The 230,686-nt window shown below is 43.2% G+C and carries 211 protein-coding genes, 1 tRNA gene, 1 other RNA gene and 2 pseudogenes (1 of these 215 cut by a window edge); 106 read left to right on the plus strand and 109 right to left on the minus strand.

What is annotated here, in order from left to right; genetic code table 11:
- A pseudogene (locus tag CEW93_RS10895) lies at positions 1 to 75 on the minus strand (elongation factor Tu); the annotation flags it as partial.
- 249 nt (positions 76 to 324) lie between these two features.
- Between CEW93_RS10895 and CEW93_RS01800 the strand changes: the two are divergent.
- Both CEW93_RS01800 and truD read left to right on the plus strand, forming a co-directional pair.
- Positions 325 to 1,491, plus strand: coding sequence for a sugar transporter (locus tag CEW93_RS01800; protein ID WP_089538701.1), 1,167 nt, complete (start codon positions 325 to 327; stop codon positions 1,489 to 1,491).
- Entirely contained in the window at positions 1,488 to 2,573 is a 1,086-nt protein-coding gene (gene truD / locus CEW93_RS01805) for a tRNA pseudouridine(13) synthase TruD (protein ID WP_089538700.1), read from the plus strand. Before CEW93_RS01800 ends, truD begins: the two co-directional genes overlap by 4 nt.
- Here the strand turns inward: truD and CEW93_RS01810 are convergent.
- The 12 genes from CEW93_RS01810 to gdhA form a co-directional block, all read right to left on the minus strand.
- The gene (locus CEW93_RS01810) at positions 2,518 to 3,399 is read right to left on the minus strand and encodes a PHP domain-containing protein (protein ID WP_089538699.1); all 882 of its coding nucleotides are present in this window, start codon (positions 3,397 to 3,399) and stop codon (positions 2,518 to 2,520) included. The genes truD and CEW93_RS01810 overlap by 56 nt on opposite strands.
- Before the next feature lie 46 nt (positions 3,400 to 3,445).
- A complete protein-coding gene (gene ftsZ / locus CEW93_RS01815; protein ID WP_089538704.1) occupies positions 3,446 to 4,591 on the minus strand; it encodes a cell division protein FtsZ in 1,146 nt (381 codons plus the stop codon).
- A 54-nt stretch (positions 4,592 to 4,645) separates the two neighbouring features.
- Positions 4,646 to 5,977 (minus strand): cell division protein FtsA, encoded by a 1,332-nt coding sequence (gene ftsA, locus CEW93_RS01820; protein ID WP_089538698.1) that lies wholly within the window; start codon positions 5,975 to 5,977, stop codon positions 4,646 to 4,648.
- A 124-nt stretch (positions 5,978 to 6,101) separates the two neighbouring features.
- Positions 6,102 to 6,839, minus strand: coding sequence for a cell division protein FtsQ/DivIB (locus CEW93_RS01825; protein WP_186727870.1), 738 nt, complete (start codon positions 6,837 to 6,839; stop codon positions 6,102 to 6,104).
- A 208-nt stretch (positions 6,840 to 7,047) separates the two neighbouring features.
- Complete coding sequence (locus CEW93_RS01830; RefSeq protein WP_089538696.1) at positions 7,048 to 7,986, minus strand: D-alanine--D-alanine ligase; 939 nt, start codon at positions 7,984 to 7,986, stop codon at positions 7,048 to 7,050.
- 81 nt (positions 7,987 to 8,067) lie between these two features.
- The gene (murC, locus tag CEW93_RS01835; RefSeq protein WP_089538695.1) at positions 8,068 to 9,513 is read right to left on the minus strand and encodes a UDP-N-acetylmuramate--L-alanine ligase; all 1,446 of its coding nucleotides are present in this window, start codon (positions 9,511 to 9,513) and stop codon (positions 8,068 to 8,070) included.
- A 63-nt stretch (positions 9,514 to 9,576) separates the two neighbouring features.
- Entirely contained in the window at positions 9,577 to 10,659 is a 1,083-nt protein-coding gene (murG, locus tag CEW93_RS01840; RefSeq protein ID WP_089538694.1) for an undecaprenyldiphospho-muramoylpentapeptide beta-N-acetylglucosaminyltransferase, read from the minus strand.
- 234 nt (positions 10,660 to 10,893) lie between these two features.
- Positions 10,894 to 11,847: a glutathione synthase gene (gene gshB, locus CEW93_RS01845; protein WP_089538693.1), complete on the minus strand. Its 954-nt coding sequence runs from the start codon at positions 11,845 to 11,847 to the stop codon at positions 10,894 to 10,896.
- Positions 11,847 to 12,494, minus strand: coding sequence for an orotate phosphoribosyltransferase (pyrE, locus tag CEW93_RS01850; protein ID WP_089538692.1), 648 nt, complete (start codon positions 12,492 to 12,494; stop codon positions 11,847 to 11,849). Before pyrE ends, gshB begins: the two co-directional genes overlap by 1 nt.
- Before the next feature lie 140 nt (positions 12,495 to 12,634).
- Positions 12,635 to 13,513 carry a translation elongation factor Ts gene (gene tsf, locus CEW93_RS01855; protein ID WP_089538691.1) on the minus strand — a complete coding sequence of 293 codons (879 nt, stop codon included), beginning with the start codon at positions 13,511 to 13,513 and terminating at the stop codon, positions 12,635 to 12,637.
- Between the two features lie 119 nt (positions 13,514 to 13,632).
- Entirely contained in the window at positions 13,633 to 14,382 is a 750-nt protein-coding gene (rpsB, locus tag CEW93_RS01860; RefSeq protein ID WP_089538690.1) for a 30S ribosomal protein S2, read from the minus strand.
- 274 nt (positions 14,383 to 14,656) lie between these two features.
- Positions 14,657 to 15,997 (minus strand): NADP-specific glutamate dehydrogenase, encoded by a 1,341-nt coding sequence (gdhA, locus tag CEW93_RS01865; protein WP_089538688.1) that lies wholly within the window; start codon positions 15,995 to 15,997, stop codon positions 14,657 to 14,659.
- Between the two features lie 274 nt (positions 15,998 to 16,271).
- Here gdhA and CEW93_RS01870 point away from each other — a divergent pair, with 274 nt between their 5' ends.
- The 13 genes from CEW93_RS01870 (at position 16,272) to CEW93_RS01930 (ending at position 27,443) form a co-directional block, all read left to right on the plus strand.
- On the plus strand, positions 16,272 to 16,931 hold the full coding sequence (locus CEW93_RS01870) for a phosphoribosylanthranilate isomerase (protein WP_089538686.1): 660 nt from the start codon (positions 16,272 to 16,274) through the stop codon (positions 16,929 to 16,931).
- The gene (locus CEW93_RS01875) at positions 16,928 to 17,677 is read left to right on the plus strand and encodes an SDR family NAD(P)-dependent oxidoreductase (RefSeq protein ID WP_089538684.1); all 750 of its coding nucleotides are present in this window, start codon (positions 16,928 to 16,930) and stop codon (positions 17,675 to 17,677) included. Before CEW93_RS01870 ends, CEW93_RS01875 begins: the two co-directional genes overlap by 4 nt.
- Before the next feature lie 16 nt (positions 17,678 to 17,693).
- Positions 17,694 to 17,957, plus strand: a complete 264-nt coding sequence (locus CEW93_RS01880; protein WP_089538682.1) for a hypothetical protein — start codon at positions 17,694 to 17,696, stop codon at positions 17,955 to 17,957.
- Positions 17,954 to 18,355 (plus strand): PIN domain-containing protein, encoded by a 402-nt coding sequence (locus CEW93_RS01885; RefSeq protein ID WP_089538679.1) that lies wholly within the window; start codon positions 17,954 to 17,956, stop codon positions 18,353 to 18,355. Before CEW93_RS01880 ends, CEW93_RS01885 begins: the two co-directional genes overlap by 4 nt.
- A gap of 9 nt (positions 18,356 to 18,364) precedes the next feature.
- Entirely contained in the window at positions 18,365 to 19,591 is a 1,227-nt protein-coding gene (gene trpB / locus CEW93_RS01890; RefSeq protein ID WP_089538678.1) for a tryptophan synthase subunit beta, read from the plus strand.
- Between the two features lie 13 nt (positions 19,592 to 19,604).
- On the plus strand, positions 19,605 to 20,984 hold the full coding sequence (locus CEW93_RS01895) for an ATP-binding protein (protein WP_186727871.1): 1,380 nt from the start codon (positions 19,605 to 19,607) through the stop codon (positions 20,982 to 20,984).
- Positions 20,985 to 20,987: 3 nt separating this feature from the next.
- Positions 20,988 to 21,599: a hypothetical protein gene (locus CEW93_RS01900; RefSeq protein WP_089538674.1), complete on the plus strand. Its 612-nt coding sequence runs from the start codon at positions 20,988 to 20,990 to the stop codon at positions 21,597 to 21,599.
- 22 nt (positions 21,600 to 21,621) lie between these two features.
- The gene (trpA, locus tag CEW93_RS01905) at positions 21,622 to 22,461 is read left to right on the plus strand and encodes a tryptophan synthase subunit alpha (RefSeq protein WP_255503908.1); all 840 of its coding nucleotides are present in this window, start codon (positions 21,622 to 21,624) and stop codon (positions 22,459 to 22,461) included.
- 28 nt (positions 22,462 to 22,489) lie between these two features.
- Complete coding sequence (locus CEW93_RS01910) at positions 22,490 to 23,236, plus strand: hypothetical protein (RefSeq protein WP_089538671.1); 747 nt, start codon at positions 22,490 to 22,492, stop codon at positions 23,234 to 23,236.
- Positions 23,237 to 23,343: 107 nt separating this feature from the next.
- On the plus strand, positions 23,344 to 24,234 hold the full coding sequence (gene accD, locus CEW93_RS01915; protein WP_089538669.1) for an acetyl-CoA carboxylase, carboxyltransferase subunit beta: 891 nt from the start codon (positions 23,344 to 23,346) through the stop codon (positions 24,232 to 24,234).
- Positions 24,235 to 24,258: 24 nt separating this feature from the next.
- On the plus strand, positions 24,259 to 24,819 hold the full coding sequence (locus CEW93_RS01920; protein ID WP_186727872.1) for a DUF2059 domain-containing protein: 561 nt from the start codon (positions 24,259 to 24,261) through the stop codon (positions 24,817 to 24,819).
- Between the two features lie 72 nt (positions 24,820 to 24,891).
- On the plus strand, positions 24,892 to 26,208 hold the full coding sequence (locus tag CEW93_RS01925) for a folylpolyglutamate synthase/dihydrofolate synthase family protein (protein ID WP_186727873.1): 1,317 nt from the start codon (positions 24,892 to 24,894) through the stop codon (positions 26,206 to 26,208).
- Between the two features lie 158 nt (positions 26,209 to 26,366).
- Entirely contained in the window at positions 26,367 to 27,443 is a 1,077-nt protein-coding gene (locus CEW93_RS01930; protein WP_089538665.1) for an SPOR domain-containing protein, read from the plus strand.
- 51 nt (positions 27,444 to 27,494) lie between these two features.
- Here the strand turns inward: CEW93_RS01930 and CEW93_RS01935 are convergent, their stop codons facing one another.
- Entirely contained in the window at positions 27,495 to 27,827 is a 333-nt protein-coding gene (locus tag CEW93_RS01935) for a multidrug efflux SMR transporter (RefSeq protein WP_089538663.1), read from the minus strand.
- Between the two features lie 268 nt (positions 27,828 to 28,095).
- Here CEW93_RS01935 and CEW93_RS01940 point away from each other — a divergent pair, with 268 nt between their 5' ends.
- The 8 genes from CEW93_RS01940 to CEW93_RS01975 all read left to right on the plus strand — a co-directional run bounded on the left by CEW93_RS01940 (position 28,096) and on the right by CEW93_RS01975 (position 36,257).
- The gene (locus CEW93_RS01940) at positions 28,096 to 29,952 is read left to right on the plus strand and encodes a TonB-dependent siderophore receptor (RefSeq protein ID WP_089538662.1); all 1,857 of its coding nucleotides are present in this window, start codon (positions 28,096 to 28,098) and stop codon (positions 29,950 to 29,952) included.
- A gap of 210 nt (positions 29,953 to 30,162) precedes the next feature.
- Positions 30,163 to 31,536 (plus strand): adenosylhomocysteinase, encoded by a 1,374-nt coding sequence (gene ahcY / locus CEW93_RS01945; protein ID WP_089538661.1) that lies wholly within the window; start codon positions 30,163 to 30,165, stop codon positions 31,534 to 31,536.
- Positions 31,537 to 31,598: 62 nt separating this feature from the next.
- Entirely contained in the window at positions 31,599 to 31,781 is a 183-nt protein-coding gene (locus CEW93_RS01950; protein ID WP_089538660.1) for a hypothetical protein, read from the plus strand.
- Positions 31,747 to 32,229 (plus strand): hypothetical protein, encoded by a 483-nt coding sequence (locus CEW93_RS01955; RefSeq protein WP_089538659.1) that lies wholly within the window; start codon positions 31,747 to 31,749, stop codon positions 32,227 to 32,229. Before CEW93_RS01950 ends, CEW93_RS01955 begins: the two co-directional genes overlap by 35 nt.
- Before the next feature lie 19 nt (positions 32,230 to 32,248).
- The gene (locus CEW93_RS01960; RefSeq protein WP_089538658.1) at positions 32,249 to 32,596 is read left to right on the plus strand and encodes an immunity 51 family protein; all 348 of its coding nucleotides are present in this window, start codon (positions 32,249 to 32,251) and stop codon (positions 32,594 to 32,596) included.
- A gap of 156 nt (positions 32,597 to 32,752) precedes the next feature.
- Positions 32,753 to 34,450 carry a bifunctional peptide-methionine (S)-S-oxide reductase MsrA/peptide-methionine (R)-S-oxide reductase MsrB gene (gene msrAB / locus CEW93_RS01965; RefSeq protein WP_089538702.1) on the plus strand — a complete coding sequence of 566 codons (1,698 nt, stop codon included), beginning with the start codon at positions 32,753 to 32,755 and terminating at the stop codon, positions 34,448 to 34,450.
- A gap of 156 nt (positions 34,451 to 34,606) precedes the next feature.
- A complete protein-coding gene (locus CEW93_RS01970; protein ID WP_089538657.1) occupies positions 34,607 to 35,554 on the plus strand; it encodes a methylenetetrahydrofolate reductase in 948 nt (315 codons plus the stop codon).
- Between the two features lie 85 nt (positions 35,555 to 35,639).
- Positions 35,640 to 36,257, plus strand: a complete 618-nt coding sequence (locus CEW93_RS01975) for a DUF1294 domain-containing protein (RefSeq protein ID WP_089538656.1) — start codon at positions 35,640 to 35,642, stop codon at positions 36,255 to 36,257.
- Here the strand turns inward: CEW93_RS01975 and CEW93_RS01980 are convergent.
- From CEW93_RS01980 to tkt, 5 genes are all read right to left on the minus strand, one after another.
- The gene (locus CEW93_RS01980; RefSeq protein WP_089538655.1) at positions 36,232 to 37,437 is read right to left on the minus strand and encodes a VWA domain-containing protein; all 1,206 of its coding nucleotides are present in this window, start codon (positions 37,435 to 37,437) and stop codon (positions 36,232 to 36,234) included. The genes CEW93_RS01975 and CEW93_RS01980 overlap by 26 nt on opposite strands.
- A gap of 11 nt (positions 37,438 to 37,448) precedes the next feature.
- Positions 37,449 to 39,788 carry a DUF5682 family protein gene (locus CEW93_RS01985; protein ID WP_089538654.1) on the minus strand — a complete coding sequence of 780 codons (2,340 nt, stop codon included), beginning with the start codon at positions 39,786 to 39,788 and terminating at the stop codon, positions 37,449 to 37,451.
- A gap of 51 nt (positions 39,789 to 39,839) precedes the next feature.
- Positions 39,840 to 40,919 carry an AAA family ATPase gene (locus CEW93_RS01990; RefSeq protein WP_089538653.1) on the minus strand — a complete coding sequence of 360 codons (1,080 nt, stop codon included), beginning with the start codon at positions 40,917 to 40,919 and terminating at the stop codon, positions 39,840 to 39,842.
- A 205-nt stretch (positions 40,920 to 41,124) separates the two neighbouring features.
- A complete protein-coding gene (locus CEW93_RS01995; RefSeq protein ID WP_146416627.1) occupies positions 41,125 to 44,799 on the minus strand; it encodes an autotransporter domain-containing protein in 3,675 nt (1,224 codons plus the stop codon).
- 409 nt (positions 44,800 to 45,208) lie between these two features.
- On the minus strand, positions 45,209 to 47,209 hold the full coding sequence (gene tkt, locus CEW93_RS02000) for a transketolase (RefSeq protein ID WP_089539837.1): 2,001 nt from the start codon (positions 47,207 to 47,209) through the stop codon (positions 45,209 to 45,211).
- Positions 47,210 to 47,399: 190 nt separating this feature from the next.
- Between tkt and CEW93_RS02005 the strand changes: the two genes are divergently transcribed.
- Together CEW93_RS02005 and CEW93_RS02010 are read left to right on the plus strand one after the other, a co-directional pair.
- A complete protein-coding gene (locus CEW93_RS02005) occupies positions 47,400 to 47,849 on the plus strand; it encodes a hypothetical protein (protein WP_089539839.1) in 450 nt (149 codons plus the stop codon).
- Positions 47,849 to 49,501 carry an ATP-dependent endonuclease gene (locus CEW93_RS02010; protein WP_089539840.1) on the plus strand — a complete coding sequence of 551 codons (1,653 nt, stop codon included), beginning with the start codon at positions 47,849 to 47,851 and terminating at the stop codon, positions 49,499 to 49,501. Before CEW93_RS02005 ends, CEW93_RS02010 begins: the two co-directional genes overlap by 1 nt.
- 51 nt (positions 49,502 to 49,552) lie before the next feature.
- Here CEW93_RS02010 and serS read toward each other — a convergent pair whose 3' ends face one another.
- Positions 49,553 to 50,821 (minus strand): serine--tRNA ligase, encoded by a 1,269-nt coding sequence (gene serS / locus CEW93_RS02015; protein WP_089539842.1) that lies wholly within the window; start codon positions 50,819 to 50,821, stop codon positions 49,553 to 49,555.
- A gap of 128 nt (positions 50,822 to 50,949) precedes the next feature.
- On the opposite strand from serS, the gene CEW93_RS02020 reads away from it, so the two are divergent.
- From CEW93_RS02020 to CEW93_RS02030, 3 genes are all read left to right on the plus strand, one after another.
- Positions 50,950 to 51,615, plus strand: coding sequence for a YcxB family protein (locus CEW93_RS02020; RefSeq protein ID WP_089539844.1), 666 nt, complete (start codon positions 50,950 to 50,952; stop codon positions 51,613 to 51,615).
- 116 nt (positions 51,616 to 51,731) lie between these two features.
- Positions 51,732 to 52,202: a Dps family protein gene (locus CEW93_RS02025; RefSeq protein WP_089539846.1), complete on the plus strand. Its 471-nt coding sequence runs from the start codon at positions 51,732 to 51,734 to the stop codon at positions 52,200 to 52,202.
- Positions 52,203 to 52,338: 136 nt separating this feature from the next.
- Positions 52,339 to 52,965, plus strand: coding sequence for a DUF2062 domain-containing protein (locus CEW93_RS02030; protein ID WP_089539849.1), 627 nt, complete (start codon positions 52,339 to 52,341; stop codon positions 52,963 to 52,965).
- 14 nt (positions 52,966 to 52,979) lie between these two features.
- On the opposite strand, the gene lolD is transcribed toward CEW93_RS02030, so the two are convergent.
- Positions 52,980 to 53,654, minus strand: coding sequence for a lipoprotein-releasing ABC transporter ATP-binding protein LolD (gene lolD / locus CEW93_RS02035; protein WP_089539851.1), 675 nt, complete (start codon positions 53,652 to 53,654; stop codon positions 52,980 to 52,982).
- 9 nt (positions 53,655 to 53,663) lie between these two features.
- Positions 53,664 to 54,908, minus strand: a complete 1,245-nt coding sequence (locus CEW93_RS02040; protein WP_089539874.1) for a lipoprotein-releasing ABC transporter permease subunit — start codon at positions 54,906 to 54,908, stop codon at positions 53,664 to 53,666.
- Between the two features lie 112 nt (positions 54,909 to 55,020).
- On the opposite strand from CEW93_RS02040, the gene CEW93_RS02045 reads away from it, so the two are divergent.
- Positions 55,021 to 55,965 (plus strand): hypothetical protein, encoded by a 945-nt coding sequence (locus CEW93_RS02045; protein WP_089539853.1) that lies wholly within the window; start codon positions 55,021 to 55,023, stop codon positions 55,963 to 55,965.
- Positions 55,966 to 56,016: 51 nt separating this feature from the next.
- On the opposite strand, the gene ccoP is transcribed toward CEW93_RS02045, so the two are convergent.
- Genes ccoP through ccoN form a run of 4 tightly spaced genes read right to left on the minus strand, consistent with a single transcriptional unit; the run spans position 56,017 to position 59,398 of the window.
- On the minus strand, positions 56,017 to 57,081 hold the full coding sequence (gene ccoP / locus CEW93_RS02050; protein ID WP_089539855.1) for a cytochrome-c oxidase, cbb3-type subunit III: 1,065 nt from the start codon (positions 57,079 to 57,081) through the stop codon (positions 56,017 to 56,019).
- On the minus strand, positions 57,078 to 57,257 hold the full coding sequence (locus CEW93_RS02055; protein ID WP_089539856.1) for a cbb3-type cytochrome c oxidase subunit 3: 180 nt from the start codon (positions 57,255 to 57,257) through the stop codon (positions 57,078 to 57,080). Before CEW93_RS02055 ends, ccoP begins: the two co-directional genes overlap by 4 nt.
- Entirely contained in the window at positions 57,257 to 57,895 is a 639-nt protein-coding gene (ccoO, locus tag CEW93_RS02060; protein ID WP_089539859.1) for a cytochrome-c oxidase, cbb3-type subunit II, read from the minus strand. Before ccoO ends, CEW93_RS02055 begins: the two co-directional genes overlap by 1 nt.
- 9 nt (positions 57,896 to 57,904) lie before the next feature.
- Complete coding sequence (gene ccoN, locus CEW93_RS02065; protein ID WP_089539862.1) at positions 57,905 to 59,398, minus strand: cytochrome-c oxidase, cbb3-type subunit I; 1,494 nt, start codon at positions 59,396 to 59,398, stop codon at positions 57,905 to 57,907.
- Positions 59,399 to 59,911: 513 nt separating this feature from the next.
- On the opposite strand from ccoN, the gene CEW93_RS02070 reads away from it, so the two are divergent.
- The 3 genes from CEW93_RS02070 (at position 59,912) to CEW93_RS02080 (ending at position 63,110) form a co-directional block, all read left to right on the plus strand.
- Entirely contained in the window at positions 59,912 to 60,301 is a 390-nt protein-coding gene (locus CEW93_RS02070) for an SCP2 sterol-binding domain-containing protein (protein ID WP_089539865.1), read from the plus strand.
- A 224-nt stretch (positions 60,302 to 60,525) separates the two neighbouring features.
- Complete coding sequence (ccoG, locus tag CEW93_RS02075) at positions 60,526 to 62,061, plus strand: cytochrome c oxidase accessory protein CcoG (protein WP_089539868.1); 1,536 nt, start codon at positions 60,526 to 60,528, stop codon at positions 62,059 to 62,061.
- A gap of 89 nt (positions 62,062 to 62,150) precedes the next feature.
- The gene (locus CEW93_RS02080) at positions 62,151 to 63,110 is read left to right on the plus strand and encodes a hypothetical protein (protein WP_089539871.1); all 960 of its coding nucleotides are present in this window, start codon (positions 62,151 to 62,153) and stop codon (positions 63,108 to 63,110) included.
- A gap of 35 nt (positions 63,111 to 63,145) precedes the next feature.
- Here CEW93_RS02080 and CEW93_RS02085 read toward each other — a convergent pair whose 3' ends face one another.
- Complete coding sequence (locus CEW93_RS02085; protein WP_089539292.1) at positions 63,146 to 64,132, minus strand: bifunctional nicotinamide-nucleotide adenylyltransferase/Nudix hydroxylase; 987 nt, start codon at positions 64,130 to 64,132, stop codon at positions 63,146 to 63,148.
- An 85-nt stretch (positions 64,133 to 64,217) separates the two neighbouring features.
- Between CEW93_RS02085 and nfuA the strand changes: the two genes are divergently transcribed.
- A complete protein-coding gene (gene nfuA, locus CEW93_RS02090) occupies positions 64,218 to 64,841 on the plus strand; it encodes a Fe-S biogenesis protein NfuA (RefSeq protein WP_089539291.1) in 624 nt (207 codons plus the stop codon).
- Between the two features lie 28 nt (positions 64,842 to 64,869).
- On the opposite strand, the gene CEW93_RS02095 is transcribed toward nfuA, so the two are convergent.
- From CEW93_RS02095 to CEW93_RS02160, 14 genes are all read right to left on the minus strand, one after another.
- Positions 64,870 to 65,172 (minus strand): hypothetical protein, encoded by a 303-nt coding sequence (locus CEW93_RS02095; RefSeq protein WP_089539290.1) that lies wholly within the window; start codon positions 65,170 to 65,172, stop codon positions 64,870 to 64,872.
- A gap of 12 nt (positions 65,173 to 65,184) precedes the next feature.
- Complete coding sequence (locus CEW93_RS02100) at positions 65,185 to 65,313, minus strand: methionine/alanine import family NSS transporter small subunit (protein WP_089539289.1); 129 nt, start codon at positions 65,311 to 65,313, stop codon at positions 65,185 to 65,187.
- Between the two features lie 3 nt (positions 65,314 to 65,316).
- The gene (locus tag CEW93_RS02105) at positions 65,317 to 66,816 is read right to left on the minus strand and encodes a sodium-dependent transporter (protein ID WP_089539288.1); all 1,500 of its coding nucleotides are present in this window, start codon (positions 66,814 to 66,816) and stop codon (positions 65,317 to 65,319) included.
- A gap of 198 nt (positions 66,817 to 67,014) precedes the next feature.
- Positions 67,015 to 67,788 carry an acyl-ACP--UDP-N-acetylglucosamine O-acyltransferase gene (lpxA, locus tag CEW93_RS02110; protein ID WP_089539287.1) on the minus strand — a complete coding sequence of 258 codons (774 nt, stop codon included), beginning with the start codon at positions 67,786 to 67,788 and terminating at the stop codon, positions 67,015 to 67,017.
- Positions 67,785 to 68,306 (minus strand): 3-hydroxyacyl-ACP dehydratase FabZ, encoded by a 522-nt coding sequence (gene fabZ / locus CEW93_RS02115; RefSeq protein WP_089539293.1) that lies wholly within the window; start codon positions 68,304 to 68,306, stop codon positions 67,785 to 67,787. The genes lpxA and fabZ overlap by 4 nt, the downstream gene beginning before the upstream one ends.
- Positions 68,307 to 68,327: 21 nt before the next feature.
- Positions 68,328 to 69,293 carry a UDP-3-O-(3-hydroxymyristoyl)glucosamine N-acyltransferase gene (gene lpxD / locus CEW93_RS02120; protein WP_089539286.1) on the minus strand — a complete coding sequence of 322 codons (966 nt, stop codon included), beginning with the start codon at positions 69,291 to 69,293 and terminating at the stop codon, positions 68,328 to 68,330.
- The gene (bamA, locus tag CEW93_RS02125) at positions 69,293 to 71,656 is read right to left on the minus strand and encodes an outer membrane protein assembly factor BamA (protein ID WP_255503909.1); all 2,364 of its coding nucleotides are present in this window, start codon (positions 71,654 to 71,656) and stop codon (positions 69,293 to 69,295) included. Before bamA ends, lpxD begins: the two co-directional genes overlap by 1 nt.
- Positions 71,657 to 71,820: 164 nt before the next feature.
- Positions 71,821 to 73,173, minus strand: a complete 1,353-nt coding sequence (gene rseP, locus CEW93_RS02130) for an RIP metalloprotease RseP (RefSeq protein ID WP_089539284.1) — start codon at positions 73,171 to 73,173, stop codon at positions 71,821 to 71,823.
- Positions 73,174 to 73,192: 19 nt separating this feature from the next.
- On the minus strand, positions 73,193 to 74,410 hold the full coding sequence (gene dxr / locus CEW93_RS02135) for a 1-deoxy-D-xylulose-5-phosphate reductoisomerase (RefSeq protein ID WP_089539283.1): 1,218 nt from the start codon (positions 74,408 to 74,410) through the stop codon (positions 73,193 to 73,195).
- Entirely contained in the window at positions 74,411 to 75,241 is an 831-nt protein-coding gene (locus CEW93_RS02140; RefSeq protein ID WP_146416628.1) for a phosphatidate cytidylyltransferase, read from the minus strand.
- 114 nt (positions 75,242 to 75,355) lie between these two features.
- Positions 75,356 to 76,099 (minus strand): polyprenyl diphosphate synthase, encoded by a 744-nt coding sequence (uppS, locus tag CEW93_RS02145; RefSeq protein ID WP_089539821.1) that lies wholly within the window; start codon positions 76,097 to 76,099, stop codon positions 75,356 to 75,358.
- A 179-nt stretch (positions 76,100 to 76,278) separates the two neighbouring features.
- A complete protein-coding gene (gene frr, locus CEW93_RS02150) occupies positions 76,279 to 76,833 on the minus strand; it encodes a ribosome recycling factor (RefSeq protein ID WP_089539819.1) in 555 nt (184 codons plus the stop codon).
- A gap of 27 nt (positions 76,834 to 76,860) precedes the next feature.
- Complete coding sequence (pyrH, locus tag CEW93_RS02155) at positions 76,861 to 77,601, minus strand: UMP kinase (protein WP_089539816.1); 741 nt, start codon at positions 77,599 to 77,601, stop codon at positions 76,861 to 76,863.
- A gap of 136 nt (positions 77,602 to 77,737) precedes the next feature.
- Positions 77,738 to 78,829: a porin gene (locus CEW93_RS02160; RefSeq protein WP_089539814.1), complete on the minus strand. Its 1,092-nt coding sequence runs from the start codon at positions 78,827 to 78,829 to the stop codon at positions 77,738 to 77,740.
- 437 nt (positions 78,830 to 79,266) lie between these two features.
- On the opposite strand from CEW93_RS02160, the gene CEW93_RS02165 reads away from it, so the two are divergent.
- Positions 79,267 to 79,935: a tRNA-(ms[2]io[6]A)-hydroxylase gene (locus tag CEW93_RS02165; protein WP_089539812.1), complete on the plus strand. Its 669-nt coding sequence runs from the start codon at positions 79,267 to 79,269 to the stop codon at positions 79,933 to 79,935.
- 67 nt (positions 79,936 to 80,002) lie between these two features.
- The gene (locus CEW93_RS02170; RefSeq protein WP_089539810.1) at positions 80,003 to 80,752 is read left to right on the plus strand and encodes a glutathione peroxidase; all 750 of its coding nucleotides are present in this window, start codon (positions 80,003 to 80,005) and stop codon (positions 80,750 to 80,752) included.
- A 47-nt stretch (positions 80,753 to 80,799) separates the two neighbouring features.
- Here CEW93_RS02170 and thiI read toward each other — a convergent pair whose 3' ends face one another.
- From thiI to mtgA, 4 genes are all read right to left on the minus strand, one after another.
- A complete protein-coding gene (gene thiI / locus CEW93_RS02175) occupies positions 80,800 to 82,236 on the minus strand; it encodes a tRNA uracil 4-sulfurtransferase ThiI (protein ID WP_089539808.1) in 1,437 nt (478 codons plus the stop codon).
- 38 nt (positions 82,237 to 82,274) lie between these two features.
- Positions 82,275 to 82,742 (minus strand): YchJ family protein, encoded by a 468-nt coding sequence (locus CEW93_RS02180; protein WP_089539806.1) that lies wholly within the window; start codon positions 82,740 to 82,742, stop codon positions 82,275 to 82,277.
- 84 nt (positions 82,743 to 82,826) lie between these two features.
- Positions 82,827 to 84,905 (minus strand): polyphosphate kinase 1, encoded by a 2,079-nt coding sequence (gene ppk1 / locus CEW93_RS02185; RefSeq protein WP_370511929.1) that lies wholly within the window; start codon positions 84,903 to 84,905, stop codon positions 82,827 to 82,829.
- A 208-nt stretch (positions 84,906 to 85,113) separates the two neighbouring features.
- Positions 85,114 to 85,866: a monofunctional biosynthetic peptidoglycan transglycosylase gene (gene mtgA / locus CEW93_RS02190; protein WP_089539804.1), complete on the minus strand. Its 753-nt coding sequence runs from the start codon at positions 85,864 to 85,866 to the stop codon at positions 85,114 to 85,116.
- 197 nt (positions 85,867 to 86,063) lie between these two features.
- Here mtgA and CEW93_RS02195 point away from each other — a divergent pair, with 197 nt between their 5' ends.
- The 3 genes from CEW93_RS02195 (at position 86,064) to CEW93_RS02205 (ending at position 89,844) form a co-directional block, all read left to right on the plus strand.
- Entirely contained in the window at positions 86,064 to 86,432 is a 369-nt protein-coding gene (locus tag CEW93_RS02195) for a hypothetical protein (protein WP_143822776.1), read from the plus strand.
- Between the two features lie 274 nt (positions 86,433 to 86,706).
- Entirely contained in the window at positions 86,707 to 88,464 is a 1,758-nt protein-coding gene (locus CEW93_RS02200) for an L-lactate permease (RefSeq protein WP_089539800.1), read from the plus strand.
- Positions 88,465 to 88,635: 171 nt separating this feature from the next.
- Positions 88,636 to 89,844 (plus strand): alpha-hydroxy acid oxidase, encoded by a 1,209-nt coding sequence (locus tag CEW93_RS02205; protein ID WP_089539798.1) that lies wholly within the window; start codon positions 88,636 to 88,638, stop codon positions 89,842 to 89,844.
- 31 nt (positions 89,845 to 89,875) lie between these two features.
- On the opposite strand, the gene CEW93_RS02210 is transcribed toward CEW93_RS02205, so the two are convergent.
- Positions 89,876 to 92,605, minus strand: coding sequence for a TonB-dependent receptor (locus CEW93_RS02210; RefSeq protein WP_089539797.1), 2,730 nt, complete (start codon positions 92,603 to 92,605; stop codon positions 89,876 to 89,878).
- A gap of 233 nt (positions 92,606 to 92,838) precedes the next feature.
- On the opposite strand from CEW93_RS02210, the gene queE reads away from it, so the two are divergent.
- Genes queE through CEW93_RS02225 form a run of 3 tightly spaced genes read left to right on the plus strand, consistent with a single transcriptional unit; the run spans position 92,839 to position 95,204 of the window.
- A complete protein-coding gene (queE, locus tag CEW93_RS02215; protein ID WP_089539833.1) occupies positions 92,839 to 93,555 on the plus strand; it encodes a 7-carboxy-7-deazaguanine synthase QueE in 717 nt (238 codons plus the stop codon).
- Positions 93,556 to 93,568: 13 nt separating this feature from the next.
- A complete protein-coding gene (locus CEW93_RS02220; protein ID WP_089539795.1) occupies positions 93,569 to 94,549 on the plus strand; it encodes a multidrug resistance efflux transporter family protein in 981 nt (326 codons plus the stop codon).
- A 10-nt stretch (positions 94,550 to 94,559) separates the two neighbouring features.
- On the plus strand, positions 94,560 to 95,204 hold the full coding sequence (locus tag CEW93_RS02225; RefSeq protein WP_089539793.1) for a trimeric intracellular cation channel family protein: 645 nt from the start codon (positions 94,560 to 94,562) through the stop codon (positions 95,202 to 95,204).
- 1 nt (position 95,205) lies between these two features.
- Here CEW93_RS02225 and recJ read toward each other — a convergent pair whose 3' ends face one another.
- Positions 95,206 to 96,891 (minus strand): single-stranded-DNA-specific exonuclease RecJ, encoded by a 1,686-nt coding sequence (recJ, locus tag CEW93_RS02230; RefSeq protein WP_089539831.1) that lies wholly within the window; start codon positions 96,889 to 96,891, stop codon positions 95,206 to 95,208.
- A gap of 376 nt (positions 96,892 to 97,267) precedes the next feature.
- Here recJ and CEW93_RS02235 point away from each other — a divergent pair, with 376 nt between their 5' ends.
- The 4 genes from CEW93_RS02235 (at position 97,268) to CEW93_RS02250 (ending at position 100,235) form a co-directional block, all read left to right on the plus strand.
- Positions 97,268 to 97,735 (plus strand): hypothetical protein, encoded by a 468-nt coding sequence (locus CEW93_RS02235; protein WP_089539791.1) that lies wholly within the window; start codon positions 97,268 to 97,270, stop codon positions 97,733 to 97,735.
- 237 nt (positions 97,736 to 97,972) lie between these two features.
- On the plus strand, positions 97,973 to 98,296 hold the full coding sequence (fdxA, locus tag CEW93_RS02240) for a ferredoxin FdxA (RefSeq protein WP_089539789.1): 324 nt from the start codon (positions 97,973 to 97,975) through the stop codon (positions 98,294 to 98,296).
- Positions 98,297 to 98,298: 2 nt separating this feature from the next.
- On the plus strand, positions 98,299 to 99,528 hold the full coding sequence (lpxB, locus tag CEW93_RS02245; RefSeq protein WP_255503911.1) for a lipid-A-disaccharide synthase: 1,230 nt from the start codon (positions 98,299 to 98,301) through the stop codon (positions 99,526 to 99,528).
- A 35-nt stretch (positions 99,529 to 99,563) separates the two neighbouring features.
- Positions 99,564 to 100,235, plus strand: a complete 672-nt coding sequence (locus tag CEW93_RS02250; protein WP_089539787.1) for a TetR family transcriptional regulator — start codon at positions 99,564 to 99,566, stop codon at positions 100,233 to 100,235.
- Between the two features lie 13 nt (positions 100,236 to 100,248).
- Here the strand turns inward: CEW93_RS02250 and CEW93_RS02255 are convergent, their stop codons facing one another.
- Entirely contained in the window at positions 100,249 to 101,727 is a 1,479-nt protein-coding gene (locus CEW93_RS02255) for a DUF5691 domain-containing protein (RefSeq protein ID WP_089539785.1), read from the minus strand.
- Entirely contained in the window at positions 101,721 to 103,190 is a 1,470-nt protein-coding gene (locus tag CEW93_RS02260; protein WP_089539783.1) for an SWIM zinc finger domain-containing protein, read from the minus strand. Before CEW93_RS02260 ends, CEW93_RS02255 begins: the two co-directional genes overlap by 7 nt.
- A gap of 224 nt (positions 103,191 to 103,414) precedes the next feature.
- Here CEW93_RS02260 and CEW93_RS02265 point away from each other — a divergent pair, with 224 nt between their 5' ends.
- The 11 genes from CEW93_RS02265 (at position 103,415) to CEW93_RS02315 (ending at position 113,823) form a co-directional block, all read left to right on the plus strand.
- On the plus strand, positions 103,415 to 104,443 hold the full coding sequence (locus CEW93_RS02265; protein ID WP_089539782.1) for an ATP-grasp domain-containing protein: 1,029 nt from the start codon (positions 103,415 to 103,417) through the stop codon (positions 104,441 to 104,443).
- Positions 104,444 to 104,487: 44 nt separating this feature from the next.
- Complete coding sequence (locus CEW93_RS02270; RefSeq protein ID WP_089539780.1) at positions 104,488 to 105,648, plus strand: phosphoribosyltransferase domain-containing protein; 1,161 nt, start codon at positions 104,488 to 104,490, stop codon at positions 105,646 to 105,648.
- A complete protein-coding gene (locus CEW93_RS02275; RefSeq protein WP_089539776.1) occupies positions 105,648 to 106,466 on the plus strand; it encodes an HAD hydrolase family protein in 819 nt (272 codons plus the stop codon). Before CEW93_RS02270 ends, CEW93_RS02275 begins: the two co-directional genes overlap by 1 nt.
- Complete coding sequence (locus CEW93_RS02280) at positions 106,423 to 107,577, plus strand: cysteine protease StiP domain-containing protein (protein WP_089539775.1); 1,155 nt, start codon at positions 106,423 to 106,425, stop codon at positions 107,575 to 107,577. The genes CEW93_RS02275 and CEW93_RS02280 overlap by 44 nt, the downstream gene beginning before the upstream one ends.
- A 12-nt stretch (positions 107,578 to 107,589) precedes the next feature.
- A complete protein-coding gene (locus CEW93_RS02285) occupies positions 107,590 to 108,546 on the plus strand; it encodes an HpcH/HpaI aldolase/citrate lyase family protein (protein ID WP_089539773.1) in 957 nt (318 codons plus the stop codon).
- Between the two features lie 209 nt (positions 108,547 to 108,755).
- A complete protein-coding gene (locus tag CEW93_RS02290) occupies positions 108,756 to 109,229 on the plus strand; it encodes a hypothetical protein (protein WP_089539771.1) in 474 nt (157 codons plus the stop codon).
- 177 nt (positions 109,230 to 109,406) lie between these two features.
- Positions 109,407 to 110,477 (plus strand): sulfate ABC transporter substrate-binding protein, encoded by a 1,071-nt coding sequence (locus CEW93_RS02295; RefSeq protein ID WP_089539769.1) that lies wholly within the window; start codon positions 109,407 to 109,409, stop codon positions 110,475 to 110,477.
- 152 nt (positions 110,478 to 110,629) lie between these two features.
- Positions 110,630 to 111,514 carry a sulfate ABC transporter permease subunit CysT gene (cysT, locus tag CEW93_RS02300; protein ID WP_089539767.1) on the plus strand — a complete coding sequence of 295 codons (885 nt, stop codon included), beginning with the start codon at positions 110,630 to 110,632 and terminating at the stop codon, positions 111,512 to 111,514.
- Positions 111,515 to 111,561: 47 nt separating this feature from the next.
- A complete protein-coding gene (cysW, locus tag CEW93_RS02305) occupies positions 111,562 to 112,410 on the plus strand; it encodes a sulfate ABC transporter permease subunit CysW (RefSeq protein WP_089539765.1) in 849 nt (282 codons plus the stop codon).
- A gap of 23 nt (positions 112,411 to 112,433) precedes the next feature.
- Positions 112,434 to 113,153: a sulfate/molybdate ABC transporter ATP-binding protein gene (locus CEW93_RS02310; RefSeq protein ID WP_089539763.1), complete on the plus strand. Its 720-nt coding sequence runs from the start codon at positions 112,434 to 112,436 to the stop codon at positions 113,151 to 113,153.
- Between the two features lie 61 nt (positions 113,154 to 113,214).
- Positions 113,215 to 113,823, plus strand: a complete 609-nt coding sequence (locus tag CEW93_RS02315) for a rhomboid family intramembrane serine protease (RefSeq protein WP_089539761.1) — start codon at positions 113,215 to 113,217, stop codon at positions 113,821 to 113,823.
- Here CEW93_RS02315 and CEW93_RS02320 read toward each other — a convergent pair.
- Positions 113,813 to 115,591 (minus strand): aminopeptidase P family protein, encoded by a 1,779-nt coding sequence (locus CEW93_RS02320; protein ID WP_089539759.1) that lies wholly within the window; start codon positions 115,589 to 115,591, stop codon positions 113,813 to 113,815. The two genes, CEW93_RS02315 and CEW93_RS02320, sit on opposite strands and share 11 nt — an antisense overlap.
- A gap of 2 nt (positions 115,592 to 115,593) precedes the next feature.
- Positions 115,594 to 116,616, minus strand: coding sequence for an EF-P beta-lysylation protein EpmB (gene epmB / locus CEW93_RS02325; protein WP_089539758.1), 1,023 nt, complete (start codon positions 116,614 to 116,616; stop codon positions 115,594 to 115,596).
- 98 nt (positions 116,617 to 116,714) lie between these two features.
- Here epmB and efp point away from each other — a divergent pair, with 98 nt between their 5' ends.
- On the plus strand, positions 116,715 to 117,284 hold the full coding sequence (efp, locus tag CEW93_RS02330) for an elongation factor P (protein ID WP_089539827.1): 570 nt from the start codon (positions 116,715 to 116,717) through the stop codon (positions 117,282 to 117,284).
- Positions 117,285 to 117,360: 76 nt separating this feature from the next.
- Here efp and CEW93_RS02335 read toward each other — a convergent pair whose 3' ends face one another.
- From CEW93_RS02335 to CEW93_RS02355, 5 genes are all read right to left on the minus strand, one after another.
- Positions 117,361 to 118,911, minus strand: a complete 1,551-nt coding sequence (locus CEW93_RS02335) for a mechanosensitive ion channel (protein WP_089539756.1) — start codon at positions 118,909 to 118,911, stop codon at positions 117,361 to 117,363.
- A 331-nt stretch (positions 118,912 to 119,242) separates the two neighbouring features.
- Entirely contained in the window at positions 119,243 to 120,409 is a 1,167-nt protein-coding gene (locus tag CEW93_RS02340) for a dihydroorotase (protein WP_089539754.1), read from the minus strand.
- Positions 120,410 to 120,428: 19 nt separating this feature from the next.
- Positions 120,429 to 120,986, minus strand: a complete 558-nt coding sequence (locus CEW93_RS02345) for a tetratricopeptide repeat protein (protein WP_146416629.1) — start codon at positions 120,984 to 120,986, stop codon at positions 120,429 to 120,431.
- 32 nt (positions 120,987 to 121,018) lie between these two features.
- Complete coding sequence (locus CEW93_RS02350; RefSeq protein WP_089539225.1) at positions 121,019 to 121,210, minus strand: hypothetical protein; 192 nt, start codon at positions 121,208 to 121,210, stop codon at positions 121,019 to 121,021.
- A 1-nt stretch (position 121,211) separates the two neighbouring features.
- Positions 121,212 to 122,216: an aspartate carbamoyltransferase catalytic subunit gene (locus tag CEW93_RS02355; RefSeq protein WP_089539226.1), complete on the minus strand. Its 1,005-nt coding sequence runs from the start codon at positions 122,214 to 122,216 to the stop codon at positions 121,212 to 121,214.
- Positions 122,217 to 122,459: 243 nt separating this feature from the next.
- Between CEW93_RS02355 and CEW93_RS02360 the strand changes: the two genes are divergently transcribed.
- Together CEW93_RS02360 and CEW93_RS02365 are read left to right on the plus strand one after the other, a co-directional pair.
- Entirely contained in the window at positions 122,460 to 123,470 is a 1,011-nt protein-coding gene (locus CEW93_RS02360; RefSeq protein ID WP_089539227.1) for an adenosine kinase, read from the plus strand.
- The gene (locus tag CEW93_RS02365; protein ID WP_089539228.1) at positions 123,463 to 124,089 is read left to right on the plus strand and encodes a histidine phosphatase family protein; all 627 of its coding nucleotides are present in this window, start codon (positions 123,463 to 123,465) and stop codon (positions 124,087 to 124,089) included. The genes CEW93_RS02360 and CEW93_RS02365 overlap by 8 nt, the downstream gene beginning before the upstream one ends.
- Here CEW93_RS02365 and CEW93_RS02370 read toward each other — a convergent pair.
- The 4 genes from CEW93_RS02370 to pepN are packed head-to-tail and all read right to left on the minus strand — an operon-like array spanning position 124,086 to position 130,143.
- Positions 124,086 to 124,799 (minus strand): 16S rRNA (uracil(1498)-N(3))-methyltransferase, encoded by a 714-nt coding sequence (locus CEW93_RS02370; RefSeq protein ID WP_089539229.1) that lies wholly within the window; start codon positions 124,797 to 124,799, stop codon positions 124,086 to 124,088. The genes CEW93_RS02365 and CEW93_RS02370 overlap by 4 nt on opposite strands.
- A 1-nt stretch (position 124,800) precedes the next feature.
- Complete coding sequence (locus CEW93_RS02375; RefSeq protein WP_089539230.1) at positions 124,801 to 126,084, minus strand: 3-deoxy-D-manno-octulosonic acid transferase; 1,284 nt, start codon at positions 126,082 to 126,084, stop codon at positions 124,801 to 124,803.
- Positions 126,084 to 127,580: a tetratricopeptide repeat protein gene (locus CEW93_RS02380; protein WP_089539231.1), complete on the minus strand. Its 1,497-nt coding sequence runs from the start codon at positions 127,578 to 127,580 to the stop codon at positions 126,084 to 126,086. The genes CEW93_RS02375 and CEW93_RS02380 overlap by 1 nt, the downstream gene beginning before the upstream one ends.
- On the minus strand, positions 127,573 to 130,143 hold the full coding sequence (gene pepN / locus CEW93_RS02385; protein ID WP_089539232.1) for an aminopeptidase N: 2,571 nt from the start codon (positions 130,141 to 130,143) through the stop codon (positions 127,573 to 127,575). The genes CEW93_RS02380 and pepN overlap by 8 nt, the downstream gene beginning before the upstream one ends.
- A gap of 250 nt (positions 130,144 to 130,393) precedes the next feature.
- Between pepN and pal the strand changes: the two genes are divergently transcribed.
- Complete coding sequence (gene pal / locus CEW93_RS02390) at positions 130,394 to 130,912, plus strand: peptidoglycan-associated lipoprotein Pal (protein ID WP_255503914.1); 519 nt, start codon at positions 130,394 to 130,396, stop codon at positions 130,910 to 130,912.
- A gap of 122 nt (positions 130,913 to 131,034) precedes the next feature.
- Here the strand turns inward: pal and CEW93_RS02395 are convergent, their stop codons facing one another.
- Entirely contained in the window at positions 131,035 to 131,868 is an 834-nt protein-coding gene (locus CEW93_RS02395; protein WP_089539234.1) for a hypothetical protein, read from the minus strand.
- Between the two features lie 727 nt (positions 131,869 to 132,595).
- On the opposite strand from CEW93_RS02395, the gene CEW93_RS02400 reads away from it, so the two are divergent.
- From CEW93_RS02400 to CEW93_RS02430, 7 genes are read left to right on the plus strand one after another with little or no spacing between them, the layout of a single operon-like run.
- Complete coding sequence (locus tag CEW93_RS02400; RefSeq protein ID WP_089539235.1) at positions 132,596 to 133,048, plus strand: Tfp pilus assembly protein FimT/FimU; 453 nt, start codon at positions 132,596 to 132,598, stop codon at positions 133,046 to 133,048.
- 8 nt (positions 133,049 to 133,056) lie between these two features.
- Positions 133,057 to 133,566, plus strand: a complete 510-nt coding sequence (gene pilV, locus CEW93_RS02405; RefSeq protein ID WP_186727874.1) for a type IV pilus modification protein PilV — start codon at positions 133,057 to 133,059, stop codon at positions 133,564 to 133,566.
- Positions 133,556 to 134,446 (plus strand): PilW family protein, encoded by an 891-nt coding sequence (locus CEW93_RS02410; protein WP_186727875.1) that lies wholly within the window; start codon positions 133,556 to 133,558, stop codon positions 134,444 to 134,446. Before pilV ends, CEW93_RS02410 begins: the two co-directional genes overlap by 11 nt.
- A 30-nt stretch (positions 134,447 to 134,476) precedes the next feature.
- Complete coding sequence (locus CEW93_RS02415; RefSeq protein ID WP_089539238.1) at positions 134,477 to 135,208, plus strand: hypothetical protein; 732 nt, start codon at positions 134,477 to 134,479, stop codon at positions 135,206 to 135,208.
- 27 nt (positions 135,209 to 135,235) lie between these two features.
- Positions 135,236 to 139,348, plus strand: a complete 4,113-nt coding sequence (locus tag CEW93_RS02420; RefSeq protein ID WP_089539239.1) for a hypothetical protein — start codon at positions 135,236 to 135,238, stop codon at positions 139,346 to 139,348.
- Between the two features lie 9 nt (positions 139,349 to 139,357).
- Positions 139,358 to 139,855 (plus strand): type IV pilin protein, encoded by a 498-nt coding sequence (locus CEW93_RS02425; protein WP_089539240.1) that lies wholly within the window; start codon positions 139,358 to 139,360, stop codon positions 139,853 to 139,855.
- Positions 139,855 to 140,286 (plus strand): type IV pilin protein, encoded by a 432-nt coding sequence (locus CEW93_RS02430; RefSeq protein WP_089539241.1) that lies wholly within the window; start codon positions 139,855 to 139,857, stop codon positions 140,284 to 140,286. The genes CEW93_RS02425 and CEW93_RS02430 overlap by 1 nt, the downstream gene beginning before the upstream one ends.
- 45 nt (positions 140,287 to 140,331) lie before the next feature.
- Here CEW93_RS02430 and CEW93_RS02435 read toward each other — a convergent pair whose 3' ends face one another.
- Complete coding sequence (locus CEW93_RS02435; RefSeq protein ID WP_089539242.1) at positions 140,332 to 141,054, minus strand: Bax inhibitor-1/YccA family protein; 723 nt, start codon at positions 141,052 to 141,054, stop codon at positions 140,332 to 140,334.
- A gap of 209 nt (positions 141,055 to 141,263) precedes the next feature.
- On the opposite strand from CEW93_RS02435, the gene CEW93_RS02440 reads away from it, so the two are divergent.
- The 3 genes from CEW93_RS02440 to CEW93_RS02450 all read left to right on the plus strand — a co-directional run bounded on the left by CEW93_RS02440 (position 141,264) and on the right by CEW93_RS02450 (position 145,201).
- Positions 141,264 to 142,235 carry an NAD(+) kinase gene (locus CEW93_RS02440; protein ID WP_089539243.1) on the plus strand — a complete coding sequence of 324 codons (972 nt, stop codon included), beginning with the start codon at positions 141,264 to 141,266 and terminating at the stop codon, positions 142,233 to 142,235.
- Between the two features lie 10 nt (positions 142,236 to 142,245).
- Entirely contained in the window at positions 142,246 to 143,802 is a 1,557-nt protein-coding gene (locus CEW93_RS02445) for a phospholipase D family protein (RefSeq protein ID WP_089539244.1), read from the plus strand.
- 70 nt (positions 143,803 to 143,872) lie between these two features.
- Complete coding sequence (locus tag CEW93_RS02450; RefSeq protein WP_186727876.1) at positions 143,873 to 145,201, plus strand: MFS transporter; 1,329 nt, start codon at positions 143,873 to 143,875, stop codon at positions 145,199 to 145,201.
- An 8-nt stretch (positions 145,202 to 145,209) separates the two neighbouring features.
- Here CEW93_RS02450 and CEW93_RS02455 read toward each other — a convergent pair whose 3' ends face one another.
- Genes CEW93_RS02455 through ispH form a run of 5 tightly spaced genes read right to left on the minus strand, consistent with a single transcriptional unit; the run spans position 145,210 to position 148,860 of the window.
- Positions 145,210 to 145,905: a ComF family protein gene (locus CEW93_RS02455; protein ID WP_089539246.1), complete on the minus strand. Its 696-nt coding sequence runs from the start codon at positions 145,903 to 145,905 to the stop codon at positions 145,210 to 145,212.
- Positions 145,902 to 147,050 carry a phospholipase A gene (locus CEW93_RS02460; protein WP_255503912.1) on the minus strand — a complete coding sequence of 383 codons (1,149 nt, stop codon included), beginning with the start codon at positions 147,048 to 147,050 and terminating at the stop codon, positions 145,902 to 145,904. The genes CEW93_RS02455 and CEW93_RS02460 overlap by 4 nt, the downstream gene beginning before the upstream one ends.
- Positions 147,051 to 147,085: 35 nt before the next feature.
- Positions 147,086 to 147,553, minus strand: coding sequence for a DUF3465 domain-containing protein (locus CEW93_RS02465; protein WP_089539248.1), 468 nt, complete (start codon positions 147,551 to 147,553; stop codon positions 147,086 to 147,088).
- Between the two features lie 9 nt (positions 147,554 to 147,562).
- Positions 147,563 to 147,895 carry a hypothetical protein gene (locus CEW93_RS02470; protein ID WP_089539249.1) on the minus strand — a complete coding sequence of 111 codons (333 nt, stop codon included), beginning with the start codon at positions 147,893 to 147,895 and terminating at the stop codon, positions 147,563 to 147,565.
- A gap of 32 nt (positions 147,896 to 147,927) precedes the next feature.
- Positions 147,928 to 148,860, minus strand: coding sequence for a 4-hydroxy-3-methylbut-2-enyl diphosphate reductase (gene ispH / locus CEW93_RS02475; protein ID WP_089539250.1), 933 nt, complete (start codon positions 148,858 to 148,860; stop codon positions 147,928 to 147,930).
- Between the two features lie 209 nt (positions 148,861 to 149,069).
- Between ispH and gmk the strand changes: the two genes are divergently transcribed.
- The 8 genes from gmk to priA all read left to right on the plus strand — a co-directional run bounded on the left by gmk (position 149,070) and on the right by priA (position 155,960).
- A complete protein-coding gene (gmk, locus tag CEW93_RS02480) occupies positions 149,070 to 149,690 on the plus strand; it encodes a guanylate kinase (RefSeq protein ID WP_089539251.1) in 621 nt (206 codons plus the stop codon).
- Between the two features lie 47 nt (positions 149,691 to 149,737).
- Positions 149,738 to 150,004: a DNA-directed RNA polymerase subunit omega gene (gene rpoZ / locus CEW93_RS02485; protein WP_089539252.1), complete on the plus strand. Its 267-nt coding sequence runs from the start codon at positions 149,738 to 149,740 to the stop codon at positions 150,002 to 150,004.
- A 246-nt stretch (positions 150,005 to 150,250) separates the two neighbouring features.
- Positions 150,251 to 152,437, plus strand: coding sequence for a bifunctional (p)ppGpp synthetase/guanosine-3',5'-bis(diphosphate) 3'-pyrophosphohydrolase (locus CEW93_RS02490; RefSeq protein ID WP_089539253.1), 2,187 nt, complete (start codon positions 150,251 to 150,253; stop codon positions 152,435 to 152,437).
- A 92-nt stretch (positions 152,438 to 152,529) separates the two neighbouring features.
- On the plus strand, positions 152,530 to 152,718 hold the full coding sequence (locus CEW93_RS02495) for a hypothetical protein (RefSeq protein WP_089539254.1): 189 nt from the start codon (positions 152,530 to 152,532) through the stop codon (positions 152,716 to 152,718).
- A gap of 10 nt (positions 152,719 to 152,728) precedes the next feature.
- Positions 152,729 to 152,908 carry a hypothetical protein gene (locus CEW93_RS02500; protein WP_089539255.1) on the plus strand — a complete coding sequence of 60 codons (180 nt, stop codon included), beginning with the start codon at positions 152,729 to 152,731 and terminating at the stop codon, positions 152,906 to 152,908.
- Positions 152,868 to 153,101: a hypothetical protein gene (locus CEW93_RS02505; protein ID WP_089539256.1), complete on the plus strand. Its 234-nt coding sequence runs from the start codon at positions 152,868 to 152,870 to the stop codon at positions 153,099 to 153,101. Before CEW93_RS02500 ends, CEW93_RS02505 begins: the two co-directional genes overlap by 41 nt.
- Positions 153,102 to 153,173: 72 nt before the next feature.
- Positions 153,174 to 153,551, plus strand: a complete 378-nt coding sequence (locus CEW93_RS02510) for a RidA family protein (RefSeq protein WP_089539257.1) — start codon at positions 153,174 to 153,176, stop codon at positions 153,549 to 153,551.
- A gap of 144 nt (positions 153,552 to 153,695) precedes the next feature.
- Positions 153,696 to 155,960, plus strand: a complete 2,265-nt coding sequence (gene priA, locus CEW93_RS02515; RefSeq protein WP_089539280.1) for a primosomal protein N' — start codon at positions 153,696 to 153,698, stop codon at positions 155,958 to 155,960.
- Between the two features lie 111 nt (positions 155,961 to 156,071).
- Here priA and CEW93_RS02520 read toward each other — a convergent pair whose 3' ends face one another.
- The 9 genes from CEW93_RS02520 to CEW93_RS02560 form a co-directional block, all read right to left on the minus strand.
- On the minus strand, positions 156,072 to 156,644 hold the full coding sequence (locus CEW93_RS02520; RefSeq protein ID WP_146416630.1) for a hypothetical protein: 573 nt from the start codon (positions 156,642 to 156,644) through the stop codon (positions 156,072 to 156,074).
- Positions 156,645 to 157,131: 487 nt separating this feature from the next.
- On the minus strand, positions 157,132 to 158,595 hold the full coding sequence (locus CEW93_RS02525) for an NAD(P)H-hydrate dehydratase (RefSeq protein WP_089539259.1): 1,464 nt from the start codon (positions 158,593 to 158,595) through the stop codon (positions 157,132 to 157,134).
- A 125-nt stretch (positions 158,596 to 158,720) separates the two neighbouring features.
- On the minus strand, positions 158,721 to 159,500 hold the full coding sequence (locus CEW93_RS02530; RefSeq protein WP_089539260.1) for a hypothetical protein: 780 nt from the start codon (positions 159,498 to 159,500) through the stop codon (positions 158,721 to 158,723).
- 17 nt (positions 159,501 to 159,517) lie between these two features.
- The gene (locus CEW93_RS02535; RefSeq protein ID WP_089539261.1) at positions 159,518 to 160,021 is read right to left on the minus strand and encodes a pilin; all 504 of its coding nucleotides are present in this window, start codon (positions 160,019 to 160,021) and stop codon (positions 159,518 to 159,520) included.
- 124 nt (positions 160,022 to 160,145) lie between these two features.
- Positions 160,146 to 160,682: a pilin gene (locus CEW93_RS02540; RefSeq protein WP_089539262.1), complete on the minus strand. Its 537-nt coding sequence runs from the start codon at positions 160,680 to 160,682 to the stop codon at positions 160,146 to 160,148.
- A 493-nt stretch (positions 160,683 to 161,175) separates the two neighbouring features.
- Entirely contained in the window at positions 161,176 to 161,472 is a 297-nt protein-coding gene (locus CEW93_RS02545; protein WP_089539264.1) for a hypothetical protein, read from the minus strand.
- 232 nt (positions 161,473 to 161,704) lie between these two features.
- The gene (locus tag CEW93_RS02550; protein WP_089539265.1) at positions 161,705 to 162,901 is read right to left on the minus strand and encodes a phosphoglycerate kinase; all 1,197 of its coding nucleotides are present in this window, start codon (positions 162,899 to 162,901) and stop codon (positions 161,705 to 161,707) included.
- Positions 162,902 to 163,000: 99 nt separating this feature from the next.
- Positions 163,001 to 163,657 carry a thiamine phosphate synthase gene (locus CEW93_RS02555; protein ID WP_089539266.1) on the minus strand — a complete coding sequence of 219 codons (657 nt, stop codon included), beginning with the start codon at positions 163,655 to 163,657 and terminating at the stop codon, positions 163,001 to 163,003.
- 121 nt (positions 163,658 to 163,778) lie between these two features.
- On the minus strand, positions 163,779 to 164,966 hold the full coding sequence (locus CEW93_RS02560) for a D-alanyl-D-alanine carboxypeptidase family protein (protein WP_089539267.1): 1,188 nt from the start codon (positions 164,964 to 164,966) through the stop codon (positions 163,779 to 163,781).
- A 443-nt stretch (positions 164,967 to 165,409) separates the two neighbouring features.
- Between CEW93_RS02560 and CEW93_RS02565 the strand changes: the two genes are divergently transcribed.
- The 3 genes from CEW93_RS02565 to CEW93_RS02575 all read left to right on the plus strand — a co-directional run bounded on the left by CEW93_RS02565 (position 165,410) and on the right by CEW93_RS02575 (position 169,604).
- Positions 165,410 to 166,048, plus strand: a complete 639-nt coding sequence (locus CEW93_RS02565) for a response regulator (protein ID WP_089539268.1) — start codon at positions 165,410 to 165,412, stop codon at positions 166,046 to 166,048.
- A gap of 116 nt (positions 166,049 to 166,164) precedes the next feature.
- Positions 166,165 to 167,853: a nitrogen regulation protein NR(II) gene (locus CEW93_RS02570; RefSeq protein WP_089539269.1), complete on the plus strand. Its 1,689-nt coding sequence runs from the start codon at positions 166,165 to 166,167 to the stop codon at positions 167,851 to 167,853.
- A gap of 116 nt (positions 167,854 to 167,969) precedes the next feature.
- Positions 167,970 to 169,604 carry a sigma-54 dependent transcriptional regulator gene (locus tag CEW93_RS02575; protein WP_089539270.1) on the plus strand — a complete coding sequence of 545 codons (1,635 nt, stop codon included), beginning with the start codon at positions 167,970 to 167,972 and terminating at the stop codon, positions 169,602 to 169,604.
- Positions 169,605 to 169,637: 33 nt separating this feature from the next.
- On the opposite strand, the gene CEW93_RS02580 is transcribed toward CEW93_RS02575, so the two are convergent.
- Together CEW93_RS02580 and gpmI are read right to left on the minus strand one after the other, a co-directional pair.
- A complete protein-coding gene (locus CEW93_RS02580) occupies positions 169,638 to 170,918 on the minus strand; it encodes a S41 family peptidase (RefSeq protein ID WP_089539271.1) in 1,281 nt (426 codons plus the stop codon).
- 1 nt (position 170,919) lies between these two features.
- The gene (gpmI, locus tag CEW93_RS02585) at positions 170,920 to 172,473 is read right to left on the minus strand and encodes a 2,3-bisphosphoglycerate-independent phosphoglycerate mutase (RefSeq protein WP_089539272.1); all 1,554 of its coding nucleotides are present in this window, start codon (positions 172,471 to 172,473) and stop codon (positions 170,920 to 170,922) included.
- Between the two features lie 150 nt (positions 172,474 to 172,623).
- On the opposite strand from gpmI, the gene ssrS reads away from it, so the two are divergent.
- The 4 genes from ssrS to ybeY all read left to right on the plus strand — a co-directional run bounded on the left by ssrS (position 172,624) and on the right by ybeY (position 174,850).
- Positions 172,624 to 172,815: non-coding RNA, 6S RNA (gene ssrS, locus CEW93_RS02590), on the plus strand.
- Between the two features lie 104 nt (positions 172,816 to 172,919).
- Positions 172,920 to 172,995, plus strand: a tRNA-Asn gene (locus CEW93_RS02595).
- 201 nt (positions 172,996 to 173,196) lie between these two features.
- Complete coding sequence (locus CEW93_RS02600; RefSeq protein ID WP_089539273.1) at positions 173,197 to 174,303, plus strand: PhoH family protein; 1,107 nt, start codon at positions 173,197 to 173,199, stop codon at positions 174,301 to 174,303.
- Positions 174,293 to 174,850 carry an rRNA maturation RNase YbeY gene (gene ybeY, locus CEW93_RS02605; protein WP_089539274.1) on the plus strand — a complete coding sequence of 186 codons (558 nt, stop codon included), beginning with the start codon at positions 174,293 to 174,295 and terminating at the stop codon, positions 174,848 to 174,850. The genes CEW93_RS02600 and ybeY overlap by 11 nt, the downstream gene beginning before the upstream one ends.
- A 14-nt stretch (positions 174,851 to 174,864) precedes the next feature.
- Here the strand turns inward: ybeY and CEW93_RS02610 are convergent, their stop codons facing one another.
- From CEW93_RS02610 to CEW93_RS02630, 5 genes are read right to left on the minus strand one after another with little or no spacing between them, the layout of a single operon-like run.
- Positions 174,865 to 175,128 (minus strand): hypothetical protein, encoded by a 264-nt coding sequence (locus CEW93_RS02610; RefSeq protein WP_089539275.1) that lies wholly within the window; start codon positions 175,126 to 175,128, stop codon positions 174,865 to 174,867.
- A gap of 54 nt (positions 175,129 to 175,182) precedes the next feature.
- Positions 175,183 to 176,169, minus strand: coding sequence for a mechanosensitive ion channel family protein (locus CEW93_RS02615; protein ID WP_089539276.1), 987 nt, complete (start codon positions 176,167 to 176,169; stop codon positions 175,183 to 175,185).
- A gap of 10 nt (positions 176,170 to 176,179) precedes the next feature.
- Complete coding sequence (locus CEW93_RS02620) at positions 176,180 to 177,052, minus strand: energy transducer TonB (protein WP_255503913.1); 873 nt, start codon at positions 177,050 to 177,052, stop codon at positions 176,180 to 176,182.
- Between the two features lie 15 nt (positions 177,053 to 177,067).
- The gene (locus tag CEW93_RS02625) at positions 177,068 to 177,367 is read right to left on the minus strand and encodes a DUF3817 domain-containing protein (RefSeq protein ID WP_089539277.1); all 300 of its coding nucleotides are present in this window, start codon (positions 177,365 to 177,367) and stop codon (positions 177,068 to 177,070) included.
- Between the two features lie 35 nt (positions 177,368 to 177,402).
- Positions 177,403 to 179,475, minus strand: coding sequence for a protein-disulfide reductase DsbD domain-containing protein (locus CEW93_RS02630; protein WP_089539282.1), 2,073 nt, complete (start codon positions 179,473 to 179,475; stop codon positions 177,403 to 177,405).
- Positions 179,476 to 179,714: 239 nt separating this feature from the next.
- Between CEW93_RS02630 and glyA the strand changes: the two genes are divergently transcribed.
- Entirely contained in the window at positions 179,715 to 181,094 is a 1,380-nt protein-coding gene (gene glyA / locus CEW93_RS02635; protein WP_089539279.1) for a serine hydroxymethyltransferase, read from the plus strand.
- 68 nt (positions 181,095 to 181,162) lie between these two features.
- Here the strand turns inward: glyA and CEW93_RS10770 are convergent, their stop codons facing one another.
- The 6 genes from CEW93_RS10770 to ruvB all read right to left on the minus strand — a co-directional run bounded on the left by CEW93_RS10770 (position 181,163) and on the right by ruvB (position 191,509).
- Entirely contained in the window at positions 181,163 to 185,626 is a 4,464-nt protein-coding gene (locus tag CEW93_RS10770) for a cell envelope integrity protein TolA (protein WP_186727877.1), read from the minus strand.
- Positions 185,627 to 185,763: 137 nt separating this feature from the next.
- Positions 185,764 to 187,863, minus strand: a complete 2,100-nt coding sequence (glyS, locus tag CEW93_RS02645) for a glycine--tRNA ligase subunit beta (protein ID WP_089539129.1) — start codon at positions 187,861 to 187,863, stop codon at positions 185,764 to 185,766.
- A 264-nt stretch (positions 187,864 to 188,127) separates the two neighbouring features.
- Positions 188,128 to 189,069, minus strand: a complete 942-nt coding sequence (locus CEW93_RS02650; protein WP_089539130.1) for a hypothetical protein — start codon at positions 189,067 to 189,069, stop codon at positions 188,128 to 188,130.
- The gene (gene glyQ, locus CEW93_RS02655) at positions 189,066 to 190,010 is read right to left on the minus strand and encodes a glycine--tRNA ligase subunit alpha (protein WP_089539131.1); all 945 of its coding nucleotides are present in this window, start codon (positions 190,008 to 190,010) and stop codon (positions 189,066 to 189,068) included. Before glyQ ends, CEW93_RS02650 begins: the two co-directional genes overlap by 4 nt.
- Positions 190,011 to 190,115: 105 nt before the next feature.
- Positions 190,116 to 190,367 carry a PspC domain-containing protein gene (locus CEW93_RS02660; protein WP_089539132.1) on the minus strand — a complete coding sequence of 84 codons (252 nt, stop codon included), beginning with the start codon at positions 190,365 to 190,367 and terminating at the stop codon, positions 190,116 to 190,118.
- 143 nt (positions 190,368 to 190,510) lie between these two features.
- A complete protein-coding gene (gene ruvB / locus CEW93_RS02665) occupies positions 190,511 to 191,509 on the minus strand; it encodes a Holliday junction branch migration DNA helicase RuvB (RefSeq protein ID WP_089539196.1) in 999 nt (332 codons plus the stop codon).
- A gap of 321 nt (positions 191,510 to 191,830) precedes the next feature.
- Between ruvB and CEW93_RS02670 the strand changes: the two genes are divergently transcribed.
- The 4 genes and pseudogenes from CEW93_RS02670 to CEW93_RS02685 form a co-directional block, all read left to right on the plus strand.
- Positions 191,831 to 192,250: an MCR_0457 family protein gene (locus CEW93_RS02670; RefSeq protein WP_089539133.1), complete on the plus strand. Its 420-nt coding sequence runs from the start codon at positions 191,831 to 191,833 to the stop codon at positions 192,248 to 192,250.
- A gap of 153 nt (positions 192,251 to 192,403) precedes the next feature.
- Entirely contained in the window at positions 192,404 to 193,558 is a 1,155-nt protein-coding gene (locus tag CEW93_RS02675; protein WP_089539134.1) for a D-alanyl-D-alanine carboxypeptidase family protein, read from the plus strand.
- Between the two features lie 181 nt (positions 193,559 to 193,739).
- Positions 193,740 to 194,747, plus strand: a complete 1,008-nt coding sequence (gene hemB, locus CEW93_RS02680) for a porphobilinogen synthase (RefSeq protein WP_089539135.1) — start codon at positions 193,740 to 193,742, stop codon at positions 194,745 to 194,747.
- A gap of 82 nt (positions 194,748 to 194,829) precedes the next feature.
- Positions 194,830 to 195,372: pseudogene (locus CEW93_RS02685) on the plus strand (3-oxoacid CoA-transferase subunit B); the annotation flags it as partial.
- A 45-nt stretch (positions 195,373 to 195,417) separates the two neighbouring features.
- Here CEW93_RS02685 and bamB read toward each other — a convergent pair.
- From bamB to CEW93_RS02735, 10 genes are all read right to left on the minus strand, one after another.
- Positions 195,418 to 196,611, minus strand: coding sequence for an outer membrane protein assembly factor BamB (gene bamB / locus CEW93_RS02690; protein WP_089539137.1), 1,194 nt, complete (start codon positions 196,609 to 196,611; stop codon positions 195,418 to 195,420).
- An 8-nt stretch (positions 196,612 to 196,619) separates the two neighbouring features.
- Positions 196,620 to 197,399, minus strand: a complete 780-nt coding sequence (locus CEW93_RS02695) for a tetratricopeptide repeat protein (protein ID WP_089539138.1) — start codon at positions 197,397 to 197,399, stop codon at positions 196,620 to 196,622.
- Between the two features lie 267 nt (positions 197,400 to 197,666).
- The gene (gene hisS / locus CEW93_RS02700; RefSeq protein WP_089539139.1) at positions 197,667 to 198,941 is read right to left on the minus strand and encodes a histidine--tRNA ligase; all 1,275 of its coding nucleotides are present in this window, start codon (positions 198,939 to 198,941) and stop codon (positions 197,667 to 197,669) included.
- A 21-nt stretch (positions 198,942 to 198,962) separates the two neighbouring features.
- On the minus strand, positions 198,963 to 199,952 hold the full coding sequence (locus tag CEW93_RS02705; protein ID WP_089539140.1) for a hypothetical protein: 990 nt from the start codon (positions 199,950 to 199,952) through the stop codon (positions 198,963 to 198,965).
- On the minus strand, positions 199,952 to 201,079 hold the full coding sequence (gene ispG, locus CEW93_RS02710) for a flavodoxin-dependent (E)-4-hydroxy-3-methylbut-2-enyl-diphosphate synthase (protein ID WP_089539141.1): 1,128 nt from the start codon (positions 201,077 to 201,079) through the stop codon (positions 199,952 to 199,954). The genes CEW93_RS02705 and ispG overlap by 1 nt, the downstream gene beginning before the upstream one ends.
- A gap of 17 nt (positions 201,080 to 201,096) precedes the next feature.
- Positions 201,097 to 201,897, minus strand: coding sequence for a helix-turn-helix domain-containing protein (locus CEW93_RS02715; RefSeq protein ID WP_089539142.1), 801 nt, complete (start codon positions 201,895 to 201,897; stop codon positions 201,097 to 201,099).
- Positions 201,894 to 202,706 carry a type IV pilus biogenesis/stability protein PilW gene (gene pilW, locus CEW93_RS02720; protein WP_089539143.1) on the minus strand — a complete coding sequence of 271 codons (813 nt, stop codon included), beginning with the start codon at positions 202,704 to 202,706 and terminating at the stop codon, positions 201,894 to 201,896. The genes CEW93_RS02715 and pilW overlap by 4 nt, the downstream gene beginning before the upstream one ends.
- Before the next feature lie 95 nt (positions 202,707 to 202,801).
- Entirely contained in the window at positions 202,802 to 203,953 is a 1,152-nt protein-coding gene (rlmN, locus tag CEW93_RS02725; RefSeq protein WP_089539197.1) for a 23S rRNA (adenine(2503)-C(2))-methyltransferase RlmN, read from the minus strand.
- A gap of 282 nt (positions 203,954 to 204,235) precedes the next feature.
- Positions 204,236 to 204,667: a nucleoside-diphosphate kinase gene (gene ndk / locus CEW93_RS02730; RefSeq protein WP_089539144.1), complete on the minus strand. Its 432-nt coding sequence runs from the start codon at positions 204,665 to 204,667 to the stop codon at positions 204,236 to 204,238.
- Positions 204,668 to 204,800: 133 nt separating this feature from the next.
- Positions 204,801 to 205,739, minus strand: a complete 939-nt coding sequence (locus tag CEW93_RS02735; protein WP_089539145.1) for a DUF2628 domain-containing protein — start codon at positions 205,737 to 205,739, stop codon at positions 204,801 to 204,803.
- A 99-nt stretch (positions 205,740 to 205,838) separates the two neighbouring features.
- On the opposite strand from CEW93_RS02735, the gene trmB reads away from it, so the two are divergent.
- Positions 205,839 to 206,678, plus strand: a complete 840-nt coding sequence (trmB, locus tag CEW93_RS02740; RefSeq protein ID WP_089539146.1) for a tRNA (guanosine(46)-N7)-methyltransferase TrmB — start codon at positions 205,839 to 205,841, stop codon at positions 206,676 to 206,678.
- Positions 206,679 to 207,168: 490 nt separating this feature from the next.
- Here the strand turns inward: trmB and groL are convergent, their stop codons facing one another.
- The 3 genes from groL to CEW93_RS02755 all read right to left on the minus strand — a co-directional run bounded on the left by groL (position 207,169) and on the right by CEW93_RS02755 (position 210,684).
- Positions 207,169 to 208,809 (minus strand): chaperonin GroEL, encoded by a 1,641-nt coding sequence (gene groL / locus CEW93_RS02745; RefSeq protein WP_146416631.1) that lies wholly within the window; start codon positions 208,807 to 208,809, stop codon positions 207,169 to 207,171.
- Between the two features lie 27 nt (positions 208,810 to 208,836).
- A complete protein-coding gene (locus CEW93_RS02750; RefSeq protein ID WP_089539148.1) occupies positions 208,837 to 209,124 on the minus strand; it encodes a co-chaperone GroES in 288 nt (95 codons plus the stop codon).
- Between the two features lie 105 nt (positions 209,125 to 209,229).
- Complete coding sequence (locus tag CEW93_RS02755; RefSeq protein WP_089539149.1) at positions 209,230 to 210,684, minus strand: alpha/beta fold hydrolase; 1,455 nt, start codon at positions 210,682 to 210,684, stop codon at positions 209,230 to 209,232.
- A 231-nt stretch (positions 210,685 to 210,915) separates the two neighbouring features.
- Between CEW93_RS02755 and CEW93_RS02760 the strand changes: the two genes are divergently transcribed.
- A complete protein-coding gene (locus CEW93_RS02760; protein WP_089539150.1) occupies positions 210,916 to 211,608 on the plus strand; it encodes a DUF3108 domain-containing protein in 693 nt (230 codons plus the stop codon).
- A gap of 48 nt (positions 211,609 to 211,656) precedes the next feature.
- Here the strand turns inward: CEW93_RS02760 and CEW93_RS02765 are convergent, their stop codons facing one another.
- From CEW93_RS02765 to CEW93_RS02775, 3 genes are read right to left on the minus strand one after another with little or no spacing between them, the layout of a single operon-like run.
- Positions 211,657 to 212,034 carry a hypothetical protein gene (locus tag CEW93_RS02765; RefSeq protein WP_089539151.1) on the minus strand — a complete coding sequence of 126 codons (378 nt, stop codon included), beginning with the start codon at positions 212,032 to 212,034 and terminating at the stop codon, positions 211,657 to 211,659.
- A 13-nt stretch (positions 212,035 to 212,047) separates the two neighbouring features.
- Positions 212,048 to 212,473: a hypothetical protein gene (locus CEW93_RS02770; RefSeq protein ID WP_089539152.1), complete on the minus strand. Its 426-nt coding sequence runs from the start codon at positions 212,471 to 212,473 to the stop codon at positions 212,048 to 212,050.
- Between the two features lie 3 nt (positions 212,474 to 212,476).
- Positions 212,477 to 212,734: a succinate dehydrogenase assembly factor 2 gene (locus tag CEW93_RS02775; protein ID WP_089539153.1), complete on the minus strand. Its 258-nt coding sequence runs from the start codon at positions 212,732 to 212,734 to the stop codon at positions 212,477 to 212,479.
- Between the two features lie 82 nt (positions 212,735 to 212,816).
- Here CEW93_RS02775 and CEW93_RS02780 point away from each other — a divergent pair, with 82 nt between their 5' ends.
- Both CEW93_RS02780 and CEW93_RS02785 read left to right on the plus strand, forming a co-directional pair.
- On the plus strand, positions 212,817 to 213,623 hold the full coding sequence (locus tag CEW93_RS02780; RefSeq protein WP_089539154.1) for a Cof-type HAD-IIB family hydrolase: 807 nt from the start codon (positions 212,817 to 212,819) through the stop codon (positions 213,621 to 213,623).
- A 1-nt stretch (position 213,624) separates the two neighbouring features.
- Positions 213,625 to 214,368 (plus strand): phosphodiester glycosidase family protein, encoded by a 744-nt coding sequence (locus CEW93_RS02785; protein ID WP_089539155.1) that lies wholly within the window; start codon positions 213,625 to 213,627, stop codon positions 214,366 to 214,368.
- On the opposite strand, the gene CEW93_RS02790 is transcribed toward CEW93_RS02785, so the two are convergent.
- Positions 214,365 to 216,548 (minus strand): carboxy terminal-processing peptidase, encoded by a 2,184-nt coding sequence (locus CEW93_RS02790; protein WP_089539198.1) that lies wholly within the window; start codon positions 216,546 to 216,548, stop codon positions 214,365 to 214,367. The two genes, CEW93_RS02785 and CEW93_RS02790, sit on opposite strands and share 4 nt — an antisense overlap.
- Before the next feature lie 227 nt (positions 216,549 to 216,775).
- Here CEW93_RS02790 and nagZ point away from each other — a divergent pair, with 227 nt between their 5' ends.
- From nagZ to CEW93_RS02845, 11 genes are all read left to right on the plus strand, one after another.
- On the plus strand, positions 216,776 to 217,843 hold the full coding sequence (gene nagZ, locus CEW93_RS02795; protein ID WP_089539199.1) for a beta-N-acetylhexosaminidase: 1,068 nt from the start codon (positions 216,776 to 216,778) through the stop codon (positions 217,841 to 217,843).
- Between the two features lie 14 nt (positions 217,844 to 217,857).
- Positions 217,858 to 218,514: a leucine efflux protein LeuE gene (gene leuE / locus CEW93_RS02800; RefSeq protein WP_089539156.1), complete on the plus strand. Its 657-nt coding sequence runs from the start codon at positions 217,858 to 217,860 to the stop codon at positions 218,512 to 218,514.
- 4 nt (positions 218,515 to 218,518) lie between these two features.
- Positions 218,519 to 219,289, plus strand: coding sequence for a sulfite exporter TauE/SafE family protein (locus tag CEW93_RS02805; RefSeq protein WP_089539157.1), 771 nt, complete (start codon positions 218,519 to 218,521; stop codon positions 219,287 to 219,289).
- Between the two features lie 230 nt (positions 219,290 to 219,519).
- Entirely contained in the window at positions 219,520 to 220,236 is a 717-nt protein-coding gene (locus CEW93_RS02810; RefSeq protein WP_089539158.1) for an ABC transporter permease, read from the plus strand.
- Positions 220,233 to 220,934 (plus strand): ABC transporter permease, encoded by a 702-nt coding sequence (locus tag CEW93_RS02815; RefSeq protein WP_089539159.1) that lies wholly within the window; start codon positions 220,233 to 220,235, stop codon positions 220,932 to 220,934. Before CEW93_RS02810 ends, CEW93_RS02815 begins: the two co-directional genes overlap by 4 nt.
- 569 nt (positions 220,935 to 221,503) lie before the next feature.
- Positions 221,504 to 221,803, plus strand: a complete 300-nt coding sequence (locus tag CEW93_RS02820; protein WP_089539160.1) for a hypothetical protein — start codon at positions 221,504 to 221,506, stop codon at positions 221,801 to 221,803.
- Positions 221,804 to 221,909: 106 nt separating this feature from the next.
- Complete coding sequence (gene polA, locus CEW93_RS02825; protein WP_089539161.1) at positions 221,910 to 224,792, plus strand: DNA polymerase I; 2,883 nt, start codon at positions 221,910 to 221,912, stop codon at positions 224,790 to 224,792.
- Between the two features lie 69 nt (positions 224,793 to 224,861).
- Entirely contained in the window at positions 224,862 to 225,275 is a 414-nt protein-coding gene (locus tag CEW93_RS02830; protein WP_089539162.1) for an Ohr family peroxiredoxin, read from the plus strand.
- A gap of 339 nt (positions 225,276 to 225,614) precedes the next feature.
- Positions 225,615 to 226,490, plus strand: coding sequence for a prolipoprotein diacylglyceryl transferase (lgt, locus tag CEW93_RS02835; protein WP_089539200.1), 876 nt, complete (start codon positions 225,615 to 225,617; stop codon positions 226,488 to 226,490).
- A 35-nt stretch (positions 226,491 to 226,525) separates the two neighbouring features.
- Positions 226,526 to 227,368, plus strand: coding sequence for a thymidylate synthase (locus tag CEW93_RS02840; protein ID WP_089539163.1), 843 nt, complete (start codon positions 226,526 to 226,528; stop codon positions 227,366 to 227,368).
- Positions 227,365 to 227,880: a dihydrofolate reductase gene (locus CEW93_RS02845; protein WP_089539164.1), complete on the plus strand. Its 516-nt coding sequence runs from the start codon at positions 227,365 to 227,367 to the stop codon at positions 227,878 to 227,880. The genes CEW93_RS02840 and CEW93_RS02845 overlap by 4 nt, the downstream gene beginning before the upstream one ends.
- A gap of 128 nt (positions 227,881 to 228,008) precedes the next feature.
- Here CEW93_RS02845 and CEW93_RS02850 read toward each other — a convergent pair whose 3' ends face one another.
- Genes CEW93_RS02850 through yegQ form a run of 3 tightly spaced genes read right to left on the minus strand, consistent with a single transcriptional unit; the run spans position 228,009 to position 230,177 of the window.
- Complete coding sequence (locus tag CEW93_RS02850) at positions 228,009 to 228,440, minus strand: type II toxin-antitoxin system VapC family toxin (protein WP_089539166.1); 432 nt, start codon at positions 228,438 to 228,440, stop codon at positions 228,009 to 228,011.
- Positions 228,440 to 228,757 carry a hypothetical protein gene (locus CEW93_RS02855; RefSeq protein WP_089539168.1) on the minus strand — a complete coding sequence of 106 codons (318 nt, stop codon included), beginning with the start codon at positions 228,755 to 228,757 and terminating at the stop codon, positions 228,440 to 228,442. Before CEW93_RS02855 ends, CEW93_RS02850 begins: the two co-directional genes overlap by 1 nt.
- Positions 228,758 to 228,767: 10 nt before the next feature.
- Positions 228,768 to 230,177 (minus strand): tRNA 5-hydroxyuridine modification protein YegQ, encoded by a 1,410-nt coding sequence (gene yegQ / locus CEW93_RS02860; protein WP_089539170.1) that lies wholly within the window; start codon positions 230,175 to 230,177, stop codon positions 228,768 to 228,770.
- A 188-nt stretch (positions 230,178 to 230,365) separates the two neighbouring features.
- Here yegQ and CEW93_RS02865 point away from each other — a divergent pair, with 188 nt between their 5' ends.
- Positions 230,366 to 230,686, plus strand: the beginning of a protein-coding gene (locus CEW93_RS02865) for a response regulator transcription factor (protein ID WP_089539171.1). It continues 336 nt past the right edge of the window; 321 of the gene's 657 nt are visible here — the first part of the coding sequence; it begins with the start codon at positions 230,366 to 230,368; the stop codon falls past the right edge of the window.

Here is a 230,686-nt window from a genome sequence, read left to right on the forward strand (position 1 = left end):
TTTACCGTGGTCAACGTGTCCGATGGTACCAACGTTAACGTGTGGTTTGGTGCGTTCGAATTTGGCTTTTGCCATGAGTTTGTCCTCTTTTAAATGCCCAAAAAGTAGGCAAGTTGCGTTTACCTTTGGCTATTGCCAACAAGTTGTCAGCCTTTACCAATCTGAATAATTATATCATAAATTTTAATTTTGAAACACCATTCATCACATAAAAAGCGTTAATTTTGTATAAAAATCCATCATTTTTACGATTTTCTGGTACTTTTTATCAACACATCATGCAAAATTGTTATAATAACCCCCCATTCATCATCTGATTTTATCATGCCCCCATCTATCCATCCTGCTCATATTAGAACCATGCGTGTGTTAATTTTGGCATTATCTGCCTTCGTCTTTAACACCAGCGAATTTATCCCTGTGGCTCTTTTGTCTGATATTGGGGCAAGCTTTGGCAAGTCAGCATCCGAAACGGGTATTATCATAACCATTTATGCGTGGGTGGTCGCCTTATTATCACTACCTGCCATGCTCATCACCGCCAAAATAGAGCGAAAACGTTTATTATTTTGGTTGTTTTTTATTTTTGTGATGAGTCATGTTCTTAGCGTATTTGCCAAAAGTTTTGAGCTACTGCTCATATCGCGGATTGGCGTAGCACTTGCTCATGCTGTATTTTGGTCAATCACCGCAAGTCTTGTGGTTAAACTTGCCCCAAAAGGTCAGCAAGCATGGGCATTAGGCATACTTGCCACAGGCTCAGCTCTTGCTACTGTGCTAGGTTTACCGCTTGGGCGGATACTTGGGCAATATCTTAATTGGCGAGCGACATTTGGTGCAATCGGTGGGCTTGGTTTGATATGTATGATGGGCATATCGTGGATATTACCCACACTAGCCAGCAAAAACACAGGGTCGCTATCTAGCCTACCAAAACTTGCCAAACAAACCCCACTAATGGTAGTCTATATCAGTATTATGTTGCTGGTCATGGCACATTTTACAGCATACAGTTATATTGAGCCGTTGTTGTTACACATTGGCATGACACCCATCACCACTACCATGATGTTAGTGTGGTTTGGGGTAGCAAGTATGATTGGCAGCCATTTATTTGGGCGATATTATGAACGCTTTTGTCATCATTTTTTACTTGTCTCAGTAGCAATAGTACTGATTTGTTTAACATTTTTATCCGCCACATTTCATCTTTTAAACACACTTAGCCTAACCGTATTGCTTCTTGTTTGGGGCGTGGGGATGATTGGTGTTATTTTATCTTTACAATTTCAAACTCTCAAACTTACCCCAAAGGACACCGATGTTGCCATGAGTTTGTTTTCAGGCATTTTTAATGTAGGTATTGGGGGCGGTGCTTTGCTTGGCTCAGCAGTCATCTCATCTATGGGGCTATTTAGCATTGGTTATGTTGGTGCTGGCGTGGGTCTGGTGGCGTTTTTAATTTTACTGTTATTTAGGAAAACTTCATGATACTGGCAAACCCCCATACACCCACCATCACACAAGCGATTTTTAAGGCATGTGCTGATGATTTTGTTGTACAAGAAATCATGGACATCAGTTTTGATGGTCAAGGCGAACATTGTTGGTTGTTTATCCAAAAAACCAATCTAAACACCGCCTTTGTTGCCAAGCTACTGGCAACATGGGCAAACATAGCCCCCAAAGACGTTGGGTTTAGTGGCTTAAAGGACAGGCGAGCCATTACCGACCAATGGTTCAGCCTACGTTTGCCAAACAAGCGTTTGCCTTCATTGGATTTTATCAGTTTCGCCAAAGATTTCTTAAAAGATGATGAAAAACTAACCTTATTAGCACAGCATTGGCACGGCAAAAAACTAAATCGTGGCACGCATAAAGCCAATCGCTTTACCATCACTCTAAAAGATGTGCAAGGCGACAAAACCGCCATTGACGCACAGCTTGCACTTATTAAAACTTGTGGCGTACCAAATTATTTTGGTGAACAGCGTTTTGGTAAAGATGGTAATAATCTGCCCCAAGCTGTTGCCTTTTTTCAAAAAATTCTTAGCACTGATAAGCCCTATCGCCCCCACAAACAAGACCGCAACAAACACGCTTTGTACATATCCGCCGCCAAAAGTGCGATTTTTAACGCCTTGCTTAGTCAGCGAGTTTTAATGGGGTGTTGGGACACACCAATAGACGGCGATGTTTTTAATCTCAATGGCACAGGGTCGGTGTTTTGTGCAAAGATTGATGATGTCATCATGGCACGTTTAGCCACAGGCGACATTCACCCTGCCGGCATACTTTATGGCACAAGCAACAGACTGTCAAGCAATCAGGCATTGATGATGGAAAATGAGATTTTGGCACAATTTAGCACCTTTAAAGATGGGCTGACAAAAATAGGTGCAAAATGTAGCTACCGCCCATTTCGTCTGATGGCTCATGAATTTCAATGGTCGTGGCAAGATGACAATTTGCGTTTGACATTTACATTGCCAACAGGAGCATTTGCCACCAGTATCATCAGCAATCTGATGATGGACGAAAACGCTCCCACACGCCCACCTGCTCAGGCTTGATGGTGGCGACTTTACCAAGTTTTCGCCAAGGCATATTTGCCCCATGAAAATCAGACCCTACTGATACTAGCAAATCATGCTCCTTGACACATCTATCTATCATCGCTCGTGTGCTGACAGGCTCACTATTTGGTAGCTCTACTGCATCTCCACCCATATCAGCAAACTCGGCAATCAGCCGTCTGGTACGGGTGGCAGACAGCCCATAACGTGTCGGATGAGCCAGCACCGCCAAACCACCACAATCATGAATCAGTTGCACAGTTTGTGTCATGCTCATAGCATCTATGGCGACATAGGCAGGTTTATTATCCGCCAGATATTTATCAAAAGCATCTTGGATACTTTTGGTCAAACCAAGCTCAAACAACACCTGAGCAATATGAGCTCGTCCGATGGCTTTGGGGTTGTGATTGACCTTATTTAATACCTGTTGCACCAATATTGTCTCATCATAATCTAAAAGCGTTGCCAGTTTAGCAATGATTGACCTGCCCCGATATTCACGACTGTGCTGCAATGCTGTTAATTTATCACCCAAATACCGTTTGTCCAAAAAATCTAACGCCACCACATGAATAACCTTGTCAATGGCTTGGTTTTTGCCGTAACCGCCAAACAGTGTATGATGACAGCTTATCTCCACACCATTAATCAGACGCACACCAAGCTGTCTTGCTTTTTGGTGAGCATCATCTAAGCCCAAAATGGTATCATGGTCAGTCAAAGCAAAGGTGCTAATGCCAGCATTTTTAGCAAGTAGCACAAGCTCTTGTGGTGAATATGTGCCATCAGAACAAGTGCTGTGGCTGTGTAAATCTATCATTTTGATTCCAAATAAAACCCCGCCAAGCAGGGTCTTATTGCCATGATTAGTGTTGTTGCTTTTTGCTTAAAAAATCCATGACCAATGTTTTTTCTTTAAGTGAATCGCTTGGTGATTGAGCGGTCGTCTTAAAAGCTGGTTGAGTAGATGCATAACTATTGATGTTTTTTGGTGGTGCAGTCTCTTGCAGTGGCACCACAGGCGAAGAGATGGGCTTTTCTTCTATCGTCAATCCTGTGGCAATGATGGTAACATGAATCTCATCACCCATACTCTCATCATCAACAAAACCATAAAAGATGTTGGCATTTTCCAAATCCACAATCGGAGCAACCGCCTCAGCGATTTCATTAGGTTCGGTCATCATCAGATTAGATGAAACAACATTCACCAAAAGACCTTGGGCATTTTCAAGACGCAAATCTTCCAATAATGGTGAACGAATGGCAAGCTCTGTCGCCTTAGTTGCACGCCCTTCACCACTAGCACGTCCCACTCCCATCATAGCATGACCCTTGGCAGTCATGGCAGTGCAAATATCCTTAAAGTCAGTATTAATATAACCTGCCGTAACAATGGTTTGCACCAAGCCATTCACCGCATGAAGTAGCACATCGTCTGCTTTTTTTAGCCCTTCTTTAAAAGGCAACTCACCATAAATCTCTGGCAATTTATGATTTGGAATGACAATGATGGAATCCACATATTCAGACAACACTTCAACGCCCGCCTTGGCAACCTCGGCACGTTTGCGTGCTTCATGAGCAAAAGGCGTGGTAACCACTGCTACCGTTAAAATCCCCATTTCCTTAGCAACACGAGCCACCACAGGAGCAGCTCCTGTACCTGTACCACCACCCATGCCAGCAGTGATAAAAGCCATATTATGACCTTCTAAAATCGCTCTAATTTGCTCCTCATCACTTTCAGCAGCTTGTTTGCCAACTTTTGGGTCACTACCTGCTCCCAAGCCATTAGTGATTTGTGCACCAAGCAAAAGGGTTTTTGGGACATTTAAGCGATTGAGTGCTTGACTGTCAGTATTGGCACAAACAAAGGTAACATTAGATACCCCCTGCTCCACCATATGCTGAACAGCATTACCACCACCACCACCCAGACCAAAGACAATAAAACGTGCCCCATTATTAACAACAATTGGCTCATCTTCTGAAAAGGTATATTTTGACATATCACGCCCTCTATTTAAAATTGTCATCTACGCACATTAAGACAATATCTACATCTACATCCATTTTTTAAGAAAATTGGTAGCCTGCTCATACGCTTCCCCCAATCGCCCAAAAAAACCTTGGTTTGATTGTGTTTGTGGATATAAAAATTGCTCGTCCTGCTCGTACTGTTTACTTTGTTGGTACAACAATACCCCAATGGCATTATATAAGGTATTATCCGCCAAATGCTTGTTTATCATTCTAATATTATCATCATTTAAATCATTTACACAAACGCTGACACAATTATTTACACTTATTTGTCTTACAGCGACATTAAAACGTTTTTGTACCATACGATTCAAATCGTTCATTTTTGAGCCACCGCCCGCCAATACGATGCCATCTTTGAAAAACTCTGTCATGCCCTCTTGGTCAAGCGTATCAAAAATTCTTGAAAATAAAGCAAAATATCTATCTTCTATGATGCTCGCCAATTCATAGCGATTTAGGACGATTTCACCTTGTTTATTATTTCTTTGCAGGGTAATAAAACGGTCTTTGGGTACGGCTGATGAATAGGCAAAGCCCTCCTCTTTTTTGATGGATTCTGCCTCTGCCATGGAGATATTAAGCCAATTGGCAATATCTTTATCAACCGCACTTCCTGCCATGCCAAAACATCGACTAAATATCAACATGTTATTTGAATAAACACAAACATTAGTTACGCCTGCCCCAATATCCACAAAACAAATACCTCGCTCCTTTTCTGCGTGAGTTAGGGCGTATTCCGCCCCCGCCACACCAGCAAAGACAGGCGGATAAATCGCCAAGTTACTTTGAGCAAACACGCCATCCATCTGCTGATAATAAGTTCTTGGCATGGCAATCAAATGATAATTAAGATGTAGATGATGGGCGTATAAACCCACAGGGTTTTTTGTGGCACGTTCGGTAGGTCTGCCAATATCCAAGGTGGCAAATTGTGTGATGATTTGTATGGGACTGGCTCTGTTTAATAGCAAGTCATTTTTTAATTTTTCAAGCATACCTGCAATATCATCAAGACGAACAGGCTTACCTACGGCATTTGGCACATCACCAACCAAATTGATTCGGCTGTGTGCATTGTCTGTTTGCATATTAGGGGTGGCAAAGGACAAACCGACATGGGTAAACTCCACACCTGCCATGTCCATCGCTTGATTGGTAGAGATTTTGATGGCATTTAATAAGTCATGGTGATTGACGATTTGACCGCCAAAAAACCCTTGTGTCTTAGCAATACCCACTGCCATGATTTTTAGGTGCTTACCATAATTATCGGGGTAGCCCACAACCGTATAAACCGCTGTGGAACTTAAATGTATTACTGCACGAATTTGTAAATTTTGTTTCATTTGCTTATTCACAAAAACAAGGTAAAATACGCCCCTTAATCTTCATTTAAAGACGACTTGCCCATGCAGGAAAATCATCTAAAAACACCTTTACCCAGTTTGGGTTTATTGGTTTGTACCGCCATCAGCTCCCATCAGGTGCTTGTGATTTCCATGCAATAACAAAGCCATTTTTATAACGCAAATCCACAGATTGTATTTGATTTAGCTTGTCTTTGTAGTGCCAAAATAAAGTTTTTGGCAGACCATAGAGCTTTTGTTCGGTGTTTTCCCCGTCCACAATCACTCTTAAACCGCTATTAAAACCAATAATCCAAGTCTGTCGGGGAGTTAAACTAAGCTCCTTTACTGAAATTCCCAAAGGCTCAAACCATGTGTTGATATGATTCATTTGCGTCATGATGTCCGCAGCCTCTGTCTCATCACCATAAAGTGTTACTAGGTGAGTGTTCATTAGCTGCGTTCTATCAACAGGAACAAATACCTGACCACTGGCGTCTATCATCTGCCGACTGCCAAAATTGGCAATTGCTTTTCTGGGAGTAACAGACACCATAACACCCCGATACCAATCACGACTGACATCAGCACTTTCCACCCATGACAGTTTAGTAACCTCATCATGGATTTGTTCCAAATCAGCACTAAAAAATTGCACTTTTCCCACTGACGACAGAGTACTTGCTAAGACCTGCACCTCAGCAGGACTTAGGTTGCTGTCATCAATCACAATATCTTCGGCAGGCTTGTTTTGGGTTCTGTTGATGCCAATGGTCAAAAAACCGACCAAAAACACCACCAACAAGGTCATGATTGCCGACCGCCACGGAGTAGAGAAGTATTTATCAAATTTTATTGACATCGCCACAACCATCAACCCATGTCATCAAAGAAACAACGCCCATCACATTTACTTATTTTGCATTAAGTCAAGTCTTATTGTACCTTATTTTTTACAATAAGACTATGTTTTTTAACACTTATCAAACGTTGTTGGTTGTGGTTATTGCAAGTTTTGTTGTAATTTTTTATCACTACTTAATCAAACATGACCATCTTTGTCATGTTTATTATGCTCTATACACAGAATCTTCGCTCAATGTTTGTGTCAAAATCGTCAAACATAATGATGCAAAATTCATGCCATTTACAGCAGCTGCCATCGGCACAAGACTGTGGTCGGTCATACCAGGAACGGTATTTAACTCCAACAAATATAGCTTGCCTGCGTCATCTTTTAAAAAGTCCACTCGCCCCCAACCTTTACCACCAATGGCAGCAAATGCAGACAGGGCGATTTGACCCATCATGGCTTCTTGTTCATCGGTCAAATCAGAAGGACATTGATACTGCGTATCGTTTTTTAAATATTTGGCTTCATAGTCATAAAATTTGCCCTTAGGAATGATACGAATGCTTGGTAGCGTCTCATTACCCAAAATTGAACAAGCATACTCGCCCCCTGTAACGGCTTTTTCTGCCAAAATCTCACCATGATACTGTTTGAGCTGTGGATAGGCTTTTGCCAAATCGCCTGCATTTTCAATCATCATCACGCCCACGCTAGACCCTTCGGCAGCAGGCTTGACAAATAAAGGTAAGCCAAACTCACGCTCCACCTGCTCAAAGTCGCTGTCGTCGTTTAGTACCACATAAGGCACATTGGGTAGTCCCAAAGATTGCCAAAGCAGACGGCAGCGAAATTTATCCATTGCAATGGCAGATGCCAATACGCCACAGCCTGTATAAGGAATCTCAAAGCCATCTAACACGCCTTGTAGGCCCCCATCTTCGCCAAAAGTGCCATGTAGGACATTAAACACTCGGTCATAATCACGCAGCTTTGAAATGTCAGTGTCTTTTGGGTCAAAGTGATGAGCATCCACACCTTTTGATAATAAGGCATTTAGCACCGCTTTTCCGCTGTTTAAAGAAACTTCTCGCTCGCTACTTGTGCCACCGCAAACAACAGCAACTTTACCAAATACGGCTGGGTCTATATTGGTCATGATTTTTTCCAAATGGGTTAAAATTAATAAATAAAACTGATGGATTACATACAATAATCACGATGACTTTAATAAGGGCAACTAAGATAAATACAATCCATTATCCTTTAAATCCAAACAAATTTGCCCCACATTGCCCGCTCCTTGGGTAACCAGCACATCGCCTGCTTTTAAGATACGTTTCATGGTGATGGCAAGCTCATCTTTGTCAATGAGTGTCGGCTCAACTTCTCCACGCAAACGGATACTTCTTGCCAATGCCTTACTGTCTGCACCAACGATTGGCTCTTCACCTGCCCCATACACATCTAACAATATCAGCTCATCAACACCCGATAAAACTGCCACAAATTCATCAAAACAGTCTCTGGTGCGACTATAACGGTGTGGCTGAAACATCATCACAAGACGACGCTCAGGATAACTTTGACGAGCAGCCTTGATGGTGGCTGACACTTCGGTGGGGTGATGTCCATAATCATCAATCAGCAAAACATTACCGCCATCCACACTCACATCTGCTTGCTGTTCAAAACGTCGTCCCACACCTGCAAATTTACTCACCGCACGCACAATCGCTTCATCGTCCACACCTTCATCAGTGGCAAGCGTGATGGCAGCTAAGGCATTTAGCACATTATGCTCACCGGGGATATTTAAGGTCAATCTGAGTGGCTCACGCTCTTTGCGTAGCACCGTAAAATGCGTGCGAGTACCGTCCACCGACAAATCTACCGCTTGTACGTCATTATGCTCTTGAAAACCAAAAGTCAGTACAGGGCGTGCAATTTTATCAATCATGCCGTACAGCTCTTTATCGTCACCACACACCACCGCCAAGCCATAAAATGGCATGTTGTGCAAAAACTGAATGTAGGCTTGTTTTAATTTATCAAAACTGCCACCATAAGTATCCATGTGGTCTTCATCAATGTTAGTTACAATACTTGCCATTGGACGTAGTGATAAAAATGACGCATCTGATTCATCCGCTTCTGCCACCAAATAACGAGAGCTGCCCAAAGAAGCATTTTTACCAGAAGCATTGAGTTTGCCGCCAATCACATAAGTGGGGTCAAGACCTGCTTCGGTCAAAATCATCGTCAAAAGACTGGTTGTGGTGGTTTTGCCATGAGCACCTGCCACCGCAATAGAATGGCGATAGCGCATCAGCTCACCAAGCATATCAGCACGGCGAACCACTGGCAAACGAGCTTGTAAGGCGGTTTGAATTTCAGGGTTGGTTTTATCAATGGCAGATGAAACCACCAACACATCAGCATTTTGGACATTTTTGCTGTCATGACCGATAAATACCGTAACACCAAGGCTTTGTAAACGGCGAGTAACCGCACTTTCTTTAATATCCGAACCTGTTACTGTATAGCCTTGGTTGGCAAGCACTTCGGCAATGCCACACATACCTGCCCCACCGATACCCACAAAATGAATGTTACCAATTCGTCTCATCTCTGGGATTTCAATGAGCTGTTTGGGCAACTTATGTGAACTGTTTAAATTTGACATAATGCTCTCTTATCTTGATTGAATTTGAATAAAAATTCCGTTTTTGATATTAAGCTCATCTGATTAGCACAAAACCACGTCTTGCACAATGTCCGCCACCATGTTTGTGGTGTCCGTTTTGGCAAATTGCCGAGCTTTTGTTGCCATGTCTTTGCAATCTTGACGGCTAAGATGGCTTAAAATCTCATTTAATTTTTCCCCAGATAGCTGACTTTGGGGCAACAAAATCCCCGCTCCATGATTGGTCAGACTTTTGGCATTGGCGGTCTGATGGTCGTCCACCGCATGTGGCAAAGGAATAAAAATAGGTGCCACACCCACCGTGGCAATCTCTGTTACCGTCAATGCTCCAGCACGGCACACCACCACGTCCGCCCAAGCATAGGCTTTTGCCATATCATCAATAAAAGGCATCAGCTCAAACACATGACGACTTGTGTCAATCCCTGCTTGCGAATAAGCAACAAGCATGTCATTATGATTGTCTTTACCGCATTGATGTCGCACAGTTAAAGGCTTTTGGGAGAGTTTTAACAACGCCACCACCGCTTCATTAATGGCTTTTGCCCCAAGACTGCCCCCCACAACCAATACCTTTAATGGTGAATTGTCAGATAAATCATACCTTTCATCAGGCGGTGCTATATTTATGATGGCTTGACGCACAGGGTTACCCACGGTCATCAATCGTTCGCCAAGCCCACCAAATGCCCCATCAAAAGCCTGCAACACTTTGGCTGAATATGGTGCTAAGGTCTTATTACTCATGCCTGCGATGGCGTTTTGTTCATGAATAATAAGTGGTTTGCGTGCCAATCTGCTTGCCAGCCCCCCCGGCACAGTTACATAACCACCAAAGCCAATAACCACATCTATATTATTGTTTTGTATGACTTTTTTGCTTGCCATGACCGCACGAAATAACATAAATGGCAATTTAATCGCTCGTGCCAAACCCTTACCACGCAATCCTTGCATGTCAATGTGATGCATCAGATAGCCATGCTTGCCCACCAGCTCATTTTCCATGCCATTAGGCGTACCAAGCCAATGTACGTTTGCTCCACGCTCTTTTAATTCGTCCGCCACTGCAAGTGCTGGAAAGACGTGTCCGCCTGTACCTGCTGCCATGATTAGTACATTCATAAACTGCTCTTATTTTAGACTTTAACTCTTTATTGTGTAACAAAATGCCGGAAATTACAAGCAAAAAACGGCATAAATTTTAAATTCTTTCATAAATCAGACAATGTGATTGTATTGTATCTACAATGTCATCAATATGATTCATGATTTTCCAACCAACAACATTAAAAGTTTAATTTTATGGTAAATAAAAAAGAGCGAAAAATAACTTTCGCCCTTTTTTGTTGGTTAAAACTACCCATCTAGCAAGCTTTCTAAAAACGCAATAAAATCCACCGCAATTTGTGTGCCACATTGCTCATCTATCTCACGCACGCAAGTTGGGCTTGTTACATTAATCTCAGTGATTTTTGCCCCAATCAAGTCCAGCCCCACAAAATACAAACCTTTTTCTACCAAAGTTTGGGCGACTTTTTCAGCGACTGCTCGCTCATCATCACTTAGTGGCATGGCAACACCCCGACCGCCTGCCGCTAGGTTGCCGCGTGTCTCACCATCAGCAGGAATGCGAGCCAAGCAATATGGCACAACTTGTCCACCCACAATCAGCACTCGCTTATCACCCTCTTTGATGGCAGGCAAATATTTTTGAGCCATGATGGGTAGCGTTCCCATCTGGGTGAGCATTTCAAGCGTTGAGCCAATATTTGGGCTATCCGCCGTCAAACGAAAAATCCCCATACCCCCCATGCCATCAAGCGGTTTGACAATCACATCAGCATGCTCAGCGATAAACTGACGAATGTGGGTTTGTTTGGTGGTTACAATCGTCGGGCTCATATGCTCACTAAACTGCGTGGCAAATAGCTTTTCGTTGCAAGCACGCACCGAACTTGGGTCATTGGCAACCAATACGCCCGCTCTTTTGGCATATTCTAGCAAATGCAACGCATATAAAAAATTCATGTCAAAAGGCGGGTCTTTACGCATGAGTATGACATCAAAATCAGTTGCCTTGACAGTTGTCTTATCGCCAAACTCATAAAATTTATTGGGATTTTTAAAGACTTGTATGTCTTGTTTGTCCGCATACAGCTCGCCTTGGTTTAGCCAAAGGTCATCAATGCCACAGTAGGACAAATGATGACCTTTATCACTTGCTGCCCACATCATCGCAAGTGTGGAATCTTTTTTGTAATTGATGGTTGTAATGTCATCCATCACGATTAAAAAGTTAAGTGGCTTCATCATTGCACCCCATACTTTTGACGATACGCCATCATATTTGCCAAATGCTCGCTCTCGTCTTTGGCTTGCAAAAAGGTAATAATATCATCAATGTCCACCAATGAATACACAGGCACGCCAAAATCATCATTGATTTGCTGTACTGCTGAGCGTTCATCTTGTCCTTTTTCTTTGCGGTCAAGAGCAATCACAATACCTGCCAGTGTTGCCCCTGCTCCCTGCAAAATCGCTACCACTTCTCGCACCGCCGTGCCTGCGGTCATCACATCATCAATCACCCACACCGATTTACCAGTCAAATCCGCTCCCACCAAATTACCCCCTTCACCGTGGGTTTTGGCTTCTTTGCGATTATAGCCCCACGCCACATCAATGCCATAAGCCTGCCATAAAGTCTGTGCGGTGGTCGCCACAAAAGGAATACCCTTATATGCCGCCCCAAAAATGGTGGGATGGTCTTTTTCATTTAACTGCTCTGCCAAAACACTGGCATAACCTTGTGATAACATGTCCAATGCCTTGCCACTTGATAGTAGCCCCGCATTAAAAAAGTAGGGACTCACACGCCCTGATTTTAGTGTAAATTCACCAAACTTTAATACCTGATAATCAAGCAACAACTGTATAAAATCACTTTTATTAAACATCTTAATCACTCCAATCACTTGCAAAAATGGTTTATTTTACCTTGTTTTTATAAATTTTACTCAATATTTATGAAACTTTTACAATAAAAAAACGCACCAAAAACCAGTGCGTTTTTTCAAGTCAAAACTTGATGTCATCATTAGGCTTTGGCAGCAGCTTGGGCAGCAGCGACTTCGGCAGCAAAGTCTTCTTGTTTTTTCTCAATGCCTTCGCCCACTTCTAGACGCTTAAAGCTGATGACCGTTGCATTTTCGGCTTTTAGCACATCACCTACTTTTTTGTCATTATCCATGACGTAGGCTTGATTTACCAGCGTTACTTCATTTAGGTATTTTTGCAAACCGCCAGTAATCATTTTTTCAACCACCGCTTCTGGCTTGCCTGATTCTTTGGCTTTGGCTTCAATGATGTCTTTTTCACGAGCCAAAATGTCAGCAGGCACGCCTTCGGCATTCACAGCGATTGGGTTAAAGGCAGCTACTTGCATGGCGATTGCTTTACCAAGCTCATCAGAACCGCCTTCATAAGACACCACCACACCAATACGCAAGCCATGACGATATGATGCAAGGTTTGCCCCTTCAATCACTTCACCACGGCGAATTTGAATGTTTTCACCGATTTTTTGTACCAAAGCAACACGGGCTTCTTCTACATTCACGCCATTTTCATATTCAAGAGCAGAAATGGCAGCCACATCGGTGGTGTTGTTTGCTAGGGCAAGGTTAGCGACTTTATTAGCAAAAGCAGTAAAGTTTTCATCTTTTGCCACAAAGTCAGTTTGGCAGTTTACTTCTAGTAGTAATGCTTTGCCTTCACCTTGGGCAATGACAATCGCACCATCAGCAGCAATGTTGCCTGCTTTTTTGGCAGCTTTGGCTTGACCTGATTTACGCAAGTTGTCAATCGCAAGCTCAATGTCGCCACCTGCTTCTTCTAGTGCCTTTTTGCACTCCATCATGCCAAGACCAGTACGCTCACGCAACTCTTTAACCAATGATGCAGAAATTTGAGTCATGGTAATCCACCTTTTAAATAAAAAATATCGTGTTAAATCATCATAATGACAAGATTTTTATCAAAAAAGGCATGAACGTTTGTACAGACATTCACGCCTTTTTATATGCTGATTAAAAATTATTCAGCTTGTTCGGCGTTATCAGCGACTTGTTCGCCACCTTTGCCTTGGGTTTTAGCATATTCTTTGCCAGCAATGATGGCATCCGCCATTGCAGCTGCATACAAGCTGACCGCACGAATGGCGTCATCGTTAGCAGCAATCACATAATCCACGTCATCAGGATTTGAGTTGGTATCCACAACACCGATGACAGGAATGCCAAGGTTTTTGGCTTCTTTGATGGCAATGGCTTCATGACCAACATCAATCACAAACAGTGCATCAGGCAGACCATTCATGTCTTTAATGCCGCCCAAAGCACGCTCCAACTTCTCCATATCACGAGTACGTTCAAGAGCTTCACGCTTGGTCAGTTTGGCAAATGTGCCATCTTCGGCTTGTTTTTCTAGCTCTTTTAGGCGAGTGATGGATTGACGAATGGTCTTCCAGTTGGTCAAAGTACCGCCAAGCCAGCGATGGTCAATATAAGGCATGCCAGCACGTTGTGCCTGCTCACGGATAACCGCACTTGCCGCACGCTTTGTGCCAACAAACAAAATTTTGTTGCGGTTAGCAGCTTCTTTGTTTGCAAAGTTAAGTGCGTCATTAAATTGAGCAACTGTGTGTTCCAAGTTAATGATATGAATGCCATTTCTTGCACCAAAAATGTATTGGTTCATTTTTGGGTTCCAAAAACGGGTTTGGTGTCCAAAGTGAGCACCAGCTTCTAGCAAATCACGCATGGAGATTTGGGTAGGATTTGACATAAAAAGTCCTTAAAATGGTTTGGGTTAAAACTTCCACACCATCAAGATTTTAAATTCACAGCTTGCATTTATTCACAGAATAAATTATCCCGCCAATGAACACCCTAAAATCCTATAATGATGTGTGTGTCGTTTAAAGTGATAAGAAATCTGTCAAAATCTAAATGACAGAATGATAATTATACCACATTTTTTTAAAATAGCCAAGTACTATATCGCATAACAATCCGTCAATAAAAAAATCCGCCCCAAAGGACGGATTTTAAATGATGACTTATAGATAGCCGTATGCCACAAGTGCATTAGCAACTTGCACAAAGCCTGCGACGTTTGCCCCTGTCATATAATCCACCACACCTTTGGTTGTGCCGTATTTTTCGCCAGCAACTTTTGAGTTGTCATGGATATTTTTCATGATGGTTTGTAGCTGACCGTCTAGCTCTTCAAAGCTCTTATAGCGGCGAACTGAGTTTTGGCTCATCTCCAAGCCTGACACCGCCACACCGCCTGCATTGGCAGCTTTACCCGGAGCATAAGCGATGCCATGCTCACGCACCACATCAATCGCTTCGGCAGTCAATGGCATATTTGCCCCTTCAGCAACATATTTAACACCATGTTTTACTAGGGCTTTTGCGTCTTCTTCGCTCACTTCGTTTTGGGTGGCACAAGGCAATGCCACATCAGCATCAAACTGCCAAGGGCGTTGTCCTGCCAACCACTCGCCACCAAACTGTGCCACATAATCAGCCAAAGATTGATTATTGGCTTTATGGTTTTTAATCCAGTTGATTTTTTCTTGGGTAAAGCCATCTTTGTCTACAAGTGTGCCTTTTGAGTCAGAAAAGGTGATGACTTTGCCACCTAGGTGCAAGGCTTTTTCAGCAGCGTACTGTGCCACGTTACCTGCACCAGATACCAAGACAGTTTTACCCACCAAAGTTTCATTATTAACTTTAAGCATATTATCCAAGAAATACACCAAGCCATAACCTGTCGCTTCGGTGCGAATGAGCGAACCACCATGACCCACGCCTTTACCTGTCAATACGCCTTCAAATTCACGGGTTAGGTTTTTGTACATCGCAAACATATAGTTCACTTCACGACCACCCACACCAATGTCGCCTGCTGGCACGTCCATGTCTTTGCCGATGTTTTTGTGCAACTCACGCATAAAGGCATAGCAAAAACGGCGAATCTCTGCTTCGGATTTACCTTTGGGGTCAAAATCACTACCCCCTTTACCGCCACCCATGGGCAGACCTGTCAAAGCGTTTTTAAAAATCTGCTCAAAGCCCAAAAACTTGAGCACGCCTTCATTAACGGTTGGGTGAAAACGCAAACCACCTTTGTATGGACCAATGGCATTGCTAAACTGGACACGCCAACCACGATTTACCTGAATCTCGCCCTTATCGTCTTCCCAGTTTACACGAAAATTAATCACACGGTCAGGCTCGCAAAGGCGTTCAAACACTTTGTACTCTGCAAATTTTGGATTATCAGCATACACCTTTTCAATGGTGCTGGCGACTTCTTTGACAGCTTGGATAAATTCTGGCTGATGGGCGTAATTTTGCTCAACTTTGGCGATGGCGGATTGAATGGTCATGGCAGATTTCCTATACATAAAACCAACAAAATAAGGAGATTGTTACTTATCAGTCTTTTTATCAAAAAAACTCATCAACTCATAAGCAATGACAATAATATCAGGTTTTACTAAAAAAACAAGTCTTTTTCCACACTAGATTTATGGATAATTATAATTTAAATTTAATATTTAATCAGTAAAAATGATAAATAGACAAAACCCTTTAAAAATATAGACAATTTTGGTAAATAATGCTAAGTTAAGGTCATTTTCTCTGAGCAAACATATTTTTATGACAACACTTGCCATCAAATTCTGTGGACTTACCAATGCTGACGATTTACGCTGTGCGGTGCAGCTTGGCGTGGATGCGGTGGGTTTGGTATTTTATCCGCCAAGTCCTAGATATGTGGATTTTGACACCGCCAACGCTTTGGTGGCAGGTTTACCCCCTTTTATTAGTGTGGTGGCTTTGGTGGTCAATATGAGCGATGATGAGTTTATGGCACTTGTAGGCAGCGTGCCATTTGATGTGGTGCAGTTTCATGGTGATGAAAGCCCTGCCGATTGTCAGCGTCTAGCGAGCCTTGCTAAAAAACGTTGGTACAAGGCAATCCGAGTGCAACCTAGCGACACAACAGACAGCTTGCTTAATCAAATCAATGAGTTAAAGACACATGGGGCAAGTGGCGTACTTTTGGATGCTTATCATCCTGATAAATTTGGTGGCACAGGACAAAGTTTTGATTGGTCAAAAATTCCTGACAATTCACCTTTACCCATTATCCTAGCAGGGGGACTGACACCCGATAATGTCTCAAGCATTGCTCAAAATACACTTGCCAGTCGCCTATATGGACTTGATGTCAGTGGCGGAATTGAAAGCAGTAAAGGCAAAAAAGACCCTACAAAAATGCAAACATTCATTCAAAACATAAAGGTAACATCATGAACATCTTAATCACAGGCGTTAGTGCAGGTTTTGGCAAAGCGATTGCTACTGATTTGGTAGAGCAAGGGCATACCATCATTGGCACAGGTCGCCGTCAGCACAAACTAGATGAATTAAAAACAAAGCTGGGTGATAATTTTATCCCCTTATGTTTTGACATTTCTGATATCTCCGCCACCAAGACTGCTCTACAAAGCCTGCCTGCTGATTTATTAAACAATCTTGATGTGCTTATCAATAATGCAGGGCTGGCTTTGGGGCTAGATAGTGCTGACAAGGCAGACATCACAGATTGGCAAACCATGATAAATACCAATACTTTGGGGCTGGTTAATATCACCCGTGAAATACTGCCTGTGATGGTTGCCAAAAATGATGGTTTTGTTATCAACATTTCATCAATCGCTGGTAATTATCCTTATTTTGGGGGCAATGTCTATGGAGCGACCAAGGCATTTGTAACGCAATTTAGCTTAAATCTACGAGCAGATTTGGTTGGCAAAAATGTGCGAGTAACCAACATAGAGCCGGGGCTGTGTGGCGGTACTGAGTTTAGCAATGTGCGTTTTCATGGCGATGATGAGCGAGCCAAAAAAGTCTATGAAAATGTGGACTACATCACCCCACAAGACATTGCCAATATGGTATCATGGCTTATCAGTCAGCCAAAACACATCAACATCAACCGCCTAGAAGTCATGCCAACCGCCCAAACTTTTGCAGGGCTGACAGTACATAAGGGCTAAGAAAAAAGAGGGTGTTATGCACGTTACTCAGATAACTTTACAAGTCAATTCAAACATTACTCAAAGTTTATTGGATTATTTAAATAATTTTTCTAAAAATGATTTAAAAATTATCACCAAGCAAGAGATATCCGTTGATGAACTATGTGATAAAAGTCAGAAAGTGGATATTTCACAAATGGGTGGTTTTTTGGCTAAATATATAGATAAGCCAATAAGCGACAGAGATATTGAAGAAGCGATCACTCAGGGAATTGTTGATAGAGCTTATAAAAAATGATAACTTATGTTGTTGATACCAATGTTTTATTACGCTATTTATTAAAAGATGATGAGTGTCAATATACCATTGTTGAACCATATTTTACATCCAAAAGTCATCGGCTTTATTTATCTATTCATACTTTATGCGAAGTGGTTTGGTTTATGAAACATAGGTTGAAAACACCAAGAGCCATCATTATTGATACATTGCTTGGCTTAACATCATCAAATCATGTCATCACAGAGCAACAGAGCTTTGATAGGGGTATGTCATTTTTAAAAAATGGTGGTGATTTTGCTGATGGTGTCATTGCTGATTTTGCTTGCCATCTTGATAATGCTTTGTTATTGACCTTTGATAAAAATTCTAGCAAAATTTCCAATAAATTAAATATCCCCAATCAATTATTATAGGAATAAATGATGAATGTTTGTAATCTAGCCAAACCAATAAGCTACACCCAATTCCCCAACCAAACAGGACATTTTGGCATACATGGTGGACGCTTTGTCTCTGAAACTTTGATGGCAGCCCTTGAAGAGTTAGAACGCATTTATACATTGGTCAAATCCAATCCTGACTTTTGGGCAGAATACCATCAAGATTTGGTCAATTATGTTGGTCGCCCCACCCCTTTATATTTTGCCAAACGCCTAAGTGAAGAGACAGGCGGAGCTAAAATCTATCTTAAACGAGAAGATTTAAACCACACAGGGGCTCACAAAGTCAATAACACCATCGGTCAGGCACTACTTGCCAAAATGGTCGGTAAAAAGCGCATCATTGCCGAGACCGGAGCAGGTCAGCACGGTGTGGCAACAGCAACCATCGCCGCACGTTTAGGGCTTGAATGCGTGGTCTATATGGGGGCAGACGATGTGGAACGCCAAAAAATGAATGTCTATCGTATGAAACTTTTGGGGGCAACCGTTGTGCCTGTTACATCAGGTTCACGCACCCTAAAAGACGCCATGAACGAAGCCATGAGAGACTGGGTAACTCATGTGGACAGTACCTATTATGTGATTGGTACGGCGGCAGGACCCCATCCTTATCCACAGCTAGTGCGAGATTTTCAGGCCATTATTGGACGTGAAGCCAAAATGCAGCACTTAGAAAACGAAGGGCGATTGCCTGACGCACTGGTGGCTTGTGTGGGTGGTGGCTCAAATGCCATTGGGCTGTTTTATGAGTTTTTAAATGATACGGATGTTGCCATGTATGGCGTGGAAGCTGGCGGATATGGCATGGGCACAGGCAAACACTCTGCACCCCTAAATGCAGGTCGTGTGGGCGTACTGCATGGCAATCGCACCTATCTGATGGCAGATGATAACGGTCAAATCCTAGAAACACACAGCATATCAGCAGGGCTTGATTATCCTGGCGTAGGTCCTGAGCACAGCTTTTTAAAGGATATGGGGCGTGTGGATTATGTGGTCATCAATGATGATGAAGCCTTGGACGCTTTTCGCACGCTCACTCGCGTAGAAGGCATCATTCCCGCCTTAGAAAGCTCGCACGCTGTCGCCTACGGTCTTAAACTTGCCAAAACACTCGGTAAAGACAAATCCATCATCATCAATCTGTCAGGGCGTGGCGATAAAGATTTGCATACGGTAATGAAAGTTGATGGGATTGAGATTTAAGAGAGGGTTGCGTATGAAATTTTCATTTAAGAACATTGGCTATGTTGATAGTGGCTGTATTGAATTAGGAAATTTAACCATCTTATTTGGCGAAAATAATGTGGGCAAAACTTACCTAAATTACGCAATTTATGGACTTTTAAAAAGCATAAAAGAAAATATTTCTTTTGATTTTAATAATAAAATTATTGATAATCTACAAGAAAATGGCTTTATAAATATCTCTTTGCATGAAATTAACATAACTCAATCTTTGGAAAATTCTGGGTATGATTTTTCTAAAAATTTGTATAGATATTTTAATACTAATGAAGAGTTCTTTGAGAATTCTTCGGTTGGTGTTTCTATAGAAAATATAGATTTAGAAAAAATTATGCCCAAAAAAATTGAGGTAAAAGCTGTGATAGGAAGCAAATCTCAAAGTGAGTTTATTTTTTATAAAGAAGAAGATAGTGATACTATCAATATTACATTAAAGCATAATGGTGAATTTAAGCAGAAATTTCCCAATAATATTATAAAGAATATTTTGAATGATTTCTTAACAAAATTGATAGTATCAAATGATGATTTTCCCACACCCTTTGTCATTACATCTGAAAGAACAGGGATATCTCTATTTTATAAAGAACTGGATGTAAGCAAGAATTTGATACTTGAAACTTTAACGGAGGGTAAAGAATTTGACCCTTTTGATTTCTTAACAAAATATCGCTCTCGATATGCTCAGCCAATACACGATAATATTCAGGTCATTAGAGATTATGAGAATGTTCAAAAAAACAAAAGCTTTATTAGAGAAGATAAAGAAAGATATGACTCAATTTTGAATACCCTACAAGATATTATTGGAGGTAGTTTTAAACATTCCAACAAAGAAGTTTTTTACTACCCAAAAAAGAAAAAAAATAGAAACAAAATGGCTATACCATTTTATGTTGCTTCATCTTCCATAAAATCTATGTTTCTCATTGATTTATATATAAATTGTATTGCCAAAAAGAGTGGTCTTTTAATTATTGATGAGCCAGAGTTAAATTTACACCCAAACAACCAAAGAAAGATAGCTATTTTATTAGCAAAACTAATAAATTCTGGCGTTAAAATTTTAATTACTACTCATAGCGATTACTTAGTGAGAGAGCTTAATAACCGAATTATGCTAAAAAACTTATCACCAGAAACAAGAAGAGATATTATGTGTGAATACAAAATATCCGAAGATGAGCTTTTGGATATCTCGGATGTAAAAGCTTATGGTGTTGGTGTGGAAAATCATGAAATAACCGAGTTTGCCATTAATGAGTATGGTATAGATACAAAAATTTTCGATACAGTCATTAATGATGCAAATATCTTAAATGATAAGATTTACTACTCTTTAGGTGATTAAAATATGGTGCAAATCTGTTCATTTCTAAATAGCTTTCAAAGCTTACTAAATCCAGAAATTATATTAAATTGTGTTACCGAAAATAATAAATATAATAAATTGATTTTTAGAGAGAATTCAGATGGGAGTTCAATTAAAAAACTTAATATAGACCACATTCCAAAAAATTCAATCGTTTTTACATTAGATTTGTGTGTGGGGAAAAACAGATTTCCTCAACTATCACAGTATTTAAATTCTCAGCGTAAAGATGGTTTAAATAAGAGCTGTGATATTGTAATAATGGTTTGTAACAATGAGGATATTGATGTTTATTTTTTTGATTTAAAATCTGAAAAAATTAAATCCAAAGACTGTTCAAAACAGTTAAAAAACTCTGAACTATTTGTCTTGGGTTATCTTCTTAAATCTTTAATGAAAAATTACCATACTAGCGATTATGATAATGTCAAGTTGGGAAAAGTACGAAGAATTATTGGTTCACCAAATACTCAATTAAGAAAGAATACTGGGAGACCTAATGACAATCGTAATGACTTTAAAGACTTTTTACCATTAACAATTAATACATTGAATAATGGAGAGGGTTATATATCCTTTAATAAATTTAAATAATCCATTATTTATGGAGATAGACTTGAAATATTCTACACAAACCCAAATTTCCCAAACCTTTGCCACCCTAAAAGCCCAACACAAAAAAGCCCTAATCCCCTACATCATGGCAGGCGACCCAAATCCGTCTGTTACCGTGGATTTGATGCACCGTCTTGTGGCTCATGGGGCGGACGTGATTGAGATTGGTTTGCCATTTAGCGACCCAATGGCAGACGGTCAAACCATCGCCCTAGCTGGTGAGCGAGCCTTGGCAGGTGGCACCAGCACCACCCAAGCCATTGACATGGTGGCAGAGTTTCGCCAAACCAACACCACCACCCCCGTACTACTGATGGGCTATCTCAACCCTGTGGAGATTATTGGCTATGATGCCTTTATTGATAAGTGCCACAACGCAGGCGTAGATGGCTTGCTACTCGTGGATTTGCCCCCACACGAGACCGATGACGCCTTACGCCAAAAACTGCATGACCACGCCATCAACCAAATCTTTTTGCTTGCACCCACCACCCAAGCCAGTCGCCGAAAAGCGGTGCTAGAACATGGCTCTGGCTTTATTTATTATGTGTCTGTCAAAGGCGTAACAGGCTCAAACGCCCTAGATACTGATGATGTGGGCAAGCAAGTTGGGGCGATTAAAGCCGATACCGACCTGCCTGTGTGCGTGGGTTTTGGCATTCGTGATGGAATAAGTGCCAAAGCGGTGGCAGCTTTTGCTGATGGGGTGATTGTGGGTAGTGAGCTGGTCAAACATTTTGCCGATGTGGGTGATGATACCACCAAGATTGACCACGCCATCACCCAAATTTTGGCAAAAATGGACGAGTTAAGACAAGCGATTGACAGCATTAACATCTGACAATATTTAATATGTCTAAGGAGTGGTCATGAAATACACACACCTTGTTTGTGGTTTGTTGTTAAGCACCGCATTTGCCAGCACCGCTTATGCCACAAGTTTTTGTCAAAAGGCTGAGCACGACATCAATACCGCTTATCAAAATTTTCGCAATTTTGATGATGTGGGTGTCTTTGATAAATTTGATGACAACGCCGAAAATTTATTAACGCTGGTTTTAAACACATTTAACAACAAACAAAGCCTGTATTGCCACTGGTCAAATTTAAAAGAATTTGACATCCATAAATCCCCTGATGGTCGCTTGCTGAGTATCAGCTGGGCAACCGATGGCGGTGGCACGATGAAAACTTTTGATACGGTGCTACAATACCATGACGGCAAACACCTGCACGCCACCAACATAGATGTCGGAGCAGTACTGAACATTGAACAAATGCGATTAAACAAACAACCTGTGTATTTTATTACTGATTGGGGGGCAGGTTATACGTCTTTGCACGGTCAAAGCATCAGCCTGTTTGGTATAAAAAACCATCAAATCACACCAGCCAAACTCATCAAAACCAAACAAGGTCTCACCCACCAAATCAGCTTTGCTTATAACCCCTTTTCCATACCTGATGACATGGATGAGCTGATTCACATCCACCCCAAACGCCAAGAATTTAGCATTCCTGTGGTCATAGAAAATGATGCGTATCCAAATGGCGAAGTTACCAAACGCACGTTACGTTATCGTTTTGATGGCAAGCATTTTGTGTATGCCAAATAAGCAGGGCAAATGGTAAAGCCAAAAAGCATTTGCCAAATAAACTTTACAAGTGTAAACTATATAGATTTATCCATCATTTGATTGAGCAATAATTTTAGGACAACTCCATGACCGAGCCAAGCCAAGTAGTAACCACAAACACATGGTTAAACCGCCCTGTGCCTTCCATCAAACAAAACCGCCCACACGCACCGTCAGCGGTGGAGACCGAGCCGTCCACTGAATGCCCCGAGTGTCATTCTATGACCACCAACACCAGTTTGATTTTTAATCAATACGTCTGCCCTGACTGCGACCATCATTTGACCATGTCAGCACGCAAACGCTTGGAGTGGTTTTTTGACAACATCCATGCTGAGCTAGGGCAAGAATACCAAACAGGCGACCCATTGCATTTTACCGACTCCAAGCCTTATCCTGAGCGTATGCTCCAAGCCCAAAAAGCCACTGGCGAATCAGAAGCCTTGGTGGTGATGGAAGGACACATCAAAAACCTTGAACTGATTGCTTGTGCCTTTGATTTTAAATTTATGGGCGGCTCCATGGGCTCGGTGGTGGGCGACCGTTTTGTGTTGGCGGCTGAAAAAGCCTTGGCAGCACGCAAACCCTTGGTATGCTTTGCCGCATCAGGTGGAGCCAGAATGCAAGAAGGTCTGTTATCACTCATGCAAATGGCTCGTACAGGAGCAGCGATTGAGCGGCTTAGACTGGCGGGCGTGCCTTATGTGGTGGTGCTAACCAACCCTGTCTATGGGGGCGTAACAGCAAGTCTTGCCATGCTTGGCGACATTCATATTAGCGAGCCAAAAGCGATGATTGGCTTTGCAGGCAAACGTGTGATTGAACAAACGGTGCGTGAAGTCTTGGACGAGCCGTTTCAGCGGGCAGAATTTTTGCTTGAAAAAGGGGCGGTAGATATGGTGGTACATCGCCACGAGCTTGTAGATACGGTGTATCGTGTGCTTGCCAAACTGAGTAAATTGCCTAATGTGTCTTAAATTTTAACCAAACAAGGAATGATGATGAACATCACCAAAACCATCAAAATGCTGGCTGTGGCTAGTGTGATTAGCTTGGGCAGTTTGACTACTTACGCCACGCCTAGCGACAGTTCGGTTGAAGAATATATTCGCCTGATGAAGTTTGATAAAAATTTTATCAATGATACCAAAGAAGGCTTTATTGGCGGATATATGTCCAGCGCTACCACCAAATTGGAACAGAACCTACCTGATTTAAATGATGATAAAAAAGCCCAAGTGTTGACACTCTTGGAGCAAGAAGCCAAGGTGTTGGCTGATGAATTTGTCTCGGATGAAACATTTAAAACCCAAAGCCTTGCCATCATCAAACAAGCCGTCAAAAAACATCTAAACCAAGAACAAATCGACGCACTTAATAACTTTTATCGCACACCCATCGGTCAACAAGTTGTGGATGTTCAAAGTGTTATGGCAAAAGATATAATTTTGTTAATCACGAAAGATTACACACAAAAATACCAAGAAATGAAGCAACAACCACAATTCATCAAACGCCAAGCCACGCTTGAAGCCAAAATCGCAGAGATTGTTTTTGATTAAGACATCAATGTCCGTTAGCCCAGCCCATAAATCTCATTCTAGCTTTGTGGGTGTTTTTCATTTGGAGAATGTATGACCACCCCCCAAACCGTCTCTGACTGGCTTGTTTATATGCAAAATATCCATGTCTCTGCCATTGATATGGGCTTGGAGCGGGTATTGCCTGTGGCTTATGAGCTTGGCATTTTAAAGCAAGATTTGCCAAACACGCCTTATGTATTTACGGTCGCTGGCACGAACGGCAAAGGCTCCACCACCGCACTTATCAGCCAAATCTGCACGACAGCAGGCTACAAAACCGCCCTATACCAATCCCCCCATTTGATAAGTTTTAATGAACGCATCAAAATCAACGGCACAGATGTTGATGACCAAACGCTCATCAAAGCATTTAATGCTTGCGAACAGGCACGCCTAAACTGCGGTTTGAGTTTGTCATTTTTTGAGATGACGACCTTGGCGGCGTTTTGGATTTTTAAACACGCAAACTGCGATGTTTGGGTGCTAGAAGTGGGCTTGGGCGGTCGGCTTGATGTGGTCAATATCATTGACCCTGATATGTGTGTGATTACCAACATTGGCATTGACCACACCGATTGGCTGGGGGACACTCGTGAGCAAATTGGCTTTGAAAAGGCGGGAATTTTACGCCAAAACAGCACGCTGATTTTTGGTGAAACCGATATGCCACACAGCGTTAAAGCGGTGATTGATGACAAACAAGCAATATGCTATCAATACGGCGTGGACTTTGAGTATGTGGACAACCCAGACAACTGGCTATACTCAAATGTCGCCCTAACCCTAGCACTGCCAAAACCTGCCATTGCCACCCATAACGCCAGCATTGCCATCTCAGCACTGTTAGCCAGCAAACTCACCATCGGCACCGATGACATTTGTCAAGGTTTGTCAGATGTTCACTTATCAGGCAGATTTGACAAAAGAGTAGTAGCAGGCAAACGGTGGGTGTTTGATGTGGGTCATAATGAGCATGGCATTAAGTTTTTGATGGCGTCATTCATGCCTTATTGGCAGGCATTAGCCCAAACAAATCCCCATGCCAAACTGCATTTTTTGTTTAGTATGCTTGCTGACAAAGACATTGACAAAGTGCTGTCTTTGATACGCTCTTATGGGCTACCCATTCACGCTTGGCATATTGGCAAGATTGACAATGTACGAGCAATGAATGTGGCACAGCTACACAAAAAAATCACCACCAACCTGCCAAACAGCACGGTATTTGGCTATGATACTTTGGCTTTGGCGACAGATGGTGTATTAAATGCGACAGATGAAAATGACGTGATATTGTGCTTTGGTTCGTTTTATACCATCAGTGAAAGCATGATGGCACTTGGGCTGGCAAAGGACCCACGAACCTAATTACAAAAACTAATAAAACTTACCAAATATACCATTAAAACACACATTTTATTACAAACTTACACCATAAACTCTCAAAATATGCTAAGATATACCTAGACTTGTTGCCGTTTGATTTTATTGAACGGCACTTTTATCCATTTTTGAGAATTATTATCATGATTTCAAAACAATTAGTACTTGGTGGCACGCTATTTCTTGGCGGGAGTGTGGCGTTGTTTGCTCTCACACAAAAAAATAATGACACCACCCAAGCCATCACCAGTCATGAAAAACCTGTTGTTGCCAAGCAAGAAGATGTGGTGCGTCCTACTGTTCAACCCTTGACCACCGACATTGAAACTGAAAGACGTTTGTTGGAACAAAAACGCCAAGAGCGTGAAGCTCGCACCTTAGAACAAGAACGTCAAACCCAAGCTCTGCTTGCTGAACAAGAAAGAGCCAAAGCCAACGCCCTACAAAAAGCCCAAGCAGAGCAAGACGCCAAAAAACAGCCCCAAGCAACCACAGATGACAGCTCGCCTGCCAAGCTGACTGTACAAACTCGCCCTGAAATCATCAAAGCACAAGAAGAAGCCAAAAAAGCCGAAGCTCAAAAAGAAGCCGATAGAAAAGCTGAGCAAGCCAAAAAAGCTGAACAAGCCAACAACCAAACCAAAGAAATGGCTAAAAAAGATGTCAAAACTGACAAAAAAGAGCCTGTAAAAGCCGAAACCAAAGCCCCCAAAGGACAACACACTGTTCAACAAGGCGACACGCTCATTAAACTATCACATCAATATGGCATACCCGTATCAGTCATCGCCAGTGCCAACAACATTGGACGTAATGACACATTGACCGTGGGCAAAAACGTCAAAATCCCTTCAAAAAGTGAAGCTCAAAAAATAGCCAAAGCCAATGAAGCCAAAAAGAGCGACAACAAAGAGAAAACTGACACCAAAGTCCAAGCCAAAGAAAAGAGCAACACCAAAAAGTCCAACAAAGTCCCCACGCATTATAGTGTACAGGTGGGCTTAGTTCCCAAAGATAAAGCAACTGAACTTGCCAAGCAGTATCGCCAAGCTGGCTACAAGGTGCAAACTAGCCAAACATCTCGTGGCGTGCGTGTTTTGGTCGGTTCTGCCAAAACCGAAGCAGAAGCTCACACCCTAAAAAACAAAATCATCAAAGATGGTCGCGTTAAGACTGAGGGTGCGTGGGTCAAGCAAGTTGATGAAATTAATGCTCCTTAATGTTTGTTATCGCCATTAACCTACTTAATTAAGTAGGTTTTTTGATACTATTTAGCGGTCAATACTAGAAAACTGACTAATCACCACAATCCCCATCACAATCAGTCCAATACCAATCCAGCCTGCCACATCAATCACCTGCCCCAAATACACACGGCTCAACGCAGCAGTTGCAAGCACCCCAAGACCTGACCACAACACATACAAAATCCCTGTTTGCATATATTTTAAGGCAACGGCACAACAAGCAAAAGACAGCACATATAAAATCAAAGCAACACCTTGTTCCAACTTATTTTCCAACCCATTGGCTTTGGCGGATAAAAACGTGGAAAACACATCAAAAACAATCGCCAAAACCAGCCAAAAATACCCTGCATTCATCTTTTACTCCTTGTTGCCTTGAAATAAACACCAGTTAAGCAATGCGTTACGCAGACGAGCAAACCATCACATTGCCGTCAATCACACAATAACATCTGATGATAAATCAGCAAAATTTTTATGCTACCAAGATTTGCAATCACTGACAAGCGATTTATGATGAATTAAAAAATCTAAATCTACGGTGAAAATCTTTCATGATGATTTTAAAGATTTTTTGCGTGTTTGTCAGTATAATTTAAATTTTTGTAAAATTTTGGAGAAATTTATGCCAAAACGCACCTTATCTGCATCCATCGCCCTACTGCTTAGCCCCCTTGCTGTGGCTGAAACCCCCCATGTGGAGCTTGACCCCATCAATATTACCGTCAGTCGCAGCCCGCAAGCCATCAGTCAGACTCCTGCTCGTGTGAGCGTAATTGGTGAGCGTGAAATCACACAAAACCCCACAGCAAATCTCTCTGACGTCTTAAAAAAAGAAGCCAGTATTTATATTAAACAAACAGGTGGCATTGGACAAGGCACCGAATTGTATTTGCGTGGCGGTTTGCCAACACATACCTTATTATTAAAAGATGGGGCAAGATTAAATACCCAAAACGGATTTAGCCCAAATTACACCGAACAAATCAGCCTAAATGGCGTCAATCGCATTGAGATTGTCAAGGGTGCTTCATCTGTACAATATGGCACAGACGCCATCAACGGCACCATTCAACTGATCAGTCAAACACCCACCCAAACCCATGCCTTTGCCACAGCGGTTTTTGGTGAAAATGACACCAACCATTATAGTGCTGGTGCTGATATTGTACACAATGGTTTTTTTGCTCAGATTAATGGACAACGCCTAGATAGCGATGGTACTCGCATTTTAAACACGCAACACAAAGCCCAAAAAGCAGGATTTGACCAAAAAGGATTTGGTGCAAAACTTGGCTATGACAGCACCCTCCACAAAGCCCATGTTTTCTATCATCAAAATGAAGGTAATAATATCTACATGGACTATAACACACAGCAAAACAACAAAGTGCGTCAATTTAAAAATAACAGCACAGGGGTGAATTTAGAAGTAACTCCCCAAAATAATCTGACAGTAAACGCCCAATACGCTCTCTCCAAAGACACGCAAACTTGGGTAGATGGTACTGACACCCCTTATCAACCAAACAACAAAAACACCGATGCCAATCTAATTGCTCGTTGGCATTTTACTCCCAACCAAAATCTCTTGGCAGGTGTCGCTTACTCAAAGAACCAGTACAAGACAAATATCCTTGCCGCTCATACCAAAATTGACAGTTTGGGTTATTACCTACAACACCAATATCAATCAGACAAGGTTAATACACAGCTTGGAGTGCGCCTAGAAGATAATGACCGTTTTGGCAATCACACCGTTGGTCAAGGCTCTATCCGTTACCATATCACGCCAAAGGCCAGTGTTTATACCAATATTGGTTCATCATTTAAAGCACCATATTTAGACCAGTTGTATTCTAAATGGGGTGGCAACACAGAGCTAAAACCTGAAAAAGGGCTGTCTTATGAAATCGGTGCCGATTACTTTATTGATGATGACACCAAAGTATATGTCTCCGCTTTTCAAAACAAGCTCACCAACTTAATTTCAAGTGTCTGTATTGATAAATGCGATAGTGCCAATTCTTGGGAGCGTATCAATCAAAATCAAAACATTGACAAGACTCAACTGACAGGTGGCGAAGTGGGTGTAACATGGTCAAAAGATGATTTTTATGCTTCTGCCGAATATGCTTATGTAGCAACCAAAAACAAATCAGGTGCCAATCAAGACAAAGAGCTGCCCTACCGCCCAAAACACACAGGCACGCTATCGGTGGGCTACGACAATGGTGTTTATGGCGTTGGTACAAGCATGACCGCCCATAGTAAAAGCTTTGCAGATAGAGCCAATACCAGCTATGTGCGTGGTTATTATACCGCTGACCTAAACGCTCATTGGTACGTCAATTCAAACGTAAAACTATTTACCAACATCAAAAACTACTGGGGAACAGATCATAAATTGGTAGATAATTTTGGTTCTTGGTATATGAGTGGTGGTCGCCAAGCCAATATAGGTATAACCGTTAGCTACTAAAAACGTAATTGTCAAATACTTAGTCCAGACAATAGGTTTGGACTGTTTTTGTTTTATGGCTGTTTGTGCTAAAATAACAAACCACCAAGAGATGTTGCGTCCGCTTATCGGTCAGGCTTGGCGTTCTTGATATGTTAAAAGAGCAAAACAACGACATCTGCGTTTTTGTATTTATTTTTAAATTTTAATGGTTAATTTTAAGGAAACTGTATGAACGCAGTGTCAAATTTTACCGATTATAAAGTCGCTGATATTAGCCTAGCTGACTTTGGTCGCAAAGAGATTAAACTTGCCGAAACCGAAATGCCTGCCTTGATGGGCATTCGTAAACGCTATGCCAGCGAGCAACCTTTAAAGGGAGCAAAGATTGTTGGCTGTATCCACATGACCATTCAAACGGCTGTACTCATTGAGACTTTGGTGGCACTTGGGGCAGAAGTTCGCTGGACATCGTGCAATATTTTCTCCACCCAAGACCATGCAGCAGCGGCGATTGCACAGGCAGGCATTCCTGTCTTTGCTTGGAAGGGCGAGACCGAAGAAGAATATGAGTGGTGCTTAGAGCAGCAAATCCACAAAGACGGCAAACTTTGGGATGCCAACCTTATCTTAGATGACGGTGGCGATTTGACCGCACTCATTCATAATAAATACCCACAAATGCTAGATAACATTCATGGCATCAGTGAAGAAACCACCACAGGCGTTCACCGTTTGCTTGATATGCTAGGCAAAGGCACACTCAAAGTCCCCGCCATCAATGTCAATGACGCCGTTACCAAATCCAAAAACGACAACAAATACGGCTGTCGCCACAGTCTTAATGACGCCATCAAGCGTGGTACGGATATGCTCTTGTCGGGTCGGCGTGCCTTGGTCATCGGTTATGGCGATGTTGGCAAAGGCTCAGCTCAAAGCCTACGCCAAGAAGGCATGATTGTGCGTGTCAGCGAGATTGACCCCATTTGTGCCATGCAAGCGTGTATGGACGGCTATGAGCTGGTCTCCCCCTTTGTAAACGGCGAGCAAAGCCAAGGGGTAAACACCGCCTTACTCCAAGATACCGATTTGATTGTTACCACCACAGGCAACTATCATGTGTGCAATGCCGAAATGTTAAAAGCCTTAAAATCCACCGCCGTGGTGTGCAATATCGGACATTTTGACACTGAGATTGACACTCAGTTTATGCGTCAAACTTGGCGTTGGGTAGAAGTCAAACCCCAAGTCCACCAAGTGTATCGCTCTGATGACGAGACAGATTATCTGATTGTTTTGTCCGAAGGTCGCCTTGTGAACTTAGGTAACGCCACAGGACACCCATCACGCATTATGGATGGCTCATTTGCCAACCAAGTGCTGGCTCAAATCCATCTTTACAAAGAAGCCTTTGCCAATCTGCCAAGTGCTGAAAAGCCAAGCAAAGTCTATGTCAAAGTGCTGCCCAAAAAGCTAGACGAAGAAGTTGCTGCTGCCATGGTCGCAGGCTTTAATGGTGTCATCACCAAACTCACCCAAGAACAAGCCGACTATATTGGCGTGGCGGTTGATGGTCCATTTAAGGCAGATGAATACAAATACTAATCAGCCCCATAAAAGCGGTAAGTTTCTTACCGCTTTTTTAGTCATTTATTTAAGGACATTTTATGCAAACACTCATCAACGCCCTAGACAGCCAAGACTGGCTTACCTATGATACCCACAAAAAAGCACTCATCAAGCAGTTTATCAGCAATCACGACAGCAAAGGCTTGGTTGATTTTTGGCAAACACTACTAAAACAGGTTGCCAGCTTTGAACAATATCAACGCACCCTATCATCGGTTTGATACCAGTGCTTTTGTAAGCGACATCAAAAGACTGCTCACCCAAGGCACTAACCTTGCCAAGACAGATGACAGCATCAAAGCCTTTTATTATGAATATTATTATGATGGCTCTGATGCTAGCACAGGCAATTTATTCTTATGCACACGATTTGACCAAGACCCAGACAGCGATTGGGCAAGTGAGTTTGATGTTGTGCTTGAAGGTATGTGCATTGCCCCTTATTTTGATTTTGACCCAGATTGGCAAATGCCCAACCAAACACGCACCGTTGCCTGCGACTATGTACACAGCGTACTACTTAGCACCACGCTGACGCAACAGCCCCCACCCTTGCCATTTGCTTTTGCCAGTCATGACAACCCCGATAATACGGTCATTATACTAGCCGATGGCGTTTGGTGGCATGAGACCAATCATGCTAAAATGCCACTTATTTTATTTGACTGATGACATATTTAGGAGCTTTATGACCACATTTAAACAAGCAATCACACCTTTTTTGTGGGTGGAACACACAACAGGCGTTTCGGTGATTATGAATGACGTAGGAGATTATCAGCAGTTTATTTTTGATAGTCGTGCGGACGAAGGCTTTACAGGTAATGGTTATGACTGGCAATCGCTGGCGGTGATATTTTTAAAAGAAACTTTACCAGAGTTGGTTGATGTGATAAATTTTGATTCAGAAAGCGGTATGTTTTGTGCGTATTCAGACAATCAAACAGCCCTAAACACCTTTGTGGTAGCCTTTAAAAAGGCTTGTGAAAACAAAGCGTTGATTTTGGCGTTATTTCAAAAAGCGGAGCTTGACTAAACTAGTAGGCTGTTTGCTTGGTTGCACCCTAATTGACACGCATAAAAAATTGTAAGAATTTGACCAAACGGCACGTCTTATCAATAAATGAATTATCATGATGATAATCATTTGGCATTATCCGCCAAACAAATTTGTCAATCCCAAGGAGCGACTATGTCCAGACTGCCGTCAAAACGTGTGCTAAAAAAACTTTGCACCATCAGCCTCAGCATTATCGCCAGTACCAGTGCTTTACTTGCTTGTGGCAACATACACGACAACAAACCCAGTCATTCCACCCACACCACCAAGAGTAAAGATATGTTACCGACCAACACTTTAACACAGTTATCCACCCTACCCCAACTCACCCAAGGCTTGGGCGACACAGGCAAAAGTGTCATTGACCCAAATAAACCCACCTTGGTGAAGTTTTGGGCAAGCTGGTGTCCTTTATGCTTATCCACCTTGCAAGAAACCCATGGCTGGCGTAACGACCCTAATTTGGCAGGCTTTAATATCATCACTGTTGCCAGCCCCACCCACCTAAACGAAAAAAACACCCAAGACTTTACCAACTGGTATCAAGTGCTACAAGCCGATTATCCCAACTTGCCTGTACTCATTGACAGTAGCGGTCAGCTCATTAAAGAGCTTGGCATACAAGTGTATCCCAGCTGGGCGATACTTGACAAAAACGGACAGCTTGTGTATTTAAATAAGGGCAATCTTAGCGTTGAGCAAGTGTCTTATTTGGCAAAAAACCCACAAGCATTAAGCGAGCTAAAAGCCCAAAGCCACCAAACCGCCATGCCCACCAAAGATAAAGACGATGTGTATTATAGCAATCAAGGCACACCCTTAAACACCAAAACCATCTATTTGGCGGGCGGCTGTTTTTGGGGTGTGGAAGCCTATTTTGAGCGGATTGATGGTGTGGTAGATGCCATCAGTGGTTATGCCAATGGCGATGAAACACTCCAAAATCCAAGCTATGAACAGGTCATTGCAGGCTCAGGACACGCCGAAACCGTCAAAGTGGTTTATGATGCTGACAAGGTGGATTTGGACACCTTGCTACGTTATTATTTTAGAATCATTGACCCAACCAGTGTCAATAAACAAGGCAATGACCGTGGCATACAGTATCGCACAGGCGTTTATTATACCGACCCAAGCGACAAAGCGGTCATTGATAACGCCTTAAATCAGCTACAACAAAAACACAAAGCCCCCATTGTGGTAGAAAATCTGCCCCTAAGCCATTTTGCCCTTGCCGAAGAGTATCACCAAGATTATCTGACCAAAAACCCGAATGGCTACTGTCATGTGGATTTAAGCCTTGCCAATGACAAAATTGTCAGCAAAACCCAAACGCTACCTAAGGCAAGCACCGTTCAAGAAGCCCTTGACCCCAGACGTTATCAAGATTTTGATAAAGACAATTTAAAAAATACCCTAACCAAAGCTCAATACGACATCACCCAAAACGCAGGCACAGAGCGAGCATTTAGCCATGCCTATGACCATTTGTTTGATGAAGGGCTGTATGTGGATATTGTCAGCGGTGAGCCACTGTTTTTATCCACCAACAAATACAACTCAGGCTGTGGCTGGCCAAGTTTTACCAAGCCGATTGCCCCAGAGGTCATCAATGAGCATACCGACACCAGCTACAACATGGTACGCACCGAAGTACGCTCACGCATTGCCGATTCGCATTTGGGGCATGTGTTCCCTGACGGTCCAAAGGCACGGGGTGGACTGCGATACTGCATCAATGGCGATGCCTTAAAATTCATTCCCAAAGCGGACATGGAAAAACAAGGCTATGGGGCGTTATTGCCACTGATTAAACCTGCCAAACCTTAATGCAAGATAAAAATGGCACAGCTTAGGTTGTGCTATTTTTACCAAATCACACAAGACTTAATTTTAAATCTTTCAACACAACCACCATAATTTTCATTAAACCTTTGTCAAAACTTGTTATAATAATAAAATTTTTATCAATTTTGAGAACATTTTATGACAAATGCCCTACACCGCATAACTGCTATTGAGAGCCTACTTGGCGAGCTAAAAAACGACTTACAAGCCACACCCAGCCACACGTCCAGCCAAGCAAAAACCACCAAAGTGCCATTTTCTTTTGAGTTTTTTCCTGTCAAAAGCGATGACGCCCAAAACAAACTGCTTGACATCTTTGACACGCTAAACGCCTTAAACCCCAGCTATTTTAGCGTAACCTATGGTGCAGGTGGCTCAACCCGTGAACGCACGCTTGGCATTGTCAAGGCATTAAGCGAAAAATCCGCTACACCGATTGCTCCGCACATGTCCTGTATCGGTGATGGCAAACGTGAAATTGGTGAATTGTTGGATTATTATAAGGATTTGGGGGTCAATCGCGTGGTGGCGTTGCGTGGTGATTTGCCATCTGGCATGGTGGGCTATGGTGAGCTGCCTTTTGCGTTGGATTTGGTCAAATACATCCGTGAGCATAGTGGCGAGCATTTTGCCATCAAGGTGGCTGCCTATCCAGAAATGCACCCACAGGCACGCTCTTTTAAGGCGGACATTGATGTGTTGGCGGACAAATATCACGCAGGGGCAAATGAAGCCATCACGCAGTTTTTTTATAATGTGGACAGCTATCTGTTTTTGCGTGATGAGCTTGCCAAGCGTGGCATTCACCAAGACAAATTCCCCATCATCGCAGGGATTATGCCCATCACCAAAGCAAGCAATCTGATTCGTTTTGCTGACAGTGCTGGGGCGGACATTCCTCGCTACATCAGAAAACAGCTTGCCGACTTTGGTGATGACAGCAAAGCCATTCGTCAGTTTGGTTTTGAAGTGGTGTACAACTTATGTCAAAAACTGATTGCAGAAGGCGTGCCAAGTTTGCATTTTTATAGTATGAATACCGTCAAGCCCAACAAAGAGCTGGTAGAAGCGTTGGGATTGGTCTGACTTTATGACTTGTATCTTTATCATAAAAGTGGTAGATTATTTACCACTTTTATACGTTTAGCACTTCGCCAAGATAGGGATTATTATGGATAAAGAGCAAGGCAAAATCGTACATTTTCACGCTGATAAAAAATTTGGATTTATTCAATATCGGGGCAATAGGGAGATATTTTTTCATCAACGTCAGTTTCGGGCAGGACGCACCCCCATCATTGGCGAAATGGTGGTATTTGAAATCACCAAGGATAAGGCAGGCAGGGATTGTGCCGATAACGTCCAAGAACTTGCTTTTGTGCAAAAACAACAAGCCAGACGCCAGCAATACGAAATTTATCAAGAACGCCAAGAACAAAAAAACGGCTTGTTAAATGCCATTTGTGGTTTCGCCACCATGTATTTTGTCATCATGACCGCCTTATCATTGATGACTGATGTGCCAAACTATCTGCCTGTGTACTATGTGGCACTTGGACTGGTGAGTTTTTTGATGTATCACAAGGACAAACAATCCGCTCAAACTGGGCAATGGCGAACCCCTGAGCTTTCCTTGCATATGATTGATGGACTGGGTGGCTGGATTGGGGCAAGTTTTGCTCATCGCCTGCTAGACCACAAAGCCACCAAAGCAAACTTTCGCACGATGTTTTATGCCACCATTGCCCTACATATCATGGTGGTCATTGGGGTATTTGCCCTGATTTAGCTTGGTCGCCACGCACCGCCTTAATGCCCTTATCGCTTGCCCACGCAAGCACGTCTTCACGTTTTAAGGCGGTTGCCATCATGTCAGGAAATTCATCAGGCGTACAAGCAAACACAGGACAATCCAAAGACGCCATCACTTTGGCCAACTGCTCATCATAAGCAGGTCGCCCATCATCTGATAAAGCAAGCAGGACAATGACGTTCACGCCTTGGCGTTTTAAATTGGCAACACGAGCAATCAGCTCTTTTTCGTTGCCCCCTTCGTACAAATCAGTAATCAGCACCAAATGCGTTTTGGCAGGGTGCTCCACCTTATTAGCACAATACGCCACCGCTTGATTAATGTCTGTACCGCCACCAAGTTGCACCCCAAATAGCACTTGTACAGGGTCAGCAAGCTCATCGGTCAAATCCAGCACCACCGTATCAAAACACACAAGACGAGTTTTAAGGGCAGGAATGCTTGCCAGTACCGCCGCAAAAATCGCACTATACACCACCGATGTTGCCATACTGCCAGATTGGTCCACACACAAAATCACTTCATCAAGCTCAGTTTGACGATTTTGTCGCATAAATCCAATGAGTGTCTCAGGAATGACTGTTTGATAATCAGCCTGATAATGACGTAAATTTGCCTGTATTGTTCGCCCCCAATCTATGTCAGCATGGCGTGGACGATGAGTGCGTTTGGCTTTATTAACCGCGCCTTTTACCGCTTCTGTGGTTTTGTTTTGTAGTTTGGCAAGCATTTCATCTACCACTTTTTTAACCACAACACGAGCGGTATCCAAGGTTTTATCAGGCATTGCCGAACGTAAACTCACCAAATCTGCCACCAAATGCACATCGGCTTGCATGGCGGACAAGAATTCAGGCTCTAACAACATTTGTTTTAGCCCAAGTCGCTCAAAAGCGTCTTTTTGTACCACCTGCACAACAGAGCTTGGAAAAAACTCTCGTATGTCGCCCAGCCATTTGGCAACTTTGGGGGCAGAACGTCCAAGACCGCTCTTTTTGCCGTCATCACCATCACCATACAAAGCAGTTAAAGCTTGCGATAATCGCTTATCCCTATCGGATAAAGTATGTGCAAATTCAGGCTCATCTCCCCCCAAAATCATCTGCCAACGGCGAGATTTTTCTTGTGCGTTAGTTGTATCATAAACATCATTCATTTTTAATCGCCCTATCCGACAACCTTAGGTGTTTGTATCAACGCCACCAAATTATCCAAGTGATTTGTCCAAATATCATGCAGTTTATCATGAATCACAAACACATCATCGTGATGGTTTGCCCCAAAAATCACGTCCATCAAACGCTTACGTTCATGGCTGTCTAAACTGCTAAACACACGGCGAAATAAGGGCAGATATTCGGTAAATTCACCATCATCAAGCGACAAAATCCACCCTTCAAGGGTATCTAGCAGTGGTTTGTCATACAAAAGCTGGTCTGTGGCATTATCAAAAAAACCTTCAAAAAAGCGTGCCGATTGCACCGCCCCTATGGCAGGGGATAAGGTTTTGGACAATACTGTGGTGAGTGTCTCTTGACTGATTTTATCGGCTTGATACAACAAACGAGCCGACAGTCCCACCACGCACAAATGCCCCGTTTGGGTTTGGGTGGTTTCTGCCACAATCTCATACAAAGCTTGCCACCACAGCCCCATCAGCTCATCATCTTGGATAAGGCGTAACGCCCCAAAAGTATCTGTCATGTGTTTGTGGTATTCATGAGCTTCTTCATCATTGATATTTTTGATGGCATAAGGCAAACCCACGCATACTTTGACTGTCAGTTCATAAACCAGCTCACTTACCTTATCCAAAGCCACCTTGCGAGCTGTGCCATACCTTAAAAGCTGTATGAGTGGAGCAAGGCTGATAAGTAATGTCATCACATCATCGGTGTGCGTCGCTTGGTCAGAAAGCCTTTTAATGCCCATCATGGCAGCAGTATCTAAACCTGCCTGCAACGCATGATGAATGTGGGTGGCAAGCTTGGAAATTTTGGCTTCTTGGTGAATTTGCTCAATTAGGCGGTTTTGGCTGGCTTCAAAAATGGTGTTGCCATAAACCAAATTTTCCACTAAAGACACCGCAAATTCAGGCTCCCAACACAGCTCCCACCGCTCACGAAACGTGCCACGACTGCCTGTTTGTCTTTGTTTGCCCCATGCCACGCCCAATATTGCCAAACGGTGCAACAGGTGCGATTTGGCAAGCCCTATCTGACTTCGCAAATCAACATCGGTCTCTTTGGGGATTGCTTCAGCTTTGAGTTTGGTTTGTTTTTTTAGGCGTTCTAAATCTTCAAGCAAAGGAGCAAGCGGTAAATCATCAGGGATTTGCCCCACATCTTTGCCAAGCAATATCTCATCAGCAACCTGCTCCCACAACAGCGACTCACCAAAACACAAACACGCCACCACAGCATCGGTCAGTTCATCAAAACCCACCACACGCCGATTTCGCACGCAAGATAAACTTTGTGCAAGGCGAGTCGCTTCTATCACAGACGCTGTGGAGATGACTTGCCCACGCTCACGCAGTGCGGTAGCGACTTTGGTCAGCCATATTTGACTGATATTATCGTCATTATCCCACAAATGCTGATACCACATGGGTGCGTCCACACCTGCCCCATAGCCTTGTTTGGCAAGCCGTGGTGATGTCCAAGGAATCCATGTGGTTTTTATTTTTGATGGGGCTAATTTTTTGGGCAATTGCTTTAAAATGGCAGTATCCGATTTGATGGTATGCGTGATGACTTTGTCTTTATCATCACACCTGTCATACAAAGTAAATCTCTCATCTAAGGCAGGAATGTGCCAAGCCCCACATACCACAACCACACACTCATCATCACGCATATTTTTGGTGTGCTTGCGGATTTCTTGACGCATATAAGCTTCACGCAGCTGTTCAGTAAGGTCCAAATCGGCTGTACTGTCATCAAGCTCTGATTGGCGTAGAGCAGTCATCATCTGATGGACAACATCAAAAATCTTATCATCATCGCCTGACTGCTCTATGACATCATTCCAAAAGCTCTCACCATCATGAAAGCCCATCAATCGCCCCATCGTACCAATGGGGTCGTTTGCCATCAAATTATTGGGCAGCTCATCTGTATCATCAGCCACATGAGTGGCAGGCAAATCATCGGTTGGTGTTTGGGCGTTGTTAAATTGCTCCATCTGCAAGGCAAGCGACACCGCCACAGGCAAATCAATAAACGCCAAATCTGCCCCATGATTTATCGCCCACAAACACGCTTGGTATTCTGGTGAAAAGGTTGCAAATGGATAATAAAGATGACATTCAGGCAGCTCGGTTGCATAAGCGAGCAATGCCACAGGGGGACGCATTTGGGCATGGGCAAGCAAAGGCAAAAGCTCGGTACAATCGCTTGCCCCTTCTATCAAAACCTTGGTTGGACGCAAGCGGTCAAGAGCGGACAGCAGTCTTTTGGTACTGCCCACACCATGATGGCGAATACCAAAATAATGAATGTTCATGGGTTGTCCTTGTAAAAATTTAATTCAACTGAGTGATTGACCACAAAGCACCTATAACAGCTCATTCATTACTTGATAAAACTGGGCATAATCTTTACGCTTTTTTAATACCGTTTCTAAATATTCTTCTAGCACCGCCTTGTCTTGCACAGGGTCTTTGATAATCGCCCCAAGCACGTTTTGGCTAATGATGTCGGCAGATAATTGACCATTTTCAAACCAATGCGACTGCGACAAACTGCTGACCATTACCGAGATGGCTTCGGCAGTAGATAGATTACCTGTAGGGGTTTTTAGGGCAATTTTACCATCTAAGGTCTCACCCCCACGCAACTCACGAAACATCGTAATCACCTTGTGAATCTCTTGGGCGGTATTATCTGGCACTGGTAAATCAAGACTTGACCCCATCTCTGCCACACGCTTGGTAACGATGGCAATCTCTTCATTCATATCGTCAGGCAAAGGCAACACCACCACATTAAATCGGCGTTTTAAGGCAGATGACAGCTCATTGACCCCTTTATCACGGTTATTGGCGGTGGCGATGACATTAAAGCCACGTTTGGCATACAGTGCATCATCAAGCTCGCTGATGGGGAGCATTTTTTCAGAAAGTACAGTAATCAGTGTGTCTTGAACGTCAGAACCCATGCGAGTAAGCTCTTCTAGGCGACACAAAGTTCCATCTTGCATGGCACGAAATAATGGCGTGGGCACTAAGGCATCTCGGCTAGGTCCTTTGGCAAGTAGCTGAGCATAATTCCAACCATAACGAATCTGGTTTTCATCTGTGCCTGCGGTACATTGAATGACTCGTGTGCTATCGCCACAAATCCCTGCCGCCAAATGCTCAGACACCCATGATTTTGCCGTACCGGGCACACCAAGGAGCAATAACGCCCTATCTGTCGCCAAAGTTGCCACTGCTGTTTGTATCAGCTTGGGGTTGCCAACATATTTTTCGCTAATCACCGTGCCATCTGATGTCGTGCCACCCATCAAATACTTAACGACTGCTTGGGGGGACAGTTGCCAGCCTATTGGCTTTTGAGCAGTGTCATCAGCCTTTAACGCCGATAATTCGTGGGCATAGATGGCTTCGGCAGGTTGTCTTAAAATGTCGGTCATGGGTTTTCCTTATGCTGATAAAGACATGAATTATCAGCGATTTTAAACATATTTTTATAAAAACACAAGCCATCCTATCAAATCCACCAAAAAGCTAGGGCAATTAATGCCATCATTATGGATAATTTTTTAAATATTTTGGCAGTAAAATTTTGTTAATAAAAAACACCCCAAACCTACGCTCGGGGTGTTTTATCAGTTTTTATCAAAACTGCATGGTCAGTGCCAATGTACCGCTTTGACTGTCATAGTTTTTACGCCATTGACCTTGATAACCCAAGGACAACTTGGCTTTTGGTGTCAGCTGATAGCCAACGCCCACACCAGCAACACCAAAGTGTTTGCCCACTTCATGTCCTGTGGTGCTAAAGCCAACGTTACTGCTGACAAAGCTAGCTTGTGCCCGACTGCGTTTGTCGCCATTTTCAAAACCGCCAGCAAGGGTGGCATTAAGATTGAGCTTACCAATGGTGTAATTGGCTTTGACACCAAGCGTGCTTGTTAGGCTTTCGTAGGTATTTTTATTGACTGCCAAATTATATACCCCTGCTCCTTTTTCTTGGTAAGCATCTGAGCTGACTTTGGTATAGTCAATACCCACAAACGGCGTAAGATTGCGTTGTGATGAACCAATTTGATGGCTTATGCCCAAACCTGCCTGAGCAATTTTGGCTTGATATTGAGCGGTCGCTGTGGTTTTTGCCAATAGGCTGATATGACGCTTACCATCCACATCACTACGCCCCACGCCAACATGCCCATAAAGCTCTGTTCCTTGGGCAGCTTGGTGTTTGGCATACAACAAGGCTTGGGTAGTTTTGGTTTCTACCTGATGGTTGGTAGCACCTTTACTATCAATATCGCCCTGCAAATGTGATACCGCCACACCAACACTGGTCTCACCCACAGCACCTTGCACGCCAACCACAGCACCCACATGGGTATCATTATAAGCTGACAAACCTGTTGTGCTGGCTTTGTGTTTACCATCATTGCCAATGGCACTTGCCCAAACTTGATGGGTGCTGGTCAATGGTTGAGCGTTAATGGCTTGCACTGCATAAGCACTGCTGTCTGCTATCACACGGTTGGTAGCACCTTCTAGCAAGGGTTGTAGCTGACTTGCTGCCTGCGAGATTTGTGCTTGCGATAAGCCGTCTAGTCCCAAGCTAAGTGCCAAAGCAAGCTTTTTGTTTTGCTCGTTGGGGCTTTCAATGGTCTTATCTAAAGCCTGTGCCAAAGACAATGCAGAGATGTTGTTATGTTTTTGCACAGCTTTTGTAAATACGCTGGTTGGCTGTTTTTGTTCAGGCTGTTTTTGTTCAGGCTGTTTTTGTTCAGGCTGTTTTTGTTCAGGCTGTTTTTGTTCAGGCTGTTTTGGAGCTCCAACTTTCAAATCAATCGCATTACCATGATAATCCAAATGCAACAAATCAGTACCGTTTCTGATAGGCTTGTCCTCTTTACCCACCACAGAAAACTCTTTAAATTGACCCACCAACCCTTCGGCTTTAACAATATCTTTCCAGACAGTATTGGCATTTTGATTGGCATCTTTGGCATCTGATGCTAGCTGCTGTACAACACTAGAAGCCTTGATTTTTATTGTACCCTTTGTAACATTTAGCTTGCCTGTACTTTCTAATTTACCATATTTATCTTTATTTTCTACGGCAATCGCCAATATCTCATCTTTGGCAAACTCATAATCGCCAAGCAGTTTAAGCGTACCTTCATTGATGTGTGTTTGTCCTGTGTAGCCCTTACTTGCTACATTTAAGGTCAAAGTGCCTGCACCCTGCTTAATCAAGCTACCAGTACCAATCAATCTAGCACCATTAACGATAGTGGCATTATGGTTTTGGGTGTCAAAAATTGCATTACCTCCAAGCTCAATTTGGCTTTTACTTTTATCTGTAAAGCCATCAAACAGCTCACCTTGGTTTTCGGTAAGTTGTACCGTACCATCAACAATAGAGACTGATGATGCTTGGGCGGCGGTATCGCGTTTAATATTCGCCACTTTGACTGTGGCAGTATTTACCACCAATTTACCCGAGCCTTTGTTGCCCACCACCAAATCGCCGGTAGTATAGACGCCTTTTTTATTGATGTTTAGCTCACCAGTGCTATCTTTTTCTTTACCCAAAATGGTATTCTTCTCGGTCTCAGCGGTTGCCTGCGTTATTTGTGCCTTACCCACACCAATATTGCCAATAACAATGTCTTTTTTTGCTAAAACACTTGCACCATCTTTGACTTCAAGTGTGCCATTACCAGAGCTTTGAGATATTCCACTATCATCAACATTATCAGGTAGCCAGCCCCCAATTTGTATCTCACCACCAACATTGATGGCAGAACGCTCACCTGACACTGCCACTTTGGCACCACCAGTGTTACCAATGCCAAGAACATTGTTAATGCTTACATTACTGCCTTTATTGACAATCAGCTCATCGCTAACAGAATCTCGCTTTTGAATGGGGCTAACACCAGAAAACAGATATAAATTTTCTCCAACAATGGTTGAAGCGTTGGTGGCTGTTAATTTTGCTTTGCCATAATGCCCAAGAATGATTGTTCCTGTTGCGTTAATCGTGCTATTATCAATCAGTGCATCTGCTATGGCTTCTTGACCAACCCCCAAACGAAAGGACTTGGCATTTATTTGGCTGTTATTAGTGTTAAGCTTGCCTGTACCAGCTTGACTAACGACTAAATCGTCAGTCTCATAAACACCATTTTTGATGTTTAATGTTCCCATGCTAGCCTGAGTCTCAGCAATGATGGTGTTTCTTTTTACTTTAACTTTTGCCCCATCTACTGTCACTTGACCTTTGTTAAGATTACCAATAACAACGTCCTTTTCTACCAAAACGTTTGCCTTGCTCTTAACTTCAAGTGTGCCATCACCATACTGCTGCGGCTTATCCGTAACATCAATATTAGCAGGTAACCAACCACCAATTTGTATGTCGTTTGTCTTGATGGTAGTATTTTCGCCTGCAATCTCTAATCTACCTTTACCAGTACTACCAACAGCAAGCGTATTTTTGACAGTTACGTTACTGCCATTTTGAATAATCAGCTCACCACTCACAGATTCTTGTTCTTGTTTGATGCCAAGACTGGATGATACAAATAAATTACCATCAACATTCAGTTTGGATTGGTTATCTGCGGTGAATTTAGTCTTGCCAGCAGCTCCCAAGGTCAACAATCCAGTATTGACAGTAGCCTTATCAAGTGTAATATCTACCTTAGAGTCTTTACCAAATCCTGAAATAACCGCCTCAGTATCCAACTGACTGTTTGTTACTTTTAATGTGGCTTCTCCAAAAGTACCCACCTTTAAATCTTTGGTGGTAAACTTGGCATTATTGGCTAGTGTCAGCTCGCCTTTACTGCCTTTTTCTTTGGCAATATTTGTATTGCCAGTTGTTTTAACAGTACCATTATCTACGGTCAGCTCACCTGCACCCACACTACCAATATTTATAGACTCAGTTTCAAGCACGCCATTAGTATGAATGTTGATTTTACCACCATTTTGCACTTTGACATCTTTGGTGTTGGTAACTTTACCATGATTATAAATGGTTAATGGTTGGTTATCCACAGTTAAAGTGTTGGTTGGCAAAACTGTACCTTGGGTCAAAACCTCTGTTGGTGCAGTTACTTGATAATCCCCCCTATTTTTATACTGAATACCGCCACCAAACACCTCGTTAGCCAATGCCTGCCCAGAAACAGCGACCGCCGCCGCCAACACCACAGTTTTTAGGGTTTTACTTTTACCTTTGGCTTTGGCAATCTCTGAAACACACTGCCACACCCCCAAACTATGATTAAAAATCACACGATACGCTCGATTCATAAGAAATACCCATAACCTAAATGAAAAAAATTTATCAAAACACCTTTTTGGTGTTATTACTTAGACTGGGCAACTTAAAAAATCTTTCACCAATTTTCTAATAAAATCACGATTTTTTTACAAAAAAACACTTGTACTTTTTTATAAATAAATAAAATATTGATTTATATAGTATTTTTTATATCATCTAAGAAAAAAAGATGATGAAATAACTTATTTTTATAAAAATAAATCAATCATAAAACTATGTTATCAATAAATCCTAATATCAGACACATCAAAACAACCCATCAAAAAGATGGTGGTGCGTTTTAGATGATGGGATAATTTTGATATGACATATAAAAAAATGACACACCCATGATGAGTATGTCATTTTTTATCTTAAACCATTGCTTGGCTGTGGCGATTAAATCAGCGATTGCACCGCTTCTACCACCGCTTCACTGGTAATCCCAAAATGTTTAAACAGCTCTTTGGCAGGGGCAGACTCACCAAAGCTGGTCATACCAATCACTTTGCCGTCAAGCCCCACAAACTTATACCAATAATCGGTGATGCCCGCCTCTACCGCCACTCTGGCACGCACGGCATTTGGCAAAACACTCTCTACATAATCTTTGTCCTGATTGACAAAAATTTCAGCACAAGGCATAGACACCACACGCACGCCCACACCTTGCTCACTCAAACTGTGATAAGCATTCATGGCAAGTTCCACCTCTGAACCTGTGGCGATGATGATGGCTTGTAGCTCGCCCTGTTCTTTTGCCAAAATATAGCCGCCTTTTTCAATCAAGGCGATTTGTTCATCACTGCGAGCCTGATGGGGCAAGTTTTGACGAGATAAAATGAGTGAAGTTGGGGCATGGGCAGTCAAAAGTGCGGATTTGTACGCCACGGCTGTCTCTACCGTATCGCAAGGTCGCCATGTGAAGTGATTGGGCGTTTGTCTTAGACTGGCGATTTGCTCCACAGGCTGATGGGTGGGACCATCTTCGCCTAGACCAATGCTGTCATGGGTATAGATATTAATCACTCGCTGCTTCATCAGTGCCGACATACGCACGGCGTTACGAGCATATTCCATAAACATCAAAAAGGTGGCAGTAAAGGGAATAAATCCACCATGCAACGCCACCCCATTGGCAATGGCGGTCATGGCAAACTCACGCACGCCATAATGCACATAGTTACCATCGGCGTGGGATTGTACACCCTTGGCATCTTTCCAAAGGGTCAAATTTGAGCCTGCCAAATCGGCACTACCACCCAAAATCTCGGGCAAAGCAGGGGCAAGGGCATTTAGGGCGTTTTGGCTTGCCTTACGGGTGGCAATGCTCTCACCTTTGGTGTGGCACAAAGCGATAAATTCGTCCGCTTTGGTGATAAAATCACTTGGCAACTCGCCACTTAGACGGCGTTGTAGCTCAGCAGCTTCGTCAGGATATTTTGCCTGATAATCAGCAAATTGGGCATTCCATTTATCTTCTTTGGCTTGTCCTGCTACTTTGGCATTCCACGCCTGATAAATCTCATCGCTGATGGCAAATGGCTCGCTATTTTCCCAGCCAAGCATATCTCGTGCCAAGGCAATCTCATCCACGCCCAAAGGCGCACCGTGGCAGTCTTCTTTGCCTTGCTTATTAGGACTACCTAGTCCAATCACTGTTTTACAGATAATCAAAGTAGGCTTAGTGGTCTCAGCTTTGGCGGATAGGGTAGCAGTGCGGATTTGCTCGCTGTCATGTCCATCTACGTTTAATACTTGCCAACCATAAGCCTCAAAGCGTTTGGCGGTGTCATCGCTAAACCACCCTTCCACTTCCCCATCAATAGAAATGCCATTGTCATCATAATAAACAATGAGCTTGCCCAATCCAAGCGTGCCAGCAAGCGAACAGGCTTCGTGGCTGATGCCCTCCATCAAACAGCCATCGCCCAAAAAGCAGTAGGTATGATGGTCAATGATGGCATTGTTGGCTTTGTTAAACTGAGCAGCAAGGGTTTTTTCGGCTAGGGCAAAGCCGACTGCATTGGCAATCCCTTGTCCCAAAGGCCCTGTGGTGGTCTCAATGCCATCAGCATAGCCATACTCGGGGTGTCCTGCGGTTTTTGAGTGCAACTGACGAAAATTTTTGATGTCATTAAGGGTCAAATCATAACCACTTAAATGCAACAAGGCATAAAGTAGCATAGAACCATGACCGTTAGATAATACAAAACGGTCGCGGTTTGCCCAGTTGGCATTATTTGGATTATGGTTTAAAAACTCTCGCCACAGCACATCGGCAATGTCCGCCATACCCATTGGAGCACCGGGGTGTCCTGAGTTGGCTTTTTGGACAGCGTCCATGGCAAGAATACGAATGGCGTTGGCAGTGTGGCGTTGGTTTAGGGGGGTTGGCATTGGGCTAATCCTAACAGGCTTAAACAAATGAAGAATTATAACATAAATGGTGTTTTTTATCTAAAAATACCAATGACTAATTTATATTCTCTTTTTGTCATTAAGCTAAAAAATCCCTTGATTTTACATTTTTTGTAAAATATAATACCCAAGTTTACAAAAAATGTAAATAAATTTAAAAAGGTATTACATGATTAAAGACCGACTAAAAGAGATAGAGCTTAAAATTACTGAGCTGTCCGATTATTTTCAAGTTTCCCGCCCCACAATGTATAAATTTATTGATGCTTATGATAATGGAGAATATCTCATCATTCATCAGCCTATTTTAGATCTATTTAGATACATTGATAGCGATTCTCTTATTGGTAAAAAATCAGCCATTGCTTTTATTATTCAAAACACCGTAGAAAATAAAAGTTTAGACACTCAATCAATGTTAAAAAATAATGATAACTCTATTAAAAATCAATTTATTGAACTGATTTTAACAAAATCAGACTTTGATGATATGGTTGAATACGCATTAAAAATATATCCTTTAATCAACAAAAGACAATTATCTGATGTAGAAATTAATCTTTTAAAACCTTATGATAACATACAATTACTGATGAAACTTAATACGGGAGACAAATAGTGGAACGTTCACTTAGAATTGAGCATTTTAGAAACATTGGTTTTAAAAATCAGCCAAACAAACCCACTTATGAGAGATTGGTGCTAAATCATTCTTTACACAAAGGCGAGCTAGGTGATTTGGTAATCTTAATTGGTGCAAATAACTCAGGAAAATCTAATATATTAGATGCACTCAATATCATCGCTAATGGCAACATTGCTGAACATGATATCACTGATTTATATATGGAAGATGAATACAGAAACCCAAAAATATCCTTATTTTGTCGCAGAGATGAAGATAAAAAAGATTATCTATCTTGTAAAAAATCATTAAAAAATAAGATAGAATTTTTGCTACCCAGTGATAATAGTGAAACCATAAAAACATTAAAACAATACAACCTAAATCACGAAATTAGTATTACGCCATCATTTAAAGGTTTAAATCATATATTGCAGAAAAATTTTGGTACTAATTTTATGTCTAGAATTATTACTTATAAACAAAAAAGTATCTGCAATAAAGACCTAATTTCAAATCATCAAGACATTCAAAAAAATAGTTTTCTTTTATCCATTTTAAAATCTATTAATGTTAATATATCAACCATCCATAAGTCTTATGAAGTGTTTAATAAGAGAAACCTTATCGGTATATTAGAACAAGAAAGCGACAGAATTAATGAAAAATTAGTGACCATTTCAAATAAGTTTAATCAGCTTTATTATACAAAAGATGCAAATTATTCTTTTAAAATATCCTTGCATGCAGATAAAATATATTTTTCCTTATTTAAAGGGAAAAATTCTCTCTTATTAGACTCTCAGTCAGTTGGTTTTAAATGGTTTTTTGACCTGTTTTTTAACCTTTTATGCTCAAATGATATTCAGGCTGGCGACATCATTATTATGGACGAACCTGCCACTAATCTACACATTAAAGGGCAAAGAGAGCTAAGAAAATTTTTAAAAGAATTCGCTGTGCATAATGATGTTACCATTGTCATGGCAACACACTCACCATTTTTGATTGACTTAGATTTTCTTGATGAGTTAAGGGTGATTAAGAACGATGACAATATCACCTACATTGAAAATAACTTTTCGGCAGTTAACAGTACAGACTCAGATTCATTACTTGCTGTTAAAGAAGCTCTTACCATTGAAAATCACATCATCATTAACCCCAATCAAAAACTTGTTTTTGTAGAAGGCATTACAGACTATAACTACTTGACAGCGTTTAAACATTTATTAGGCAAATCAGAGTTTACTTTTTTACCCATCAATGGTGTTGGGGATAGTAACGAAGAATCCAAAAGAGCTGTCAGCAAAAAACTGCTCAGCATTCGCAAAGATGCTATATTGTTGGTTGATGGCGATACCGCAGGTAAAGTGATGAAAAAAATCAATGAAAATTCTGATTTAACTGTTATTACTTTATCCGATATGGGTAAAGAATTTGTTGGAAAAGAGATTGAACATGTATTTAGTGATGATGACTTAACTGCATTTAGATTGGTTGATAAAGATGGTAACTTTAACAAATACGCATCCACATCTGCTGTATTTAAAAATAAAATCATCTACGGCAAACAAAAGGTTTCTGATGAAACATTAAATAATTTTAAAAGATTATTTGATACACTAGAAAGGGCATTAAATTAAACATCAATCAAAATGCCGTCTTTGAAAACGGCATTTTTTAATCAATAGAATCTAAACGCCCAACACTGTCAATCCGCCCATATAAGGTTGCAACGCCTTTGGAATGCTCACACTGCCATCGGCGTTTTGATGATTTTCAAGGATAGCCAGTAGTGTCCTTCCCACCGCAAGCCCTGAGCCATTTAAGGTGTGTACCAGCTCAGTTTTTTTGCCGTCTTTGACCCTTGCTGTCATACGCCGAGCCTGAAAATCCCCACAGTTAGAACAGCTAGAAATCTCTCGGTAAGTATCTTGGCTAGGTAGCCACACTTCAATATCATAGGTCTTGGTCGCACTAAACCCCATGTCGCCCGTACACAAAGCCACCACACGATAAGGCAGCTCCAAGGCTTGCAAAATGCTCTCAGCTTGGGCGGTCATTTCTTCTAGGGCTTGCATGGACGTATCAGCACGCACGATTTGTACCATCTCCACTTTTTCAAACTGGTGCTGACGAATCAGCCCACGAGTATCACGCCCTGCACTGCCTGCTTCGCTACGAAAACACGGCGTATGAGCGGTGAGTTTTAATGGCAACTCACTCGGATTTAACATGCTATCACGCACGCTGTTGGTCAGTGGCACTTCTGATGTTGGAATTAGATAGTATTCTTTGTCGCCACGCAGTTTAAATAGGTCTTCTTCAAACTTTGGCAGCTGTCCTGTGCCTTGTAGGCTGTCGCCATTGACCATATAAGGTACATACATCTCGGTATAGCCTGCTTTGATGTGGGTATCTAGCATAAACTGCACCAAGGCACGGTTGAGCCGAGCAAGTCCACCTTTTAATACACTAAACCGACTGCCTGTCAATTTGGCTGCCATCTCAAAATCAAGCTGACCCAAGTTTTCGCCAATATCAGTATGGTCTTTGACATCAAAATCAAAAGTGCGTGGCACGCCCCACTTTCGCACTTCTACATTATCATGCTCGTCCGCCCCAACAGGCACACTGTCATCAGGCAAATTAGGAATGGCAAGACTGGCATCATTGATGACAGTTTGTAGCTCTTTAAGCTCGCTTTCGGCAAGTTTCATCTGTTCACTGACTTTTTCCATTTGAGCAAGTAGCTCGTCTGCATTTTCGCCAGCACGTTTCAGCTCGCCAATCTTTTTTGCCCCTGCGTTTTTTTGGGCTTGCAAATCTTCGGTTTTTACCTGAATGGCTTTACGCTTGGTTTCCATATCCTGCCAAAAATTGATGTCCAAATCATAGCCACGTGTTGCCAATTTTTTTTGTAAAGTGGTCAAATCACCACGGAGTAATTTTGGGTCTAACATAATTTACCTAACCATCTAAAATTCTAAAATTGGCTAATAATAGCAAATTTGACGTAAAATTTCAGCTTTTTGGGTTTATTTTTTGCAAAGTTTTGGGTAAGATAGGCATTTTTACCTAAGACATCATCATGAGCCAAAAACCAAAACAAGCCCTATATCCCTACACGCTACAACCTGTCGCCTTAGACATGAGTGATGCTGAGTTTCGCAACGCTCAGCTTGCTCTGTTTGAAAAATCAGTACAAGCAGTCAGTCTTAAATCAGTCCGAACCAAAGAATGGATAATTCTTGGCATCACGGTTGCTCTTGCGGTGTTGGGGCTGATTTTTGTCAATGGGTACTCCACCATTATTTTTTGGATAATGCTGGTGGGTGTGGTAATTTATCTGTTATTACGCACTTTGGGCATGCAATGGTACATGAGACGAGAGTTTGACAAACAAGTCAGCGAGATTAACATTCCTGATGAAATGTATGCCCTAAAACTGGGTGTGCAAAAACACGGTCTTATCATGACCATACCGGCCAAAAGCGACATTTTGCAAAACCCACAAATGCGTGGCATGACCATGCGTTCTGCCCCCACACAGCAAGGGGTGCTAAATTGGTCGGCAGTAACACAATGGGATGAGACGGATGATTTTGTGTTTATCATGTTTGAAATGCAAGGTCAAAAAGGCAGTCAAATCATTCCAAAACGCCTAAATAACAAAGGTCTACCCATCAACACCATCATCAAACATTTACAAGAAATCACCCCCAAAGGACTCAAAACCGACGGCATGATGACATGATACGATAAATTTATGACAGCTATCAAAATATTAAATTTTACTTAGTAGCAATCTGTGCTATCATGATACAGATTAATTTTAGAGCATAAAACTTTTTAAAACCATAGGAGTACACCATGAGTACCAACCAAATCGGTCTTGAAAATGCAGAATTGACCCCTGTCATCAAAGCCTTAAACGCCCTACTGTCTAGCTATCACATCTTTTATATCAATGTGCGTGGCTATCATTGGAACGTCAAAGGCGAGCACTTTTTTACCCTACATCCAAAATTTGAAGAGCTTTATACTGAGCTACAACTACAAATTGATGAGATTGCTGAACGTATCTTGACCCTAGGTGGCACACCACTTCATGCTTATACCGACTTTGCTGAGCGTGCTACCATTCAAGAAGACAAAGGCGTATTCGATGGACGTGGCTGTGTTGAAGGTGTGGTAAAAGGCTTACAATCGCTCATTGAAGAACAGCGTAAAGTTGCCGAGCTTGCCGAAGAAGCCAGCGACCAAGGCACAGCAGACATCGTTACTGGCTATGTCCAAGAGCAAGAAAAGCAAGTGTGGATGTATAACGCTTTCTTGGGTTAATTTCTGACCAAAAAATAACACTTAGCTCCTTAGGGGGCTAAGTTTTTTTGATATTTATCATTCACTTACAAAAATCACTACTAAAAAAATGCAGTTTTGTTATAATCTGAAATTCCATCATTACTTTTGACGATTTATGCCCAAAAAACGCTTAAAGGCTTGGTTGCCCACTCCCGAAAAACTCCAAGAAAGTCGCATTATCCGTTGGTTTGCCCCTTTTTTGGCTGACCCACGTCTGTGGCACATGAACCGTGCATCTTTGGGGCGTGGGGTGTATATTGGCGTGCTTTGTGCGTTTTTCCCCCTACCTGGTCAAATGCCGCTTGCTCTTATTGGAGCCTTGCTGTTTCGTGCCAACGTTCCTATGGCAATCGCTCTCACTTGGATTACCAACCCCTTAACCACCATTCCAGTATTTTGGTTGGCGTATTCGGTGGGGGCAATCATTCTAGGAGAGCCAATCATCGGACTGCGTGGGATAGGTGTATTACTTGCAGATTTAACCTTGTGGATTTTTGGTACAGGTAACCCCCCAAATTCTAATACATTTTCTTTTGAAGTTTTTGGGCTGGGTTTGGTGATTTGTGGTGTGATATCTAGCATCATTGCAGGATTATTATTTCGCTTTATTTGGCAGTGGCACGTGGTGGCAGATTGGCGAAAACGCCACGGCTACAACGAAAACGCCCCACGTTTTAGTACCCAAAAAGGACATAAAGTCCGTGATAGTCAAAAAAATGGTACAGATGATTTTTCGATTTGACAAATCACCACAAATCAGACCCAATGCCCGCTTTTCATTTCAAGCACCCTATCGGCACGACTGGCAAGCTCTCTATCGTGTGTTACCATAATCAGTGCCATACCAAGCGTATTTTGTAAATCAGACAACAAATCAAACACCGCTTTGGCATTATCGTCATCTAAGTTACCTGTGGGCTCGTCCGCCAACACCAAAGCAGGCTGTGTAACCAAAGCCCGAGCAATGGCAACACGCTGACGCTCCCCCCCTGACAGCTCACTTGGGCGGTGATGTGTGCGGTGAGACAAACCCACCTTATCCAACAAATCATTTGCCCTATCATAAGCTTCTTTGATGGAAAAGTGTGAACGCATTAATAACGGCATGGCGACATTTTCGGTGGCATCAAATTCTGCCAATAAATGATGAAATTGATAAATAAAACCCAACTGTTCATTTCTAAGTTTGCCACGCTCCGTTTCATTTAAGCGATTAACACACACGCCATTTATCCACACTTCGCCTGTGGTGGGTGTGTCTAGTCCGCCCAACAGATGTAACAGCGTGCTTTTGCCAGAGCCACTACTGCCAACAATGGCAAGCCTTTCACCTTGGTGTATGGTCAAATCTAGCCCTGATAAAACGGTGGTTTTGATTTTGCCTTCGTCATAAATCTTACTGATGTTTTTGGCTTCTAAAATCACAGTCATATTATATTCCTATTCGTAACGCAAAGTTTGGGCAGGTTGGATTTTTGATGCTTTTAAGGCAGGATATACCGTCATCAAAAATGACAATAAAAAAGATGCCACCACAATTAACGCCACATCCGCCACCTGTATCTGCGAAGGCAAATAATCCACAGGATACACGCTGGTATTAAACAAACTCACCCCAAACAATTTGCTGACAAACACCAAAATATCATTAACAGACAAAGCCAATATCACACCGAGCACCGTACCAACAACCGTGCCAATCACACCGATAATCATGCCTTGCACCACAAATACCTGCATGATAAGTTTTGGACTTGCCCCAAAAGTTTTTAAAATGGCGATGTCAGATTTTTTGTCAGTAACCAGCATGATAAGGCTAGATACGATATTAAACGCTGCCACAATGACGATTAAAAACAGCAATAAACCAATCATTGCCTTCTCCATTTGCACCGCCGAAAAAAGATTGCCGTGCGTGTGCGTCCAATCACTTGCCATCAAACGTTGCGAGTCTATGTTTTGGGCGTTTAGAGCAGATTGGGGAGCTTTAAAAATGTCATTTAATTTTAGACGAATGCCCTGAGCCCCATCAGGCAAACGCAGCATGGCTCCTGCATCTTTCATTGCCACAAAACCCATCAAGCCATCAATCTCATTATTAATACGAAACGTCCCCACCAAGGTAAATCGTTTAAATCTAGGAATTACCCCCGCAGGCGATGGCGATGCTTCTGGCAAAACAATGGTAACTTTTTCACCAAGTCTGACACCCATCTCAGCCGCTTTGCTATCACCCAATACAATGCCAAATTCACCTGCTTGCAAATCATCAAAACTGCCTGACACCATATAATCATTAACCACCGAGACCTTTTTTTCGTATTCAGGCTCTACCCCTGACAGCACAATGCCTGACACTTGCCCATGAGCAGTAAGCATTCCTTGAAGCTGAATAAATGGTGCAGTTGCCACGACGTTTTTGTCTTGTTGCTCAATTTGTTTGGACAGCTCACGCCAATCAGGTAAAATATCATAAGAGATGACATTTGCCTGAGAAACCATGCCCAAAATACGGCTTTTCATCTCCCTATCAAAGCCGTTCATGACCGAAAGCACGGTGATTAATACCGCCACGCCCAAAGTCAATCCAATCATAGAAATAAAAGAAATAAAAGAGATAAAACCATTTTTGCGTTCAGCTTTGGTATAACGTAAACCAATAAATAAAGCCAAGGGACGAAACATATTTTTTCTCAGATAAAATTTGCCATAGTTTACACCATTTATCATATTTTGGCTTGATTTTTTAAATTTTTACCTTATTAATATTGCCAATAACAACATCTGGAAAGCCATCATGAGCCAATCACAGACTTTGCATTACAAATATCAACATCAAATTACGCCGACCAAGATTGACCTACCTGATGACAAAAACGCAAGTCATGGCGACCATTGGGCAATTTTAAGCACAGACATCACCCAAGAAGTACCCATTTGGCTCAAACAAATGCTAGACACCGCCAAACTTCCTGTGGGGCTGAGCCCCAACACCACAGACAACAAACGCCTACTGATTAGTGGTGATGAGCCTTGCCATATCAAACAAGTGCTTGCGATGGAACAAGGCAAACCTATCGCTTTGGTCAATACCTTTCCCTGTGTGGAAAGCCCCTATGCAACCACTTGTAATGTTGAAAGAATTATTCGCTGTGAACGCACATCAGATGCGATTTTACGCCTAAACACCAAAGATGGCTCTACGATATATGCGTTTGACCAGCTTTATAGCATTAATCACAACCACTATCAAGCCAACCAAGATTATCAGGCTTATTTGAGTGCGTGGGCATATCATATTGAGCCATCTGACCAAAGTCAGCACATTTTGATAGACGACCCAACAGCCATTCGCTATCATCGTGCTTTTAATGACATTGTTTCAGCCAATGATGGGCGAGTGCCTGATGACATCACTGAGCAAATCCGTGCGTGGCAACCTGTTGATGACACACCCTTAGCTCCCGTAGAGATTAACTTAGGGCACAGTTGTATTTATTTGTATGGCGAAACTTTTGGACAAGAAGACGAATCGTGGTGTCAAGGTCAAGTGTTAGGCATTAGCCACACGTCCTTTTTTAATAAAGCAATTACTTTGTTTGATGTGGTGATTTTGCGTGAGCCTGACAGCACGCCATTAGTGGTGCGTATTGCCACCCCAAGCACTGACAGCAATCAACGCATTAAAGTACAAGATTATATTCAAGCAAACATCTGGCTACAAGTCGCCATCAGCAAATAATTCGCTCAAACAAAAAAGACCCTGATTTAGGGTCTTTTTTTTAAGCTGTTATTATTCAGCATTTTGAGACAGTGAGCGTACATAAGCAGCTAACAACATGATACGTTCGTTACCTAGCTTAGTCTGCCACTCTGGCATCACACCTGCTCTACCATGACGAATGGTGGTTTGAATGGTACTGCGGTCGCCACCAAACAGCCAAATATCATCAGTCAAGTTTGGTGCACCAAATGACGTTAGACCCTTGGCGTCAGCACCATGACACAGCACACAGTTAGCTTCAAAAATTGCTTTACCCTGTGTTACCTGAGCTTGGTTTAACTCATAGCCATTTTGGTTGCCAGAGATGCTAAGCACATACTCAGCAGCAGCACGCACACCAGACTCGCCCAGTTGTTTTTGCCATGCTGCCATCGCACCAACACGACCGTTATGAATGGTCAGCAAGATTTCATCAGCTTTACCGCCATACAACCAGTCATTATCAGTGAGGTTGGGGTAGCCTGTGGCACCAGTAGCATTAGAGCCATGACACAATGCACAGTTTTGCAAAAATAGGTTATTACCAATTTTGATGGCTTCTGGGTTACTGACAAGCTTGTCCACATAAGGAGCAAGTAGTTTGACCTGCTCATCAATTTGAGCTTGCAACTCTTCATTTGGCTCAGCATTTTTGCGTTGAGTGGCTTGCAATTCATTGAGTTTTGCTAAGATTGGCAACGCATCAGACGCACCATCTTCACTCAAAATGCCTTCAAAACTTGTTAAAAATACTTTGTTGTTGCTTTGTAGGTTGCTATTTAGCTCATTTTCTGATGTCCAAGGCAACTCTTGACCATCAACGGTTACGGTTAATACACCTTTCCAACCGCCAGGTTGGATTGCTGGATAAAAGATAAAATATCCCAAACCCCAAATCAATGTTCCAAAAAACACCCACAGCCACCATTTTGGCAATGGTTTATCGTACTCTTTGATGCCATCATAAGAGTGTCCTGTGGTTTCATCTTCTTCTAAAACAGGTTTTGTTCTTAAAGTCCATACCAACACGCCAAATACAAACAGCCAACAGCCTAGCGAAAAAATGGTAACCCAAGAACTCCAAAAAAAGCTCATTGTATATCCTTAGTGCGTTGTGATGACAATTTTTTTAATTGATTGTCATCTAACGCAAGTTGTGCATCTTCTTCAAAGCGTTTTTTATTTTTGGGGGAATATGCCCACCAAGCAATCGCAATAAAAGCAATAAACGCCCCTACTGTCGCTATACTATGTAAAACGCCCCAATTCATTAGCGTTGCCCTTGCATGGCGATACCTAACTGTTGTAGATATGCTACCAATGCATCAAGCTCGGTTGCTCCTTGAACTTGGTCAGGTGCTGCCGCAATGTCTTCTTCGCTATAAGGTACGCCAAAACGGTCTTTGAAAATTCGCATTTTTGCTTGTGTCTTAGAGCCGTCCACTTCGTTCTTAGCAAGCCAAGGATAAGAAGGCATGACCGAATCAGGCACAACAGAGCGTGGATTAATCAAATGATCAATATGCCACTGGTCAGAATAACGACCGCCCACACGAGCAAGGTCAGGACCTGTACGCTTAGAACCCCACAAAAATGGGTGATCCCAAGCAGATTCAGCAGCACGACTATAAGGTCCATAACGCTCCACTTCGGCACGCAAAGGACGAATCATCTGCGTGTGGCACACATGACAGCCTTCACGGATATAAATATCACGACCTTCCAGCTCTAATGCTGTCCAAGGACGCATATTTGGCAAAGGCTTATTTACCCCACCTTTGTCTGGGTCGTTTTGGTCAAAAATCAAAGGAACAATCTCAACCAAAGTCGCAAAGCTGATGGCAATCACAATAAAGACAACGAGCAGACCTGTGTTTTTCTCTACAATTTCATGAGTGATATTAGACATACATTCCCCCTATGCCTTAACTGCATCGTTGTCAAAAACTTCATCACGACCTGTGTTAATTTCGTTAGGCTCGGCGATGTTTTCAGGAATGCTTGGCATTTTGATGGTTTTGTAACAGTTATAAGCCATCACAAGCATACCACCAACATACAAGAAACCACCTAAGGCACGCACCACAAACGGAATGTGGGAGATGACCACAGAATGAATAAAGTCATATTTTAATGTGCCATCTAAGTTGGTCTCACGCCATACGATACCTTGGGTAATGCCCGAAATCCACAACGCCACAATATAAAGCACCGTACCTGTGGTCGCAAGCCAAAAATGCACCGTAATTAGGTTGGTTGAATACATTTTGGCTTTGTTCCAAATACGTGGCAAGAGCACATAGATAGAGCCAATGGTAATCATACCTACCCAACCCAACGCACCAGAGTGAACGTGTCCTACCGTCCAGTCAGTATTATGGCTGATGGCGTTTACTTCCTTAATAGAAAGCATTGGGCCTTCAAAGGTACTCATGGCATAAAACGACAAAGCAACAATCAAGAAACGAATGATTGGGTCAGTACGCAATTTATCCCAGCTACCTGCCAATGTCATGACACCATTAATCATGCCACCCCAAGATGGTGCAAACAAAATCAATGAAAACACCATGCCCAAAGACTGAGTCCAGTCAGGCAATGCTGAGTAATGCAAATGGTGTCCACCTGCCCACATATAAGACGCAATCAACGCCCAAAAGTGCACAATAGACAAACGGTAAGAATAAACTGGGCGACCAATCTGAACAGGAATGAAATAATACATCATGCCCAAGAAAGCGGCGGTCAAATAAAAACCTACTGCGTTATGACCATACCACCATTGTACCATCGCATCAGTTGCACCGCCGTACAACGAATAAGACTTCCACATACTCACAGGAATTGCCATGTTATTGACAAGGTGCAGCAACGCAATGGTAATGATAAAGGCAGCAAAGAACCAGTTCGCCACATAAATATGTGAAGTTTGACGCTTAATGAGCGTACCAAAAAACACTATGGCATAAGACACCCACACCAAAGCAATCATGATGTCAAGTGGCAACTCCAATTCAGCGTATTCTTTTGCAGAAGTAATACCCAAAGGCAACGTGATGACCGCCCCGACAATGACCGCCTGCCAACCCCAAAACGTAAACCACGCCAGATATGGGGCAAAAAGCCGAGTCTTACAGGTACGCTGTACAATGTAATAAGAAGTGGCAAAAAGTGCTGACCCCCCAAACGCAAAAATCACCGCATTGGTGTGTAGCGGTCTTAAACGTCCAAAAGATAGCCAAGAAGTGTCAAAGTTAAGTGCTGGCCATGCAAGCTGTGATGCGATAAATACACCCACGCTCATGCCAACGATGCCCCAAAATACCGCCATGATGGTAAAGAAACGCACAATCGTGATTTCGTATTCATGGTCAATCGATAATGGGGCTACTGCTGTTTTAGATAGACTCATTGGATAGTTTCCTGTGCAGCCCAATTTGTGTTACGTTTTTTGGAAATTCATTTCAATACAAATGAACATCTCTAAAAATTTACGCTTTCATTTAGATAGTTATTTATCTTATTGTAACGCAAACTTTGCCAAATATCATCACATTAAGCAAACAAAACAGAAAAAACCTGAGTGCTGATAAAACATCAAACCTTAGATTGGCTTGCTCGCTTGGCAATCATGATGAATTGCTGGCTTGCGTTACTTTTAAATAAATCCACACTAAAAATAAGGTATTTTTAATGGGTTTTCTCCTTTATTATACAACACTATTGTAAATTTTGAGCCACCTTTTGTAAAAATAATGCAATTTTTTAGCAATTTTTTAACTTTTTTGGGAAATTATTCAAGATATGATTTGATTTTTAAATTTAAAATTTATCTTTATTTTATTTTTTAAAATATTATAGGCGTTTGAAAATTTTTTGCGTATAATAACAAATTTATTATTGATGTTTTTTTTGGGAGCAAAACATGACACAATTTTTAAGCCCTGCGTGGTTTGATGCCGTTGCCACCTTAAACGAGCAAGCAGGCGACCTAAATCTTCCACCAAATCTTGCCAATCTTATCATCAATCTTAGTATTACAGGCGATGCCGACACACACTTACATTTATCATCAGGTAAAATTTTTAAAGGACATCACGAACAAGCCACCAGCACCATCAATATTGATGACAAAACCTTAGGCAACATCATCAAAGGTGGCACAGAGACTGCCGAGATTGCCATAGAAGCCTTTATGACAGGCAAAATTCGCATTGATGGCGACATGAGTCAAGTACTCAACCTACAAACCGCCAAACCCAGTCCTGAACAAAAAGCTTTGTACAAAGCCATCAAGGACATGACCGAATTTTAAGCGTTAAATACCACACAGTAAATTTTCCATCATCAACCACAAATAATGCTAGACTTTTTTACCAAAAGGCGTAGAATAAAATTATTCCAAAAATTCACAACGTTATTTGTGGGATTTGTTTGGTTTTAATTTATCATAAAAACAACCTTAAATTATCCTAAATCAAGCCAAACCAAAACGACCCAGCCAAAGCGTATTACGCTGATTTTAGCTAAGGTGAAACCATGTCAGAACAAGAAAAAAACTCTGCCATACCCCCAGACGCACCTGCCAACGTGTCGCCTGATAACACCAACCCCACCGATGTCAATACACCCGACACAACGGTAACCCCCCCAAAGGCAAACAAGCCAAAAAAACAAAAACCACCACCGCAAAAAATCATTCCCACCGCCCCTGTGGTGGACGCCACAAAAAAACGCATTCACCCCCGTTTCGTCAAAGGTAAATATCAAAATATCCGTGTTGTTACCATGTACGCCATTTTGGTAGGCTTTTTAGTCATGCCGTGGCTACGCTGGAATGGCCGGCAAGCATTGATGTTTGATGTGGCAAACGCCAAATTCTTTGTCTTTGGGGCAACATTTATGCCACAAGACTTCTACTTTTTTGCCTTCATCTTTATGATAGCTGCCATGACGCTCTTTATGGTAACTGTCTATGCAGGGCGGGTGTGGTGTGGCTATGCTTGCCCGCAAACCATTTATGTGCATTTATATCAGCACGTTGAAAAATGGATTTTGGGCGAACGCAACAAACGCATGAAGTTTGAAGATGAGCCATGGAGCGCTTCAAAAATCGCAAAAAAAGTACTCATCCATGCCATTTGGGGTGTGTTTAGTGTCATCACCGCCTTAACGTTCATCGCCTTAGTGGTTGGTACGGATTATCTGTTTTTTAATGGAGCAACGCCATTTTTTATGGGCTGGGGCAAGATGACATGGGTGTTTTTCTTTATCATCACCTTTGCCACTCAATCTAACGCCGGCTATATGCGTGAACATATGTGTGTTCATTTTTGTCCTTATGGTCGCTTTCAGTCGGTGATGTTTGATAAAGACACTTTGCTTGTTTCTTATGATTATGAACGTGGCGAAGCTCGTGGTCCTCGCAAAAAAGGCACACATCCAGAAGGCATGGGCGACTGTATAGACTGTAATATGTGTGTACAAGTCTGTCCCACAGGCATTGACATCAGAAACGGCTTGCAAGTTGAATGTATTCAATGTGCTGCTTGTGTTGATGCCTGTAATGAGATTATGGATAAAGTTGGTTATCCACGTGGGCTGATACGCTACACCACCGAGCGTCAGCTTGTCCATAAAGAAAAAACCAAAATCATCAGTTTTCGTATCTTTGCCTATATCTTTGTATTAAGCGCTTTGATATCAACTGCCACTTGGGTCGCCGTAGGTCGTGCTCCATTAGAGATGGACATTCGCCATGACCGCAAACAAGTCTCTACCAAAGGACGAGACGGTAAAGTTCAAAACAGCTATGTTGTCAAAATCGTCAATAAAACCGACCAAAAACACACTTATATGGTCAAACTTGAACCGATTGATGGCATGGTATTAAAATCTCGTTTCAAAGAAATTACTCTAAGTGCCAACGAAACATACAGCATACCAGTCAGTATCATCGCTGATGCTGATAAAATCGCTGTGGGTCATACGCCTATTACATTGACTGTATATAGTACTGATGGCGTGTACAGTGTCAGCACCCAAGATAATTTCATTTATGAAGCCAAAAAATAAAACCAACAATCCCCCAGTCAAATAATGGCTGGGGTTTTTGTTTGTAGGCATTCATGATATGATAAGACAGTTTTTTATGAGAATGATTTATGAAAGCAGGCTTATTGGTTGTATCATTTGTGCTTTTTTGTGGTGTATCTTTTGCCCAAGATACTCCCACCCAAGATGATTGGCTTGACCAAAAACATCATGACACTCGCCGTTGGCTTGGGAAAACCGCTCATTACATAGATGACTGGTTTGGCAAACCCAATCCTGATGAGCCTGCTCGTGCTACGGTGCGTGTCATGCTAGATGTTCATGATGATAAATATAATAACACAGCCATCAAACCACGTATTCGTGCCAAAATCAAACTGCCCACCTTAGAAGACCGTCTAAACGTCCTTATCGGTGATGATAGGCTAGACAATGAACAAGGGGGTGGTATCCATAACGATGGGCGACTGCACCCTGAACAAGAACACACTTTTGACCGCCAACAAAGTCGCCGTGATAACACGTCTTTGGCACTAAGATGGTCTCGCTTTAAAGACGATGTTGGCATACAAACCGACATAGATTTGGGGCTGCGTTCTAGTGATGTCTATCTAAGATGGCGTGGCGAAAAACGCTGGACAATGAAAAACACAGGCGGACGCTTTGAACAAGTATATCGCTATGGCACAAAAAGTGAGCATTATGCTCTAAGCACGCTTGAATTTGACCAACCCAAATCCACTCACCGCACCCTGATGAATCGCACGCACGTCATCTACACCAATAAAGACCACCAAGAAGACATTGGTTGGAGCAACAGTTTGTACCAACAGCACCATTGGCAAATCCCACTTGGTACTCGTTCATTTAGCTATGGGCTATATGCAGGGGGCGATATTGCAGATGAACACAAATCTAACTTCAACACCTACGGTCCTTATGTCAGCTACCGACAACCAATTTGGCGAAAATGGCTATTTATCCAAGGTGATGTTGGTTATTATAATAACAAAGACGACAACAAAGACCATCACATCTCCACCTTTGGGCGTTTAGAGATGGTGTTTTAATGCACCTAGCAATACTTCTTGCTTGCTTTTTAACATCACAGTCCTAAGACCTTTAAAATCACACTATGATGGTCTTCAAACATCATTTTGCCATCAAGTTTACCCAGTGGCAACCAAAAAGCACGACTGGCATCATCGCCCGCCTTTAACGCAGGCAACTCATCACCTGACAACTCAAAATAAAACACCGTGGTGATGGTTCGTCCACGAGCTGAGCGGTCAGGTGCATCAAAAGTATGTTCAGATTTTAGGGCATTTGGGTCAATCACAAGACCTGTTTCTTCATAAAGCTCACGCACCACACATTCAAACAGTGTCTCATGTGTATCCAAAAACCCCCCTGCCAATGCATACAAACCATGTCCATAATCACCCCCACGCTCAATCAATAAAATATGCCCTGCCTGCACCACCAAAGCATCTGCTGTAACAAATACAGGCGGATAAGGTGCGTGTTGCCATGCTAACTGATACTCAGCAATGTGATTGTATTCACGTTGTAGCCTTAAATAATCTTCACTATTTTTAAATTTATCCAAAAATCTTGCAACATTATCAGGTAAATTTTCATCAATCTCCCCACAGTCAAAATACCGCTTTCTTATTGGTGTGGCGGATAGATTTTCATAATTTGGTAGGTTCACACAGCCCAAGCTTGGAAATAATGACAAATAATAAGAACTTTTATCTTTATGATAGCCCACCACACCCACTTTATCATCATCGCCCACCACATGATAAATCAATGCCTGCACTTCTGACAGCCATTTTTGGTCATTGTATAAATTATCATCAACAGGCAAACACATGATGCGACATTCATCATCAAACGCCCCCAAAATCATACTTTCACGCTCATCAAAACTAAACGGATTTTTGGTGGTGCGGGGAGAGTTTGCCGAACCAATGAGCACCAGCACAGTTTTGGCAAGTGTCAAGGCTTGATTGATGACAAATTTATGTCCTTGATGAAAAGGCTGAAAACGACCAATAAACACCAAATAATCAAATTCATAAGACATATTAAATTCCAATATTAATAAAATTAACCTTGATAATCACAAATATGTTACCATAAAAGCATAAATTTTTTAAAATGAGTGTGTTATGAGCGACCAACAAGACAGCCCCCTAAGCAGCAACATCATCATCACCGAATCTGCCCAAAGCTATTTGGCTGAGCTATTAGCCAAACAAGACGTAGAAGGCATCGGTGTACGCATCTTTGTAGAATACGCAGGCACACCACGAGCGGAGTGCTGTATGAGCTACTGCCAGCCTGATGAGATTGATGAAGACGACCTACAAATTACCTATCCTGCCTTTATCGCTCATATTGACGCACCAAGTATTCCTTATTTGCATGATGCGGTGATTGACTACAACAAAGACCGTTTTGGTGGACAACTCACATTTAGAGCCCCCAACTCCAAAGTCCCCCAAGTGGGTGAAAATGCCAGCATTGAAGAACGGATTAACTATGTTTTACAATCTGAAATTAACCCACAGCTTGCTAGCCACGGTGGTCATGTGGATTTGATTGAAGTTTTTGAAAACGAAGCAGGCAAAACCGCCGTGCTAAAATTTGGTGGTGGCTGTCAAGGGTGCAGTGCGGTGGACGTAACCTTACGCCAAGGTGTTGAAGTTCAGCTCAAACAGCAAATACCCGAGCTGACACAAGTGATTGATGAAACCGACCACACCCAAACAGCCAATGCTTATTACAAATAACAAACCCCCCATTAGGGGGTTTTAAAACTTAAAACCAAGAATCAGCTGCCATGATGGACAGATACAATACAATAAACATTGCCATGAGCATGGGAATGCCCAACACAACAAACCACAGCCAACGATAAATCAGTGCCATTTGCCAACCAAAAATCTCGGTAACAAACAACCCCATCGCCACTAACCACAACCCAAAATACACCCACCAATATACTTTATCTGCTGTTGGACGCATTTGGGCTGTCAGCCAATCTCTGATAACAAAAGCGTAGATGCCTGTTAATAGCATTGGCAACCAAACAGGTGCCAATAACGCCACCATGGTCATCATGGCAAAGTCCTTTTAATGGTCTGATGGCACTTTATCCATGTCAATATCAGGATTTTTAATCAAATGAATCACTGATAGCACCAAGCCACCCCAGATTGCCACCATGGCGACAATCATGACTGTTAATGCAGTACCATTCATAATTTACTCCTTATTAAGTTCATGGTGAGACGCATGGGCGGGAGCTTTGGTTAGGATAAATGAGCCAATGGCAAACAGTGCCACCACACCCCAACCAAAAACCATCTGTACCATGACAGGATAACCACCATAGCCATCTTTTAACAATGATTGCAAAGACAGACCCAATGTTACAATCAAAGAAATGGGCGTGATGACAGTGAGCATAAATACCCAAATCGTTCCCACTTTAAAGCTAGAAATGGCATTGATGTGATTGACCAGTTTTTCCATGATGGGGCGGTTAAACCAAGTTACCCAAATGATGGACAAAATCGCACCAAGTACGATGCCAATGTTATTTGCAAAGTAATCAAAAACATCCACAAAGGTAATCGCTGATTTGGTTGAAAACAAGATAACCGAGATGACTGCTAACACGCCACCAACTACGGTTACAGATTTTTTATGCGACCAGCCAAATTTATCCTTCATTGCTGAGATTGGCACTTGGACAATACTTGCCATAGAAGTCAAACCTGCGGCAAATAATGAGCCAAAGAACAACACACCGATGATGGTTCCGGCATTACCCATGGTGGAGATGATTTGTGGAAATGCCACAAATGCCAACCCCGGTCCACCTTTGGCAACTTCTTGAACAGGCACATTTGTCGCTGCCGCCATAAAGCCAAGCACCGCAAAAATACCAATACCCGCCAGCACTTCAAAGGACGAGTTAGCAAAACCCACCACCAATCCTGAGCCTGTTAGGTTGGCGTTTTTATTCAAATAAGATGAATAAGTAACCATGATACCAAAGCCGATGGATAAAGAGAAAAAGACGTGTCCATAAGCAGCAAGCCACACTTTTGGGTCTGCCATTCTTGCCCAATCAGGGGTAAAAAAGGCATTTAAACCCACGCTCGCTCCCTCTAAACTTATTGCCTTAACCACCATGATACCAAACATCACAATCAGCAGTGGGATACAGATTTTATTGACCAGCTCCACGCCTTTACGCACACCACCATACATGATGAACAGCACAATCGCCCATACCACAACCACGCCCATCAACAAATGTGGTACAATGGTAAAGTCAAGTCCAGAGCCTGCTTGTAAAAATTCTGCTTCAAAAAATTTCCCTGTATCAGTCCCCCACGATTGATTAAAGGCATACAAGGTGTATTGACCCGCCCAAGCCAGTACGGATGCATAATAAACACCGATGACAGAACACACCAACACTTGCCACCAACCAACGCTCTCAGCGGACTTCACCATACGCCGATATGCAGTAGGCGGTGCTCCTTTGTACTTTTGACCAACCACATAATCTAAAAACAAAAGCGGAAAACCTGCCGTTGCCAAAGCAATAAGATAAGGGATAAAAAACGCACCGCCCCCATTTTCATAAGCCGTATAAGGAAAACGCCAAATGTTGCCCAAACCGACTGCCGAACCGACTGCCGCCAAAATAAATCCAGAACGTGCTGACCAACTTTCTCTTTGAGTTGTCATAGCCACTCCTTAATTTTTGTTTATTAATAAGGTTTGTAAAAAATTAAGGTTTGTTTAAAAACAATACCCTACGCCAAATCACTGGCAATCCCAACAACAAACCTGCAACAATAGTTTGAATTAAGCAATAAAAAAAGTCAAGTGCTTAGATTAAAAAAACCCATAACAATAAGTTATGGGTATCTGTTATAATTTGGTTTAACGTATCAGTCCACGCTTGCTATTGATGAGTGAATCAATAAAAAATTGCACTTTTGGCTCGTCTGCCACCATCTTTTGAAGCTCTTTAATGACATCTTCTTTTATCATTTTTGAACGAAACACCAAGCGATAAGCCTCTTCCAAAGCACGTATGGTATCACTCCCCCAACCTTTTCTTCTCATGCCTTCTTTGTTTAAGCCATGTACTTTGGTAGGGTTGCCAGAGACAGTAGTAAAGGCACACACGTCTTTAAAAATAATACTCCCCCCAGCAAGCATTGCATAATCATCAATCCGACAAAACTGATGAATGCCTGATTGCCCACCAATAATTACATAATTGCCCACATGAGTATGACCAGCAACACCAACATTATTCGCCAGCACATTATGGTCGCCCACCATACAATCATGAGCAATATGCACATTCGCCATCAGCAGATTATGGTTGCCAACTTTGGTTAAACCACCACCATCTGCCGTGCCACGATGAAGTGTGCAAGACTCCCGAATGCGATTATCATGACCGATTTGCAAATAAGTCTCTTCGCCCTTAAACTTTAAATCCTGTGGCACTTCACCAACGCTGGCAAATTGATAAATCTCGTTTCGTTGTCCAATGGTGGTATTATCGCCCACAACAACGTGTGATTTTAGTATCGTATCATCACCAATAATGCTGTTTTTACCAATAATACAATATGCCCCAATCTGTGCACTTGGGGCAATCTGTGCACTTGGATCTATGATGGCTGTGGGGTGAATGTTCATGCGTTCACCTTTTGGCGAGCAATCATAATCTCAGCACCACACGCCAGTTTGCCATCCACATGAGCGGTACATTCAAACTTATAAATCTCACGTTTGGCATTGGCAAGTTTTGAACGAATCACAAGAGTATCACCTGTGCTGACAAGTTTTTTAAAACGCACTTTATCCACACCTGCAAACAGATACAAATAGCCATCTTCTGATGATTGCCCTGCACTGACAAAACCCAAAATGCCAGACAGTTGTGCCATTGCTTCTACCATCAATACGCCCGGCATGATGGGGTTATCGGGAAAATGTCCATTAAACAACTCTTCATTAATGGTGATATTTTTATACCCTGTAATCCAGTTGTCGGCTGATACCGCCGTAACACGGTCAATCAACATGAATGGATAGCGGTGCGGTAGGTATTTTTTGATGGTATGATAATTAAATGGTAAGGTTAAATTTTGAACAGATAAACGTTGATGGTCAGCATCTGTCATCAAATCAAGGTCTAAGGTTGAATTTGTCATCATCATTCTCATTTGAAGTGATTATTTTTGTCCGCTTTGACGAAATTTCACGGCAGCCCTACGCCATTCATGTGATGGCATGGCAGACGTGCCTGATGAATACACGCCAGACTTTTTGATAGAGCCAATCACCATGGTCATGCCTGTCAAAGTAACATCATCACAGATGGTCAAATGCCCTGCAATACCCACCGCCCCACCAATGATACATCTCGCTCCAATGCGTGTGCTACCTGCAATCCCCACCTTTGATGCAATGGCGGTGCTTTGTCCAATATGAACATTATGGGCAATTTGCACCAAGTTGTCAATGATGACATCATCACCAATCACCGTATCGCCCACCGCCCCACGGTCTATGCAGGTGTTTGCACCGATACGTACATGATTGCCAATAACCACTTTACCAAGCTGATGGATTTTTTGCCACTTTAAGCCATTTGGTGTGGGATTAGGTGCAAAACCAAAACCTTCTGCACCAATGCTGGCATGAGTATGCACCTGCACACCATCACCCAACACACAATGATGAGCAATACTCACGTGCGAGCCAATTTGACAATCATCGCCAACTTGCACAAAATCACCAATCACCGCATAAGCCCCAATGATGGTATTTTTGCCAATGGTGGCGGTTGGTGAGATGATGGCTGTTGGGTGAATTTTGTTATTGGCACATTCTTGATAGGCAAACAAAGAGCTGACGGACGCATACGCCAAATACGCATCTTTAACTATGACAAATGCTGTCTTGGGCAATACTGGCAATTCATCAGCAAATTGTCGAGAAACCAGTACCACAGCCGCTTGTGTTTTGACCAAATCAGGCAGATATTTGACGTTTGCCAAAAAAGCAAGATGATGATGCTCTGCTTGTGCCAAATCTGCCACACCATTAACTTGTAGCAAACATCCCATCAGCTCGTCTTTATTGATGACCGTTTGACAGCACTCAATCGCCTGTATTATTTGTGATAAACCAATCATCAGAACACACTGCCAATTTGAAATTGAACTTTTTCGGTACGGTCGCCTGCTTTATCATTAAGCGGATTGGCATAACTGATAGAAATAGGACCAATCGGCGTGTACCATGTAACGCCCGCCCCCACACTATAACGCAAAGTATTATCCTGCTGAATGTAGGTTAAATTTGGATTGGACACATCTAAAACATTGACCTTTTTGCCATCTAAGTCGCTGGTGTCATATACTTGACCTGCATCAAAGAAAATGACAGGTCGCACTTGATTTGACCAATCGCCCTTGAACGGCACAGGTAAAATCAACTCCGCCCCAAAAGTTACCAAAGCATTACCGCCAATCTCTTCTCCACGAATGGTGGTTTTATTATTTTTTAGGTAAGCGTAGGCTTGCGACTGTGGTCCTAATGTTGATGCTTCATAGCCACGCACCGAGCCATAACCGCCAGCATAAAAATTCTCATAAAATGGCAGTTTGTTGCCATAGCCTAAGCGTGTCCAGCCACGCAAAATTGTCCCTTTCCACATGGGAAAATAGATATTACCGCGATATATCGCTTTTTGATAAGTATGGTCGCCAAAACCCAAGGTTAAATCAACATTGTGGCTCATGCCCTTGGTAGGAAACACAGGCTTATCCAAGCTAGAATAACTCCAACCCAACATACCGCCATAAGTGTTGTATTTATTGGTGAATTGGGCATTATTGTCCGCGCCAATGATTGCTGTACCGCCATCATCTATGAGCTGTTTGACATTGGCAATGCCCATATAAGCACCGCCACGCACTTTGGTACTGTCTAGAGTAAAACCTGCTGATAGGCGTTGGTTTTCATTGATGGGATAACCATAAATCAGCGAGCCACCATAAGAATCCAGCACATAATTGGAGATGTTATTGCTGTCATATTTGGTCTTACGGTAGTAGGCGTTGATGCTTTGGGAGACGCCATTAACTGTAAAATAAGGGTCAGTCATACCCAAACTGTATGTGTCTCTGGTTTCAGAACGAGTAAAAGATGCCGTAACACGATTGCCTGTTCCCATAAAGTTGTTTTGGGATAAATCTGCCTGAAACGTGATACCGCCACTTTGTGAGTATCCTGCGGCAATGGTAGATGAACCTGATGGCTGTTCTTCTACGGCATAGGTGATGTCCACTTGGTCAGGGCTGTTTGGCACAGGTTTGACATCAATTTTGACGTCCTTAAAAAATCCTGTTCGCATCAGACGCACTTGTGAAAGTTGAATTTTTTGATTGGATGCCAACGCCCCTTCCAATTGACGCATCTCTCGTCTTAACACTTCATCCTTGGTCTTAATATTGCCCGTAAAGTTGATACGGCGTACATACACAGGGCGTACAGGGTCTATATAATAATCAATGTCCACCGTGCGTGATACGTCATTAATGCGACTGATGGGACGAATTTGTGCATAATAATAGCCATCATCGCCAAACTTAGCGGCAATGGCGTTGGTAGTTTGATCAAGCTCACTTTGAGAGTACACTTTGCCTTCGGTAAATTTCACCAAAGCATTTAGCTCATCTGTCCGATAAGTGGGATTGCCCAAAAATTGAATCTTGCCAAAACGATACTGTTCGCCTTCGGTCATGCTCACTTCAATAAAGACTTTTTGCTTGTCTTCATCAATGTTTAAAATGGCATTATCCACATTAAATCGCACAAAACCATCATTTAAATATTTGGCTTTGATGGCTTCAAGACTGGCATTTAATTTTTCTTGACTATAACGGTCTGCTTTGGATAAAGGATTGATTTTATTATCTTTTAAGGCGAACTCTTCTTTTAGCTCTTTATCTTTAAAATGATGATTGCCAATCAGATTAATATCCACAACACGAGCAGGCTTACCTTCAATAAATTTTAGGTCCAATTTCACCCGATTGCCATCTAGGCGAGTTTGGGTGATTTCAATGTCGCTATTGTAATAGCCTTGTGAGATGTACTGATTTTCAAGCTCACTTTCTAACATTTTTATGGTGGATTGTTTGAGTACGCCACCTTTTACCAATCCTGTGCTTTTTAGACCTTGCTCCAAGCCATCTTTGGGAATCAGTTTATTGCCCGTAAAATTTATCTCAGCAATCGTAGGACGCTCAGTCAGATGATAGGTCAGTTTTGTGCCTGACACATCTGCTTGTACATTACTAAATTGTTCGGTGGCGTACAAAGCTTCAATGCTACTGGCAAGCATTTCATCAGTTACGGTTTGACCTTCGCCAATGGGCAAAACCACCTGCAAACTTTCAGGGGTAACACGGCTAAGCCCAACAAAATCAATACTATCCGCCACAAAAGTCTCGGCATACGCCCCCACCGACAACGCAGACAATACAGCCATTGTGATTGTTTTTTGTACAAATTTAGAAACTAGATGGTGAGACATAAGTAACTTTTCCAGTGTTTTTGTTAAAATAGTGTTAAATTAAGCTAAAAAGGCAATTTTGGCAAGCCCAAAATGAGATTTTTGTAAAAATTTTTTAAAATTTGGTTATTAAATAATCACTAGCCAAACACCCGCATGATGTCGTTACTGATGGCAAGCACCATGACACACAGCAGCAAAACAAACCCCAGTTTAAAACTGTTCATCTGCACGCTCTCTGGCATGGGCTTACCCATCAACAGCTCATAAATATAAAACACCAAATGACCGCCATCTAACACAGGTATTGGTAAAAGGTTTAGCACTGCCAAAGACAAACTAATCAGTCCTGCGGTGGATAAAACTTGTAACCAGCCCATTTGTATGCTGTCTTTGGAAACTTCGGCAATGGTAATCGGTCCTGACAAATTATCAAGTCCAATCAGCCCTGTCATCATCTTAGCCATGGATTTGACGGTCATGACAGACAGCTCATAAGTTTTTATCACCGACTTATGCAAGGCTTCTAATGGGGTGTGATTGATGGTTATTTTGTAGTCATCTGGAATGACAATGCTGGTCTCTTTGACCCTTGCTCCGATTTGTCCAACCGTACGGTTTTCCACTTTTACTGCTCGTGGCATGACTTTAATGTCTAGGTTTTGACCATCTCTGATGATGCCAAACATCAAGGATTTTTCTGGGCTATTTTGAATGATTTCGGTAGCAGTCAGCCAGTCTGCTATCGGCACGCCATCAATGTGAGTAATGGTGTCGCCTGCTTTTAACCCCATTAATGCCCCTGCACCATCTTTTGTCAATGAGCCAATCACAGGTGCTATCACAGGTCGCCAAGGCAAAACACCCAATGCTGTCAAAGGGTCTTTACCCTTATCCGCTCCCTGCATAAAATCAGTGATGGCAACATTTGTCTGACCTTTGTCCGTCTCTACCAGCACCACGCCACGCTCACCCATGCGGTCAGCCAAAGCAAAATTAATGCTTTCCCACGTTGGTGTGCGTTTGTTATCAATGTGAGAAATGGTTTCACCAACCACCAGTCCGCTTGTGCTTGCAGGGCTGTCGCTGACAATCCGCCCAATCTTGGTGCTAAGCTGTTCGCTTGGCTGTAAAAACAGCACAAAAAATAGCACAATGGCAATCAGAAAATTCATGAGCGGTCCTGCTGCCACGATAGCGATTTTCTTTAAAGGGTGCTGATTATTAAACGCCAAATGTCGCTCATGTTCAGCCACTTCCCCTTCTCGCTCATCCAGCATTTTGACATAACCACCCAAAGGAATGGCACAAATGCGATAATCAATGCCTGTTTTTGGACTCGTCCAACCAAAAAGCCGTGTGCCAAAACCGATAGAATAAGTTAATACCTTGACCCCACACAGTCGTGCCACGACATAATGCCCCCACTCATGCAAAGCAACCAAGGGCGTAAGCACCAATAAAGCCGATAAAAACAGATATAAAGCCGTCATGCGTTTAGGTTCTCAACTTTTACATTGCTTTTAAATAGATATGCGTCTTGGCTCGCACACGCTCATCAAACAGCAAAATATCATCTATATTATGAAAATTTGTATTAAAATGCGTATGCAACTCACCATCATTAAGCACTTTTTCTACCATATCAGCGATGTCAGTTAGGCGGATTTGATGATTTAAAAATGCTGACACCAAAATTTCATTAGAAGCATTTAAGGCGATACACGCACCATTGCCTGCTTTGGCGGCTGCACGGGCTAAGTCCAAGGCTTTAAATTTATCTTTGTCAGGGCAGATAAACTCCAAAGCACCAATCTCAAATAAATTTAATGGCTTCACGCCATTTGACATACGCTTAGGATAAGCCAAAGCATGAGCGATGGGCGTTTTCATGTCAGGCTCACCCAGCTGAGCAAGCACAGAGCCATCTATGTACTCCACCATAGAATGCACGATGCTTTGGGGGTGAATGGCGATTTGAATTTGGCTTTCATCCAGGTTAAATAAATGACACGCCTCAATCAGTTCAAGCCCTTTATTCATCATGGTCGCACTATCAATGGAGATTTTTTGTCCCATGTTCCAGTTGGGGTGCTTAACCGCTTGTGCTACCGTTGCATTTTGCATATCCACATAAGATTTGTATAAAAAACCACCACCGCTAGCAGTCAGCCAAAGCTGCTTGATGCCAAAATCCGTCTGATGAATGACAACATTATCCATTTGCACCGCTTGGGGCAAACATTGAAAAATGGCATTATGCTCACTATCAATCGGTAAAATGGTTGCTTTTTGCGTGCGTGCGGTCTGCATGACCAAATCACCTGCCATAACAAGGCTTTCTTTATTGGCAAGTAGTACGGTTTTGCCCGCTTTTACCGCCGTCAAAGTGGAGCGTAATCCCGCCGAACCCACAATCCCAGCAATAATCTTGCCTGATTTTTCATCGCTTGCCAAATCCATCAGCCCTGCTTGACCGCCAACCACATCAATATCCAAGCCTGATGAGCTTAGATGATGGGCAAATTTATCCACTTTATCAGATGGCACACAGACACGATTTGGGTGAAATTCTGCACACAGCTCAAAAAGTTTGTCAAGCTGAGAAAAACCTGACAAAGCATGAATTTGCCACTGATGACCCAAACGGCTTTGATGACGGATAATGTCAAGTGTACTACTGCCAATAGAGCCTGTTGCTCCAAGTATGGTGATGATGTTGGTCGTCATTTAAAAAACCCTTGGTAAACTGCCCAATGCGGGTAGCACTTTAATATACACAAGCACCCACACCCCAAGGGCAAACACAGGCGTGGCGGATAATAACGAATCTATGCGGTCAAGCACGCCCCCATGCCCCGGTAAGATTGTTCCAGAATCTTTAATCCCTGCACGGCGTTTTAACATGGACTCAAACAAATCGCCCAGTACACTTGCCATCACCGTCAGTCCAGATAACCCCAAAAAAGCCATGAGTGCCACACCTGTCAGTTGCAACTCAAAACCCACAGTTATTGCCACAAGGGCAGATGTAACAAGACCGCCGATTAGCCCTTCTATGGATTTGTTGGGTGAGACATTGGGAGCAAGTTTGCGTTTGCCAAGTTTTCGCCCCACAAAATACGCCCCACTATCAGCACACCACACCAATAAAAACACATACATCAACCACCAAGGCGACACCTGCCACAGACTGTACATGGCGGTAATGCTTGCCGTTAAGATAATCACCCCCATGATAAACAATCGCCTGCCATACCATTTTTCTTGGGCAGGATAAACAAGCACCCATTTGGTCGCCATCAGCCAAATCCCAAAAGACAGCACCCACCATATCAGCCACAGTTGGGGAATAAAAATGCTGCCAAGCGTAATTGCTAATACTAAAGTGATGAACTGTGCAGGCTGTTTATGTTTTGGCATGAGCTTTGTCCACTCATGAGACGCAATCAACACACCCACTGTCAATAAGGGTAAAAACAAAAATGGCACACGACTTGTAAACATCGCCATTCCCACAATAATCACAAGAATAACCGCCGTTTTTATTCGTTGCCACATAGATTTTTGCTCTTTTATTGTTTATAAACATTTTGATATTTATAAAATGCCATCAAGCAGTCATCAGCCATCACTGAGCTAGATTTCTGCCCAAGCTTAACTCATATCAAAAAATCAAATTTGCTCTTGCACCTGTTCGCTGGTCTTGCCAAATCTTCGTTCACGATTGGCAAAATCATTCATCATCTCATCCAGTTCACATAGGTTAAAATCAGGCCACAGTGTTTGTGTAAAAAACAATTCAGCATAAGCAGACTGCCACAACAAAAAATTAGAAATGCGATACTCGCCCCCTGTACGAATCAACATATCCACCTGTGGCAAATCCGCCAGCTCCACACATTCACCTAGCCTATCAACATCAATGTCATCTGCTGTTAGCTTGCCACGCTGAACATCCAAAAGCAGTTTTTGGCAGGCTTGCACAATGTCCCACCTACCACCATAACTGATGGCAATCACCAATGTCATTTTATCAAAATGAGCCGTTTGACTCTCTGCATCCGCCATCAGCATTTGCAATCGCTCATCAAGAGCGTTTCTGTCGCCAATAAAACGCAGACGGATTTGGTATTTATTCATGCGAGGCAGCTGCTCATGAATGGTGCTTTCAAGAAGTTTCATCAACAATTCAACTTCTTTTTTGGGTCTTGCCCAGTTTTCAGAGGAAAAGGCAAATACTGTCAAAACCTGCACGCCTTTTGCCACACAATGCTCAACGATGGGGTCAAGTGCATTTTTGCCTGCCAAATGCCCTGCTCCTGTCGGTAAGGCATGAGCCTTGCCATAGCGGTTATTGCCGTCCATGATGATGGCAATGTGTTTGGGAATCGTGGTGGTGGGTGATGATGTTGGCATGATGTTGACGTTTGGTTTGGCGAAGGCAAAGAGAATTGATTAAATAAAAGCAATCAGTTTAATACATTGCAACTGTTTGGATGAGTCACCAATCAGCAGTTTTTAATCAATATTTAATTAAGAACCTAAAAATTAAAAAACAAAAAGACCTGCACGCCTAAACGCACAAGTCTTAATGACTATACTTCCATCAGCTCACTTTCTTTTTTAGACAAGCGAGTATCAATGGTTTTGATAAAATCGTCAGTCAATTTCTGAATGTCATCAGAAGCACGACGTTCATCGTCTTCACTGACTTCTTTGTCTTTAACCAGTTTTTTGATGTCGCTCAGCATATCACGACGAACATTACGCACCGACACACGAGCTGATTCGGCATCTGAACGGGCAAGTTTTTGCATATCACGGCGAGTCTCTTCGGTCAAAGCTGGCATTGGCACACGAATCACGTCAGCCGTCATGGGATTTAGTCCCAAATCCGCCTCACGGATTGCTTTGTCCACCGCTTGCACCATAGAACGGTCAAAAGGCTGAACCAATAAAGTGCGGCTGTCTTCCACATTAATACTTGCCACTTGGTTTAATGGCATCTCTGAGCCATAATAGCTTACCATGACCCCCGATAAAATGCCGGGATGAGCCCGCCCTGTACGCAACTTTGTAAAGGCGTTTTCTAGGGCGTCAAGGGCTTTTTCCATACGAGCTTTGCCATCTAGTTTAATTTGATTAATCATAACAATTCCTTAAAATAGCTTATACAATCAGTGATAGACTCTTGTGCCTTCTTTTTCGCCCATCACAACATTTAATAAAGCGTTGGGTTTATTCATGTCAAACACCTGCAAAGGCACATTGTGTTCACGGCACAAAGCAATGGCGGTCAAATCCATCACACCCAGTTTGCGTTCTAGCACCTCATCAAAGGTTAAACTGTCATATTTGACCGCGTCATCATGTACGCTTGGGTCTTTATCATACACGCCATCAACTTTGGTCGCCTTTAAAATCAGCCCAGCTTCAATCTCAATCCCACGCAGACAGGCCGCTGTATCAGTAGTAAAAAACGGATTGCCTGTACCTGCCACAAAAATGCACACCTCTCCATTATTTAGATGGCGAATAGCTTCACGACTGGCATAGGGTTCACCTACTGTGGCGATAGACAGGGCGGACATCAGACGAGTTTTGATGTTGCGACGAACCAAAGCATCTCTCATGGCAAGACCATTCATGACGGTGGCAAGCATGCCCATTTGGTCGCCAGTTACTCGTCCAACCAAACCTTCTTTTTGTAGGGTACTACCACGATAAAGATTGCCACCACCTACCACAATCCCCACTTGAACGCCAAGCCCACGCAAATGAGCGATAGAAAGGCTCATCTGGTCAAGAATGGACGCATCAATACCCATATCTTTACCCCCCGCCAAAGCCTCACCAGAGAGCTTTAATAAAATGCGAGAAAATTTTGGGTTTTTATCGTTTGGATTGATGTCGGTCATGGTTACCCCTTGTAAATTTTTGCAAAATTAGTTAATTTTATCATACTTTTGGGTAAAGTAACAATTTAAAAAGCACCATCACCCCACAAAAACAAAAACCCACCAAAAGGCAGGTTTTTGTGGAAGTTAGGGCAAATTAGAATTTGTATTCTAGACCTGCACCTACGCCATAGGCTTTCTCAGTTTGAGTTCCTGTCGCCTTGTCTTGAAGGTAGGCACCATACAAGTGAGCAGTAGTGGCTTTGTTAAATGAGTACTCAGCACCTGCGACAACACGTTGTCTTTCTACATCCTTAGCACCAGCATAATTATCTACAAAATCAAGCTGACCATAAGCTGTCCAAGGTGTTTGAGCAACTTTATACTTACCAGAAACAGTAAAGGCATTTTCGTTATCGTTAGTATTAAAATCAGTATGTTGATACTGACCCGCAACTGTTAAAGCAGGGTTAATAGCATAAGCACCACTTACACGAACTGCAGATAATTTATCATAAGTAGTAGTAGTTGTGGTTGTACCTGGAAGCGTTACTTGACCAACAACAGTACTACCATTGGTAACATCAAGAGTTGCACCAGGAACAGTAGAAGTTGTTGAATTTGACACACCATTGCTAGCTTTAATATAGGTAACACCAACTTTATAGGGAGCATTTTCAGGCTCATATTTTGCACCCACGCCAAAGGCATCACCATTTAGGTTGTCAGTAGCACCGTCATTTTCATCAAGAACGTACATACCCATGAACTGCACACCATTGTATTTTGGTGAGAAGTAAGCAAAGGCATTGTTTGCACGAACGCTTTTGAAATAAGCTTGTACGTCATCACTACCAATAACACCACCTTTGGTTACGTTAGCATAGTTGATGTACTCATCAATTGCTGTTAAGCGACCTGCCACCAATGTACCTAATTGCTTGTTAGAAAGACCAAGATAGGTATCACGACTTTCCCAGTTGCGGTCTCTGTTTACATCAGTTTCTACACGGTATTCTAATTGATAAACCACGTCAGTATTTGCAGTCAGAGCTTCTGAGCCTTTAATACCAATGCGAGAAGCGTTAGAATTTAGTTGACTACGGGTTTCAAGACCGCCATTTTTAGCGGCATCATTACCATCTTGGATATCAAGAGATAGGAACACCTTACCATAAACGGTAGGAGCAGCTTGTGCAGCAGTAATAGACAAAGCAGCTACGGCTGATGCTAAAAGTAGTTTTTTCATGGGTTTCTCCACTCATGTTTTGGTGCTATAATCTGCACACAATTGATAATTTCACGATTTTTTTACCAGTATGGAACATCTAGGCATCAGCTTTTGAGTCCCTAAGTAAGCCCTAGCCTGTGTATCACGACAGATAAGTTCGCTTACCAAATCCATACCTTGCGTATAGAATACCAACTTTGACATATTTTGCAACACCTTTTGTCTGAAAAATTTGTATTTTTTTATAAAAAAATTTTTTTTACTTTATTTATCAATAAGTTAAATATTGAATTTTTTTAATTTTTTTTGTGATTTTTTGGTAAAAAATCCCAGTATTATAGTATGATTTACACAAAAATAGCTTAATTATTAATCATATAAAAATTTTGTTACAATTTTGTTGTTATCATCACCAACCAACACCTTTTAAATTTTTATGACGGAGTGCATCAATTATGAGCAATTTTTCAACAGATGACGACTTGACAGCCATCACCACTCGTGCCAAAGCCAAAACTGACATCAGCCACATTCATGCTTTTTTAGGAGCAAAAACGTCTGATAAATGGCTGACTGTTGCCAAAGACAACCTACCCTTACTCATGCAAGACCATGCCAACTGTGAAAAAAAGGCGGCAGGCACGGCAATGAATTTGATTTTTCGTTATGAATTTCATCGTGATTTGCAAGAAAAACTTGCTCAACTTGTGCGTGAAGAAATGCTACATTATGAGCAAGTACTCACCCTGATGACAGAACGTGGGCTGTCATGGTCGCACCTGCCTGCTGGTCGCTACGCCAAAGGATTACTTAAACACAAACGCACTTGGGAGCCTGCTGGCATGATAGATGTGCTGATTATTGGGGCATTTATTGAAGCTCGCTCTTGTGAACGCTTTTCAGCATTGGCAGATGTGATTGATGATGAAAAACTATCAAAGTATTATAAATATTTATTAAAATCAGAAAGCCGTCATTATGAAGACTATCTTGCCCTAGCTCAATCAGTCTGTGATGAGCCCATAGATGAGCGAGTGGCGTTTTTTCGGCAAGTGGAAGCTGATTTGATAGACAGTCCTGATAGCCAATTGCGTTTTCATAGTGGCGTGCCTGACTTTGTGTGAATTTTGCCTAATCAATAAATTTTTTGTATAATGACGATTTAAATTTTGTATCATAAGGAGAAATGCTGTGGCATTTAAAGACATGACTGGGCAACACGTCCCAAACGTAACCTTTCGCACTCGCCAAGGCGACAGTTGGGTAGATGTAACGACCAATGAGCTGTTTGGTGGCAAAAAAGTTGTGCTATTTAGCTTGCCCGGTGCATTTACCCCCACTTGCTCATCAACGCACTTACCACGCTATAACGAACTGGCTGACGAATTTAAAAAACTTGGGGTTGATGACATCATCTGCGTGTCGGTCAATGATACCTTTGTCATGAATGCGTGGGCAGCCGACCAAGAATGTGGTAACATCACCGTCATTCCTGATGGCAATGGTGAGTTTACAGATGGCATGGGGCGTTTGGTTGGTAAAGAAAATTTGGGCTTTGGCAAGCGTTCATGGCGTTATTCAATGCTTGTGGACAATGGCGTGATTGTCAAAATCTTTGACGAACCCCAAAAAGATGGCGACCCCTTTGAAGTGTCAGACGCTGATACGATGATTAAGTTTTTAAACCCTGATTGGCAAGACAAGCCTTCTGTGGCAATCATCTCAAAGGCAGGTTGTCCGTTTTGTATCAAGGCCAAAGAAGCCCTAAGTAATCGTGGTTTGGCGTTTGAAGAGCTGGTGCTTGGGCGTGATATTACCATGACAGCCGTGCGTGCCATGACAGGGCGTGAAACTGCCCCACAGGTGTTTATTGGCGGTAAGCACATCGGTGGCTCAGATGACCTAGAAAGCTACCTAACCAGTGGTGAGTGCATACTATAACGGCGGTTGATATCAAAAAGAGATGATTGTTCATCTCTTTTTTGTGCTTAAAGCATTAATACTTTAATGTTATCAAAGCCTTTATCTTGTAAATACACCGCTTGAAGTCCACTCATCACGCCTTTTTTGCAGTACAACAGGTAATTTTTGGTTTTATCCAATTTGTCAAATTCTGTGGCTAATTTATAAAAAGGAATGTGAATGCTTGGCATGGATAATGGTTCATCATCACGCTCATCAAGCGTACGAATGTCAATCACAACATCATGTTCACCCACAACGCTCACCATCTGTACATCTGGCGTTTGCGTGGTCTGACTGGGGATTTGGCGAATGTCCATCGTCATCGCCGTATCAATGGCGTGCTGTAACACCGCAAAATCAAATTTGCTTTCAGTGGCAATGAGCTGATGTTCTAGTGCTTTTACCGTCGGCGATTTTGAAATCACCCCACAAAACTCAGGCATGGATTTGGCAATGTCTGCTGTACCAATTTTTTCGGCGGTGCTGATTATCTCTGCTTTGTCTTTGGTGATGAGTGGACGTAACACCAGCACATCGCTTGCTTTATCTATCATGGCAAGATTGGTCAAAGTTTGGCTTGCCACCTGCCCGAGTGCTTCACCTGTGATGATTGCCCCAATGCGATTTTTATGAGCGATTTGGCTTGCCACACGCATCATCATACGTTTTAGCACCACGCCCATTTGACCATCATCAATCTTGGTCAAAATCTCAGCCACCACGGGCTCAAAATCTACCGTTGTAAAACGCACTTTGTGTGAACTGCTGTATCGCTCCCATAAAGTATAAGCCAACTGCTTTGTGCCAATCTCATGCGTGCGACCGCCCATATTAAAAAACAAATAATGCACACGACTGCCACGCCTGATAAACTCATAGCTTGCCACACCCGAATCAAAACCACCAGAGATGAGCGACAGCACGTCTTCTTGGGTACTCATGGGAAACCCGCCCATACCATCAAAGCGTGCTTTGATAAAAAGCAGTTTATCACGCTCAATCTCAATTTTAACAGTAACATCAGGATTTTTTAGTTGTACTTTGGCAGACTCTACGGCTTGATTGAGTCCACCACCGACATATTGAGCGATTTGCATGGAATTAAATGGGTGTGTGCCACGGCGTTTGACACGCACACAAAAACTTTTGTCTTTTATGCTGTCTTTGACTTTTGGCAAAACTTGCACAAAAATATCATGCAAATCCACAAAAACAGACTCTTCCACTTGTAAAATGTGGTGAATGCCTGAGATACATTGCATTTTTTGTAATAAATCAGGCTGCCTGCTGACGTCTTTATGACGAACTTCAACATAATCCCAATGATGTACCACAGCAACGGTTTCGTCTATGGGTTTTAAGACATGACGCAAATTCCCTGCCAAAACCTTGGTAAAACGCTTACGCACGGTGTCGCTTTTCATCATGATTTCAGGGTGGAGCTTGATGATGTATTTCATATAAATCATTAACCAAAAGCTGGCTATTATACACCTTTTTATAAAAACCGCCCACAACACGCTTTAAATTTATCGCCACTACCGCACAGACATGGTTGTTTGTTGGTCAGTCTGATGGGTACAGTTGGGTCAAGAAAATACCAAACATCAGCGATTTTAACAAACGCTGACAGCTCATCATGAACGCTTTCACCCTGTCCATCATCAAAATACGCTTTAAAATGCACTTGGGCGTGGCTTTTGCCGATTTTGTGATGGCTGATGACACTTAGGCGTGTCCAGTTTGTGCTGTTTGCCCATGATTGCAAGGCAGATTTATCAAGCAAATCCTGCTGACTTGGGACGGTGGTTTTGATGATATAATCCACATTTTTTAGACAAAATGCCGAAAATCTTGATTGCATCAACGCTTTGGCAGTGGGCGGATAAACATGGTTGGTGTGATAAGGCTGACAGCAATCTGCATAAGGCATCTGGGGATTACAAGGGCAAGGATTGTGGGGCATGATTTATCCAAAATAAGTATTTAGCCAGAAATCATCAAGTTAAAACCGTTTTATAAAAAGTTAAAAACAGCGTAAGCACCCCCATTAATGACAGATTTTATCCAGTAGCATTGCTTGTGCATCATGGACATCATCAACGTGCTGCACCTGATTCCACTCACCACGCCCATCAAGCTCCCACGCCTGCACATTGTCGTTTAGATAGCTGATAAGCCCATCTTCATAAATCTGTCTAAAAATCTTTTTATCCAAAATCGGAAATGCCACTTCCACACGATGCAAAAGGTTTCTGTCCATCAAATCTGCGCTAGAACAATAAAGCTTTTCATCGCCATCATTATAAAAATAATACACCCGTGTGTGCTCCAAAAACCGCCCCACGATAGAACGCACACGAATGTTTTCTGACAGGTCTTTTACCTGTGGGCGCAAACAGCAAATGGAGCGGATAATCAAATCAATCTGCACGCCTGCACGACTGGCTTCATAAAGTTTATTAATGATGGCACGCTCGGTGATGGCGTTGCATTTTAGGATAATGCGTCCTTGTTTGCCATTTTTGACATGATTAATCTCACCATCAATCATACGAATCAGCCCATCATGTAGCGTAAATGGGGCGTGCAGTATCTCATGAGATGGCACAGGTCTACCCATGCCTGTTAGCTGAGTAAACACACCATGCACATCTTCACAGATTTTTTCATCAGCAGTAAACAGCCCATAATCTGTATAAGCCTTGGCATTACCAGCGTGATAGTTGCCTGTGCCTAGATGAGCATAACGGCGGATTTTATCACCTTCACGGCGGACGATGAGCATGAGTTTGGCATGTGTTTTGTAACCAACCACCCCATAAACCACCACCGCCCCTGCATCTGTGAGCATATTTGCCACGGCGATGTTGCTTGCTTCATCAAATCTGGCACGAAGCTCAATGACCGCGGTAACTTCCTTGCCGTTTTTGGCTGCTTGACACAAAGCCTGCACAATCTCAGAGTTGGTACCAGAGCGGTAAATGGTTTGCTTAATCGCCAATACATTAGGGTCAGAGCCTGCTTGCCACAAAAGATTAACCACAGGGTCAAAACGATGATAAGGATGGTGAACCAGCACATCTTGGTTTTTGATGATGTCAAACTTTGAGCGTTTACCTGCGGTTTTGGCATTTTCCATGCCCAAAAAGGCATCAGGCATGGCGTGATTAAAGGGGGTAAATTTTAGTTCAGGCTTATCAAAACTCACCAACATACGAGTAAGATTGACAGGTCCATTGACACGGTAAAGCTGACTTTCGTCAAGCTCAAACTCTTTTAATAACAGCTCATACAGCTCTTTTGGACAATTGGTGGTTACTTCTAGGCGAACCTTGTGTCCAAAACGGCGGTTATCTAGCTCCCCTTCTAAGGCTTTGGCAATGTCATCCACATCATCTGACAAATCAAGGTCAGCATTACGGGTCAGCCTAAACTGATGACAGCCAGTTACTTTCATGCCCAAAAACAGCTCGCCAACGTGTTCATGAATCACCGCCGACAACATGATGTGGTGTTCTTTACCACCCGTCAGCTCATCAGGCAGGCGTATCACACGGGGCAATGAGCGAGGTGCAGGCACGACCGCCAAACTTAAATCTCGCCCAAAAGCATCTTTGCCTTCTAAGCTAACGATAAAGTTGAGTGATTTATTGACCAGTCTTGGAAATGGGTGAGCAGGGTCAATACTGATGGGCGTCAAAACAGGCAACACTTGATTAAAAAAGTACTCTTGCATCCATGCTTTTTGGGCATCTGTCAGCTCATGGCGTTTTAGATAGCGAATGTCTGATTTGGCAAGCTGCGGCAAAATGTCTTCATTTAAAATGCGATACTGCTCTTTGACCGCACGGTGTGCCACTTGACTAATCTCATCTAATAACTCAGAAGGTTTGCGACCATCTAAACTGCTGGTTTTATCGCCTTGTTTCATCTTTTGGATAAGACCTGCCACACGAATCTCAAAAAATTCGTCCATATTTGACGAAAAAATTGTCAAAAAGAACATACGCTCCAATAACGGATAGCGTGGGTTGGTTGCCTGTGCCAGCACTCTGAGCTGAAAACGCAGTGTGGACATATCACGATTGATATAGCACTTTGGTGTAAAGCTGCCTTGTTCGTCCATCACACAAGACAGTTCATGCAAACCCACAGGGGCAGGCATTTGCCCTAGTACGCTTTGGACGGCCTGATAATCATCGTTTAGGTGGTCTTGGGTGGTTGTGTTCATCGTGGTTTCCTGTGTATCTTGTGTATCATATTGCAATGCCTGATAAAGACTTAAACTTAGGGCAGTTTTTTGAAATTTCATCGGTCAATCCCATCTGACAAGCCTATTCTTTTGGTAATGCTGCACTGTCCATACGAGCCAAAATAATGCGTTGTTTGTTACGCAAACGTTGGTTTTGGCGGTTTTTTTGGTAGTATTTTGGGCGTGGCAAACTACCAATCAACAAAGCGGATTCGGCACGGCTTAATGATTTGGCAGGCTTACCATAATAATGCCATGATGCCGATTCAATGCCATAAATGCCTTCGCCAAACTCCACCACATTTAAATACACTTCCAAAATACGTTTTTTTGACCACATCGTTTCCATCATGACCGTAATAATGGCTTCTTCTGCCTTACGAACATAAGAACGGTGTGATGTCAAAAACAGATTTTTAACCAGCTGTTGGCTGATGGTAGAGCCACCCATAGACACCGCACCTGCTTTTTCGTTGGCTTTAATGGCTCGCTCCATGCCATCAAAATCAAACCCTTGATGACTGACAAATTTGGCATCTTCACTGACGATGGCGGCTTGCTTAGTGCTTTTGGCGATTTTATCATAATCCACCCATGTTTGGCGAACTTCTTTGCCTTCCAAGCGGTGCAAGGTCATAAACATGGAATTGGTTACAGGCACATAACGCCACACTCCCAACAACAAAGCAATCAGCAAATGAAAACTTAGCACCAACACCAGCACTGGTGCAAGCACATATCGCCACCACCAAGGTGTTTTTTTAGTTGCTAAGGTGGCAGTTGGGGCAGATTGTGCCTGTTGATTTTTTTTGGCTTTTGCCACTTTTTTACTCATAAATGAATTATAATGTGTGATTTTAATCTGATTGTTTGTTGTGGCATTTAATTAAGCACAATAAGTTTTGACCCACATTCACACCAATAAAAATTAGACAATACCATGTATTATACATCTTTATGGGTCAATCTCAACCTTTACCGAACCAAAAATAACATTTGCACACTTTTGTGTATCTTTTTATGGTCATCATCATGGATAATAGCAAATTTATCAAATACTTACAACAATTATCAACCAACCGTTTTGCTCTAAATGTCCTATCTGGTCATGAGTATCAGGATTTTTTGCACACCTTGCTTGCCCATTTTCATCAGCAAAAGGCAAACCAGTACTATCTTATTGGCACAGATGGCTGTCATTTATGCGATGACGTCATGACACTTTGTCAGCGTATCGGTCTTAATGTTGCAGCTTTGGAGCTAAGCGATGCTGATGATGTGCTGATAGATACGCTTGGGCTGATGATACCGATTTTGGTTACGCCAACAGCCTTGCTCTGCTATCCTTTTGGGGTGATGGATTTGATGGCGCTACCTGTCATGACCGATAATATGACCTAAATAATAAAAATAATAATTATCAAATAATAAAATAAATCATTATTAAAATTAAATATCTATTTGAAAAATATCATAATTTTATAAAAATTTTTTAGCTATTTTTGGTTTAATTTAGTTTTAATTGTTGCAAAATTTTACAATACTCTATTTATTTTTAGTAAATAAAACAGTAAAATCTCGCCTTTGAAACTCATCTGATACATTCACATCATTTGAGACTGATAAACATACATTTCATCACGTTTATTTGCCTGATGGCAAACAAGGAGTGTTTATGCTTACCTTTTTGGCACTGTTGCCAATTTTGATTGTGTTTTTATTACTGGTGGTCATGCGACTGCCCGCCAAAGTTGCCATGCCTGTGGCGTATGTGGCAACCGCCTTATTATCGCTGTTTGTCTGGCAGACTGCTGGCAATCAGGTGGCAGCCGCCACCATTCATGGCGTATTAACCGCCATCAACGTTCTGTTCATCGTCTTTACGGCAGTATTGCTATTAAATACCCTAAAAGAAAGCGGGGCAATTGTCGCCATTCGTCAGGGCTTTATGGGCATCTCGCCTGACCGCCGTGTACAAGTCATCATCGTAGCGTGGCTGTTTGGCTCGCTGATTGAAGGCTCAACAGGCTGGGGCACGCCATCAGCGGTTGGTGCACCGCTACTGCTAGCTCTTGGCTTTCCTGCGATGGCGTGTGTGATGGCGATTTTGATGATTCAATCCACACCTGTCTCCTATGGGGCGGTTGGCACACCCATTCTTATTGGTGTGCAATCAGGGCTTGAAAATAAAGAAGACGTTGCAGGGGCGATTGCCAACCAAGGCATTGAATTTAGCCAATACATTAACCAAATCGGAGCAAATGTTGCCTTTGTACACTCCATCGTGGGCTTTTTGATTCCGCTACTAATTTGCTGTTTTTTAACCAGATTTTTTGGAGCAAAACGCTCGTTCCGTCAAGGCTTTGAAGCCCTACCCTTTGCCATTTTTGCAGGACTTGCCTTTACCATACCCTATTATTTGACTGCCAAATTTGTTGGTCCTGAACTGCCATCTTTGGTGGGTGCGATGATTGGTTTGGCGATTGTGGTGCCTGCTGCCAAAATGGGCTTTTTAACCCCCAAAACAACTTTTGATTTTGAGCATCGTGATAACTGGGAAGAAGAGTGGAAAGGCTCGCTTGCTCCTGCCAACATTGATGTCAATGAAAAAGCCAAATTTGGCGTGTTAAAAGCGTTTTCGCCTTATTTGTTGGTGATTGGCATTTTGATTGCCACTCGGACGATTAAACCTTTAAAAGACTGGCTAAATAACAATCTGGTCATCACGTTCAGCAACATCTTAGACACTTCCATTACCAACAAAACTCAACTGCTTTACTCACCTGCGGCAACTTTGCTTTTGGTGTCCATCATTTGTATCTTTTTGTTTGGCATGAAAGGCGATGCCATTAAAAAAAGCTGGAAAGACTCAGGGATTACCATGCTGGCGGCCGCTCCTGCGTTGCTATTTTCCATACCAATGGTACAGGTGTTCATCAACTCTGGCACGCCTGCTGATGTTGCCGAGCCAATCCTTGCCATGCCAAAAGTCTTGGCAGCTGGTGCAGCAAGTGTCTTTGCAGGGGCATGGCCACTGGTGTCGCCTTGGATTGGGGCGTTGGGTGCATTTATCGCAGGCTCTAACACCGTCTCCAACATGATGTTTGCACACTTTCAATGGAGCACTGCCGCTCAAATTGGGCTTGATGCTGTTGGTGCGTCCAAAGTGGTCTCCCTACAAGCCGTTGGGGGTGCAGCAGGTAACATGATTAGTGTACACAACGTCGTTGCCGCTTGTGCGGTGGTTGGTATGATTAACAAAGAAGGCTTAATCATTCGCAAAACACTCATCGCCATGACTTATTACTGCGTACAAGCAGGTTTGATTGGTATGGCATTCACCTTTAATCCCACATGGTGGATAGCAGCGATTATTTGGCCTGTTGTGGTTTTTGGTGGACTTAGTATGTTGGGCAAGGGCAAAAACGCCTAATTTTGATTGACCGCCACGTTAAAAAGGATTTGTTCAATGTGTGCAAATCCTTTTTTAGCAAATAACGAACATAATTTACACAGACTTGACAAATGTCATCATAGAGCAATATTCAACAAACTTCAAAAGTATTGTAGAATATTTACATTTATCCGAAAATAAGGTGCACTCATGACCGATTTAAGCAAAATGACCGAAATTGAAGATTTACGCCGAGTTGCCCAGCGTAAAGTCCCCCGTATGTTTTATGATTATGTGGACTCAGGCTCTTGGACACAAACCACCTACCGCAACAACGAAACCGACTTTGACCGCATCAAACTGCGTCAGCGTGTGCTGGTAGATATGGAAGGTCGCTCGCTTGCCACTCAGATGATAGGGCAAGACGTACATATGCCAGTGGCGATTGCTCCTACGGGTTTTACGGGCATGATGTGGGCAGATGGCGAGATTCACGCCGCTCGTGCTGCCGAAAAATTTGGCATTCCTTTTTCGCTGTCTACCATGAGTATTTGCTCCATTGAAGATGTGGCTGAAAACACCACCAAACCTTTTTGGTTTCAGCTCTATGTCATGAAAGACAAAAAATTCATGGAAAACCTAATTCGCCGTGCCAAAGACGCCAAATGTTCAGCACTGATTTTGACCGCTGACTTACAGGTGCTTGGACAACGCCACAAAGACATCAAAAACGGTTTGTCAGCACCACCCAAGCCCACACTTGCCAACATCATCAACCTAATGACCAAGCCTGAATGGTGCTTTAATATGCTTGGCACAAAACGCCATACCTTTCGTAATATCGTGGGTCATGCCGAAGGTGTGGGCGATTTGTCCAGTCTGTCATCTTGGACGGCTGAGCAGTTTGACCCCAGCCTAAACTGGGACGATGTGGCACGCATCAAAGAGCTGTGGGGCGGTAAACTCATCATCAAAGGCATCATGGAGCCAGAAGATGCCATTTTGGCCGCCAAAAGCGGGGCAGATGCGATGGTGATTTCAAACCACGGCGGTCGCCAGCTAGATGGCGCACCAAGCTCAATCGCCGCCCTATCCGACTGCGTGCAGGCAGTACAAGCCGAAAACTCAAATTGTGAAATCTGGCTAGATAGTGGCATTCGCTCAGGTCAAGACGTATTAAAAGCCATCGCCCTAGGGGCAAAAGGCACGATGATTGGGCGTTCATTTTTGTATGGGCTAGGAGCGTATGGCGAAGATGGCGTACGCCGTGCCTTAGAAATCATCTACAAAGAATGCGACATCACCATGGCGTTTTGTGGTCATACCAACATCAATACCGTTAATACTGACATTTTTGTCAAAGGCACTTATGAAAACTTAAAAGTTGCCGACCCGCATGTCAGCCCCATTCGTTGGTAATAAAAAACCCAGTCAATGACTGGGTTTTATTTTAAAACTTGACTGTCAAACCAAGCGTTACATTACGCCCCATTTGTGGCACATAAGGCAAAAATGAGTTGTGAATATAAATTTTTTCATTGAGCAGGTTATTGGCTCTAAGTGATAAAGTATAATCCACATTTTTCCACATATTGTCATAATCCACACCCACATTGAGCAAATTATAGCCTGCCGTTTTATTTTCTACCACTAAGCGTGGCTGCATGGCAAGCGGATTGTCTGGATTGACATAATCTTTGATTTCACATTCATCATCATCTCGCTGACAACCAGCCGGTGTACGTAGCTCTGGCTTGATGGCAATGGTAGAAGTAAAGACACGTTTTTGAGAAAAGATATGGCTAAACTCTAAATTGGCTGACCATTTATCATTTAGATAACCCTGCCAACGAAATCCTAAACGACTCGGCGGAATACGTGGTGCATTTGTAGCGGGACGCTCCAACATATCTGTACTTAATTTAGCCGGATACACCAAAACACAAATATCAGGAGCATCTTTGATGTCTTCTTTACTACAACTTGGGTCTAATGCCACAGTTGGTGGGGCGACTGGTTGATTTAAAAAGCTGACACACTTACTTAAATCACCACCTCTTAGCAAACATTCACCATCAATGCTATCTTCATCTAAAATAGGGTCTTTATCATAAAAGTTTTTACCAATCACGGGTTTTAAAGCACCAATTTTGCCACGCACCATATCACCAAATAACGTAAAGCTATGATTAGGATTAAGATGATAAGTTAGTTCACCCTCCAAACCGTAAATCTTAGCAGTAGTTTGATTATAACGGCGTAGATATAAATTGCCTTCTTTTTCTATATTTTCATTAAAAATATAGTTGTCAAAGTCGCTATAATAACCGCTTGCCTTATAATCAAATTTATTACCTGTATGAGCAATGCCAATCTCGTAGTTATTAGATTTTTCTTTGGTTAGATTTTTATTACCATGCTCAAATGAACTGGTCGCTAAATGTCTCCCTTGATAATACAACTCCATTGGTGATGGAATGCGTTCATTATGCGAATAGCTCAGTGATAAACGATGTTTATTTGTCATATCCCACAGTACCGTGGTGGCATAAGAAAAAGCATTTTGCTTGTATGGGCTTAAATCTGGATGCTGTGGCACATACAGACTTGGTCTAGCTGGATCCTTAAAGTGATTTAAAGCGTGTTGCAACAGATAATCACTATACTCAATGGGGGTTTTTTGTTTTTCATAACGTGCGGCTGCCTCTAAGGTAATATTACCAAATTTCGCTTGTTCTAACCCAAAAAAGCTCAAGCTTTTGTTTGTGTTTGGTACCAATAAATAAGGTCTGTACTGATTGATATTGTCATGTAATGCCTTGTCATAGGCTGCCCCAGATTCAAAATGACTTGGCAACAATACTTCACCTGCACTAGATTTTTGAGTTTGATATTGCACACCAAAGACGCCTCTTAAACGGCTGGTTGGGGTGTGATAAAACTCCAAACGACTATTGATGCCCTTTTTAGTAAAGATAGAACTGGCACTGCCTTTATCTACTGTTGTATCACGCTCAGCGGATTTTTTATTATTGGGATCTTGAACATTACCAGGGTCTTTTTCATCATGATAATAATCAGCGTAAGTCAAGCTTAACTTAATTTTATCCAAACCTTTGATGGGATAATTCAGCTCGCCACGCACATCATAACGGTCAGTTTTCATATCAATCCAAGGACTGTCATGCTCATGATTGATAGGCACACCTGTTGGATTGTTAATGCTAGGTTCATCATGATTGTGCTGACAATGAGTATGTGGATTGTCGTTGATGTCCTCATCAGTCATCAAATGTGGATAAATGGGAATATAGTAACGCCCAGATCCGTACCAACGAATAAAGTGCTCTTGATTACTATTACAATGAATGTGACCTGGAATGCCATATTTGTCTTCACGGCGACTATAAGATGCACCAACAAAGCCCTTATCAGCAACATAAGACACCCCAACAGTTGCCACAGTTGATTTATTATCACTACCCGGCAAATAGTCTAAGACCTTATCCGCTTGAAAATGTGGCACTTCATATTCATTAGCACGACGACTCAAACCCTCTACCCTAACAGCAATATTTTCACCCACTCCAAAGTTGATACCTGCCGTAACCAGTTTTTCGTCACTGTTGGTATTATAACGCAACATTGCTTCGCCATCAGTTTTTTGCAATACTCCACCTGCTGGCATCGCTGATGGAATACGACCATCCACCACGTTCACCACCCCTGCCATAGAAGCGGTGCTATATAGTAAAGTGGGAGCACCACGCACCAACTCCACTCGCTCTGCCAGTAGGGTATCTGCGGCAACCACATGGTCAGGCGACATGGATGACACATCAATCACGTCTGTGCCATTTTGTAAAATCTTGACGCGTACGCCATCTTGACCACGAATCACAGGGGCAGATGCACCACCCCCAAAAGGATTACTGTGCACGCCAAGCTCATCGGACAAAGCGTTGCCGAGCGTTGCCGAGCGATGTTTTAATTTCGCTTTACTCACCGTGGTGTCGCTGGCTTTTTTACTATCTTTAAAGACAAAACCTGAATTGCTTTGTGTGTCTTGCAAAGTCGCCACCAAGACATCTAGCACCACATTTGGTTCATCTTCTGTCTGTGCCATGGCAGACATGGCAAAGACACTACATATGGCACAAACCAATGGTTTTTTAATCATATCACACCCCAAATCCAACAATATAGACAAAATATTAACAAAAATTAGTATACTATAACATATCTTTAAAATTGAGTTATTATATAACATATAATTCAAATTGCAACAAAAACTCCCACTTAATCACTCACAATTTTGACAAACCTCACAAAGGATGATTGATTAAATTTTAAAAATTTATCAATTGACATAAATTTGTTATAATTATCCGTTTTTTTATGACAAAACTGACCATGCCAACCACACCACTACGCAATACCCTAATTCCCACCACCGACCCTGCTGCTGGATTACGTCTGACAGAGATTTTTTATTCTTTGCAAGGCGAAGCTTTAAGCATGGGCTTGCCAACCATTTTTATCCGCCTGACAGGCTGTCCATTGCGTTGCACTTATTGTGATACAGTGTATTCTTTCACAGGTGGTGAGCGTCATGGTTTAGATGACATTTTAGCCCACATCGCCCAATACCCCTGCAAACGTGTCTGCATCACTGGCGGTGAGCCACTTGCCCAGCCAAATGTAATTGCATTGATGCGTTTATTATTGGCACATGGCTATGACGCCTCACTAGAAACATCAGGAGCATTATCGGTTGCTCATGTTCCACCTGCCATCTCAAAAGTCATGGATTTAAAAAGCCCATCATCAGGCGAGTGTGAACGTAATCTGTGGGAAAATATCAACCACTTAACCACTCACGACCAACTCAAAATTGTCATCGCCGACCGCAATGACTACGATTGGGCTAAAACTCAAATAACAACCCATCAACTTGATAAAAAATGTGGGGTCATCTGGCTGTCTCCCATGTTTGAGATAGACCCTGACAAAATGGGCGTACCAACCATTGCCACTGATTTGGCTCAGTGGATATTAGATGATGGTTTGCCTGTGCGTTTTGGGTTGCAGCTGCATAAAATCATCTGGGCGGATGCTCGGGGCAAATAATCAGGAACTTAGCATGTGGCAACTTATCATCTTTGGACTTATAGGGTCGGCGTTTTTTAGCACATCTTTTGTGCTATATGAACTGATGAGCGTACAAGGTGGACATTGGTTTTGGTCGGCATCGCTACGTTGTTTGTTTATGTGGCTTTTGTGTACGGTGATGATTTGGATACAAAATGGCTTTAAAATCAGCCCTTTAACAAAACTAATTCGCCTATTTAATCAGCACTTTTTATTTTGGAGTTTGGCAGGCAGTATTGGACTTGGTACTTATGGCTGGCTTGCCTTTGGGGCGGATTTTGCTCCTGCGTGGGTCATCACTTCCACCTTTTTGTTTACCGTGGTGGCAAGTTTATTTGTCTTGGCATTTTTTGGACAACGCTTCCGCCCACAAGCCATCGTCTATGCCCTAATCATCTTTTTTGGCATTATTTTGGCAAACTTGGGTGAAGGCGTATCACGCACAGATGTGGATTTGGGCAGATTGGTGTTATTTGGGGCATTGCCTGCTTTGATGGCGGCGTTTTGCTTTCCCATTGGCAATCAGCTTTTATGGCAAACAGTACAGCCAACTCGTCCACAAGCCACCAGCTTACGCAATCAACTATTAAAGCGTTTGCCACACATTGATGGTGAGTTATTAAAAAACCCCTTTCATAAAGTGTGGCTATTATCGGCAGGGTCATTGCCCGCTTGGATTGTCGTTGGCTTGTTTGTTCGCCCACCAACACCGAGCATTTCACAAATCAGCATGGCATTTTTGGTGGCGTTATTGGCAGGTGTGTTAGGGACAAGTGTGTTTTTGTATGCTCGGGGACAGGCCAAAAGTGCCAGCATGGTCGCTGGTGTGGACGCCACCCAAGCTGCTGAGATTATCTTTGCTTTGATTGGGGGTATGATATTGCTTGGCACGCCCCTACCATCTGTGATGAGCAGCATTGGCATTGTGATTATCATCACAGGGCTAGGATTGTTTGCCAATTCCAATAAATAAAAGGAGTGTCATGATTTCATCTTTGGACATCATCACCATATTTGACTTCATTGGGGTGATTGCGTGTAGTATTGCTGCCACAATTTTGGCACTACGGACACGCTTTGATTTTCTTGGTTGTATCCTTGTATCCATGGTAAACGCCATTGGTGGCGGCACGATAAGAGACGTATTTTTGGACAGGCATCCGCTATTTTGGACGACAGAGCTCAGCTATGTCTATGTCATCACCATCACCTCCATCATCACCCAGTTTGCCATCAACCACTACCAAACCATCAACAAAAAAATAGATTGGCTCATTCGCTTTTTTGATGCCATTGGACTGGCGGCATTTAGCGTGATTGGCTTAAAAGTTGCTCTTGCTTACCAAATGCACCCACTCATCGCCACACTGATGGCAGTTTTAACCAGCATCGCTGGTGGCATCATGCGAGACATGATTTGCAACCAAATCCCCTTGGTGCTACAAAAAGAAATTTATCTGAGCACCAGCATCATCGGTTCGGTGGTGTATTTTGGTTTGGGCAAAGCAGGATTTGATAACAGCCTTCAAGAGCTTGTCATGCTTGCGGTTATTTTTAGTCTAAGAATGCTGGCACTTAAATACAACTGGAATTTACCGCCTTTGCGTTTTGATTTTAAAAATCATTAATTTAGTCAATGGCACACACCGCCAACGCTTTGACAAACAGTTGTAGTTGCTGATTGCCTTGCCATTCGTTGATTTCTAGCGTATACAGCAAATGCACTTGACTGGCTCGGTAGTCCCACGCATCGGCATCATAATTAAACCAAATGGCTTCAATCGGATACATCACGCCATCTGCATTTAAAGTCAGTTTTAAATGTTTGTCCTTTAAAATGCGAAAATTTAGCACATAAAACACGCCATCAAAAGCAGGCAGAGCAAAGCCATTACCCCAAATGCTGACATTTTTTAGCGTTTTGGCAAATGCCAAGCTAAAATCTTGGGGCAACAGCACCCCATCAGTAAACCGCTCTTCTTCAAACACATCATCGCCAAAACTTTGTACAACTTTGGTAAAGGCTTGGCTAAATGCACCAAAATCTTTCTTTTTGATGGTCAATCCCCCTGCCATCGCATGACCGCCAAAATGCAAAATCAGCTTAGGGTTGGCAACCGCCACCGACTCTATGACATCGCGAATATGCACACCAGCAATGGAGCGGGCTGACCCTTTAATCAAATCATCATCACCCACCTTGTCAGCGTCAGCAGGGGCAAACACCACAGTGGGGCGATGAAGCTGCTCTTTGATACGCCCTGCCACAATACCAATCACCCCTTGATGCCAGTTATCCTGATACAAACTGATGGCTTTGGGCAAATCGGTATCATGCAAATGCAACTCTTCAATGATACGCCCTGCTTCATCTCGCATTTGATTTTCTACCGCTCGCCGAGACAGATTTAGGCGATTTAACTCGGTTGCCAAACGATGAGCTTCTTGATAATCATCGGTCAGCAAGCACTCCACACCTGTACGCATATTGTCCATACGTCCAGCAGCATTAATGCGAGGTGCGATGGCAAAACCAAAATCATCAGCACCGATTTTATCAAACTGCCTGCCTGCCTGCTCCAAAATCGCTAAAATCCCCACGCAACATTGACCTTGGCGGATTGCCATCAGTCCATGTGTTACCAAAATGCGGTTATTTTGGTCAAGATGACCCACGTCCGCTATCGTACCAAGTGCCACCAAATCCAGATATTTTGCCACACTGGTGGTGGATTTGCCTGCTGCTCGGCGAATTTTAGCCACTCGCCCCATCACATAAAACGCTACGCCCACGCCCACCAACGATTTGCTACCAAACGCACAATCAAGCTGATTAGGATTGACCACCGCATCAGCAGGGGGGCTTGGTTTGGTAGTCAGATGATGGTCGGTGATGATGACTTGCACGCCAAGTTCATGAGCCTTTGCCACGCCATCATGACTGGATATGCCATTATCTACCGTGATGATGAGCTGGGGGCGAAATTTCTCCACCCCATAAGCGACAATCTCTGGGGTCAAGCCATAGCCAAATTTAAAGCGGTCAGGCACCAAAAATTCCACGTCCGCCCCCATCTCCCTAAGACTACGCACCATCAGCGTGGTGGATGTTGCCCCATCGCAGTCAAAATCTCCAATGATAAGCATGCGTTTTTTGTCATCAATGGCTTTATCTATGAGATGACTGGCTTTATCTATGCCCAACAAATCCGATGCAGGTAACAAATAAGATACTGACATATCCAGCATGGACATATCTGCCACACCACGGCACGCAAACAAACGTGCCAAAGTTTGTCCGTAAGCTTGCACCATCTCATCAGGCACAGGCAGGCTTGGCACTCTTGGGGTAAGTTTTAAGGTTTGGGGTTTAAACTCATTAAATGCTTGATGAAATCCTTGAACTTGCGTGTTTGTTAGGTGTGATAAGTTTAAATTGGCAAATTTTTGGGGAGTATGCACATCTTCATCTTGTAACGTGTTTGTCATATTATGCTCTTTTTATGTGATTTTTGCGTATTGTAGCACAGATTAATTTGCAAAATGTTACATTACTTTCTCCAACCATCTTTAACTTGCCAAAGTTTTACACCTACTTACAAAATCGTCTTGCCCATTGATAAAAAAATCTTTACAATATCCCCTATATCGTTTTATTTATTTAATCCTTAACCCAACTAGGAAGTGATTTATGATTTTAAAACCTACCGCAAAAACCACTGACCCCAACCTAAACATTGAACAAGTTCGCCTAGAATGCAAAGAGATGGTCAAATCTCGTGCCAAAATCTCCGCAGGCGTTGCCATCATTCCTGTGCCTTTTTTGGATGTGGCGATTGATGTTGCCATGCTCTCTAAGCTGTTGCCTGAAATCTCAGCCCGCTTTGGTCTAGAAGATGGCAATCTATCAGAAACTGAACGCCAACAAAATCTGACTGACCGCATCATGGCAATCAGTGGACTGGTCGCCACTCGTGGCGTGGTAAACCAAACTGTCAAAGGCTTTGGCACTCGTATTGTTGGCAAACAAATCGCCAAATACGTCCCACTTGGCGGTCAAATCGTTGCAGGAACCTTAGGTTATATCATTTTTAAAAAAATCGCTGATGACCATATTGAAACCTGCTACAAAATCGCCAAAGATGCCCGCAAAGTTTAAGCCATCAAAACCATGTTATCCGACATGGTTTTTTATTATGTTTTTGAATAATAAACATTATCACACACAGGCAATTTTCTTACAATTTTTATGAAATTTTTTTAATTTTGGCACCATAAATGCTGTACTTAGGTTTGAGAAAATTTAGCAAAACCGCTAAAATACACTCTTGTGCCAACTTGGTTGGTATGCTCATTATTTAGCCAATTTTTAGCCAAAATATTAAAAGGTTTTCCTATGTCATTTGTTGTTACTGATAACTGCATTCTTTGTAAATACACCGACTGCGTAGAAGTTTGCCCTGTGGACTGTTTTTATGAAGGCCCTAATTTTTTGGTCATCAACCCTGATGAGTGCATTGATTGTGCTTTGTGCGAGCCTGAATGCCCTGCCAATGCCATTTTTTCAGAAGATGAAATCCCCGCAGGTCAAGAAGAGTTTATCCAAATCAATGAAGAATTGTCCGCGGTTTGGGCAAACATCACTGAGAAAAAAGATGCCCTACCTGACCATGAAAAATGGGACGGCGTGGCAGGCAAAATCCAATATTTAGAACGCTAATCATGAATAACGCACCACTTACCATCGGCATCATCGCAGGCGAAGTATCAGGCGATGTGTTGGGGGGCGATTTTATGCAAAAAATGAACGCCCTGCACCCAAATATCCGTTGGGTGGGCGTCGGCGGTGTCGCCATGACCGCTCAGGGCTTGTCATCTGTCATAGACATGGGTCGCTTATCGGTCATGGGCATTGGTGAAGTGATTAAGCATTTGCCCGACCTATTATCTGCAAAAAAAGAAATTTTATCTGTTTTTAGCCAACATAAAATTGACTTATTTGTCGGCATTGATGCTCCTGATTTTAATCTGCGTATCGGTCAAGCCCTAAAAAACACCACTCACGCACCCTTTTGCGTGCAGTACGTCAGCCCAAGCGTGTGGGCATGGCGAGAAAATCGCATTCACACCATTAAAAAAGCCACCGATTTGGTACTGTGCTTATTTCCCTTTGAATTGCCTGTCTATGCCCGTCATCAGCACCCTGCGGTGTGCGTAGGACACCCTTTATTACACAAACTGTCAGCAGATGTGCGAAAGCATGATGAGATTTTTGGTGAGTTTTTAAAGCGGTTTCATCTCAATCATTTTTATACATCATCAGCCCATGCTCGCCCCATCTGCGTGATGGCAGGCTCTCGCATCTCAGAAATACAGGCGATTTTACCGCTACTGATTGACAGCATGACCATCTTAGACCAAGATGGTGAGTTTGGGTTTATCTTACCTGTGGTAAGTGCCGACCATGCCAACATGGTCAAAGCCATGATAGCTCAGCACGCACCCCACCTACTCCAAAAATGCCACATCATCCACGGAAGCAACCAACATGGACTGTCAGTCAGTCAGCACGCCATGAATGCCTGTGAACTGATTTTATTGGCATCAGGCACTGCCACACTAGAAGCTCTACTACTTCACCGTCCAATGGTGGTGGTCTATAAAGTCAATGCTTTTACCTATGCCATCGCCAAACACCTTGTTAAAATCCCTTATGTCAGTTTGCCCAATATCCTATCTTATAACCAAACGGGCAAACCCATCGTGCCTGAGTTAATCCAACAAAACGCCACCGCCCAAAGTGTTGCTCATCATGCCAAAAATATTTTATCAGATTTGCCCACCACCCAAAAACAGCTTGCTCACACCACCGCCACACTTCGTCAAGCAAGCCACACAAGCCCTGCCCAAGCGGTATTGACGCATTTTTTTCAGGCACAAACTGTGCTATAATGGCGAAACTTTTTTGCCTTTTGTCGGAACAACTTATGACAGACACCAAATCTCTTAGCCGTGAGCAAAAAAAACGGCTTACTCGCCAAGCTTTTTACCATGCCGTGCTTGACCTATGTATGACAGGTCAGTCTTTTAGCTCCATCAGCCTACGTCAAGTAACTCGTGAAGTGGGCGTTGTGCCTACGGCATTTTATCGTCATTTTGTGGACATGGAAGAGCTGGGCAAATCTTTGGTAGAAGATGAGCTAGGCGATGCACTTGCCACTTTGCGTGAGCACATGCAGTTTGGTAAAAAACGCACCTTTGAGCGACAAATCGCCAAAAGCGTTCAGCTATTTTTTAAGGCGGTAGACAGTCAGCCCCGCTATTGGCAGTTTATCGCCAGTGAGCGTTTTGGAGGTTCAGAAGCAGTACGCCAAGCCATCAGCGAACAGATTAAGACCTTTGCCAATGTCATGAGCGAAGATTTGGCACTACAACCTGCTTTTGCTCATGTCAGCGATGAAGACCGCTATCTTTTGGCAGAAATTGGGGTAAATTTAAGTTTCTCTTGGATTATTGATTGGTTGGATTTGACCTATTTGCCACAAGGTTCAGAGCCTGCCACCAAGCTCGCCATGCTTCATCGTTGTACTCGCCAAATGCAGATGATACTTTATGGGGCGTACAACTGGAAATCTAACGAAGAGACACTCATAGACTAAGCTTAGCCCCATTTTAGGGGCTTTTTAACGGCTCTAATAAGGCATTTAACGTCAGCGTTTGTAATGCAGGGTCAGTTTTATCCACCCCAAGCTCATATAGGGCATTTAGACAATCTTTGGCGGTGCTTTGATTAACCATCAGTCCCAAAGCCAAAATCTGCTCACCAAGACTGCCTGTGTTAATATAACCACCATCTTTTTCTTGCCACTGTTTGATGTTGTGTGCCAATTTTTTATAAGAAGTGGTTACTTGCAACGCCTTAAAACCCATATCAAAAGTATCTGGACTAATCCCAATCAAATAAGCAAAATTTTTACCCTTTAAAAAATTTTTATGGGCAAATTCTTGCCTGATGGACAGTGGCAATCTGGCACGCACCAATCCCCAATAATACAGATGATTTTCCTTCAATACGATTTTTATCAAATCATCGGCAATGTCTTCAAGCTCATCATCGCTAAGCAGTCCAATCACACGTTCGCTTAACACTTGATTATAAGAGCCATATATGTGGTGTTTGGTATGATGATGAAAATCCCATGCCAAGAAAAATTCCTTTAAAGATAAGTTAAATTTTTTGGCAAGGTCAAATAAATTAACTTTTTGTAAATTATCATAACGAGTTTCACGTTGTTTGTTGTTTTTGGTGCTTTTAAAAGCAATGCCACTTGCCCCAAATTCTAACTCATCAAATAATTCATCAGCAAGCCCATCTTGCTCACCATAAACGCCAAGCCGAGCCAGCAAGCGTTTGGCTTCATCTTTGACCTTTTGGGAGCGGTCTTTTAACAAACTTTCCAAAAACTCTTTATCATCATCAGACAGCCCCACCGCCAGCACCGCCACCAAATCAAGGCGTTTTTCGGCAGGCTCTTTGGGGGCAAACTGAGCAATCAAATCAAGGGCAAATTTGGGATTGGTACGCCGCAACTCTTTTAATAAACGCAGACGGCTGGATGGATACCACTGCTCCCAATTATCAGCGGTCAATATCTCATCATCAGGCACAACCTGATTATGATAGCCATCGACCCAAGCACACCACGACAAATAATCGCTGGGCAATTCACCTTCAAAATACTCATGATAATTTTGGTTACCATCAAGTTTACTTAGCATGAATTTGGGTGGCAGCCACACCGTTGGTGGCACGCTGTATCCACGCTCATCAATCATCATCAGCGTACGCACCACATAAACCAACTGATTATGTGCCAAAACTTGCCTTGCCAAACGCTGTAAATGACTAGGCAACGCAGGTTTATTTAATATTGGCAAAGGCGGTGTGTGTGTCAGTGGGCTGTTTGGTGCTTGATTTATCATCATCTCATCAAACTGCGATAACAATGCAATTTGTGCCAGTGTGGTGTGTGGCGTAGATAATGCAATCGTGTTTAGCTCTTGGGGCAGATTGTCCGCCATCAAGCCATCATTGCTTATCATCAAACGTGCATAAACATCATCTATCAGGCGTTTGTCTAGATTTAGCATGAAATTAACCCCCATTGACTTTGTACACTCAGCAGCTCGCCTGCCATGCCATCCCACAACACAAAAGCACATATGATATCAACACCTTGGATAAGGGCAGGTATTTGGCTGTTTTTTAATAAAACCGTCTCATCATGACCAACATACCAAAACCGCTTGTCCTTGTCTTGACCAATTTGCCCTGCCCCAAGCACATAAAGCATATCACCCGCCCAAGGCAATTTGGCACGCTGTTTGGCATAAGCGGTGTATAAATCATCATCAGCTTTGGCATGACTTAGGTTTTGCACATCAAATTCTTGGGCAGGCTGAATGTTGACATTGGGGTCATAGTACATTTGGCTAGATTGATGAGTGGTCTGCACTGTCTCAAAAAATGCACGGTAAGGCACAACGCTTGGGTAGTACATCAGTTTGCCCGTCATATAAACACCCAACTGCGGAGTATGTCTGATGCCTGATGTGGGGTGATAAAAATCTTGCAACATGGCAGTACAAGGTGTCTGCTCGCCATCTTTGTCAGTCATTTTTGCCAAAAAAGTCTCTTGGCTGACAAGACCGTCTCGGCGTGTATAAGTACGCTCGCCCACCACTTGCCACACGCCCATCACGCTTAGGGTGTCAGGGCTATTTATCAGCACATCTTTATCTTCGGCTTTGATGATGGTACGGCGAACATCAGGGTCATCAGGGTTTTGTTGCCATGCTTTTATCAACAAATACCACCGCCCAAACTCACCAAGCACACGATTTATCCGATAGGCTTTGGGCGTATTTAATAAAATCGCCGGCAACTCATCCACCATAGATGCCAAGCCACTTGCTTTTGCATCCACCAACCGAGAAGCTCCTTGACGACACCGCTCGTGCATATTATCAAAAAACGCACCCAGCCCCAGATGGATTTGGTCATCAAGCCATGTGATAAACTCTTGCAGTCCTGTACTGATTTGTGCGTCCGTATTGGCTTTGGTGGTTTGGCTGCGTTTTTGGGCAGCAGCTTGTTTTTTGGGGTCGCTGTCTTTGGCTGTTGTGTCGGTGTCAATGTCAGTTAAAGCAATGGATTTTTTGGCTTTGGGCGTGCTGTCTTGATTGTCAGTTTGGCCGTCGGTTGGGGTGTCTTTTTTGGTCTTTCGTCTTCTGCCTAGCCAATCAGACACCCATTGTGGGGCAGTCGCTTCAACAAATACAGAGCTGTCTGACACATATCGCCACATCAAAGCTAGGGCGTGTTTACAAGGGAATTTGCGAGATGGGCAAGTGCATTTATAACCTGTGTCCGCCACGTCCACCACAACATAATAAGGCTTTGAGCCAGAACCTTGGCATTCCCCCCAAGCGGTGTGTGTGCTTGGGCAAAATCCTTGACCTTGCCATTTATTTGCTGATAGCAGTTTTTTGGCAGAAGACAAAGATGCTTGGTCTGGGGCAATGTCTTGTATTTTTTGTAAAGATAAGGTCATGATAATCCACTATAATATGCCAAATATTTGTCGCAAATGACAAAACTGCCTTATTGTAGCTGAATTTAATGGCATTTGAAATAGCAAGCATGAGCCTTTACGCCATTTAGCTCACATTTAAAACATCTGCTTGCCACGCCAAACACGACAAGCATTCCGCCAAAATCATCACCACAAAACACCCATCTCATGCTAAAATACACCATCTAAATTTGGTGATAAATATGACTTGTACACTTTGGCTTGCCGAAGCCCAATCTAGCTTGCGTGATATGTTGCTGTCTTTACAAAATGCAAAAGACAAACATCGCTTGCACCTTATCGCAAGCCACCGCCACGACCGCCCAGAAATCCTATCTGTCGCTGACACGGCTATGACTGAGCCTTCTGATGACAGTCGTGTGTCATGGGTGGTACAAAACGCCATCGCTCACGGCGTATCGGTACTGCTGACAGGACGTAACGGGGCAGATTATGAACGCCATCGTGATGAGCTTGACCGTCATGGCGTGCGTCTTTTGACAGGGGCGACAAACCGCCAAACCCTACTAGATATTGATGATAAATTTACATTTAGCCAAATTTGCAAAAAACACGACATACCTGTTGCCCATGCTTGGCGGTTTGATAATTTTGATGAGCTGACCGATTTATTAGCCCAGCACCAAAACACACCGCTGTGCGTCAAGCCTGTGCATGGCATTTTTGCCGAAGGGTTTTGGGTTTTAGACAATGCTGATGGTGGCACCGACCCTTTTTATCATCTGTATCGCACCGAAACCAAACGCATTCATACCGACCAGTTTGTTTATGCTTATCAGCACAGCAAACTTATCAAAGACAAAGCCATGCTTTTGATGCCCTACTTATCAGGACAAGAATACTCTGTTGATGTGGTGTGTGAGCGTGGCGAAGTGCTGGCAGCCATCACTCGCAAAAAAGTAGGCAGCGTGCAACACATTGGCTATGAGCCAGCCGTCATGGAGATAGTGATACCGCTTATCAAAGCCTTTGGTTGTGATGGGATTGTCAGCGTACAAACACGTGCTGATGGCGATGGCAATCATCATGTGTTGGAGATTAACACTCGCCCATCAGGGGGCATTGGTTATACTGTGCATAGCGGTTTGGATTTGACGGTATTGGGGCTAATGTATTTTGCAGGACTGACCGACAAACCTAGCTTAACAGACAGCATTGCCAGTATCACGCCTTGTCAGGTTCGCCCTTTGATGACTTCTGTGATGATTTAATGAATAAAAACGCCCAAAAGCAGGCTTGCCATTAGGAAAAAAAGATGACCACCAAGCACCACCGTGTCCACCTAAGCCGTGGCATACTTGATTTGACCTATCAAAGCGACAGTTTTGCCTTAGATGAGCTGCTTGATTTTGCTGAGCGTATCAACCCAAAACGTGCGTTTTTGTTTGTATCAAAAGTGCTGGGTCGCCACATTCCTGTTGCCCCAAGCAGCATGCGAGCAGCATTTGAAACCTTGGCACATCAAATCCCTGACCACTTACCAGAGCCGATTTTGGTGGTTGGCATGGCAGAGACGGCGGTTGGGCTGTCGGCAGGCGTTCATCAAACCTTACAAAAACGCTACCCAAACGCCCTACTGCTCAACTCCACCCGCCACGCCCAAAACGCCCCACTACTGACGACATTTAGCGAAGAACATAGCCACGCCAGCACACATTTGATATACCAAAGCGATGATGATGTCATCAATGGGCAACTTTTGGCAAGCAAAACCTTGATTATGGTTGATGATGAAGCCAGTACTGGTAAAACTTGCCAAAACCTTATCACCGCCCTTATCCAAGCAGGGCTAAGCCACATACAGCAGGTGCATTTGGCAACGCTGGTGGATTGGTCATTGGCACAAAGCACGCCATCGCTCTTTGATGATGTGGCATTTTATCGTCATCATCTGCTGTGTGGCAGTTGGCAATGGACAACCACAAACGACAAAACCGTTACCATGCCTGATGTTGCCACCACCAAAGCAGGCAGTCAGCCCATTTATCCACTGCCATCATGGGGACGCACACCCACTTTGGATAGCACAACTGGCATAGACAGCTTATGGCAGGCTTTGCCGTTTTCGCCTGATAAGTTTGTCAGCAAAAAGGTGTTGGTGCTCGGCAGTAACGAATTTGTGTGGCTAGCGTTTTTGGTGGCAGAACGCCTTGAACAAAAAGGGGTATCGGTCAAATTTGCGTCCTTGACACGCTCACCCATTGCCCAAGGCACAGCGATACGCCACCGCTTGTCGTTTTATGATAATTATGGGCTGGGCATGACCAACTTTGTGTATAATGTGGATTTTGATGAATGGGACTTGGTGGCACTGTGCATAGAGACACCGCCAGATGGCGTAGATGAGCTTTGGCAACACCCCAAAGTCGCCATCATCAGCCCCTTTTGCTCTGCTAGCCCTTTGGAAAAACTTTGATGTATTATGCTGATTATCTAAGCCAAGCGACCATCAGCCAGCCCTACGCTCTGATGGATTTGGACGACACCCTGTTTCAAACCAAACGTAAACTGCCTGCCACGGACAAAGTGCTCATTTGTGCCAGTGTCAATAAACAAGGCGAGCCACTAAGTTTTTTTACACAAAAACAAGCCAGCTTTTTTCATTGGCTGTCTGCCCATACCACGCTCATTCCCATCACCGCCAGAGACACCACCGAAATCCAAAGGGTCAAACTGCCCTTTGATGATTTTAAAGTTCTTACGCATGGGGCGGTGATTTTAGATAAAGACAATCAGCCCAATCACGCATGGCAAACCCACATCAAACAAAAGCTCAAAGCCGAGCAAACCACCCTACGCACCATCGCTCGCCTGCTAGATGACATCAATGGCTTTGAAAGTAGCCTACTTGGCAAAACCGCTCTGAGTATCACGCCACATACAGAAAATTTTGATGGTGAAAATTTGACGGTTTATTTGGCGGTCAAACATAACCAAAAAAAACATCATGTCTTGGAGACATTGGCAGAAAGACTGATGTATGAGCTGCCTGATGGGTTTTATGTTCATCACAACGCCAACAATCTGGCGGTTTTGCCTGATTTTGTACACAAACGACACGCCGTCTACTTTTTAATGCAAAATCACTTTATCAAAGAGCGACCTGTTTTTGGGTTTGGTGATAGCTTAGCGGATTTGCCGTTTTTAAGACTGCTGGACTGGTATGGCACGCCAAACAAAGGACAGCTACATGACAACATTGGACAACTTTTATGGGAAAGCGACCATGAATGATGGATTTAGTGGCAGTTATTTGCCTGATGATGTGTGTTTTTTATTGACACGCCTAGACAAAGCGGACGTCCAAAGCATTGACCCTGTACAAAAAGAAGCACTCATCCAGTCAGGCAAACGCCATTATTCACAAATGCTCACCCTAGAAACGCCCATCAGCGACACTCATCACGCCATTTATCAGCACGCTCTGACAGAATATCTGCCACGCACAGCAGCAGGCATTCATAGACTGGCACATACGCTGTATGATACCTTTAAATACCAAGATAAGCCTTTGATTTTGGTGAGTTTGGTGCGTGCAGGCGTGCCAGTTGGGGTGCTTTTAAAACGTGCGTTGAGCGACCCAAACGCATCTTATCATCGTCCTGTCATCCACTATGGTGTCAGTATCATCAGAGATAAAGGCATTGACCAGTTGGCACTGGCACACATCACCCAAAAGCACCCTGACTGTCCGATTGTGTTTGTTGATGGCTGGACTGGCAAAGGGGCGATTTTTGGGGAATTAAAACACAGTTTGACACAGTTTTGTGCGCAGTATCCCCATACCAAAAACCAGCTTTTTCACCAAGGTTGTGATGTCATTCCCTTAGTGGTGCTGTCTGACCCTGCTGGCGTGGCGTGGCTGTCTGATGGCACAGATGACTGGCTGATTCCTTCATCATTACTAAATAGCACCATCTCTGGCTTGGTGTCTCGCACTTTGTATCGCACAGGTGAGTTTCATGGCTGTGTGTATTATAATGAATTTACCCACATTGATGAAAGTCTGCGTTTTGTCAATCAAGTAGACGCACACCGACAAACGCTCGGTAAGGCTTGCCTGCTCCCCACCCAATCATCACCACGTTTTGCCACACGCTCGCTGATTGATAATATCGCCAAAGCCTTTGCCATTGATAATGACAACCGCATCAAACCCACCATCGCCGAAGCCACGCGTGCCATCATGAGACGACAGCCCCAATGCGTGCTGATTGACACAAACAGCCAGCACAGTGCCGATACATCTCTGCTACGCCATTTGTGTGAGCAAAAACACATTCCCATTTTGTATCAGGACATTTATCCTTATCAAGCCATGACCATCATCCAAAAACGCAGCTAAGGAAAGTTTGCCATGACCCCAATTATCAATCTACCTAGCCATCGCATCAGTGCTTTACCGCCCCCACGTTTGCACCCTTATCATCTGGGGGCAAGTTTGTACATGCCTGCCACTCGCACAGACATTTGGCAAATCATCACTCGCCAAAAAATCCCCACCATTCACAGTATCATCATCTGCCTAGAAGACGCTGTGCATGAAGCGGATTTGCCCGTTGCTCTTGATAACATCAAAACTTTGCTACAAACTTGGCATGACAGCCCACCAAAAAATCGCCCCTTGGTGTTTATCCGACCACGCCACGCCAATATGCTAAGACAACTAAGTGAGTTTGTGCACATTGATTATATCGATGGTTTTGTTTTGCCCAAAGTGGACATGGTCAGCCTTGCTGATTGGCGATATGCCTGTCAAAATCTCAGCAAGGCACATTTTATCATGCCAACTTTGGAGACGGCTTTGGTGTTTGGGGCAACCCATAATCAGGAGCTGGCGATGGCACTAAGTGAAGGTTTTGACCAAGAGATTTTGGCGGTGCGTGTTGGTGGCAATGATTTGTTGGCGTGTTTGCGTATGCGGCGACTACCCAACGTTACTTTATACCAATCACCCCTAGGCACGCTGCTGTACCGTTTGCTTGGGATTTTTGTGCCACATGGTTTTTATTTGTCATCGCCTGTTTTTGAGTATTTGGATAAGCCTGAGTTGTTTAAGCAAGAACTGTGTCAAGATGTGGCACTTGGTTTGGTCGGCAAAACCGTCATTCACCCCAGCCAAATTGATACGGTGATTCAAGCCTTTAAAGTAAGTAGCACCGATTATGCCCAAGCCTGTGCCATCTTATCCAAAGATGCCAAAGCGGTCTTTAAACAAGACAACACCATGTTAGAGCCTGCCACCCATCAGGCGTGGGCAAGGCAAGTGATGGCTCGTAAAGACGTGTTTGGGCTGGTGGCGTCAAATCCGTAGTTAAATGTTTGTTAGGGTTTAAGCATTTAAATAGCATTATCAACGTCTTTGATTTTAAATGCAAGTTTTGTCTTGCATTTTTTTATTGTCCAAAAACTTTGGTTACCAAGCCAATATTTATGTATAAAAATAGACGTGTGTTTGTTATTTTGATAAGATAGATGATTATCAGTAAACACAAGTTTTGGTAAAAAATAAGGGGGTAACCAATGATGCTTTTTAGTAGTACACGTCTGATGGTTTTAGGTTTATCCGTATTTGCTTTATCCGCTTGTACCAATTTTTATTGCGACCATTGTAAATCCCCAAGCGACCATCGCAAAGAAGCCATCGCTTATCAAAAACTTGCTCGCATCACCAACGCACCGATACGAGCAGACGCCGAGATTGACTATATCAGCACCGATTTAATCACCAAAGACGATGGTGTGATGTTGATTGCTGATAAATACAATACTGTCAATCCCAAAATACAAGGCTTTGTTTATTATCAAGGGGCGTTTGTCAATCCCATGCCCATCACCACCCCAAAAGGTGAACGCTATCTGCTTGATTTTCGTTATGAAAGTGGTCAAACATGGGGTGGTATTTATCTTTTGACCCATGACGGCAACGCCACTGACCCCAGATTTGCTCCCAGAAAAATCGGAAGTTTTCAACGAGTGGCTACTCCCAGCCACTAAACCAAAACATTCACACATTTGTTTGATTTTATGCACTCAAAACCAGCTTTTCGGTTGGTTTTTTGTCATTCATTTTTGACTAATTCCCAAAGCGAATAATGATTTACCGTTTTTATGATAGGCTTTTTTGCCAATCACTTTTACAATACATCATCTTTTGTTGTATTTAGGACAGCCATGAAAACCGCCATTTTACCCTTAGCTTTGACCGTATCCGCGTTTGCTTTGACCGCCTGTGGTAACAGCGAGCCAAGCAAAGCCAATGACACCAAAGCCACCACAAAAAATCAGGTAGAGCTACTGAACGTCTCTTATGACGTGGCACGAGATTTTTATAAAGACTACAACCCCATTTTTGTAGAGCATTATAAGACTGTCAATCCTGACATCACCATCAACATCAAACAATCGCACGGCGGGTCATCCAAGCAAGCCCTATCCGTCAAAAACGGACTAGAAGCGGACGTGGTAACCATGAACCAAGGCTCAGACATTGAGTTACTTGCTGACAGTCAGCTGGTGGATGGTAAGTGGCGACAAGCGTTTGCCAATAACGCCATTCCTTTTACCAGTACCATCGTTTTTTTGGTGCGAGATGGCAACCCTAAAAATATCAAAGATTGGTCAGACCTTACCACAAAAGGTACGGACATTGTCATCGCTAACCCCAAAACCACTGGTAACGGTCGTTATGCCTTTTTGGGGGCGTATGGCTATGGCCTGCACACCTTTAACAAAGACGAAAAGCAAACCCAAGCGTTTGTTAAAGATTTGCTAGGCAACGTCAAAGTCTTTGAAAATGGCGGACGAGCAGCGACCACCACTTTTGCCCAACGCGGTATTGGCGATGTGCTCATCACCTTTGAAAACGAAGCCAACGTCATCAAAGAAAAATTTGGCAACGTACAAATCATCTACCCAAGCTACACCGTCAATGCCGAAAACCCCGTGGCGGTGGTCAATGCCGTCAGCGACAAAAAAGGCACTACCGATGTGGCTCGTGCTTACCTAGATTATCTGTATAGCGACCAAGGTCAGGAGCTGGCAGTCAAATATTTCTTGCGTCCAAGCAATGCCGACATACTCGCCAAACATCAAGACAAATTCCCCGCCATGCAGACCTTTTTTCCCAATGACGTCTTTGGCGATTGGAAATCCATCATGGACACCTACTTTAAAGAAGGGGGCGTGTACGACAAATTGGCGGTGGATGCACAAGGCAAAGTCGCTCCTGCTGATAAAAAATAATCCATATTTACCACAAAAAGTCGGACAAAGGTTCGGCTTTTTTATTTTTTAATCTCACAAATCCCAAAAAAGAAAAAGTATATTCTGTTTTATCCATACCATAATCAGCCCAATCTTTTAAAATAGCCTAAATTTTTGATAAAAAGAACGCCATGACTGCACACACTTCCTTGCAATTACCCCCCAACAAAAAAAGACGCATCATGCCTTTTTTTGGGTTAAGTCTTGGTATCAGCGTGTTTTCGTTGTCATTACTTGTGGCACTGCCCTTTGTGATGATGATTTTGACCACGCTGGACATGGGGTTATCTGACATCATCAACACCATCAAAGAGCCACAGGTCTTTTTTGCCATCAAACTGTCGCTGTCTATGGCGATTTTGGCAACTTTAACCAACCTTATCTTTGGCACACTCATCGCTTGGGTGTTGGTGCGTTATGAGTTTTGGGGTAAATCCTTTATCAATGCTTTGGTGGATTTGCCCTTTGCCTTACCAACCGCCGTTACTGGCATTGCCCTTGCCACATTATACGCACCTAATGGCGTGTTTGGGCAGATTTTTGCTAAATTGGGCGTGGCTTTGGCAGGTGAACCCATCAAAATCGCCTTTACGCCGATTGGCATTTGGCTGGCGTTGGTGGTGGTAAGTTTTCCTTTTATTGTGCGAGCGGTGCAGCCTGTGCTTGCTGAGCTGTCAGTAGAATTTGAAGAAGCTGCTGCTGTCATGGGAGCAAATCGGCTGACCACATTTATCAAAGTGATTTTGCCTGAGATTGCCCCTGCCATGCTGATTGGGGCAGGCATGATGTTTGCTCGGGCGACAGGCGAGTATGGCTCGGTGATTTTTATTGCAGGTAACATTCCCATGCAATCTGAAATTTTACCACTTATCATCGTCTCAAAATTGGAGCAGTTTGATGTGGCAGGAGCGTCTTGTGTGGCACTATTTATGCTACTTGTGTCGCTAGTTGTGTTGTTTGCCATTAACTTTGCCCAATGGAAATTGTCAGCACGGCTTGGGGCAAAGACCAATTAAACTCATCATTTCACATCAATCCCTAAATTTATCTTTTTGGAAAAAACATGGCAACACACTCCACTTACAACTATCAAGCTCACCCTGCCACGTCCGATAAAACTTGGGTCAAATGGACATTGATTGGTGTGGCAGTGGCGTTTATGGTCATCATGCTGGTCGTACCACTGATGGCGGTGTTTTATGAAGCCCTAAAAGATGGCTGGGGGGCATATATCTTGGCACTGACCGACCCTGATGCTCGCCACGCCATTAAGCTCACACTCATCACCACCGCCATCGTTCTGCCCATCAACATCATCATTGGTGTGGCACTGGCGTACTTGATTACTCGTCATAAATTTAAAGGCAAATTTATCATCACCACCTTGCTTGATTTGCCCTTTGCGGTATCGCCTGTGGTGGCAGGCTTGATGTTTGTGCTGCTGTTTGGGGCAAATACGCTCATCGGTGGGTTTTTTGAAGGCTTGGGAATAAAGATTATCTTTGCCACCACAGGCATTGTGCTTGCCACCTTGTTTGTTACCTTTCCTTTTATTGCTCGTGAGATTATTCCACTCATGCAGTCCATTGGCGACAGCGAAGAAGAAGCGGCTTTGACCCTTGGTGCAAGCGGCTGGCAGATGTTTTGGCACGTTACTTTACCCAACATCAAATGGGCACTGTTATATGGCATTATCCTAACCAATGCTCGTGCCATGGGCGAATTTGGGGCGGTGAGCGTGGTGTCAGGACATATCCGTGGGCAGACCAATACCATGCCACTGATGATTGAGATTGCTTATAATGAATACGCCTTTACCACCGCCTTTGCCCTGTCTAGCATTTTGGCATTGTTGGCACTCATCACCCTAGCTGTGCAACAACTGATGAGCCGTAAAACCCATCAACGCTGATACTTATTTAAATTGGAAAACACATGAGCATTGACATTCACAACATTCATAAACATTTTGGCGATTTTACTGCCCTAAACAACATCAGTTTCACCGTCAATACAGGAGAGCTTGCTACCTTGCTTGGTCCTTCTGGCTGTGGTAAAACCACCCTACTGCGGATTATCGCAGGGCTTGAAACTGCTGACACAGGACGCATTTTGTTTGATGGCACAGACGTAACCGATACGCCAGTACAAAAACGTGGCATTGGCTTTGTTTTTCAAAACTACGCCCTATTTCGCCACAAAACCGTCGCTCAAAACATCGCCTTTGGTTTAGAGCTATTGCCCAAAGACAAACGCCCCACAAAAGAGCAAACCACCAAGCGAGTGGCAGAGCTGTTAGAGCTTATCCAACTGCCCCACACCAAAGACCGCTATCCTCATGAGCTGTCAGGTGGACAAAGACAACGTATTGCCCTAGCACGAGCCATCGCCACCAACCCCAAGCTACTACTACTTGATGAGCCTTTTGGGGCGTTGGATGCCAAGGTGCGTAAAGAGCTACGCACGTCCTTAAAGGACATTCAAAAAGAGATTGGCATCACCTCCATCATGGTAACCCATGACCAAGAAGAAGCGGTGGCAGTGTCTGATAAAGTCGTCATCATGAATCATGGTATCATAGAACAAATCGGCAAACCTGATGAACTGTTTGCTCGCCCCAATAGTGATTTTGTGGTGGATTTTTTGGGTTTGTAAAACCGCCAAGCCATCATAAAACCATAAATTATGCTAAAATAGCCCTTTTATCTTGATTACCATGACTCACACACTTGTTATCATTATTATGACAGTGATTGTCAGCTTGCTGGCTTGGCAATCGCCTGCTTTTTTAAACCGTCTTGTTTTTGACCCTTTGATGGTTAAAAAAGGGCAAATTGACCGTTTTATCACTTATGGTTTTATCCACGCCCACGGCTGGCATTTGTTTTTTAATATGTTTACGCTGTTTTTCTTTGGGCAAGCCATTGAACGGCTGTATATTGCCAAATTTGGCTATTTGGGATTTTTGGGTTTTTATGTGGCCGCCATCATCTTTTCTGTATTGCCTGATTTTATCAAAAGTGGCAACGGACACACTCGTACGGTCTTATTGGGGGCATCAGGGGGCGTATCGGCAGTGCTGTTTGCCTTTGTACTGCTTGCTCCGTGGCAACTAATTTACTTTTTTGCCGTCATTCCTGTGCCTGCCATCATCTTTGCCATTTTATATGTGGCGTACAGCATTTATGCCTACAAAAAGGGCAATGACAATATCGGACATTTGGCACACATGGCAGGAGCGGTGTTTGGTGTGGTAGCAACCATCGCCATAGAACCTGCCTTGTTGTTGCATTTTATTGGAGAGCTACTTAACCCTAAATTTTAATTGGTTGAGTGCGAGCGGTTAGCCATGCTTTTGCCCGAGCTGACAGATGACCAACAAGCTCATCATACACCTGTTGATGATAAGCATTCAGCCACGCTTTTTCATCATTATCCAACAGATGTGGCAAAATCAAACGCTCATCAAATGGGCAAAGTGTCAATGTCTCAAAACACAAAAACTCCCCAAACTCACTATCAGGGGCAGGCTTGACCGCCATCAAGTTTTCAAGGCGAATGCCCCATTTATCCTGCCGATAAAGCCCCGGCTCATTGCTGCTTATCATGCCCACCTGCAAGGCTCGTTCAGGTGTCTGTGGTGCGGTGTAGGAGATGGCTTGCGGACCTTCATGGACATTTAAAAAATAACCCACCCCATGACCTGTACCATGCCCATAATCCTTACCCACCGCCCACAGTTTTGCTCGTGCCACAATGTCTATCTGCGGTGATGGCAAATCTTTGGGAAAATGGGCGACTGCTAGGGCGATATGGGCTTTTAATACCTGGGTGATGTCTGTTTTTTGTTCATCAGTAATATGCCCAACCCCCACCATGCGAGTAATGTCGGTTGTGCCGTTGTGATATTGAGCGCCTGAGTCTATCAACAAAAGTCCATCACCCACCAAATACGCAAATCGCTCAGGCGTGGCTTTGTAATGCACAATCGCCCCATTTGCTCCAAAGCCTGCAATGGTATCAAAACTTGGGCTGACATAATGTGCCTGCTGACTGCGATAATAAGTCAGCCTATCTGCAACATCAAGCTCACTGACCATCTCTCCACGCTCTAAGCACTCATCAAGCTCAGCAAAAAACTCACACAACGCCACGCCGTCTTGACGCATGGCGTTTTTGATGTGGCTGATGTCTTGGGGGGATTTGATGGCTTTTAACAAAGTACTGGGGTTCATGGCATATTTGATATTGTCTTTATTAAATGATGACAAAGTACCGACAGCGACTTTATTGGGGTCAATCAGCAGCACACCTTGTTTGTTACATATCGCTTGTTGTACATCATCATAGGGAGCAACATCAATGCCCGCCTGTGCCAAGGCGGTAAGTGCGGAGCTGGTCAGTTTATGACCATCTACAAATAAAGTAGTCTCATCTTGACCAATCAATAAATGAGCCAAAAACACAGGATTAAATGCCACGTCCGAGCCACGCAAATTGGTCAGCCAAGCAATGTCATCTAGGCTTGAAATCAAATGCCAATCCGCTCCTAGCTGTTGTATCTGCTGACGCACCTGTTGCAGTTTGTCTTTTGCTGATGTGTCCACAAAACGCGTGTCATGCACCACAACATCAGCACAAGGCAATGGCGGGCGAAACTGCCACACTTGCCCCACCACATCCATGTCAATAAATACAAAAACATCAGCCAACATCTTTTGTAAACGTTCATAGTACGCCAACGAAAACACCGCCTTATCTATGGCAAGCGTTGGTTTTTGAACACCTGTAAAATGCTCTAACAAAAACTCTGCTATGTCTGTATCTTGTCCTTGCTTTTTTAGGACAATGCCAGTACCACCAAGCTCAATCTCTGCTTGTACCCAGTAGCGACTGTCCGTCCACAATCCTGCAAAATCTGCCGTCATCACCAACACGCCTGCCGACCCTGTAAAGCCTGATAACCATTTGCGAGTTTGCCAATGCTCAGGCAGATATTCGGATAAATGCGGGTCGGACGTTGGCACAATGATGACGTCTATGTTTTGGCTTTGCATATACTGTCTGACGGCGGATATTCTTTGTTTTATCATAACTAATCCTTGATGGCTGTTTTGGTGATTTGGTAAATATCAATGGGTGTTTTATAGGGTTTGCCTGCCACTTCCTGCACCAGCTTTGGCACAAGATAACCAGACAAACGTTCAAGCATACCCCAATAAAGTCCTATGGCGTGCTGTATGTCAATGTCAAAATGAGCCGACCCTGCCACTTTATCCAAAATATGCAAATAATAAGGCAGCACCCCCATCTTAAACAATGCCCAACTCAGCTGACAAAGTGTCTCTATTTTGTCATTCACCCCTTTTAATAACACTGATTGATTTAACAGCACCACACCATTATTTTTAAGAACTTGGCATTTTTGAGCTAAGATGTCATCTATCTCTTGGGCGTGGTTGATGTGTAGCACCATGACGATGTGTTTTGGGCTTGATGAAAGTATCTGCACCAGTTCATCATCAATGCGATTTGGCAATATGGCAGGCATTCTGGTATGAATGCGGATTGTGTTGATGGCATCAATATCAGACACCATGTCAATCCATGCTTTAATGCGGCGATTGTTTAGGCTTAATGGGTCGCCCCCACTAAATATCACTTCATTAATGTTACTATCCTGTTTGATGTACTCGCCGATAACCGCCATCTCATCAGAGCTCGGCAAATTTGCCCCATAATCAAAATGCTGACGAAAACAATAACGACAATGCACGGCACACGCTCCTGTAAGCGTGATTAAAGCTCGGTTTTGGTATTTGTGTATCAAACCCTTAATGGGATTATGGTTATTTTCATCAAGGGGGTCAGTCGTATAACCCATCACTGTCAAGCTTTCAGCAACATCGGGCAATATTTGTAAAAGTAGCGGGTCGTTTGGGTCGCCCTTTTTTATTTTATTGACAAAAGCGTGTGGCACTCGCAGGGGGAATTTTTTTGGCTGATGATGATTGGCAGGCACAGGCAACTCTAACAACTCATATAAAGTTGCCACATCGCTCACCGCACAGGACAGCTCTTGTTGCCAGTTTGGGGTATTAAAAAAAATGTCGCTCATTTTTGACAAAGTTAGGAAATTTTAAGGTATAATAAATGGTTAAACTGCGTCATTATAACGCATTTTGCTTTTTTATTTTTATTTTTAAGGTAATTTTCATGGCAAGCTTTTCTACCAATGATTTCAAAGCAGGCTTAAAAGTCATGCTTGATGGCAACCCCTGCTCCATCTTAGAAAACGAATACGTCAAACCCGGTAAAGGTCAAGCCTTTAACCGTGTCAAACTACGCAACCTAAAAACAGGCAAAGTCCTAGAACAAACCTTTAAATCAGGCGACACCTTAGAAGGGGCAGACGTGGTAGATACCGAAATGAACTATCTGTACAACGATGGTGAGTTTTGGCATTTTATGCACCCTGAGACTTTTGAGCAGCTACAAGCCGACAAAACCGCCATGGGAGACGCTGCTCAGTGGCTCAAAGAAAACTCTAACGCCCTTTGCACCATCACGCTCTTTAATGGTGCTCCCCTATCAGTAACACCGCCTAACTTCGTTGAGCTACAAATCGTAGAGACCGACCCCGGTGTGCGTGGTGATACTTCTGGCGGTGGTGGTAAACCTGCCCGCTTAGAGACAGGTGCAGTAGTGCGTGTACCACTTTTTGTACAACAAGAAGAAATCGTCAAAGTAGATACCCGTACAGGCGAATATCTAGGTCGTGTATAAGCCAGATATTTCCCACTCATCAAAAAAGACAATCCATTTGGATTGTCTTTTTTATGGCTGATGACAACATCACAGACTACTTGACATCGCCCAAGTCATCTTTATCAAGCACAGCTTTTTGGGCGACATCAGTGATTGTGCTTTCTGATTTGTCATCAGACAAAACAGCCTTGTTGTCGCTTTGGGCTTCTAGTTTGTCTTGCAGACGTGCCAAATAACGTGCGGCAGCTTCTCGCCCACCCAAACCAAATGCCAAGGCAAACGCCACCGCCACCGAGCCAAGCGTTAAACCAAAAGCAAGGTTTACGATACTATCAGCGATGCCCATCGCTTTTAGACCCATCGCCAGCACCAGCCCAATAATCAGCGTACGCACAATGTTAGCAATGCATTTGCTCTGCCCCGAACGCTCAATCACACCACAAACCACGCCAGAGAGCCAAAAACCAACCACCAAAATGACCGCCCCAAGGACAATCTGACCACCAAAGTGGATAAAGGTTGTTACGATGTCGCTGATTTGTACAAAGCCCAAAACATCAGCCGCCGCCACAGACGCAAACAACATGGCAAAAAAGATGATGCCACAGCGAACCAAGCCTGATACGCTTTGATTACCCAAAGCATCTTGTACGCCTAATTTGGCAGGCAAACCATCTATTTGGGTGCTTTGTAGCAGTCCCTTGACAATGTCCGCCACCATACGCACGACAAAATATGTTACCACCAAAATCGCCACCGCCGTAAAGATGTTCGGCAAAGTGGTTAAAATTTTATCCAACATATTGGTGGCAGGTCGGCTGATGGCTTCTATTTTTAAGGCATCAAGCGATGCAATGGTAAAAGGAATGATAATCAGCAAAAACACCAAAGAGCCTGCAATGTTTGGCAAGCTGTTTTTTTCGCTGATGCCTGCTTTGGTGGCAAGGGCTTGAACATTTAAAGAACCCACCAAGCTGATAACGATGCCTTTAACCACTTTTGCCACCACAAAGCCCACAAAGAAAATCACGCTGGCAATAAACAGATTTGGCACAAAGGCAAAAATCTTATCCATCATATTGGCAAGTGGTGCAAACAGTCCTGTCAGACCAAGCCGACCCAACACCATCGTCAAGACCACGAGCAAAATTAGCCAATATACCACATCACTTATCGTGCCACTCATAGGCTTGACAGAAGCTTCATTGGCAAGCTTTTCATCTAAGCTGGTTTTATTCAAGGCGGTCAAAGTCGCATTTTTTGCCACGATTGCTGCCACCCAACCAATCACCGCCACCGCCGTTGCTGCCAATAAATTAGGCACAAAAAGTAGCACTTGATTTATCATGTTGGCAAAAGGCGTTGAAATGGCGTTAAGATTGAGCTGATTTAAAGCAGCAGACACCGCAATGATAAAAACAAACCAAAACACAATCTTACCAAGCAGACTTTGTAAGTCATAATTTTTGCCTGTTTGATGGCTCATTTTTTGGTTTAGGTTCATGTTGGTTAATGCTTTTTTGGTAAATGAACCCAAAATAAGTGCGGCAAAATACCCCAATAAAAAGATGATAATTGCCCCAATCACCGAGCCTATCGGACTTGACAGATAGTGATTAACGACAGGGAAGAAATGTGGGTTCATGAAAACTCCTTCATCATAAGAACCAAAACTAAATTTCATTATACCCAAAATACCCACCCATCACAAACCCATAGCGTAACAGTCTTGTTACATTTACCCCACAACTGTCTTGATATAACGCATTTTTTATCAATGACTTATCTTGCTATGATGGCAAATGGCATTTATCTTGACCACAAACAGCAACAATACTGTCATCAAAAAAGACGTAAATACATATTTGTTTACAAAGTAATTACTTGTTATCCAAACTAATGATACCACCAATCATATTACCAAATGTGTCCAACAAAAAACCCAACCGAAGCTGGGTTTAATAAAATCTGATGGTTTATTTAAAAAATACTTGTTCTACCTTACCTGTCAATGTCTCACCAATAAACGGCGTGTTTTTGCCGGCTGATAGTATGGTGTCTTTATTGACTGTCCAAGTATGATTTGGGTCAATCAGCACCGCCCCACCGATTTTTTCATAGTCAGTTATGCTTGCGATTTTGGCAGGATTGAGACACACTTTTTCAACCAACTGCTCAACGGTTAAAACGCCATCTGCCACCAATTTACAGCCCAATGACACAAAAGTATCAAAATTGCTAATCCCTGCACTGCTTTCAGCAAAGGGGGCTTGTTTTGAGCTGGACGACAGTGGCTCGTGATGACTACAAATGGCATCAATCGTACCGTCTTGTAGACCCTTGATTAAGGCTTGTTGGTCGGTGTTGGAGCGTAGCGGTGGCAATACATAGGCATTGACGTTGTAGCCTTCTATGTCATCATCGGTCAGATGAAGCTGATGCATGGCGACATCGCAAGTAATCGGTAAGCCCTTTTGTTTTGCCCAAGCAATCAGCTCCACAGACGTGCGACAAGTAATCTGACTAAAATGTGCTGATATGCCTGTTTCTTCCACCATCAAAATTTGCTTGGATAAAGCGATGGTCTCAGCAAGCCAAGGAATCCCCTGCAAGCCATGAAAAGACGCAATATAACCATCATGTGCCACACCGCCTTTTGATAGACTCGGTTCATCAGGATAAAAAAACACTTTTAGCCCAAAGGTTGCGGCGTATTCTAGGGTACGCAGCATCACCAAATCATTGTCAAAGCCAGCCGCCACGTTACTCACCGCAATCGCTCCGCCTTGTTTAAGTCCTGCTAAATTGGCAGGCTGTTTGCCTTGTAGCCCTTGGGTCAATGCACCAATAATATGCAGATGAATGCCACCATCCGCCCACGCTTTTTCACGCAAGCCTTTTAATAGTGAGCCGTTTTCTAGCACAGGATTGGTATCAGGGGGCAACACCACATGCAAAATGCCATTTTGGCGTGCCGCTCGTCCTTCACTTGCTAGCGTGCCATGCGACTGATGACCCGGCTCACGCAAACGACCGCACAAATCCACGATGGGCGGTATCAGCCATTTACCATCAGTATTGATATCGCTTAACTTATCATCAAATTGGGGCTGTTGCCAAGTGGGGGGGAGTAGGTTTTTCATATTGCTGTCCTAATCACATTTATGTCAATTTGCACGCTTTTTCAACGCCTTTTTTACAAGCCTGCCCATAATAATGCTTGGCTTGCTTGCTATCTTTATTCACACCCAGCCCCTTTTCATACATCAGAGCAAGATTAAATTGTGCATCTGCATCACCTTGGCTGGCAGATTTGGTGTACCATTCAACTGCTTGCTTATCGTCTTGGGGTACACCTAAACCTTGTCTATACATCACACCAAGGTTAAATTGTGCTTTTTCATCTCCTTGATTGGCAGATTTAATATACCATTGAAACGCTTGCTTATCGTCTTGGGGAACGCCTTGACCTTTTTCATACATCACACCAAGGTTGTTTTGTGCTTTTGCATGACCTTGATTAGCAGCTTTGGTGTACCATTCGTGAGCTTTTTGGTGGTCTTGGGGTACGCCTAAACCTTTTCCATAAATCCGAGCAAGATTAAATTGTGCATCTGCATCACCCTGATTAGCTTTTTGGGTCAAGACAGTTATATCGGTTGCCCATGCAGCAGCAGATATGACAAGGGCGAATGTAAATATTATCAGTTTTTTTAACATCACAATTTCTCCTATAAAACAACCAACATAAATCAAGTAGTACCCACAAACACCAACAACTCCACCAAAGACGCTGGCACTTGTGGGAATTTGGCGGTTAATTTGGCGATATCATCAGCACTTGCTCCATGAATGCGACTTTTAAAATCTTGCCACAACGCCTGACCGCCGTGCTTGTCATAAGCCAGCTCCAAGCCAGTCAAATAATCTTGGACAACGCCCATCTTATTTTCCCTGCCCACGCATCGCCAGTGCCATCACCGCCATACGCACCGCGATGCCATTATTGACCTGTTTTAAAATCACCGATTGCTCGCCATCCGCCACGCTTGATGCGATTTCTACGCCACGGTTCATGGGACCCGGATGCATGACTAGGGCGTTGGGCTTGGCAAGTGCCACACGGCTATCTGTAATGCCATACATTTTAAAATATTCGCTGGTGGACGGTAAAAGCGGTGAGCCAATTCGCTCATTTTGAATACGCAAACCGATAATCACATCCACATCAGCCACGCCTTTATCAATGTCTTCAAACACACGCACCCCATAACGACTAATGCCTTTGGGTAACAGTGTCTTGGGAGCGATGACACGAATGTCTTTGACACCCAAAGTCGTCAATGCTGAGATGTTTGAGCGTGCCACACGGCTGTGTTTGATGTCGCCAATAATCGCTACTGATAGCTCATCAAAAGATTTATTATCCCTTAGACACAACTCTCTGTGAATGGTCAGCATATCTAGCATGGCTTGGGTGGGGTGAGCGTGCCAGCCATCACCGCCATTGATGATGGCAACATTTGGTGTAACATGGCTTGCCATAAAGTGAGCTGCCCCACTGGCACTATGACGCACCACAAACATATCAGCACTCATCGCTTCTAAATTCCACAGCGTATCACGCAAAGTCTCGCCTTTATTGGTGCTAGAACGGGCAATGTCTAAGTTTAGCACGTTTGCCCCAAGGCGTTTTTGAGCCGCTTCAAAGGTGGTGCGAGTGCGAGTAGAGTTTTCAAAAAACAAATTCATCACCGTTTTGCCAACCAACTCATCGGTGTTAATCAGTCGCCCTTCTTTATCAAAATAGCCCATCGCCTTGTCAATGATGTTTTCAAGCTGAGTGCGATTTAGCCCTTCCACACCCAAAAAATGACGGATAGTACCGTCATTATTAAGTTGGGGCAAAGACATGGAGTGATTTAGGCGAGTGGCAATGGTGGTGTGCATGGCGTGTCCTGATGATTTAACAGTAAAAAACAAATTAGTTAATTTTAGCAAATTTTGATGATTTTGGGAATGATGATAAACATTTTTATCTTTGAAAAAATCATAAAAATTAACAAATTGATTTTAAAAAAACATCGTCATTAACCCAAAAAATTTATGAAATAAATTCATCTTTATCTTGGTTTTATTCATTTTAAACATCAAAAACTTTGTTATAATAACGCTTTTATCTTGGAAAAGCTCATGTATGACCTTGTCGCCATTGGCAATGCCTTAGTGGACACCGAATTTAAACTCACCGATGACATACTCACCCAGACCACGCTTGCTAAGGGCAACATGACCCTTGCCGACTCACAAACACAATCTGTCTTATTTGATGTATTGGAGCATCACGGCTTAACTCCAAGCAAACAAGCAGGTGGTGGCTCAGCAGGTAACACGGTGGCGTGCTTTGCAGCCTTGGGTGGGCAGGCGTTTTATCATTGCCGAGTGGGAGATGATGGCTTTGGTGAGTTTTATCTGTCCGACATGGCAAACATGGGTGTGGCGATAAACGGCACAAAATCCCAAGTAAAAGGCACAACAGGCTCATGTGTGGTGCTTGTAACCGATGATGGCGAACGCACCATGCAAACCAATTTGGCAGTCAGTAGCGAGATTGATGACAGCAATGTGGATTTTGACAGTTTAAAGGGAGCAAAAGTGCTGTACTTAGAAGGCTATCTTGCCATGTCGCCAAACGCCCAATTTGCCATATCCAAACTTTGCCAAACCGCCAAAGCCCAAGGGGTCAAAATAGCCGTAAGCTTTGCCGACCCTGCGGTCATCAAATTTGCCAAAGATGGGGTGATTGCATGGCTAAAAGATGGTGTGGACATGATATTTTGCAACATGGACGAAGCCAAACTTTTTGCCAATACAGACAATGACAACAAAGCCGTAGAAGCCCTATTACAGCACACCAGTCTTGCGGTGGTTACCAATGGTGCCAATCCGACCACCATCGGCAAAAAAGATGGCGATATTTGCCAATACCCCGTACCATCTGCCAATGTGATAGACACCAATGGGGCAGGCGATAACTTTGCAGGGGCGTTTTTGTATGGTTGGTCTTTGGGGCTTGATGATGGCTCATGCGTGGCATTAGCAGGCAGTGTGGCAAGCCGTGTGGTGAGCCAGTTTGGGGCAAGACTGTCCAAATCAGACTACCAAACACTCAAAGCACAAGTTTTAGCCCATAAAGATGACTAAGACATCGCTTTATTTTATTCGTCATGGCGAAAGTCTTGCCAATGCAGGCGGTGCTCCCCTGCCCAATGCTGACATACCTTTGACCGATAAGGGACATCAGCAAGCCTTACACCGCCTAAAACAGTGGCAGACTCTTGGCATTAGCCCAAGCAGCATCTATCACTCTGATATGTGTCGCACCAAACAAACCGCCTTGCCCTTTTGTACCCATTATGACATACAAGCACGTCCGCTTGGGCTACTAAACGAGCTAAATACGCTTGCGTTTGAACACATCAAAGACATCAGCACAGACGCACGCCGTCAAATGAATGCCCATTGGTGGCAGATGGCAGAGCTTGACCATAAAGATGGGATTGGTGCAGACAGTTTTAGGGAGTTTTTGGACAGAGTGGACAGCTTTATCAGTCAGATTCATCAGTTTGATGATAATACGCTGTTTTTTGGGCATGGGATTTGGCTTGGGCTTTTTGGCTATCGGCTGATGAATTTGCCCATACGTCATCATGATGACATTCGCCGATTTCGGCAATATCAGACCAGCCTACCCATGCACAACACCGCACTGTATCGCCTAGATGTGCAAAATACCACCAAAAGCCTTGTATGGATGGACTAAATCCACCGCCCAAGCACGGCATTGACCGCAGTTTCTGTTCTTAAAATGCGTGTGCCAAAAGTTACCGCTTGTACGCCCACGCTCTTTAACAAATCAATCTCATAAGGCACAAAACCCCCTTCTGCTCCAATGATGATGATGTCTGGCAAAGGGTTTTGAACCATAAATTCACCAAAATTATCATCAGCATAAGGGTGAAACACAAGGGCGGTTTTGTTTTGCATAAGCGATGGCAGTTCATCTTGAACAAAAGGCTTAAAACGTTTGGCAAAGACAATCTTAGGAGCGATGGTATCCACGCCCTGCTGTAATCCTTCTTGTACAAACTCATCAAGGCGAGCCAACAGTGGCGACCCCCAATAGCTTTTATCAGTACGCACGCTGTTTAGCAGTACAATGTTATCCACACCAAAAGCCGTCATGTCCATCACCAGTCGCCTAAGCACCTTAGGGCGTGGCAGAGCCAATATCACAGTCAAGCCCAGTTTGGGCGGTGGTGGTGTGTTCAAGCAAACATCAGTTAACACACACTTTTCATCAGTGAGCTGCTCAATTTTTCCTACACCCAAATACCCACCAAATTCAGCGATTTTTAAGGTATCACCAATGCGCGCCTTTAATACAGTACGAATATGATTGAGTTGGGCGGGGTCTGTGATGATGGCAAAATGGTCAGCAAAAGCACTTTTGGGCAAAAGTATGGTGTTCATGTTATTGACTGGCTTGTTTGGTTAATAAGGCGTGCATCATGGCAAATTGCTGTTTGTCTGCTTGCCTGCGTTCATCGGCAAGCTGTTTGCCTTGCTCGCCTGCGTTTTTGGCAGAATTTGGGTCATCTAGCCAAAACTTTAAGACATCAAATAACTCAGATTCATCATCACTTTGCACCTGCACCAATGCCTGCACGCCCACCAAATCCGCCACGATTTCGGCACAATTTTTGACATATCGCCCCATGATGATGGGCTTGGCAACACGAGCAGGCTCAATGGGATTGTGTCCGCCTTTATCCACAAATGACCCACCCACCACCGCCACATCACACAACCCATACCACGCCATCAGCTCGCCCATGCTGTCTGCCAAATACACTTGCGTGCTATCTTGTATGTCGGTTTGGCTTCGTCTGTGATAAATAAAATCTTGGCACAGCTTTGCCACGTCATCAAATCGCTCAGGGTGGCGTGGTACAAGAATCAGCAAAGCATTTGGCAAATGTGTCAGCAGTCGTTGATGTACCGCCAAAGCAAGCGACTCTTCGCCATCATGCGTGCTTGCCATAACCCACACAGGGCGATGACCCAAAGTGGTTTTATGCAAAAATGGCTGATTGGTTGCACTGCTCCATTTTAAAGAATGTGCCAATTTCACCTTATCATTATCCGCCCCAAGTGCGATAAAATTGGCATGACTTTGAGCGTCTTGGGCGATGATGAGCGACAAATTTGCCATCATACTTTGGCTTAATCTGGCAAACTTACGATAACCATCAAAAGAGTTGTCAGTCAGGCGAGCATTTGCCATAACACTGGTGATGCCCTTACTTGCAAGTAAGTACAGCATATTTGCCCAAAGCTCTGTCTCCACAAACACCGCCATCACAGGTCGAACGTGCGACAAAAACCGTTGTAACACCGCCACATCGTCCACTGGCACAAAGCTGTGTTGCACCGTTTTACCCAACCTGTCAGTAAAAAGCGTCTTAGCACGAGCAAAGCCTGTTTGTGTGGTGCTGGTTATCCACAAATGATAGTCATCATCTAACAGCAGTTTTAATAAAGGATAAGCGGTATTTAGCTCACCCAATGACACCGCATGACACCAAATCACGCCTTTATCCGATTTGGCTAAGGGCAAATAATGATGACCAAAACGCTCCGCCATTTCACGCTCATAATAGGGCAATTTGTCTTTTTTATGTGCCAAAATACCCCAATAGACAGGGCGAGTCATCATGATGGCAAGATGATAATACCAAGGCGGACGAATGACCATCAAAAAAACGCCCCAAGCATGACCACAATCAACAACAGCCCCACACCAAGCACCGCTCCCCACATCAAATAGCGTTTATCAGACATCATTTCTGTTTGGCGGTCGCTCTTTAAAGCTTCTATCTGTCTCATATAAGCACGCACTTTTTTGGCTTCTGGGTGTCCGCCATCAGCTGCCTTATCAAGCCAATACTCCCCCATCTCTACACTCATGGCAACACCGCCATTCTCTACATCAAAGCCTTGATAATACAAGCGGCTAAGTAGCTTAGATGCCCGAAAATCACCCATTTCAGCACTTTTTTTGATAAGATTGGTCGCCGCAGCAGTATTGGCAGGCACGCCCCGACCTTCAAACAAATACACCGCCAAACGAGTCATCGCCGATGGGTTGCCTGCTTTGACCGCTTGGCTTAAAAGTTGTAGGGCTTGATTGCGAGCCTGCACTGCTTTTTGGCTAAAACTGATGTCCGCCAATGCTTTACCTTTGGCAAGCTCACCATCAATATGAGCATCAAATTTATCCAAAATCATCACCGCTTTTTGGTAGCGTTCATCAGAATCGCTTGGCAAAGTGAGCTGTTTTAAATCCTGATATACTTCATCAAACAGCTTTGGCGTGTGAGAAGCCCGAGCTTTTTGTTTGCGTGCTGATGGCATGGGGGCTTGGCTTGGCTTAGGGCTTGGGGGTTGTTGGGGTGGCGGTGTTTGGGGTGTACCAGTCCCAGTCTGGCTGGGCATTGGGGCGGATATCGGCTCTGCCACATCTGTCATGACATTCGTGTTCATCACATCAGCAGGCTTTACTGGCGCAGCAAACAGCTCTTTGGCTTGGTCATCGTGCAGCGTGGTCATTTGTTCTATACAATCATGCACCGCCCAATACAAACTGTCTTCTGCCAAACGTGTTGGCAGACCTTGTGTATCCAGACCATAAAAAACTCGCTCCACCGAACCAAACAACCTTGCCCCAATGACTGACAGCACAAAAAAGCTTTGTGCCACACTCACCCCAAAGGCATTGTCCGCTTTTATCAAAAAAGCCAAACCTTGATAAAACACGGGCAGTTCAGTTTCGCTCAATCCGCCTGTCTTCTTACCCATCGCACCAGCATAAGTCCGCCCAAAGACAGCATTAGTATAACACTCCACAGCGACATCGCTCATGGTTTGGGATATATGAGCAGATAGCACCTGATGAACATGGTAACATAGCACCATCAAAAGCTTAACAAACTCAGGATGAGCCACCAGTTCATGCTCTTTGATGTTTCTGCCTGCAAGGTCGGACTTGACCGCCGATAAAAACACATCAAGCACTTTTAAGCTGTCAAGCGTGGCTTGCCAGTTGCCATTTTGTGAAATGTGGTCATGAATAAGCTGTCTGAGCTTGGCTTGATAGGCAAAAGTTTTTTGCACTTTGGGCTGATTTAGACTTTGCCACAATAGCACTGTCTCATTATCAAACTCAAACCACACAAAGGCAGGCTTATTCATGAGTATCCCCAAGCATATTGTTTAAAAATTCAAGCACATTTTTTGAGCTAACTTTGGGTTGCAGTGCCAACAAACTTTGTCTTGCCATCTCTTGCTTGTCATCAACCAAAGTATGAAACCGAGCCAAGGACGACAAAAGACGTGAAGCCAGTACTGGATTTGTGCCATCAAGACGAGCAATGGCAGAAGTAAACAATGCCAAGCCATCTTTTGTCCAAAGCTGAGCAGGTTTGTTGGCAAGTCCCCCCAGCGTCGTACGCACACGGTTTGGCGTGTGCCAATCATAATCAGCACGTGCCATCAAAGAGCCGATTTTTGCGACATCTGCACTACTTGCACCAGTTTGCACACTAAACCACATATCTATCACCAACTCATCACCAACAAATTCATCATAAAATCTTTGCACAAACTCATCAACACAAGACAGCTCAAATTCAACCATTGCTGATAATGCCCCAAGCTGTTCACTCATACAACTGGCATTTGTGTATTGATGTTTGGCACGTTGTGCCATATCAAGCCCTGCGGTTAATGCTAAGTTTAAAAACACATTGCGAAGCAATCGCACACCACGAGCGTCAGGTGTATCTTCATAAGGCACCATTGGCAAGTCATCATACCACGCCAACAGTTGCTCACTTAGGGCACAAGCGATGGCGGATTTTAAGGCGGTGCGGGTTTTTTTGACGTCATCAGGGTCATAATCACGCTCATAGCCACCAGCAATCTCACTTTCGCTAGGTATGTCAAACAGTCTGGCAGTCAGCATGGGGTCTTTGTGTATGAGTGTAGGCACGATGACTTTTAGGGTGTCCGTCAGTAGTTTGATGTTATCTGATTTGCCAAAAATCAATCGTCCGACAAGCGTTTGTATGGCTTGCCATTGATTAAAGCCTTCATGTTCAAATTGGACGATTTTTACCAAATCTTCATCAGAGTACTCAAACTCCAATTTCACAGGGGCAGAAAAGTTACGAAGCACCGACACCACAGGACGCACCCCACCAAGTGGCAAATCATCAAACTTAAAACTTTGGCTGTCGGTGGTCAGTAGCAACAATTTTTGAGCAAGTAGCTTGCCACTTTGTCCATGAAAAATCGCCACGTCTATCGGTATTGGTAAAGCTTTTGGGGCATCATAGCCTGATACATGGCGAGTTTGCTGAGTAAAGTGTAATTTGACCATATCGCCTGCCATCTCAACACGACCTGATACCACGGGCGTACCTGCTTGGGTGTACCACGCCAAAAAGTCCAGCACACGCTCATCGCCAACGCTCATCGCTGATAAGAAATCTTCAATGGTTACCGCTTTGCCATCATAACGGCGAAAATATTCGTCCATGCCTTGACGAAATTTGTCTTGACCGAGCAAAGTGGCAATCATGCGCACAATCTCTGCCCCTTTTTCATAAATGGTTACGGTATAAAAATTGTTAATCTCCACAAAGCTATCAGGACGCACAGGGTGAGCCAACACGCCTGCATCTTCGGTAAACTGATGTGCTTTTAAAAATGCCACATCTTCAATCCGTTGCACCGCAGATGAGCGATGAGATGCCGAAAAACTTTGGTCTCTAAATACGGTCAATCCTTCTTTTAGGCAAAGCTGAAACCAATCACGACAGGTAATGCGGTTGCCCGTCCAATTATGAAAGTATTCGTGAGCAATCACCGATTTTACTTGAAAACTTCGCTCATCTGTGGTGTTTTTTGGTGTGGATAGCACACAAGATGTATTAAAAATATTTAAGCCTTTGTTTTCCATTGCTCCCATATTAAACTGCCCCGTGGCAACTATCATATAGCGGTCAAGGTCATAAGCTCGCCCATAATGCACCTCGTCCCATGTCATCGCATCTTTTAGAGCGGTCATGGCGACATGGCATTTATCAATATCAGCACGCACCGCATAGATTTCCAAGAGCACCTCTCGCCCTTGTATCGTGGTGTAATGGTCAGTTAAAACTGCCAAATCCGCCACCACACAAGCAAACAGATAGCTGGGTTTTTTAGTAGGGTCATGCCAAATGGCAAAATGTCTGTCGTCATCAAGCTCACCTTTTTCTATCAAATTGCCATTAGCAAGCAAGACAGGAAAGTGCTTGGGAGCTTCTATTCTTGTGGTGTATTCACTCAACACATCAGGGCGGTCAGGAAAAAAAGTAATTTTACGAAACCCTTCTGGCTCACACTGGGTAACAAACATCATCTCATCACCAGTGCCTGATTGATACAAGCCTTCTAATGCGGTGTTGGTTTGGGGGGTGATTTTGACTGATAATTTAATGTTGGCATGATTTGGGGCGTTTTTGATGGTCAAACTTTCATCATCTAAAATATAATCATCGTTTGATAAAGTTGCACCATTGACCGAGATTTGAAGCAAATCAAGCTCACGTCCAAGCAACACAAGCTTGCCATCATGCTCACGCACCATATCAAGCACGCTATCTACAATGGCATGGTCATCATACAAACGAATGTCCAAAGACACAGATTTTACGCAGTAGCTAGGTGGCGTATAGTCGTTTAAATAGATTTTTTGTGGGGCAGTCATGTCATTCTCTTTTTACAATTTGCCAACATACTACCAAAAAATCACCCCAAAATCACCATCAATCCACCTTTTTTCCGCTCAAATGCCAAAAAAAACACCCCAAATGCCTTGTAAAAAATGGCTAACTTTGTCATCATAGCACCTAAATTCAATCTCATGACAATTTCTCACATTTGGTTAATTTTTACCAAATTTATCGTGATGTTTTAAAATTTTTTACAATAAAGACATGATAGGAGCTTTTATGCGTATGTCTCAACTTGGCAAGTTCATCACCATCATTCTTGCCACCAGCACACTTGCACTAACAGGCTGTGCCAGCAAAAACAAAAAATCTCAGGTCATGGTTGCCCCACTAGGTGTTGGTCATGGTGGCAATATGGGTGGCTACTATGGCGGTCCTTTGGTAAATAACTCAGATGCCATTCGTAACGCTGCTCGCAACATTCAAGGCGTGGTGTATTTTGATTTTGATTCAGATGCCATCAAGCCAGAAGCTGCTCGTATTTTAGACCAGCAAGCCCAGTTTTTAAACTCAAATCAAGGGGCAAGAGTACAAGTAGCAGGTCATACCGATGAACGTGGCACGCGTGAGTATAATATGTCGCTAGGTGAACGTCGTGCTGCTGCCGTGCGTAGTTATCTTGCTGGCAAAGGCGTAAACACCGCCAATATAGAGATTATCAGCTTTGGTGAAGAACAGCCTGCTGCCACAGGCTCAAACGAAGCAGCATGGTCAAAAAACCGCCGTGCTGAGCTTAGCTACTAAATTTAGCCGCCAATAAACCGCCCAAAAAAGACGTGCTTTGGTACGTCTTAGCTTGGTTTATTAGCCATGTTAAAAACCACAAAAAAGCAACCCCAAAGGATTGCTTTTTTTGGTTGGGCAACTTAAAAACGCATGGTCGCACCAAGTTTAACAATGGGATACCACTCAGGATTATCATTACTGATTTTATCTTGGAGACGTCCAGCTAACTCATCATTAGTTACAGGAACTGCTGCACCACTACCGTCAATCTTGGTTACATCGCCATTTACTTGCACACCAGTTTTCCATTTACCAGTATAAGCTGCCCCAATCTCGCCAAACATACCAAAACGTCTGTCGCTATTAGGCTTAAAACCAACGGTCAAATAAGGAGATACTTTTCTGCCTGACTCAGCTTTAACAACAATATCGCCTGTTACATCATATTTATCGCCATCAATTTTTACACTACTGGTGTTGTCAGCATGGGGTCTTAAAGTCGCATCAAAGCTATTATCTGTAAAAATCATGCCTGTGCTGACTGTAAAACGGTTGGCAAATGGACGAGCTTTTACGCCCACATAGGGGTTGCTAAAATCCGCATCTAGCTTTAATGTGCCACTATAATCTTTGTACTCATCGCCCAAAACTTTTTTCCAGTTGATGATAGAGTCGTTACCACCAATGTCAGCCTCAGCGTCAAAGCTACCGCCCGTCCAACCTGCAACCACTTCGGCGGTTTCATTGGCTGACCATGCAATATTTGCACCATAGCCAAACGTGCCAATCTCAGCACTGATAGAAGCAGGCTTACTAAATGTCTTGACAACTGTTTTGGTGCTGTCAAAAGCAGTCTTACCTGTGGTGGTAATGCCACTAACTACGGCATTTCCTGCATTGGTAACCATATTTGCCATGGCGGTGCTAGAAATCGCAGTCGCTGCCAGTACGGCGGTTAATTTTAAAAGTTTCATGTTTTTTCTCCAAAAACAATTAGTAAATTCATCAGGCATATTTGGTGTTTTACAAAACATATTGGGTTAGTAAAATAAAGCAAAAAATATGCCCAAATGATATTTATTTTCACAAATACTAAAATAGCAAACAATTTTAAGCATTTGCCCTGTTATATTTATAAGACAAATCCGAAAAAATGTCAGTTTTTTTTACATAAAAATAACAAATAAATTTAAATGCAGATACAAAGTTGCCAGTTTCTGTCGATTGCCTGTCCAATAAAGCAAATTTAATAATAAGAATAATACTCACCATCATTTATCGCCATGCTTTCTCAATTGCCATGCCCAAAAATGAACAATTATTAAACAAAGCTGATAATTCAAAGACTTAGATACAAAATTTCACAATTAAGCATACAAAAATCACGCATAAACCACCCCAAAAAACAAGTTATAATAACCACACTAACTCATTGAAATCAAATAAGATTCATTGGTTTAATATTTGTTCACTATGATTTGTAGATGTTTTGTTTTGTTGTGTTAAAAACAAAGCCTGAACATGGATTGATTTTTGCAGATTTTACCAAACCCAATTTAAGCAAAATTGCTTGTTAAAATGACAGTTTAACCATTTATATCACACAAATCTGCCTTTGTCATAAAAGCTTAGATTATTTGTGATGATTTTATTAAGATATTAAATTTCATAAAAATTAAGACATGATTTAGAGATACGCCCATGAAATACAGCAAGGGTTTTACGTTGATTGAGCTGATGGTTGTTGTTACATTGATTGCCATCATCGCCACCTTAGCAACCCCATCCATGATTCGTTTTATTCAAAGAAGTCAGGTGGCAGAGCAAAGTCGTTCTTTCGTCAGCTTTTTACAGGAATCTCGGGGTCAAGCGGTATTGCTCAGACATTCTAAATATCCTGTCAATATCATCGCAGGCACATCAGGGGGTAGCACCAACATAGGAGACAACGGTGCCGAATGGTCGCCAAATTCCGACCGTGTTAGTATCAGCCCCACCAACAGCTTTAACTATAATTTACTGGGACAAACTGACATGACTGGCGAAGCATGCTACATCATCACTCATCAAAACAATGCTGCGGTAGGTCAAGTCATCATCTTAGACAGAAATGGCTCAACCAAAGTACATAATAATACAATCACCTGTCCATAGGAATGTCCATGTTTATAAAAAATCAACAAGGTGTCGGTTTATTAGAAGTGATGGTTGCACTCATGCTCCTTGCCATAGCGGTGCTTGGTTATGCTGCCATGCAAGTCAGAGCAACCAACGTCAGCTTAGAAGCGGACAACCAAACTCGTGCGGTAGAATTTGCCCGCGACCTACATGAGCGTATGCGTGTCAATCGTGAAGGCATGAGACGGTTTCAAACAACAGGTACTTATACAGGGGGGACTCCTTCTACCAACTGTCGCACCACCAACTGCACTCCTGAGAACTTAGCAATATTTGATTTTGACCAAGTCCAACGTAACGCTGAAAACTTTGCCATGTCCATTGCCATACATCGCTGTCCTAACGCAACTGCCCAGCGTCATTGCATCTATGTTGCTTGGGGAGATACCACACCCACCATTGGTAATGGTGCTACCGATTGCACTGATGACAACAACGTATATAGAACAAACGCCCAATGCACCTTTATGGAGAGTTTTAGTTATGCTAAATAATGCTTCACAAAAAGGCTTTACTTTAATTGAGCTCATGATTGCCATCACGCTCGGGCTACTCATCTCAGCAGCAGCACTCATGATTTTTTTAAGCAGTCAGCGCTCTTTGGCGATTCAGGGCGGTATGGGTGAAATTCAACAAAATGCCATCTTTGGACTGACTACACTGACCTATGATTTACGTCATGCCAACCTAGACACATCATCCGCTTATATTTCCACCACTCAAAGTGGTTCAGGGGTAATATTTGATGTTAATCAGACAAACATACCAATTAACAATCAAGTAACTCGTGTCTCTACCAATAACGGCTCTATGAATGAACCTAGCGACCAGCTTACCATACAATACAAAGCGCGTCAGCCCATGACCAACTGCGAAGGTGAAACAGTCCCTGCTGATACATTTGCAGTGCAACGTTACTATATTGATAGACTACCAAATAGCCAACAAGATGGTGGCGATGTTCGCTATGGACTGTGGTGTGATGCCGCAGGCAATGTGGAAACAGCACCAAATACCACTCAAATGCGCCCCATGGGCAATGGCGCCATCGTCTTAATTCCTGATGCTGAAAGCTTTAAAGTCAGTTTTGGTGTCAGAAATTTGAGTGGCACACCTGCTAATCGTGCTGATGATACTCTTCGTTATCAAACCCTATCTGAGTATATCAATACTCCCACAGGTACTACCGTCGTCTCACTTGAGGTGGGTGTTGTCATGCGTTCTAGCAACTCAGTACATGGTGATAGAAATATTAACCGCACCGACTTTACCATCGCCGGACAAGATGTAACACTTGCCAATGCCAGCAACCGCTATCTACGCGTGCCACTCACTCAGGTGGTCGCCATTCGCAACAGCCAAGGGCTAGAATAACTTATAAATTCATCACAAGGAGACATTTTAATGAAAAACGAACAAGGTGCGGCCATGATTGTTGTCTTGGTAGTGCTGTTATTGATTGCGATAGCAGGCACAATCGCCATGCGTTCAGGTGTATTTGGCTCACGATTGGCGACCAACACTCAGGTGGGCAATTTACTGATCAACAATAACGATGCAGCTCTAACCAAATTTGAAGACATGGATGCAACAGACATTCAAACCAACTTCTCTCCAGGGGGCATGTATCACTACCTATTAGAACCTGTGAATGCCGCCAACGAATTGGTCTTTTGTTATCATTCAGGTGATGCAGACACGTTTGGTACTGCCAAAGCATCTATGATATCACCAAGCGGAACCACCAGCAATTTGGCTGGCACCACGTCAGGCTTTTGTGATGCATCTAGATTTTCATCAGGGCGTAATGCGGTCATCACCCAAGTACACATGAAACGCCAAGACACAGGAGCGGACTCTCTTGTTGTGGGCTCCACTTTAAACCAAGATGTTCTCACCACTCAAAAGACCATCAACATCAGTCTGTCTGCCATCTCAATCCTTCCTGCTTATGCCAGCAGCAATATTAACCCCAATGATATTGAAGACTGCTTTAAGAAAACTGCTTTTAAACCAGCGACTACTGGCACAACCAACGAAAGTAATGCCGAATGTTTTGCACGCCTAAACATGCCCTACGAAATTCAAAGTACTGATTTTAGAGCTGGCAATGAAATTGTTGTAACAAGACCATAAATTCATACAGTTAGGAGAATCATCAAGATGAAAAAATACACATTAAAAAGTCTTACCAGCGCCGTAACATCTGTCATGGCATTGCTTGCACTTAGTGCACAATCAGTTAAAGCGGCGGATATAGAAATCTATCAGTCATCTATGGGTAGTACCACCACACTCATGCTAATGCTGGACATTTCGGGCAGTATGAATGTAAGCCACTCTGCTCACGATGATTTTAACCTACGCTCAGGTGATGGTCCGCAAGCAGGTAACGACAACACACGCATTGCCACACCCTTACTGGATAGATTGGAGACACTTAATCCAAGTTTTCGTCGCAATCGCAATAACAGGGGGCAAATTACAGAAATCTACTCACAAGTTAAATTTAACACCATCACCAACTGGGACGGGATCAATCAAGCAGAGGCTCAAAGAGAACTAAGACGCTACCTAAACTGGTCTCCTAACAGCTACTGCCAAACGGCTGGCATGGCACGATATTGGCGAGAAGTGGGGGACTCCAACCGACAAGCAACCTTGATTACTGAAAATAATGCTGATGGCAGAGGATACAGTCGAACATATTGCCGTGTTCCTGTGGATGCCACTACCATTGACCCCAAATATTGGTCAAATGCAGGTAGGGCAGCTGTGGGTGCAAGCTGGATTATGGATCCTGTGATTGGTTGCCCCACTTATGACACCAATAATGATGGCAGACCTGATGAACGCCGTTGTTATGCTCGTATAGACCGACTAAAAGACGCACTATGGGACGTTATTAATGGTAATCCTAGCAAAGGCATCACTCCTTTGGGTGATAATATTATATTAGGCGTCTCCACTTTGGGTCTTGGCATGGACAACACGGGCATCCCATGGAGCCCAAATAATCCTTTAAGTTCCGGTGCTGGTCGTTGGTGGCATCGTGATTTGGGGGCAATTCGCGTACCTGCACGCCCCCTAGGAGATATGGTTGGTGGTGTTTCTCAACGCGAACTGCTTAATAACTATATTCGTACCATGAGACCGATTGCGTCCACCCCAACAGCTCGCTCTTATACTGAAACTGCCTCTTATATGCTTGGCACTACCACCCTACCTAATAACAAACAGTTAAGAGAAACTGACTTAGTTGATACAGGTACAGGTGGTCATCGTTCATGTACTGCATGGGGCACAACACCCATTGCTGTTCCTAACAGTACGCTAACTGTCCTACCATGTACACGATGGGAATTTGCTGATAATGCCAAAGGTGGTAACAGCTCTTGGCAAATGATTGATGGCTACACCATCGCTGCCAATCGCTTTACAGGACCTCATGAATGGGCAAATGTACGTCGCCCCAACGGAAGCCCAACTGCTTATACAGGAGCTGGTGAGCTATTGGGGGTGGATAGAACTAGGGGGAGAGTATTTTTTGGCTATGGCAGTCTTTCCCCCACTGGCTTTCCAATGTCATCTCCGGACAGTAAAGACCCTAGCAATCCAGATAAGTATCTAGCCCCACCATCATTACTCAATCAAACAAAGCCTGAATGTAATGGACAAGGCATTTATGTACTCTCTGATGGTCAGCCCTCGGGTCGTCCCAATGAGCTTACTCAAATGAAATTAGCCTTAGGAAATAAGGGAAGTACATTTACTTGTGGTGGTGGATTTCAAGATGTTGTTGGTCAAACTGATGGCTTACAAAATGATTGGCAATGCATATTTAGCTTTGCCGAAACATTATTAAACCCAAAAACCAACCCTCTTGGCATTAGTTTTAAAACCGCAGCCGTTGGCTTTGCTCGTGAATATACACAAGGTGGTCTGCCAGCTTATGATCCCTCTTTGGGTAATGACGTTCAAGCAGATCGCATACGTTTAAATTTAGCTAAAATTCCTGCAAATGACAATAGTGATATTGCCAACTTTGCCCGTTGGGGTATTCGTGGTGATGGTGGCTGGTATGCTGGTTCTAGCTCCCAAAGTGTGGTTGACAGCATTAATGGCTTTGTCGCTACCTTAACCACAGACATTCCAAATACTGCCACAGGTCAGCCCTTTATCCCCATTGACCCACTTAACCCATTAACTCGTATGAGTGATGCTTATTACGGTTCATTCATTCCCAAAATCAATGCCAATAACAGTTTTTGGGTAGGTGATATGAACAAATATCAAGTCAAAAGCCAACTTTTATATGGTAAAGATAATAAAAAACTGTTTAATGCTTCAAGTGGACTTATTAATCCTAACGTGATTGGTTTTTGGAGTGATAATAACAAAAATGGCATGACCGCTTTGCTACCCCTAAGAGCCAATGCTCGCCCTGTGTTCACCAATCATACCAGTAATAGCAATGCTGCCTTAACCAAAGTTACTCTTGATGCTTTGTTTGATGGTAGTGGTGCTTTAGTAAGTGATACTGCCAACCGTAACGCATGGCTCAACCTATTGGGTTATGACGTACCCTTAAATGGCACACCAGTTGCCTCTAAAACCGCACCTGAGCTTAGTAACTCACCTGAGTTGCGTCAGGCAGGGGCAGTCATGCACTCAACACCCATCGTGCTTACCCAAAGTGGCACACCTTCAAATGCTGCCTCTCGCGAAGATTATGTCTTGTTTGGTAGCACACAGGGTGTTTTACACGTGGTGGACAGCAAAACTGGTGTAGAAAAAGTCGCCTTTGTTCCCAAAGAAATGATGGCCAACCAAAAACAAAGCTTCCAAAATGTAGATGCAACCACTAGCGGACTGCTTTGGGGTATTGATGGTCCATGGACAGCTTATACCCAGTATGTCCCCAATACTGGTGGTGGCGTTACCGTCAAAGGTGCTGAACCCACCAGTTCAGGCGACTTGATTGGCAAGGGCGTACAATGGGTTTATGGCGGTCTGCGTATGGGTGGACGTAGTTACTACGCTTTGGATTTGTCTGATATTGATAATCCAAAAATCAAATTCCACATTGACCCTGCCTCTGCTCCTGCTGGCTCGCCTTTATCTTTTATGGGTCAAAGCTGGTCTAAGCCTACGCTTGGTTTTGTCAACTGGGAAGGCTCACGTCGTTTGGTGATGTTTGTGGGTGGTGGTTATGATATGGGTTATGAGACTCGCACCTACAATCAAACCAACGGCACAGGTGGTGGCGTGTATATGTTTGATGCTCATAATGGTGAGCTTTTATGGTGGGGCAGTAGCCATGCCAACACCAGCACCACCGCCAAATATACCAACAATGCCAACCTAAAATACAGTGTGGTAAGCAATATCTCTACCTTTGACCGCAATAATGATGGTTTGGTGGATAACCTTATCTTTGGTGATTTGGGCGGTCAGGTGTTCCGTGTGGACTTAGATAACTCAGGGTCTGCCACTCCCACCAACCGTGTCGTACGCCTATACAACGGTCATCAAACAGGTGGACTGTCCCCACGTTTTTATGAATCACCCAGTTTATCTGCTCACAAACAAGATGGTGTGGCAGGGACATTTGGCGTCATCTCAGTTGCCTCAGGCAACCGCAGTTCACCTTTGGCAGAAGGGGCAGAAAGTGCCAAAGATGCGTTGGTAGTACTTTATGACCATGATGTTTTAAAAGGTACAGCAACAGTTACAGATGCACCCACAGACAATCTGACCGATTTTACTGGCAAAGACATGAATGATGCTAGCAACGAAGTTAAAGCAACTGCTGGCGTGCAAGGCTGGAAGTACTACCTAAGTGCTACTGCTGGTAAACTCAAAGGGTACGGTTCACCTCGTGTGGTGGATAATTTCCTATTTTTAACCACTTATACACCTGATGGCGGCACTGTTCAGCAAAATAGCTGCAATGCAGGGATTGTGGGTGATAGTTATCAAGAGATTTTTTGTATGCCAGGAGGTGTTTGCACCACCAAACAACAATCTTTATTGGGAGGTACAAATGCCAACATCACACCTAATGGCTCACAATATCGCACTCAAATCGGTGTAGGTATCGTTCAAGCCGCTGTTGGCACCAAAGATGCCAGCGGTGCATCAAGTAACGAAAACCGAATTGTTGCACCCAAAGTGGACTGCACTGCCAACCCGAATAATCCTGCATGTCTGACTGAATTGTCAAGCATCACCAACAAACCAACGCGTTGGTATGAAAAAGAATCAAGAAATTAAGGAAATGCCATGAATAAACAAACAGGTTTTACACTGATTGAACTCATGGTGGCAGTCATGGTGGTGGCAATTCTTGCTGCCATCGCCTTCCCTAGCTATCAAGAGTACATGCGCAGACAAAATTTGGCACTTGCCAAGCAAGAGATGATGATTATCGCAGGTGAGCTTGAACGCTTTAAAGGCAAAAATTTTAGCTATAAAGGCTTTGATGGCTCGGCATTTTATACAGATTTTGACAGTACAGCAGGTACATTACAAACTCCTATAAACAAGCCAAACAAGACTCACACCATCACGCTCATGGACGCCGATAGCAAGCTTCCCTTAACAGATGCCAACTCCAACGGGCTAAACTGGACAATTATAGCAATCAGAAATACACCCATTGACCAACGCAACTATGATGTGCTGTTGCGTAGCGATGGGGTGCGGTGTCAAACCAAAGATGAAAATAAAGTCAATGATGGCAACTTTACAGATTGTGGTCCTAATTTGGAGAACTGGTAATGCAAAAAGGATTTACTCTACTTGAAGTATTGGTGGTGGTTGCCATTGTGGGGATATTGGCAGCGATTGCTTACCCTTCATATCAGGAATACGTCATCAAAACTCGCCGTGGCGACATGCAATCTGAAATGTTACGCATTGCCCAAGAAGCTCAGCGTTATCAGGTCAGCAATCGTCGTTTTAATGGCATGACACTGGCAAACCTGAGTAGCTCAGGCAGCTACCCATCAGGTACCGCCTACTACACCCTAGCCATCACCACAAGTGCCACAGGCAATCCTGCCATACATAACGCATGGGAGTTAATTGCCACGCCCATCTCAGGCACAAGCCAAAGCAATGATGGCGTAATTTGCCTTAACAGTCAAGGACACAAACATTGGAGCAAAGGCGGTACAAATTGCACATTGTCTGCCGCATCTACTTGGTAGTAAGCATAAAAAAGCACCCATCAGGGTGCTTTTATTTTGTCCTAATCAGTCTTGTAGATAACCAATCAGACGAGTAAACTCAATGTACATCCACACAAGTGTTGCCAAAATACCAATACCATGCACCCACTCAAAGTCTTCGTCCACACCCCAAGACACGCTACGTTCTACATTATCAAAATCCAGTAGCAAACTAAACGATGCAATCAAAGTAACAAAAGCACTAAATCCAATAGCAAGCAAACCGCCATCAAACAACAAAGGAATGCTACTACCAAAAATAAAGCTCATGCCAATTTGAATCATATACACGATAAAAATCGCAATACATGCCGACATGATGATGGAGCGAAATTTTTCAGTAACCTTAATCACACCTGTGGCATACAAAGTCAGCATGACCGCCGCTGTAACAAAAGTTGCGGATAATGCCATCAATGGTACAGATGGGAATTTAAAAAATGCAAAAGCACTAATTGCCCCAACAAATACCCCTTCAATGAGTGCATAAGGCACTGCCAAGGTTTTTGCTAAATGTGGTTTAAAAGCAATCAATAACCCCAACCCCATTGCCGAAAAAACCGCCACAAGCGATAACACAGACACGATACCTGCTGGAATCGCACCAAACAACACCCCAAAAAATATCCCAAAAGCTGACAAAGCGGTCAGACCCAGTAAAAATGCTGTTTTTTTGACCACACCACCTACTGTCATAGGCACAGCACCTGTGGTCAGCTCGGTACGACTGATGATAGGATTTGCCATAATTTTCCTGTAAAATAAAATGAATGATGACGAATTTATACAATAAATATTTTAAAAAATCAATCAACAAACCCAAATATTAATAAAATTTTACAAACTAAATACTGTCTTGCCATTTTTGATGGACAAACTGACTTTGGGCGGATTTTGCTTGAACTTCATCTAAACTTTGAGTATGATACACCCACCATTATCAGCCATCATCTTTTATGAATGATATTTCACCTTTTTTATACAACAGTCGTTTTAAACACATCGGATTGATTGGACGAGCTGGCAAAAGTAGCGTTACTCACACCCTAAATCAACTCATAGACTTACTACATCGCTGGGGTCTTGTTACCATCATTGATACCAGCACTGCCAGCATTGAAGGGATTTTGATTGATTTTAACCACACCGACGAAAATCACATTAAAATCGTGCCACGTCAGCGTATGGGTGAATATTGCGACCTTGTCATTGTGGTTGGTGGTGATGGCTCTATCCTACAAGCAGGGTCATTATTGGCAGGAACGGGCGTGCCAGTGCTCGGGGTTAATCGTGGGCGACTGGGCTTTTTGGCAGACATCAATCCCGACCAACTAGAAAAACAACTGACTGACATTTTAAACGGACATTATCACACCGATGAGCGTTTTTTATTAAAAATGCAGGTCATTGGCGAAGATGATGACAATGTTCCTACTGTTTTTCATGAAAGTTTTGCCTTAAATGACGTGGTACTACACGCAGGCAAATCAGTACATACCATTGATTTTAGCTTACACATTGATGACATTGCGGTTTATCGCCAACACGCAGACGGGCTTATCATCAGCACCCCCACAGGTTCAACCGCTTATTCACTGTCAGCAGGTGGCCCCATCATCCATCCAAGCCTTGATGCCATTTGCCTTGTTCCCATGCATCCGCATACCCTATCTTCTCGCCCCATCGTGGTGGCAGGCACAAGCAAAATTGCCATTAATATCAACAAAGACAACCGCACCCTACCTATGGTTAGCTCAGACGGTGAAGCCAGCGTGCCTGTTGATGGCAATCAAACCTTACTCATCACCAAACACGATAAATCGCTGATTTTGTTGCACCCTATTGGCATAGATTTTTATCAAGCCTGTCGCACCAAGCTCAATTGGAGCTTATATAGTGATGAGTTTGCCTTAGTAGAAGACAAATGATTGCACAATGATGAGCAAGATAACAAACAAAGGGCTGGTTTGGTGGCAGGTGATGACTGTTGTCTGCTTGCTGACTGCTTGTCAAACTCTACCAAACACACCACATTTGCCAGACAGCATCTCTTTGAGCAAAAAAACGCAAACGCTTGCCATCACAGCACACCACCCCCTGTTTGCACAACTTGACAGCACCGCCAAACAATACCCCACTTTATCAGGTTATCGGCTCATTGCCTCAGGGGCGGACGCTTTACTATTGCGTCATGAACTGACTGACATGGCAAAACACACCATAGACATACAGTACTATATTTGGCATGACGATGAAGCAGGGATTGCCATGCTAAAAAAACTCTGGCAGTCAGCCAATCGGGGCGTGGTGGTGCGACTGTTGCTTGATGATTTTCGCAGCACGCCTGCACTTGACCAGCTGTTATTAGATTTTGATGCTCACCCAAATATTGCTGTACGCCTTGCCAATCCTATGGTTTATCGGCGTTTTAAACGACTGAACTTTTTGACCTTACCAGTTCATGCCAACACCAGAATGCACAACAAGAGCATGACCTTTGACCGCCAAATCAGCATTATTGGTGGGCGAAACATTGGTAATGAATACCTAAATAGCCACAAAAAAAACAACTTTGCTGACTTAGATGTGTTGTTGGTAGGAAAAACTGTGGCAGACATTCATGACAGTTTTGAGCATTATTGGCACGCTGCAACCGCTTTTGATGTCAAAACCTTGGTCAGACCCAATAAACACACGCCATCTTTTGAATGGACAGACCAAGACACCAACCAATACCAACAAGGCATTTTTGACCACACGGCAAACCTTAGCCCAAAAACAGGGCAACTGCCACTAAGATGGCGAATGATAAAATTTTTTGCAGATGACCCCACTAAGCTTAGCAATCACGCTGATGGTCAAGGACTTATGGTAGAGCAGCTCCGTGAATACATCGGACAGCCCAAACATCATCTTAGTATCATCTCATCTTATTTTGTACCAACCAAACAAGGCGTGCAAATGCTTGCCAGCCTAGTCAAACAAGGCGTCAAGGTGAGTATTTTAACCAATGCCTATTCTGCCACAGATGTGCATTCGGTACATTCAGGTTATGGACACTGGCGTAAAGCCTTGTTGATGGCAGGCGTTCAGCTCTACGAATCCAAGCCTGATGCCATCAACCCCACCCCGCCCACACCACCAACCACCATGAGCCTGCACGCCAAAGCCTTTGCGGTGGATACTCAGCAGGTATTTATCGGCTCATACAACATTGACCCACGCTCCGCCAACACCAACAGCGAGCTTGGTGTGGTGATTGACGATGATGCTCTTGCCACACATTTTCATCACGCCCTAAACAACCTAGACACCCCAAACCCCACCTTACTTTATCAAGCTTACAAAGTGGAACTTGATGACAAAGGACACCTGCAATGGCGAACCTTTGAAAATGGTCAAGAGATTATCCACCACAAAGAGCCCAACATGACATGGTTACAAAAATCTAACGTTGCTTTACTAAGCATTTTGCCGATTGATGGGTTATTATAAAGCAACTTTTCTTAACTTTGATAAAATTTTAAACACATTCATGAAATAATTGAAAATGACTGGATTTTTTATGCCAAATACCACGCTAAACTCGGCTCATGTTTTTTTGGTGTGCATTGCCAGCATGGTGGCGGGCGTGGGGTTTTTTGGGGTGATGACATTTTTGTACATGACTGATGTCTTAGGCAAACTATTTTTTAGCCAAGACAAAGATTGGGTGTACCATCTGCAAATTATAGGGCTGTTTATCATCAGCTATGTTGCCATGCCACTTGGAGGATTTTTGATTGGGCGTTATGGCGACACACACGGCAGACGACCTGCACTCATCATCAGTTTACTGATGATGGCAATATGTACACTCATCATGGGGTTTTTGCCCACCATCGCTCAGGTTGGCATGATGGCACCACTGTTATTCATCATCGCCAAACTTGCTCAAAGCATGGCTTTTGGGGGGCTGATACCTACCTTATGGGTCTTTGTCAGCGAACATCTGCCAAGCCGTTACGTGGGCTTGGGGCTTGGGGTGGTAAGTGCCATCTCGTTGATGGCGATACTGGTGGTGCTGGGACTGATTTTTATCTTAGAAAGTCAGATGACCCAAGAGCAAATCTTGCAAATTGGTTGGCGAATCCCTTTTATTGTTGGGGGCATATTGGGTTTAATTTTACTCATGCCTGTCTATCGCTTGGACGAAACGCCCGCCTTTGGCAAGCCAGAACACACGCCCATTGACACACCGACACTAAGCATTCACACCTTTGCCAAACAAATCCATCCAAAAAAAGACGGGCTGTTTTATCGCTTTATCAGTCAGCATTTGGCAGTACTGTTGCCCGCCATCACATTATCTTGGCTGTCCATCAGCTTGATGGTCATCATTGCTTTGCTGCTACCAAACCTTATCAATGCAGGTTTTGTTTTGTCCGAAAGCATCTTGCGACTAGGCAACATCATTAGTATCGTATTTATGATGATAGGCTGTGTGTTTTATGGCTTTATGGTGGATTATACAAACGCCAGTAAGGTCATGTCCTTGGGTGGGTTGTTTTTTATTTTACAAACCATGCTGTTTTTTGGGCATCTTAGCTCAGGGGGCGGACTGATTTTGATATTTTTTGCCTTACTTGGGTTTTCTGGGGGCATCATCGCCACCGCTCCTGTGGTCGTGGTTCGGCTGTTTGATGTGTCGTCTCGTCTGACTTATGTTGGCATGATTTATGCCATTGTCTATGCTTTGGTGAGCGGTGCTTTACCATTTGTGCTAGGTTATGCCACGTTTCATGTACGTCTTGCCCCTGCATTATATTTGGCATTGGTGGTCATCACGGCGGTTTTTATCAGTTTTTATGTGTATCATTTGCCATCAGCACAAGCTGAAAAACGCTTGGAATAGCCAGCCATCTACCGCCCAAACTCAGGCAAATGCAGCCCTTGTTTACCATGTAGTACACAAGTGGCAATCAGTTTGGTGTTTGGGTATTTGGCACGCAACAGCTGAGCCATTGCTGATAAGGTTGCCCCTGTAGTTACCACATCATCAAACAATACCACTTGATGTGCTGATAAAGACTCTCTAAGATAAAAGTCATTTTGAACGTTATTTAAACGCTCATCTCTACCAAGTCCACGCTGATGTGTGGTATTTTCATGGCGTTGTATGCCTTGCCACAAGGGAATTTTCCAAACATAAGATAAAAATTTAGCCAAGGTCAATACAGGATAAAACCCCCGCTTCGCCAGTCTATCAGGTGTGGTGGGTGTTGGAACAATGACCGCACGTTTTGTCAATCCACGTGGACGTGGCAAGTGATACAACAGATGATACAGCACCATCAGTGCCGATAGATTTTCGTTATCTTTATAAGCACTCATCACATGATTTAGGGGTGTTTCATAAAAAGCCCCCACCAAAAGTGGCACACCATCAGCGTGTAGCACTTTTGATGGTTTGTTTAGGGCGTGATGGCACTCTTGGCACACAAGTGCTGACCCAATAGGCTCAAATAAACCACCCCCACTTGGCTGATGACACAGATGGCAAGTGCGATAAAAACGACTGCTCAGCAGTGCCAGTCCATGTGAAGGCAGTTTTATCACAGACCCATCCAGTCGTTTAGCATGATACCCACGCCCACGCCCGTAGATTCGTGGTTATAATCCACGATGGATTGACCATAGCCTTGAAACAGTTGCACATAGCCACTTACTCCTTTACCAATGGGGTGCACATAATCAATCTGCAACGCCCCTTTGCCTGTTTTCGGGTTGTAGCGAGCCGTACCTGAGATGTTATTGCCACGTTCTAGCTGATACAACACCCGAACATCGCCATAACCATAATAATCCATGATGTCTGGGTTGTCATCAGGCTTGGAGCTATCCCCACTTTTGGCAATACGCCCCCACAAGCGTGGCATGACCGTCAGCCTACCCCATTCCATGCCTGCCATCAGATAAGCCCTATTCCACGAACGAGACAAGGGGTCATCTTCACCATTGGAGTGATGCACCAAACCTGCTCCCAACATTCTTAATTTGCCATTAAAAGGCAAATCAGCTTTTACAGGCTGAGTAATAAACATCTCTGGCTGATAATCATGAGCCCGAAATGGACGTGAATGATTTTCATTATATACTTGCCAATGCGACTGCTGTGTATAGCCAAACCACAAATCAGCATTTGTGCCAAATAAATCTTCCATTGCCTTTGATTTAAAAGATACTTGGAATTTTAGCTCAGCGTTACGCATCTCATCACTAGGATAGTGTTTGGTGGGTTGATTTGGGGTTGCTGGATGGTGATTTGGCTTGCCATTGACAAATAATGGCAAAATATACATTGGGTTGTGTGGGCGAGCATGCCACAATCCTGAATCGCTGTTTTTGTCCAAATCATAAGCCAAGCTTAAAGGGGTGAATTTATCAGCATTTGGGGCGTTGCGATTAAAACTATCAAACGTCTGCTGAGTGTGAGAATCAGGCTCAGCCAGCACGATTTGCGGGTCGCCTTTTAAGGTACTTACCACCGTTTGCGATAAATGCAATGGGCGTTTTTCCTTGATGACAGATGGCTCATCACCTTGGGCAACAGCATCAAAACACGCCAAACGAGACGAATCATTTGCCACTGATGCACATTCAAAAAACAAGGCTTCATAATCAACCTGCTCATTGTTTTGAGCAAAACTTTGGCTTGCCAAAACAGACATTGCCAAAATGCTCAGTTTACTTAAAAATTTCATAAAATACTCTCTGATGGGGATAAAACTGACAAAAATCATTCATATTGCTGTCCATCATGGCGTATATAACCACCTTGATGACGACCTGCTGGGTCATGATGCGTCCAATGCACCACACCACCTTTATCGGTATATTCATATTCACCATAAAAATCAACATCATCACCCTTAGCCAATCCTGCCACCCTAGGGGCTAGGTCAATGTTATGAGCGATAAGTACGGTCTGCTGATGACCTTCTAAACGTACGATAAATTTTTGGTGGCGTGAGCCTTTGTTGTCATCAGCTAAGATTGCAACAACCGTGCCACAGCCTTTGACCTGAACATCAGAACGACCAGCTTTAAAGCTATTAATGATGACATCATTTTGGCAAGCGTGTTTGGATTTGTTGTCTTGTTTGCTTTGAGTGGGCTGAGCTGGGGCGGTTGGTGTGGCATTAGGACACGCCACAAGTAGCACTGACGATACCAACAACACCAAAGTTAAGCTTAATTTTTTCATCATTATGTATCAGTTGGATTTGATATGCTCTGCAATTTTTTGTCTTAATGCACGAGCGTCTTTTGCATCTTGATGATTGATGGTTTTGTGGTTTTTGCCATTTTTGGTATAAATGTTAATGCCACAGCCACGTGTGCCACGACCTTCACAATAAAACATCACTTTATCAATGTCCGCATAAGCAATATGCACTGGTGCGTTATGATAAAACTCCAAGACCACACCATCATCAATCAAAACAACATGATTAGCAAGTTGTCGCTCTTTATACGTGATATAAGCAATCAACGCCATCAGCATTAGCACCGCCCATATCAACAGTCCAGTCTGCGAAGGTTTCACCCAATCACCTTTTGACGCTTACCCCTTTTGCCTTATCTTAATGCCTTGGGCAAACTAAACGTTACGTTTTCTTCTATACCTGACAGCTCGGTAGGTGCATCCGCTCCCCACGCCTGCAAAGTGTCTAGCACTTCTTTGATTAGCACCTCAGGGGCAGATGCACCTGCGGTAACGCCCACACGTGCCACCCCATCAAACCACGCTTTATCCATCTGAGCAGCATTATCAATCAAATACGCCTTTGCTCCCAAACGCTCGGCAAGCTCTCTTAAGCGGTTAGAATTTGATGAGTTGGGACTGCCAACCACTAGCACCACCTGACAGGCTTTGGCAAGTGATTTGACTGCATCTTGACGGTTTTGAGTGGCATAACAAATGTCGTCTTTTCTAGGGGCATTGATTTGGGGAAACCTGCCCTTTAAGGCATCAATCACCTGCCTAGTGTCGTCCATAGACAGCGTGGTTTGTGTTACAAAAGCAAGCTCTTTGTCTTTGTTAAAGTTTAATTTTGCCACATCATCCACATCTTCCACCAAATGAATGCGACCGCCAAAACTGGTATCAAATCGCCCCATCGTGCCTTCTACTTCGGGGTGTCCAGCGTGTCCGATTAAAATGGCGTCCATGCCTTCTTTGGCAAACTTACCAACTTCTATATGCACCTTGGTTACCAAAGGGCAAGTGGCATCAAACACCGTCAAATCACGGCGAGTAGCTTCGTCTTCCACTGCTTTGGAGACGCCATGTGCTGAAAAAATCACAATCGCCCCATCAGGCACTTCGTCCAACTCTTCAACAAACACCGCCCCACGGCGAGCCAAATCTTCCACCACAAATTTATTATGCACCACTTCATGACGCACATAGATGGGCGGTGCAAAACGTCGCAGTGCTTCATTAACAATGGCGATGGCTCTGTCCACGCCTGCACAAAAGCCCCTAGGATTGGCAAGTAAAATCTGCATAGGTTTCTCAGCTTAAAATGTGCTTACTTTATCATATTTTTTTAAAAAATACCCAAATATCCTGATAATTTTGGTGCATTTGACCATGATGGGCAGGATTTTGAGCAAATTTTAATCATTTTAAAGCAAAAATTTGGCGTTTAATCTTAGGCTGATTTTTGATAAAATGACACCTTCAAAACATCAATTCCTGCACCACAAGGCACAGCATGAACAAATCAGGCACACTCTTTATCATCTCAGCAGCATCAGGCACAGGTAAAACATCTTTGGTCAAAGAACTGCTTGCCACCACCGATAATTTGGTCGTTTCAGTATCGCACACCACCCGTCCGCCCAGACGTGGCGAAATTGATGGCACACATTATTATTTTGTCAATACAGATGAATTTATGGATATGGTCGCCCAAAGCGAGTTTTTGGAACACGCCCAAGTATTTGGCAACTACTATGGCACCAGCAAAACTGCCGTCAGCGACCTATTAAAAGCGGGTATTGATGTCATCTTGGAGATAGACTGGCAAGGTGCTTTGCAGGTAAAACGTCAATTTGCCAATGTGGTGATGATATTTATCTTGCCCCCCAGTCGCCTAGCTTTAAAAGACCGTTTGACCAACCGAGACCAAGACAGCACGCAGGTCATCAATACCCGTCTGGCAGGTGCGGTGCGTGAAATGCAAGAATATGTAAATTTTGATTATGTGGTCATCAATGATGATTTTGCCACCGCATTATCAGAGTTAAAAGCCATCATCACTACTTATCGCCTTGCCATCACTCGTCAAAGTGTCGCCCACGAAAAACTCATTAGCGAACTTTTAAAAGGCTAAATTATTTGCTATAATAATTAATTCACAAAATTTTAAAGAGAGCAAACATGGCACGAGTTACGATTGAAGACTGCTTGGCAAATGTGGACAACCGTTTTGAGCTGATTTTGGTGGCGTCTCGCCGTGCCCGTCAGCTTGCCACAGGTCGTGTAGAACCCACTTTGCCCCCAGAAAACGACAAGCCCACCGTACTTGCGTTACGTGAGATTGCCACAGGTAATGTTACTCGTGCGATTTTGGACGAGCCTGAGGAAGTTTATACCAAAGAAATCCCAAGTTTTGATTTGACTTTATCAAACAATAGCGGATTTTAAACATCTTTTAATCCAAAAAGCCGTGATTATCACGGCTTTTTTTGTTGGTGATGATTGGTGCTTTTGGCTTGGTCATTCATAAAATGGTAACAATTTATTCTAATGCTTGACAAAATATCTAAAAACTGATTTATTATAGTAAATTTTTTGATACAGCAATGGGCAAAATGCTTTGGCATCTGCCTATTTTTTACCCCACAAAAAACCATAATGGGGGAATTTTAACCAAGATTGAATGGTGTTTTTATGATTGAGCTAGCCAACTACCGCCCGCACGACATTCCTGACCACCTAAGCCACCCACTTGTGGACGATGCCAAAGACAGTCTGTTGCACGCCATCAACTATCTGGATAAAAAAGACCGTGATGACATTGTTCGGGCGTGTCATTTTGGTGATGTTGCCCACATCAAGGACAAACGCAAATCAGGTGAGCCATACATCACTCACCCCATTGCTGTGGCTGAGATTATCGCAGGCTTTCGCTTGGACAAAGACACCATCATCTCAGCGATACTTCATGACACCGTAGAAGACACCGAAGTGAGTGATGAGCTGCTTGTGCAAGAATTTGGGGAGACGGTCGCCCGTTTGGTAGATGGTGTTACCAAACTCAAATCATCTAGCATGAGCAAACAGCAAAGCAAAGCTGCCACCTTTCATAAAATCTTAGCTGCCACCATCATTGACCCCAGAGTGCTTATCATTAAGCTGTCTGACCGTTTGCACAACATGAGTACGCTTGATGCGGTGCGTGAAGAAAAACAAAAATCCACCGCCCGTGAGACTTTGGATTTTTATGTGCCATTTGCTCGCATCATGGGGCTAAACGACATCGCTGATTATATTGAACTTTTGTGTTATCGCAACCTAAATCCTGCCATGTACACCAAGTTTAATGACAAACTGCTACAACATGGACTTGGGCGTAATTTTCAAAAAATAGAAATCAGCACCTATCTACAAAACCTGCTCACCCAGCTTAATTTGCATGGACACGTGCAAGTGCTGGATAACCGCACCAGTATGTATCGGCAGTTTTTTAAAAATCGTGGCGACATGAACCGTCTGATACGTCAATATGATTTTGAAGTGGTGCTAGATGACATCAAAGAGTGTGATAAACTTGCCTATTATTTGGTGCAAAAATACGAAATATCAGACCACAACATCAAAGACAATATCCGCAAACCCTTAGCGGGGGGCATTCAGTCTTTGACGCTTATCTATGAAAAAGACCATAATTTTATCAAAGTTACCATCATGACCCAACGCATGAAAGACGCATCACGTCTTGGGGTCATCAGCCGTGATAAAGGCGACATCAGCCAATCTGTTGTCCAAGCCAGTTTGCGTAATCTACAAGAGCTACTTGGCAAAGAAAGCGATGAGATGAATGATGTAACGATGGTGATTGATGATTTGATAAACTATCTGCACGAACGCAAAATCGTCTGTTATAGCCCCCAAGGTCGTGCTTATGAGCTGCCCCGTGGCTCAACAGCTCTTGATTTTGCCTATGCGGTTGGACCTGCTGTGGGCAATATTGCCACCGGAGCGGACATCAATGGCGAACATGGCAAACTTGGCTTGGTGTTGGCTGATGGCGACATGGTTAGCATTGATACTGACAAAAACGCCACTCCAAAAGCAGATTGGCTTGGTTTTGTGGCGACCAATAAAGCCCGTAATGAGATTTTAAAATTTTTAAAACGCCTGCCTGATGACCAAAAAGTACATTATGGCAAAGAAGCACTCATGCGTGCTTTACAAAATTATGACAAACGCATTGAAGATTTGACCGATGGCGATTGGGCAGACATCATCGCATGGCGTGGGGTATCCACCCAAAACGACATTTACCTACAAATCGCCACAGGCACACTGCTGCCACAACTTGTGGTGTCTCGCTTGTTTAGCGAAGAAGTGGACATCGCTGATGGGCAAGAAATCACCCAATCAAGACACCTGATTGCAGGGATTAAAGGTGTGGAAGTTACTTTTGCCAAATGTTGTAATCCCATCTATGGCGACCCTGTGGTTGGTCATTTGTCTCGTCAAGGCTTGGTCATTCACCGCCACAAATGCTACTCCCTAGAAGAAATCAGAAAAACCACCCCCTACCAAGTCGTGCAGATGAATTGGAAACCTGATATCAAGATAGACCACAAAGCCCAACAGCTGCATTTCCCTGCCACATTGCGTGTCTATGCCATGCTCACAGGCGAACAAATCAGCCAAGCCATCTATGAATTACGCACCCTTCATGTGGGCATTGAAGAGACATCCGTCAAAGCCGAAGACAAAGGCACAAAAAACAAAGGCACAACCATACTCAAAGTGGTGGTACGCTCCCGAGAGCATTTAGAAGAAGCGATAGAGACCCTACGCCAAACATTGGGCTACCCAAACATACAGCGTTTATATCAGTAAAGACTGAAAAATACTTGAATGATGGGTAAGCTTGGTTTATGATAATCACATAACAAAATTTACCCAATCTTCCCCAAGATAGGAGAAATGCCATGTGCTGTAAAATTGACCTAAGCTCTCAAAAAGATGCTCGCCATTTTCTTGGCAAACAAGAGCCTGACCTATTACCAAAAACCGCCGACAATGTCGCAGGGAGTATCGTTTACACCAATCGACCTGCCATGAGTGCCTTTGATAAAATGATGGCATATTTTCGTGCCAAAAAATCTGCCCAATATTAAAAGGGTTATCATGCGTACATTAACCATGCGTGTTATTATGGTGTCAGCCTTGATGATGGCGATGACTGCCCATGCTCACAACAACCACGCCATCAAAGTCATGCCCTTTGCGTTTTTACAAGAAGGTCAAATTTGTACTGATAAGCACTTTGCCAAAGGACAAAAATACCATTTTACCCTTAAAAAATAATCAAGGCGACCACATCACGCTACAAAGCAGCAATGTCAGCTACGCCTTGTCTTATCCAGATGGCAAATACCTAATCTTAGGTGGCGACCAAGCAAGTGATGTTTTGGTAAATTTATTTGATGCGGGTCGCTACATCTTAACCATCACCAAAGATGGCATGGGTAAAATTTGTTTAACGCCATCTTGGTCATGATAAACCAAGCACAAAACTGTGGTATTGATGGCGGATTATTTATCAAGTAGCTGTTTTATTTAAGGATTTTTTATGTCAAAACAAATCATTCACACAGACAACGCCCCAAAAGCAGTCGGAACATACTCCCAAGCGGTCAAAGTTGGCAATACTGTCTATGTTTCAGGTCAAATCGGTCTTGACCCCACCACCATGACTTTGCGTGATGGCTTTAACGCCCAAGCTCGCCAAGTTTTTGATAACCTAGAAGCCATCATCGAACAAGCAGGTGGCACATTATCAGACGTGGTGAAATTTAACGTTTCTTTGACCGACCTAAACGACTTTAATGAGCTGAACACCATCTTTGAAGAACGTTTGACTGCTCCCTATCCTGCTCGTGCTGCCGTACAGGTCGCCGCTTTGCCAAAAGGTGCTGTGGTAGAGATAGAAGCCATCGTGGCACTATAACTGACCAAAAAGCGGGCTAGGCTCGCTTTTTTACAATCCGCTTTATGTGTGGCACAGTTTGATGGTCAATGCTGTGCTATTTTTTGCATTTGTTTTTATGCTAAAATGACATTTTTATATCAATTTTTATATCAAAATGTCATCATGATATTATTACAAATCGCCCTACCCACGCCACTTTATCGCTGTTTTGATTATCTGTGTCCGCCTAAGTTGCCCATACCATCTGTGGGCAGTCGGGTATCTGTGCCATTTGGTCGCCAAACGCTCGTTGGTGTGGTCATCGCTCACCCATCAGACAGCGACGTGCCAAAGGATAAATTAAAACCCATCAACGCCGTCATTGATGAAATACCCATCATCAATGATGACAGTTTGGCATTGGCGTTTTGGCTGTCATCTTATTATCATTATCCCCTTGGTGAGACCTTAGCGGTCATGCTCCCCACGCATATTATCCAAGGCAAAGCCCCGCCAACCACATACGCCCTATCTGCCAACGAACCTGACCAAATCCCCAGCAAAGACCGCCCAAAACTTACCACAAAACAAACCCAAGCCCTAACACTCATCAAAGAGCAACCTTTTATCCGTGATGATACACTACGCAACATGGGTATCAGTACCGCCACCATCAACGCCTTGCTAAATAAATCGCTCATCAGCAAACACCCACCCATACCAAAACCACCCAAAGTGCAAGGCACACCACTTAACCTAAATGACGAACAAGCCCAAGCCCTATCAGCCATTACCCACGCTCTTGATAAGGGGATTTATCAAGGCTTTTTGTTAAATGGCATCACAGGCTCAGGCAAAACCGAAGTTTACCTACACGCCATCGCTCGTGCCTTAGCTGATGGTAAACAGGTGTTGGTACTTGTGCCCGAGATTGGTCTGACACCACAAACACTTGCTCGTTTTCGTGCACGTTTTGACGCTCACATCATCGCCCTTCATTCAGGCTTATCTGACAGCGAACGGCTATCAGGCTGGCAAGCGTGTCGCACAGGGGACGCACAGATTGTTATTGCCACTCGTTCTGGTATTTTTTATCCTTTTTGTCAGTTGGGCTTGATTGTGGTTGATGAAGCCCATGACAGCTCCTTTAAACAACAAGACCATCTTCGCTATCACGCCTGCGATGTGGCATTGTATTTGGGTTTTTGCAAAAAAATCCCTGTTGTGTTAGGCACAGCCACCCCCAGTCTTGAACAATACAAGCTCATCGCTGATGGTAAACTCACCGAATGTAAACTCACCAAAAGGGCAGGCAATGCTGACACCGCCCAATTTCACCTAGTAGATAAAAGACTTGGCACGGTAGGACACACAGACATACACGGCGTGTTTCATCATGGAGAGCTTGCCATAGAGACCATCAAAGCCATCAAAGCCACCTTAGAGCAAGGTGAGCAAGTGATGGTGTTTTTAAATCGGCGGGGCTTTTCACCCATTTTATTGTGTGGCGCGTGTGGTTATCAAGCCGACTGTGTGCGATGTAGCAGTCATTTAACTTTGCACAAATCCACGCTAAAACAAGCCACTCATGCCAACGCCAGCTATTTGTACAATCATCTAAAATGCCATCATTGTGGCTATCAAATCAAAACGCCCACACAATGCCCATCTTGCCACAGCCCAAATCTGATTCATCTTGGTCAAGGTACCAGCCAGCTTTATGAACAACTGCACGCCCTATTTGCCAACCCCCAAAATAGCGATGTGGTCTATCCCATTCACCAAATAGACCGTGATACCGTACAAGGCAAAACAGCGTGGGATAGACTATATGACGAAATCAATACCGCCCGCCCCATGATACTCATCGGCACACAGATGATAGCCAAAGGTCATCATTTTGAAAACGTAACGCTTGTGGTGGTGGCAGATGCTGACATAGGGTTTTTATCGCCCAATTTTCGCTCTCCTGAACACACCGCCCAAACCATCATGCAAGTCTCAGGACGGGCGGGACGGGCAGGACGAGCAGGTCATGTGCTGATACAAACCTACAACCCCCAAAACCCCGCCCTAACCATGCTCATCAAAAGCGGTTATGAAGCCTTTGCCAAAATGCTCCTAAATGAACGCTGTCAGTTAGCCCTACCACCTTATAGCCACGCCGTACTGATAAAAGCAGATGCACGCCACTATGACACCGCCAAAAACGCCATCATTCACGCCAAAACTCATCTTAATCACTTTGAGCATGATTTTGCAATATTAGCACCGATTGATGCTCCCATCGTCAAAAAAAATAACCGCTTTCATGTACAAATGCTCATACTTGCCAAACACCGCCCCACTTTGCATGGCATACTAAACATATGGTGGGAGCAAGTACTCGCCCTACCCACATCAAAAGGCGTGCGACTGATGATAGACATTGACCCTATGGGATGGTAGCTTGATGTGAAATACAAAATGAATGCCACTTTTATGAAATGTAAAGCAACTTCTTTGCCAATGAAATGTTATTAAATGTGAGTATCAGACGGTAATTAACCCGACATCACCTCACATTTTGTTTTTAAACTTTCTATTATATCTTGGCAACGAAAAATAAGAGAATAAAATACACATACCATTAAAAAATATCACCACAATAATATTGATAATATTATTGGTTCTAATCTCATCTAACCAATGATTATAACTGCGGATTTGTTTGCCATCTTTTTCTAAAATGACGATTTGCAATTTGTCATTTGAATACATTAAAAAATCTGGCTGTTGATACCAACCAACTTTTACCTGTGTGTTTTCATACTCCTCAGGAAAGTAGCAGTTGCTGTTACTGCCCCTACTTACCGCAGTATAATCACAACTAAAATCTAGGTATTTTTTTGTATTTGAGTCATAAATTTGATAATAATAAACACTGGTGCCTTTTATGGCTTTTTTTTGCAATCTTTTTCTTAAAATACCTTCAGTATATTTTAATTCATTCTCTTGTGGTATGTATCTATGATATCTCAGAACACCAAAATTAACGGTTATTAATATAGCAAACGAAAGAAACAGTAAAAGTATAAATATATCACCAATATCTAACTTATTACCGTTATTTAATATCTTTAAAAAGTTCATATCAATTAACCATCATGGACACAAAAAATTGTGGCATTATTTTTTGATTAAAGAATAATCAATTTTTATTGTTTTAGATGATAGTCATTATATCTTATAAAAATAAGTTTGCCACGATTTTTATTAATCATACAAACCCAACCAAAATGTCGTATTTGTACCAAAATACGCCATACGAAGTTTTCTCTGTTGGTTATTTATATAAAAGCCATCACAATACAAAATGCTGGGTTTAATAGGGCTTATGACAAAATTAAATCAAAAAATATTTTAATGGTGATATACCCATAGGCTAGAAATAATTTTATTTTATCTTTATTGAGAATGGCAAAAAACTTAAAAATAATCATAAAGCCAGCCATGTGTATTTAGAGAAATTTTACAAAAAGCCTATGCTGTATTTGGCATTTTACCAGTGGTGGAGTGATGATTGGCATAGCTTAATATAGAAAAACAATGACCCATTAGCTCACTTATACAGGATAAGTCAAACCATAAATCCACTTAACGCACCTGCCATTTGACACGCCAACACTTGACCATTTTTTGCAAGTTCATCACCTGCTAGGGCATGAAGTTTCACACAATCAGACAGACTGACTCGCCCTACCAGCCCTGCAACAACCCCACTTAGCACATCTCCCATGCCTGCCGTTGCCATCATTGGGTTGCCAAACGGACATACAAACAGCTTGTCATGCTCTAACACCAGTGTTCCTGCTCCTTTTAGCACCCAATCGCCACCATATTTTGCACGCAGGTTGAGTATTGCTTGATGTCTGTTTTTGTCTATGTCATTGCTCGTCATGCCAAGTAGCCTGCCCGCTTCTGACGCATGGGGCGTAGCTATCACCCCATCAGGCAGTGTTTTTGAACTGCTCGCCAACCAGTACAATCCATCAGCATCTAGTACGACTTTTTTGCCTGTTTGTCCCATCAGCCACGTCATAAACTGCTCAAAAACAGCCTGCCCCCACACATCACGCCCAAGCCCCATACCAAAGGCAATCGTATCCACTTTATCCAAAAGGCGTGTCTGATTTGCTAGGTCGTTGATGTCTTTTACCATCACATTAGGACTGCGAGCAAGTATTGCTGTATGATGGTTTTTGTGGCACATGATGGTAACTTTACCTGCTCCAACCGCCATCGCTGACTCGCCTGCCATGATGACCGCACCGCCCATCTCATGATGACCGCCAATGATAAGCACATGACCCAAATCGCCTTTATGAACATGACTTGGGCGAGATGGCAACACAGGCTGAACCGTATCCAAATATCCCATCGGCACACAATCAACATCAGGAGCAATGATGGGTATCAAGATAACTTGACCTGCATAATCTTTTCCGCAACCTGTCAGCAGTCCCATTTTTAGCCCAAGCACGCACAGTGTCATGTCTGCTTTGATGGCAACTGGCAAAGGATAGCCTGTATCCGCCACAAGACCGCTTGGCACATCTAGCGATATTTTTAGCCCTTGGCGAGTGTTTAGCTCTTGCACCAAATCAACATGAGAGCTGCCAAGCTGTCTGTCCAAACCACTACCAAATAAGGCATCTACATACACATCTGCCTGTTCAAGCTCATCTGCCATCTTAACCGTCTGCACAGCACAATCATAAGCACGAATACAGTCGGCAGAAACTGGCACATCAGGGGCAAATACCGCCACCTGATACCCCATCTGAGCCAAATAATACGCCACCAAATAACCATCACCGCCATTATTGCCAGCACCACAGCACACCAAAATGCGTGTATTGGTCTGGTATGAGCGTTGTATTAATAGTTGCTCTATTTGGCACGCCATCAGATACGCTGCCTGGCTCATCAGGCCATAGGAGCTGTTACCCTTATCAAACCAACGCTTCTCCCATGCTTTGATGGTGGCGACATCATAGACGGGGTGGTGTTTTTGGTGGGTGGTGAGATGGGTTAGGGGCATGATATTTCTGTTCCTTAAAACCTACCTAAATCTACCCAAGAGCAAATTTAGCGTTTAATTCCTACTGGTGGCAATTTCTACGTTATCATTATCTTGATAATTATATACTATCAAAAATACCCACATCACTCAAATCCATCAATATTCACATAGCCAACAAAATTTGCATCCTTATCCATCAACACAATCCACTCTTTTTCTAATGCACTTGTAAATGGCAAATAATAAAGTTCATTGATTGGAGTGCCACTTTTGGCGATTCCTCTATCTAATTCACGTTTTTGTGTTGTAGATAATTTATCTGTATTTATGGCACTGACAGGCTTGATTTTTTCTTTAACCTCTGGCAACACCTCATCATAAGACTGCCACCAACTAGGACGTACACTAGGCTCAATACCCTCCAACCCCAAGTTTACACTCTCAAAAAATTCTTTTTCACTCTCAGCACGGCGAATGCCTATCTTATTTACGCCAAATAAGGGTATCTTTTGTAACTCTTGTGGTGCATTGTTTATGTCCGACCAGTCTATCTCAGATTTGGCAACTAAGGTCATACGGTCTCTTTCAAACGACACCAACACAGGGCGTGCCTTTTCAAGTGTATAAATCCCATAACTTAATGCCAAAAGCTGTATAATGGCTATCAATGTCAAATCTAAGGTCAGCTCTTTTTTGGATTTTTTTGGGTTTGCTAACAATAGTGTAATAAGCGGACCACACACCACATCAACTGCCATGATTAATAAAAACAGATTTAACCCACGAGTTAAATGCTGATATGGGTGAGGAAACCATAGCCAAAACACGAGCAGTCCCACTCCACACGCTATCATTATACTGATAAAAATGTGCCATACAAACAAATACAACCTAAGATTTTTTTGTTTTAACTGATTTAACATACTTGTTTCCAAATTCACTATTTGCATTCTGATGGCACATATCGCTGTGGCAGGGTGGCAGCTGTGCTAGGAACGCCCACAAAACCATTCGCCGTTGCCCCTGCTGACAGACAACGCCACTCTGTCTGTGCCTGTGGTGGTGTAAACCGCGCTGTACCAACAGGTAATATTGTACCACGAGGTGCATTAGGCACAAAATGCAATATACCACCTCCTGCACTAGCTGGTGTGGTAATGGTAATTACCCCTGTGGCAGGGTCAATGACCGCTCCACTGGTATTGGCAGTAACAACAGTTGCTGTAAATCCTTGGGAATAACCCTGTGTACTAGAAGTTGGATTGCCTGCTGCAAGATTATCTTGCACATGCAACTTGAGAGAACTGGCAACAGTAATGCCCTCAGACACCCTAGCACGCACCGTATAGTCCTGATAAGCAGGTAAAGCAATGGCCGCCAAAATACCAATAATAGCAATCACAATCATCAGCTCAATCAATGTAAAGCCTTGCTCAATCTTCATCTTTTTACTCCAACAAATCGTTGTGTTATCATATCTATATGCCTATACGGCATTTACCCACTTATTAGGTGCAAAAACCCCACCAAAAGGCAGGGTTTTTGCGGCTTGTAGGACAAGCGGTAGATTATTTGCACTCAGAAGGGGCAAAACGGGCTGGTAGAGTACCTGCTGCAAAGCCAGCAAAGGTAGAAGTTGCACCGTTAGCACCACAACGCCATTCAGTTGCACCGTTAGGTGGGGTGAATGCAGCAGTACCAGTAGGTAGAGCAGTACCAGCAGGAGCGTTAGGAGTGAAAGTCAAAGTACCGTTACCAGCGTTGGCAGTAGTAGTTACAGTGATGATACCAGTAGCAGCAGCAATATCGGCAGCAGCAACGTTTGCAGTCGGAGCAGTAGCAGTCAAGCCACTGTTACAGTTAGTACCAGCAGCAGCCACACAGCTAAAACCAGTTGCATAACCAGTAGCTAGACCACGTGGGTTACCAGATGCTAGGTGATCTTGTACAGAAATCTTAGCAGAGCCAGCTAGAGTGATAGCTTCTGATACACGAGCACGCACAGTGTAGTCTTGATAAGCAGGTAGAGCAATCGCCGCTAGGATACCAATGATGGCGATAACAATCATCAATTCAATTAGGGTAAAACCTTTTTGAGCATTCATAATGAACTCCTTCGTTCATGGTGGGCATTTGCCCGTTAGTTAAAATCTACAAGAAATCTGTTTTTTGTTCTTGCTTACACCCAAACTGTTGCAGATGATATGCCAACTTTTAATATCCATGCCAAAATGGCAAATTAAAATGTTAAGGAACTGTAACTTTGATTAAAACATCGGCAGTTTGACAAATTTTGAGTAAATTTTGCAATCATTTTTTAAGATTTTTAAAAAAATCGTGGCGTAATGATGATTTTTTGTAAAATTTAGCCCCACATCGCCCCACCAATGCCAATGCCCCTAAATGACAATTTTTGTCAGCATACGCCTGAAATGTAAGCGTAACATTTGCAAAATCCGCCACTACCGTTAGGGCTGTTATCGTTTTGTCAAAAATACTTGGTAAATTGTTATCAAATGGTAAAAAGCGAGTAAACACTTGTCATTTTGGCATAAAAAACCCTGATAAACATCAGGGCTGTGAGCGGTGTGCCAAAAATTAGTACTTTTGGTCTTCGGACACACGGTCTTCGGCTTTCAGCTCGCCATCAGTTTGAGTGTCTGCCGTTTGGTCGGCTTTTGGCTCATCTGTCTTTGCAGGCTCATCGCTTTTGCTTTCGTCAGCTTTTGGTGCTGTATCGCTGGCTGGCTGGGTTTGGGCAGCGGCTTCGGCTTCTTTGGCGACTTGCTCGGTGGTGGCTTTGTCAGCTTCTGGGGCAGGCTCTTGTTTTGGCTTAGAGCAAGCCACCAAAATCAATGCCACAGCAATACCGCCTAGGACATATCTTAGTTTCATGTTTTACTCCACAAATAACACGCACAAGGCGTAATGGGTCAGAATAATGGCAATTTATCATACATTGATTTATAAAAATTTGGTCGCATTTGTTTGATGCCCCCATAAATTACCATGATGTCTTAGTTTATCAGATACCGCACATTTCACAAGCCCCAACCATAAAATGTAACAAAAAGTAACAAAGCCTTGATGATGGATTTGGGCTTGATAAATGGCGGTACTGTGTCTATTAATTATCCAGTGCTTTGATGGCAGGCAGCTCTTTACCTTCTACAAACTCCAAAAACGCTCCGCCACCTGTGGACAAATAATCTATTTTATCTGCCACGCCGTATTTATCAATGGCAGCTAAGGTGTCGCCACCGCCTGCAATGCTAAATCCTGCACTGTCAGCGACCGCTTGACAAATAATGGCAGTACCTTCGCCAAATGCGTCCACTTCAAACACGCCCACCGGACCATTAAATAAGATGGTTTTGGCGTTGATGATATGTTTGGCAAGCTGTTTGGCACTGTCTGGGGCGATGTCTAATATCATGTCGTTTTCACCAATCTCATCTACCGATTTGATGATGGCGGTCGCTTTGGCAAGTGAACCCAAAAAGTCATCAAAATCAATCTCACCTTTGTTCGCCACCACCACATGAGTGGGTAGCAAAATTTGGGTTTTGCTCATGATGTCTTTGGCAGTGTCCACAAGGTCGCTTTCATATAAAGAAGCACCGACATTTTTACCACTGGCAACCAAAAAGGTGTTGGCAATACCGCCACCCACCAAGATGCTATCGCAAATTTGGGCAAGGCTGTTTAATACATCTAGCTTGGTAGAAACTTTTGAGCCACCCACGATTGCCAAGACTGGCTTGGTGGGATTATCCAACGCTTTGGCAAGTGCATCAAGCTCAGCAGAGAGTAAATTACCAGCACAAACAGGTTTGCCATCTTTGATACACGCTTTGATGACCCCTTCGGTTGATGCTTGGGCTCGGTGTGCTGTACCAAATGCGTCCATCACAAACACATCACACAAATTGGCATAGTGTTGTGATAACTCTGGGCTGTTTTTCTTTTCGCCCACATTAAAGCGGACATTTTCAAGCAGCACCAACTCGCCTGCTTGTACTAACACGCCGTTTTGTAAATAATCGGTGCTAAATGCCACATTGACGCCTAATTTATCCGCCAAATAAGTTGCAATCGGTGCCAGTGAATATTTGCTTTCAGGTTCACCTTCAGTAGGTCTACCCAAATGCGAACACACAATTACCCCTGCCCCTTTATCAAGACAAGTTTTGATGGTAGGCAAAGATGCCTGCAAGCGAACATCGCTCATAATCACGCCATCTTTAATGGGGACGTTTAAATCTTCACGGATAAGGACGGTTTTGCCTTTTAAATCAAGTTCGGACAAATAAGTGATGGTCATGGGCGTTCCTTTAATTTCATCAAAAAATTAAAATAAAAATCAGCCTATTCTAGCATAATTTTGGATACTTTTATCATTTTTGACCATGAAAAATGAAAATCAATACCACGCCTGCAAATACCTATCCCAAGCTCGGCATTTGATGGCAATATCAGACAAGCCATGCCCCATGATGTCGGCGGTGATGGCGATATAATCCAGTCTTGCTCCTGCCAGATTGTCTCGCAATATGGGGGCATTATCCAAAGTAATCCCACCAATCACGCACAGCGGAAAACCCAAAGCGGACGCACGTTTTAGGCTATCAGGACTGACAGTTTTGGCTCGTGGTTTGGTGATGGATGTAAACACCGTTCCCATCGCCCCATAAGTTGCCCCGTCTTTTTTGGCTTCCTTAAATAGTGCCATATCGCCATGACACGTTCGCCCAATCACCACACCATCGCCCAGTATTTGGCGTGCCACTCTTAGACTGCCATCTCGTTGCCCCAAATGCAATCCTGTACCAAAATGAGACGCAAGCTCCAAATTATCATTCATCACCACGTCCACACCATAGCGGTCAGCCAAACTCACCAAAAGCTCTGCTTCTTGGTATAAGCTCACAAGGTCTTGTAAAAGCGTGTTTTTTCGACGGATTTGCAACAATGACACCACACCTGTATCAAGGACACGCTCCAATTTATCCAATAGAGTATCTATGGGGTCATCATTGGTCAATAAATACAGCTTAGGTGGCAAATTTTGTTTGGTCATGGCACACCTTGACAAAAATAGGCAAAAATTGTCTTATTTTCCCAAAAATTTTCACCCATGTCAAAAACACTCACCACAAAAAAAGACTTGGCACACACCAAGTCTTTATATCTGGGCAACATCAGTTGAGATAAGCCAGTTGGGTTAGGATGTTTTCAGCGTCATTCCAACGGTTGTTAGAAGCACTTGCCCCCAATAGCACCACCACCGCAGGACGATTATTAACGTGTGTCTCCATCACCACACAGTAGCCCGCTTCACGGATATAACCCGTCTTAGATGCTCCAATGGGATAGTTGCCTGCACGCACCAAACGGCTGGTGTTATTAGCTTTATAGACACGAGAGCCAAAATTGTAGTTTTGGATATGAAAATCATAGCTGCTAGAAGTTGAAAAACTACGCACTTGTTGATAGCGGTTATCGCCATTGATGGTACGCATCATCTTAACAAGATCAGATGCTGATGACACGTTGCGTGGGTCTAGCCCTGATGAATCTGAAAAACTGGTTTGGGTCATGCCAAGACTGGCTGCTTTTTGGTTCATCGCTGAAATAAAGGCTTGATAACCCCCCGGATAAGTACGAGCTAGGGCTTTGGCAGCAGGGTTTTCTGACTTCATGAGCATCAGTAGCATAAACTCACTGCGACTCATGCGGTCGCCTGCTTTTAATTTGGTGCTGGCCTTTTTTGCCCCAACCAAATCAGAAGCGATGAGCGTAATCTCTTCACCCATATTAAGATCTGCATCCACCAACACCATTGCAGTCATCACTTTGGTGATGGAAGCAATAGAACGTTTGGCGTTGGTGTTTTTTTCGTAAATGGGCTGACCTGTTTGCAAGTCAATCACCGCCACGGCTGCCGAACTGGGACTAACCGCCAAGCGACCCAAACTGCCATAACTGGCACCATAACCATTATAAGTGTTGTAAGTTTGGGTGTTTTGGGTGCTGTTTTGATTAAAACTATTGGCCGTGCCAGTATATGCCTCACTATATGTATAGCTTGGTGTGGTGCTTTGCACGCTTGGGTAAGTGCGAGTGGTAACGTTGGTCGTGGTGGCAGTGGTAGATGCTGTTGGTGCTGGTACCTGAGTGGTATTAGTTTGGACATAACGGTGCACTTCGGGGCGACTTGGGACATTGTGCACCTTAACCGCCTTCATGCTATCGGCATTACCTTTACCAATATAGATGGTTTTTTGTTGGCTGTCATCAATTAATAACGCCTGTGCCGGTGTTATGCCAACAAAAACCAATGCCAAGCCAAGAGATGTACTAAGCTGTTTTTTTGAAAAAGTATTCATCTTTCACCTACCTTTTTTAAAAGTACGCCAATCATCATTGGCATGGATTAAATGATTAAAAATCATTCAATTTATAATCTTGTTTTAACTTTATTATTTTAACACAACATATTTAATTTTCTATTGCCAAAGGTCGGAAAATTGCGTTAATTTGTAAGAAAGTTTTTATCAGCATTTACGCTAAAATCATGATAATACAACAAAAAATTACCATTTTCATTTATTAAATCAATCAATTTATATTATATGCTGTTTATCAGTTGATAATGGTTTTTTAATTCAGATACATTTTACCAATAAAACCCATGTATAAATTCGGTATAATATGTTTGTTAATGTCAGTAATGATATTGCAATTTTAAAGCCAAGCTTATTTATGGATACATTTTTCATCATAAACGCAACATTTAAATGACAATTACCAACCCTACCAAGGAAAGACCATGACCATCAAAGTATTAGTTGTTGACGACCATGAGTTGGTTCGTGTGGGTATCACAAGAATGTTAGACGACCACCCTGAGCTGTGCGTCATCGGTGAAGCAGACTGTGGTGAATCTGCGGTTATTGCATCTAGGCAATTATCCCCTAACGTTGTTTTATTAGATGTCAATATGCCAAACATGGACGGCATAGAAGCCACTCGCCGCATCAAGCAAGTCAGCGATACCATCAAAATCCTTGCTGTGTCAGGATATAGTGCCGAGCCTTATCCATCATTATTGCTAAAAGCAGGTGTACATGGCTACATTACCAAAGGCACACCCATTGATGAGATGATAAAAGCCATCAAAAAAGTGCACCAAGGGGGAAAATATTTTAGCCACGAAATCGCCGAACAGCTTGCCCAAGGCTACCTAGACGACAAAACAGACCCCTTAGCAGTCTTATCAGAACGTGAAAAACAAGTGCTGATGATGGTGGTGAACTGCCAAAGCCCCCAAGAGATTGCTGAGCAACTGTTTGTTAGTGTCAAAACTGTCAATACTTATCGTTATCGCATTTTTGAAAAACTGGGCGTAGACAGTGATGTCAAGCTCACTCATTTGGCAATGCGTCATGGACTTATCCAAACCAAATAACCGCCAAACCATACCGATAAGCACATTTTTACTTTGATTGTATGGATATTTTTGATAAGGTGTGCCACATACTGATACTTGTGATACACAAATGTTGTTAGATTTGTAAATTTGCCATGTATGCCACTTTTTATCACTACTTAGGTCAAACCCAACGCATCATCAAATCGTTATGGTTTTATTTTGCTGATGTTTCGGTAGAATCCTTAGCATCTGATGCCAAAGTGCGTCAGGTGGGGCTAATTTATAGTGTGTATCGCTTTGTCATCAGCACCTTTTTAATGCTGACAAGTTATGCAGTCATCAAAACCAAAATCGTTGCTTCTGCACCCAGCTTGGTAGAATCCATGCTTGTTAGCAGCTACTTGGTGCTTAGTTTGTTTTTGCTGGTGCTGTTTTATATCGTACCCACATTTGCCAGACGGCAATTACTGCTTGGTTTTTTTGCTGATATTATTCTTTTGACTGCCTACTCCATTCATGGTAATATTAGCGATTTACAAATCATTTTGCTTTATATGATTGTGGTATCTGCCAGTTTTATGGTGTTACCACTGTCTCAGGCTGGGATTTTGATTACATTTAGTGTGATTGCGATTTTATATCAGCATATTTTTCAGTCATTTTCATCACGAGATTTTGGCTTAACATTGAGCGAAAGCCTACTGTTGTCTATTTGTATGGTAGCAGTGGGCTTTTTGAGCTGGTCGGTGTCCCAGCGTTTGACCAATGCCGAAAAATCCATCGCCAAGCAAGCCCAAGAAGTAGAAAAACTCAATATCATCAATCACATTGTCGTCAAAAACATGGTTAATGGCGTATTGGTCATTAACGAAAACAGAGACATTGTGATGGTAAATGAGACCGCCAGACGCTTGTTACGCCTGCCACATGCTGACCTAGACATTTACAGCTCTCCCAAAAAGATGGTGGATTTGGCACGCCTTATCGTGGAGCTACACCCTGCACTCATACGCTGGTACCGCACCATCAACCCAAATTTAACCGTCTCGTGGGTTTATGAACTGCCTCCTCACCGCAACAACACCTCAGACAAACTTCGCTTAAATAACCGCCCCTTATCCACCTATGGTCAGCTTATCATCATAGAAGACATCGGACGAGAGCAAAGCCACGCCCAAAAGCTCAAACTAGAAAGCCTAGGACAACTGTCCGCCAGCATCGCTCACGAAATCAGAAATCCCCTTGGGGCGATTAGTCAAGCCAGTCAGCTTCTGATGGAAAATGCCAAAGATGGTGATGATACTGAGCTGTATCAGATGATTTTTCAGCAAACTCGCCGTGTCAATGACATCATTCAAGACGTGCTTAGTTTGTCTCGCCAAGAAATCCCTGAACAAGAAGCCATCAACCTGCACCGTTGGATAAATGATTTTGTGGCACAGCATTATTATGACAAAAACATCCTAATCTACACCCCACAACATCAAAACATCATCATTTATTTTGACCCAAATCATCTTGAACAAATCATGATAAATTTGGTCAATAACGCCCTACGCCACACCATACCCACCATCGGCAGAGCAGATGTAGAGATACACATTCATGCTTATTCAAACGAACAAGCATTGATTGATGTGATTGATAATGGCGATGGCGTACCTGATAACGAAATCTCACAGTTATTCCACCCATTTTTTACCACCAGCAAAAAAGGCACGGGACTTGGGCTATATCTGTCGCAATCATTTAGCGAAGCCAATAATGCCAAAATCCGCTACCTAAAAGACACACGTAGTTGTTTTCGTGTGATTGCTTCCACCCAAAGACGCACAGGGTAAACGCTCAAAAAATAAACATATTGACACTCAAACGGTATGATTTTTGTATCAAACTTAAACTTTGTGTAAAAATGCTTTATAATAGCAAGATTAGAATAATTTGAGATTTTCTTACCATGCAAAGTAACCCCACTGCCTTGATTGTTGATGACGAAGTTGACCTTTGTCGTCTGATGCAAATCACCCTAACCAAAATGGGCATTCAAAGTGATGTGGCTTATGACATTCAGACCGCCAAGGATTGTTTGGCTCGTCGGGTTTATGATTTTTGTTTGACCGATTTGGCATTGCCTAACGGTTCTGGTATGGAGCTTGTTCAACAAATCACCAGCACCACTGACACGCCTGTGGCAGTCATCACCGCTCATGGTAATGACATGGTTGCCATTGAAGCAATGAAACTTGGGGCGTTTGATTTTGTCAATAAACCCCTAGAATTGCCACGTTTGCGTGTTTTGGTAGAATCTGCCCTAAAAGCTACCGCCGACATTCGAGCAAGCACGCCTGATAGCACGCCCACGACAGCCAGCACCCCAGAAACCCAAACACCAGCCACACCACCTGCTCAAAAATATCATGGCGACCATCTGCTAGATGAGCGACTGATTGGCGAAAGCTTGCCCATGCAACAACTTCGCACCACCATCAAAAAACTTGCTCGCTCCCAAGCCCCTGTATTTTTATGGGGTGGCTCAGGCACAGGTAAAGAAGTGGTTTCAAGACTCATCCACGATCTAAGTCCCCGCCGAGATGGTAGTTTCGTTCCTGTAAACTGTGGGGCAATACCGTCAGAGCTGATGGAAAGCGAGTTTTTTGGGCACAAAAAAGGCAGTTTTACAGGGGCGACATCAGACAAAATCGGTCTGTTTCAGCAAGCAGATGGGGGTACGCTGTTTTTAGATGAAGTGGCGGATTTGCCACTTGCCATGCAAGTCAAACTCCTGCGTGCCATCCAAGAAAAAACCGTGCGTGCCATCGGTGATACCAAAGAAGTGCCTGTGGACATTCGCATTGTTTGTGCCACACATAAAGACTTGGCAGCATTGGTGCAACAAGGGGCGTTTCGTCAAGATTTGTTCTATCGGATTAACGTCATTGAAGTCAAATTACCCTCTTTAAACGAACGCCGTGATGACATACCCATGCTGGCTCGACACTTTTTGGGCTTGATTGCCAAAGATTGGGGGTTGGATAATCTGTCTTTGGGCGATGATGCGATACGTACGTTATGTATGCACAATTTTAAAGGCAATGTGCGAGAATTACGCAATATCCTAGAACGTGCCGTAACACTGAGCGACAGTAGCGAGATAAATGCCCATCATCTCATGCTAGAAGATGATGATGTGGAAGTTTTAAGCTTTGATGAGCCAATGGAATACATGACCGATACAGGCATTGAATTGGTTTATGGTCAAAAATCACCCTATCACGATAGCCGACCCACTTATACGCCACAGCCCATCATCAAAGACACCAAAACCACCTTTAAAACAGGGCTACAAATCACCGCCACTGCCAATTATGGCACCAAAAAGAGCGATGAAACTGGTGAAACGCCCGACCCTACTCTACCCCAAGAAGGGTTAGAAGCCTACCTGTCCGAGCAAGAAAAACAGCTCATTGCCACCGCCTTGGTCAAATCTCATGGCAACAAAACCCAAGCTGCCAAACTGCTTGGTATGACCTTTCGCCAGCTTCGCTATCGTATGGATAAACTTGGTTTGGGCAGTGATGATGACGAAGATTAAATGCAAAAAGGGCAAATCGCCCTTTTTTTATTTTTAGAATCCACCCACAGGGTCAATTTTTATGCCTTGTGGCAGTCTTGCCCCGCTCATTAGCACCAAAGCTTGATGTAGCCAATCGTCTTGGGTGGCATAATAACGAGCCGTTGTGATATGATTGGTCAATGACACATCAGGCACAACGCCCACACCATCTATCTGCCCTTCATTAGCTGTCAAATAATGAGCCGTGGTCAGTTTAACCGCTTGGTTATCACCGATGGGTATGACCGACTGCACCGAGCCTTTGCCATAACTACGTTCACCCACTACTAGGGCTCTTTTTTGAGCTTGCAAGCTACTGGCTAACACCTCAGACGCTGATGCAGAATAGCGATTTTGCAGTATCATGACGGGTAATTCTGATAAAAATGGCACACCCTCAGTAGAAAGCACTTGCTCTATGCCATGTCGCCCTGCCACTTTTGCAACAGTTTGATTTTTCATAAACAAAGAAGCAACCGCCCCCGCTGACTCTAACACCCCACCAGGATTATTGCGTACGTCCAAAATCACCCCTGCTATTGGCACATCTGCATGAGTCAAACTGTCTAAAATTTGCTCACGAGTATTGTTTTGAAACACAGGGATTTTAACCACCGCCATGCCATCATACATGGTGGTTTCTATGTTGGTTTTGACAGTATGGGTGCGCTGCAACGTCATGGTTTTTTTTAAACGACCCGCCTTTGATATGGTGATGTCCACCTGCGTGCCTGCAATACCACTTAACATTTGTGCCACATCATTGGCTGATTGGGCATTGGTGAGTTTGGTTTCGCCCACTTGGTGCAGATAGTCCCCCACCATCACGCCCATATCTTTTGCAGGAGAGCCATCTGCCACCACATTGACCACCCAATGATTGTCAGCTTCTTGCCACACCACCGACAGCCCAACATTTGCCACATTGCCTGCGGTAAAGGATTTTAGGTTGTTAAAAGCAGTTTCGTCCAAAAATTCAGCATGGCGGTCAAGTTTGGTCAGCATACCACCCATAGCATTTTTAAAAAGAAGCTCATCGCTGGTCTCTTCCACATATTCTCGACGCACCAAATCCACCACTGACACAAAAGTTTTTAGGGTGTTGGGCGATAAAGCATTTAAAGGCACACGTCCTTGATGAAGTCCTTCTATGTCATGCAAAGGATTGGGTTTGGTTTGCAGCACCGTGAGTGTCATCTCATCGGTCGCACCAGCACCATCATCAGACTGTGCCATCACCAATGATGGCACTATGATGGCAATGATGGCTGTGATGATTTTTTTTTGTATCATGTTAGCCAACCAATAAACTTTCGCCTGTCATCTCGCTTGGCTTTTGCATACCCATCAGATACAGCAAAGTGGGAGCAACATCACATAAACGCCCACCTGCTCGCACACTTACGTCTTTATCACCCACATAAATAAATGGCACAAATTCAGTTGTGTGCTGAGTATGTACCTGCCCACTATCATAGTCCTGCATTTGTTCACAGTTGCCGTGGTCAGCAGTGATGAGTAGATGACCATTCATCTGGCGTACTGCACTTACTATCTCACCAATACAAGTATCCACCGCTTCTACCGCTTTGACCGCCGCATCAAACACACCTGTATGCCCCACCATATCGCCATTGGCATAGTTGATGATGACCACATCAAACTCACCTGACAATATCGCTTCTTTAAGTTTATCGGTTACTTCAAAAGCACTCATCTGGGGCTGTTCGTCGTAGGTTTTGACGTTGGGACTATTGACCAAAATTCGCTTTTCGCCCTCATACAGCTCTTCACGCCCACCACTAAAAAAGAAAGTAACGTGAGCATATTTTTCAGTTTCGGCAATGCGTAGCTGGGTTTTGCCGTGGTTTTGTAAATATTCACCCAAAGTGTTTGCCAAGCTGGTAGGATAATAAGCCACGGTTGTTTTATCGTTTTGCTCCAACTCATCAGAGTACTTGGTCATCATCACAAAAGCAGACAGATTTGGTATGACTTTACGCTCAAAACCATCAAAATCGGCATTGACAAAGGCTTGACTGATTTCTCTGGCTCGGTCGGCACGAAAATTCACAAAAATCACGCCATCATTATCAGCGATTACGCCGTTGTCATCAATGATGGTCGCTTGGATAAATTCGTCTGTCTCACCGAGCTCGTACGCCTGTGCCACAGCATCGCTTGCTGTGCCTGCTTGTCGCACCGCTTTTGCTTGGGTCAGCAGGTCATAAGCGGACTGTACTCTGTCCCATCGCTTATCTCTGTCCATCGCAAAAAAGCGTCCAATACAACTGGCGATTTTGGCTTCGGCTTGATAATCTTTGCTTAATTGTTGTAAATAATTTTCCAAATCCGCCACATAACCATCGGCAGACTTAGGCGGTGTGTCTCGCCCGTCCAAGAACGCATGAACAAATACCTGACTTGCCCCTTGCTCTACCGCCAGTCGTGCAGCCGCTTTGATGTGGTCAATATGAGCGTGCACACCCCCATCTGACAACAGACCCAAAATATGCACCGCACCTTCATTATCCACCGTATTTTTAACGGCAGTTGTCAGCACATCATTGTTAAAAAAATCGCCTGTGGCAATGTCATTCATGATGCGTGTAGAGTCTTGGAACAAAATTCGTCCTGCCCCCAAATTCATATGCCCCACTTCGGAGTTGCCAAACTGACCATCAGGCAAACCCACATCCATACCAGAACCTGAAATCAGTCCATTAGGACAACTGGCAATCAAACCGTCCAAATTTGGGGTGTGTGCTGCATAAACAGCGTTGTCTCGTGGGTCTTCTCGGTGTCCAATACCATCCAAAATCATCAGCACATGGGGGATTTTTTTCATGGGTAAACCCTTTATTTACAAATTAAAAACATGATAAAACAATCGCCATTTTATCACAAAATACTCAGGCTTGTTAAACTTTTGTCATCACCACAGCCCCAAGAAAACTCACTTAAAATCTTGAAAATGTCATTAATTTATCGTACAATGGCTTTACTGAAACATTCGCCAGTTGAGAATACACCTGAGCCGATAATCACACTTAAAGGGCGATGACTGTTTGTTGTGGTGTGTATGCCCGCATTCTTTGAATGTATCGGGAAACCTGAAACAACAAAGATTTGCCCGCCTTGAACTTCATGGTTCATGGGCAACACTTGACAGCGGTGTTTCGGTCTTTTATGATTGTTATGGCAGATGATTTCATAAAATTTAAATTTTTTAAAAATTTTGCTTGACAACACAATAAAAATCTATATAATACGCAATCAATTGCTACAAGCTATTCCCCAATAGCTCAGTCGGTAGAGCATCGGACTGTTAATCCGTGTGTCCCTGGTTCGAGCCCAGGTTGGGGAGCCATATTTCAAAAAGCCTTTTCTAACGAAAGGGTTTTTTTATTTTTTAAATTACACACCAAAAGACACAGATATGATAAATCCCATCACATTTAATTATGGTTATTTAATTTTATGGCGAGATGATGGCTGTGGCTTGATTTTTTTGTATTTGTAGTTATTATAACAGCATATATATTTAGCATTTTATTTAAAGGACAATCATTTGACCATTTCACGCACCTTGCATTTTGACCTTAGCCCCCAAGAGCTTCGCACCTTGCTTGGCGAATACAATATCCACCTAAAATACCTACAAGACCGCCTTGACATCAACATCATCAACCGTGGCAATGATTTTACCATCACAGGTGATTTGACCAAAGTGGAGCAAGGCGAGTATGTGTTGAGTGAGCTGTTTGAGCTTGCCAAAACCACTGATGACATCACGCCTGATGAACTGCATTTAATTATCCAAGCCAGTATCGCCCAAAACCCCACAAGCACAAACACTCACGCCCCCATCAGTCTTTCCACTCGCAAAGGCAAAATCACTCCCAAGGGGCATAATCAAGCCGAATATGTACGCAATATTTTATTATCCGACATCTCATTTGGTGTGGGACCTGCTGGTACAGGCAAAACTTATCTGGCGGTGGCGGTGGCAGTAGATATGCTAGAACGTGGCGAGATTGAGCGGATACTTTTGGTGCGACCTGCGGTAGAAGCAGGCGAAAAACTGGGCTTTTTGCCGGGGGATTTGACCCAAAAAATTGACCCTTATTTACGCCCTTTGTATGATGCTTTGTATGAAATGCTTGGTTTTGAAAAAGTGGGCAAACTGCTTGAACGCCAAATCATTGAAATCGCCCCACTTGCTTATATGCGGGGACGCACTTTAAACAACTCTTTTGTGATACTGGATGAAGCCCAAAACACCACGCCCGAACAGATGAAAATGTTTTTGACGCGGCTTGGCTTTGGCTCTCGTGCGGTGATTACAGGGGATACATCACAGGTGGATTTGCCACGTGGGCACAAATCAGGATTGACCCAAGCCCTTAAAATTTTATCTAATATCAACGAAATACACATCACACAATTTACAAGCCGTGATGTGGTGCGACATCATTTGGTACAAAAAATCATTGATGCTTATGACGCCCATGACATCATAGAAAACCAAGCCCAGAGCGAGCGGGCTGAGATTCGCAAAAAACAGCGTCAAGAACAAGAGCTAAGCCGCACACTAAATGCCCTATCTTTTTTAAACAGCATGAGCAACAAAAAAGAAGACACCAGTACAGACAAAGGCACAACTGATGACCAATAACACCGTTGAAATCAGCTTTGGCGATGACGTGTTGGCATTGGCAACATCGCCCTTGTATCAACAAACTCATTTAGCCAACATTCTTTATCATGTCCTGACGTATATTGCCGATAAAATCACAAATGGTTTGGTGTTGCCTTATTTTATGTTTGATGACAGCTTAGATGGTCAAGACTGGATAAATTTGCCAAAATCCTTAGACATTTATATCTGCGACAGTGATGAAGGACGTGAGCTAAATTTGGACGCTCGTGGCAAAGATTATGCCACCAATATTCTATCTTACCCAAGTGGTCTGCCCAATGAGCTATTTACCGCCATGAAACAGATACCACTTGGTGAGTTGGTGATTTGTCATGATGTTTTGCTACGTGAAGCCACCGAGCAAGGCAAAAGCATGGATAAACATCTTACTCATCTTGTGGTACATGGGATTTTACACCTATTGGGCTTTGACCATGAGCTTGGGCAAGATGAACAAGATGAAATGGAAGGTTTTGAGATAGAAATACTGGCAGGATTGGGGGTGGGCAACCCTTATGACTAAACTTATTTAAAGCATTATTTTTCCAGATAAATGTAGGTGATGTCATCGTATCCGCTTTTGATTGGCGTAACAGCATGAATGCTCCACCCCGCTTTGGTCAGAGCATATAAAGTCGTCTGTTTATAATTATCAGCATCGCCAATTTTACAATTTATCTTGGTTAAAGGCTCAGTAGCATAAACCCCAAAACCATGACAAACAGCCACTTCCTTTGCCGTTGCCACACCACCAAACGCACCTGACAGCATGATTGCTGTTGCCATAACACATCTTTTCATCATCACTCCCTAGCCATCAATTATAGCCAATCATAATTTGTTTAAAGTATCTTTTTATTTATCTGTAACTTTTTGCAAAATTTCATCCAAGCCTTCAATCTGTACTGTGCGATTAGGAAAAGGAATGTTAATCCCTGCCTCATCAAAGGCATATTTAATTGCTTCCAACAAATCACACTGCATGGCAAACCATTTATCATTCGTTGTCCACAGATACATGGTCAGATTAACCGAGCTGTCTGCCAATTCCGTAACACGCACAATCGGCTCCTCAGGTGCTTTGAGTACCCCATCATGAGCATCAGCCAAATCCAACATAATACGCCGAGCAGTCCTAATATCACTATCATAACCAATCCCCACCATCACCTCTATTCGCCGATTGGGATAAGAGCTAAAATTGGTGGTGGCGGTGGTCATAATATCGCCATTTGGCACGATGATTTCATGATTATTGACAGTACGGATGCGAGTATTTACCAATGTAATCTCTTCTACTCGCCCTATTTTGCCTGCTATCTCCACACTATCACCACGGCGAAACGGACGAAAAATCACAATCAGCACACCTGCCGCCAAGTTAGAAACTTGGTCTTTTAAAGACACACCAATGGCAACTGTCAAAGCACCCAGCACCGCCACAAAAGATGTGGTGCTAATCCCAAGCTGATTTAAGGACGCCAGCACCACAGCCGCCAGCACCACTCCATAGAGCAAATTGCCCAAAAAACTGACTGCCGTGCCGTCCATAGAACTTCTTTGCATGGCACGTTTGGCGATATTGACAAAACGCTTACCTATCCATTTACCCACAAAAAAGATGATGACGGCAAGCAGCAGTTTCACCCCAAAACTTGTGGAGTTATTAATCAATGTGGCAGTATCCACAGGAATGCCCAATAAATGCAAGGTATAATCGCTGGCTTGGGTAAGGTTTTCGGTGGTGTGAGTTACCACTTCTTTGGTTGCTTCTTTGACTGTTTCACTTGCCTGTGTTACGTCTTTAACAACATCATTGGTCGGTGCAGTTGTGTTTGTCATAATACTTTCATCAATAAGACACTTCTAGTTGGTCGCTATATCGCCAAGTACGAATAATCCGCAATTCGGTCAGCTCGCCCATATCAGCACTAAACTTGCCATAAGGAGCAGACTGTCGCACCGAATTTTTGGCGGCTTCATCCAAGATGGCAGAACCTGACGATTCTAAAAGCTGTATCGCTTTAACCTGACCATCTGATGACACCACCACCAATAAACGCACATCACCCATGATGCCTTTGGTACGAGCTTGCTCAGGATAATACTGATTGGCGACACGCTCCACATGACGACGAAAATTCTCCAAATACGCTGCTGCTTTACCATGTGTGGTGGCGTTAGAATTGACCGTTTGTGTGTTGGTTTTGGAAGCAAAAACCTGCTGTTTTTGTGATAGCTGAGCTTCTAAGGTACGAATTTTCTTGCGAATGCGTTCTTCTTGTATGTCTAAGTCATCTTGTTTGTCTTCATGATCATTGTTGCTTTGGTCGTTTGTGTAGCGTACAGACAAAGTGGTTTTTAGATAGCTTTGTTGGTATGCCTGCTGACGAGCTTGTTTTTGTAAATCAATGATGTCTTGAGCATCTTCTACTTCATCAGAGCTGTCAGCAGAGATGTTGGTGGTTTCTTGGCGAAGCTGTTGGCGTACTTCTCCCCCACCTTCTTGGCTGGCGTTAGCAATAAAGCGAGCATCTTCATTTTTTTGAGTATTGGTTGTGAGGGCAATGGCGACATCTTGTGCCATCTCATCAGGTGCAACACCCATACCAAAGCCTATCCCAAAAATCAAAAAAGCGTGCAACGCCACCGAAATGGCTGTCGCTACTGGTATGTCCAATTTTGAAAATTGGTTAAATTTTTTGAGTAACACAGCAGATTTCACAATAGTCTCTTGTTTTTAATCATCGTCTATTCGTTCAAGTTCAAGACGATAAATGTATCGCTCAAACCAAAATGGCATAAAAGGCAATAAAGATGCCACCAGTCCTATCACAAACACTTTAACCGACCAGCGTTTGACTTGGCAAGCCACAAGTAACAACACCAAAAACCCCACAAACATCGCCCCATGAAACATACCTGCATAAGGCACCAAAACAGGTTGATGAAAAAAGTACTTTAAAGGCATGGCAATGCCAAGCAGCAACAAAAAAGACACCCCTTCCAAAAAGCTTACCAAGCGTAACACAGCAATCATCTAAACCCCCAAATTACCTTTCATACATCAAACCATCACAAAGATAAAGCCTGAATAAAATCCGCCCGTTTGGTTTCACCAAGTAACATATTTTTTAGCTTGGCTTGGTGATAAATCAGCAGTGCAGGCGGACCAAACAATCCATAACGAGCCAATACCGCTCGGCTATCATCAGTGGTTTGGGTAATGTCAAGTTTGACCACTTGATAAGATTTTAGCTCATCAGGTCTGTCGCTAAACAACGTCCGCTCCATGATACGGCATTCCACACACCATTTGGCAGTAATATCCACCAAAACTTTGTCATGAGTCATCAAAATCTCATCAAGCTCATCTAAGGTGGTGATGGTCAAATCGTTGTGCGTTTGAACGTTTGTACTCATCACAGACAAAGGTTGCCAAGGGTCAGTATTCCCCAAACCTGCTCCCACCATCAAACACAGCACCCAAGCGGCTGCCACCATCGCCATCGCCCGAGCAAAAAGCACGCCCACGCGATACAGCCACACCGACAGTAATGCAAACCACACCGCCCATGCCACCAAAACCCAAGACGACACCCAAATCCGCTCGGTCAGACTCACCGCCACCGCAAGTAGCAATAACGCACAAAACTCCTTAACGTACAGCGTCCAAGCCCCTGATTTTGGCATAAATTTGCCTTGCAATGTTCCCATAATAACAAGTGGCACAGACAAACCCAACCCCAGCATAAACAGCATGATAAAGCCTAAGCCGATATTTTGAGTGGTCGCCACCGCCGACAACGCCCCTGCCATTGGCAAAGACACACAAGGAGACACCACCAACGCCGATAACAGTCCCGCCAAAAAGCTACCACTCATGCTACCTAAATATTTATCAGCGGATTGTGATTTTTGTTGCAAAAAGTTGCTGATGGTGCTTGGCAGTTTAAGTTGAATGACATCAAACATGGCAAGTGCCAACACCAAAAACAGCAGGGCAAAAACTCCCAAAACATACGGATTTTGCAGATAACCAACAATGCCTAATGCTTGACCAAACCATGCAATAATCATACCCAAAATCCCATAGGCACACGCCACACCCACGCCATAACTTGCTGATAATAGCAGTCCTTGACGTGTGGTTGCTTGATTACGAGCGACAATATTTGCCACAATGGGTATCATCGGATACACACATGGGGTCAAGGCAAGTAGCAATCCCAACAAAAACAACAGCCCCACCGCCACCAAAGGACGCTCATTAATGCCAAAGGGGTCAGCTTGCCCATCTAAGGTATGATTAATGGTGGGTGCTGTCTGGGTTGAGCTTGCTTGGACTGGGTCAATCTGCCCAACATCAGCAGACGAATTGGCAGTAGCCATTTGTCCAAACACGCCAGTATTTACCAAGGTATCATCATGCTGTGGTTGCACGTTCATTGGGCTGATTGCCTGTGATGTGCCAAAGTTGGCAGGCGTATCTGTTGGGGCGATTTGGGGGTTATCCACCGCAACACTTGGTACAGATTGTGTGTCCACATCTGATGACACGCTTGGCTCTGCTGGCAAAGTTTGCTCTGCCACAGAAGGAGCAGATACGACACTTGGTTGATTGGGCTGATTTTGATTTTGGCTGGTTGATTGGCTGGGTTTGAGTGTGATGGTGGCATTGATGGTCTCAGGTGGATAACACAGTCCTGCCTTAGCACAGCCTTGCCATTTTATGACAATAGGGGCATTGCTGATGGCATTTGTTGTGCTAAGCGTGGTGCTTGCCACGACATTTTCTTCAAAAACCGCCACTTTCCCAAAGGTTGGGTCATCTATCGTGGTGGGTGTTTTGTCAAACTGCCAAGCGTTTGCTGACACGCCATCGGGCAGTTTTAATGTCAGCTTATCTTGATAAACATAATGCTCTGGCGTTACCACAAAGGCAACTGACAACTTTTCGCCATCTTGGGTAACAGAGACATTAAAAGCTTGATGAACAGGTAAAAATTTGCTTTTTTGGTTTTGTCCAAATAAACTTGCCAAATTTGATTTTTGGCTGGGTGCTTCACTGGCATAGGCAAGCGTTGTTATCTGGGTTGTTGCCAGCACCACATTAAATGCAAAAATAATATTTAATAAACGAGTCATCATTATAAATTAAAAAGAAAATTGATTATTATAGCAAATTTTTAATATATGGGAAAATTTGCCATTTTCAACCGGCAAAGATGGTTTATGTTTAGACCTTGATGTGCTGTGGATACCACCATAAAATTTAACATATCCTAAAAATTTATCATGTAAAAGCAGCAAATCCTTTGTGCTATTTTTGGCAAAATATGCTAAACTTATGGCGTTTAGTTCTTTTGCACTTTTAAGGTACACTCATGTTTAAAGACATCTCTTTGCACACTTACGACCCAGAGCTGGCGGCTGCCATTGACGCCGAAAGCACTCGTCAAGAAGACCATATTGAGCTGATTGCCTCCGAAAACTACTGCTCACCTGCGGTGATGCAAGCTCAGGGTTCAACTTTGACCAACAAATACGCCGAAGGCTACCCTGCCAAACGCTACTATGGCGGTTGTGAGCATGTGGATGTCATTGAACAGCTTGCCATCGACCGTGCCAAAGAGCTCTTTGGTGCTGACTATGCCAATGTACAGCCCCATTCTGGCTCAAATGCCAACGCTGCCGTTTATCTTGCTCTACTAGAAGCAGGCGACACCGTACTGGGCATGAGCCTTGCCCACGGTGGACATTTGACGCATGGGGCGAGCGTGTCGTTTTCGGGCAAAACCTACAATGCTGTACATTATGGCGTGGATGATAACGGCTTGATTGATTATGATGAAGTGGCACGCCTTGCCAAAGAGCACAAGCCTAAGATGATTATTGCTGGTTTTTCAGCATACTCTCAGGTGATGGACTGGCAAAAGTTTCGTGAGATTGCCGACAGCGTCGGTGCGTATTTGATGGTGGACATGGCTCATGTGGCAGGTCTTGTGGCAGCTGGCGTGTATCCAAGCCCTGTACAAATTGCCGATGTTACCACCACAACCACACACAAAACCTTGCGTGGTCCACGTTCAGGCTTGATTCTTGCCAAAGCCAATCCAGAGATTGAAAAAAAGCTCAATTCTGCCGTTTTCCCTGGCTCTCAGGGCGGCCCACTCATGCACGCCATTGCCGCCAAAGCCGTGTGCTTTAAAGAAGCGATGTCGCCAGAATATAAGGAATATCAAACCCAAGTGGTCAAAAATGCCCAAGCGATGGCAGACACCATCATCTCTCGTGGCTATGACGTGGTGTCTGGTGGCACACAAAACCATCTGATGCTCATCAGTCTCATCAAGCAAGGCATCACTGGTAAAGAAGCGGACAAATGGCTTGGCGACGCTCACATCACCGTCAATAAAAACGCCGTACCAAACGACCCCAAATCGCCTTTTGTTACCTCAGGCATTCGTATTGGCACGCCAGCGGTTACCACTCGTGGCTTTAAAGAAGCTGAATGTATTGAGCTGGCAGGCTGGATTTGTGATGTGCTAGACGCTCGTGGTGATGAAGCGACTTTGGCACAGGTACGTGAAAAGGTGGCTGATGTCTGCAAACGATTGCCTGTGTATCAGCACTCAAAAACCAAAGAACTCTTTGCTAAAATCAGCGATATGATTGATGAACAAGCTGACAGTGAGTTTGTGCATACCGCCAAAGAAAAATTTAACGAGTTGTATGAAAAGGCCATGGCCAAACTTCAAAAATAACCCATGATAAAAAATCCGCTCAATTTGGGCGGATTTTTTTATAAACACCAACAAGTAAAATATTCAAACTAAACGCGTATGGTCAGATTTACCCCATGCTCCAAATGATTAATGAACACCATATTACTGGCAATCTCAATCACAAGTGGCGTTTGCTTAATATGATAACGTCCACTTTCTTCCTCATAATACCAATCGCTTTGTATGGTCATGTCATGCAGTTGTATTGAAAACCGCTCACCCGTCGCCAAATCTTCTATATTTACCCGTCCATACAAACGAGCCACAAACACTCGCCACCCAAAAAACTCAAAACTACTGACCGCCTGCGTGGTTCTGCGTTCATAAGATGATGCTCGCTCTGTCTGCCGAATTTCTTGTGATGACGTTACTGGTTGTGGCGTGGCAGTTGGTTGATTGTCTGGTTCAAGTCGCTCTTGCTCGGCACGTTCTTTTTCTAGGCGTTCTTGTTCAAGCTGTTCTTGTCTTTGTTGCTCCAAACGCTCTTGCTCAGCCTTTTGTTGTGCCAATTTTTCTTGTTCGGCACGCTCTTGTTCAAGTCGCTCTTGCTCGGCACGTTCTTTTTCTAGGCGTTCTTGCTCTTTTAGATAATCTTGCTCCAATTTTTTAAGCTGTTGGATTTCTTTGTGCTCCTTTTTGGTTAATGCCAACACAGATTTAACAATCTCTTCTTTGCTTTTTGGTGGTTTGGGATTTTTTTCTTTATCTGCTGATGATAATTTACTGATGGGAATTTTATGCTCCTGATATAGCTCTTCTACATCTTGCAGGCATTCTTTAAATGATTCATCATCTATCATCTGCTGTGCCAGATTTTTCATATTGTCATAAAACAAGGAAAAACGAGCCAACGCAAAATCATGATTGTGGTCATTTCTCATGATGAGAGACTCATAAAAATGATATAAATCCTTATAATTTCCCCCTTTTTCTAGCAACAGTGCCAACGCACGCACCGCAGGAAAATTGGCACTCCAAATGTCGCCATCACCCATTGTTACTGAAAATGTTTGCCTGATGGCAGAAAACAGCTTGGCAATATTTTCATCATCATGCTTTTTGTGATAAGGTTGGTTGGCAAGTGCCATCAATGTCTCATTTAAATTTAGGGCATATAAAATATCCACCAACTCATTTTGTGGTTTGTCAAATTTTGGCACAATACGGCTTGTGTGATTGATTTCCATCGTGCGTTTTTTGCCCATTTTTATTGAATTTCTTTTTTGAATGGAAAATGCTTGGGCAAGTTTATCGGACAGCTCTCCCCAATCTGCAGGCTTATAATATTCAATCCGCTCAATCACATATTGCCAATCACTACGAAAACACGCTTGAACGGTTAATAATCTTTGTAAGCGATTTTCAAATTCATTTGCAATATCTTCATCTTTACAATAATCATAAATGCGTTTTAAAATATCAGGATTGTGAATGTCGGGCAACAAATAAGACAGGACAGACTCCAATTCTTGAACATCGTCCAAATACGGCAATATCTTATCCCAATAAGACAACTGCAACTCATTCATATTATTTGTGGCTAATGTATTCATCACGGCTCCTAAGTTATCCAAATAAATGTGGCACATCAGTTTTTTATGCCAATCATCAGTATGATTTAATAATAATTCATAATAAGCCAGTGGCATTTTTGGCAATTCTTGATTGGCTTTGGATTTTTCCCAATAGGCAAACGCCGCTTTTTTATCATTCATATAATAATGACATTGTGCCAAATAATGATAAATGCACGGCGTATTTTTTTGGGCTGCTTGCTTTAATTGCTGGCAAAGATTGTCATAATCCCTATTTGTCAATTCCAATGTTGGCAGTCTTTCTATCAATTCATCAAGCAGTACGCTCCAAAATTCAGACCATACTTTATCTTGATATTGGGATAAATATTTATTAAAAATAATATTAAACACATCTGCGTTTAGATAGCGATATGGCTCATCACCCAATAGCCCAATCAAATAACAATTACCAATATATTCTTTGGGTAAATTATCTTTAAAATATTTAATGTATAAAGATAAAGCATAACGATTTTGCTTTTTCCAAAGATAAGTCAAGGTAAATATCTTTTGTCCTTCACCATGACTAAATTCAAAATAATGTTCATAATTTTTGTTGATATGGGCAACAAGTATGAGTATTTTCATACAGTCTGGATAATACGCATGGTGGAATAACCACTCTGCTTTTGCCATCAATTCTTCTTTGGTTTGCTTGGAAAAACTTTGATAATATGGCACATAATGACAATTAATATCAGCAATATCGGCTTTTTTAATAAAATAGTTTTCTTGATGGCTAAAAATTTGCTCCCAAATGTCATATTCAGATTTTGTACCAATGATAAAGACGTGCGATAAAGATTGATTGATTGCCTGATAAATACGGCTTAATAATTCATCTATCTGATGACGCACCATCAAATCTAAGGATAAAATCTGCTCATCATCAAAAAAATACGACAGGCATTCATCAAAAAACCCTGCCAAAGCAACATGATGATATTTTTGACTCAAATCATCAAATGCCATAAAATGAATGTCGCCTTCTGATGGTTTCATATACGTAAATAGATGACCAATATTTTTATCATCTATCAGATATTGCTCTGCATTTTGACGGCTTTGATTAATGACAATCGGAATGGATTTATTGCCAAACAGTGCATGAAGCAGATCTTTATTTTCCACATCAATAAAATAAATGTGCTGATGATGGGTGGCGGTATTGTGATGAGCAAATGCCACATTTGGTGAGATGGACAATTTTTGGCGTTGTAGGTTTAATAAAAACTGCAAAACGCTCACAAAGTCCGCTTGATAATTCAAAACGGTCGGTTGCAATATACATTTTTCATCAGAATCATCAAGCAATGCGTGTAATAACACTGTTAATGAAATATGCCAATCACTAAAATAATACTGTGCCCCATGATGACTGCCAAAGAATAATAATGGTGCTTGGCTGATTAAGCCATCTTTATGATACCAATAGCATTGTTTGATTAAAAATTCTATTTCTAAATTCGTATATTGCTCAGCATCATCAACAATTAAAGACGCATAAGTAGGACTTTGGGGGTTTTGACTGGCTTGTAATACCAAATCTTGCAAATCCCAATAGCCTTCTTTATGTAATGATTCATACCAGCCTTTATAAATATTTTGGTGAATCACCGCAAAATCATCACGACTGATTTTATCATCAGAATAATCCGTGTCTGATGGGATTTTTTTACCTTTAATCACATGATAAATCACATACCACACCAAAGAAACTGGGTATTGATTTAATTGATTTTTATGAAACAAAGATGACGATTGCCACAAGTCAGTAAACCTGTCAAAATCAATCATCTTATCATGATGAAATCGTGATAAAAATTCATCATCAGCATAGCTTTGTATATAACTTACCATATCATGACAACACTCATCAATCAATACATCTACCAGCTCATCGCCTGATACTGGCAATGATGAATTGATATATTTTTGATAATATTGCACATATTGAGTTAATTGTTGTTTAAGCTGATTTTTTTGTTTGGCGGAGCATAATAACAAGCACGGCAAAACGCCATGATTTTGCCAATTTGGTTGTGATAAAAAATGCAGTGCCAAAATGGCAACCAAACTGGTTTTTCCATGATTATTTGGGGCATTAACAACATAAGGAAATCTGACATTTTCTTCAAATAAATCATGAATGACCTTTTGTTGAAATTTATTCACATAAATCGGCAATTGCAATGTTTGGCTGTGCTTCCAATGTTCTTTATCAACAAGACACTCTTGTGGCAAAAACCTTGAAAAATTATCTGAATTGATCTGATGTGATGCCAATTTGGAATTATCGTCAATTTGAAAAAATATGTCATGACCTGCAATATGTGCGTGCTGTGGCTGACCTTGCTCAATACCTGCTTGAATGATTTTAAAAACATAAGACAAATCATTATCTGACAAATAAGGTCTTAGCCCATAAACCCAATGGCTATTTTCTTCATAATATTGCTTGGGAATGCTCAGTGATGTCAGTTGTAAAATGTCAGTTTTTACCTGAAAAAAATAACCGTTGCTGTCGGCTTTATCCATCACTTTGGTGTTGGTGATGTCTTTTTTTTGTGATATTAATTGTATGTATTTATGAAGTTTTTTATCAATATTTTGTTGGTTATATAGCATATTACCTTGTCTTTCAACATGGTAATAAAAATCATCATAGCCTTTATTACTGCGATTAAAAATTTTAAAAAATACCGCCACTTGATGATGTTTGTCATCAATCTCCAAATCCACCAATTTAATGAGCAACCGATAGTTGTAAGCCACCTGTTTTTTGACATAAAATGGGTGCTCAAATTTATCCACCTGTGTGGTAAATTGATGATAATCCAAACGCTCAATCTGTCGTGCAAGTTTATCAATTTTCGCTTCTAAACCAAAAGTTTTTGACTCTTTACGACAGTTTTCAGAGATAAAAACATACATATCCACGCCACTTTTTAAAAAACATTGTATAATATAAAACCAATCTTTATATTTGTCAAAACTTATCTTAAACAAAAAAAACCACCTGACAAAGCCAAGTGATTTTTAGTATTATTAGGCAAACTCACTTATTTAGACTAGCTTTGTAACTGCCCAATATCCGCCACGCTCAAAAACAACGTTCGCACCTGCCCAAGCAAAGCCAAGCGGTTATTTTTAAGCTGCTCATCATCGCTATTAACCATCACCGTATCAAAAAAGGCAGTCAAAGGTTCTGCTAAGGCACTCAAAGCGGTCAATACCCCTTGATAATCTGCCATCTCTTGTAAAGGCTTTGTCTGCTCTTTGGCGGTTTGTAGTGCTTGATACAAGGCTTGCTCAGCAGGCTCGGCAAGTAGCTTAGTATCAACGCCATCAGCCACCACATCTGCCTTGGCTAAGATGTTGGCAACACGTTTGTTGTTTTGTGATAAGGTGTCCGCTTGGGGCAAGGCACGAAACGCCTGCACCGCACGCACTCGCTCATCAAAATCAAGGGGCGTTTGCACATTGATGGCTTGCACCGCTTGTATGGTGTCTACGCTCACGCCTTGCTCGGTGTACATGGCACGATAGCGAGAGCTAATAAACGCCATGACATCGGCAAAGGTTTTATCTGCCTTGGCAATTTTGTCGCCATAATGGTTAATCGCTGCACTGACCAAAGTGTCTAGACTAAGTGGCAGTTTGTTTTCAATCAAAATCCGCAAAATGCCAATGCTGGCTCGTCTTAAACTAAATGGGTCTTTTGAGCCTGTGGGTGCTTCATCAATACCAAAAATCCCCACCAAAGTATCCAAGCGGTCAGACAACGCTAAGGCAATGCCAATCGGGCTTTTGGGCAGTGTATCGCCACTAAATCTGGGCAAATACTGCTCAGTGATGGCATCTGCCACGCTCGCTTTTTCACCTGATTTGTAAGCATAATAAGTGCCTGCCACGCCTTGAAGCTCTGGAAACTCACCCACCAAGGTGGTCGCCAAATCTGCCTTGGACAGCTCGCCTGCTCGCACCACGTCCGCCAAAGCTACGCCTTGCCAGTTGCCTTTTGCCTGCACATTCTCCACAATAAAACTGGATAATTTGGCAATACGCTCACCCTTTTCCCAAATCGTGCCAAGTTTGTCCTGAAACACACGAGTTTTTAGGGTGTTGGCAAACTCAATCAATGGGCGTTTTTGGTCTTGCAAAAAGAAAAATTCAGCATCTGCTAGACGTGGGCGTACCACTTTTTCGTTGCCAGCAATCACCGCTTGTTTGTCTTTGCTGTCAATGTTGCTGATAAAGATAAAATTAGGCTTTAATTTGCCGTCTTTGTCCGTCAAACAAAAATACTTTTGGTCAGCTTGCATGGTGCTAATCAAGGCTTCTTGGGGAACTGCCAAAAAGCGTTCATCAAAGTTAGCTCTAAGGGCAACAGGCAAATCCACAAGGGCAGTTACTTCATCAAGCAGCTCATCAGGCACGATGGCAAGTGCTTCCACTTCGTCCGCCAACTGTTTGACATCTGTGATGATTTTTGCTTGGCGTTTGGCAAAATCGGCAATCACTTGGCGACTTACCAGTAGCTCTTCATAATTATCCGCATGGTCAATGACAAAAAACTCAGGGGCGTGATAGCGATGACCACGGCTTTGGTTGCCTGTTTTGTGTCCTTGAATGGTCGCGTCAATCACCGCCCCATCACGCATCAAAACCACCCACTGCACAGGACGCACAAATTCGTGCTTGTCAGCTCCAGAACGCATACGTTTGGCGATGGGTAGCTCATCTAAGGCTTTTTGGATAAGAGATGGCAATAAATCGTCCACCTTTTCGCCTTTGATGGTCATCTCATAACCAATATATTCGCCCTTTTTGTCGCTGATGGTGATTAACTCATCTTTGGTTAGGTTTAAGCCACTTGCATTGAGCCCTTGCAAAAAGCCCTGACCCGCTCGTGTCAGCTCGCCTGTTTCGTCAAATGCCGCTTTAATGCTTGGGCCTTTTTTGGTTTCGGTTTTGTCAGGGGTAACACTTGCCACACCAAAAATCTGCACCGCCAAACGCCGTGGGGCAGCATAGCTTTTGATACGCTCAAAAGCGATGTTTTGTTCGGTCAAAGACTTTTCAATGCTGTCTTGTAAGGCATTTTGTAAGGTTTTTAAGGATTTTGGGGGCAGCTCTTCGGTGCCAAGTTCAAATAGGATTGTGTTCATTGTTTGACCTTTTTTCAATTATAGATTAAACATTAAGTTTTTAAGATTTATCTGCCAACCATTTTTCTAAAATTTTTAACATTTCATCAACACTTGGCTGTTTTTTTAGGCGGTGTTGGTCTTGGTTTGGCATTTTCTAAATCATGTGAAAATTACTCTATTGCTTTTTCATCTGTTACCACAAAATTTTTAAAAAAATGATGAAGTTGCCATACTATAAACTCCACAAATAATTTATAAATAAGCTCTTAATTGAAAAATACTTTATCTAGATAAGTCATCTTCAAATAATAAAGAGCCATCACCAATAACACTCAAACTATTCAAACGCTCTTTAATATTAATTTCTTTCTCATATAAACATTCAATTTCTGATAACACTGTTGATGAGAAGTTTCCAAATAAAAATTTCAAATATTCATCCAGTAAAGCAATATCTAAATCTAGTGGTTTTATGTCTCTAATAAATTTTTGATATGACGACACTTTTGTATTATTTAACAACCATATAAGAATTTCTTTTTGAGAATACTTCATATCTGATAAGCAAAATTTATCATAACTACTACAATTTATCAAATGAAAAGCCTTGCTATCATATTTTAATTCATGTGTATACAAGTTTTTATTTTGAGCTTCATTGCAAATAAGCTCATAACTCTTTTGGATTATTTTGAGTACAGTTTTATTTAAAAATTTTTTAATTTTTTCATTATTTGTATACACATTAGAAAAATTATCTTTTTCCAAACCGTCTGTAAGGTATTTTTGAAAAAAAGAAATCAAATCAAGACTTTCATTTTTTTCCTTAACACTCATAGAAAATCTATCATAGCGATATGTTTTATAAAACTTTCCCAATAAACACAAAAATTCTTTATGATTTTTTCCAAGATTAAAAAAATCCTTGCTGTCAATAAGATAGTTCTTACTCAATCTGTCAAATAAATGATTTGTATCGTGAGTAATTAAACTGCTCTCAATATTATCAACACTCACACCATCATTAAACTCTCTTAAAATAATGCCAATTTTAAAAACTCTTTCAAAACCAACTGATAAATGATACAAGCAATGAAAAACATCACTTGTATCATTTAAATACTCCAAATCATCAAAACACTTTAAACCATCATAAACAAAGGTTAGGGCTATATCCAACTCTGTGCCTAATTCAAAATTTTGCCAAAACTGTTCTTGGTTCATTCATTATTCTCCTTCGGCAGCCACTTCTCCAACGCTTCTGCCTTATGTGCTTCGTCCGCCAAAGGAAAGCCAAGTTTAGCTCTTGCCACCGTGTAGCTTGTCGCCACTTTACGAGCCAATGTCCGCACACGCAGGATAAAACGCTGACGCTCGGTAACACTAATCGCCCCACGAGCATCTAGTAGGTTAAAAGTATGGCTTGCCTTTAAGACCATCTCATAAGCAGGCAAGGGCAAATTGGCAATGACAAGGCGGTCAGCTTCGCTTTCATAAAAATCAAACAGCTCAAAAAGTTTGTCCACATTGGCATATTCAAAGTTGTAGGTGGACTGCTCCACTTCGTTTTGGTGAAAGACATCACCATAAGTTACCCGTCCAAACTCACCGTCTGTCCACACCAAATCATAGACGCTGTCCACGCCCTGAATGTACATAGCAAGGCGTTCAAGCCCATAAGTAATCTCGCCTGTTACAGGGAAACACTCAATTCCCCCCACCTGCTGAAAATAGGTAAATTGGGTAACTTCCATGCCATTGAGCCACACTTCCCAGCCCAAGCCCCACGCCCCCAAAGTTGGGCTCTCCCAGTTGTCTTCTACAAATCGCACATCGTGGGTCAGTGTATCAATCCCCAAAGCTTCTAGGGAGCCTAAATACAGCTCTTGGATATTGGACGGATTAGGTTTTAGCACCACTTGAAACTGATAATAATGCTGCAAGCGGTTTGGGTTGTCGCCATAACGCCCATCGGTGGGACGGCGAGACGGCTGAACATAAGCGGCGTTCCATTTTTCGGGGGTTAAAGCTCGTAAAAAGGTTGCTGTATGAAATGTCCCTGCTCCCATTTCCATGTCATAAGGCTGCAACACCACACAGCCACGGCTTGCCCAGTAGTTTTGAAGGGTTAGGATAATCTCTTGGAAAGTTAGGGGAGTTTTCATGATTTTCACTTTGATTGATAAAAATAGCCTATTTTAGCACAATCCACCCCCATAAAACAAAAAACCACACAGTTTTTGTATGGTTTTTAGCCGATAAGTTTTGACTTAGTTGATGCGTCTGGGTGTATTTGCGTGGTCAATATAAGACTCAGGGGTTGCCTCTGGCATGACTGTCCACAAAATCGCATAAGCCACAATCGCAATCCACAAGGTAACCGTTACTGTCAAAGGAATGGATAACACAAACAGCAATCTTAGCATATTTGGCGACCACCCCAAATATTCCCCCACACCACCAAACACGCCTGCCAACATACGGTTATTTTTTGAGCGATGAAGTTTGGCTAATTTTTGCATAAACTCTCCCATTTAAAAGGTTTTGATTGTCGTTATTTAATGCTTACTATACCTGAAAACCCAACCTTTTACCCAAAGGCTTTGTTAAAGTTTGTTGTATTTTATCAAAAAAATGTCATGATCTTTACCAAAACCTTTTGGTATCATGCCAATACCATCTCACTTGCCAGCACCACACCTTTATCTAATAAAGCCCGTCCTTTTGGCGTACGCTGAATATAACCTTGTTGTATCAAATATGGCTCTATCACATCTTCTAGCGTACCACGGTCTTCCGCCATGGCAGCAGCAATGGCTTCCACACCAGCAGGTCGCCCATCAAACCGCTCTTTTAGCATGGATAAATACCGCCTGTCTAAATGGTCAAGCCCTTGTTTGTCCACAGACAGCATATCCAAAGCAAGGCTTGCCATCTGCCCTGTTACCACGCCATCGCCTTTGACTTCGGCATAATCACGCACTCGGCGAAGCAAACGGTTGGCAATGCGGGGTGTGCCACGGCTACGGCGAGCCACTTCACTTGCCCCATCGCTTTGAATCTGCACTCCAAGCAATCTGCCCGAGCGTTTGACAATCGTGGTCAAATCTGCCACATCATAAAATTCTAGCCTTTGCACAATACCAAAACGGTCTCTAAGTGGCGATGTCAAAAGTCCTGCTCGTGTGGTTGCCGCCACCAAAGTAAAAGGGGGCAAATCCAGCTTAATAGAACGTGCCGCAGGACCTTCACCTATCATGATGTCAAGCTGATAGTCTTCCATTGCAGGATACAATATCTCTTCAATGACAGGGCTAAGTCTATGAATCTCATCAATAAACAGCACGTCGCCTTCTTCTAAATTGGTCAGCATGGCAGCCAAATCGCCTGCTCGCTCCAACACAGGACCACTTGTGCTACGCAAATTACCCCCCATCTCACGAGCGATGATGTTTGCCAGTGTGGTTTTGCCAAGCCCCGGCGGTCCAAAGATGAGTGTGTGGTCAAGTGCTTCTCGGCGTTTTTTGGCAGCCCCAATAAACACTTCCATCTGCTCACGCACCTTGGGCTGACCGATATAATCCGCCAAACTTGTGGGGCGTATGGCTCGGTCTAGGGCATCGTCTTTTTTTAGGTTGGGGTCTATCAGTCGGTTTTGGCTCATGGTCATTGATGATGATAAAACTGCCATTATAAGAAATTTTTAACAATTTGTCGCCTTGATTTGTTGATTGATAAAAACTTTTATCATCATGGTGCATGATTTTTTTGACCACTTGCATTTATTACCAAACTGCTTCTTAATTGTAAATAATGTTATCAACATGAAACATGATTGATTATTTTTTTGACAAAACGCCCGTTTCTTTTGCTCAAAAATAAGATTAAACACCTTATTTATACACTTTTGGCTGATATTCACAAGATTTTTTTGTCATAAAACAGTATGATATGCACTCCACGTTAATTTCATGGGATTGTCATTATGTTATTAAAACGCATATTCCCCATCACCAACATTACCCTAATTTGTACTTTGTTGGCATTTGGTAGTCAAAACCACACTCACGCTATGGACGGCGGTCAATATTCACTCCCCAATAAATATCCCCTACTTAACATCAGCGACACCGAGTATAAACTTGCCCTAGCCCAAGCCCTGTTTGAAATCTGCCCATCCATGCTGACTGTAAAACAACAAGCCCAATTTAATGCCGCTTACCAAAACCAAATTCGCCTATTTATGCCAAATGCCAGCGACCCCAAAGAAGCCATGCAAAAACTTGCCAGTAAACAAGACTATCAAGTCGCACTCAAAAGCCTAAAAAACTGGACAGCCAGCTTTCCACCCAGTGAAAACAAAGCCCTATGCCAAGAATTCGCCCAATCTTCCATCATCTTTTGATGATAAATGGCAGGCTGTGTCATCATTTTTCACACAAAAAGCTGTAAATGCCCTTATAAATTGTTTTAATTTTTTGTGTTTTTTGATATAGTGAGTGTTTTTTATGCCCCCTTGTAGTCGTTTACGTTTCTTTTTGTATTTCATGGTTATCTTATGACAAGTCGCACCCCAAAAACTCTGCTTGCCTGCCTGATGTTTGCCATCGGTCATGTTGCTTTTGCCAACAACATCACCCCACCCACCCAAGACAACAACGCCTATATTTTGATGGATTATGATACAGGCACCATTCTTGCTCAAAAAAACGCTGACATGCCCCTGCCCCCTGCATCATTAACTAAAATGATGACCAGCTACCTACTAGAACAAAAATTACTGTCAGGCGAGATGTCCGAAGATACGCCCATTAAAATGAGCCAATCGGCATGGTGTCGTGGTTCTAGCAGTGAATCATGTATGTACGTTCCCCTAAACGAAAGTGCCAGAGCCATTGATATGCTTCGTGGTATCATCATTCAATCAGGCAATGACGCATCAAAAGCAGTCGCTGAGCACATGGCAGGCTCTGAGTCAGCTTTTGCCATACTGATGAACGATGAAGCCAAAAAACTGGGCATGACTGCCACACATTTTGAAAACGCCACAGGCATGCCATCGCCCAACCATAAAGCCAGTGCCAAAGATTTGGCAGTACTGTCTCGTGCGGTCATCAAAAATAGTGGGGCTTATTATAAAATCTATGCTGAAAAAGAATTTACCTACAACAACATCAAGCAACAAAACCGCAACGCCCTACTGTTTACCGACAGCACTGTGGACGGATTAAAAACAGGGCACACTGGTGAGTCAGGCTACTCCCTATCAGCTTCGGGCGAACGAGACAATATGCGTCTGATTGCGGTGGTTTTAGGGGCAAAAAGCATGCAAGCTCGTGCTGACCAAGCAGGCGAATTGCTCAACTTTGGCTTTGGACATTTTGCCAACATCGTTGTCGCCCCAAAAGGTCAGGACGCAGGGGTAGCACCTGTCAAATTTGGTCAAGTCAAAACCGTCAAAACCGTTACGGCAGACACTTTAAAGGTGCTGACCACCAAAACCCAAAAACCTGTCATCAGCCACACCACCAAATTTGATGACACCATCACCGCCCCCATCAAAAAAGGTCAAGAACTTGGTCAGATGATGGCAGTGGTTGATGGCAATGTGGTCGCCAGCACCCCCATCATTGCTACCGAAGACGTGGAACAAGCAGGCATCATGAGTCGTATGTGGGAGAGTTTGGTGGATTGGGTTAAAGGACTTTTTTAATCACAGATAAAGTCGGCTACGGTCGGCTTTTTTATTTGATAAAATTTTGATAAGATAGAGTTGGTTTAAAATGGTAGCTTAAATGGTGGCTTAAAATCAATTAACCACCGCCAGCTCTGCCAAAGGCAACAGCCATCTATCAACATAACAACACATTAGTAACAGTCATATTGAGAAAATCATGAACAACCACATCTTTAACCGCCAGTTCCCACACACTCGCTTACGCCGCATGAGAGTCTCTGATGGCATTCGTGAAATGGTGGCAGAAAGTCATTTAAAACCCTGCCATCTGATTGCCCCTTTGTTTGTCATTGAAGGCAATAACACAAGAGAAAGCATTAAAAGCATGCCTGATGTAGAACGCCTATCCATTGATTTGACCATCAATCATGTCAAAAAGTTGTATCAAGAAGGCATGCGTATGGTGGATATTTTTCCTGTCATTAACCCTACCCTAAAAACACCCACAGGTGATAATGCTTATCATCCTGATACGCTTGCGGTGCGTGCAGTGCGTGCCATCAAAGATGCCTGCCCTGACATGCTGGTGATGACCGATGTCGCCTTAGACCCTTATACCACGCATGGTCAAGACGGCATTATTGATGAAACAGGTTATGTGTTAAATGACATCACCACCGAAGTTCTTGTCAAACAAACACTTGCTCATGCTCAGGCGGGGGCAGACGTGGTTTCCCCAAGCGACATGATGGACGGTCGCATTCGTGCCATGCGTGAAGCCCTAGAACAAGAAGGGTTTCATAACACCGCCATCATGGCGTACTCTGCCAAATATGCATCCGCTTATTATGGACCATTTAGAGATGCCGTTGGTTCATCAGGCAACCTAAAAGGACACAAAAAAGGCTATCAGATGAACCCTGCCAACCGAGCCGAAGCACTGCACGAAGTTGCCCTTGATTTATCCGAAGGGGCGGACATGGTGATGGTTAAACCCGGACAGCCATATCTTGATGTGGTGCGTGAAGTCAAAGACACCTTTGGCGTACCAACCTTTGCTTATCAAGTATCAGGAGAATACGCCATGCACATGGCAGCCATACAAAACGGCTGGCTGACAGATGCGGTGATTTTAGAGAGCCTTATCGGATTTAGACGTGCGGGGTGTGATGGTATTTTGACGTATTTCGCCCTAAATGCCAGTCGTATGATGAATGGTTTATAAATCACCATCACTTCAGGTTACTACGAGACATTTGTCAGTTTATTAATTTACCATAAGTTTTATAATAAGATTGGTATCAATTTTAGTTGCCAATTATATCCCTGACGGCATAAACGTCATGCTCCAATCAGAAAATGGACTGTTGGGCATTGGGGCATTTCCTAGCGAAGATGAAGTTGATGCTGATTTGATTAACGCTGGCAAACAAACCGTAACCACCCAACTTGGAGCCAGTTTTTTTAGCTCATCACAATCGTTTGCTATGATACGTGGTGGCAAGGTCAATCTTGCCATTTTGGGTGCAATGGAAGTGTCAGAGACTGGCGACCTTGCCAACTGGATGATACCAGGTAAAATGGTTAAAGGCATGGGTGGAGCGATGGATTTGGTGGCAGGCGTACAGCGAGTGATTGTTTTGATGGAACAGGTCAATAAGCACGGCGACCCCAAACTCCTACCCAAATGCCAACTGCCCTTGACGGGCAAAGGTGTGGTTAATCGTATCATCACCGAGCTTGGCGTGTATGATGTCACTGACAAAGGGCTACTTTTGGTGGAGCTGGCAGATGGTGTGAGTTTTGATGACGTGCAACAAGTAACGCCTATTACGGTACATCAAAATTAACATCTAAAAAGACACACTAAAATAAAAAGGGCAAACGCCCTTTTTTTAAAATTGCCAAACATTGACCACGCCATCAGTAGTTTGTGTATATAGATGACGGTTTTGGGCGTGCAGACTGGTCAGTCGCCCTTTGGTTTCAGTACGACTGATGATTTTGCCTGAATTATCCAACACATGAATCACCCCATCCAAATCACCAACCGCCACATAATTTCCAATGGCGATAGGATTGGTCAGTTTGCGGTATTTCAGTTCGCTGTTTTCCCACATTTTTTGTCCTGTAATGCGGTCAAACGCCACCACATCACCATCAAGACTTGCTCCAATCAACAGATTGCCCAATGCAGTCAAGCTTTTGTTGCTTGCCAAAGATGCAGTAAACATGGTCTGACCTGTGGTCGTATCATAGCCTGTGAGCTGTCCACTGACGCTGATGGCGTATAGATGATGACCCACAACAAGTGGCTGACCGTCCACATCACTCATGCGATGTACTTGACTGCCACCCACCGCACGCCCCACTCGGCGATTCCATAGCGGTCTACCAATCTCAGGATTGATGGCATAAATACGTCCGTCAGCTGTGCCAAATACCGCTGTTTGACCGTCTAGGTATAATGGCGTAGCAACTCCCCGCAAGCTGACTTCTGGGGTTTGAGCATTAAACTGCCACACCTGCTGTCCTGTTTGAGTGCTTAGGGCATAAATCACGCCATCATTTGCAGAGACCATCACACGGTCATGAGCCACCAAAGCAGGTGCAAGTGATGAGCTTGGTAGGGTTTTTTGCCAGCGTATCGCCTGAGAGTTTGCGTCTATCGCCACCACTTTGCCCGAGCGAGTGCCAACCACCACCGTGCCTGAATCCTTTTCCACGCCAACACCACTAACCACTGCTTCGCCAATATCCACCGACCACAGCATTTGACCGCCATGAAGTGCATAAGCTGCCACCAATCCTGAGCGGCTGACAGCAATCAGCGTGCGGTCAATGATGGCAACTTGCAAATCAATCACGTCTTTTTTATTGATGGCAGTTTTGTTCAACAAACGTCCGCCACCTTGGGGCAAAGCAATCTTAGCCATAGGATTTAACACCGACACCGCATTATCCACCTTGATAAGTTTGGCAGGTTTACGCTCTTGGGGCTTGATACTTTTTGAACAGCCAGCACCCACCAAGCTCACCACGACAAGACTACTTACCAAGGCAGTTTTAACCAAATTATGATTTTTCATAGCATTCCTTATTTTGATAATTCATTTGTTTTATCAGATGGTGCAGTGGCACTTTGCTCAGGCTGACTGACCACGCTATTTTGGATAATGGGCTTGGGAGTCATGCCCAGTGCTTGCATTTTTAAACTCAATAAAGAACGCACTTCACCACGCTCAGATAAAATATCCCATGCTGTTTCATAAGATTTTTTGGCATTATCGCTGTCATTTTTGGCAACATAAATGTCTCCCAAAAGCTCCTGACGAGACGGCTCAAAACCCTTTGGCATGCTTTGATTTGCCAAGCTCATCGCTGTATCGCCATCACCTGTTGCCAAAGTTGCCTGAGCAAGTCGTAGCATGGTAATGGCGGACAAACCTTCATCATCAAGATTGATGGCACTTGCTTTTTTAAGAGTCTCTACTGCACCTGTGTGGTCAGCATTATCCGACTGATGGCGTGCTTTTATCATCAGTGCCTGCCATGCATAAGCGGTTTTGCCATGCTGTGCCACCAATTTGTCAATGTCAGCAAATAACGCTTGTTGCTCCTGATTGAGCTGTGTCTGAGTGGCTTCATCCAAATCAGGTGCCTGCCTTCCCAAAGCAAGTGCGTCATTTTTTTCGCTGATAAGTGTATAACTGTCGGCTGCCACGATGTCAATCTTGGCATGATTTTTCTGGTAATACTCCCAACCAAAATAACCTGCCAATGCAATAATAATCGCCCAAACGATTTTATCGCCGTGCTTTTTTAAAGCACTCATCGCTTGCTTATCATTAACCACCAAAGTATCGTCTTGTTTCATGTATTTACTCTTATTTCACATCTTGGAAACTGTCATCGCCTTATCAATTTGCTCTATTGCTCACACCTAATCGCCTTGTCGTTTTGATAAATCCTTTGGGTATTTTTTGATAAATCATACCCCATCATTTCAGATTGGCCAACCACGATTTAACACCATCTAAGCATCATTAAAAGCAAATCACAACCTTTAAAAATCAGCAAATTTAGCAAAATCATGGTTGATACATCTTTTATCAGACATTCATCTTATTGGTTTTAAGTGTTTTTAGCCAGCAAGAAAAGGCACATCATCCATTGCACAGCTCGCCTGCTCACCTGTGGTCATATTTTTGACCGTTACCACATTGTCTGCCACTTCTTGCTCACCAATGATGACTGTGTAGGTTGCCCCAGATTTGTCCGCCTTTTTCATTTGTGCCTTTAAACTGGTGGCAGATGCCATTTTTACACGCAAATCAGGGCGATGTGTGCGTAGCTCATTGGCATAAAGCACTGCATTCACATAAACCGCTTCACTTGCCACCACAAAAACATCACAATCGGCTTTTTGCTTCATGGGATTGACCGCTTCAATCAGCAGCATCAATCGCTCAACCCCCATCGCAAAGCCCACCGCAGGCTCGGACTGCTCTGGCTTGCCTTTAACAATCCCTACCAGTCCATCATAACGCCCACCACCACAGACGGTTGCCTGTGAGCCCAGTTTGTCCGTTACCCACTCAAAGACGGTTTTGTTGTAATAATCAAGCCCACGCACCAGTTTTTGGTTAATCTCAAAGTCAATACCAAGTGCATGCAAATAGTTTTGCACCTGTTCAAAATGATGGCGACTGTCCTCACCCAAAAAATCAGACAGCCTAGGAGCACCGAGCAAAATCGCTTGGGTTTGCTCATCTTTACTGTCCAAAATCCGCAAAGGGTTGGTGGTCAGTCGTCTTTGGCTGTCCTCGTCAAGTCCATCAAAATGAGCGGTAAGATACGCCACCAAGGCTTCTTTATAAGCCATGCGTTCACTTGCCTCACCAATGCTGTTTAGCTGTAAAGTAACATGCTCAAAAATCCCAAGCCGTTTCCACATCATCGCCGTCATGGCAATCAGCTCAGCATCCGCATCAGGCAAAGCACTGCCAAAGCTCTCCACCCCAAGCTGGGTAAACTGACGATAACGCCCCTTTTGTGGACGCTCATAGCGAAACATCGCTCCCATGTACCACAGTTTTGGTGTGTCGCCACGCACAAGATTATGCTCTACCACCGCTCGCACACAGCCTGCCGTGCCTTCTGGACGTAAGGTAAAAGACGCATTTTCATCACCCTTGTTACCGCCGTGCACCACACCAAACATCTCTTTTTCTACAATGTCAGTCGCCTCGCCCACACCACGAGCAAATAGCTCGGTCTCTTCCACCAAGGGCAAACGAATTTGGCTGTATCCATAGCCATCTAGCACCTGAGTTAAGACACGCTCCACATCACGCCATTTGGCAGTCTCGCTGGGCAAAATGTCATTAAAGCCACGAATGGCGGTGATTTTACTCATATCATTGCCTTATAGTTTTAATTAGTCGTTTAATTTTAATTGACTATTTAAATAATCAACCAATTTATCATTAGATAGGATCTTATCAAACTCATTTAAAAATCGATTAGGGTTTGATAAATCAAAATCCGTTACCGTTTTTAAAAATTGAGCAAAATTTGGATTTTTTGTTGCCAATTCATCAACCACCGAATAATCCATTTTTTCTTTAAATCTGGCAGGGGATAAAATTTGACTTTTCTGAATATCAGCCAAATTTAATTCAATGACCCCAATACCAAAGCTTTGGCTGAGTTTCTGTAAGGCTTCTATAAACTGGCTATTTTGCTCAATGTCATAAGCGACCAAATAACCTTCATTTGCCCAGCTAGAATTACTTACCGCCTGAAAGAAACTTTCTTTATAATTATTAAAATTTAGCTCTTTTTTAATTTCAAAAGAAAAAATTTTAATGGGTAAAATATCAAACTTTTTAATAAAATCAAGCACATTATTTTCTTGATAATTGGCATACTCAAAATTAACCGCCACCATATCAGGATATAACCATTTATCCCCACCCTTTTTACCCTTAAAACTTTCTTCATGAAAAATGGTTTTTGCATGGGCTTTGAAATACGCATGATGTTTTAAAAAATACACCAAAATAGGATGCAAATCTCGTTCGTGAAATTTGGATTTCTTAACAATCGCCCTGTTATTTTGATTAACAATATTTTCTTTATTAATAAAAGTATCTTTCAATTTTTTCAAAATATATTGTTTGGGTTTGGTGTTGGGTACTTCTTGAAAATTTACTTTATCGGTATAAATAACTCGGCAAAAAGTCGCATGTGGTGTTTTGCCACTAAATGTTTGTGTTTGCACATCAAAACAAGCTAATTGATGATGTAGTTTATGCTCTAAAACCAATTCCCATAATTCATAAGGTGTCGTAGGGCGATTAACCATGTTCATTGCCAATATTGCCAATTTTGCAAAACTTAATTTCTCTTGTACCAGATTATCCATCACCCCACCCGGATAATCTCTTTTTGCTTGGCAATCGCTCGTGCTTCGGCAAGCTCTTTGGCTTTTTCACGCACCATTTGCTCAATCTCATCCACAAGGTTGCTTGTGCTGATAAGATGGCTTTTTTGACCCATTTTATAAACCAATGAATTAGGGCTAGCCCCCACCACACCGATGGTTGCTTCTTTGGCTTCACCAGGCCCATTCACTTTACAGCCAATCACCGACAAATCCAAAGGCTCTCGTATGTCTTCTAAACGTGCTTCTAGCTCGTTCATCACTTTAATCACATCAAATTCTTGACGCGAGCAAGACGGGCAAGCAATAAAATTTACGCCATTGGAGCGGATACCCAGTGATTTTAAAATATCAAAGCCAATTTTAATCTCTTCTTCGGGGGGGCTTGCCAAAGAAATCCGCATGGTATCACCAATGCCATCAAGCAGCAGTCCACCTAGGGCAATGGCTGATTTGACCGTACCTGTACGATACACGCCCGCTTCGGTAACACCAAGGTGCAAGGGGTTATCAATCTGAGCAGAAATCAGCCGATAAGCGTCCAAAGTCAAAAATACATTGCTGGCTTTGACAGAGATTTTGTAGTTTTGAAAATCTAATTTTTCCAAAATATCAATGTGGCGAAGTGCCGATTCTAGCATGGCTTCCCCCGTTGGCTCGCCGTACTTTTTTTGTAAATCCTTTTCTAGTGAGCCAGCATTTACTCCGATACGAATCGGCACATTATGGTGTTTGGCACAAGCAACCACCTCACGCACTTTTTGGTCATTGCCAATGTTGCCGGGGTTTATTCGCAAACAATCCGCCCCAGCGTCCGCTACCGCCAAGGCAATTTTATAATCAAAATGAATGTCAGCAATGAGCGGTATGTCCACCTGCTTTTTAATCTCGCCAAAGGCTACCACACTTTCCATCGTGGGCGTAGAAACACGCATCAAATCCGCCCCAGCGTCCACACACCTTTGTATCTGAGCAACAGTGGCTGCCACATCACAAGTGTCAGTATTGGTCATGCTTTGGACGCTGATGGGGGCATCACCACCAATGGCAACATTGCCAACGTAGATTTTTTTGGTGGGACGGCGTTTGATGGGGGTGTGGTGGCTCATGATATTTCCGTTTGAGATTATTGTAAAGTTAGGCTGGCTTTGCCGTTTTGGGTGTGTTCTCCCAAACGCACAGGCGTATTATTAAACTTCACATCAACCTGAGCTGGATTGTCAATCTCCACCTTAATGGGAGTTTCACCTTGAAGTTTGTAACCACCCAAAGACTGCAAACCTTGCATTAACACATTATCATTTTTGTCAGTAATTTTAATATTCACATCGCCTTTTGACCAAATGTCAATCACACCTTGACCTGCTGGCACAGGCTCATTGACTGGGGGTGCTGGCAAATTAACAGCCGAACCTGAGCCACCAATCGCCGCTCCTTGGGCTTGCTCGCTTGGGGTTAATGTTTGCGTTTGGGGAATTTGTTCAATATTTTCTTCTTTATTGGTAGCGTTTGAGATGATTTTTAATAGGACAACCCCAAGCACAATCAACCCTATCACCCCCGCAATCAGCCAAGGATTAATACGAACAGACGCACGTCCACGGTGCAATGTTCCCATTGGGGTTAGTGGCGATGACACGGATTTGGGACGCATGTCATCAGGATATACCGCATCAAAAGCATTGGCAAACTCGTTACTATCCAACTCCAAAAACTTAGCATAGTTAATAATAAAACCCCGAGCATAGGCAAATGGTGGCAAAGCAGCAAAATTTTCTTCTTCTAAGGCTTGAACGTAACGCTTTAAAATATTTAACTCTTTGGCAACTGCATCCAAAGAATAGCCCCGAGATGTTCTGGCACTGCGTAATTTTCCGCCAAATCCATTATTTGACTGTGGTTTTGATTCGTTTGTTGAATTGCTCACTTTAAAGGTGCTCCAGATGGGTTATTTAGCCAAGTTTTCAGTTTTTTCGCTTCATCAGAAAGCGGATATTGTGATAATAATAAACCCGACAAACGCTGACGTTCTTGGGGGTTGTTTTGTAATATGCTAAGTTTTAATCCTTGATAAATCAAACGAGCAGACATTGGCTCATTATGAAGTTGCCACAGATTTTTTAGGCTGTCATAGTACTCTTTGGCTTGCAAAGTGCGTTTTTGGTTAATCAAAATATCAACCAGCTCCATCTTGGCAACCACCAACTCTGAATCTATTTCCAACGCCCGATTAAAGGCATTTTCGGCGGATTTTTCATCTCCGATTTTTAGGTAGGTCAGCCCCAAATTTTCCAAAGACGATGACCGCCCCATATAGCCCAAAGTACTGCCAGCAATGTTAAACTGCTCTATGGCTTCGGTGTAGCGACCAACTTTGGACAAATAAACACCATAATTATTGCGAGCTTGGGTAAAATTAGGGTCTATGGAAAGTGCTTTTTTAAAATATTCATCCGCCTTGGCAAGGTTAATTTGGCTACCTTCTTCGCTTAATAAATTCCCCATCATGTCATAAGCAGGAGCATAACGGCTATCCGCCTGAAACGCAATTTCTAGTTGTTGTTTAGCATCATCTAGCTTTCTTTCGCTGATATACTGCCCTGCCAAAGCGGTACGCACCTGTGCCAACTGACTTTTGGCTGAGACGGCACGAACATCAGAGCTATGACCACTTGGCGTGCTTTGACAACCTGTTAACGCCACCACTAAAACGGCAAGGATTAGTAAAGATTTCATAAGTTTACCATCTATTGATACATTACTTTTATTCTAGCAAGTATCCAAAAATTTGCCAACCTTTTAGCCCATTTTAACGGCTTTTTGTCATCTAATCATGCGTTTTGGCGTTTTAGTATGCTTTCTTGCCATTTTTTGGCTCGGCGTGTTCTGTCCGCCACCTGTCCCACCAACTGTCCACACGCCGCATCAATGTCATCACCCCGAGTTTGACGCACCGTACACACAAAGCCTGCTTGATTTAAGATGTTACTAAACGCATGGATGCGGTTGTTGCTTGACCGTCCATAAGGCGCGTGTGGAAACGGGTTAAAGGGAATAAGATTGATTTTGCTGGGCAAGTCCTTTAAAAGTGCCACCAACTCATAAGCGTGCGTGTCGCTGTCATTGACCCCATTTAGCATGACATACTCAATGGTAACATGCTTTTTGTGTCTAGGATTTTCATCATAAATGTAGGCTTTGGCAGCTTTGATAAGCTCAGATAACGGATATTTTTTGTTAATCGGCACAAGCTCATTACGCAGCTCATCGTTTGGGGCGTGCAAACTGATGGCAAGTGCCACATCAATGTCTTTTGCCAAATCGTACATTTTTGGTACAACGCCTGATGTAGAGAGCGTAACACGGCGTTTAGACAGTCCAAAAGCATGGTCATCTAACATCAAACTCATGCTCGCCACCACAGGCTCATAGTTTAATAGTGGCTCACCCATGCCCATCATCACCACGTTGGTTACATGGTTTTGACGCTCGGTAGGTGGCACGCCTTGCATATAAGATTGATTTGCCACCCAAAGCTGACCAATAATCTCACTGGCGGTCAAATCTCGCTCAAAACCTTGTTTGCCCGTACTACAAAACGAACAATCCAAAGCACAACCAACTTGTGATGAAACACACAAAGTTTTACGCCCAAACTGTTTGTTATCCTCCGCAGGGATAAGCACCGTCTCAACCAGCGACCCACCTGCCACTTCAAACACCCATTTGCGTGTGCCATCTTCGCTAAACTCCTTAAACTTTACCTTTGGTGGCACAATACACGCCACTTCGTCTAGTTTTTGTTGCAATTTTTTGGATAAATTGGTCATCTGATAAAAATCAATTACCCCAAACTGATAAATCCATTTCATCACCTGCGTGGCACGAAACGCCTTTTCGCCCATCTGTACAAAAAATGCAGACAACTCATCTTTTGATAATCCCAAAAGATTGGTTTTTGGGGAGTCATCGTTTGTATCCATTGGCAAATTTGGCGTGTGAATGACAGGGATTTTGGTGGTCATGATAAAATGATGATAAAAATAAACGTGCTATTATACTAAAAATTTTACAAAAATTCATCATTTGCACAAAACGCCAACAAAACCACAGGGTTTAGAAAACTTATGTGTTAGAAGGTGATATGTATGACTGATTTGACTAGGTTTTTACATTTGGCTAAAAAAACATGAACAAGCCAATCTCAATATTTTATACCCATAAAAAAACGACCACCCAAAGGCGGCCGCTTTATCAAGCTGACATTAGCGAGTGCGTGGGCAAATCTCATCAGCAGCAAAGAAATAAGCAATTTCACGCTCAGCAGATGTGGTGCTGTCAGAGCCATGAGCGGCATTTTCGTCAATGCTGGTAGCAAAATCAGCACGGATGGTACCTGCTGCCGCTTCCTTAGGATTGGTCGCACCCAAAATATCACGGTGAGCCAATACAGCGTTTTCGCCTTCTAGTACAGACACCACCACAGGACCTGATGTCATAAATGCCACTAGGTCAGCAAAAAAACCGCGCTCTTTATGCTCAGCATAAAAACCTTCGGCTTCTTCTTTTGACAAGTGCTTCATTTTGGTTGCAACAATTTTTAGACCATTTTTTTCAAAACGAGAAAAAATCTCACCAATATGGTTGCCACCAACAGCATCTGGTTTGATGATAGATAAGGTACGTTCTAGTGCCATGATAAATTCCTAAAATAAAGATGATTAAAATTTTGCACAAAACAAAATCTTTCAAATTCTAGCAATTTTTTAGGATTTTGGCAATATCTCTCATCAGCACATCTCTCAAAACCATAAAAAACAGACCTCAACATCACATACAGCGTTTTGGGGCTTGTTTTTTGTTTAGAGACGTTTGACATCGCCACAGCGATTTGCCATCAGTATCTTGCACATGATACAAAGTCAGATTTCGTCCATTGAGATACCGCACAGGATAGCCCGCCTTTGAAACTGTTGCCACAATCGCACAGTCTGTTTTGACATAAGGCAAACTGCCCACCACTTCAATCAAAACTTTTTGATTGTCGGCAGTTACAGGCATACCCACAGGACAGCTACCAGTTTTTTCATAAATGAGTGCAACCCGTTGTTGCACCGCCCGAGCCATACGATGACTGTCGTAGATGGTTTGTTGCTCTTTTTGATGGGCAATCAGTGGCACAAACTGCACCACAATGATGGCAAGTATCGCCCCAAACACTCCAAAAGCAAGACCAAGCCCCATAAGGCTGGTTTGTCCGTGGCGTATCAAGTGTGCTTTTTGGGCGTCTTTATCATTTGGGTACATCTCTACTGCGTCCGCTATCTCACGGCGTGCCATGCGATAATAATAAGCGTCCGCCCAACGTGCCACCATACCCGCCCAAAATAGCCACACCACACCACCAATCGCCACACGCACATAAACCTGATAAACATCTGGCAATTTACCAACAAACAAAAACTGACACACCGCCAAAATGATGACGATATTTAGCTTAATAAACGACCAACCTGCAATACAGTACACCAAACAATCCAAATAACGCTTACGATACATCAGCCAGCCAAATGTCGCCACAAATGCCGACCAATTCCAACGTGCGTGAAGTTTACCCACTTTGTCAAACTCACCAAAACGCTTTAAATAATACGCCTGCGAACGATGACCGATAAACCATTTGTCAAGCTGTGTCCTTTCTTTGTCTGACAGTTGTGGCAGATAAAAAGGTGGTGGTGTGGTATCTTCTAAAAATGGCAAACGAAACATGATGGTTGTGCTGCTTAATTGTGCTAAATCGTGAATTGTACTTAAATGATGAATACTTTATAATACTTGACATTTTACGCTGTTTAGAACAAATATGCCATGACTGATTTATCACAACCTAAAAAAACACCCCTTGCTCCTGTTGGTGGCGACCGCCAAACGCCTGATGTGTCGCTTGATGTCATCAAACATGAAATTGCAGGGCTGGCACGCACACCCAGCCAATACAGCCAAGCGATTGCCACCTTTATGAGACGGCGAACCCATCTGTCGCAACACGCCCAAACCGCCCTAACCGACCCTGCTTTTGCTCCTTATATCATCAATCACGGCAAAGATTTGGGGCGACTTGGCGATGTCTCTAACATCAAAGATTTACGCCTGTGTTTTGCTGATGGCACAAATGGCACGGACGCTCCTTTGACTTTGGAGATTGGTTTTGGCATGGGCGATAGCTTGATACAAATGGCACAAGATGAGCCAAAGCGGAATTTTGTTGGCATAGAAGTCCATGAACCGGGGATTGGTCGCACTGCCTTTGTGGCGTGTGAGCTTGGTTTGACCAATCTAAAAGTGATGAATGGAGATGCCATCGCCTTGCTTAACAACCTACCTGACGAGCATTTAGACACCGTGCAGTTATATTTTCCTGACCCTTGGCAAAAAAAGCGACATTATAAACGCCGTTTTGTTACCAATCAACGCATGACTTTGGTTGCCAACAAACTAAAAACAGGTGGGATTTTTCATAGTGCAACCGATTGGGAGCATTATGCTTTATGGATGCTTGAAGTGCTGGACAATATGCCCATTTTTAATAACTTAGCAGGCAAAGGCAATTTTTCACCACGCCCTGATTTTCGTCCTGCTACTAAGTTTGAAAAACGTGGGCAAGATTATGGGCGCGCATCTTGGGATTTGTTATATCAAAAAATATAAACCTGTGTGGTATTTAAGATGTATGGCTAATGTTTATCATTATTTTTCAAAACGCCATTTTTTGTGAAACAGGTCATATTTTTGTGATGTTTTTGTGAAAAAAAATATCTAAAACACATTTATCATATCATCATTTAAGTTAGAGCGATTTGGCAAAGCCTTGATTATTCTAATATCAGACAAACGGTATCATATCAGCGATAAACTTTTCCCCCAGTTTTCCCCAAAAACTGTGGATAAGTCTGTGGATAACTCATGATTTTTAAGCTGTATGCCCTAAAATACATGGCTTGGGATAAATTTGATTAAAAGTTATACATTTTAAAAAATAACTTCAAATTCAATCAGTTATCATATTTTTGCGACAGATTTTTTGCTTATTTTAACAAAGCAGTTTCACAAAAATTGATACTCATCTCATGACTTATCTAAAATTCTAAAAATAAAAAATCCTGCCATCAGACAGGATTTTTTTGGGTTGGTGAGCTGATTACATCATACCGCCCATGCCACCCATACCGCCCATGCCAGCACCGCCTGCCATTGGAGCTTCTGGGGCTGGTTTGTCAGTAATCATCACTTCGGTAGTCAGCATAAGCCCTGCCACAGAAGCGGCGTGTTCTAGGGCTGAGCGTGTTACCTTAGCAGGGTCAAGAATGCCCATTTCTAGCATATCGCCATACTCACCTGTGGCTGCGTTGTAGCCATAATTACCTTGTCCATTTTTAACTTCATTGACAATCACACTGGCTTCATCGCCTGCATTGGTAACGATTTGGCGAAGTGGGGCTTCCATTGCTCGTCTTAGGATATTGATACCTGCATTTTGGTCATCATTATCGCCTTTAAGCTCAGCCAAAGCCGCCAAAGCACGCACTAGGGCAACACCACCACCAGGTACGATGCCCTCTTCAACCGCTGCACGCGTGGCGTGTAGAGCGTCATCAACACGGTCTTTTTTCTCTTTCATTTCAGTTTCGGTGGCAGCACCCACTTTAATCACCGCCACACCACCAGAGAGCTTAGCAACACGCTCTTGGAGTTTTTCTTTGTCATAATCTGACGTGGATTCTTCTACTTGACGTTTGATAGACTCTACACGGCTGTCAATCTGTGCTTTGTCGCCTGCACCATCAACAATCACAGTGTTTTCTTTGCCCACGGTGATTTTTTTGGCAGTACCCAGATGGTCAAGCGTGGCTGTTTCAAGTGATAGACCCACTTCTTCTGAAATCACCACACCACCTGTCAAAATTGCAATGTCTTGAAGCATGGCTTTGCGACGGTCGCCAAATCCTGGGGCTTTGACCGCACAAGTTTTTAAGCCACCACGTAAGTTATTGACCACCAAAGTCGCCAAGGCTTCGTTTTCCACATCTTCGGCAATGATAAGTAGCGGACGGCTGGTTTGCATGACTTGCTCTAATAGTGGCACAATCTCACGAATGTTAGAGATTTTTTTGTCCACCAATAGGATGTAAGGATTGTCAAACTCGCACGTTAGGCTGTCTTGTTTGTTGGCAAAATAAGGGCTGATATAACCACGGTCAAACTGCATGCCTTCAACCACTTCTAGGGTGTCTTCAAAGCCTGAACCTTCTTCTACGGTAATCACGCCTTGTTTGCCAACAGTTTTCATTGCTTCACTAATCAGCTCGCCGATTTTGGCATCTGAATTGGCAGAGATAGAACCCACTTGGGCGATGGCTTTAAAGTCATCAGCAGGAGTAGATAATGCGTGGATTTGCTCAACTGCCACACGAGTCGCTTTATCAATACCACGTTTTAAATCCATAGGATTCATGCCAGCAGCGACCGTTTTCATGCCTTCGGTCAAAATCGCTTGGGCAAGCACGGTCGCCGTGGTTGTACCATCACCAGCGACATCGTTGGTTTTGCTGGCGACTTCACGAACCAACTGAGCACCCATGTTTTCAAATTTGTCTTCAAGCTCAATCTCTTTGGCAACGCTCACGCCGTCTTTGGTGATGGTAGGGGCCCCAAAAGATTTGTCAATCACCACATTGCGACCTTTTGGACCTAGGGTTACTTTCACGGCGTCCGCTAGGATATTTACGCCATCAATCATTTTTTCACGGGCAGATACGCCAAATTTTACATCTTTTGCCATTTTTAAATCTCCAAAAATTTTAAAGGATTAGCCTTCAAGTACGCCAAGCACATCAGATTCTTTCATGATAAGCAGCTCTTCGCCATCTACTTTGACGGTTTGACCTGCGTATTGACCAAACAGAACTTTGTCGCCAACTTTAACATCCAAAGGACGTACGCCATTGTCGGTGATTTGACCATTGCCCACGGCGATGACTTCACCTTGTTGGGGTTTTTCTTGGGCAGAACCCGGTAGCAAAATGCCACCTGCGGTTTTTTGCTCTTCTTCGGTACGGCGAACGACAATGCGGTCGTGCAAAGGACGAATAGACATAGATTTTCTCCATTAAACTGACAAATCACTGGTCAAACCAGATTGCCCTTAAACATGGTGTTTGGGGTAAATTTTTTCAAGGCTTTTTTAAAAATTTTCCTACCACTACTGACAAAACACATATCGCTCACCAAAATCTGTTTTTGGATTTATCAGATAGTTCACCACATGAGTGTCCACACACGCATTCATGTCCGACAAACTGACCGTATGACCATAATAAGGCGTATAAATCAGCGTATCATTAAAGCGGTCTGCCATGGTTTTGGCATTGGCAAAGGGGGTGGCAAAATCATATTTTTGGGCAACAAACAATAAATTTGGCGTGGCGGTCGTAACAAGATTTTCGTTCAAATCATCAACTGCTTGCCATTGCCAATGATAGCAAGCATCTAGGTACTCATCATCACGTTTGGGAGTGATGTCATCATAAGGGGCTTGTTTGTCAATGATTTTGGCTTGTTTGATGTAGTCATCTTTGGATAATTTTGGGGCAGAATCAGCACAATTCACCAAAGTCAAAGCGTCTTCACTAAATCCCTGTTCGCCAAATTCAGCAATCAGTTGCTGGATATTGTACTCGCTTGTCTGCCCCTTATCTAACTGAGCAAACATGACATACAAATCCTGCCAATAGCTTTCATCTGTCAAATTGTTATTAAAAATCTTTAATATGCTTTCACTGTCTATCAAATCGCCATTTTTATCGGTCAGATTTTTTTGTTCAATGTCTTTTAGCTTGGCAATAAACGCTTGATTGGGGTCTTGGTTTCTGTCAAACACACAATCGGCAGGGCAATTTTTCATAAACGCCTCAAAAGCCACCTGAGCACCTTTGTATTGATGATGCAAAATCGTAAACAGCTCTTCGCTGGTATCCACCACCCCATCTAACACGCCTGCTCTAAGATGGCTTGGGTAATGCTCGGCATATTTGGCAACCAGCTTTGTACCATAAGAGTAGCCAAGCATTGACCAAGTATCATCACCCAAACTTTGACGAATCATCTCCAAATCACGCACCACCTGCTTTGAGCTGATAAAAGGCAAGATGTCTGCCCCTGTGTGCTTAATACAAGCATTCATATAAGCCTGAGCATCGCTGTCGTCTTGCTCACCACAACTGATGGCAGGGTTAGATGGGCTGATACCACGGGGAGCATAACCCAATATATGAAAATTATACCTAAGTCGCTGCCCGAATGCATCTGTCATCATCATGCCCATATCAAGACTATGACTACCAGGTCCACCATTTAAAATCAGTAAATCACCCATGGTGATTTCGCTGTGGCTAGGCAGGCGAGTGAGCGGTATGACAAAGTGTCTGCCATCTGGTTTATCATAATCCACAGGCACACTCACAGTGGCACATTGCAATTTGACAGATGGTGGCACAACAAACCATGACAAATAAGCAAGACGATAGCATGACTGCCAAACGATGTCGCCTTGACGGGTGGACTGGCTGATTATATACAAATAAAACCCCAGCAAAACAACTATGATGATGGCAAGCAATAAGGCGATGTATGTTAAAACTTTTTTAATAAACTGCATAAAAATACCACAAATAAAAACGCACAAAACACATGAAACGTTATATGATAGCAATCCTTATGGTTAAAAGACTAAGATTGATAAAATCCATCAGTTTTTTTAAATCAAATGCCCATTTTTACAACAATTTAGTAAATTTACTCACAAAATACTACAAAACCCTATCAAATTGTCCTTGTAAATGTAACAAGATATATCCATTATATAGCTTCAAAACATCCGAGAGAACCAATGAACGTATTTGCCACTTTTTTAAAAACAACTGCCATCGCCACCATAAGTATTGGCACGGCTTTATCTGCCCATGCTGCTGATTTATCAGGCTTTTCTGCCACCTACACCGTCAAAGCAGACGGCAAAAACGGAACTGCCACACGCACCCTAAGCAAAAACGGCAACAGTTATAACTACACCGTCAAAGCCAGTGCCGCAGGGATTGCTAGTGTCAATCAATCAGCAAGTTTTAGCTTATCAAATGGTAAAATTTTACCATCAAGCTCCAATATGTCCGTAAAAATATTTGGTGTGGGCAACACACACAACATTAAATTTAACAATGGGGCAAAAACCGCCGTCTCTACCTACAAAGGCAAATCCACCACCCTAAAAATGAGCGGGCAAGCTTATGATGATTTGAGCCTAGAAGCCCAAATCCGCCAAGAGCTTATCAATGGCAGATTTAGTGGCAGCTATCAGCTGGTCAAAAAAACCAACATAGAAACCACCCGTTTTAAAAAATCAGGCAACAGTAAAATCACCGTGCCAGCAGGAACTTATGATGTTGTACGCATTGACCGTGTGCATGACGACAAAGGGCGGGCAACAAGTTTTTGGGTTGCTCCAAGTCTAAACTATCTTCCCATTAAAGTCAGCCAAACCAACGATGGCAAAACCATCACCATGGAGCTAAGCAAAGTACACTAAAACCAAAAGCCCCACAGTTGGGGCTTTGTGTGATACGCAAGGGCATCATTATAAATAGCTGCTGAGACGCCGAACCAAATTTGCCCTTTGAGCTTGGCAAAAAGCGGGTTTGTCAGCGACAATTTGACTTTGCCAATTTGTCAAGATTGGGTCAATTTTCCCAAGCAATTCATCCATCATCTCATCTTGCTCATCTGATGAAAATTTTTTGTGGCACATGGTCAAACGTTCATTCATGACAGTGGTCGCTTGGGCATATTGTTGTGTAATGATGGGGTTAATATCATCATCGCAAGGAGCAACATAACTCATCAGCAGAATGACATCTTGATGTAGTGCTTGACAGCTTTTTTTTGTTGGCACAAATGCAGGTGATGCCATCGCCAATATTGGCAATATCACCAAGATTAAAAAGGCTCTTTTCATGGAGTTATCCTTATTAGTATCCGCCAAAATTCGCTTGGGCGGCTAACTTGCAAAACGTGGTCTTTGGCACACTGTCATAAAATACCCAAGTTGTTAAGGGTTGTTTGTGTGGCTCTACCACATAAAAAGACAGACGCACCGCCTGTCCAAAGCCAAAATCTACCAAATGAGCATTATTCAAATACGCTTGCCAAACCTGTCTGTCATCAACAAATACACCCAAATCCCACAGCTCATCAGGGTCTTTGGTGGACAACTCACAAAGTGGCACATCATTTATCCAATCTTGCCAAACACAAAAAACCGCCACGCCTGCCACAAGCCCCATCTGCCACCATGACAAATCAGCCCAATACACCAAAATCGCCACCAACCCAACAAACCCACAGCGAGCATACCAAAGGTATTTGGTTGGAGTAATGGCGGTATCTATGTACATTGCTTAGGCGTATTTTAAGGTTTTGATTTTCTGGATAAGGTGTGCGACTTTTTCGTCATCAGGGCTGTCTTGCCCCAAGAAAAATAGCAACAAATCAGGGTCTTCATAACCAAGCAGCCGCTCAAACGCCGACTGTTCATCATCGTCTGCCAACAAATAATGCTCCTTGACATAAGGGTCTATATAATAGTCCAACTCCTTTAAACCACGGCGAGCTTGATAGATGATACGGCGTTGGTGCAAGGTAGGTTCTTTGCTCATTTTTTAACCTATTTTTTAAAATTTTGCTTATTCTTACATAAAATGGCAAAATAAGCAACCAAATCCACCATCTAAATACCTCATGACACCAACACGCCCAAAAATCATCTTTTTTGACATTGATGACACCCTTTTTATCAAAACCCAAAACTGCCTTGCCCCAAACACCAAAACCGCCCTACTTGCCCTAAAAAACCAAGGCATCATCCCAGCGATTGCCACAGGTCGTGGTCGCTGTGTGTTTCCGCCTTGTATCAATGAGCTGATTGATGAGATTGGCATTGAATTATTTATCACCATCAATGGGCAATATAATGAATATCAAGGCAAACTATTAAGCCATTTTCCGCTCAACCATCAGCAAATCCACCGCACCACCGCCCACCTACACACCAAGCGTATCGCCTATGGCTATATGACTGCCAATGAGATTATTGGTTTTGATGAAACGCCTGCCATGACAGAAGCTTTGACATCACTACATATCCCTTATCGCATTGATAAAGTTGAAAATTTTGACAAAAATACGCCCGTCTATCAACTGTTGGCATTTTATGATGATAATAAAAACGCCAGCTTTGATTTAGGACATCATCTAAGTGATGACCTAAAAAGCACACGTTGGCACAAATTGGGCGTAGATATTTTGGACAAACATGGCTCAAAAGCTCGTGGCATACAGATGACGCTTGATAAACTGGGACTAGATATGGCAGATGTTTGGGCGTTTGGAGATGGTTTAAATGACATAGAAATGCTGTCATCGGTGGGTTTTGGTGTGGCGATGGGTAATGCTCACTCTAATTTAAAGGCGGTGGCAGATTTTGTGTGCCCCAATCATAGTGATGATGGAATTTATCAAGCATTGATAATGTTGGGCGTGATTTGATATGGGTGTCATCAAACCTTTTGTTTTGACAGCAATTTTTTTACCGCCATTACTATCTGCCTGCCAAGACTACCCCCAAACCAGCACGCCCTGCACCGCCTTATCTGTGCCATTTGCTCATACGGTATGCACGTTTCAGCCAGCACCAAAAAATACTAAGCTGTATTGGCAAGACCCTACTGGTGAACCGTTTTATAAATTTGATAAACTCATCCAACACACAGGTGAGTTGTCATTTGCCATGAATGCTGGTATGTATGATGACAACTTTGCTCCCATTGGTTACACAGTGATTGATGGCACGACCATCAAAAAACTTAATCTTAATGATGGGCAAGGCAATTTTCATCTGTTGCCCAACGGGGTGTTTTGGTGGAACGATGACGGTTTTTATGTGGACGAAAGTCATGCCTTTGCCACTAAACTCAGCCAAGGCACACGCCCAAAATACGCCACACAATCAGGACCGATGTTGGTGATACAAGGGCAAATCCACCCCAAATTTGACCCAAAAAGCACGTCCACCAAAATCCGTAATGGCGTGGGCGTGGATTGTACAGATGGGCAGATTTATTTTGTCATCAGTGATGAACCTGTCAATTTTTATGGCTTTGCTGATGTGTTTAAAGGTTTTGGCTGTCAAAATGCCTTGTTTTTAGATGGCGGGGTTGCTTCTGCTTTATATGCCAAAAAATACCGCCATGATAAGCTCAACATGGCGGTCATGACAGCCATCACAGACTAGGGAGTGGTGTTATTTGCCTTAGCATCAAACATCAAAGTCGCCGCTTCTATCACAAAGGCTTCTTCTTCTGGCAGTTTGGGGCGTTCATTTTCCTTCATCAGGCTACGCTCTTCTGCCAAAGCGTCTATGCTTGCTTGATAAGTTGTCCAATCAGTATAGGGCTTTTCACCTGTGGCTTGACGGCGAGTATTTTCTGCCATGAGCATTTTTTGCTCCACCAAATCTGCCTTAGCACGGCGTTTGTCAATGTCCACATCAGCAGGTTGTTTGTCATCATCAAGCTGTCTGATGGCATTAAGTTCACTTAGGTACCTAAACTGCGGATTGGTGCTTTGACGTGTTTTTGATTGACTGGCAAGTGTCTCTATCAAACCCTTGGTGTATTTGCCTTCGGGGGTGAATGATGTGGCTTTGATGGTGTCCCATTCTAAGGGGTTTTTGTACTCTCGCTCACCAAATTCTATGCCTTCATAAATATTTACAAGCTCCACATCAGGCACCACGCCTTTATTTTGGGTGCTGCCACCGTTGATACGATAAAATTTACGCTGAGTCAAGGTTGCTGAGCCAAGTGCCAAATCATCACGCTGAACCTGTGCTGAGCCTTTACCTGTGGTTGTGCTACCCACCACCAAGCCCCGCCCATAGTCTTGTACAGCAGCAGCAAAAATCTCAGAAGCCGATGCAGAGCCTAAATTAATCAGCACCGCCATGTCGCCTGCATAAAGCTGTTTGCCTTCATCTTTGTCAGCATAAACTTGCACATTACCTTGATTATCACGGATTTGCACCAAAGGACCTTCTTTGATAAACAGCCCAAGCATTTTTGCCACTTCATCTAGTGAGCCACCGGGGTTATTACGCAAATCCACAATCAAACCATCAATGTTTTCATGATTTAGGGCATTTAGGGCTTTTTCGGTATCAAGACTGACCGCCCTGTATTCGCTCGCTCCACTGCGGCGAGCCTGAAAATTCAAATAAAAACTTGGTATCTCCAACACGCCCACACGTTTTATGCCACCACGATAAGGCACTTCCACCACACGATGATGAACGCCTGTGTCTTCTTGCTCAATCACATCACGCACAATGGTTACGTTGCGAGCGGCACTGTCTGGTGTGTTGGGCTGTTTTACTCTGACAGTAACGGACGTTCCCCTAGCCCCACGAATGAGCGACACAATCTCTCGCACACTAAATCCAACCACATCCACCATCGGCTCGCCATCTTGAGCAACCCCCAAAATCAAATCATTGGCACGAATTTGTCCTGTTTTTTGGGCAGGACCACCATCCACCAAAGTAACAATGCGAGTGTAGTCAGGATTTTTGCGGTCAGGGCGGATAGATACGCCAATGCCTTCCAACTGTAAATTTGTCTGAATTTGCATTTCATTGGCTTGCACAGGAGCAAAATAATTGCTGTGCGGATCATAAGTCATCATCGCCGTATTTAAAATCGTCTCCATAATCTCATCGTTTTTTAGGCGAGCTAACTGTTGCTCTTGACGAGTCAGACGATTTAACAAAATCTCTTTTGGTGTACGCTCATCGCCACGCACCAAATCTTGACCACGAGACAACTCAGGATTATCCAAAAACGCTTTATCTTTTGCTTTATCGTCTTCTTGCCCAAGCGTGATGCCAATTAAAGCAAATGTTGTCTGTTTACGCCAATATGCCATTTGCTCATCTTTGTTGGCAAAACGGGGGGCTTCTTCACGGTCAAGCACGATGGTGTCTTGGGTGTTTAGGCTGACATCGCTGGCAAGCAATGTTTTGGCAAAACCATAATACTCATTGGAACGGGTGCGATAACGCTCAAATATCTCAATCCCTGCTGACAAATCACCACGTTTTAAGCGAGCAGCAAAAGTGTTGGCATATTTTTTGGTAAATTCGTCCACATCTGACTGCAAAAATAAAGTGCGAGATGGGTCAAGTTGGTCAAAATACATCGCCAAAATCTTCGCCCCCATCTCACGGTCTAGGGGCTGTTCCAAGTAATGCATACGGTCCAATAAAAGAGCGACTTGGCGAGTGGTTACTTTTTGTTCTGTATTTGGCTCAAAACCCACTTTATCAGATGCCATCGCCGCACTGATGTAGCTTTGGGCAAAAATTGCACCTGCCGCCACCGTGGCGACACCTGATAATAGATATTGTGTTTTTGACATCATTTTAATTCCCGATTTCATGTTTGTATTTTAAACAAACTAAAATTTCATCACATTTTCAACAAATAACGTGTCATCTAAAAACATCAACACGCAAAAATTGGTCTATCTTACCATAACTATTCTTACAAAATCATGGTTTTTTCTTAGCAATTTTCATGCCACTTGGTAAAAGTGAGCAAATTCATGGCATAATACGCAATATTTTTCAACACATAAGGCGCATCATGGCAAACGGCATTATCATGGCAGACGTGGACGGCACAACCTTAACAGATGCTGACAAAGAATTTTTAAAACACCCACAGATTGGCGGTATCATCTTATTTAAAAGAAACGTAACAGACCCTGCTGGGGTGCGAGCTTTAACCGACAGCATGCGTTCGGTCAATCCAAAGCTCATCATCGCCGCCGACCAAGAAGGCGGACGTGTGGCACGGTTTAAAGAAGGCTTTTCGCCTTTGCCTGCCATGGGACAGCTGGGGGCAATCTATGATGACAATCCCACGCTTGCCCTAGATTTGGCGTATGATGTGGGTTATTTGATGGCGTGCGAAGTGCTGGCGGTGGGGGTGGACATTAGTTTTGCTCCTGTCATGGACATTGATGGGTGCAGTCTTGTCATTGGCGACCGTGCTTTTCATGCCAACCCCGATGTGGTTACGGCACTATCATCACGCTTTATAGATGGCATGAATGACGCTGGCATGAAAGCCACAGGCAAGCATTTTCCCGGTCATGGCTCCATCGCTCCTGACTCACACATCTGCGATGCGATAGACACACGCAGTTTTGATGAGATTGTGGCGTGTGATTTGGTCAGTTTTAAAAACAACCTTCACAAACTGTCCGCTCTCATGCCTGCACATGTGATATTTAGCCAAATTGATGATAAGCCTGCGGGATTTTCAAAAATCTGGCTACAAGACATTTTAAGAAAGAAGTTTGGTTATGATGGCGTGCTGTTTTCAGATGATTTGTCCATGAAAGCGGCGGCGGTCGTGGGCGATGTGGGCGAACGTGTTAAATTTGCCATCAGTGCTGGGTGCGACATGGCTTTGGTGTGTAATAGCCGTGAAAGTGCCATGCTTGCTGTGCAGACCGCCAAAACATTACCCGACACGCCAAACCGCTTTGCGTGCATGAAAAGCAACATTCCTGCATGGCAAGGGGATTTGTCCACCACTTGTGCTGCTTTTGCTCACTACCAACAAGCAAAAACCAATGTGGCACAGGCGTTTTTTGCTGACACCATCGCACAAGACACCAAAGACCCCACCGAGTATCTCTCCTAATCAAAGACAATATCATGTTTGGCATTACTGACATTACTGCTTATTTGATTGGGGTGATTGTGGTCATCACTTTACCCGGTCCTAACAGCCTTTATTGCCTGTCAGTCTCGGCATCTCGGGGCAAATCGGCAGGCTTTATGGCAACTGGTGGCATTTTGGTGGGTGATACCATCTTGATATTGGCAACCATCTTTGGGGCAGGCACGCTCTTAAAGCTCTATCCTGCCATTTTTGACGGCATTAAACTTGTGGGCGGTTGTTATCTGGCATATCTTGGCATACGTCTGATGATGGGAGCTCATCACACCTTTAAAAACCGCCATCTTATCAAAGGCAAAAATTTCTCGCCACCCAATGTCGCCAAGCAAAACTACTTTTATCGCTCGTTGTCGCTAAGCTTAACCAATCCCAAAGCGATTTTGTTTTTCTTATCTTTTTTTGTGCAATTTGTTCACCCTGATTATCCCAAACCGTTTTTGAGCTTTTTTGTGCTGGCGGTGATTTTACAATGTGTCAGTTGCTTATATTTGCTTTTATTGGTATTTAGTGGTAAAAAGTTAGCCAATATGTTTAGTGGTCGCCCCTTGGTGATGAGTTTTGCCATGCTTGGCGTGGGGAGTTTATTTATCGGCTTTGGGGTAAATTTATGGCTTGCCAAATTATCATGGTGATACAATGACAAACGAGTTTTTGCTGTTTGGAGCAGTGGCAATCGCAGGACTGTTGCATGGCATTAGCGGCATGGGCTTTGCTCTTGTTACCATTGCCATGATTAGTGGTGTGTACCCTTTGGCAGATGCCATTATCTTGGTGCTAATCCCTACCGCCATATTAAATCTGAGTGCTTGGCTTGGCAAACATGGCACCAACCAAAATATCGCCCATAATTTTCGCCATTATCTCATCAATTATTGGCAACTTGCTTTATTGTCGCTCATTGGTGGGGTGTTGGGGGCATATCTGCTTTTGTGGCTCAATCAGGCCTATTTATTGATTGTGCTGGCTTTGGTGGTGCTGTGGTATGCAGGCATTACGTTATTAGGTCGCCCCATTGTCCTAAAAAACACCAAAGCCAACATGATTGCTGTGGGCTTATTTGGCGGTATCGTTGGCGGTGCAACCAGTGCCATGGCACCAGTAATGATGATGTACCTGCTATCTATCAGCGATGACAAGCAAACCATCATGCGGGTGTCAAATTTGTGCTTTTTTGTGGGCAAAGTCGCTCAATTTGTTGTGTTGTTTGGCTCATTAATGGCACTAGATGGCAAAACATGGGGGCAAATCGGTCTTATCACCGCTTTGGCATTTGGGGCAATGTACATCGGCGGACACATCAACCGTTTTTTACCTGTGCAAACCTTTCGGTTGATGATATTGTGGATTTTGGTGCTACTGGGCATACGACTTGGCTATTTTGGGGTGGCAGGGCTGATGGGCGGATAGTTTGCCAATACCGCCATTCATCAGCTTGTATCAATGCAAATAAACACAAAGCCAATCAGATAAATCACCCAGACACATTTTAATAAAAAAATCAATGCATCATAAAAAAACCGCCCATAAATTCAAATATTTTCTAACCCATCATTTTAAACAAAGCAACATTAATCCTTTGTATCGCTTTATAAAATTTGCTAAAATATCTCATTTTGTATCAACATAAGGCACGTTCTGTGATAGAGTTACATGGCTATGGCAATCTGATTTTGCAAGGCTCTTGGCTAACTGTCAAATTAGGCTTGACCAGTTTGATTGTTGGGCTGATTTTTGGATTATTAGGAGCAACTGCCAAATTATCAAACATTTGGATTTTACAAAAAATCGCTCAAATCTATACCACAGTCGTGCGTGGCGTGCCTGAACTTTTGGTGGTGTTTGCCATCTATTTTGGGGGTGGCATTATCATCTCTGCCATCGCCAAAAGCATGGGCTATCACCAAAGAATAGACATTGGCTCATTTTGGCCTGGTGTGGTGGCTTTGTCGTTTATGTTTGGGGCGTATGCCACCGAAGTGTTTCGTATGGCGGTGCAAGCTCTGCCAAAGGGGCAATGGGAAAGCTGTCAAAGTCTTGGCATGAGCCGTTTTCAGACATTTTGGCGGATTATCTTGCCACAGATGTGGGTGGTTGCCCTACCCGGTTTGGGCAACTTGACGCTTGTCCTACTCAAAGACACCGCCCTGATTTCACTTATTGGACTGCATGAGCTGACTTATGTTACTTCACGAGCAGGACAAACCACCCAAGAACCATTTACCTTTGCCATGGTGGCAGCCCTGATGTATCTGATTTTGTCGGCGGTGATTACTGCCTTGATTGGTGCAGGCGAGTGGTATGTCAATCCTTCTGCACGCTACGCCAAAAAACTACACAAAGGGGCAAAAATATGAACTGGAATACCCAAGCGATATTTACCCACTTTCCTGAGCTTTTAAAGGCATCTATCACCACCATTGAGCTGGTGGTATTATCTAGCTTGATTGGGCTGGTGATTGGGATAGTATTGGCTTTGTTTCGCCTATCTAAAAACCCTTTGGTGTGGTTTTTGCCATTTTTATACATTTACTTTTTTCGTGGTACGCCCCTATTGGTGCAGATATTTTTGATTTATTATGGTTTGGGGCAGTTTGATGTCATCAAAAACAGTTTTTTATGGCAACCTGTGCTAAGTCAGCCTTATTGGTGTGCCATCATCGCTCTGACCCTAAATACGTCCGCTTATGTTGCGGAGATTGTGCGTGGTGCAATTAAAGCTGTGCCACATGGGGAGCTAGAAGCCTCTGATGCCCTAGGTCTATCGCCCATCACCAAATTTACTCGCATTACCCTGCCACGTGCGTTTGGCATCATGCTCCCTGCATATAGCAATGAAGTGATTTTTTTGTTAAAAGGCTCAGCACTTGTCTCTACCATCACTGTGGTGGATTTGATGTATACCTCCAAAATCATCATCTCAAAGACTTATTTGACGTTGGAGATTTATTTTGCCGCAGGGGTAATTTATCTGCTTATTTCATGGGTGTTTTTGCTGATTTTTCACGCATTAGAACGCCACATTAATCATCACAGACATCATACTCCCAACTAAGAGACATTTAGGCATTTTGCCATGTTATTTGATTTTGGCGAGACACAACAGATGTATCAACTGTGATGACCATAAAAAGCAAAAACTTAATTTTTAAATATTTTTAAGAATTTTACCACTTAATTGCAAAACCAGACAATCCACATGGGACATTAGCCAATGAGTATAACGATTGGGGTGCTACTTCAAAAAGCATTGAACAGGTCATACAAGAGCTTAAAACATTTGAAAATCAAGAGCTCATTGTGATGGTTTCAGATGATGGGGGAGACACTTTAAAGCCAGTTAAATTGATTGGCAAGGAATTTCAAGGCGACCAACCTTATTGTACACTTTTTATTGAAAAGTAAAAATTGTTACTCTAAACACATTTTTCACACAATACCAAAGCCCTGACAACCATCTGGGCTTTTTTCCAAACTTTTTAACTTACAACTGGGTAATTCTTATCCATAAATCCATTGTCTTATTAAGTAAAATTTACAATTTGTTACATATAACCAAAAGTTATGTTGGACTAAGCCCATATAATACCGCAAGTTTTTTATCAGTTTACTTTTGGGGTTTGTATGAAAAAATTTGCTCTGATTGCCACAGCCATACTCGGTTTGTCTGCTTGTGTTGCTCCGATTGAACACACAGGGGCGGTGGTTGTGCCTGTGCCTGTGGGCGTGCCTGTGCTGGTTACCGATGTTAAAGACAAAAATGACAGTATGCACGTCTGCAAAATCAAGGCTTTTACAGACACTTATACCGCCGAGAACGCCAGCCGTGGCAAAGCTCGCCTAGATGTCAAAAAGAAATGCACCGCCAATCATCATGAAATGTTCTGCCGTGATACAGACATTGAATGTACCGAATACAAATAACAGCTTAAAAGCCCATCATCATGGTGGGCTTTTTTATCTGTGTATTATTCCCCTAAATCATGATTTTTGGTTATAATACCCCAAATTTATTACCAATCATCACATCATGACCAATCACCCCACCCCACCCAATCTTGCCACTTTTGACACCAGCCACATTGACCGCACTCGCTCGCCAGTGATTTTGGTGGATGGCTCGTATTATTTGTTTCGCTGCTTTCATGGTCTGCCCCCATTAGCCAACTCCCAAGGGCTACCCACCAACGCCATTCGTGGTGTGCTAAACGCCCTAAATAAACTCATCAAAAAATATCAGCCCACCCACATGGCGGTTGCTTTTGACACCAAATCCCCCACCTTTCGTCATCAATTATCCACCGCTTATAAAGCCCACCGCCCACCAATGGATGATGATTTGGTGGTGCAAATTCCCTACATTCATGAGCTGATTACCAAACTTGGCATACCGCTCATCAAAATTGACGGCTATGAAGCAGACGACATCATCGGCACGCTTGCCCGCACCGCCTGTCAAAACGGTTACCCTGTGGTCATATCCACCGGCGATAAAGACATGGCACAGCTGGTTAATGACTGCGTGATTTTAGAAGACAACTTTACAGGCAAAATCACTGATAAATCAGGTGTGCTAGAAAAATTTGGCGTCCACAACACCCAAATCGCTGATTATTTGACTTTGATGGGCGATAGCGTTGATGGCATTGCTGGCATTCCCAAGGTCGGCGCAAAAACAGCCGCCAAATTATTAAACGAATACGGCAACATTGATGGCATTTTGGCAAACATCGCCAACATCAAAGGGGCAGTTGGCAAAAGTATCAGTCAGCACGCTCACGAAATCCCCCTAAACAAAACGCTTGCCACCATTGTTACAGATTTGGATTTGCCTGTGTCATTTGCAGACATTGGTCTTGATAACAGCAAAGACAGTCAGCTTATCAGAGCAAAAGAGCTGTATCCTTTGTTTGACACCTTAGAATTTAAAAAAGAAACGGCAGAGCAACTTGCTTTATTAAAGTCAGCCAATCAAGCCATTGATGACAGCCAACATAGCGACCAACAGCAGCACACGCCAACTGCCACACAAGACATCACCACCGATAATTTCACCGTCAAACCGCTACCCATTCAAACAGCACACTATCACACCATCAATACGCTTGATGACTTTCATGCACTCATCACCAAACTCAACTCTGTCCCTTATTTTGCCATTGATACCGAAACAACCAACATTGATTGGCAAAAAGCACAGCTTGTGGGCATCTCTATTGCCACCAATAATTATGAAGGCTACTACATTCCTGTGGGTCATACGGGTGATTTTGATATTGTGCTGGACAATCAATTAGACAGAGATTTTGTTTTAAATGAACTACGACCGATTTTGCAAAACCCCAACATTGGCAAAATCGGACAGCACTTAAAATATGACAGTCATATTTTTAAAAAATATGGCATTGATTTGATAAATTGGCACATGGACACCATGCTGGCAAGCTACGTCATCAATAGCGTGGCAACACGGCACAACATGGACGATTTGGCAAACTTTTATCTGAATGTCAAAACCACCACGTTTGAAGAGGTGGCAGGCAAAGGAGCAAAACAGCTCCCCTTTGACAAAGTGGACATAGACAAAGCCAGCGACTATGCTTGCGAAGATGCGGACATTACCTATCGGCTGTTTAGCGTTTTTGATGAGTATTTAAGCCAAGATATCAACGCCCAACACCTACTAAACAAACTAGAAATTCCCACCGCTCAAATACTTGCCCAGATGGAACGTGATGGTGTGCTGATTAAAACTGAGTTTTTGGGCAAATTATCGCTTGCCTTTGATAACCAAATCCACCAATTAGAAACCAAAGCCTTTGAGCTGGCTGGCGAAGCCTTTAATGTGGCAAGCCCCAAACAGCTTGGGGAGATTTTGTTTGACAAACTGGGCATCAAAGGCGGTAAAAAAACCAAAACAGGACAATACTCCACCTCCGAAGCGGTGCTTGCCAAGATTGACCACCCCCTTGTGGACGTGGTACTAGAACATCGCAGCCTCTCCAAACTCAAAAGTACCTATACGGACGCTTTGGCAAAGGCGGCGGACAAAAATGGACGGGTGCATACCAGTTATCATCAGGCACTGACCAGCACAGGGCGACTATCATCAAGCGACCCCAACCTACAAAACATCCCCATTCGCACCGATACGGGCAGACTGATTCGTGAAGCCTTTGTTGCACCGACTGGGCGGGTGATTTTGGCGGCGGATTATTCACAAATTGAGCTACGTTTGATGGCACATTTTAGTGGTGATAAGGGCTTGATTGATGCCTTCAATCAAAATTTGGACATTCACACCGCCACCGCCAGCGAGATTATGAATAAAGATTTGGCGGATGTAACCGCCAGTGAAAGACGGGCTGCCAAAGCGGTCAATTTTGGGCTGTTATATGGCATGGGTGTCTTTGGGCTTGCCAAACAGCTTGGCGTTGCCAATGATGTCGCCAAAGACTACATCAAGCGGTATTTTGCTCGCTATCCTGCCATACATGACTATATGGAAAACACCAAAAATCATGCCAAATCGGCAGGATATGTAACCACCATTTTAGGTCGCAAACTCTACGCACCTGACATCAACGCCTCCAACCAAGTCATCAAACAGGCAGCCCAGCGAGCCAGCATCAACGCCCCCCTACAAGGCTCAGCAGCCGACATCATCAAACTTGCCATGATAGCGGTAGATAAAGTGCTACCCAAAGCACACGCCAAGCTACTACTGCAAGTACATGATGAGTTGGTGTTTGAAGTCGATGACGATAAAGTAGACGAGATAGGCGAGCTTATCAAAACCGCCATGCAAAACGTGCTGACTCATACCGCCAAAGATTTGGGCTGGCAGGTGGATTTTGCCGTACCGCTTGTGGTGGAGATTGGCGTGGGGGACAACTGGGATAAAGCCCATTGACATTTGGTCTTGAATTACTCATCTACACCCCAATTTAACAGTGAATATCAACAACCCAGTGAGAAAATGATGAGTACTTTATACACCACCACCGCCACAGTAACAGGGGCAAGAAACGGCACAGGCAAACTTAGCGACAGCGACAGCGTTTTTGAGCTGTCCGCCATTGGCAGCAAAAAACAAGGCAATAATCCAGAGCAGCTGTTTGCTGTTGGCTATGGGGCGTGCTTTGATGGTGCATTGGGTCTGGTAAAGGTTGGCGAAAATGTCAAATTTGACAGCCAAGTACAAGTTACCATCTCTTTAAACAAAGCTGGTGATGCCAACTTTTATCTGTCAGGCAGTATTCATGTCATCGCCACCAATACCGACATTGATGCTGACACCTTGCAACGCATTGTTGAAAAAACCCATCAAGTTTGCCCCTATTCAAAAGCCATTGCAGGCAATGTGGACATTGTTTTGACATCTGAAATCAAATAATTAATTTCACATACAAGACCGCCAAAATATTGGCGGTTTTTTAGCACCATAAAATCAGCCTAATTAAAACTTTTATGCCACCCAAAACCACCATTTTATTTATCCAAGTCAGTACCAATCAACACAACAAAAGTTAGGGCAAGATGGAAATTTTTATCATTCATGACAGCTTAAAACATGACATCATGTTTGGATAAAACATCGGCTATTGTTATTAAACACGTTTGTCAAGCACTTAATCTCAATACCACCAAACACAAAAATCCCCATCAATGGCTTAAAGTATTTTTCAAAACCGCCAAAATTTGCTATCATAGCTAAATTTTACCGATGATTTATATGGCAATCACCCACCCCCAATTTGACCCTGTCGCCCTAGATTTGGGCTTTTTGCAAGTACATTGGTATGGTCTGATGTATTTGCTTGCGTTTGCATTTGCTTATGGTTTGGCGTGGTATCGCACCAAACAACGCCATGATTTTACCGCCGAGATGGTCTCAGATTTGGTATTTTTTGGGGCAATGGGCGTGATTTTGGGCGGTCGCATTGGTTATGTGATTTTGTACAATTTTAGCGAATTTTTAGCCAACCCCTTGTATCTGTTTAAAGTTTGGGAAGGTGGCATGGCGTTTCATGGCGGTTTTGTGGGCGTGATGGTTGCCATGTTTTTATTTGCCAAAAAATACAAAAAATCTGCCTTTACGGTGCTAGACTTTATCGCACCTTGTGTGCCAACGGGACTTTTGTTTGGGCGACTGGGCAACTTTATCAACGGCGAGCTGTGGGGGCGTGTTTCTGATGGCGGTTATGGGCATTTGATGTATTTTCCCCAAGCAGCAGGGGCAGATTATGAACTGCTACAACACACGCCTGCCCTTCAAGCCATTGCCGCCCAAGTGGGCGATTATCTACTCTTGCCACGCCACCCAAGTCAGCTGTATCAAGCCTTGACCGAAGGGGTGTTATTGTTTGTTCTGCTTTGGTGGTTTAGCTCAAAGCCCCGCCCACGCTATGCTGTGTCAGCTTTATTTTTGCTTGGTTATGGGTGTAGCCGTTTTACCACCGAGTTTTTCCGTCAGCCTGATGTTGGTTATGAGCTGATTTTTGGGTGGATGAGTAAGGGACAGTTATTTAGTTTACCAATGATTATTTTTGGGGTAATTTTAATGATTGTGGCGTACAAAAAGAACATTTACGACTGGCAAAAAGCATAACCATAAAAAGCACAACGACCAAGTAAAGGCACGACATGAAGCAATATTTAGCACTTTTACAGCACATTTTAGACACAGGTAGCGACAAAGCTGACCGCACTGGCACAGGCACACGCAGCGTTTTTGGTCATCAAATGCGATTTAATCTGGCGGACGGTTTTCCGCTTTTAACCACCAAAAAAGTACATTTTCGCTCTATCGCCATTGAGCTTTTGTGGTTTTTAAAGGGCGATACCCACGTCAAATACCTGCAAGATAACGGCGTAACCATCTGGGACGAATGGGCAACTGCCGAGCAGACGGCACGTTTTGGACGACAAACGGGAGATTTGGGGGCGGTCTATGGTCATCAGTGGCGTAATTTTGGGGCAAGCAAAAACGCTGATGGCACTTATCAAAATGATGGCTTTGACCAAATCACTTGGCTCATCAACGAAATTAAAACCAACCCCAATTCACGCCGTCTGATTGTTTCAGGTTGGAATCCGTGCGAAGCTGGTGAAGTGGCACTGCCACCCTGCCATACGCTGTTTCAGTTTTATGTCAATGACAACAAACTGTCTTGTCAGCTCTACCAACGCTCGGCGGACGTGTTTTTGGGCGTGCCGTTTAATATTGCCAGTTATGCCCTACTAACACACATGATTGCCCAAGTGTGTGATTTGGACGTGGGTGAGTTTGTATGGACGGGGGGCGACACGCATCTATATCACAACCATTTTGAACAAGCCAAACTGCAATTAAGCCGCAAGCCTTTGCCTTTGTGCCAATTACATCTAAATCCCAACATTAAAGACATCTTTGAATTTGGTTTTGATGACATTCACCTTGTGAATTATCACTCCCATGAACGCATTAAAGCGGACGTTGCTGTATGAATGGTATTAAAATTGTCCATGTGGTCGCCATGGATAGCAAGCGTTGTATTGGTAAAAACAATCAGCTGGCATGGCACATTCCTGCTGACCTAACCCATTTTAAAAATTTGACCACAGGGGGTGTGATTGTCATGGGTCGCAAAACCTTTGATTCCTTGGGTCGCCTGCTACCCAAACGCATTCATCACGTCATCACAAGAGAGACAACTTGGCAACATGATGGCGTAAGGGTGGCTCATGATTTGGACACAGCAATCAAAAACGCCAAAGCGGACGTGTCAGCACTTGGCACAGATAAAGTGTTTATCATTGGGGGTGGAGAGATTTATCGCCAAAGCCTGCCAATGGCAGATGTGTTAGAAATCACCCATGTGCAGCTAGATGTCCAAGGGGATACCTTTTATCCTGCCTTGCCTGAGATGTTTAAAAAAGTTTGGCAGTCAGCACAACAAACTGACGATATATCAGGAGCCAAGTTTTACTTTGCCAGATACCAAAAAGACAGCGAATAAAAAGCTGTCATCTAGGCATCATACAACCAGCTAAGTATAAATCGGCTCGCTCACGCTTTTCATCACTAGGGCAAATTGTAGCACGTCTTTGTCCATGTCCTTAAAGGGATTAGCGATTTGACATCCCATCATGTTTGTGGTGATACCCACTCAAAGGGATTAACAAGTTTAACAGGCATACCCTCAAAGTCTCGGGTATTTCTGGTGGCGATGGTTAAATCATGAGCAATGGCAGCGATATAGCTATCGTTAATAGCTTTTGGATTTGGAACTTGTAAATTTGCCCAAATCATGGTTGCCTTGACATCAATGTGCAAAATACGATTTTTAAATTCTACCAAAACCCATTCATCAAACCACCTTTTTAAAGATTGTGCTTGATTAAAGTCATGCTTAAATTCCTTTAATAAAATACCACGATAAATCTTACCAATGACAATACTATTTAAATAAACATCAGATAAATCCAATGTTTTTACCCATGTGGTAACATTTTTGTCGCCTGTGCCTTTTTGAATTTTACGCATTTCAGACAAAATATTGGTATCAAGTAAAATCATTACTTATCAAACTCAAAAATTTGTTCTTGTGGAAATGATTGATTTAACTCATCAAAATCAATATCATCAAAGTCAGCATCACCAAAATTATGATTTTGCATACACGCATCATACAAGGTTTTGGTTTGACTAAGGTTTTTGTCTTGTCTTGGCATCATCATAGATAATAAATCTTGTAATTGTTTAAAAACTTCATAATCTACCACCACTCTAGCAGCATCATCCCCTTGTCGCTTTAATAGCACAGGTTCATGTGCCGAAATGGCAAATAATGTTTCGGCATTATTATCAATACTTTTTAAATCAGTAATTTGCATATTAACTCCCTTAGGTATAAATCGCCTCACTCACGCTTTTCATCACTAGGGCAAATTGTAGCACGTCTTTATCCATGTCCTTGAAGGGATTAGCAATTTGGCAGACCCAACCAGAGCCTAACGCCCCGTCTATCACATTGCCTTTTTTGTCCCACATTTCACCCAATGTATAGCTGATATTGCCTTGGGGAGTCATGATTTCAATGGTATCACCCACCATCAGTTTGTTTTTGACGGTTAAAGTCAAACGCTCATCGCTGATGTCCGCCACTTCGGCAACAAACTGCTGATTGTCCGTCTTGGATGAGCCATAGTCATAATTTTGATAATCAGAATGCACATGGCGACGCAAAAAGCCTTCGGTATAACCACGATTGGCAAGCCCGTCAAGTGCTGTGATGAGACTGGTATCAAAGGGCTTGCCTGCCAAAGCATCATCAATGGCACGGCGATAGACTTGAGCGGTGCGTGCCACATAATAATGCGACTTGGTACGCCCTTCAATCTTTAACGAATGCACGCCCATAGCCACCAAATCAGGCACAAGCTCCACTGCACGCAAATCCTTGGAGTTCATGATATAAGTACCATGCTCATCTTCATACATCGCCATCAACTCGCCTGGGCGGCCTTGCTCTTCTATCAAGACCACTTCATCGGACGGTTTTTGGACATAGTCATCACCCATCACCACATCGCCGTTTAAATTGACATTAGCGATTTCGCCTTGATTTGGCACAAACACTTCGGGCGTGGCTGGCACAATGTCGCCTGTTTCATTTTCTGTCGCCTTATAGGTGTTATACGACCAACGACAGGCGTTGGTACAAGTGCCTTGGTTGGCATCACGCTTATTGATATAACCCGACAAAAGACAACGCCCCGAATACGCCATGCACAACGCCCCATGCACGAACACTTCAATCTCCATGTCGGGGACTTCTTTGATGATTTGCTCAATCTCCTTTAAGGACAGCTCACGGCTGACAATCACCCTTGTAACGCCCATCTGCTGCCAAAATTTGACCGTTGCCCAGTTTACCGCATTGGCTTGTACGGACAAATGAATGGCTTGTTCTGGAAAGGCTTCACGCACCATCATAATCATGCCAGCGTCCGACATGATAAGAGCGTCAGGTTTCATTTGGATAATGGGACGAATGTCGTCAATAAAGGTTTTAAGTTTGGCGTTATGGGCTTGGATATTGACCACCACATAAAACTTTTTGCCAAGCGAATGAGCGTAAGAGATGCCCTTTGCCAAATTCTCTTCATCAAAATCATTATTACGCACCCGCAATGAGTAACGTGCCTGCCCTGCGTAAACTGCATCCGCCCCATAAGCAAAGGCGTATTGCATGTTTTTAAAGGTGCCGGCAGGGCAAAGAAGTTCAGATTTTTTGGTGGGCAGTTGGGTCATGATTGGCTCTTTTTTTGAATTTGGCTAATTTAAATAATTGGTTATTATAACAAATTTTATCTTTTAAATTCATACTAAATTTGTAAGGTTTGCCGCCAACGCTATTGAGAACATAAAATTTGCCAGTCTCTAAGCCAAAACTGTCTTTTGTCTGCTACAATAGCTTAACTTGGCTAATTTGTAAAACAATGCGTGTATTACTGGTAGAAGATGATTTGATGATTGGCGATGTGTTTAGCGAAGCACTCAAAGACGAAGCCTATACGGTGGACTGGGTCAAAGATGGCTCACAGGCACTTTTGGCTTTAAAAACAGAAAGTTATGACATCATTTTGTTGGATTTGGGGCTACCCAAAGTGGACGGCATGGAAGTGCTGACCACCCTCAGAAGTGCCAAAATTGACACGCCTGTGCTGATACTGACCGCTCGTGATGACGTGCAAGCTCGCATTAAGGGGTTAGACGCTGGGGCGGACGATTATGTCATCAAGCCCTTTGATTTGGGCGAA

Origin of the sequence: Moraxella sp. VT-16-12, assembly GCF_002224245.2 — a bacterium.
Taxonomy (GTDB): domain Bacteria; phylum Pseudomonadota; class Gammaproteobacteria; order Pseudomonadales; family Moraxellaceae; genus Moraxella.

Excerpts from the sequence above, each read along its gene's own strand:
- CEW93_RS02095 (WP_089539290.1), bottom strand. The coding sequence starts at position 65,172 with ATGATGACCATGGTGGCGTTATTGGCACCTGTTTGGTTGCCAATGCTA.
- CEW93_RS02535 (WP_089539261.1), bottom strand. The coding sequence starts at position 160,021 with ATGAAGATTGAGCAAGGCTTTACATTGATTGAGCTGATGATTGTGATT.
- CEW93_RS02310 (WP_089539763.1), top strand. The coding sequence starts at position 112,434 with ATGAGCATTGACATTCACAACATTCATAAACATTTTGGCGATTTTACT.
- CEW93_RS02775 (WP_089539153.1), bottom strand. The coding sequence starts at position 212,734 with ATGAGCAAAGAACCTACCTTGCACCAACGCCGTATCATCTATCAAGCT.
- CEW93_RS02345 (WP_146416629.1), bottom strand. The coding sequence starts at position 120,986 with ATGTTAAAAAAACTGATAATATTTACATTCGCCCTTGTCATATCTGCT.
- CEW93_RS02820 (WP_089539160.1), top strand. The coding sequence starts at position 221,504 with ATGAAAAAATTTGCTCTGATTGCCACAGCCATACTCGGTTTGTCTGCT.
- CEW93_RS02755 (WP_089539149.1), bottom strand. The coding sequence starts at position 210,684 with ATGCAGTTTATTAAAAAAGTTTTAACATACATCGCCTTATTGCTTGCC.
- ppk1 (WP_370511929.1), bottom strand. The coding sequence starts at position 84,905 with ATGGACGAACAAGGCAGCTTTACACCAAAGTGCTATATCAATCGTGAT.
- CEW93_RS01800 (WP_089538701.1), top strand. The coding sequence starts at position 325 with ATGCCCCCATCTATCCATCCTGCTCATATTAGAACCATGCGTGTGTTA.
- CEW93_RS01975 (WP_089538656.1), top strand. The coding sequence starts at position 35,640 with ATGGATAAAGAGCAAGGCAAAATCGTACATTTTCACGCTGATAAAAAA.
- pyrE (WP_089538692.1), bottom strand. The coding sequence starts at position 12,494 with ATGTTTAATAAAAGTGATTTTATACAGTTGTTGCTTGATTATCAGGTA.
- yegQ (WP_089539170.1), bottom strand. The coding sequence starts at position 230,177 with ATGACCCAACTGCCCACCAAAAAATCTGAACTTCTTTGCCCTGCCGGC.
- CEW93_RS01900 (WP_089538674.1), top strand. The coding sequence starts at position 20,988 with ATGGTGCAAATCTGTTCATTTCTAAATAGCTTTCAAAGCTTACTAAAT.
- CEW93_RS02140 (WP_146416628.1), bottom strand. The coding sequence starts at position 75,241 with ATGTGGCAACGAATAAAAACGGCGGTTATTCTTGTGATTATTGTGGGA.
- CEW93_RS02560 (WP_089539267.1), bottom strand. The coding sequence starts at position 164,966 with ATGAATACTTTTTCAAAAAAACAGCTTAGTACATCTCTTGGCTTGGCA.
- CEW93_RS02845 (WP_089539164.1), top strand. The coding sequence starts at position 227,365 with ATGAATGGTATTAAAATTGTCCATGTGGTCGCCATGGATAGCAAGCGT.
- CEW93_RS02855 (WP_089539168.1), bottom strand. The coding sequence starts at position 228,757 with ATGCAAATTACTGATTTAAAAAGTATTGATAATAATGCCGAAACATTA.
- glyA (WP_089539279.1), top strand. The coding sequence starts at position 179,715 with ATGTTTAAAGACATCTCTTTGCACACTTACGACCCAGAGCTGGCGGCT.
- rpoZ (WP_089539252.1), top strand. The coding sequence starts at position 149,738 with ATGGCACGAGTTACGATTGAAGACTGCTTGGCAAATGTGGACAACCGT.
- lpxD (WP_089539286.1), bottom strand. The coding sequence starts at position 69,293 with ATGATTGGTTTATCACAAATAATACAGGCGATTGAGTGCTGTCAAACG.
- CEW93_RS02225 (WP_089539793.1), top strand. The coding sequence starts at position 94,560 with ATGATTTCATCTTTGGACATCATCACCATATTTGACTTCATTGGGGTG.
- pilV (WP_186727874.1), top strand. The coding sequence starts at position 133,057 with ATGTTTATAAAAAATCAACAAGGTGTCGGTTTATTAGAAGTGATGGTT.
- CEW93_RS02105 (WP_089539288.1), bottom strand. The coding sequence starts at position 66,816 with ATGACAACTCAAAGAGAAAGTTGGTCAGCACGTTCTGGATTTATTTTG.
- CEW93_RS02315 (WP_089539761.1), top strand. The coding sequence starts at position 113,215 with ATGACTCACACACTTGTTATCATTATTATGACAGTGATTGTCAGCTTG.
- CEW93_RS01925 (WP_186727873.1), top strand. The coding sequence starts at position 24,892 with ATGACCACCCCCCAAACCGTCTCTGACTGGCTTGTTTATATGCAAAAT.
- CEW93_RS02210 (WP_089539797.1), bottom strand. The coding sequence starts at position 92,605 with ATGATTAAAAAACCATTGGTTTGTGCCATATGTAGTGTCTTTGCCATG.
- CEW93_RS02290 (WP_089539771.1), top strand. The coding sequence starts at position 108,756 with ATGATGCTTTTTAGTAGTACACGTCTGATGGTTTTAGGTTTATCCGTA.
- truD (WP_089538700.1), top strand. The coding sequence starts at position 1,488 with ATGATACTGGCAAACCCCCATACACCCACCATCACACAAGCGATTTTT.
- CEW93_RS02650 (WP_089539130.1), bottom strand. The coding sequence starts at position 189,069 with ATGAACCAAGAACAGTTTTGGCAAAATTTTGAATTAGGCACAGAGTTG.
- cysT (WP_089539767.1), top strand. The coding sequence starts at position 110,630 with ATGACTGCACACACTTCCTTGCAATTACCCCCCAACAAAAAAAGACGC.
- CEW93_RS02055 (WP_089539856.1), bottom strand. The coding sequence starts at position 57,257 with ATGAATTGGGGCGTTTTACATAGTATAGCGACAGTAGGGGCGTTTATT.
- rseP (WP_089539284.1), bottom strand. The coding sequence starts at position 73,173 with ATGACGGCTTTATATCTGTTTTTATCGGCTTTATTGGTGCTTACGCCC.
- CEW93_RS02765 (WP_089539151.1), bottom strand. The coding sequence starts at position 212,034 with ATGAAAAGAGCCTTTTTAATCTTGGTGATATTGCCAATATTGGCGATG.
- CEW93_RS02355 (WP_089539226.1), bottom strand. The coding sequence starts at position 122,216 with ATGCACACCACCATTGCCACTCGCCTAAATCACTCCATGTCTTTGCCC.
- bamB (WP_089539137.1), bottom strand. The coding sequence starts at position 196,611 with ATGAAAAATCATAATTTGGTTAAAACTGCCTTGGTAAGTAGTCTTGTC.
- CEW93_RS02395 (WP_089539234.1), bottom strand. The coding sequence starts at position 131,868 with ATGAAACTTTTAAAATTAACCGCCGTACTGGCAGCGACTGCGATTTCT.
- CEW93_RS02365 (WP_089539228.1), top strand. The coding sequence starts at position 123,463 with ATGACTAAGACATCGCTTTATTTTATTCGTCATGGCGAAAGTCTTGCC.
- ndk (WP_089539144.1), bottom strand. The coding sequence starts at position 204,667 with ATGGCACTAGAACGTACCTTATCTATCATCAAACCAGATGCTGTTGGT.
- CEW93_RS02540 (WP_089539262.1), bottom strand. The coding sequence starts at position 160,682 with ATGAATGCTCAAAAAGGTTTTACCCTAATTGAATTGATGATTGTTATC.
- recJ (WP_089539831.1), bottom strand. The coding sequence starts at position 96,891 with ATGGTGCAAGCTTACGGACAAACTTTGGCACGTTTGTTTGCGTGCCGT.
- CEW93_RS02165 (WP_089539812.1), top strand. The coding sequence starts at position 79,267 with ATGAGCAATTTTTCAACAGATGACGACTTGACAGCCATCACCACTCGT.
- CEW93_RS01825 (WP_186727870.1), bottom strand. The coding sequence starts at position 6,839 with ATGTCAATAAAATTTGATAAATACTTCTCTACTCCGTGGCGGTCGGCA.
- CEW93_RS02430 (WP_089539241.1), top strand. The coding sequence starts at position 139,855 with ATGCAAAAAGGATTTACTCTACTTGAAGTATTGGTGGTGGTTGCCATT.
- msrAB (WP_089538702.1), top strand. The coding sequence starts at position 32,753 with ATGTCCAGACTGCCGTCAAAACGTGTGCTAAAAAAACTTTGCACCATC.
- CEW93_RS01960 (WP_089538658.1), top strand. The coding sequence starts at position 32,249 with ATGACCACATTTAAACAAGCAATCACACCTTTTTTGTGGGTGGAACAC.
- CEW93_RS02850 (WP_089539166.1), bottom strand. The coding sequence starts at position 228,440 with ATGATTTTACTTGATACCAATATTTTGTCTGAAATGCGTAAAATTCAA.
- CEW93_RS01910 (WP_089538671.1), top strand. The coding sequence starts at position 22,490 with ATGAAATACACACACCTTGTTTGTGGTTTGTTGTTAAGCACCGCATTT.
- CEW93_RS02815 (WP_089539159.1), top strand. The coding sequence starts at position 220,233 with ATGAACTGGAATACCCAAGCGATATTTACCCACTTTCCTGAGCTTTTA.
- cysW (WP_089539765.1), top strand. The coding sequence starts at position 111,562 with ATGGCAACACACTCCACTTACAACTATCAAGCTCACCCTGCCACGTCC.
- efp (WP_089539827.1), top strand. The coding sequence starts at position 116,715 with ATGGCAAGCTTTTCTACCAATGATTTCAAAGCAGGCTTAAAAGTCATG.
- CEW93_RS02610 (WP_089539275.1), bottom strand. The coding sequence starts at position 175,128 with ATGAAAAGATGTGTTATGGCAACAGCAATCATGCTGTCAGGTGCGTTT.
- CEW93_RS01870 (WP_089538686.1), top strand. The coding sequence starts at position 16,272 with ATGACAACACTTGCCATCAAATTCTGTGGACTTACCAATGCTGACGAT.
- CEW93_RS02160 (WP_089539814.1), bottom strand. The coding sequence starts at position 78,829 with ATGAAAAAACTACTTTTAGCATCAGCCGTAGCTGCTTTGTCTATTACT.
- ccoN (WP_089539862.1), bottom strand. The coding sequence starts at position 59,398 with ATGAGTCTATCTAAAACAGCAGTAGCCCCATTATCGATTGACCATGAA.
- CEW93_RS02695 (WP_089539138.1), bottom strand. The coding sequence starts at position 197,399 with ATGAAACAAGACGATACTTTGGTGGTTAATGATAAGCAAGCGATGAGT.
- CEW93_RS02020 (WP_089539844.1), top strand. The coding sequence starts at position 50,950 with ATGAGCCAAAAACCAAAACAAGCCCTATATCCCTACACGCTACAACCT.
- CEW93_RS02260 (WP_089539783.1), bottom strand. The coding sequence starts at position 103,190 with ATGACCTTATCTTTACAAAAAATACAAGACATTGCCCCAGACCAAGCA.
- trpB (WP_089538678.1), top strand. The coding sequence starts at position 18,365 with ATGAATGTTTGTAATCTAGCCAAACCAATAAGCTACACCCAATTCCCC.
- ccoG (WP_089539868.1), top strand. The coding sequence starts at position 60,526 with ATGTCAGAACAAGAAAAAAACTCTGCCATACCCCCAGACGCACCTGCC.
- thiI (WP_089539808.1), bottom strand. The coding sequence starts at position 82,236 with ATGAAATACATCATCAAGCTCCACCCTGAAATCATGATGAAAAGCGAC.
- CEW93_RS01880 (WP_089538682.1), top strand. The coding sequence starts at position 17,694 with ATGCACGTTACTCAGATAACTTTACAAGTCAATTCAAACATTACTCAA.
- pepN (WP_089539232.1), bottom strand. The coding sequence starts at position 130,143 with ATGACTGCCCCACAAAAAATCTATTTAAACGACTATACGCCACCTAGC.
- CEW93_RS01810 (WP_089538699.1), bottom strand. The coding sequence starts at position 3,399 with ATGATAGATTTACACAGCCACAGCACTTGTTCTGATGGCACATATTCA.
- CEW93_RS02005 (WP_089539839.1), top strand. The coding sequence starts at position 47,400 with ATGATTAAAGACCGACTAAAAGAGATAGAGCTTAAAATTACTGAGCTG.
- leuE (WP_089539156.1), top strand. The coding sequence starts at position 217,858 with ATGTTTGGCATTACTGACATTACTGCTTATTTGATTGGGGTGATTGTG.
- accD (WP_089538669.1), top strand. The coding sequence starts at position 23,344 with ATGACCGAGCCAAGCCAAGTAGTAACCACAAACACATGGTTAAACCGC.
- queE (WP_089539833.1), top strand. The coding sequence starts at position 92,839 with ATGCCAACCACACCACTACGCAATACCCTAATTCCCACCACCGACCCT.
- CEW93_RS02520 (WP_146416630.1), bottom strand. The coding sequence starts at position 156,644 with ATGAACTTTTTAAAGATATTAAATAACGGTAATAAGTTAGATATTGGT.
- CEW93_RS02575 (WP_089539270.1), top strand. The coding sequence starts at position 167,970 with ATGCAAAGTAACCCCACTGCCTTGATTGTTGATGACGAAGTTGACCTT.
- serS (WP_089539842.1), bottom strand. The coding sequence starts at position 50,821 with ATGTTAGACCCAAAATTACTCCGTGGTGATTTGACCACTTTACAAAAA.
- CEW93_RS02490 (WP_089539253.1), top strand. The coding sequence starts at position 150,251 with ATGATTGAGCTAGCCAACTACCGCCCGCACGACATTCCTGACCACCTA.
- CEW93_RS02465 (WP_089539248.1), bottom strand. The coding sequence starts at position 147,553 with ATGAAAAAATTAAGCTTAACTTTGGTGTTGTTGGTATCGTCAGTGCTA.
- hisS (WP_089539139.1), bottom strand. The coding sequence starts at position 198,941 with ATGAGTAAAATCACCGCCATTCGTGGCTTTAATGACATTTTGCCCAGC.
- polA (WP_089539161.1), top strand. The coding sequence starts at position 221,910 with ATGACCAATCACCCCACCCCACCCAATCTTGCCACTTTTGACACCAGC.
- CEW93_RS02770 (WP_089539152.1), bottom strand. The coding sequence starts at position 212,473 with ATGTACATAGATACCGCCATTACTCCAACCAAATACCTTTGGTATGCT.
- CEW93_RS02265 (WP_089539782.1), top strand. The coding sequence starts at position 103,415 with ATGACTTGTACACTTTGGCTTGCCGAAGCCCAATCTAGCTTGCGTGAT.
- CEW93_RS02415 (WP_089539238.1), top strand. The coding sequence starts at position 134,477 with ATGAAAAACGAACAAGGTGCGGCCATGATTGTTGTCTTGGTAGTGCTG.
- CEW93_RS02180 (WP_089539806.1), bottom strand. The coding sequence starts at position 82,742 with ATGCCCCACAATCCTTGCCCTTGTAATCCCCAGATGCCTTATGCAGAT.
- CEW93_RS01985 (WP_089538654.1), bottom strand. The coding sequence starts at position 39,788 with ATGAACATTCATTATTTTGGTATTCGCCATCATGGTGTGGGCAGTACC.
- ispG (WP_089539141.1), bottom strand. The coding sequence starts at position 201,079 with ATGAGCCACCACACCCCCATCAAACGCCGTCCCACCAAAAAAATCTAC.
- tsf (WP_089538691.1), bottom strand. The coding sequence starts at position 13,513 with ATGACTCAAATTTCTGCATCATTGGTTAAAGAGTTGCGTGAGCGTACT.
- CEW93_RS02565 (WP_089539268.1), top strand. The coding sequence starts at position 165,410 with ATGACCATCAAAGTATTAGTTGTTGACGACCATGAGTTGGTTCGTGTG.
- CEW93_RS01990 (WP_089538653.1), bottom strand. The coding sequence starts at position 40,919 with ATGACCGACATTTTAAGACAACCTGCCGAAGCCATCTATGCCCACGAA.
- rpsB (WP_089538690.1), bottom strand. The coding sequence starts at position 14,382 with ATGTCAAATCCTACCCAAATCTCCATGCGTGATTTGCTAGAAGCTGGT.
- CEW93_RS02500 (WP_089539255.1), top strand. The coding sequence starts at position 152,729 with ATGCGTACATTAACCATGCGTGTTATTATGGTGTCAGCCTTGATGATG.
- trmB (WP_089539146.1), top strand. The coding sequence starts at position 205,839 with ATGACTGATTTATCACAACCTAAAAAAACACCCCTTGCTCCTGTTGGT.
- CEW93_RS01920 (WP_186727872.1), top strand. The coding sequence starts at position 24,259 with ATGAACATCACCAAAACCATCAAAATGCTGGCTGTGGCTAGTGTGATT.
- frr (WP_089539819.1), bottom strand. The coding sequence starts at position 76,833 with ATGATTAATCAAATTAAACTAGATGGCAAAGCTCGTATGGAAAAAGCC.
- ftsA (WP_089538698.1), bottom strand. The coding sequence starts at position 5,977 with ATGAAACAAAATTTACAAATTCGTGCAGTAATACATTTAAGTTCCACA.
- CEW93_RS02495 (WP_089539254.1), top strand. The coding sequence starts at position 152,530 with ATGTGCTGTAAAATTGACCTAAGCTCTCAAAAAGATGCTCGCCATTTT.
- ybeY (WP_089539274.1), top strand. The coding sequence starts at position 174,293 with ATGACCAATAACACCGTTGAAATCAGCTTTGGCGATGACGTGTTGGCA.
- CEW93_RS02280 (WP_089539775.1), top strand. The coding sequence starts at position 106,423 with ATGACAACATTGGACAACTTTTATGGGAAAGCGACCATGAATGATGGA.
- CEW93_RS02410 (WP_186727875.1), top strand. The coding sequence starts at position 133,556 with ATGCTAAATAATGCTTCACAAAAAGGCTTTACTTTAATTGAGCTCATG.
- ispH (WP_089539250.1), bottom strand. The coding sequence starts at position 148,860 with ATGCAGATTTTACTTGCCAATCCTAGGGGCTTTTGTGCAGGCGTGGAC.
- CEW93_RS02425 (WP_089539240.1), top strand. The coding sequence starts at position 139,358 with ATGAATAAACAAACAGGTTTTACACTGATTGAACTCATGGTGGCAGTC.
- CEW93_RS02420 (WP_089539239.1), top strand. The coding sequence starts at position 135,236 with ATGAAAAAATACACATTAAAAAGTCTTACCAGCGCCGTAACATCTGTC.
- CEW93_RS02785 (WP_089539155.1), top strand. The coding sequence starts at position 213,625 with ATGGGTGTCATCAAACCTTTTGTTTTGACAGCAATTTTTTTACCGCCA.
- CEW93_RS02375 (WP_089539230.1), bottom strand. The coding sequence starts at position 126,084 with ATGGTCATTCGTCCGCCTTGGTATTATCATCTTGCCATCATGATGACT.
- CEW93_RS02070 (WP_089539865.1), top strand. The coding sequence starts at position 59,912 with ATGACACAATTTTTAAGCCCTGCGTGGTTTGATGCCGTTGCCACCTTA.
- gdhA (WP_089538688.1), bottom strand. The coding sequence starts at position 15,997 with ATGACCATTCAATCCGCCATCGCCAAAGTTGAGCAAAATTACGCCCAT.
- CEW93_RS02675 (WP_089539134.1), top strand. The coding sequence starts at position 192,404 with ATGACAAGTCGCACCCCAAAAACTCTGCTTGCCTGCCTGATGTTTGCC.
- groL (WP_146416631.1), bottom strand. The coding sequence starts at position 208,809 with ATGGCAAAAGATGTAAAATTTGGCGTATCTGCCCGTGAAAAAATGATT.
- CEW93_RS02275 (WP_089539776.1), top strand. The coding sequence starts at position 105,648 with ATGTATTATGCTGATTATCTAAGCCAAGCGACCATCAGCCAGCCCTAC.
- glyS (WP_089539129.1), bottom strand. The coding sequence starts at position 187,863 with ATGAACACAATCCTATTTGAACTTGGCACCGAAGAGCTGCCCCCAAAA.
- CEW93_RS01940 (WP_089538662.1), top strand. The coding sequence starts at position 28,096 with ATGCCAAAACGCACCTTATCTGCATCCATCGCCCTACTGCTTAGCCCC.
- CEW93_RS02760 (WP_089539150.1), top strand. The coding sequence starts at position 210,916 with ATGAACGTATTTGCCACTTTTTTAAAAACAACTGCCATCGCCACCATA.
- gmk (WP_089539251.1), top strand. The coding sequence starts at position 149,070 with ATGAACAAATCAGGCACACTCTTTATCATCTCAGCAGCATCAGGCACA.
- gpmI (WP_089539272.1), bottom strand. The coding sequence starts at position 172,473 with ATGAAAAAAATCCCCCATGTGCTGATGATTTTGGATGGTATTGGACAC.
- CEW93_RS01995 (WP_146416627.1), bottom strand. The coding sequence starts at position 44,799 with ATGAATCGAGCGTATCGTGTGATTTTTAATCATAGTTTGGGGGTGTGG.
- CEW93_RS01830 (WP_089538696.1), bottom strand. The coding sequence starts at position 7,986 with ATGACCAATATAGACCCAGCCGTATTTGGTAAAGTTGCTGTTGTTTGC.
- pyrH (WP_089539816.1), bottom strand. The coding sequence starts at position 77,601 with ATGACCGACATCAATCCAAACGATAAAAACCCAAAATTTTCTCGCATT.
- gshB (WP_089538693.1), bottom strand. The coding sequence starts at position 11,847 with ATGAAGCCACTTAACTTTTTAATCGTGATGGATGACATTACAACCATC.
- CEW93_RS02380 (WP_089539231.1), bottom strand. The coding sequence starts at position 127,580 with ATGAATAAGCCTGCCTTTGTGTGGTTTGAGTTTGATAATGAGACAGTG.
- CEW93_RS02555 (WP_089539266.1), bottom strand. The coding sequence starts at position 163,657 with ATGACCAAACAAAATTTGCCACCTAAGCTGTATTTATTGACCAATGAT.
- CEW93_RS02360 (WP_089539227.1), top strand. The coding sequence starts at position 122,460 with ATGTATGACCTTGTCGCCATTGGCAATGCCTTAGTGGACACCGAATTT.
- CEW93_RS02200 (WP_089539800.1), top strand. The coding sequence starts at position 86,707 with ATGCTTACCTTTTTGGCACTGTTGCCAATTTTGATTGTGTTTTTATTA.
- CEW93_RS01935 (WP_089538663.1), bottom strand. The coding sequence starts at position 27,827 with ATGAATGCAGGGTATTTTTGGCTGGTTTTGGCGATTGTTTTTGATGTG.
- CEW93_RS01980 (WP_089538655.1), bottom strand. The coding sequence starts at position 37,437 with ATGAATGATGTTTATGATACAACTAACGCACAAGAAAAATCTCGCCGT.
- CEW93_RS02525 (WP_089539259.1), bottom strand. The coding sequence starts at position 158,595 with ATGCCCCTAACCCATCTCACCACCCACCAAAAACACCACCCCGTCTAT.
- uppS (WP_089539821.1), bottom strand. The coding sequence starts at position 76,099 with ATGCCAACATCATCACCCACCACCACGATTCCCAAACACATTGCCATC.
- CEW93_RS02205 (WP_089539798.1), top strand. The coding sequence starts at position 88,636 with ATGACCGATTTAAGCAAAATGACCGAAATTGAAGATTTACGCCGAGTT.
- CEW93_RS02790 (WP_089539198.1), bottom strand. The coding sequence starts at position 216,548 with ATGTCAAAAACACAATATCTATTATCAGGTGTCGCCACGGTGGCGGCA.
- CEW93_RS02510 (WP_089539257.1), top strand. The coding sequence starts at position 153,174 with ATGTCAAAACAAATCATTCACACAGACAACGCCCCAAAAGCAGTCGGA.
- CEW93_RS02780 (WP_089539154.1), top strand. The coding sequence starts at position 212,817 with ATGACACCAACACGCCCAAAAATCATCTTTTTTGACATTGATGACACC.
- CEW93_RS02550 (WP_089539265.1), bottom strand. The coding sequence starts at position 162,901 with ATGACCATCACTTATTTGTCCGAACTTGATTTAAAAGGCAAAACCGTC.
- CEW93_RS02285 (WP_089539773.1), top strand. The coding sequence starts at position 107,590 with ATGACCCCAATTATCAATCTACCTAGCCATCGCATCAGTGCTTTACCG.
- CEW93_RS02570 (WP_089539269.1), top strand. The coding sequence starts at position 166,165 with ATGTATGCCACTTTTTATCACTACTTAGGTCAAACCCAACGCATCATC.
- CEW93_RS02040 (WP_089539874.1), bottom strand. The coding sequence starts at position 54,908 with ATGTTTCGTCCCTTGGCTTTATTTATTGGTTTACGTTATACCAAAGCT.
- bamA (WP_255503909.1), bottom strand. The coding sequence starts at position 71,656 with ATGGCTGTATTGTCTGCGTTGTCGGTGGGGGCGTATGCCGAGACTTTT.
- CEW93_RS02460 (WP_255503912.1), bottom strand. The coding sequence starts at position 147,050 with ATGAAATTTTTAAGTAAACTGAGCATTTTGGCAATGTCTGTTTTGGCA.
- CEW93_RS02530 (WP_089539260.1), bottom strand. The coding sequence starts at position 159,500 with ATGTTAAATCAGTTAAAACAAAAAAATCTTAGGTTGTATTTGTTTGTA.
- CEW93_RS02840 (WP_089539163.1), top strand. The coding sequence starts at position 226,526 with ATGAAGCAATATTTAGCACTTTTACAGCACATTTTAGACACAGGTAGC.
- lolD (WP_089539851.1), bottom strand. The coding sequence starts at position 53,654 with ATGACTGTGATTTTAGAAGCCAAAAACATCAGTAAGATTTATGACGAA.
- CEW93_RS02045 (WP_089539853.1), top strand. The coding sequence starts at position 55,021 with ATGAGCCAATCACAGACTTTGCATTACAAATATCAACATCAAATTACG.
- CEW93_RS10770 (WP_186727877.1), bottom strand. The coding sequence starts at position 185,626 with ATGTATGTTTTTATCTCTGAAAACTGTCGTAAAGAGTCAAAAACTTTT.
- CEW93_RS02350 (WP_089539225.1), bottom strand. The coding sequence starts at position 121,210 with ATGGGCGTTGTCCAAGATTATTTGACTGGCTTGGAGCTGGCTTATGAC.
- nagZ (WP_089539199.1), top strand. The coding sequence starts at position 216,776 with ATGGCAAACGGCATTATCATGGCAGACGTGGACGGCACAACCTTAACA.
- hemB (WP_089539135.1), top strand. The coding sequence starts at position 193,740 with ATGAACAACCACATCTTTAACCGCCAGTTCCCACACACTCGCTTACGC.
- lpxB (WP_255503911.1), top strand. The coding sequence starts at position 98,299 with ATGAATAACGCACCACTTACCATCGGCATCATCGCAGGCGAAGTATCA.
- ftsZ (WP_089538704.1), bottom strand. The coding sequence starts at position 4,591 with ATGTCAAAATATACCTTTTCAGAAGATGAGCCAATTGTTGTTAATAAT.
- CEW93_RS02705 (WP_089539140.1), bottom strand. The coding sequence starts at position 199,952 with ATGGATAATCTGGTACAAGAGAAATTAAGTTTTGCAAAATTGGCAATA.
- CEW93_RS02435 (WP_089539242.1), bottom strand. The coding sequence starts at position 141,054 with ATGGCAAATCCTATCATCAGTCGTACCGAGCTGACCACAGGTGCTGTG.
- CEW93_RS02400 (WP_089539235.1), top strand. The coding sequence starts at position 132,596 with ATGAAATACAGCAAGGGTTTTACGTTGATTGAGCTGATGGTTGTTGTT.
- CEW93_RS02625 (WP_089539277.1), bottom strand. The coding sequence starts at position 177,367 with ATGATTGCTGTGTTACGCTTGGTAAGCTTTTTGGAAGGGGTGTCTTTT.
- CEW93_RS02255 (WP_089539785.1), bottom strand. The coding sequence starts at position 101,727 with ATGCTAAATCTAGACAAACGCCTGATAGATGATGTTTATGCACGTTTG.
- ahcY (WP_089538661.1), top strand. The coding sequence starts at position 30,163 with ATGAACGCAGTGTCAAATTTTACCGATTATAAAGTCGCTGATATTAGC.
- CEW93_RS02445 (WP_089539244.1), top strand. The coding sequence starts at position 142,246 with ATGAGCAAGATAACAAACAAAGGGCTGGTTTGGTGGCAGGTGATGACT.
- CEW93_RS02805 (WP_089539157.1), top strand. The coding sequence starts at position 218,519 with ATGACAAACGAGTTTTTGCTGTTTGGAGCAGTGGCAATCGCAGGACTG.
- mtgA (WP_089539804.1), bottom strand. The coding sequence starts at position 85,866 with ATGAGTAAAAAAGTGGCAAAAGCCAAAAAAAATCAACAGGCACAATCT.
- lpxA (WP_089539287.1), bottom strand. The coding sequence starts at position 67,788 with ATGAACATTCACCCCACAGCCATCATAGATCCAAGTGCACAGATTGCC.
- murG (WP_089538694.1), bottom strand. The coding sequence starts at position 10,659 with ATGAATGTACTAATCATGGCAGCAGGTACAGGCGGACACGTCTTTCCA.
- ccoO (WP_089539859.1), bottom strand. The coding sequence starts at position 57,895 with ATGTCTAATATCACTCATGAAATTGTAGAGAAAAACACAGGTCTGCTC.
- CEW93_RS02545 (WP_089539264.1), bottom strand. The coding sequence starts at position 161,472 with ATGAAACTAAGATATGTCCTAGGCGGTATTGCTGTGGCATTGATTTTG.
- priA (WP_089539280.1), top strand. The coding sequence starts at position 153,696 with ATGATATTATTACAAATCGCCCTACCCACGCCACTTTATCGCTGTTTT.
- murC (WP_089538695.1), bottom strand. The coding sequence starts at position 9,513 with ATGTCAAATTTAAACAGTTCACATAAGTTGCCCAAACAGCTCATTGAA.
- rlmN (WP_089539197.1), bottom strand. The coding sequence starts at position 203,953 with ATGGATACAAACGATGACTCCCCAAAAACCAATCTTTTGGGATTATCA.
- CEW93_RS01885 (WP_089538679.1), top strand. The coding sequence starts at position 17,954 with ATGATAACTTATGTTGTTGATACCAATGTTTTATTACGCTATTTATTA.
- CEW93_RS02085 (WP_089539292.1), bottom strand. The coding sequence starts at position 64,132 with ATGTCTTATGAATTTGATTATTTGGTGTTTATTGGTCGTTTTCAGCCT.
- CEW93_RS02580 (WP_089539271.1), bottom strand. The coding sequence starts at position 170,918 with ATGATACAAAAAAAAATCATCACAGCCATCATTGCCATCATAGTGCCA.
- CEW93_RS02100 (WP_089539289.1), bottom strand. The coding sequence starts at position 65,313 with ATGAATGGTACTGCATTAACAGTCATGATTGTCGCCATGGTGGCAATC.
- CEW93_RS01970 (WP_089538657.1), top strand. The coding sequence starts at position 34,607 with ATGACAAATGCCCTACACCGCATAACTGCTATTGAGAGCCTACTTGGC.
- CEW93_RS01875 (WP_089538684.1), top strand. The coding sequence starts at position 16,928 with ATGAACATCTTAATCACAGGCGTTAGTGCAGGTTTTGGCAAAGCGATT.
- lgt (WP_089539200.1), top strand. The coding sequence starts at position 225,615 with ATGGCAATCACCCACCCCCAATTTGACCCTGTCGCCCTAGATTTGGGC.
- CEW93_RS02030 (WP_089539849.1), top strand. The coding sequence starts at position 52,339 with ATGCCCAAAAAACGCTTAAAGGCTTGGTTGCCCACTCCCGAAAAACTC.
- tkt (WP_089539837.1), bottom strand. The coding sequence starts at position 47,209 with ATGCCAACCCCCCTAAACCAACGCCACACTGCCAACGCCATTCGTATT.
- CEW93_RS02830 (WP_089539162.1), top strand. The coding sequence starts at position 224,862 with ATGAGTACTTTATACACCACCACCGCCACAGTAACAGGGGCAAGAAAC.
- epmB (WP_089539758.1), bottom strand. The coding sequence starts at position 116,616 with ATGAGCGACATTTTTTTTAATACCCCAAACTGGCAACAAGAGCTGTCC.
- glyQ (WP_089539131.1), bottom strand. The coding sequence starts at position 190,010 with ATGAAAACTCCCCTAACTTTCCAAGAGATTATCCTAACCCTTCAAAAC.
- dxr (WP_089539283.1), bottom strand. The coding sequence starts at position 74,410 with ATGACGACCAACATCATCACCATACTTGGAGCAACAGGCTCTATTGGC.
- CEW93_RS02660 (WP_089539132.1), bottom strand. The coding sequence starts at position 190,367 with ATGCAAAAATTAGCCAAACTTCATCGCTCAAAAAATAACCGTATGTTG.
- CEW93_RS02735 (WP_089539145.1), bottom strand. The coding sequence starts at position 205,739 with ATGTTTCGTTTGCCATTTTTAGAAGATACCACACCACCACCTTTTTAT.
- CEW93_RS02270 (WP_089539780.1), top strand. The coding sequence starts at position 104,488 with ATGACCACCAAGCACCACCGTGTCCACCTAAGCCGTGGCATACTTGAT.
- CEW93_RS02335 (WP_089539756.1), bottom strand. The coding sequence starts at position 118,911 with ATGAACCCACATTTCTTCCCTGTCGTTAATCACTATCTGTCAAGTCCG.
- fabZ (WP_089539293.1), bottom strand. The coding sequence starts at position 68,306 with ATGACAAATTCAACCTTAGACCTTGATTTGATGACAGATGCTGACCAT.
- fdxA (WP_089539789.1), top strand. The coding sequence starts at position 97,973 with ATGTCATTTGTTGTTACTGATAACTGCATTCTTTGTAAATACACCGAC.
- pal (WP_255503914.1), top strand. The coding sequence starts at position 130,394 with ATGTCTCAACTTGGCAAGTTCATCACCATCATTCTTGCCACCAGCACA.
- CEW93_RS01930 (WP_089538665.1), top strand. The coding sequence starts at position 26,367 with ATGATTTCAAAACAATTAGTACTTGGTGGCACGCTATTTCTTGGCGGG.
- pilW (WP_089539143.1), bottom strand. The coding sequence starts at position 202,706 with ATGAAATCTTTACTAATCCTTGCCGTTTTAGTGGTGGCGTTAACAGGT.
- ruvB (WP_089539196.1), bottom strand. The coding sequence starts at position 191,509 with ATGAGCCAAAACCGACTGATAGACCCCAACCTAAAAAAAGACGATGCC.
- CEW93_RS02440 (WP_089539243.1), top strand. The coding sequence starts at position 141,264 with ATGAATGATATTTCACCTTTTTTATACAACAGTCGTTTTAAACACATC.
- CEW93_RS02025 (WP_089539846.1), top strand. The coding sequence starts at position 51,732 with ATGAGTACCAACCAAATCGGTCTTGAAAATGCAGAATTGACCCCTGTC.
- nfuA (WP_089539291.1), top strand. The coding sequence starts at position 64,218 with ATGAGCGACCAACAAGACAGCCCCCTAAGCAGCAACATCATCATCACC.
- CEW93_RS02750 (WP_089539148.1), bottom strand. The coding sequence starts at position 209,124 with ATGTCTATTCGTCCTTTGCACGACCGCATTGTCGTTCGCCGTACCGAA.
- CEW93_RS02295 (WP_089539769.1), top strand. The coding sequence starts at position 109,407 with ATGAAAACCGCCATTTTACCCTTAGCTTTGACCGTATCCGCGTTTGCT.
- CEW93_RS02195 (WP_143822776.1), top strand. The coding sequence starts at position 86,064 with ATGGATAATAGCAAATTTATCAAATACTTACAACAATTATCAACCAAC.
- CEW93_RS02670 (WP_089539133.1), top strand. The coding sequence starts at position 191,831 with ATGTTATTAAAACGCATATTCCCCATCACCAACATTACCCTAATTTGT.
- CEW93_RS02080 (WP_089539871.1), top strand. The coding sequence starts at position 62,151 with ATGAAAGCAGGCTTATTGGTTGTATCATTTGTGCTTTTTTGTGGTGTA.
- CEW93_RS01895 (WP_186727871.1), top strand. The coding sequence starts at position 19,605 with ATGAAATTTTCATTTAAGAACATTGGCTATGTTGATAGTGGCTGTATT.
- CEW93_RS02370 (WP_089539229.1), bottom strand. The coding sequence starts at position 124,799 with ATGAACACCATACTTTTGCCCAAAAGTGCTTTTGCTGACCATTTTGCC.
- CEW93_RS02235 (WP_089539791.1), top strand. The coding sequence starts at position 97,268 with ATGATTTTAAAACCTACCGCAAAAACCACTGACCCCAACCTAAACATT.
- CEW93_RS02450 (WP_186727876.1), top strand. The coding sequence starts at position 143,873 with ATGCCAAATACCACGCTAAACTCGGCTCATGTTTTTTTGGTGTGCATT.
- CEW93_RS02615 (WP_089539276.1), bottom strand. The coding sequence starts at position 176,169 with ATGACAAACACAACTGCACCGACCAATGATGTTGTTAAAGACGTAACA.
- CEW93_RS02250 (WP_089539787.1), top strand. The coding sequence starts at position 99,564 with ATGACAGACACCAAATCTCTTAGCCGTGAGCAAAAAAAACGGCTTACT.
- CEW93_RS02320 (WP_089539759.1), bottom strand. The coding sequence starts at position 115,591 with ATGATAAAACAAAGAATATCCGCCGTCAGACAGTATATGCAAAGCCAA.
- CEW93_RS01950 (WP_089538660.1), top strand. The coding sequence starts at position 31,599 with ATGCAAACACTCATCAACGCCCTAGACAGCCAAGACTGGCTTACCTAT.
- CEW93_RS02220 (WP_089539795.1), top strand. The coding sequence starts at position 93,569 with ATGTGGCAACTTATCATCTTTGGACTTATAGGGTCGGCGTTTTTTAGC.
- ccoP (WP_089539855.1), bottom strand. The coding sequence starts at position 57,081 with ATGAGCTTTTTTTGGAGTTCTTGGGTTACCATTTTTTCGCTAGGCTGT.
- CEW93_RS02630 (WP_089539282.1), bottom strand. The coding sequence starts at position 179,475 with ATGACTCGTTTATTAAATATTATTTTTGCATTTAATGTGGTGCTGGCA.
- CEW93_RS02340 (WP_089539754.1), bottom strand. The coding sequence starts at position 120,409 with ATGAAAAACCTACTCCCCCCCACTTGGCAACAGCCCCAATTTGATGAT.